Genomic DNA, 230686 nt, shown 5'->3' on the forward strand with positions numbered 1-230686 from the left:
TAAATAACATAGCAGTATGTTTTGAATCAGGAGAAATGATCAGAATAGTAGCAAGCGTATTTATTTTGAAAGGGATCGAGAGTAAAAATCAGCTTAGATTAAAAGTTAAAGTGTATTTTTTATGGGGAATAATAGCTAGTATCTAGGAGATGTATAAGAGAAGTTTAATGATGATAACTATATAGAAGTACAGGAAGAAAATTTATATCTAGAATTGGTGCGGAAGGAGAGACTCGAACTCTCACATCTTGCGATACTGGAACCTAAATCCAGCGCGTCTACCAATTCCGCCACTCCCGCATATTCAGGTAGTAATCTCAATAAATTGAAATCATAAAACAATTAACATAAAAGAAAGTGGCTGGGGTATGAGGATTTGAACCTCAGAATGACGGGATCAAAACCCGCTGCCTTACCGCTTGGCTATACCCCAACTGGATACTTTTAGATTAAAGTGAGAAACATTGATGAACTTTCAAATAACTTAGAAGAAAGTGGCTGGGGTATGAGGATTTGAACCTCAGAATGACGGGATCAAAACCCGCTGCCTTACCGCTTGGCTATACCCCAACAATGTTACTTACTTTCTAACAAATATCATGATGATACTTGTTAGTAGAATGGTACGGGTCAAGAGACTTGAACTCTCACATCTTTCGATACTGGAACCTAAATCCAGCGCGTCTACCAATTCCGCCAAACCCGCATTTTTTCTATTTCTTACTAAGAGTGGAAAGTGGTGGCTACACCGGGATTTGAACCTGGGACCCCATCATTATGAGTGATGTGCTCTAACCAGCTGAGCTATGTAGCCTTTCCATCTCGCCTCTAAGCAAGTGGCGCGTATTATGCAAATCTGATCGCCTTACGTCAACCGTTTTTTATCAAAAAATAAGACTTTTTTCTTGTTTGGCTAATCGCTGTGCAATTTGTCGGATATCTGCACAGAAATAGCCCCCAAAAGACAAAGTTAATCGTAAGCTAGTTTAATGAGTTTACTTATCATGACTATTTAATAACTTCCTTGCTAGCTTTTACCACGAGATTTTTTAATGATCACTAAAATTTTGCTAAACGTTTTATGTTTTATTGTCTTATTGATTGACTAAGTCTGCTTTAAAACCAATTTTTTTTATTTCGTTGGTAGATTTCAGTAAGTCGAAGAAGAGTGATAGCCGTTTTATTACGTTTATGATCTTGTTGCGCGCAGTGAAAACTCCTCACGGCCGATGTTTATGGCTCCAGACAAAAGATTAAAGACTAAAGTTTAAAGGTAAGTACCGACATTTATATAGGCAAGATACTGATTGATAATTATCTCGCCGTCCTTAGCCGTTTTCAGCTATCCATGGCTCAACGGCATTAGTACATTAATGTTTGTCGGAAGTTTCTAGCTATATAGGTAATTGTGCCTTAATCCGATGTTCTAGCTTAGCTCTGCAACTACGCCTTGAAGTGAAACGGCTATTTAATAGCAAGTTGATTAATGACCTGTTCATTTTTAATGGTTAAAATGAAAAAATACCCTGATATACCATTTATCCATTTTTCTGTATGAACAAGTAGTCCACTTAATTAAATGGGGATAACTGAATTATCTTTTAATTATCTTTTAATTGTATTTTAATGTTTGAGGATGATGACAAGCGCTTTACTTACATGCACAGAGCTAGTGTTAACTTTAAAGAGATCAAGTGCGAGGTTATGAGAGAAAAAAAAAGAGAGCCTAAGCTCTCTTTTATTGGGTCGATTAAACTTTAATTAAAAATTAAAAATTAAACATTAAAAATTAAACATTAAATCTGAAATGCACCACGTCGCCATCTTTAACGCGATACTCTTTACCTTCTAAGCGCCACTTACCCGCTTCTTTCGCACCAGACTCACCGTTAAACTCGATAAAATCATCATAGGCAACTACTTCCGCGCGGATAAAGCCTTTTTCAAAATCAGTGTGAATAACACCAGCCGCTTGTGGTGCTGTAGCATCTTGCTTTACTGTCCAAGCTCTTACTTCCTTTACACCCGCGGTAAAATAGGTTTGCAAGTGAAGTAAAGAATAACCCGCATTGATAACACGATTTAGGCCAGGCTCTTCTAAGCCCATTTCAGCCATAAATTCAATACGGTCTTCATCATCCATTTCAGATAATTCGCTTTCAATTTCAGCACAAACCGCGACAACTATCGCCCCTTCGGAATCAGCAATTTTCTGCACTTGGTCAAGGTAAGGGTTATTTTCAAAACCATCATCATTAACATTGGCAATATACATAGTTGGCTTGATGGTTAAAAAGTTTAAATAAGCAACGGCAGCTTTTTCTTCTTTAGTTAAGACTAAAGAACGGATCATTTCACCATCTTCAACATGTTTTAGTATTTTTTCCAATACTGGCATTTCAAATTTAGCCTCTTGATCGCCACCTTTGGCTTTCTTAGCTAAACGAAAAATAGCGCGTTCTGCCGTGTCCATATCAGATAAGGCTAATTCAGTATTGATCACTTCAATATCATCGATTGGACTAACTTTATTAGCAACGTGAATAATATTGTCATTGTCAAAACAACGAACAACATGGCCAATGGCATCAGTTTCACGAATATTAGCTAAAAACTTGTTACCTAAACCTTCACCTTTTGAAGCGCCAGCCACTAAGCCTGCAATATCAACAAATTCCATGGTGGTTGCTAACACACGCTCTGGCTTTACTATCTTTGTTAATGCGTCTAAGCGTGGGTCGGGTACAGGCACAACACCCGTATTAGGCTCGATTGTACAAAAGGGGAAGTTTGCTGCCTCAATACCTGCTTTAGTTAACGCATTGAAAAGCGTTGATTTACCTACGTTGGGCAAGCCAACAATACCACATTTAAATCCCATGATGTTTACCTATTATGTTGACGCAATAACCTTTATTGCGCTTTAAAAGAATGTAGACGATTTTGTGCTTTTTTAATGTCGTCTGTTTGCCAAATTTCAAAACAGCGCGCAGCTTCGTCTATCGCTTGGTCAATTAAGTTTTGTTCATTGGCCGGCGCTTTGCCAAGCACATGCCCAGTAACGCGTTCGCGATGACCTGGATGATCAATACCAATGCGTAACCGATAAAATTCTTTGTTATTAGCCAAGCATGAAATGATATCACGTAAGCCGTTGTGGCCACCGTGGCCGCCACCTTGTTTGATTTTACAAACGCCAGGTAACATATCTAGCTCATCGTGAGCAACAAGAATGCTTTCAACAGGAATACGAAAAAAATTGGCTAAAGGTGCTACGGCTTTACCACTACAATTCATAAAAGTAGTAGGAATGAGAAGATGAACTAATTGCCCAGCAATTAAACCCTTACCGTATAGGCCAGCGTATTTTTTTTCTGGCTTTAGTGAAATGTTGTTACGTGCAGCAAGCTCTTGAACGAACCAATCACCAGCATTATGACGGGTTTTACTGTATTCGGAACCTGGATTTCCTAAGCCGACTACTAATTGAATCGCCATCTAATTATTTACTCTTGTTATTAAACTTAAGGTCAATAAATTCAAGTGTATTTAAAACTAAAAAGCTTAAAGGGCATGTTATAAAAACATCTCCCTTTAAGCTTGTTCATCATGAGTAAAGTTAACTATTACTCAGCTGCAGCCTCTTCAGCTGCTTCGCTGTCTGCATTTGGAACTTTAGGAGCGTTCACAGTAACAACGGCTTGATCATGGCTTTCGCCTTTAGCTAATTCGTCAGATGTAACGCCTTTAGGCAAAGTAACATTTGATAAATGTATTGTTTCACCAACAGCTAAATTAGCAACATCAATTTCAATAAACTCAGGAATGTCAGCAGGTAAACATGTAATTGCTATTTCATTCATTAGATGAGCAATTTTGCCACCTAGTTTTTCTGCTGTTTCTTCATTAAGGAAATGAATTGGAGCATTAACTTGCACAACATGGGTTGCATCGATACGTAAAAAATCTAAATGCATTACAAGTTGTTTAAACGGGTGACGTTGCATGTCTTTTAAAAGACACTCAACAGGCTTGCCATCAACGTTGATAGTTAAAACGTGAGAGTAGAATGCTTCTTCTTGTTGAGCACGAAAAACATTTTTGTGCGCTAACGTTAAAGAAACAGGCTCTTGGCCTTCACCGTATAAAATCGCTGGAACTTTGCTCGCGTGACGTAGGCGGCGGCTCGCACCTTTCCCTAAATCTGTACGTACTTCAGCATCCAATGTAAATAAATCAGTCATGGGTTATATCCATTATTTAATAATTAAAGGTCGTTGCTTTTTGCGACCAAAAGCAACCTGTTCCTTTTTTGTCGGTTAATTAGCGATTAACTAGTGAAGTACTATCCAAGCGTAATTAGCTAAAAAAGGCGCAGCATGATAACACTCCGATGAATCTAAATCCATTACTTATGTTACTTTTAAAGGTAAGGCTATTATGAGTAAGGGCTTTTGATTGATAACAATAAAAAAAAGCACCTAAGGGTGCTTTTTTTGAATGATATTTGTTGATTAACGCTTAAGCATCAAACATCGCAGAAATAGATTCTTCGTTGCATACTCGACGAATAGCTTCTGACAACATACCACTTAAGGTAAGTTGACGAACTTTACCTAGCGCTTTAATTTCATCTGATAGTGGAATTGAGTCAGTGACAACAACTTCATCAATCACTGAATTTTTTATATTCTCAGCCGCATTACCAGAAAATACTGGATGAGTTGCATAAGCAAATACGCGTTTAGCACCGTGTTCTTTTAATGCTTCTGCCGCTTTTGCCAATGTACCACCAGTATCAATCATATCATCAACGATAAAACAGTCACGTCCTTTAACATCACCAATGATGTGCATTACTTGCGCAATATTTGCTTTAGGACGACGTTTATCGATAATGGCAAGATCTGCATCATCTAATAATTTAGCTACGGCACGTGCACGAACAACACCGCCAATATCAGGTGAAACTATCACTGGATTTTCAATGTTACGCGCTAACATATCTTCTAATAAGATAGGCGTACCAAAAACGTTATCCACAGGTACATCAAAAAAGCCTTGAATTTGTTCTGCGTGTAAATCAACCGTTAAAACACGGTCAACACCTACACTTGATAAGAAGTCAGCAACAACTTTCGCGGTAATGGGGACACGAGCACTACGAACGCGACGGTCTTGACGAGCATAACCAAAGTAAGGCATAACAGCGGTAATACGTCCAGCTGATGCACGACGTAGCGCATCAATCATCACGATTAGTTCCATTAAGTTATCGTTGGTAGGGGCACATGTTGATTGAATAATAAAAACATCCGCACCACGTACGTTTTCGGTAATTTCAACACTAATTTCACCATCACTAAAACTGCCAATCTTGGCTTCGCCTAAGGTGATGTATAAGCGATTAGCGATTTGTTTGGCCAGTTCAGGGGTGGCATTACCCGCAAAGATCTTCATGTCAGGCACGACGAGTTCCTTAGAAACTTTTGACATTTAAATTACGATACTGAATAAAACGGTGAGTTAAATATCAGCAAATTATTTTATTTTTGCCAGTTTTAATGGCATTTATATTAATTTTATCCGAACTTAATTGTCGTTTACTGCCGCAATTGCAGCATGTAAGGGCGATTGATTTAGTCCTTCGGCTACGAATGATTCTATACCGTTTGGCAGTAAAGATTGTACATAGCACGCGTCTTGTTTGGAGCTAAAACGTGAAAAAATACACGCACCAGTTCCAGTCATCTGTGACGGTGCGTATTCTATCAACCAAGCCAGTAGTTTGGCAACCTCGGGGTAGTTTTTTATTACCCAGGTTTGACAATCATTGTGATAATTTTCTATATCATCATCGCTGTAACGTATAGTGGGCGTATCTCGAGTTAAATCTTTCGCGGTAAAAACGCTGGCAGTAGAAATGCTGCAATCGGGTTTAGAAACTAAATACCAATAAGTTTTTGGTGCAGCGGGGGTCAGTTGTTCGCCAATGCCTTGGGCAAATGCGGCAAAACCATGAATGAAAATGGGTACGTCAGCGCCCAAAGTTATACCAAGTTCAGCAAGTTGTTTAATCGTCAGCTTTGTTTGCCAAAGTGCATTGAGTGCCAGTAGCACAGTCGCGGCATTTGATGAACCGCCCCCCAAGCCGCCGCCCATAGGTAATAATTTTTCTAACTTAATATCCACCCCTTGCTGACACCCGCTATAGTTTTGCAATAGTCGTGCAGCTTTGATGATTAAATTGTGGTCATTGTTTACGCCGGGAATCGGCGTCAGTAGCGTTATGGCTTTATCTGCTGTGATCCGCAAGGCGATAGTGTCGTGGTAATCTAGAAACTGAAAAACAGTCTCTAGTTGGTGATAACCGTTGTCCATTCTACCGACAATATGTAAAAACAAATTGAGCTTGGCCGGTGACTTAAATACAATAAAGGGCTGCTTATTCACGATAACCTCGTTAAACTTTCCATGAATGAATGACAATTTTTATCCGCAAATCGCCTTGAATAATCGTTAGCTGTTTAGCCAATTGAAATGGGCCAATATGATGATATTTACTGTATTTTATCAACCAGTCTTTATTGTTATAATGACTGGTTAAGGACTGTGGGAGTTGAGTTTTTACATGGTAATCTAGCTTATCTGTAGGTAAAAAAGCTAACCCTTTCAGCCAATGGCTCATGGCACGAGTCGGTAAATCTAAACCGGTAAGTGTATAGATTAAATAGTCTAAATCGGCCGTATTATAAAGATTACCGTCAACTTCTAAAACAAAATTATCTTGCTGTCGAGTCAGTGCTAATACCTTAATGCCGAATAAGGTTGATAAATTTAACGACTCGGTTTGATCAGCTGCATTTTTTTGCCAATGCAATGACGCACTTTGGCGCTTTTGACTATCGATAAAGGCTATTTTCCCCACTATGGTCCAGCTATTAAGCTGTGATACTTGTTGGTTGCGGGTGGCAATATCTTGGTTTTTTTGATTATTCTCTACAGGTATGTCGTTGATGCTAGAACAAGCACTTAACAGACTGACAAAAAATAGCGTAATGAGTCGTATACTATACATAGCATTCCTGAATTGAATGAATTAAATAAGCTTTGCTTATATCAAGAGAAACAACAAATAACAAAAACATATAACTGCATGCTTTCAATTTAAGGTGATCTTACGTAAAATTATCGCGATTTTTTATCTCAGATCATAGGTTTTTTTCAATATCTAACTGATAATTGCGCCAAATAGTCATTACAAGCGTATAATCGGCCGTAAGATAATGGTCATCCGCCGCAGACATTGCCGGCCATTAACATTTTTTGGACTCAATATATTCATATGTCGATAGTTGCATTAGGTATCAATCATAAAACCGCTCCAGTGGCCATTAGGGAAAAAATATCATTTAACCCTGATAACTTGAGTTCGGCTTTGCAGGAACTGATCCATTCAGTAGATTGTAAAGAAGCCGCGATTTTATCTACCTGTAATCGAACCGAGCTTTATATCGTACAAGAAGGTGATATTAGCTTAACGCAAGAGCGTTTAGTGCGTTGGTTAGTACAACACCACAATGTTCCTGCGTCTACCATTACGCCAAGTTTATATTGGCATCAAGATCAACAAGCGGTTAATCATATGATGCGTGTTGCTTGTGGTTTAGATTCTTTGGTATTGGGTGAGCCACAAATATTAGGGCAAATGAAACAAGCCTATAAACAAGCTAAAGCGGCTGGTTCAATGGCGTTAGTGATGGATCGGCTTTTTCAACGTACTTTTGGTGTCGCTAAGCAAGTGAGAACCGATACCGACATAGGGGCAAGTGCGGTTTCTGTTGCTTTTGCTGCGGTTAACCTAGCAAAACATATTTTTGCTAGTTTAGATAAAACCCGGGTTCTGCTAGTGGGTGCTGGGGAAACGATTGAATTAGTAGCTAAACACTTATACGAAAATAATGTTGGCCATATTACGGTGGCAAACCGCACCTTAAGTCGGGCTGAAAACATGGCAAAAAAATTTGGTGCCGATGTTATAACACTCGCACAAATTCCAGAAATGATGTCTAGTGCTGATATCGTCATCAGTTCAACCGGTAGTACTTTACCCATTATAGGTAAAGGTATGGTAGAAAAGGCTTTAATGAAAAGAAAGCATCGGCCAATGTTCATGGTCGATTTAGCTGTTCCTCGTGATATTGAAGAGCAAGTTTCAGATCTTGAAGACGTCTTTCTCTACACCGTTGATGATTTGCAAAACATTATTGCAAAAAATTTAAATAATCGCCGCAAAGAAGCGGTATTAGCCGAAGGTATTGTGACTGAACAGTCATCTGTTTTTATGTCATGGCTACGTGGTTTAAATACCCAAGATACAGTAATCTCATATCGTAAACAGTGTTTAGAAAGTCGTGATCAATTGCTTGAAAGAGCCATGCAGCAATTAGCGACAAACAAAAAACCTGAAGCGGTAATTGCTGAGCTTGCCACTAAACTAACCAATAAATTTATGCATGCACCCACCAGTGCCATTCAATCGGCCGCACAAGGTGGAGAGTTAGACCGGCTTATTTACTTACGCGATATTTTTGATATTGACCATCAAGATTAAGCACTGGGTTTAGCTAGTCTTTAATTTAAGTGGGCAATAATTTACCTTTTGCTATCTTCACACCCGTTGAAACTCTGAGCTAAGCTCTTTATACTGCTCGCTTGCATACCTATTTAGTATAAATTACCTGCATAGTCGAATATAATGCGCGGGTAATTCATCAATTATTGACTATATAAGATCATTTAATGAATAAATCTGTTTACCAAAAACTTGAGATACTTGTCGAACGCTTTGAAGAAGTACAAGCGTTATTGTCTGATCCTGAAACTATTTCTAATCAAGAAAAGTTTCAGGCATTATCAAAAGAATTTTCACAATTAGAAGTTGTAACCTCAGCCTTTCATCGCTTTCAAGATGCCGAGAATGATTTTGCCGCGGCAGAAGAAATGCTTAAAGATGAAGACCCTGATATGCGCGAAATGGCGCAAGAAGAGTTTAAGTCGGCGAAGAAATTGGTAGAGAAAATGACCGAGGAATTGCAAGTTTTATTATTGCCTCGTGATCCAAAAGACGACAATAACTGTTTTGTTGAAATTCGCGCTGGAGCTGGCGGTGATGAAGCCGCTATTTTTGCCGGTGACTTATTCCGTATGTACAGCCGTTATGCTGAAAAGCAAGGTTGGAAAATCGAATTGATGAACTCCAACGAAAGTGAGCAGGGCGGTTATAAAGAAATTATTGTTAAAGTTAACGGTGTTGGTGTTTACGGTCAAATGAAGTATGAGTCTGGCGGTCACAGAGTGCAACGTGTACCTGAAACTGAATCACAAGGGCGTGTGCATACTTCTGCTTGTACTGTGGTTGTGATGCCAGAAATTCCAGAGTCACAAGCCATTGAAATCAATAAAGCTGACTTAAAAGTAGATACTTTCCGTGCCTCTGGTGCGGGTGGACAACACGTTAACAAAACCGATTCAGCTATTCGTATTACCCATATTCCAAGTGGCGTGGCGGTTGAATGTCAAGATCAGCGTTCGCAGCACAAAAACCGTGCCCAAGCGATGTCAGTATTACAAGCTCGCTTACAACAAATAGAAGATGAAAAGCGCCGAAGTGCAGAAGAGTCTTCTCGTCGTAACTTAGTGGCCAGTGGTGATCGTTCTGAGCGAATTCGTACTTATAACTTCCCACAGGGACGCATGAGTGATCATCGTATCAACCTGACACTTTATCGTTTAAACGAGATCATGGAAGGTAATTTACACTTAGTACTTGAGCCTATTATGCAAGAAAGTCAGGCTGATTTATTAGCAGAGCTTGCCGAGCAACATTAGTGAGTGCATCAGTTGTAGCGCAAAGGTTGTCGGTTGAACATCTATCATCGATGACCTTGGCTAAATTAACCGCCTTTGGTCAACAACTTTTGTTGCCTCACTCAGATAGCAGCAAATTAGATACTGAGATACTCATTTGTTTTGTTATTGAAAAACCGAGAAGTTTTTTATTAACTTGGCCAGAGCATCAGTTATCTACCAGCCAAGCAAAGCAATTTGCTGAACTCATGTTGCGCAGAGTTCAGGGCGAACCTATCGCCTATATTGTTCAACTACGTGAGTTTTGGTCATTACCACTGCAAGTTTCACCGGCAACTTTAATTCCGCGTCCAGATACTGAAGTGCTAGTTGAACTGGTGTTAACTCATCATCAAGCAGTAGAACTAAGTTGTTTAGATTTAGGCACAGGTACGGGGGCTATTGCCTTAGCTTTAGCCTCAGAACGACCTCAATGGCAAATAGAAGCGGTAGATTATAGCGATGAAGCCGTTGCGCTCGCCAAGGTCAACGCCGACAACTTAGCGCTAACACAAGTTAATATTTATCAAAGTGATTGGTTTAATCAGATTGCTGATGATAAGCGCTTTGACATTATTGTCAGCAATCCTCCGTATATTGATGAACATGATTATCACCTTAACGAAGGGGATGTCAGGTATGAGCCTAAAACCGCATTAGTTGCGGCGGATAATGGCTTAGCGGATATTAAAATCATTGCTCACCAAGCACTTAACTTTTTAAAACTGGGTGGATTTTTGTATATTGAACATGGCTTTGAGCAAAGTAAAATGGTGCAAAAAATTCTAGCCGATTTAGCTTATAGCGAAATCAAAACAATAAAAGATTACAGTCACAATGACCGAGTTACTTGGGCTTGTTACTCTGCATAAAGCACAAAACTAAAAAATAAACTTAACGGAGTTCATCATGCTTAAAAATTTACATATGACCATTGCGGTGATCAGTGTTTTACTTTTTACTTTTCGTTTTGCCTTAACCTTAGCTAATTCAAATAAATTAACCTTGAAATGGTTGAAAATTGCCCCACATATTATCGATACCTTATTACTGGGTCTTGGGGTCGCGTTATCGGTTCAGCTAGCGATAAATCCAGTAGAACAACTCTGGTTTGCCGAAAAACTGTTTGCCGTGTTTGCTTATATTTTTACCGGTTACTACACCCTGAAATTGGCGCGAAATCGCGCTATGCAAATTATTGGCTTTTTGGGCGCAATAGGCTGGGTAATGCTGATTGTTCGTCTAGCCATAAGCAAGGAGTCCGTATTTTTAGCTGGCTTATAAACGGCTAAAATCATGACCAAATTCATTAAGTTAGTTACCACTCAGAGCTTGTTAGCGGTTTGAGAACAAGTTTGATTTTTTGCATATAGAATATGCTATATGCAGGGAATTATAGGAAGTTATAGGCGGTTATCGAAGCGCTGTAAACTCCCAAGGGTGAGTTGAAAAAGCTGGCAGCCTACGTTATTGATTTTGAAAATGGAATAACCATTCTCTCTAACCAATGCCTTGTTTCTAAGCTTTTAAATCTCGCTAAGTGGCAAGAAACTTATTGGCATTGGTATAAGTATTAAACACTAATAGAGTATGCATGAACGATTTATTGTTATCAGAAATTAAATCTGAAGAAAATGAACTATTACAAACTTTTTTATTAATAGAAGAGTTTATTTTTGGCAAAAAAACGGCTGTTCAAACTGAACTGGATGACCTAGTGGGTTATTGCCAAGGTGAGACTGATGAAATTAAAGATCCCATTGAACGTGCTGAGGTATTGATTAATGCCTTGTTTATTGATCAACTTTTTATTGATAAACAGCAACAAAATTGGCCAGTAATGTCATATCAGGTGTCATCAGCGTTAACGCATAAACTGGTTTCACCTATCTTAAAATCGGTACTTATTGCCTATGTAGCCAATGCTTGTGATTGTCAGACTGACATTGTTTTTGTACCAGAAAAAGCCATGTTAAGAATTATTTGTGATGACAGTTACGCCATTATTCTTGATCCCGTTACCGGCGAGTCGTTAAATTGGCACGAGCTTGATACTCGCATGAGTGAAATTTCAGGTGACCCATTTGAAGTCACGCTAGATATAATGAAACAAGAAAGCCTAGTGCTTGAACATATCACGAGTCTAAAAGCGGCTTTTATACGAGAACAGGCTTACGATAACGCACTCAAATGTGTGGATATGCTATTGGCACTGAATCCAAATGATCCCTTTGAACGTCGCGACCGTGGCTTTTTATTACATCAACTTGATTGTTTTAAAGTCGCCTATGATGATTACCAATACTTTGTTGAGCAATGCCCCAAAGATCCTGCGGCGCAGCTATTAAAGCTTCAGTTAGATAAAATTTCAATTGCAGATACCATATTGCATTAACAAAACTTACCGGTTAAAAAGTCGGCTTAAGCGTCATTTATAAGAATAATAATAATAACGTAACTTGAAAAATCATAAGGATAAGTAATGCAAGATTCAGTCGTGGCTAGCATGCCATTGATCACCAACGACGCAACAGTACTTGGAATTCTAGCGCTAATTTTAGGCTTTGTTTTCTATACCTCAAGCAGCAGTAACCCAGCTTGTCGCTCATTTTATAAGTATGTGCCCGCACTGTTAATGTGCTATTTGTTACCATCGCTTTTAAATACTTTTGGTATTGTTAGTGCTGAAGTCAGTCAAGTTGATGAAGTGGCAAAATATTATTTATTACCCGCTTGTTTAGTCTTATTGACGCTTAGTATCGACATTAAAGCTATTGCTGGCCTGGGTAGTAAAGCCATTATTATGTTTTTAACCGGTACCGTTGGCGTAATCATAGGTGGGCCAATAGCATTATTAATTGTTTCAGCTGTATGGCCTGAGTTAATTGGGGTTTCAGGCCCAGACGCGGTATGGCGAGGTATGGCAGCGCTGGCGGGAAGTTGGATTGGCGGCGGCGCAAATATGCTTGCTATGAAAGAAATTTACGGTGCTGATGGTAAAATATTCACCATTATGGTGACGGTAGATATTGTTGTTGCCAATATTTGGATGGCCATTTTGCTTTATATGGCGGCGAACCATAAGCGAATTGATGCAAAAAATGGTGCAGATACTTCAAGCATTGATCGATTGATTGAAAAAGTTGAAGCCGAAACCCAAGAAAATTCAAAACAACCTGAACTAAAAGATTATATGCTCATTTTAGCCGTTGGCTTTGGTGCTGCCGGTTTGGCACATTTAGCGGCTGATTACTTAGTACCCTTTTTCCAAAACAGCTATCCTGAGTTGAAGAAATTTAGCTTACACAGTAAATTATTTTGGATCATCGTATTAGTGACCACTATCGGTTTAGCACTTTCCTTTACTAAAGTCAGAAAACTAGAGGCGGTAGGAGCCTCAAAGGTGGGTAGTAGTTTTCTTTATATTTTAGTCGCTACTATTGGTTTGCATATGGATATTACGCAAATTGTTGAAGCGCCTAAATATATGGTGATTGGCTTAATATGGATGGCCGTGCACATAGGCTTATTATTTGCAGTACGTAAGTACATTAAAGCGCCAGTATTTTATTTAGCTGTGGGTAGTAAAGCTAATATTGGCGGCGCCGCATCGGCACCCGTTATTGCCTCGGCATTTCATCCGTCATTAGCACCTGTTGGGGTTTTGTTAGCCGTTTTTGGTTATGCATTAGGCACTTATATGGCATGGTTATGTGGCCAGTTGTTAAGAATTATTGGCAGCTAGAATCGCCGCTAATCTATAGATAAATATTGGAAATATTATGACAAAGCAATTAATTACACTGGGCGATATTGATATCGCCAACGATAAACCTTTCGTATTATTTGGTGGTATGAATGTGCTGGAGTCGAGAGACTTAGCCATGACCATTGCCGAGCACTATGTTGAAGTAACCCAAAAACTCAATATTCCTTTTGTATTTAAGGCCTCATTTGATAAAGCTAACCGTTCGTCGGTTAGCGCATATCGTGGCCCTGGTTTGGACGAAGGCTTAAAGATTTTTCAAGAAATTAAGTCGACATTTAATGTCCCGATTATTACTGACGTACATGAACCTTATCAAGCTGGACCTGTTGCGGAAGTGGCTGATATTATTCAGTTACCTGCGTTTCTTGCACGTCAAACTGATTTGGTGGTTGCCATGGCAAAAACCGGTGCGATTATTAACGTGAAAAAGCCACAATTTTTGGCTGCCCATGAAATGCGTCATATCATCAATAAGTTTGCCGAAGCCGGTAACGAAGACATTATTCTTTGCGAGCGTGGTAGTTGCTTTGGTTACAATAACTTAATTGTTGATATGTTAGCCATGGATGAGATGAAAAGCTATGCGCCCGTTATGTTTGACGCCACGCATGCCTTACAACGCCCAGGTGGTAGAGAAGACTCAGCTGATGGCCGACGTGCACAAGCGGCGCAATTAGCCCGTAGTGGTATGGCTATTGGTATTGCAGGCTTATTTATTGAGTCGCACCCTGATCCATTAAACGCAAAGTGCGATGGCCCTTGCGCGTTACCCTTAGATAAACTTGAACCTTATTTAGCACAAATGAAAGCGTTAGACGAGCTAGTTAAAGGCTTTGAACCGCTCATTACAGGGTAGATACTTCAATTTAGATAGTACGGCTTAGATTGTGGGTTATAAAGTGGCGCTAGGTTAATTAGCTATTGTTGAGCTTACTAAGTTAGTAGCAATTGCCAGTAACTACTTTTAGTCACAACAACACATCGTTTACTCAACATATTGACTACAAAGAAAAAGGGCGCTATTAAGCGCCCTTTTTCTATATGAGTAGTGCCATGATTAATGGTTATTTCAAGTGGTGAAAGTCGATATCTTCGATATTTTTACCCGCTTTAGGGTCGTTAAACACCGCTTCATCAAATTGATCTTCAGACTTACCGACAATAACCGTTACCATACTATCACCCGTCACGTTAACCGCGGTACGTGTCATATCTAGTAAGCGGTCTACACCAATAATTAGCGCAATGCCTTCAACAGGTAAACCGACTTGCTCTAGCACCATAGCTAACATAATTAAGCCAACACCGGGAACACCCGCCGTGCCAATTGATGCTAATGTCGCTGTTAATATCACCATTAAATAATCAGTAAGCGTTAAGTCTTGGCTAAATACTTGTGCAATAAATACCGTAGCAACACCCTGCATAATTGCCGTACCGTCCATATTAATGGTGGCACCTAATGGCACAGTAAATGAAGCAATGGAGTTCTTAACACCCATTTTCTTTGTTGTTGTCTCTAAGGTAATGGGTAAAGTTGCATTACTGCTTGAGGTTGAAAATGCAAAAATAGCGGTATCACGCATTTTCTTTAAAAAGATTAATGGATTTAAGCCAGTAAATAACTTAAGTAAAACAGGATAAGTGATAAAGGCATGCAGTAATAATGCAAAAAGCACCACAAAGAAATACCCCAACAAATTGCCAAAGGTACTTAACGACACGTCAGTAAATAAGCCGGCTAATAAACAAAATACACCATAGGGCGCAATGTTCATCAAGATAGTAACAAGGCGCATAATTACAACACTCATATCTTCAAAAAGTGCAGCAACACGCTCGCCCGGTTTGCCAGAAAGTGCAATGGCGATACCAAATAATAAAGCAAAAATAATAACTTGCAGCATGTTGCCCTGAGCAAATGAGGCAAATGGATTACTTGGGAACATTTGAATAAGGGTTTGAGCAAGTGAAGGGGCTTCTCGACTGGTAAAGGTTGTACCCGCCGTCATATTTACGCCTTCACCAGGGCTAACAAGTAAAGCTAAACCCATAGCAAAGCTAATCGCAATAGCCGTTGTGAGTAAATATAAGCCTATAGACTTACCACCGATGCGACCTAGCTTAGTGGTATCTTTTAGTGAGCAAGTGCCGCAAATTAACGAAACGAACACTAAAGGTACGACCAACATTTGTAAACTAGAAATAAATACTTGGCCAATAACTTCAAAAACACCATCAACTAAAAAGCCGCGGACTGAAAAATCAAAGAGGTATAGAGGAATAACGAAATCAGAGCCATCAGGCATCAACCATTGTAAAATTGTGCCAGTGAGAATACCCGCAATCATACCGGTAACAATTCGAGCAGTTAAACTTGCTTGCTTTTTTTCAGCCATATTTTTCTTATTTTATTGAGCGATGCCTTATTATGTTGTTGCGACGAGCAGAAATCAAATGTTTAAAGCATAGGGCTGTTGATTTTAGAAGATTATTTTTATTGCCGGTTTTTTTGCTCTTTAATTAAGCTAAGTAGATAAAAGGTAATGACTGGCGTTAATATGCGATGCGACGAGCTTAACTACAAAAAAAGATTTTTATGGTGCGTATGTTAAGTTGTTTAACTTTTTTTACTATATCCACTTTGCTTGAAAAATTTCATAGCTGCCTAGCTATTTGTCTCAATGAAAAATAGCATTTCGTCTGATTTAATTGGCGTAAATTTAATAGATAACTCCCTGAAAACCACCAACTCTAGATAAATTGTATTTTTTATGTGAATCACTGACTTTTTTGTAATAATTCGGTATTATTGAAGTAATTGATAATAAAAATATAGGGAGATCCTTTTTATGGCGCTATTTCAACGCCTTAGTTTAGTTTTAATATTTGCAATGTTAGTCGGTTGTGGAGGCAGTGCTGGTGGATTTGACGAAACCCCAGATGGCAGTGATGGTAGTACACCAGACACTATAACTATTACTTTAGCTATTTCGGACAAGAACCTTACTCAAGCGACACCGGCAATTTTAACCGCAACTGTGCAGAAAGGTACAACGGCAGTCTCAGGTAAGCTTGTAACATTTTCAATTGATAATGCAGTTCTGGCAAGTTTTGCTACAGATGTTAGTACCAGTAGCACAAATGCTGAAGGTCAAGCCGTTATAACTTTATTGGCTGGGTCTAACAGTGGTTCTGGCATAATTATAGCCTCTGTGGATGGGATAGACTCCATACCTGTAACATTTGATAGTGCAGGCGATGGTGGCGTTGTTGGTGTTCCAGTTGCTAGTGAAATTAGTTTATTTGCCAGTAGTCAGCAAATAGCATCCAGTGGTAATGACGAAGTTACATTAACCACCATAGCAAAAGATATTAATAATAATCTTGTTGAAGGCGTAACAATTACTTTTAGCGCAACTTCAGGACAAATTGAAATTGTTAATTCTGTTACTGGCACCGATGGTCAAGCCACTGCTATATTGAAAACTAACAATGAACCTACTAACCGAATTATCACTATTACTTCGCAAAGTGGGCAAGTCATGGACACTGTTAATGTTCAAGTCACAGGAACAAGCATTAATTTAACAGGTTCGTCGTCATTAGCGATTAATGACGAAAGTAGTTTTTTTATTCAAGTTTTAAATTCAGAACGTATAGGAATTCCTAATACAACTGTTGCTTTGTCTTTGACACCTCCAGCATCGGGCGAAGTAGCAGCAATTACAATTGTAGACTCTGTTGTTACGAATCTTACTGGCCAAGCAAGTTTTGTTGTAACAGGTATATCTGGTGGTACGAATACGATAGTGGCTAACGCTGTTGGAGTTACTACTAATCATGATGTCACTGTTCAAGCTGATTCATTCTTATTTAGTAGTTTTGACAACGGTCAAGGAGCAGTTGTCCCAGGAACTGATACCTTACCTGATGTTCTACTGTCTAACAGTGCTTCAATAGATCTTACATGGATTCAGTCTAATACACCCATTGCAGACGGTACCCGTGTTAACTTTACTACAACGCGAGGTGCATTAAGTTCAAGATCTGAAACCACCATAAATGGGAAAGTTTCTACAGTTTTAACTTCAACTAGTGCGGGCAAAGCTTTAGTGACAGTAACAGGAACCACTGGCGGTATTACTTTAAGTAATCAATTAGAATTTGAGTTTGTTGCTGAAAGTGTCAATAGTATTTCAGCTCAAGCTTCACCTAGCTCAATTGCACCTAATGGTGATACATCAACTATTTCTGTTATCGCGAAAGATCTTAATGGTAATTTGGTTAAAGGAAAAACAATTGAATTTACTTTAACCGATACTAGTGGCGGTAATATTTTACCGGCAACGGCAGTAACAGATAGCAATGGTAGCGCAAGTACAGTATACACCTCGAATTCAGTTTCTGCTCAAGATGGTGTGTCGATTATTGCGACGGTGCAAGATACTCCATCGCAAACAGATACTGTAAATTTGACAGTTGCAGATCGCGAATTATTTATTGCTTTGGGGACGGGTAATGAATTACAAGAGCCAACAACAACTACTTATAACAAACAATATTCTGTCTTTGTAACCGATGTCGACTCTACACCACAGGAAGGAGTTGTACTAAAAGTTTCAGCAGTTCCAAACAATTACTACAAAGGTGAGTGGGTAAAGGTTACAGATGAAAACGGAGAGTTTTCTTTTTGGGGCGCTAGCTACTCAACAATGCCACCTTGTCCAAATGAAGATCTCAATATCGATGGCATATTAGATGTTGGAGAAGATACTAATGGTAATGGGATGTTAACCCCAGGAAATGTAGTTTCAGCAACGGGTGACGTGATTACCGATGAATTTGGACACGCTATTATTGATATCCGTTATGCGCAGAGTTTTGCAACATGGGTAGATGTAAATCTTATCGTAAGTGCAAAAGTAAGCGGTACAGAAAATTCGGCACAAACACGTTTTTCATTACCTGTATTATCCTCAGATGTATTGAATGAAGATATTACACCTCCCACTTCAGGTATTGGCTTGATATCGCCATTTGGTCTGGTTGGTGACTGCTCTGTAGAGGATTAATCGATTTAGTCTAAGAAATAAAAAAGCCGTTTATTGAACGGCTTTTTTATATTTTTTTTATAAGAAACTAAGTCAACTTACATTTTTAAAGTTAGACAAGACTATTTGTTCATTTCCTCAATCAAGAAAGCTGAAATCTCTGCACCTGCGGCCAAGGTTTTATCACGGCTGACGGCACCTAAACCTGTGCTGTCGGTGAAGGGGGCAATTTCCATCATGTCGGCGCCGGTAATTGGATACTGAGCGGCGATAGCGCGCAATATTTGCATTGACTCGTTGGGTGATAAACCATCTGGCTCTGGTGTACCTGTTGCTGCTGCATAGGTTTCATCGAGTGCGTCAATGTCATAGCTAACATAAATTTCATCGATATTATCCGCTTTTAATTGCTTGATTATTTTTTCAATAATCGCTTCCACGCCTTGCTCTTTAAGTTCATGTGCCCAATGTTGCTTAACGCCAAAAGTGTTTTCCCAATGTGCTTTAGGTTTGCCACTTGAGCGAATACCGATTTGAATTAAATCACGACGTTCAGTTAAGTCGTCTAAAATATGTGTGCACCACGAGCCAAAGCACAAGTCGATACCTAAACGTTCAACCAATAAATCGGTATGGGCGTCAAAGTGAATAATAGCCGCACGCACGCCTTGTTTTTTCTTCGCTTGTAAATAGGCTTTTGCTAATGGGTAACTAACAGAATGATCACCGCCAATACCAAATATGCCTTTGTTAGGAAATTCAGCATAAAAGTCGTGTAATACATCTTCTGTGATTGATAACGGGCTAACAGGAAACTCGCTATTCTGATCTTGATAAAGCGCTTTTCGACAATTGGCAATGGTTGCCTCATTAAGATATTTATCATGTAACAAATGCGGAATAACGCGCACGTCGCCTAAATCAAAGGCATTTAAATCAGGGTATTGTTCTAACAATGTTGAGCGAACAAATAAAGGTCCCCAGTTAGCACCACGCAAAATTCCACCACCACAGTCTGAAGCAATGCCGAGAATAACCGCATTAGTCGACTGTGGCAGTTTTTCAATACTTTGCTGCCATAGTGACTCTATATCGTTTGATTGGCCAAATAAGGCTTTATGCAAACGCTCTTTACGCTCTTTGGCAGTGTTGACGGTAAAAACGCCGTTTCCTGGTGGACATAAGCACTGGTTGATTTTATTTTTAAATGTTGACCATGAAGTTGTCATGTATATTCTCTTCCTATTAAAAGGTATTGAAATTCACTTAAATGAACGCAAACTACCTGGAGTGATTGTAAAAAATTGTTAATACTGGCCATAAAGTGCAGTTATTTCGCTTTCAGCCCTTAAATTTTGCTAAAAAGTCGATTATGATGGCGCCGAAAAGTTCGCGTCATTATAGCTAAAAGTTGTAAAAAGGCATATATATAAAATTTTTTGCTTGTCAGCTCGCTAATTTACAGATATATCTAATAGTAATTTCAGTCTCAAATTTAATTTTACGTCTCAGTTTTATTCACGAAGGCAATTTTTTCTTAATGTTTTGCTCGCGCAATATTAAGTTATTCAATGCAAAAAACTGTGACGCAACTGACATCGTCAGCTTAGTAGGAATATAAAATAATATGGCAAAATCTCTGGTAATTGTGGAATCGCCAGCCAAAGCGAAAACAATTAACAAGTACCTTGGTAAAGATTTTATTGTTAAATCTAGTGTGGGTCACGTTCGTGATCTACCGCATAGTAGCACGGGTAAAAAAGTAGCGGCAAAATCTCCTGCTGAAGTAAGAAAAATGGCGCCTGCGGCGAAAGCTAAATATAAAGCTAAACGCGACAAACTCGCATTAGTTAATCGTATGGGTATTGATCCTGATAACGATTGGGCCGCGAATTATCAAATATTGGAAGGCAAAGAAAAAGTTGTTGCTGAATTAATCAAACTTGCCAGTACCGCAGATACCATCTATCTCGCAACCGATTTGGATAGAGAGGGTGAGGCAATTGCATGGCACTTAAAAGAAATTATTGGTGGCGATGACGCTAAATTTAAGCGCGTAGTTTTCAATGAAATTACTGAAAACGCCATTCAACAAGCGTTTTCTGCACCAGGCGAATTAAGCATGCCTGGGGTTAATGCCCAACAAGCACGACGTTTTCTCGATCGTGTTGTTGGCTTTATGGTCAGCCCATTATTGTGGAAAAAAGTAGCTCGAGGTTTATCAGCTGGTCGTGTGCAATCGGTTGCCGTTAAACTTGTCGTGGAAAAAGAGCGTGAAATTAAAGCTTTTGATCCAAAAGAATATTGGGAAGTTAGTGCTGATACGCAAACCTCTACAGGTAGCGACTTTGCATTAGATGTTACTCATGACCATGGCAAAGCTTTTAAGCCAACTAACGAAGCCGATACTAACAAAGCGTTAGCCGTTTTAACCTCATCACCTTACACGGTAAGTAAACGTGAAGACAAACCGTCAAAAAGTACGCCGTCAGCACCATTTATTACCTCGACGTTGCAACAGGCGGCTAGTACTAAATTAGGCTTTGGTGTTAAACGTACTATGGGGCTTGCGCAACGTTTATACGAAGCGGGTCATATTACTTATATGCGTACCGACTCGACCAACTTAAGTAAAGATGCGGTTGAAACCTGTCGAGGTTATATTACTGATAATTTTGGTGAAAATTATTTACCAGAAAATGCGAAAGTTTATACCAGTAAAGGTAATGCTCAAGAAGCGCATGAGGCTATTCGTCCATCAAACGTTAAGCTTGAAGCGGCCTTTATTACTGATGTTGATGCGGACGCGAAAAAGTTATACGAACTAATATGGCGCCAATTTGTGGCTTGTCAAATGACGGCAGCACGTTACACGGTAAGTACCATTACCGTTGATGCTTCTGGCTTTGATTTAAAAGCGAAAGGGCGTGTAATGCAATTTGACGGTTGGACACGTGTTCACCCGCAACTATCAAAAGGTGATGACACCCATCTACCTGATTTAGCCGTAGGTGAAGTGTTAACACTTCAACAGTTAAATCCATCGCAAAACTTTACTAAGCCACCAGCGCGTTTTGGTGAAGCATCGTTAGTCAAAGAGTTAGAAAAACGTTCAATTGGTCGTCCTTCGACTTATGCGTCAATTATTTCTACCATTCAAGATCGTGGTTATGTGCGCTTAGATAAAAAACGCTTTTATGCCGAAAAAATGGGTGAAATTGTTACCGATAGCTTATCGGGTAGCTTTAAAAAATTAATGAATTATGACTTCACTGCCAATATGGAGCAGGAGTTAGATGAAGTTGCTGAAGGTAAAAGTAACTGGAAAGATGTATTAAACGGCTTCTATAAAAGCTTTACCGAACAGCTAGAACTTGCCGACACGCCTTCTGAGGAAGGTGGTATGCGTAATAACGAACCAATTGTAACCGATATTGATTGCCCAACCTGTGGTCGTAAAATGGGTATTAGAACTGGCTCAACGGGTGTGTTTTTAGGCTGTTCTGGCTATGCATTACCACCGAAAGAGCGTTGTACTACTACCATGAACTTAACGCCTGGTGAAGAAGCGGTTAGTGTCTTAGCTGAAGATCAAGAAACTGAAGCGTTACGTGCTATGCACCGTTGTGAGAAATGTGGCACGGCGATGGACAGTTACCTGATTGACGAAACACGCAAATTGCATGTTTGTGGTAATAATCCAGTATGTGACGGCCTAGAATTAGAAACCGGTGAGTTTAAACTTAAAGGTTACGACGGACCTATTTTAGCATGTGACCGTTGTGATGCTGAAATGGAGTTAAAATCAGGCCGTTTTGGTAAGTATTTTGATTGTACTAACAGCGAGTGTAAAAACACCCGTAAGTTATTAGCCAGTGGCGAAGCTGCGCCACCCAAAGAAGACCCAGTACAATTACCTGAATTAGCATGTGAAAAGTCTGAAGCACACTTTGTGTTACGTGATGGCGCAGCCGGTATCTTTTTAGCGGCTAATACCTTCCCTAAATCACGGGAAACACGAGCACCTAAAGTGGCTGAGCTAGCGCGTTTTCGCGATAGAATTTCAGAAAAATTCTATTACCTAGCCGATGCACCAGCGCAAGATCCAGAAGGCAACTTAGCGGTTGTTCGTTATAGTCGAAAAACTAAGTCACAATATGTTATGACTGAAGTTGAAGGCAAAGCAACGGGTTGGAATGCTAAGTATGTTGATGATAAGTGGGTTGAAGAACTCGCTAAGAAAAAAGTAGTAAAAGCCAAAGCAAAACCTAAAGCTAAAGCTAAAGCTAAAGCTAAGCCTAAGCCTAAGGCGAAAAAAACAGCCTAAATAGATAACTGCTCTACTTCAAAATGCTGAAACGGTATTTTGAAGTAGAATAGGGCAGTAATGTTACAAAAAAAAGCGCTCTTAGAGCGCTTTTTTTATGTTCACGATAAACACTCAGTTTGAGCTTATAAGCGTTTTTTTGTGCTAGAAAAAACTAAGTTCCAAAATCCTTGCCGGCAATGCCGTGTTCATATGGCGGTTCATCGCCATCTCAGTAATTGCTCCTGCATTACTTTGATAACTTTTATCCCTATAAAAAAATAGCTTCACGACATTCGTACATTCATGTGCGTTGATGTCAAAAAATGGCGATGTCAAAAACAATGTCGAGTTTCAACAGCTTTTCATTATTATCAGTGATAAAATCTGTTTTATTTTATCAAAGATTTATTATGGCGATTAATTGGTTCCCGGGGCATATGCATAAAGCCCAAAGAGAAATTAAAGAAATTTTACCACAAATTGATGTGGTGATTGAAGTTTGTGATGCGCGTTTACCTTTTAGTAGCGAAAACCCCATGATCACTGAAATTCGTGGTGATAAACCATTAATTAAAATTTTAAATAAATCAGACTTAGCTGATCCTAAAGTCACCGAGTTATGGCTGAACTATTTAGAGTCTCAGCATAACGTAAAAGCGATTGCATTAACCACAGAGTCGCCATCAGTTGCCAAGACGCTTCCCAACTTAATTCGAAAATTAGCCGCTAATAAAGATGAAGCCGGTAAGCAAATTAATGCCGTTATCATGGGGATCCCTAATGTGGGAAAATCTACCTTGATTAACACCCTAGTCGGTAAAGCTAAGGCTAAAGTCGGTAATGAACCTGCGGTAACCAAAGGCCAGCAAAGAATACGTTTAGATGAGGGGTTATATTTATATGACACCCCAGGTATGCTTTGGCCGAAAATAGTCAATGAAAATAGTGGTTATCGTTTAGCGATCACCAGCGCAGTGAAAGACACCGCATTTGATCATGAAGAAATTGCTTGTTTTGCTGCTGAATATTTATTGGCTGCTTACCCTGAACGTTTAAAAGAGCGTTACGCCATTGAGGAGCTGCCAGCACAAGAAGTTGAGTTAATTGAAGCGATAGGTAAACGTCGTGGTTGTGTTAAAAGCGGCGGACACATTGACTTTCACAAAGCGTCTGAAATATTAATTAATGAAATTCGCGATAAAACCTTAGGCGGCATATCCTTTGAAACGCCAGAAATGGTGATAGCAGAGGTGGTGCATTTTGATAAGGTTGAAGCAGACAAAGTTGCTGCCAGAGAAGCCAAAAAACTCGCCAGAGGCCGAGGTCGCCGCAATAAACGTTAGTATTAACTAAGCTCATTACTAAACTTAGCATTAAAAATTTAGTGATAAGTTTAATCAGTAAGTTTAATCAGTAAGTTTAGTTATAAGATTAAGATAAGGTAGCAATATGAGTGAGCAATTTAAATTACATCCACAATTAGCCAATGACTGCTTTGTTATGGCTGATTTTCCACTTTCTCGTTTATTACTGTGTAATGACAGTGCTTACCCTTGGTTCATTTTAGTGCCAAAAGTCGATGGTATTCAGGATATATATCAACTTGATTGGCAACAACAGCAACAGCTATTAAATGAATCAAGCATGCTAAGTGAAGTGCTTATGCAGGAATTTAAAGGTGACAAAATGAATGTGGCAGCCTTAGGCAATGTAGTATCACAATTGCATTTACACCACATAGTGCGTTATGAAAAAGATGCCTGTTGGCCAAAGCCTATTTGGGGGCAGCAAGCGCTAACACCTTATACAGATAGCGAACTAGACGTTATCAAAAGTCGCATAATACCTAAGCTATCAGCCATATTGTTATCTGATAACTAAGTTTCAATATAGCTTAGCTTTAATATAACTAAGTTTTAAAATAACTAAGTTTTAAAATAACTAAGCCTTAATACTCAGTGTATTAAGGCTTCTTGTATTTATCCGCTATATTTCAAGAGACAAACCAGTATTTGAAGTGCAGCGGGTATAATCGTGCAAGCCTAAATCAGCTTAACTAAGCTATACAGGTTTTTTTTGCAACAGACGATTGCTTCATCATGGCAAGAGACTGGCTCAAATCTGCAATTAAATCATCAACATTTTCAAGACCAACCGATATTCTAATTAAACTATCGCTGATGCCGGCGGCTAAACGCTCCTCTTGCGTATAAGGTGAATGTGTCATTGACGCAGGATGTTGAATAAGAGACTCTGCATCGCCTAAACTGACGGCAATTGAAAATAACTGCATACGGTTAATAAAATCACTACCACCGGCTAAATCACTATCAATTTCAAAAGCAATAACACCGCCAGCTGCTTTCATTTGCGAGCCGATAAATTTATGTCCCGGGTGGCTTTTTAGGCCTGGATAATAAACGTGCGTGACTTGCTGATTACTTTCTAGAAATTTCGCTATTTTTTCAGCGTTACTGCAATGGCGTTCCATACGAATAGGTAAGGTTTTAAGGCCTCGCATGATCAACCATGCATCATGTGGACTCATGGTTGCGCCAATATCTTTGAGTACCGTCATTTTTATCATCATGATCATTTCACTAGTACCACAAATAATACCAGCAACCACATCACCATGACCGTTTAAATATTTTGTTGCGCTATGCACTACTATATCTATGCCATACTTTCCCGGTTGCTGTAATACTGGCGTTAAAAAGGTGTTATCGACGATAGAAATAATATTGTGTTTTTGCGCTATTTCACCAATCATGGCTAAGTCGTATACCGCTAAGTTTGGATTTACCGGTGTTTCTAAAAAGATGACTTTTGTATTGGATTTTATAGCTGCTTCAATCTCTGCAGGGTTTGCCATATCAACAAAGCTAACTTCAATACCCCATCGGGTAAGTTGATGATTCATTAAAGCAAATGAACAACCATAAACCGCTTTTGATGAAATTAAATGATCGCCACAAGATAAATTACTCAGTAAAGCGCCAGAGACAGCGCCCATACCAGTAGCCGTGGCCGCGGCGTCTTCCATGCCTTCCATTGCGGCTACTCGCATTTCTAATTGTCGAGTTGTTGGATTACCTAAACGGCTATATATATAGCCTTCAGCTTTACCTGCAAACCTATCAGCACCTTGTTGTGCGTTGTCGAAGATAAAAGTAGAGGTTTGATAAAGTGGCGTAGCTAATGAACCAAATTGTTCGTCATTAATACGGCCTGAATGAATCGCTTGAGTTTCAATATGTTTACTTTCTGACATGGGATACCTTTATCTTTGGGAGAATTATTATTGTTGTTAGCTGTAAGTCAGTCACTTATTAATAGTTATGTAGCAATTATATTGCCATCTTTTTATTTTCTTATTTATCAGTGACTTATGTTTTTTTAATTATGTTTAACAAAAAGTTTGTAATATATTTATTACAAACTCCTTGTAGCTAATAAAGATAATAAGTTAAAATATACAAGAAAGCCTTGTTGGCTATAGCTTTGCTTGAGGTTTGTTTGTTGTAATAATTATATTACGATGTAATATAATTATTACAAAACTAGATGTGTATGGTATTGATGAGGAGTTTAGGTGCGAATAGAAATAAAATCTGAAGACCGAATGGGTATTAGCCAAGAAATATTGGCAACTTTTACTGGTTTGGCGCTAGACATTCAAGCAATGGAAGTAAGCTCACAATTTATATTTGTGCATTTGGCCAAAAGTGCCATTAGTTTTAATAAAGTAAAAAAAGCATTAATGAGCGTTGCCGGAGTTGATCACTGTCGGGCAGTCGACTTATTACCCTCAGAAAGTCGAGAACGGCATTTAAGGGCATTAGTGAATCGTCTTCCTGATGCTATTATTGATATTGATGAAAACGCTTGTGTGATGGCATTAAATCAAGCCAGTGAAAAGCTATTGGTGAATCATCAACGCCACAAAGGGGTGTCGCCATTACTCGGTGAGCAACTCAAAGGAGCTAAAGTTAATCGCTTACTTGATATAGAAATCACTTTGCCTTTATTGGATAAAATTAGCTCGCAAAATGTTGATATTGCGGGGCAAAGTTACTTAGCAGAAATTAGTCCGATCAGTGAACAAGAAAACAGCTCTGGTGCCGTTATATCCTTAAAATCAATCACCAGTTTAGGTCGACAAATTTCGATACTGCAAACTAGAGATGCTCAGGGACTTGATAATATTATTGGTCAATCTGCTAGCATCCAATTACTTAAAGAACAAACAGCTCGCTTTGCTGAATTGGAATTGCCGGTATTAATTAATGGTGAAACAGGCACGGGTAAAGAGCTTGTTGCCAGAGCTTTACATAATGCGAGCAAACGTCAACAAGCGCCATTTTTAGCGGTAAATTGTGCAACGTTACCTGAACATTTACTTGAAAGTGAGCTGTTTGGCTACGCAAATGGTGCTTTTACGGGCGCGCAAAAGGGTGGTAAACCGGGTTTACTTGAGTTGGCGGAAGGCGGCACTTTATTCTTAGATGAAATTGCTGAAATGTCACCTTATTTACAAGCTAAACTATTAAGGTTTTTACAAGACTTTAAATTTCGTCGCCTCGGTGGCACCAAAGAATTACAGGCCAACGTTAGAGTACTGAGCGCGACTCATCAAGATTTATTAGCCATGATAAGTCAGCACAAATTTAGGGAGGATTTGTTTTATCGCTTAAATGTGCTGAATTTAAATTCGCCGCCATTACGTGAACGTGCCGAAGATATTGCCTTAATAGCGCGCCATTTTGTGGTGCTTGCGGCAACACAAATGAACTTGCAGCAACCGAAAATTGATGAAAGTGCTATACAATTACTCTCATCGTATCCTTGGCCCGGCAATATTCGAGAATTACAAAATGTGCTGTTTAGGGCGGTAGCACTGAATGAATATGGTGATATCTCTGCACAAAATATCAGCGTCGCGTTAGCGCAATTTAAACAAACCGAAGTCACTGGTGTGGTTGAATTTAAAGTAGAAAACGAGCTGGAGGATTGGGCAAGTGCGCAAGCAAAATTTGAACAGCAGCTTATTAGCGCTTTATATCCTTATTATCCGACAACGCGCAAATTGGCAGAGCGATTAAAGGTATCACATAACAAAATTGCCATGAAATTAAGGCAGTTTGGCATTAATAACTAAATAACTAAATAACTAATAAATAATGCCAAATACCGAATCACTAATATCTATGGGTAACCGTTGTGAAGATGATTTAATCTTCTAGTATTTTGTAGAGAATTTGTTTAACGTTTTTAGGCTCAAATGGTTTATCGCACATAGCTGTAACGCCCTCAGTAAGTATATTCGCTAAGTGGGTTTGACTACTTTCACTCGTTACCATAAGTATGGGAATATGTGATTGTTGGCTCTCACTGCGAATATATCGGGTTAGCTCTTGTCCATTGACTTCTGGCATATTGTAGTCAGTAACGACGAGGTCATACATATTTTCTTTTAATAAGGCAATGGCTTCATTACCATCAACGGCTTCGGTTATTTTCAGTAAACCCAAGTTGTTCAATACGCGTTTAATATGATTTCTGGCTAGGCGACTATCATCAACGAGCAAAACGCGCACTTGATGAACATCAAAGTAGTCAAGTTCTAGCTCATCGGTTGATAATAAATCAATGGTCGTGTTTATTGCTGTTGCTAAGTGATCAGAAGTAAAAGGTTTTGGTAATAAAGCAATAACACCAGATTGCTTAAACTCTTCTAATTTTTTCAGGCGACTCTCACTGGTAACTAGCATAAAAGGTGTGTCAGCAATAGCAGGGTTATTTCTTATTTTATGCAGCAATTCTATCGCACTACCGTCATCAAAATACATCGCGCTGGTAATTAAATCACGTGGATATTTTTCGGCACTGTCATAAGCTTCAGCAATGTTTTTAGCTTCTGATACTTGGGTGATACCCAGCTGTTTTAACTCTTTAATTATAATTTTTCTTTGTAAGTCAGAAGGCTCAACAACCAGTAAAGATAATTCATTTGGATTCATAATATTACTCTATAGTTTTTAATTGATTACTTAGCCACCAATAAATTTGACCTTAAAGCCACTTTTTTCGAGCACTAATTTTATTTCTTCGCGCTTATCACCTTGAACTTCTATTACGTCACCCACTACGCTGCCGCCAGTGCCACAGGTTTTTTTAAGTTTTTTGGCAAGTTCTTTTAAGGCTTTATTATCTAAACCTAAACCGGTAATGGTGATAACACCTTTCCCCTTTCTGCCTTTAGTTTCTCGACGTACTTTTGCAAAACCGTCTGACGGCGTAACTGTCGTACTTTTAGCTGGTGATATTCTTCCGTCAGCCGTTGAATAGACCAAAGCTTGATGGTGACTATTTTGCTTAGGGGCTGTATCGTCGATACTTTTACCAAAGGCACTAGCTAAGTCACTTAGGCTAGAAAATTTTTTTGTCATAGTTGTACCAATCTCACTAATTTCTGATCATTTCTATTGGTTAAAACAAGCCACTACTAGCTTGTTTATTTAATCATTATCGCTATACCAATGTCGCTTATTAAGCAATGCAGTAGCCTATTACCCTAAACAAGTCGTTATTAAATAAATTCTTTGTATTTGGTGATGTTACCTGCATATAAAGTAGAGCAGACAATTAATGGAACTGGCCCTACGGCTAAAATTTGGATAAAATAAAACCACTGCTCGAGTGGTTTTATTATACAGAGAATAAAGTGAGCTTAAAGCTTACTTTCTAATTCAGGTAAAGCGTCAAATAAATCAGCCACTAAACCGTAATCAGCTACTTGGAATATTGGTGCTTCAGCATCTTTGTTAATCGCAACAATGACTTTAGAGTCTTTCATACCGGCTAAATGTTGAATAGCACCTGAAATACCTACGGCGATATATAAGTCAGGAGCAACAATTTTACCTGTTTGACCCACTTGCATATCGTTTGGTACAAAGCCAGCATCAACCGCGGCACGAGAAGCGCCAATGGCTGCGCCTAACTTATCAGCTATACCATCAAGTAACTTGAAGTTTTCGCCGTTTTGCATACCACGACCACCAGAGATGATCACACTTGCCGCACCGAGTTCAGGTCTTTCTGAAACTGAAAGTTGTTCACTTACGTAGCTAGAAATGCCGGCATCAGTGACCTTGTCTAGAGCAATAATTTCAGCATTACCATCGGTTGCAACGGCGTCAAAACCGGTAGAGCGAACAGTAATTACTTTTTTGCTGTCTAAACTTTGCACTGTGGCAATGGCATTACCAGCGTATATAGGACGGACAAAGGTGTCACTACTTTCTACGGCAATAATATCTGAAATTTGCGTAACATCTAATAAGGCAGCAACACGTGGCATAAAGTTTTTGCCCGTTGTCAGTGCTGTCGCCATGATGTGGCTATAATCTGCGGCAAGTTCAGTCACTAATAATGAAACATTCTCAGCCAGTTGGTGTTCATAAGCGGCGTTATCAGCGACCAACACTTTTGAAACACCATTAACCTTGCTTGCTGCTTCAGCAATGGCTTGACAGTTGTGACCAGCCACTAAAAGATGAATATCTCCACCAATAGCTTGCGCTGCTGCAACAGTTTTTAGTGTATCGGCTTTTAATTCGCTATTATCGTGTTCGGCAAATACTAAAATGCTCATGAGATCACCTTCGCTTCATTTTTTAATTTTTCTACTAATTCATCAATGCTTTCAACAATAATACCGGCTTTGCGTTCAGCAGGTGGTGTAACTTTAATTAAATTAGTACGTGCGGTTAAATCAATACCAAAATCAGCGGCCGCTTTTACCACTAGTGGCTTGCGTTTGGCCTTCATTATATTCGGTAATGAGGCATAACGAGGTTCATTTAAGCGTAAGTCAGTGGTGACAATAGCTGGTAGAGTTAAGGCTAGAGTTTGCAAACCGCTATCAACTTCACGAGTGACATTAACTTTATCGCCATCAATGCTTACAGCCGAGGCGAATGTACCTTGTGACATGCCGGTAAGTGCCGCTAACATTTGGCCTGTTTGGTTGTTGTCGCTGTCAATTGACTGCTTACCTAGAATAACCAGTTGTGGCTGCTCTTCTTCCACTATTTTTTGTAATAGTTTAGCAACGTTAATTGAATCTAAGCTTTCATCTGTCTCAATTTGAATAGCACGGTCAGCACCTAAGGCTAGGGCTGTACGCAACTGTTCTTGGCAAGATTTATTACCAATAGATACGGCGATAACTTCAGTGGCTATGCCCGCTTCTTTTAAACGAACGGCTTCTTCAACAGCAATTTCACAAAAAGGGTTAATTGCCATTTTTACATTAGCAAGATCGACATTTGAATTGTCTGCTTTAACACGTACTTTTACGTTATAGTCAATAACGCGTTTGATGGGTACTAATACTTTCATCGTTGCCTCTGATTATGTTGGTTGTAGGTAATCTTGGTTAAACTAAAGTTAATTCAACTTAACGCTATAATTATGGCTTGAAAGACTACTTGCAGATGACGTTTACGTCAACGTCTTCTGTCGATATGGTCAGTCAAATCGTGTTTAAATAAATATTATCGTTAATTAATGCAATACAAGATAGTATTTAACACGAATATATCTATAATGTTTGATATTATCAAACAGGTGTTTGAAAATCAAACGTGTGTTTGAATATTTCATATAATAATTAAATGATGGGAGATGTTATGGAACGCGAATCAATGGAGTTTGATGTTGTAATTGTTGGAGCGGGTCCTGCAGGCCTGTCGACTGCTTGTCAACTAATGAAACTTGCACAAGAAAAAGAACAAGAACTTATGGTCTGCGTAGTTGAGAAGGGCTCTGAAGTTGGCGCTCATATTCTTTCTGGTGCAGTTTTTGAACCACGAGCATTAAATGAATTATTTCCTGATTGGAAAGAAAAGGGTGCGCCTTTAAATACCGCTGTTACCGGCGATGATATTTATTTATTTAATGGCGAAAAGAGTGCGATAAAATTACCTAGCTTTAGTGTCCCTAAAACTATGCACAATGACGGTAACTACATTGTTAGTATGGGCAATGTTTGTCGTTGGTTAGCCGAACAGGCTGAAGAGTTGGGCGTGGAGATTTTCCCAGGCTTCCCTGCACATAGCATTATTTATAATGACGATGGCAGTGTTGGTGGTGTTACTACCGGTGATATGGGATTGGATGCAGAAGGTAAGCCTAAAGATTCGTTTATGCCGGGTATGGAGCTAAAAGCAAAATACACGGTTTTTGCTGAAGGCTGTCGTGGCCATTTAGGCAAAGAACTTATCGCTAAATTTGGCCTAGATGCTGATAAATCACCACAACATTACGGTTTAGGTTTTAAAGAAATTTGGGATATTGCCCCTGAAAAGCACCAAGAAGGTTTAGTGGTGCATTCTGCTGGTTGGCCGCTTGAGAAAGACACTAACGGTGGCGGTTATTTATATCATGCGGAAAACAACCAAGTTTTTGTTGGCTTAATTGTTGATTTAAGTTATAGCAATCCGCATTTAAGTCCGTTTGATGAGTTTCAACGTTACAAGCATCATCCTAAAATTGCCCAATATCTTGAAGGTGGCAAGCGTGTATCATATGGCGCAAGAGCAATGGCTAAAGGTGGCTTTAATTCACTACCTAAAATGACCATGCCAGGTGCGGTATTAGTAGGTTGTGACGCGGGTACCATTAACTTTGCTAAAATCAAAGGTAACCATACTGCGATGAAGTCTGGCATGTTGGCGGCTGAGTCTATTTTTGATGCCTTACTAACAGGTGATGAAGGTGGCAAAGATTTAACCAGTTTTTCAGAGAAGTATCAAAATTCTTGGTTATATGACGAATTATATAAGACACGTAACTTTGGCCCAGCTATGCACAAGTTTGGCACCTTTTTAGGTGGCGCTTATAACACAGTCGACCAAAACTTCTTTGGTGGTAAGTTACCGTTCAACTTTAAAGATGACAGCTTAGATCATGAGCAACTAAAACTAGCCGCAGATGTGCCGGTGATTAATTATCCCAAACCTGATAATAAATTGAGTTTTGATAAACTGTCATCAGTATTCTTATCAAATACTAATCATGCAGAAGAGCAGCCATGCCACTTGAAGTTAGCAGATAGCAGTATTCCTATTGGTGTTAACTTAGTCAAATATGGTGAGCCAGCGCGACTTTATTGTCCTGCAGGGGTATATGAAGTTGAAAGTACAACAGACGGCGATAAATTTGTTATTAACTCGCAAAACTGTGTGCACTGTAAAACTTGTGATATAAAAGATCCGAGCCAAAATATTACTTGGGTAACACCCGAAGGCACCGGTGGCCCTAATTATCCTAATATGTAGTAATACAAAACGGATGATTAGCCACTCGTTCAGATTGATGTGATTGTGTATATCGCTATTTTTGAACAAAAAAAACCTGCAATTGCAGGTTTTTTATGTTTATAAAATGGGGTTTTACAATTATAAAGTTTACTTTAGTGCTTTTTCAATGCCGTAGCGAGGAGCGCTGTCAATGCAGTTGCTTAATGAGTTATTATCAAATTGAATTCTGCTAAGGCTGGTATTTCTAATTGCAGCTTGTTTTCTATCTGATCAAGTTTTAGTAAGCTTGCACAAATTATTGCCGCTTTATTTTCTAACGTATTAGCTTGGTTACTTATATCGATTTTTATATCATTACCCATTGATTCAATGCGTTGGTCAAAAGTTTCAACACGTTGTTCGGTACTTTGTTTTTCTTTATGGGTTATGGCTTCACCCACAGCGACTAAAATGTTACCGACAGAGTTAGTCACAATAGTTTCGATTTCTTTTTTAAATTCACCAGCAAAAATCTCATCAAAATCATCAAAATCTTGTGGCGCAATATAGTAGCTTTCATCGCTATGGTTAAAGCGAGTGCGTAGTCGCGATTTCATCTCATCAAACTTTTCTTGAAACTGTTGATGTGTAGCACTGTTTTCGCCAGTTAAGCTGCTGATCACTTTATTGACCGCTTTTAACCCGAGCTCAACACCTTCTATAGCGATTGAAACTATCGCAGGCACTTGTGATCTAATACCGCGGGTATACTCGCTCAATTGACTTTTTTGTGCCTGGTTAAGCGCAACTTCACGGCCATAAACAAAAAGCTGATGTTGGCCATTTATTTGTACATAAGTTTGCCCCTGATTGACAATACGCAGGTGAGCCGGATCGATAATAACACCATAATTAAAATTAATATCGCATTGTTGGGCGTTTGCTGCGCTCATAAACAAACAGGTAACTAGTAAGCTGCGGGCGATAAATGCCATAGCAAAACTCCATATTATATCGGATTTGTAGCGGGAATTATTATATTGAAACAAGTGGTTCTATATGAACTTTCTGGTCTTTGTAAATGAAACGACTGGGGCCATATTCACGGCGAGTTTTATCGTGAGATTCACCAATGATAACTTTTACACCATGATACACTTTTTCGCTTGCTTCAACACAACCACTGGTCATATATTCTTGCAGCTTCTCTTTATCTGACTCTTTTTCGGCGCTAAACTCAGCCATTTTTTTCGAATGATAACGGTAAGTGGAGATAACTTTCGCCAATATTTCTGGTTTTGCTTTATCTTTGGGGAGTTTTTTTAGTTTAATCACAGTATCTTTCAGCCCTAAAAGGGTATCCGACTCAGCTTTTACAGCTAGATCAATTTCTACAATTTTAGCTAAGCAATCGTGCATTCTATCGGCAAAAGTTATAATGGTCATACTGCCAGCTGTTGCACCTATTATACCTGCATGCACCGATTTTCCTGCACTAATATAGCCAGCAATAAGTTTACCGTTGGCTTTTTCTTCGCGGCCAACCCATACCGTTTTATTAACCTTTACTATGCTATGCATTATTTGATTTTCAATTCGTAATGAGTCACAGGTGATATCGGTGTATTGGCAATATTTGGCAAACACCTTACCACTGGCTTTAATATGAGCACTTAAGTGGATTTTAGAAATATCGACTGATTCAACTTCTTGTTTTTTACCAATAATACCTTTGCCAATAGTTATATCTCCACCAGCATCTAGCGTAGCAGATTCAACGAAACCGCCAATTGAAATGTCACCTGTAGCAACTACTTTCATGCCTTCACCAATGTCACCATCTATAATGACACTACCTTTAAATTTAACATGGCCAGTACCGACATCAACATTTTTAAGATGGTAAACACTGTCAACCTCCATACCGTTTTCAATAATACGAGGTAGGCCAACCAAGGTAGAAACTAAAATGCTGCTGTTTTTTGGGCTTAAAGCGGTTCCTTCACCAACTAATATGTCAATATCTGTACCAGGTGTAGAGTCTAATATATCGCCGGTGACGGTATAGCCTGGAATACCATTAGTCAGTGGGATTTTTTTAGCGAGAGGATCACCTATTTTTACACAGATAATATCACCAAGATCGCGCATATCTACACTACCATCATCACGTTTTTTGGGTTTTAATATTCTATCTTGTGCACTCTCTACTAAGAGTTTTACATAGGCATTTTTACCCTCTATCGGTAATTTTCCGTGCGCTATTTCACACTTTACCATCGAACCGGCGGGCTCTTTAGCTGCCCGTTTGGCAAGTGATATTAATTGTTCTTTACTAAAACCTTTATAAACCTTAGCGGCTTGAGCCGCATCGAGTATTGCTTTTGCGCTCATGTGTTGGCCACCAAGCGCGGTTGTAACTTCTGCTGAAGCTGACATTTTGTCGTCAGCAATTTCAATTAAAAACGTAGCATCGCGCCGCTCAAGTATTTGGTATTTTATTTCACGACCAGTATGATTTTCTTTTAACGGTTTTAAAACACTTTCTAGTTCAGCGATGGCATTTTTAATATTAGCCTCAACAACATATAAATGACTGTATTGAGAGTTATTAATTAGCTCATGTATATCAGCTTCCGTTAGGGGGGTCTTCGTTTTTATCGGAGACAACACTAGGTCGATGTTATTGACTTCGTTACTTACTAAACTTACCTTGCTCACAAGCCTATAACTCCATTATTTTATAAAATTTACTATTCCCTGAATATAATTCTCTTGATGAACTTACCTTGCTCACAAGCCTGTAACTCCATTATTTTATAAAACTTATTATCCCTAAATATAATTCTCTTGATGAACTTTAATAAAATTTTCGGTGTTTATTTTTGAATAATCTAATTTATATTCTTTATTGTCTAATGCCTCGATAAACACTAACGTTTTTTCTTGGCCAAACACGTCAGGTTTACACAAATCAATAAGTTCTTGATGGGCTCTTTTTGCATCTATGCGTTTTTCTGGTAAAACACCTTTATATAAATCAATACCTGTATGGCTTACTATTATCACTGGATGATCACCGTTAACCAAAAGTAGATCAATTTTTCTGTTTTTATGAATAATAGTGTTACGGCCACTGACTCTAAAGTTTTTATCGTTCAAAGTACTCTCCCTATGATAATGAGTGACTTGTCACTTTAACTTGTTGTCAAAGCAAATTTTGCTGCTAATGTTTAAATATATTATTTTATATTAATATCAGCTTGCAATAAGATTAAAATTTAATGGCTCTAAATATATAAAGATTTGAATCACTAAGCAATATAAAACCGCTCGCTTAGCTCAATTTGCCTTATAGATTAACTTATACGGTCCTAGTATGGTTCATCTTAACTATTTATTAACATCCTTCGGATTAAGTCTAAACTGCGAGCAGCAACCACCTGCTGAAAATGTTGTCTAGCGACAGGGATACAATAATATTTCGCCTGTAACGCTTGTTTGTTACCCCAAGCTATCCAGACCGAGCCGACAGGTTTATCTTCTGTAGCGCCATCTGGCCCTGCTATACCGGAAACAGCGATGACATAATCGGCATTCGACTTCGCTAAAGCTCCTTTGGCCATGGCTAACACGGTTGCCTTGCTAACCGCGCCGTGGCTAATTAAAGTTGCCGCCGGCACATCAAGCATTTCACTTTTCATCTTATTGGAGTAGGTGACAAAGCCGGCTTCAAAAACTGCTGAAGCGCCAGCTATAGCGGTTATTTGACTGGCAATTAGTCCGCCAGTACAAGATTCTGCAAGGGTGATTTTTTGTTGTGATTTAATGAGTAAGGGGACAAGGTAATCAGCGATTGTTACATGGTTACTTTTACCTGTTGTGAGTATATGACTACCTAACAAGTTACTCAGCTTATGCTGCCATTGCGCTAATAGCTCTTTACCTTTTGGGCATTGAACGCTTAATTTCACTTCCAGCAATGGCATCGCAGCGCGAAAACCAATCGCTATTTCATTAGGCCAGTCAGGCAACTTGTCATTGATCAGTGCCTGTAATGTTGACTCACCCATACCAAAAGTCTGCAAACGGATGAGATTTTGTTTGTTTGTTATTGGAAATAATTGCTGCAAACTAGGAATAATTTCATCTTTTAGCATGTGGCTTAATTCACTTGGCACCCCAGGGGTACAAATAATCAGACACTGGCCTAATTGAATACGAATACCGACAGCGCTGCCAGTGGCATTATCAACAATTTCACTGCCTAAGGGTAAGTAAGCTTGTTTTAAATTAGGTTGATTGAGTTGAGTGTTTCTGCGCTTGGCCCATTTTTTTAAATGTGTATGTGCTTGTGGATCAAGGTGTAAGTCAACACAGCAAGCTTGTGCTAGTGCTTGTGATGTAAGATCATCAATCGTTGGGCCAAGGCCACCATTAATGAGCAATACATCTGCTGTTTGACTAAGTTGAACTATTTCTGCACATAAAAGTGCTAGATCATCAGCAATGGTTACTTTTTTATTGATAGTTAAGCCAATGTCATTGAGCTGTTGTGCAAACATTACTGAGTTTGTATCAATAACATCGCCGTTCATCAATTCGTTACCGGTTAACAGTATATTCACCTGAGTAGTCATATAGCGCCAAAATTCAATTGTAATATGAGTTTCATGTTAGCGAAAAAGTGGCTTGATTGCGCTGTAAATTTAGCTGATTGTTTTATTGTTTTTCACCTGATTGCCGTATTGTCATTATAGATAATAAATATAATGCAAAATGAGCGATTAATAGCAAAAAACAAAAGTAGAGGGGTTATTAAGTGTGTTTTTTTACCTTGTGGCTCTTTCATCTGTCACTATCACTCTGACTAACATAGAGGCTAAAGCCTGTATTATATGATAATCTTGATGATAGCAATGCTTAAGTGAAAATAGTCAAGCCGTACTAAAATAAAGCAGAAATACACTATTGTTGAAATACGAGCAAAAATTGTTGAAATACGAACAAAATTTTTGAAACACTAGCCAATTTTTAGTCCAATACCCAAGCCTTTAGCTTGAAGTGGTTTGGCTACATCACTATGAATTAATAAGACTTTTTATAAAATGACCAAGAAAATACAGTCGTACCATCGCACACTTTTGTTTGGTAAATGGTATCGCAGCGAACGAGATGACGAAGGTTACATGTTTACCGAGTTTGCAGAAATTTCAGCTGATGGCCGCTATGAATTTACTTTTATGCAGCATGACGACCATGGCACGGTTTCAGAACAATCGGTAGAATCAGGTGATTGGGGTTTAGTAGGCGATATTCACTTTACCATTAGTAAGAGTGAATTTGTCAATGATGAACATTATGCGGCGGATTTAGAGCATGATGATAATTATCATGCTTATCGCGTACTGACATTAAATAGCCAAATTTTTGAATATCAACACATCTTAAGTAATGAAGTGTTTATCCTACGCCGAGTTATTGATAATATTGCCTTAAGTTAAACTTATTTAAACTAATACAAGGGCAAAAGTATCGTCTTCTTGTTATCAGTTTCCATTTATCATTTTTATGAGAGTTCGGATGAAGCAATTTAAAGCAGCCAGTTTAATGACGGCAATCAAAACACCATTTAATGTCAAAGGCGAGATAGATTTTAATACTTATGATCAATTGGTCGCTAAACAAATTAAAGCCGGTGTTGATGGCATTGTTGTTGGCGGTACTACAGGTGAAGGACACTTGCTTACTTGGGAAGAACATTTAATCCTTATTGCTCATAGTGTTCACAAACATGGTAAAGATTTACTTATTATCGGTAATACCGGTAGTAACAACACTCGAGAAGCTATTAAAGCGACACAATATGGTTTTGCTGCCGGTATGGATGCAACACTGCAAATTAATCCCTATTATGGTCGCAGCTCATCTGAAGGTGTCATAGCGCATTTTGAAAAATTGCTTGATATTGGCCCCACTTTTATTTACAACGTGCCAAGCCGCACAGGTCAGGATTTAACGCCCGAGTTAATTGAGCCATTATCAACACATAAAAACTTTATCGGTGTTAAAGAATGTACCGGTAATGAGCGCATTGCCTATTATGAAGAGCGAGGCATTGCGTGCTGGTCTGGTAATGATGATGAAAGTGCCGCTGGGCGCCATCAGTATGGCTCTCATGGTGTTATTTCGGTAACTTCTAATATTGTTCCTAACTTAATGAGACAATTAATCGATGCGCCAAACGACAGTTTACAGCAAAGTATGGAACCGTTAATGCAATGGCTTTTTTGTGAACCGAACCCCATTGGTATTAATACCGCACTCATGATGACAGGTGCTGTAGCGCCTATTTTCAGAATGCCTTATAAAGCATTAACTAAAGTTCAGCGTGAACAAGGTCTAGCCCTACTTGCCAATATTGCTAAAGATGAACTTGTAGGTGATAAACTGATGTTAATGGCAGATGATGATTTTCAATATTGTTGTTAAAAAACCTATAACCTAACACCTAAAGCGTTAAGTTTATAAGCTAACCAGGTCTTAAAAATGAAAAAAACAGTGAGCTTATGCTCGCTGTTTTTGTTTCTAAGGCTATAACTAGTCTAAAAGTAAATTAAAAATAAGTTACAAGTCAGCTAAATTTACTTGAACTTGCTGCTAATCGAGCAATTTTGCTAATTGCGGGTGAAGTGCTATGGGCAGAGAAAAGTGCTGCTCAGTTTTGTTTGTTGGACAGATAAATTTCAGCTGTACGGCGCAAAGTTGTAAATCTACTGGCTCATCAGCGTCGTTAAGTTGATTTAGCTCTGCTGCCTTGCCATGCAGACGGTCGCCAACCACGGGCAAGCCGATGCTAGCAGCATGAATGCGTATTTGATGCTTACGGCCAGACTCAATATTAACTTGCAGTAAAGATAAATTGCTTGCTTGGTGATGTTCAAGGCAAAGAAAATGACTGCGAGCGCTTTTATCATCAATAGCCAAGTCAATAGTGTCAGGTTGTGGACGCTGCTGGTGATCGCCATGAACAATAATATGATAGGTTTTTTCTACTTGGTTTTGCTCAAACATCATGCTTAATGCCCGTGCGGCACTTTTACTGTGAGCAACTAAAATTAAGCCAGTGGCGGCACGGTCAAGACGATGAACGGGGAAAACTGGCCGTTCAGGAAGCAAGTTTTTTTGTGCCCAGCGCGTTACTGTGCAATGGTCACTCCACTTTGAGCCCTGAGACAACATGCCGTAAGGTTTATACCAAACACTGTAATCACTTAAGTCGGCGATTAATATTGCCGGTGTTGGGGTTTGAGATAAAACATCCACGTCATAATAAAAATGCAGTTTATCGTCGATATGTAATTTTTTTTTCAGGCGACGGCAGCGTTGTGTCGTTTTACCGCGGCTATGCCATAATGCGCCTTTATCAATCGCTTTTTTTATTTCACCGACGGTTAAGTCACATTGAATTTGCAGCGCTTCAACGATATTTATCGCGCGATCAATATTGATATGGCATTCAAATTTTTTCAAAATAAATCTACTCAATTAATAATTAATGCTTAGTTTAACAAATTTCTTCCGATAATTGGCATGGCTAAAAGCAACTTATTATGGCTGCAAGGGAATATTGACGATAAATATGTTTAATTAAGTGTAATTGCCCTTGGTCTTTAACTTCAGAGAAAGATAAAATACCCGCAACAGTAAAACTAATATGAGCACAAGCTATGCAACGTAACGAAAAATTATTTCCACTCGATAATGTCGGTAATGCACTATGGGAGATGTTAAATAGTGGTGATGATTTAACTATTGAACGCGAGTTTGAATTTTCCACCATTTTCTCAAGCCAAGACCAAGCCTTAAAATTTGGTCAGTTACTGTTAGAAAACAATCAGAAATTATCTTTTTGTCCTTATGAAGGCGATGACAATCTTCCTTGGGAAATTACCGCTTATCCTTTTATGTCAGCGAGTTATGAAAATATAGCCGCTTATCAAGAGCTACTAATGACCAGCGCAACGCCCTTTTCTGGTCAGTATGACGGCTGGTATTGTGTTGATGCGAGCAAAACCTAAAGGTTGAGAATTTTTTATGGATGAACAACAGTTTGATCGTCTAAAAAGTGTCAGCGCTAAATCATTTAATGATCAAAAAGCCTTGATAAAAAAAGTGCTAGCGGGACGAGACATGGCATGTAAGCAATGTGGAACATTTATCAGAGTCACTTTGCCTGAAGATAAAAAAACCACAGGTTTATTCTGTGCTAAAGGTTGCACCAATATCGCTTTAGATTTTGTCATATAACGAGTTAAGTGATTTTTCTTAGCTCGTAGGTTTGACCTGACTTAGCTGGTTATGTTTTATTTGCTATAAAAATGTTGCGATATCTGCAAGCGCTTTTTTTGTTGTTGCGTGATCTGGAATGGTCGCGTCTTCACTTGGATAACCAACAATAAGCAGCATATAAGGCCGGCTATTATCATCACGACCACAAATTTTACTTAAAAATGACATGGGTTTTGGGGTATGGGTTAAGGTGACTAGACCGCTTGAGTGTAAGGCATTAATTAAAAAACCAGTGGCGATACCCACCGACTCATGCACATAATAATTGGTGTTTTTATCTGCTGTAGCAACCCCGCCTTTTTTCTCACTGAAAACCGCAATTAACCAAGGCGCATGTTCTAGGTAAGGCTTTTTAGCATCGGTGCCTAAAGGCTTTAACGCGTCTAACCATTCTTCACTTGCTCGGCCCTGATAGAAATTACTTTCGTGGATCTCAGCTTGCTGGCGTATTTGTTTTTTAACGTCAATATTGTTGATTGCAACAAAATGCCATGGCTGATGATTAGCACCACTTGGCGCTGTTCCTGCTGCTTTTATACAGTTTTCAATGATCTGTTTTTCCACCAAGCGATCACTAAAACTGCGAACACTGTGGCGACGTTTAATATTTTCATAAAATTCAGCCGAGCGCTGTAACATTTCTTCAGGGGGGTATTCAATATAATCGCTTAAAGGCGATGAGTTATGGGCCTTCATAAACTAACTTCTCTAATCAATATTTTTTATAGCTTATCGATAAAACTCATCAAAAGGCAAGTTTATGTCAGCAAAATATATTTTAAAGGAGCGAGGAGTCGCTGGATATATCAGGGGGAGGGCAGTGATTTAAAAATCGTGGTGTTTTTGATGAGATAACTTAATCAAATAGCTATTGAGCCCAGTATAGCGACGCGTAACTTCAGCGTTATACACGCCAATGAAAAGGAATAGGGTCATAATTAAGCTGATGGTGGGTAAACTCACCGTTTGAATATAGGCAGACAACAGTGTGGTGATAACCGCACCCACAACGCAATAGCTTAAGGTTATACGCAACCAGATGTATGTTGCCATTAGTGCTTTCTCTAGATAGAGCGGCTTTATCGATGTGACTTTTTTCAATGGCTGATTTTCTTATATACCAAGTTAATTATTCACTCATAAGTATAATTAACTAAATAGGAATATATAAGTTAATTTATATTCAAAAATAATATATGAAAGAAGTGAAGTTTATAATCTCATAGCTTTTTTTCAGTGCGAGGTTTAAATTTTTTATTTCAATAGCTTATGAGGTTTTATTTTTTAATGCTCGCAAGCGTAGTGAAATCAATAAAAAACCACTTGTGTTTGACAGCATAATTATCAACGCAGAAATTTAAATGGACTAAAATTATTCATTAACTCCTTAGGGATAAATAAGGTTTTAAAATGAAAAGCTTTAAGAATATTTTAGTGATTACTGAAGATATTGGCCAAAATCAAACATTACTGCACAAAGCGCTGACGCTTGCGCACCGTGCCAAGGCAAGTTTAACGATTATGGCCAATAATCAAGATAATGAAATAGCGCCGCATCTTGAGCTGATTTATCAACAAAAAATAGCAGATTTAGCCATGCTAAATGGCTATCAAGCATCAAGACTTAACATGGATATCAATATAAAATATTGTGCAGCGCCATTTTCTCACCAAGCTATACTAGCTGAAATTACTGAACATGCTTATGATTTACTGATTAAAGACATTCATTCAGCACATTTTCAGTGGGGTTTGTCTTGGTCTGATAATTATTATTTATTGCGCGAAGGTGAGACAAATCTCTTGCTCGTGGGTGAAACACAATGGCCAAACAGAGGCAAGATTCTAGCGGCGCTAGAAACAGAAGAGTTAACTGAAAAACACCAACAACTAAACCATTTTATGATAGATGAAAGTCAGTACTTGGCTACACTATTAAATAGTGAAGTGCATTTGCTCAACTGCTATCAAGAACAGCCAAGCATTTCATTGGCTGACCAGCTATTTGCCGGAGGGTTTGAAGAGCCATTACAACAGCATTGGCGTCACTTACAAGACTCAGCATTGCGCTATGGTTTACAACCAGAGCAGATACACGTTGAACCGGGATTACCCGAGTACGTTATTCCACATCAAGCTAAAAAACATCATGCGAATATTGTTACCCTTGGGGCTGGTGAGCATCATGGTTTAATCGATTTACTTAAAGGCCACTCTTGCGAGTATGTTGTTGATGGCTTAGCTTGTGATGCCCTCATTTTAAAAGCTAATAGGTGTAATGCACAATAGTACCTCTTAGGAGGCATAAAAAAGTTAGGAGGCATAAAAAAAAGCGCCATCAAGGCGCTTTTTTAATGCTGATATTTTTTATACTGAGATTGACGACTTAAGCAATGAACCTCGACCTAAGCAATAAACCTACGCGCGTTGCGGAACATACGTACCCAAGGCGAATCTTCTTGCCATTCGTCAGGGTGCCATGAGTTAGCTACGGTGCGAAACACGCGTTCAGGGTGCGGCATCATAATCGTTACACGACCATCAGTGGTGGTTAATGCCGTAATACCGTCTGGCGAACCGTTAGGGTTTGCCGGATAAGTTTCAGTGATCTGACCATAGTTATCGACATAACGCATAGCCACTGTGCCAGATGTATTTGCGCTATCAATAGCATCATCAGAACTAAATTCTGCTCGACCTTCACCGTGTGATACAGCGATAGGCATGCGAGAGCCAGCCATACCATCAAAGAAGATAGATGGCGTTGGTTGTATTTCAACTAAACTAAAGCGCGCTTCAAAGCGCTCTGATTGGTTTTGTACAAAACGAGGCCATGCGGCTGCACCCGGAATAATTTCTTTCAGGTTTGACAACATTTGACAGCCGTTACACACACCTAATGAGAAAGTATTTTCACGTTCAAAGAATGTTTTGAACATGGCTTTGGCATCTTTGTTGAACAAGATTGATTTTGCCCAACCTTCACCAGCGCCTAATACATCACCGTAAGAGAAACCACCACAAGCCACTAAACCATTAAAGTCAGCTAAATCAGTACGGCCAGATAAAATGTCTGACATATGCACATCAATAGCAATAAAACCTGCACGATCAAAGGCCGCTGCCATTTCTACATGGGAGTTAACGCCTTGCTCACGTAAAATGGCAATACGCGGATTGGTACCCTGTTGTGCATCTTTTGCAATTAAATGTGCAACAATATCTTCATTGATATCAAAGCTTAAGTCAGCGCTTAGGCCTGGGTCTTCGGTATCAAATTTAACAAAGTGTTCTTGCTGTGCACATTCTGGGTTATCACGCAGTGACTGCATTTTATAGGTGGTTTGTGCCCACGTAGTACGGTAATAGGTACGAGAGTTTTCTAACACCACTTCGCCATCACGGCTAAAGCGGAGTGTATCTTCGTTATTGATACGACCAATATCAGTACAACAATCGGCAATACCGTACTCAGCAAAAACAGCCTGAATAGCATCAACATCGCTAGCAAGAATTTGAATGACTGCGCCAAGCTCTTCATTAAATAATACATCAACGTCGTTGCCTGATATTGATGTTAACTGAGATAAGTCGATATCAACACCGGTGTGGCCAGCAAAAGCCATTTCAACCACTGTGGTGAATAAGCCGCCATCAGAAATATCATGGTAAGCGATTAGTTTCTCATCACGTACTAAGGTTTGCATGGCATTGAAGAAAGCTTTTAAGGTTTCAGGACTATCAACATCAGGCGTTTCATTGCCTAACTGTTTATAAACCTGAGCTAAACATGAACCCCCTAAGCGTTGTTTACCTTTTGATAAATCAATGGCAATAAGTTGCGTCTCGCCTAAATCTATACGTAGTTCCGGCGTTACCGTTTTACGAATATCTTCAACAACACCAAAAGCGGTGATAATTAATGACATTGGCGAAGTAACAGATTTTTGCTCACCGTTTTCATCCCATTGGGTTTTCATCGACATTGAGTCTTTACCCACGGGGATAGTTAAGCCAAGCGCTGGACAAAGCTCTTCACCAATGGCTTTAACTGCTTCATATAAACCCGCATCTTCACCCGGATGGCCTGCTGGCGACATCCAGTTAGCTGAAAGCTTAATGCGATTTAAATCGCCGATATCAGTACCGGCAATATTAGTTAACGACTCAGCAACCGCTAAACGCGCTGAAGCGCCAAAGTTTAATAACGCTACTGGGGTACGCTCACCTAATGACATAGCTTCGCCGTGGTAAGAGTCAAGTGCTGAAGCGGTAACACCACAATCAGCCACAGGTACTTGCCATGGGCCAACCATTTGGTCGCGATTAACCATGCCAGTTACTGAGCGATCGCCTATGGTAATGAGGAAAGTTTTTTCCGCAACCGTGGGGAGCGATAAAATACGTTCTGCCGCATCAACTAAAGTGATGTCAGCAACAGAGAAATTATCGCCAGCGGCCTTTGCTGTTTCCACGTCCTTGAATATTTTAGGGGTTTTGCCTAATAACACTTCAAGCGGTAAATCAATCGGTGTATCGAGTTTATCATTACCGGCAAAGTGGGCATCAGTCACAGTTAAATGTAGCTCTTCGGTCGCACGACCAACGACAGAAAATGGCGCACGTTCACGATGGCATATTTGTTCAAAAGTCGCTAAATTTTTGTCTGATACGGCAATAACATAACGTTCTTGAGATTCGTTACACCAGATTTCATGTGGCGCCATGCTACGTTCATCATTAGGGACGTTACGCAGTTCAAAAACACCGCCACGACCGCCATCAGCGACTAACTCAGGGAAAGCATTAGATAAACCACCCGCGCCCACATCATGAATAAAAGCAATAGGATTTTCCTCTCCTAGCTGCCAACACTTATCAATAACTTCTTGGCAACGACGTTCCATCTCAGGATTCTCACGTTGAACAGAAGCAAAATCTAAACTTTCAGCGGATTGACCTGATGCCATTGAAGAAGCGGCACCGCCACCTAAACCAATGTTCATTGCAGGGCCACCAAGGGCAATTAAGTTAGCACCGACAATAATTTCGCGTTTTTGTACGTGTTCATCACGAATATTACCTAAGCCACCGGCCAGCATGATAGGTTTGTGGTAACCACGCACTTCACTGCCATTGAATGAATTAACTTGTTCTTCATAGGTACGAAAGTAGCCTAAAATAGCGGGACGACCAAATTCGTTGTTAAATGCCGCGCCACCTAATGGGCCTTCAGTCATGATATCTAAGGCTGAAACGATACGATTAGGTTTGCCAAAGTCGGTTTCCCAAGGTTGTTCAAAACCAGGTATACGTAAGTTTGAAACTGAAAACCCCACTAAACCTGCTTTGGGTTTTGAGCCGATACCGGTTGCGCCTTCGTCACGAATTTCACCCCCTGAGCCAGTTGCTGCACCTGGATAAGGAGAAATAGCGGTAGGGTGGTTATGCGTTTCAACCTTCATTAATATTTGAATGTCTTCATGGTGATAACCATAAATATTAGTGTCTGGATTTGGAAAGAAACGACCACCTTTATTGCCGACCATAACCGCAGCGTTATCTTTGTAGGCACTTAAGACAAAATCAGGATTGAGTTCATGCGTGTTGCGGATCATCTTAAACAATGATTTCGGTTGTTTTATACCGTCAATAGTCCAATCGGCGTTAAATATTTTATGACGACAATGTTCTGAATTCGCTTGGGCAAACATGTACAGTTCTATATCGTGGGGATTACGGCCAAGTTTAGTAAAGTTTTCGAATAAATAATTAACTTCGTCATCGGCTAAGGCAAGGCCGAGTTCACTATTGGCTCGAACTAAAGCGTTTTTACCGCCGTGTTCAATATCAATGCTGGTAAGTTCACCTGGCTCTGCACTAGCAAAAAGTGCGGTAGCGTCATTGAGATCAGTGAAAATGGCTTCCATCATGCGATCATGAATTAAATTATTCAATGTCGATTGTTGCTCTGTCGTCAATGGCACTGAATTTTCGGTACTGACATAATAAGCTAAACCACGTTCAAGGCGAATAACCTTAGTTAAACCACAGTTGTTGGCAATGTCGGTAGATTTTGATGACCAAGGAGAAATAGTGCCAGGTCGTGGGGTTACTAAGATAAATTGCCCGACAGGCTCATGTTCTTCAATGGTCGGACCGTACTTAAGCAGTTGCTGTAAAACCTGAGACTCTTCAACGTTTAGTGCTGCTGAAATATGAGCAAAGTGGCTAAATTCAGCATAGATATCCGTGATGGGCAGTTGCAGCTCAGTACACTGATTTAATAGCTTGTTTACTCTAAAATCAGAAAGTGCTGGCGCACCGCGAAAGGTTTTCATCAACATCGACATAGACTATTTCACCGGGTTATATTAATTAAGGAAATTAAGCATAAAAAACGCGCGTATTATAGATGAAACAGGGCGATTAGAGAAATGATTTGTCTCATTTCAAACTAATTTTATGAGGGTAAAACTGGTTAAGCAGTAAAAAAATAGCTTTTTAAATAACTCAATTCACGTGACAATGGCTACTATGATAAAAAAACAAATAAAATTATTTGCTCATAAAGTGAATGTACATAAGCTGTTAACCTTGTTGTTACTGCCCTGTATCTTTATTTTGTCTGCTTGTGAAACACAAAAAACCTCGGCAAATTTGCAGCGTATTATTGATCGCGGCTATGTAACCGTAGGCACACTTTATGGTAACACTAGTTACTATCTTGATGCCGAAGGGCCGGCAGGTTTTGAATACGAACTTGCGCAAGAATATGCTGAATATTTAGGTGTCGAATTAAAAATGATGCCGAGTTACAACTTAAAAGAGTTATTTCAGCAACTCGATAATGGCAGCGTCGATTTACTGGCTGCTGGGCTAGCGGTAACAGATGAACGTCTGAAAAATTATCACTTTTCGCCAAGTTATGATGAAGTCAGCCAAAAGTTGGTTTTCAAGCAAGGTAATATTCGCCCACGTACATTGGCTGATTTAACCGGCACGTTAGAAGTGCTAGAGCAGTCTAGTCACGTGGAAAGTTTAGGGCAATTAAAATTATCTAACCCTGAATTGTCATGGTCGACCACTAACGAGTTAGATAGCGAAGAACTTTTGTTGCGTGTACTTATGGATGAAATTGACTATACCGTTGCAGACAGTAATGCTTTGGCCATTAGTCGCCGATATTATCCAGAGATCAGTATAGGATTTACTATTAATGAAGCAGAGTCTTTAGCTTGGATGATCAATAAAAATAGCGATGATTCCATTTTTGCTAGTTTAATTGAGTTTTTTGGTCAAGTGCATCATAACGGTGTTTTATTAGCCTTGAATGATAAACATTATGGTCACATTGAAGAGTTCAATTATGTCGATACCCGTATGTATATCAAAGCGATTGAAAAAAAACTGCCTAAATACCAGCCGCTATTTGAAAAATATGGTCAAGGAGTTGACTGGCGCTTATTGGCGGCAATAAGTTACCAAGAGTCGCATTGGGAGCCTCATGCTCGTTCTTATACCGGTGTGCGTGGCATGATGATGTTGACCTTGCCGACAGCAAAACAAATGGGTATAAAAAGTCGCTTAGATGCAGAGCAAAGTATTCGTGGTGGTGCTAAATATATTAAACAACTTATTCAACGTATGCCTGCACGAGTGCCAGAGCCGGATCGACTTTGGTTTGCGTTAGCGTCTTATAATGTTGGCTTAGGGCATTTAAACGATGCGCGTAAAATCACCCGACAACAAGGTGGAGATCATGACCGCTGGGTCGACGTAAAAGAACGTTTACCGCTCCTAAAGCAAAAGAAGTTTTATAAAAAAACCCGTTATGGTTATGCTCGCGGTGATGAACCTGTTCATTACGTAGAGAATATTCGTCGTTACTATGATACGTTAACTTGGATAGACAATCAGACTAAGCAACAGCCGGCGAAAAGTGAGTTAACGGTGAATGCGGCTGAAGAATAATGGTTAAGGCATACTAGAATATTATCTGTTATGTCACTAAGTTGTCACAAAAGTGGGTAATACTAAGTCTAGTAACCAGTAACCAGTAACCAATAACCAAGGGATTAAATAAAGGATTAAAAATTCAACAAGGATAAATAGTTAAATTCAGATGTTTTTGTTCCAGACTAAACATAAGTACCTACAGCTATGTCACAACACGGCTGTACGGTATTAGCAAAGCCTTGTAGCTTGAGGTAAGTCAGTAGAACAAGGCAAAACAAGTGTTGAGCAATAGTGAGTTTCACAATTGCGCACAGTGAAGAAATTTATTATTTAGACAATTTGAAGGTGATCCATTTGCTAATCTGTTTGGTATAACACTAGTATTAGCAGTCTATATATTATTAGTTATACTCATGCCAAAGAGGTAAATATGAGAATTAAAAAAAGTTTATTAAGCAACCAAAGAAAAAGAACATTAAATCGTAATAAAACAAGATTAGTTAATCGCCGTCATACCCAATTTGCCTTGGATCTGTGTAGTAACGACCGCCCGTGGTTAAATAGTGAAAGCGAGCTGGATTTAAATTAATTTGCTAGCCTTTTAATCGTGCTTGTAGCGGTTCCAGTCGCTTTTTCAGTCATTTCGCTCCCACATTAATTGCACCAACTTCCATTGTAGTCGTCATAAAGTCACGCCATCGTTTTAAATAATCAACTATGTATTGCCAATACAATCGGCTTTTTCATTAATTAATCAAAGTGCATATTTCAGCTGTGCAACAAAGAGCGTCTAAGTAGGTGTAAAAAAAGCCCATCTAAGTTAAGCTAAACTTAACTTAAGAAAATCAATGTTTAATGAGGTCTTTTACTTATGGATGGACACGGCACTTTTTCAGTTGTACTCGAGGGGAATTTGTTAAGCATTATTTTATTAGGTACGTTTAATGATATTGCAACACTTTCTGCTTGTCAGCAAATAGAAGCTAAAGTTGAAAGCTTGAATGGTCAAGCCTTTGGTATATTGCTTAATTGCATTGGCTATGAAGGTAGTACGCCTGATGCGCATAAAATATCCAACCAGTATTTACTATGGTTAAATAAAAGTAATTATATTGCCCTAGCCACTATTTATAGCCAGAATATTTATGCTGATATTGTAAAAAATGAGCAAGCGGCATTATCTGAACTCAAAAGCCGTCGAGAGTTTACTGACGTGCAAGAAGCAAAACTTTGGCTTATAAGCCAGTTGTAGTGTGCAAGATTTCTAGCACAATATTCCCAATGTCATATTTTTACAAATGGGATTGTGTTTCCTCGTTATAATCATTTGGTTATGTTAATTGGTGTTATTCAAATGGTGTTTATTCTGGGATTCTTAGCGCTTTTTTTGCCGCTTGTTTTTCAGCTTTTTTTGCTGCTCGTCGACGTTTAAAAAAAGTCGACAGCATAGTACTGCATTCATCGGCTAAAAGACCGGCTGTGACCGCCACTTGATGATTATGTTTTTCATGCTTTACTAATGAAAAAGCACTGCCAGCAGCCCCAGTTTTTAAATCGTGACTGGCAAATACTAATCGCTTAATACGACTGTGTACCAATAAACCAGCACACATTGGGCAAGGCTCAAGGGTAACGTATAGCGTGCAATCTAGTAGACGATAATTTTGTAATTTTTTACCCGCATCACGAATGGCCATCATTTCTGCATGTGCTGAAGGGTCATTATTCATAATCGATTGATTAAAACCTTCGCCAACAATTTCCCCTGCGCAAACAACCACAGCGCCAACTGGAATTTCATCATGACTGTCGGCAATTTTGGCTAGTTCAATAGCGCGGCGCATAAACTTACGATCGTCATCAGAAAAAGCGTCATCAGAAAAACTGTCATCATTTACTTTACTAACGACTTGATCTTTGTGTTTATCTGCTAAGGTATTTTTTATCATAAGCTATAAAAACATTTCTAATAAATCATTAAGGTAGCGGTGGCCAAGTGTGCTGACTGACCAATGTGTGCCATTAAATTCCATTAGGTTTTTATCTTGGGCTTTTAATAATATCGGTAAAACACTGTTAATGCTTAAGCCAGTATACGCTTGATACTCATCGAGTGAGAAACCTGAAAACAAACGTAAACGATTCATCATGTATTCAAAGGGCAATTCTTTATTGCTTACGGTATGCAGTTTATCCAGTGCTTTTCTACTAATATCTAAATAACCTTTTGGATGTTTTACTTTTACCGTACGATAAATAGTTTGTTTTTCAACATCAGTAATTTTGCCGTGTGCGCCACAACCAATGCCAAGATAGTCGCCAAACTTCCAGTAATTAAGGTTATGCTGACATTGAAATTCAGGCTTGCTGTAAGCTGAAATTTCATATTGCTGATAACCGGCTTGGTTTAATAACGCAATGCCTTGGTCTTGGATATTCCAAAGTACTTCATCTTGCGGTAATTTCGGTGGCCGCGAATGAAAGGCAGTATTAGGTTCAATGGTTAATTGATACCAAGAAATATGGCTTGGATTTAAGCTAATAGCCGTTTTTAAATCATCAAGTGCATGGGCTACCGTTTGTTCTGGTAAGCCGTGCATTAAGTCAAGATTAAAACTTTTCACCCCACACTCGTGCGCTAACTTTGCCGCTACTTTAGCTTGCTCGCTGTCATGAATACGCCCTAGCTTAATTAATTTATCTGAAGCAAAACTTTGTACACCCACCGATAATCTTGAAACACCGCCATTAAAAAAACCGATGAACTTATCTGCTTCAACCGTGCCTGGGTTGGCTTCTAAGGTGATTTCGATATCAACTTTATGCTCAAAACGTTGCAGAACTTGTGTTAGTAGTTGCTCAATAGCGGGTGCAGAAAACAAACTGGGTGTTCCGCCGCCAATAAAAATGGAATGTAAGGGCCTGTTGTTGAGCTTGAAACGGGTAATATCACTGTCTAAATCAAGCAACAGCTGCGAAATATAGTCTTGCTCAGGAATAGCATGCTTTAATGCGTGCGAATTAAAGTCGCAATAGGGACATTTTTCTACACACCAAGGTATGTGGATATAAAGTGAAAGTGGCGGTGCAATTAACATCTAAGCAAGTTCTTCTAAAAGCAGTGGCACCAATTTCTGTAGTGCTTGGCCACGATGGCTGAGCTGGTTTTTTAGCTCTCTTGGTAATTGTGCCGATGTCATTTGATGTTCAGCTTGCCAAAATACGGGATCATAGCCAAATCCTTGCTGACCTATTTTTTCTCTGCAAATACTACCTTGCCATAAGCCATGACAAATAAGCGGCGTTGGATCGTTTTCATGGCGCATATAAACCAGCACACAATGAAAACGCGCACTGCGTTGCTCATCAGCAATGTTTTCTAGGGCGCTTAGCAGCTTAGTGGTATTGTCATCATCATTGGCATTTTCGCCGGCATAACGTGCTGAATAAACACCAGGTGCGCCGTTCAAGGCGTCAACTTCTAGACCTGAATCATCAGCAATAGCAGGTAAACCGGTGATTTTTGCTGCGTGACGAGCTTTAATAATCGCGTTTTCGACAAAGGTTGTGCCGGTTTCTGCAACATCACTTACATTGAATTCGCTTTGTGGCTTAATTTCAATGTTGTGCGTTGCTAGCAAACTGGCAAGTTCGTTAACTTTACCTTTGTTACCTGTGGCTAATACGATAGTGGTCATGGAAAATACCTTTTATATTTCTAGCTAAAAGCCTAGCTAATGTCTGATTAGCGGCCTAGCTTAAACAAGCCGTGAACAACCTATGATAGTGATAAGTAAACGACTAGATAAATTAATTAAAACAATGGCGCGCATAATACCTTAATCTGCATCAAAGAGGGAGCGTCAAAGACACAATTACCCAGAACGGAACACAAAGAAGGCGATAATGTAATGAGATTGCTATCAGGGCCAAAACGCTAGTTTATGTTAACAGCAGGCAATAAAAAACGGCAAATTAATTGCCGTTTTTTTGGGGTCAGTATTATTAGTAGCTTAGCTAGTGAACATAAAGCTAGGCAAAATAAAACTAATCAACATAAAATTTTTGAGAAAACTTTAAGTTATGTTGCTTGCCTTTATCTGTGATATTAATATCAAAATAGATGGTTTCTTTATTGGTATAACTCACTTGTGCGAGATAATAAACCGCATCACCTTCTTTTACTTCGGTAAATTCTAATGATTTAATTTGCCCAACATCGTTTCGAGCTTTACCGTTAATAAAGACTGTTTTTGACGGATTACCCGCTTGGGTATTATCCAGCACTGAGATATTGACTAAACCTTTATAGCGGCTACGTTCAATACCGTATGCTTTAGCAATTTCAGGGGTTAAAAATGCCGAACCTAAGGCAATGTAATGTACATTAAGACCATCCATTTTTTTCATGTTTTCAGCGCTACTGGTGGTAATAACAGACAGTGCTAATAAAGTAATTAATACAAATTTGTTGATGATACTTTTCATGTTGATGACCTTATTATTTAAGTCGTTGATGTTTAGTATATATGACAATCTCAAATTAGATAACCGCTTACAACATCCCCCAATACGGTATCCAACCTCTAAAGAGAATATTAAGTACGTTCAATAATAAAAAGGCGATCAGCACAGATAAATCAAGTCCACCAATGCTGGGGATAATGCGTCTAATCGGTTCTAAAACCGGTGTAGTCAGTTGATGAAAAATCATTTGCGTTGGATTGTAACCTTGAACTACCCAGCTCATTAACGCCATAACCAACATAATGATAAACAGTAAAATTCCGGTTTGTTTAATAAGATAAATTAAGCCCAAATACAAAGCAGAAACGATATCAATAGGGCCACTATTGATTAATGGAATAATGATAAAAGTTAACGTGGCGAAAACATAAGCTAAAACAATGGTGGCTAAATCAACACCAGCAATACTGGGGATGATACGGCGCAATGGAATAACTAATGGGTTACTCACTTTAACAATAAATTGACTAAAAGGATTATAAAAATCAGCGCGCACTAATTGTAACCACACTCGCAATACTAAAATCATGAGTACAGTGTCAAAGGCAAATTTAAGCAAGTAATTAATTGCTTCCATCTAAAACTCCAAAATTATGATAAGGGATTTGATAATCATGTAATAGTTACTCAAGTTACTCAAGTAACTCAAGTAACTCAAGTGACTATTGGAGATGTAAAAGACTAAAATATCAGCATGTTACTAATTTTTTATACAGTTAAAATCTCAAACATCATGATAATAATACTATTAACCATTTTTCGCCATTTCTTTAGCACGATCTACAGCACAATTCATGGCATTTGATACCAGTGACTCTAATCCACCTTCAATCAAAGAACTCAGAGCCGCTTGGGTTGTGCCACCTTTAGAGGTGACGTTTTCACGTAATTTGCTGATCGGTAACTGATTTTCTATCACCATCTTAGCTGCGCCTAAGGCGGTTTGCTGAACAAGATCTCGACTATCTTGTTCGCTAAATCCATAAGCTATTGCCTGTTTTTGCATAGCTTCCATAAATAAGAAGAAGTAGGCAGGGGCAGAGCCTGACACGGCAATGATATGATCAATCTGTTGTTCTGATTCTAACCATTTAACAATACCGACTGATTCCATAAGCGATGTGGTGAATGCTCTTTCTTCGTCATTAGCGTGATCATTGGCATATATTCCAGACACGCCAAAACCTAGTTGTGAAGGTGTATTTGGCATGGTTCTGATCACAGTGCATGGTTTATTTAGCGCCTGCTCTATTTGCTTTATGGTGCATCCTGCCGCAACAGAGATAAAACATTTACCGGTAATATCCACATGCTCACTTAAGTGTTGGCAAACATCGCTAATAAGGTAAGGCTTAACGCCAAGCACGATAACGTCAGCAAATGTTGTTGCTTCAATATTATCTGGTGTTTGCTTAATACCATGTGTTGCTTGCAATGCTAAGCGTTTTTCGGGCGATGGATTCGACACCATGATATTTTCAGGGTTGAAACCGCCATTGATAAGGCCAGAAATAATAGCGCCGTTCATGTTGCCTGCGCCGATAAAAGCTATTTTTTTCATAATTTTCCTTCAAGAATTACTGATTCGATATTTAGTCGTCGCTCAAATACCGGAATATATTGTAGTAAACCGTCACTATTGTTAGCGGCAGATACCTTTTATATTAACATTATTATATTATTTTTTTTGCACTGATTTACTTAGCTTCTAGCGCCAAATATTGCTGAGCCAATACGCACTAACGTAGAGCCTGCATTAATCGCAAGTTGTAGGTCAGCAGACATGCCCATTGATAACGTATCCATGGTGGGATATTGCTGTTTAAGTTCGATGAACAGATTCTGCATCTTAACAAAACTTGCCTGAGCCGCATTTTTTTCTGGAATGGCCATCAAACCACGCAAGCATAAATTGTCACAAGTTTCGATAACCCCCAGCAGTTCAGGAAGCGCTTCGGGTAATACGCCAGCTTTACTTAATTCGCCACTAATATTCACTTGTAAACAAATGTTTAGCGGAGTATCTTGACCAGACCTATGCTCGTTAAGACGTTTAGCCACTTTAATTCTGTCTATGCTATGTACCCACGAAAAATGGCTAGCGATTAACTTGGTTTTATTGGTTTGAATTGGACCAATAAAATGCCAAGTTATATCTGGCTTATTTTGCAAAGCGATAATTTTTTCCACCGCTTCTTGTACATAGTTCTCGCCAAAATTTCGTTGTCCTGCGTGGTAAGCTTGTTCGAGCATTTCAATAGGTTTAGTTTTACTTACCGCCAGCAAAGTGACTTCATCAGGGTTGCGGTGAGCAAGTTGACAAGCAGAAGCAATTTGCAGTTCAACCGCAGCAATATTATCTTTAATAGCAATCATATTGTTTATTTCAGTTCTCAATGACTTATTAAGTTGTTAGTTCAATTATAAATTAGACTAAGAGGTTTGTATGGATATTACCGAATTATTAGCATTTAGTGTCGAAAATAATGCTTCAGATTTACATTTATCAGCGGGAAATCCCCCGTCTATTCGCGTCGATGGTGATGTGCGAAAGTTAAATATACCAGCATTTGACGAAAAAGATGTTAACGCTTTGGTCTATGATATTATGAATGATAGACAACGCAAAGAATATGAAGAAAATTTAGAGGTCGATTTTTCTTTTGAAGTGCCAAATCTAGCGCGTTTCAGGGTCAATGCCTTTAATCAAAATCGTGGCCCTGCCGCGGTATTTCGTACTATCCCGAGCAAAATACTCTCCTTGGATGATTTAGGTTGTCCTGATATTTTCCGAGATATAGCCGATCTTCCTCGTGGTTTAGTCTTGGTTACTGGGCCTACCGGCTCAGGTAAATCAACAACGCTGGCCGCGATGGTTGATTATATAAATAAAAATAAGCACGATCATATCTTAACTATTGAAGACCCGATTGAATTTGTGCATCAAAGCCAGTCATGCTTGATTAACCAACGCGAAGTTCATCGCGATACCTTAAGTTTTAGCGCCGCATTACGCTCGGCATTACGTGAAGACCCTGACGTTATTTTGGTGGGTGAAATGCGTGATTTAGAAACCATACGTTTAGCGATGACCGCAGCTGAAACTGGCCATTTAGTTTTTGGCACCTTACATACAACTTCAGCGCCAAAAACGATTGACCGTATTATTGATGTATTTCCGGGCGAAGAAAAAGCTATGGTGCGTTCCATGCTTTCTGAGTCATTGCGAGCGGTAATCTCACAAACCTTGGTTAAAAAAGTGGGTGGCGGCCGTGTTGCTTCGCACGAAATTATGATGGGTGTGCCGGCAATTCGTAATCTTATTCGTGAAGATAAAATTGCACAAATGTATTCAGCTATCCAAACGGGTATGTCTCATGGCATGCAAACGATGGATCAATGTTTACAAAACTTGGTCAACCGCGGCATGATAACTAGACAAGATGCTATGGACACAGCGTACGATAAAAACCAATTTAATGGTTACTAGTCTTGCTGGTGTGAAATAAAGCGAAAGGTAATTAAATGAATTTTCATGATTTATTACAGAAAATGGTGCAGCACGAAGCATCAGATATGTTTGTTACGGCTAAATTGCCCGTTAGTGCAAAAATTAATGGTGAACTTATCGCTATTGATGAGCAAGTTTTGTCGGCGACTGAGGCTTTAGGCTTAGTGCATGACGCTATGTCAGAAAAACAAAAAATTGAGTTTGAAGCAAGCAAAGAATGTAACTTTGCGATTTCGATAGACGGCATTGGCAGATTTCGTGTGTCGGCATTTTGGCAGCGAGATATGGCAGGTATGGTTGTTCGCCGTATTGTTACCGAAATACCCGAAGCGGATGATTTGGGTTTACCCTCAGTACTAAAAGATGTGGTGATGTCAAAGCGCGGTTTATTGTTATTTGTTGGCGGTACGGGTACCGGTAAGTCAACGTCAATGGCCGCGTTAATTGGCTATCGTAACAAAAACTCTCGTGGCCATATCCTGACGATAGAAGACCCCGTTGAGTTTGTTCATGAGCACGGTAAATGTATGGTAACGCAACGTGAAGTTGGTTTAGACACTGAGAGCTTTGATGCCGCCTTAAAAAGTTCTTTGCGCCAAGCCCCTGATGTTATACTTATTGGCGAAATTCGTAGCCAAGAAACCATGGAGCATGCCTTGAGCTTTGCAGAAACGGGTCACTTATGTATTGCGACCTTGCATGCTAACAATGCAAACCAAGCTATTGATCGTATTATGCATTTAGTACCCGCAGATCAACATGGCAAACTACTGTTTGATCTTGCATTAAATTTACGCGGTATTGTCGCGCAACAATTAATTCCAACACGTGATGGTAATAGCCGAGTGGCAGCGATTGAAATATTACTTAACTCACCGTATATCGCTGAGCTAATTAAAAAAGGTGATATCGGTAGTATTAAAGAAGTTATGGAAAAATCTACTGATCAAGGTATGCAAACATTTGACCAAGCATTATTTCATTTGTATCAACAAGGACTTATTAATTACGCTGACGCTTTGCATCATGCTGACTCACCTAATGATTTACGCTTAATGATCAAATTGCGTAGCAATGATCAAGGAGGAACGGGTTCATTGTCGGGTGTAACGATTGATGGTTTAGCGCCGAAAGAGCAATGATAACTATCGGATAAGTCGCCCGTTCTAAACATAAAAGCATGCCTATATCGGCATGCTTTTATGTTTAGAAAGAGTGGTGATTTTTTAAACGCTATAATAAAATAAAATAAAATATAATAAAGTAAAATAAAGTTTAGATGCAAAATAAAAGGATCAGCCAATGTTATTTACAATACGTGTGTTAATGCTTGTTTTAGCCTTCACTACAGTTAATTTCGCCATAGCGGGGACTGATGAATTTATGGCGGGGCCAGTGATTAAAAACTATGGCAAGCATGCCAAGGTTCAGCAGGATTTTAATTTTGATAAAAACAGTGTCTTTAAAGTCGCTTTTGACATCAGTGAGCAAGGAAAAATAGGCGAGGTTAATCGAAAGATCGAGACTCTGGCGCGTTTTATTAACATGCATGTGGCAAATGGTATGCCGGCAAAGAATATTCATTTAGCTTTGGTGGTACATGGTAAAGCGGGTTTTGATTTACTAAAAGGGCTGTTGTACCAAGAAAAGTTTCAGCAAAAAAATGCGAATAGCGCACTGTTGCAAGACTTGATGAAAAACCAAGTAAGGGTTTATTTATGTGGTCAATCGGCCGCTTATTACGAGATTAGCAATGACATGTTAGCACCAGGGGTTGAAATGGCCTTGTCTGCAATGACCGCTCATGCGGTATTACAAAGCAAAGGTTATAAGGTTAATCCATTCTAAGGCTTTCAATAAGGCTTTTATAGTCTGTTATAAAGTCTTTATAAAGGAAAGAGACTCGACAAACCCCATATCCATAAGGGGATAGAAACGATAGACATTAAGGTGGTAATCACTACTATTCCGGCTATAGTCTCTTGATGTTTTGCGTGTTGTTTGGCAATTAAATAAGCATTTACGCCCGTTGGACTTGCACTTAAAATCACTAACGTCATGGTGGTGAGCGCCGAAAACTGAAATATAAAATGACTGGTTAATAGGATTAAAGTCGGTAACAGTACTAGCTTTAGTAGACTGGCAGTAACAATAAATTTAACTTCATTGCGAATTTTATAAAAGGCTAGCGAAGCGCCGAGTAAAAAAAGTGCTAAGGTAATAGCAGGTTTACCTAACAATAACAGACTGTTGTTAACAATTACGGGTAACTTTATCGTCATTAAATTAACGATAAAACCACCGGTAATAGCAATGAGTAATGGGTTGTAAAAGGTCTGCTTGAGAAATATCCACCCATTAAACTGTTTAATATTAACCGCCAACACACTGGTAATGCCAATTAGCAGTGCACTGTGTAAACTGATCACTAAAAATATTGTTGGCAATACCTGCTCACCTAGTACCATTAAAGCGATAGGCATGCCAACAATAACATTATTTGAATAACCTGCGCCGAAAGCGTAAACAGCGGATGCAGGAAGATCACGTTTTAAATGCTGATGAAAATAGTAATTTATCGCCCAAGCCAGGCCATAAACTAACAATAACGGTAAATAAAAGGCACTATAAATATTCAAATTTATTGTGCTCATATCCGCATTGGCCAACTGTTGAAATAAAAATGCCGGAATAGCGATATTAAAGGTAAATTTACTTAGGGCATCGACTTGGGCTTTGTTAAACCAGTTACTTTTAGCCAGTATAAAACCGAGCAAGCCGACCATAATTAATGGACTAATAAGGGTGAAAATAGCCATTAAACGCTTATGACTCTAACGACAAAGTAAAACTCGCTAAACAAGTACTTGTTAATACTCATCAGGCTAGATTGTAATCACGGTTAATCGGCTTAATATTGATTTTCAAAATAACTTTCTATAATTAATTTTGCTGATGCGGCGTCGATATTATCTTTTTTAAGATTACGGTAACCGCCTTCAGCAAACAGTGCTTCTTTGGCAGTGGCGGTGGTTAGGCGTTCATCTTGAAATTCAACTTTGACGCCAAATCTTCCGGATACTCGGTTACCGAACTTTTTCGCATCATGGGTCAAGGGTTGCTCGCTGCCATCCATATTGAGTGGCAAACCCACCACAACAAAGTCAGGTTGCCATTCCTGCATAAATTTGGTCATTTTGTCCCAATCAGGAATACCATCACGCGCTTTTACTGAACCCAAAGGGGAAGCTAAACCGGTTATTTCTTGACCGACAGCAACCCCAATATATTTTTTGCCAAAATCAAAGCCAAGTATTGTTCGTTCGCCAATGGCGGTTTTACTCGCCATTATGCATGTCCTACTTCACTGGATAAATGAGCCATATCAATACCCAATTTATCAGTGGCTTTTTTCCACCTTTGCTCAATAGGGGTATTAAATATAATATCGCCATCAGCGGGGGTGAGTAGCCAAGAGTTAGCCTTAATTTCTTCCTCTAATTGGCCCGGTCCCCAGCCTGCATAGCCTAAGGTCACCATATATTTTTCAGGTGCTTGTGCTGTACCCAGGGCCAATAAAATATCTTTTGAGGTCGTGATCATTACTTCATCAGTTAAGGCTAAAGAACTATTCCAGCCCGTTTGTGTGCTGTGTAAAACAAAGCCTCGGTCTTGTGAAACGGGGCCACCGGTTAAGACTTGTTGGTCTAATTCGGGTGCTGCAATTTTATCTTGATCTATTTGGGTTAATAATTCGTTCAAGGTGACATTGATAGGAAGGTTTATGATCAAACCCATTGCCCCTTCAGCATTATGCTCACAGATATAAGTCACTGTTTTATTAAAATAAGAGTCGTCTAAACTGGGCATAGCAATCAAAAGTTGATTTTCAAAACTATCCATAAATATACCTTAATAATCAGAGAGAAATACGCTAAAGGTCACTTTGCCTTTAGCAATCTTATTGCGATTGGTATTAACTAGCGTTTTCTGATGTTTTGCTCAATAGCATCCATGAGTTTACCGCTAATATTTATTGGGTATGCTGCTTCAATTTCGCGAATACAGGTTGGACTTGTTACATTGATTTCAGTGACTTTGTTGCCAATAACGTCTAAACCAACAAAAAATAAGCCACGTTTTTTCAGTTCTGGTGCAATAGTTTCAGCAATAAATTTGTCGCTAGCACTTAATGGACGCGCTTCACCACGACCACCAGCGGCTAAATTACCGCGGGTTTCTCCTTGTGCAGGAATGCGGGCTAAACAGTAAGGCATAGGTTCACCATTAACGATTAATATGCGTTTATCACCGTCAACGATTTCTGGTAGGTACTCTTGTACCATAGCATACTGTGTTGAATGTGCTGTTAATGTTTCAAGAATTACGCCAACATTGGGATCATTCTCACCAATACGAAATATAGATGAACCACCCATACCGTCTAAGGGTTTGATGATAATATCTTTGTTTTCTTTATGAAATTCTCTAATTTTTTGATTATTACGTGTAACTAATGTTTTTGGTGTTAACTCGGGAAACCAAGCGGTAAATAATTTTTCGTTACAATCACGTAAACTTTGTGGCTTATTAACAATCAAAGTGCCGGCAACTTCTGCGCGTTCTAACATGTAGGTGGCATAAATAAACTCAGTGTCAAACGGCGGATCTTTTCGCATTAATACCGCATCTAAGTCAGCTACATTGATGTCTTCTCGTTCATCTAATTCATACCAATGCTCAGTGTCGTCAAATACTTTCACTTTGGCTGCTGTTGCTCGACAAACGCCTTGCTCTAAATAGAGATCTTGCATTTCCATATAATAAATTTCATAACCACGGGCTTGCGCTTCAAGCATCATCGCCATTGAAGAATCTTTTTTTACCTTGACCTGTGCAATAGGGTCCATAACAACGCCAATTTTTATGCTCATGTGTTTTCCTAAAGGTTATATGTTGATAAATGCCATGGCATTATTTATATGCTGCAAGCGATTAAATTCTGTTAGCTGGTCTTTCTGCTAGTTGCTCTATGGTGCACGAAACTTAACACTGAGTTAATTTAAATCACCGTAACGACATTGTAATGCCGTTATTGCGGTCAGGGCTGCGGTTTCTGTTCTTAGTACCCGCGGCCCGAGTAAAACATCGTGAAAGCCTGCTGTATTGGCACGAGCAATTTCATCATCACTTAAACCACCTTCTGGCCCAATTAACAGGCGAACCCGTTGGTTTTCGATTGGCAAACTCATAATAGAGTGCTGGGCTTTAGGATGTAAATTTAGCTTTAATGCTGAACTGTCTTGTTGTAACCATTCATCCAAATAAATGGGTAGGGCAACAATAGGGACAGTGCAACGACCACTTTGCTCACAAGCGCTGATCACTATTTTTTGCCATTGCTGGTGTTTTTTCTCTAAACGCTCGCCGCTAAGCTTTACATTGCAACGTTCACTAAAAATAGGCGTAATGGTATTAACACCTAACTCTACCGATTTTTGCAGAGTAAAGTCCATGCGTTCACCGCGTGAAACACCTTGTGCTAAATGAATATTGAGTGGCGACTCGTTTTCAACAATTTTTTTAGTAATAATCTCTACATCAGCAGACTTTTTATTTACATTACAAAGTCTTGCTTGATACTCAAAATAACCTTCTTGCTCTGCGATGCCATTAAATAGTGTAATGTCATCACCGTCTTTAAGTCGTAATACGCGCACAATATGGCCAAAAGCGTCAGCATTTAATACTTGTGTTTGACCTATTTCAAATGCTTGTGCTTGGTAAATACGAGGGTTACGCATATAAGGTTATCCATGTTTATTGTCGCAGCTATAGATGAGTGATATTACAGTAGCCGTTCAGGTTAAAGTTAATAGCGATTAAAGACCAAAGCTTCGTTGCTAGAAATTATGAGTAATAATTATTTCTAATATAGCCTGTTAATAAGGGCAACTCATCGTAAATTCAATTGTTTATATTAAAAAAATGATATTATTTTTTGTTAGCACTTGTTCGAAATAAAGCAGAAAAACTCGCAGGCTATTAAAACACTTGAAATTGAGATGCTGCTGTTCTTGATTGAATTTTTATTAAGATAAGTCACTTGCCGGACGATTTATTATTTGTACCTATCTTATTATATAACCCGTGTTATTTTTCTCTCTTTGCCTGAGTATATCACTGTAATCATTGAGGTTGGTGAAGTACCGTCTAAATAAGTGGCAGCGGATGATGATATTTCGCCAATAGTGACAAGCAATAGCATATTAGGAGTATTTTTATACGTTATGGCTGATAAGCCTATTGCAAATAAAAGCATGAAAATTCAAGCATGAAAATAAAAAAACCGCTCAATGAGCGGTTTTTTTTAAACAGAAGCTTTAATCAAAGTGTGTATTAAATACCAGCTGACAAGCGCAGTGCTTCAGCTTTATCTGTTTTTTCCCAGCTAAATGCGGTGAAGGTATCATCGCCAACGGTCATTTCAAATGGTTCGCGACCAAAGTGACCATAAGCCGCCGTTTGCTTATACATAGGGTGTAGCAAGTCTAACATTTTAGTTATACCGTAAGGACGTAAGTCAAAGTGTTCACGTACTATTTCAACCAAACGCTCTTCAGACACTTTACCGGTACCAAAAGTATCAATCGAGATTGAGGTCGGCTCAGCAACACCAATAGCGTACGATATTTGAATTTCACAACGCTCAGCTAAACCTGCTGCGACAATGTTTTTGGCAACATAGCGACCAGCATAAGCCGCACTGCGATCGACTTTTGATGGATCTTTACCCGAGAAAGCACCACCGCCATGACGAGCCATACCGCCATAAGTATCAACAATAATTTTACGACCAGTTAAACCACAATCGCCGACAGGACCACCAATAACAAAGCGACCTGTTGGGTTGATATGATATTTAGTGTCTTTGGTTAATAACTCGGCAGGTAAAACATGTTTAATAATGTTTTCCATTACGGCACTGTGCAAGTCTTCTTGTTTAATATCTGGGTTATGCTGAGTTGACAACACAACGGTATCAATAGCTACAGGCTTGTTATCTTTATAAATAAAGGTTACTTGGCTTTTTGCATCAGGACGTAACCAAGGTAAAATTCCTGATTTACGTGCTTCAGCCTGACGCTCAACTAAACGGTGTGAATAATATAATGGCGCAGGCATCAGGGTTTCGGTTTCATTGGTCGCATAACCAAACATTAAACCTTGATCACCGGCACCTTGGTCTTCTGGATTTTCTCGGTCAACACCTTGGGCAATTTCGGGTGATTGTTGGCCTATTAAGTTCATAATGCCACATGTTGCGCCATCAAAACCAACATCTGAAGAGGTGTAGCCAATCTCAGAAATAACGTCACGGGTAATTTGTTCTAAATCTACCCAAGCAGAGGTTGAAACCTCACCTGAAATAATAGCAACACCCGTTTTTACCATAGTTTCACAAGCAACGCGTGCATTTTTATCTTTGGCAATAATAGCATCTAAAACCGCATCAGAAATTTGATCGGCAATTTTATCTGGATGTCCTTCTGACACTGACTCAGAAGTAAAAAGGTGTGTAGACATAAAACCTCGGTAAAAATTAACTGAAAAACAATAATCGTCTTTAATAACGATATTCTAACTGTTTAGTTAAGCTTTTTCTAGATTTATTTACGCCTAGATGGCTAAACGTCTTTAAGACGGAAAAGTTTCAATATAAATTCTGTAGCCATTTATTGACAAAAATTAAGTTTTAGCGAGATGTAACCTGAAGTTAAGCTATTAAGGATACATATTTAAGCGCAGTGGCCGTTGTAAAATGTGACTAAAAAGCGCTTGTTGTTTTAGGCAATACTTCGAACTGTAAAAGGTCGTTGTGCCTATATTATTCAGAGGATTAATGAGCTGATGTAAGGATAATTGCCGTTTTAATTGCTCAGTCACCGGCTGTGCTGTTTCCATAATGACTACGCTGTCGCCACATATTTCGTTAATCAAGTTTTTGATTAACGGGTAATGTGTACAACCTAATACGATAGTATCTACCCCTTTTTCGAGTAAAGGTTGTAAATAGCTCAACAGCATTAATTTGCACTCAGGCGAGTTTTTCTTGTCTTGTTCAATAAGTTCTACCAAGCCGGGACAAGGCTGAATAGTAACATCACTGTTATGACTATATTGCGCCACTAAGGCTAAAAAACGCTGATTTTCAGCCGTAGCTTTAGTGACTAATATGGCTATTTTTTTGTTTTTACTAATACGGGTTGCCGGCTTTATGGCGGGTTCAACACCAATAACTGGAATTGAAATATTTTTCCGTAGCTGATCTATAGCATTAACTGTGGCGGTATTGCAGGCAACAACAATAGCTTTGGCGTTACGGGCAATAAACCACTGGGCAATTTCATTAACCCGTTGTTGAATAAATTCAGTAGATTTTTCACCGTAGGGTGCATATAGGGTATCAGCGACATAGAGCAAATTTTCATGAGGTAATTGTTGTTCAATGCACTGCGTGATAGACAAACCGCCAACGCCGGAATCAAATATACCAATAGGATCGGCATTAGCCGTTTGGCGTTTACTTTTTAGGATTGAAGTAGCTGCTTTTATATCAGCTTGGTTTTGCATGGGCATTAATTAAGCACAGCTTAAGTTTGGTGTAGTTAGTTGGGCCAAGTATATTATCAACAAGCAAATGAGATCTATACATATTTTGAGATAGGTATTGATTGCCAAGCTGCCGCCGTTGAGATGAGTCCTGAAGACAGGGGATTTAGGAGCGTTTAAAGACCAGTTTTTAGCTGTCAGTAAGTTAAAAAATTTTCAGCGTGGTTTTGCCGTGCTTTTACTCATGTAGTTCTCCTGCTTATCTCCTTGTGAATTATTGTATTATTTTTTGTTTTTTTACAGGGAGGAAACAATGAGAAGGGAAGGAGGGCTAATTAGCACAGCGATCTTAAGACAAATTGAACGTTACGATAAGATTTAGCTAAATAAAACTATTGAAAGTTTAGGGATTAACTATGAATGTGCGGGTTAATTTTTTAATGCGATTATTTTTGCTTTTCTAGGAGTGCGCAAAAATATTGTTGATATTTTAGGATGAGTTACAGAATTAGAAAGTAGAGGAAGGTGACTTCCAAGGTGCCGCAGTTTACATTTGTCCTGAACACCGGGTGTTCAGGGCGGACGTATCATGCTAACCGTAGGCTTCCCGATACGAGCCGGGCTTGCACAATAGTTAATAATCAACATCCTTAGGTAAAACTTATCGGCTCAGGGACATAGTTCACAACAAACACCCCAGAAGTCAAAAACATTATAGCGAATAATCTCAGCCAAATTAAGTCTTTTATTACTTGTAAGACCTGTTAGCTTAATGCTTGAACAAATTGAAGTTTCTTTAAACGAAAAGAGTATATTTAAAAATAGGTTAAACGATGAATAAGTGTATTAGGCAGATTTAGTGCGGTTTACTGCTTGTGCAATAGTGGTTTGTAGCAGTTCAATTTTGCTTTGCATTTTTTCGCGTTCTTGCTCTTGTTCATTTCGTGCTTGGATTAAATCATGGGCAAGGTTTAATGACATCATCACCAGCGACTGCTCAACAGTTTTTGTTGAGAATTTTTTCTTGGCGTCTTGTTCTAAACGTTTGTTTATTTCACTCGCCGCCTGCAACAACGCAGACTCATTTCCAGCTGGACAAGCGACTTTTAGTCGTTTGTTGGCAACATTTATGGTGACTGTGTGTTGGCTCATTGCGTGTATATTCTCAATGCATAATATTAGTTTATTGAGCTCTAAGCTCAAAAAATTGCGCTACTCGCTTGTAATACCAAGAAAAATACTGATAACTAAACTTAGTGCGCCATAAGATGAAACTATAACGGTGAGCGTTACACTATGCAAGTGATCTCTATGGTTTTTTCTGGAATCAAGGCTATGCCAATGTTAAGATAGCTAGCAATATCCCCCTGATTGAATTTATATTTTTATGTCTGATAACACCGCTTTAGATTTTTCCGCCGCACAAGCGATATTAACCAGTGAAGGTATTGAGGCACATGCTGCTGAAATTCACGGTGTGCTAACAGGTTTGATTTCTGCAGGCTTTGAATTTGAAAGTAATGATTATATCGCTATGGTTAATGACATGCTTAATAATGCTGAAGGTTTACCGGTAGCCATTAAAAGCTTAGTTAAAGACATTTATAGTGATATTTGGCAAAAAATCCTTGATGACTCCTACGGCTTCCAATTAATGCTACCTGATGATGACGACTCAATTATTGAACGTGGACACGCACTAGGTAAGTGGGTGCAAGGCTTCAACTTAGGCTTTGGTTTACAACAAACAAAAAATGCCGCTTTGTCTGAAGATGTTAAAGAAGTATTGGTCGACTTTGGCGAAATTGCTAACTTGTCAGACGAAATGGAAGAAAATGAAGCGACCGAGCAAGCGTATTTTGAAATTGCTGAATATGTTAGAATCTCTGCACTACTGTGTTTTACTGAATTAGGTGCGCCACCTGCGCAACAAGACACAAGCGCGACCTTGCACTAGCGCTTCGCGGTTAAATTTCTTTAGTAATAAAACGCTTAACGCTGACCTTTTAACGCTGAAATTTTAATACTAATAACTTAAAAATCAGCTTAAAACACTCAAGGTTGAAAACCTAACTGTCAAAATTTAATTATAAAAAATAAGCTGGTATCCATGATCAAAAACACCTTATTGCCCGTTGCTGAATTTTGTCAGCGTAGAAATGATTTTATGGCGCAAATGCCGGTAAATAGCATTGCATTAATTTCTGCTGGTCAGGAAGTTACCCGCAGTAATGACACCGAATATCCATTTTGCCAAAATAAGCACTTTTATTATCTTACCGGTTTTAATGAACCCGATGCCATTTTAGCCCTAATTAAAGGTGATGACGCAAGGTCAGCAGAAAGTGTTTTATTTTCTCGTGAAAAAGATCCTCAGCAAGAAATTTGGCATGGCCGACGTGTTGGTCAAGTGCAAGCGGTTGACGTTTATCAGTTTAATAAGTGTTTTAGCTTAGCAGAAATTGATGAGCAATTATTGGCGTTAATGGCAGGTAAAACCGCCGTATTAATTTGCCAGCATGAACAAAAGGCATTCCAGCAACAAGTACTTTCATGGTTAGCCGAGATTAAAAAGGCAGCTCGCACGGGCGTTAAAGCACCAACGACCTTAATTGATTGCAGTGCCTTACTAGATGAAATGCGCTTACATAAATCAAATGCTGAACTTGATATTATGCGCCAGGTTAATGTCATCAGTGGCGGCGCTCATCAAAGAGCAATGCAACAAACTAAAGCCGGTAAGTTTGAATATCAAATAGAAGCAGAGTTATTGCACGAATTTGCCACTAATGGTGCGCGTTACCCGGCTTATGGCTCGATTGTGGCTGGCGGCGATAACGCCAATATTTTACATTACACTGACAATGATGACGTGCTAAACGACGGCGACTTATTACTTATTGATGCCGGTGGTGAATTAGCGGGTTATGCTGCTGACATTACACGCACATTTCCGATTAATGGTAAATTTACTGCGGCACAACAAGTGATTTATCAATTAGTGCTAGATAGCCAAAACCTTGCCATTGCCGCGATAAAGCCAGAACAAAACCTTGCTGAATTAAACCGCATAGTGTGTGATTTTCTGACCAGAGGTTTGTATGATTTAGGCATTCTCAAAGGCAATTTAAACATATTATTAGTTCAACGAGCCTGCAAAAAATACTTTATTCATGGCCTTGGACACTGGTTAGGCCTTGATGTTCATGATGTGGGTGATTACCATGCGAGTCAACAGCGAGAGCAATTACGCCCTTTTGTCGCCGGTATGGTGATGACTATCGAGCCGGGTATTTATATTCCAAAAAATGATCAAACTGTGGACGAAAAATGGCGTGGTATTGGCGTACGTATTGAAGACAATGTGCTAGTAACCCAAACAGGTTATGAAAACCTAACGGTCAATGCACCAAAAACCATTGCTGAAATTGAAGCTTTGATGGCTTAGTTTTTAGGGAGTCAATCAATGTTGACTTGCCGGTGATTTAAGCCTTAAAGCTGGCTTGCTGCTCCAAGTGCATAGGCAGGAAAATAATCAGCTACCTACAACTTTGCGGGCTTGTGAATGTGAATAACATAAATGTGAAAAACAATGCAAAAATTTGATCTATTAATTGTCGGTGGCGGTACGGTGGGTTTAACACTGGCACTTGCTATTCGCCAACAAAGTCAGTTAAGTGTCGCTATTGTTGATAACGCACCTATTGAAGCGTTAAGCGTTGAACCTGAGGTGCGTGTTAGTGCTATTAATGCCGCCAGCCAGCAAATATTTAGCCACCTTAATGTTTGGCAAGACATTATCGCGCAACGTGCCCAGCCTTATTACGATATGCACATTTGGGACAAGGCCGGTTATGGACAGCTAAACTTTGCTTTAAAAGATGTTAGCCGCTCAGCTTTGGGTAATGGCCCAGAGCAATTAGGTTTTATTATTGAAAATAAAGCCATTCGTAACGCCTTGTGGCAAAAAGCGGCGCAAGACAGCGGTATTGAGTTTTTTACTGACAGTAAACTCCAACAATTAAATCCTAGCGATAACGAAGTTTTTGCTACCTTCGAACATAACAGCCATACCAACAGCCAACCTATGCCGATAGTGGCGAAATTGGTGGTTGGTGCTGACGGGGCAAACTCTTTTGTACGTCAACAAATGAACGTGCCATTAACCTTTCGAGATTACGATCACCACGCGATTGTCGCTACAGTTAAATGTCAACAAGGCCATCAAAGCACGGCTTGGCAAGTATTTTTAGATACCGGCCCATTAGCACTATTACCTTTATATCAAGCTGACTTATGTTCCATTGTTTGGTCAACAAGCCCTGAAGAGGCGATTCGATTAACTGCCTTGTCAGCCGAAGACTTTGGCAAAGAACTTACCGCCGCTAGCGACGGTAAGTTAGGGCAAGTATCGCTAGTAGGTCAGCGATTTACCTACCCGTTAACTATGCGTTTTGCTCAAGAGTTTGTTAAAGGCAGAATGGTATTGGTGGGTGATGCGGCACATACTATTCACCCGTTAGCTGGGCAGGGTGCTAACTTAGGCTTGCTTGATGCTGCCGCTTTGTCACAAACCATTAGCGAGCAACTTCGCAAAGTACAAGCTAAAGGCACGCTTGATGATAACGCATGGTATAGCAACAAATCTTTACAACAATTTGCCCGCTGGCGTAAAAGTGAAGCAGTAGAAATGATTGCCTCGATGGAAGCTATAAAACAAGCCTTTACACCTCAGCAAAGCGCGATTAAATTACTTCGTGGCTTGGGTATGTCGTTACTCAATAATATTAAACCGGCAAAAGCGTTAATGATTAATCAAGCCTTGGGTTTCAAAGATGATTTACCCAAATTAGCTACCGCACTTTCACAGCAAGTGCCGCAAAAATTATCAGAACAAGTCTCACCACAAGTTTCACAAAAAATTCTACAACAATCATCGCACTCACCAAAACCAGTGTCACAACAAGTGCCACAACAAAAAAATAACTCATAGCGTCACACTTACCGCGTTATTTTGTTGACTACTTAGTCAACAAAAGCGTTTTTTTGCTCAGTCAGCCAATAACAAATGGGTAGGTTGAATAAAATAGTACTTTTATTCTTTTCAGCAATATAAAATTTAAGTTTGCTACAAGCTAAATTTTCATACGCTCAAGGAATTATATTTTCAAAAGAGGTCGTTTTGAAAATATAATTTTAAATAGTTTCTTTAGTCGGTTTTAAATTTCAAATATGCTTTCTTATCTGTTGAATCAACAGTTACTCAGGGCTATAATCCTTAGCACTTTTTGTAAATCTTCCGTCTTTATCCTAGGTTTAATCGTGATGCTTATTTTAAGCACTGACAAACTTAGATAAAACAACTAACGTGAGTGAAACGTACGATGACAAATAAAACAGTATTACATGCTAAGCACTTAGAAGCTGGCGCTAAAATGGTTGATTTTTATGGTTGGGAAATGCCGATCAACTACGGTTCTCAAATTGAAGAACATCATGCGGTGCGCAAAGACGCTGGTATGTTCGATGTTTCACACATGACTATTGTTGATGTTCAAGGTGTTGATGCACAGGCATTTTTACGCCGCTTAGTGATTAACGACGTAGCTAAGTTAGATGTTATGGGTAAAGCACTTTACACAGGCATGTGTAACCTTGAAGGTGGCGTTATTGATGACTTAATCGTTTATTTTTTCAGTAACACCGATTACCGCTTAGTCGTTAACTCAGCGACTCGCGTAAAAGACTTAGCTTGGATCAACGAGCAAGCATCAGCATTTGACGTAGCAATCACTGAACGTCCAGAATTTGCCATGATCGCCGTGCAAGGCCCACAAGCTAAAGCTAAAGTAGCCACTCTATTAGACGCTGAGCAAACGGCTGCTGTTGAAGGCATGAAGCCATTTTTCTCGGCACAAGCCGGCGACTTATTTATTGCCACAACTGGTTACACCGGTGAAAACGGTTATGAAATAGCCTTACCTGCTGACCAAGCTGCCAACCTATGGCAACAATTGCTTGATGTTGGTGTTAAACCTTGCGGCTTAGGTGCTCGCGATACTTTACGTTTAGAAGCCGGTATGAACCTTTATGGTTTAGACATGGACGAAAGCGTTTCGCCATTAGCCGCCAATATGGCCTGGACTATTAGCTGGGAACCTGAAGATCGTAACTTTAATGGTCGTGAAGTATTAGCGGCGCAACGTGCTGCAGGCGACCAACCTAAACTCGTTGGTTTAGTGCTTGAAGAAAAAGGCGTATTACGCAGTGGCCTTAAAGTGATCACTGAAGCAGGCGAAGGCGTTATTACCTCAGGTACTTTTTCTCCAACTTTAGGTTACAGTATCGCAATGGCTCGTTTACCACGTAGTGTAGCGCTAGGTAGCACAGTAGAAGTTGAAATGCGTAAAAAGCTAGTTAAGGTTAAAGTCATTAAGCCAAGCTTTGTGCGTAATGGCAAAAAAGTTCTTTAACTACTTAAGGCTAGGTCAACGCTCATTAATGAGCCGTAAAACCTAGTTAAAAAATGCTAAAAATTTAAGCTATAGTATGGGATGATTAGCGCAGGCAAGCTTCATACTATAGTCGTTAGTACCAATTAGTTAATCTGCTTGGTATATCCAATTTAAAAATAAAGATTAGGACAAAATCAATGAGCAACATTCCTTCAGAATTAAAATATGTAACATCACACGAATGGGTACGCAACGATGGCAACGGTGTTGTTACTGTTGGTATTACTGAGCACGCACAAGACCTTTTAGGTGACATGGTATTTGTTGAGTTACCTGAAGTGGGCGACACAGTGAGTGCCGGCGACGATGTTGCTGTAGCAGAATCGGTAAAAGCTGCATCAGACATTTATGCACCAATGAGCGGTGAAGTAATTGAAGTGAATGAAAATCTTGAAGACTCACCTGAGTTAGTTAACTCAGAGGCCTTCGTTGGCGGTTGGTTATTTAAATTAAAAATTGCAGATGAAAGTGAGTTCGACAACTTACTTGATGCTGAAGGTTATGCAAACTCAATCGACGAAGATTAAATTTTAGGCACATTATGCTGCGACACACCTTGTTTCTGTTATTTTTTGTGATCATTTAGTCTACTAAACTCGTAAAACTCATAACATCAATCGTGTTGCTTATATTGTAGTAACTACTGAGCTCAAAAACTTAACCTAAGTAGCTAGTTTAAGTGCCAAGTTTAAGTACTAGGTTTAAGTTTGCAGCCATTTATTTGTGCCTAAAAGCCGATTGTTATCAAAAACGATATTTAAGCCCTTAACTCGATCTAATAGTTCAGGGCTTTCTTTTTATTAAATATTATTAACTTTATAGTGAAGCTGTTTTATGACTACTCAATATAATGACTCTTTATCTTTGACTGAATTAGAGCAAAGACAAAATTTTATTCGACGTCACATTGGTCCAAGTGATGAGCAAACACAAGCCATGTTGAAAGATATCGGTGCAGAATCTGTCGATGCCCTTATCGATGAAATCGTACCTAGTGATATTCGTTTAGCTGATTTACCTGCTATCGAAGAAAGCAAAACTGAAGTACAAGCTTTAGCCGACTTGAAAGCGGTCGCAAGTTTGAACAAAGTAAACGAGACATATATTGGTTTAGGTTACTACGGCACACTAACGCCTAACGTTATTTTACGTAACGTGTTAGAAAATCCAGGCTGGTACACGGCATACACGCCATACCAACCAGAAATTGCTCAGGGTCGTTTAGAGTCATTATTAAACTTCCAACAAATGTGTATCGATCTGACGGGTTTAGAACTAGCATCAGCGTCATTACTTGATGAAGGCACTGCAGCAGCTGAAGCCATGGCATTAGCTAAGCGGGTATCAAAAAACAAGAAATCAAACTTGTTCTTTATCTCAAGTGACGTTTATCCACAAACTATCGACTTAGTTAAACAACGTGCTGAAATGTTTGGTTTCGACATCCTAGTAGCACCGGCTGCAGAAGTTGTTGAACATGACGTATTTGGCGCCTTATTACAGTACCCAAGTGCTACAGGTGAAATCACTGACATCAGCGATTTAATTGCCAAAGTACATGAGAAAAAAGGTATTGTTGCCGTTGCTGCCGACATCATGAGCTTAGTGCTATTAAAATCACCAGGCGAATTAGGGGCTGATGCCGTTATTGGGTCAACTCAACGCTTTGGTGTGCCCATGGGTTACGGCGGACCACACGCCGCTTTTTTCACTACCTCTGAAAAATACAAACGTTCATTACCAGGTCGTATTATTGGTGTATCAAAAGATACACGCGATAACCCAGCACTGCGTATGGCCATGCAAACACGCGAGCAACACATTCGCCGCGAAAAAGCCAACTCAAATATTTGTACCGCACAAGTATTATTAGCGAACATGGCGGCGTTTTACGCGGTTTACCATGGTCCTAAAGGTTTAAAAACTATCGCACAACGTATTCACCGTTTTGCTGACATTTTATCTTTAGGTACCGCAACAAATGGCTTGCCAGCACTTCATCAGCACTATTTTGACACTTTAACCTTTAACGTCAGCAATAAAGACGAAATTGTTACCCGTGCATTAGCTAATGGCGCTAACTTTCGCACTGATGTTGACGGTCAAATTAGTATTTCATTAGATGAAACAACTACCCGTGAAAACGTGCAAACCTTGTTTGATATTTTATTAGGTGCAGATCACGGCTTAGACGTAGCAGTACTTGATCAGCAAATTATCGCTGCAGGGCAGTCGTCAATTCCAGCGGCATTACAACGTGAGTCTGCGATTCTAACGCACCCAGTATTTAACTCGTATCACAGTGAAACTGAGATGCTACGTTACATCAAAAAATTAGAAAACAAAGATTTAGCGCTTAATCATTCGATGATTTCATTGGGCTCTTGTACCATGAAATTAAATGCGACAGCGCAAATGATCCCAGTATCATGGCCTGAATTCGCTAACATGCATCCTTTTGCCCCTGTTGACCAAGCGCAAGGTTATAAGCACATGATTGACGAACTAGCCAAATGGTTAGTTGAGTTAACCGGTTACGACAAAATGTCAATGCAACCTAACTCCGGCGCACAAGGTGAATATGCTGGCTTAATTGCCATTCACAAGTACCACGAAAGTCGTGGTGATGCGCATCGTAACATTTGTTTAATTCCATCTTCAGCACACGGTACTAACCCTGCGTCAGCGCAAATGGTCGGTATGAAAGTGGTGGTGGTTGCTTGTGATAAAGCCGGTAACGTTGATATGGCCGACTTAAAAGCGAAAGCAAGTGAGTTAGCTGAAAACCTGTCTTGTATCATGATCACTTACCCGTCTACGCACGGTGTATATGAAACCACCATTGCAGAAATTTGTAACATAGTGCATGAGCACGGCGGTCAAGTTTACCTTGATGGCGCAAACATGAATGCCCAAGTGGGTTTAACCTCACCGGGTTTCATCGGTGCTGACGTTTCACACTTAAACTTACATAAAACCTTTTCTATTCCACACGGCGGTGGCGGTCCAGGTATGGGTCCTATCGGCGTTAAAGCGCACTTAACACCATTTTTGCCCGACCATGCATTAATTAATGTTGATGAAGAAACTAAAGGTAACGGTGCGGTATCAGCAGCACCTTATGGTAGTGCCGGTATTTTATGTATCTCATACCTTTATTGTGCCTTACTCGGTAAAAAAGGTGTTACAGATGCCACTAAATACGCGATTACTAATGCTAACTACGTAGCAACAAAGCTTAGCAAACATTTTCCACTTTTATATGCTGGGAAAAATGGCCGAGTAGCACATGAATGTATCATTGATTTACGCCCACTTAAGGCAGAATCAGGTGTTACTGAAGTCGATATAGCTAAGCGCTTAATCGATTACGGTTTTCATGCGCCAACCATGTCGTTTCCAGTAGCGGGTACGTTTATGATTGAGCCCACTGAGTCTGAGTCAAAAGTGGAACTTGATCGCTTCATCCAAGCTATGATTTCTATTCACGGCGAAGTGCGTAAAGTAACTTCAGGCGAGTGGACAAGTGAAGACAATCCATTACACAACGCACCACATACACTAGCGGACATTACCTCACCTTGGGACCGTGCTTACACGATTCAAGAAGCGGTATTCCCAGTGCCTGCGGCTGCAGCGAATAAATTCTGGCCAACGGTTAACCGTATAGATGATGTTTACGGGGATCGTAATTTGATTTGTAGTTGCCCTCCGGTTTCTAGTTATCAGGATTAGTTAACTGTTGTCAACTTTCAATTAAGTTTGTGACTCTTGCAATAGAGTTTGTGAATTGAATTAAGTTTGTGACAAAAATATAAAAAAGCGGCTATTTTAGCCGCTTTTTATTTGTTTGAAATAATTATCAAGAATTGAACTCTTTTATTCCTTCTTTAGATAGCTCAATTGCCCAATCGTACTTTTTGTTTGTTTGCAAGTGATACATTCCATTTTTTGTAATCTCTGTACCGCCAAGCATTTTTAACTCTTTGTTTGAATTCTTTTTTGCCAGTCGCTTGCAATTACTTCCATAACATTTTTTAGCCATTTGCTCATAAACTTGCTTAAACATACCTTCAAATTCTTCATATAGTTTATGCGCATCATTCGGGTTCCTGCCAAGCCATTTTTGAGCTGTTTTTTCTGATGCCGTTTTAATAGATTTTCTATTATTAACAGTACTGCCTCTGTCTAAATCAAGTGTCAGTGTTATTGCAATATCAGGATTAAATCCTGCGTCCTTACATTGTTGTATTACGCCTTTTTGTTCTAGCGTTAAGGGTTTATCCATAACCTTTCTCCTTTTGTTATAAAGCTATTTATACAAAAGGATTAAAAAAATTAGTTAAAAGCGGTAAAAGGCAGCTCTTTTTATATCTACTAAGGTTGCCTCCATTGATGGAGTGAATTAACGAATATCAAAACCGTACAATCAATTGAAAATTTAACTAATTTGATAAATACATGCATGGAATTTATTGTTTTGGGGTACTGCCACCCCAATGTGAATGGAGTATTTATGGAACTACACGATGTGTTTTTATTACTTAAAAAGCAAAAGCTATGTAGAAGTGGCCGTGATTTTTCTGAGCATTATTTAGGGCAAGGACGTAATTACTACAGTGTCATTCGAGCACGTGAAAGACAGGTTTCGACAAAAGCGATGATGAATTTATATTTCAAGTTAAGAAGCCAGGCAGAACAGTTAAATGACGAACGATTTCCAGCTCTACTCAAGAACCAACAAATACTTCGTGAGATCTCTGGCTATGTATTAGAAGATGTTAAACAACGAAGTAAATTTTGTCCTTAATCAACATATAGCTTAGGTGGTTAAAAATGCAGAAATAATTTGAGAAATAGATGCCTATTTAGTCTGTAGATAAACCACAAACCTGATGTGTATATAAAAAATAGCACTGCCTCTAACTAGAAGATGAACGCTATATTAAGTATAATATTATTCCGATTAAAGTTAACTTTTATAAGTTTTGATAACACATTAGATACTGTATACAATACCAGTACCAAGTAATTATAGAAGTGCGTGTTTTTTAAGTCGTATTCCATAAAAAAATAACTAATTATAAGATCATACAATTAATTCAGAGATAATGCATGGTAAGCACAAAAAATAAAATAACCTTCAATTCTTTTTTTGCAGGTATAGGGGGGTTTGATCTTGCTTTAGAAAGCGAAGGCTTTCATTCAAAGTTTTTTTGTGAAAAAAATGATTTTTGCAGACAAATATTAACTAGTCATTGGCCCAATCATAAATATTCCGACGATATTACAACAATTGACTTAAACGAGATTCCACAAGCAGATGTGTGGTGCGGTGGCTTTCCATGTCAAGATGTGTCGGTTGCAAGAGGTAATAAAGGCAGAGACGGTCTTAAAGGTAAAAATTCTGGTTTATTTTTTCCTTTTGCGGAACTAATTAAAGAGAAAAAGCCTAAAACCTTGCTTATTGAGAATGTAACTGGACTATTAAGTTCTCATAATGGGCAAGACTTTAGGATTATTTTGGAAACATTATCAGGTATGGGCTATTCCGTTGCTTGGAGGGTAATGAATAGTAGGTATTTCGGTGCCCCTCAATCCCGACCTCGTGTTTTTATCTGTGCTGTTTTGAATAATTCTAATATTGCCTTATCTTCTCTTTATGAGAAAAAGAAAGGATCTAAACCGGCCAATCAAAGAAAAGGTTTTTTAACCCCGTACAAATGTGAAGAATCTGGAGCTACAGTTGCTGAAGTTTCATATTGTTTAGCAGCAACGTCAGGCCGTCATACAGGAACTGACTGGAGTCGAACTTATGTTTCTTATGATGCGGAGGTTCGACGCTTAACCCCTCTTGAGTGTGAGGGATTACAAGGCTTTCCTGAAGGTTGGACCTCTATAACTTGTCCTAAATCAGATAAAGAACTCGATCTTGATGCACAGAGATACCAAGCACTTGGAAATGCTGTTGCCGTTCCTGTCGTTAAATGGATTGCTAAAAGGTTAAAAAAAGAGTTAGAAAAAAATAAAGTTAATTCTCTTAAGTCAGAAGATAAAATTTTATCAAACTTTGAAGACTTCAAGGATAGTAGCCGTCGTCATATGAAGCTATCTGAACTTCATCTACCAACAAATACCGATGATTCAAAATTAAAATGGCAAACAGGTGGAATAGTTATTGGGGATGAATGTTGGGATGTAAAAGCTCCTGAGGCACCTTCACAACCGATTCATACAAAGTTGATTGATGTAATTCAAAAAGATTACCCTTCAGATAAGTATTTTATTAGTTCAAATGCAGCAGTAGGCATAATTCGAAGAGTTGTTAGTCAAAATAGAACTCTTTTTGGACCAATGCAAAAAGCTTTAGAAAATCTAATCGAAAGTAAAAATGTAGCCTAATTTCTTGCCGTAACATGCCTAATGACAATGAGTCTATAGGCATTGTAGTTAATTCTGTCTTTACCAAAGTTTGTAAAACTACATACGTGTTAATTTAAAATACAAAAATTTATTAACGTATCCCTACCCAATAAATATCTAGAACTCACTTGCCTAGCTTTAGCAAAAGATGGCAAACTATCCTCATAGCCTATTAACTTTATGTAATATAATACTTTTTAAATACAAACAGGTGGATTATGGATTTTATCGTTGTAAGACTGGGCAAAGATAGTGTTTCGAATATAAAAAAATTAAATGAAACCTCTTCTGTCAAATTTAAACCCTATACATTTAAGTTTACCTGTAAACAAGTTGAAAGCTCGATAAAACCAAATTGCTACGTTTTTCTGTACATAGGCTCAGATAATAACAAAGGAATTCCTACAGACTGGAAACAAGGTATGAGAGCTTTAGGGATATTGAAATCTATTGATGGATGGGAAAACTTTCAGTCTACCTGTGTATTAACAATAGAGGTTTTTTCAGTATTTTCTGAGAGTTTAGATCAATTCAATTTTTTAGAGAAAAGTCCTAATCTCTATAAACACTTTTCTAAATACCCTATCGTAGGTGTTAAGTCTTCAAGAAATAACTCTGTTCAAAAAGTAAATAATGATATTAGAGAAAATTCATCAGCACTACTCACCGCCATATCATCACTTTATTCTAATTTTAAAGATGATTTAAACCTGCGTGCTCCAAATCTTTTGTCTTTACTTGATTTTATTCCTGAAAGTGATTTAGAAGTACCTTCAAATTCTGAATCAAAAAATTTAGTATCTAATAAAAGTGATACTAGAGGCGAGAATGTTATTTATTATGGAGCAGCAGGAACAGGGAAGAGTCATAAAATTAATGAAAGAATAAATTTAAAAAATGCATTTATTAGTGTTTTTCATGCGGAAACAATGAATTCAGACTTCGTGGGTTCTATTAAACCAGATATATACTTAGATGATAGTAACAAAGAGCATTTAACCTATAAGTTTATTCCTGGAGCTTTCACTAAAGCTATTGTTGAATCACTTAATCACTCAGAAAATCACTATTGGCTTGTAATAGAAGAAATTAACAGAGCACCTGCCGCCGCAGTTTTTGGTGAAATATTTCAATTATTGGATAGAAGGAAAGATGGTAGAAGTAAATACGAAATAGACTTCCCTGATTTACTTTGTGAAAAGTTTATAAATAGAGAACTGAAAACACCAATAGATAGGCTTTTTATCCCTTCTAATTTAAGTATTCTTGCATCAATGAACAGTAGTGATCAAGGAGTTCTTCCTTTGGATACTGCCTTCAAGAGAAGGTGGAGTTTTGAATATATTGCTTTGAACTTTGAAAGTGGTTGTACTCAAGGGGATTTGCATATTAATTTAGAAGATGGTGTAACAGGCGTCATTTCTTGGGCTGATTTTGCAAGCGTAATTAACCTAACAATAGGCCGTAAAGGGATTCAGGAGGATCGCCACCTTGGACCCTACTTTATATCAGAACAAGAAATCGGTCAGCTAAATATATTAACCGGTAAACTTTTTATGTACCTGTGGGATGATGTGTTAAGACATGGTTTGAGGTACGAAGTTTTTCATAAAAAAATAACGACTTATGGACAACTAATAAAGGGTTGGGAAGAAGGTGAGCAAGTTTTCAATAGTGATTTTTTGATTGAGGTTCGTCCTTTTATAGATACTTCGTCACTACTTCAGAACTCTTAACATGCTTGCATTCAAGTTATTAGAAGATCGCGGAACAGTATCTGGATTGGATGACAATACTATTGCATCATTTCAAAGGTTAGGGCTAATTGTAAAGAAAAATAAAATTGAACGAATCCACTTTTGTGGTGCAGTAGTTATCAACAGAAATGTATTCATTTTTTTACCTAGAAATTCTCTCAGTGCTAAACGGCTTCAAAGCTATAATACTCACCAAATTGCGTCACTTATCATCCATACGTTAAATAAATATCATACTTTATCCGCAAATATATTAAGTAGTAACTATCAAGCCGAAGATGGTGCTGAAGGACTAAGTACCTTATCGAGTATTATTTGGCTGCTTAATGATTATGTTACCTATGGCCTTTACACAACTCAAAAAAGATATAGGAACATCAACTCTGGAAAGATAAATTGGAAGCGCACTATTAGTAAAGAGACTCCTTTTTTAAATGACGATAATGTACCTGTTTATTTGCGGTTGCACTCAGAAAGACTAAGGTTCGGAGAATCATCAATAATATCAATGATTCACTCTGAAATTATACAGACACTCGATTTAAATTTTAGTTGGTTAATTACAGGAGATCCGAGTATTCGAATGGCTTTGGATTTAAATAATTTTGTATCAACTTATGATGATCAAACTAAAATACACTTTTTGAAAAGTGAATTGAATAATATTTATGCTGACCGAGATATAAAACTGATACAAGCACTAATATTATATTTAGAACAAAGAATGGAGGCGAAAGAAGGAGAGATTTTGATTGGAGTTAAGTTTTTTGAAAATGTATGGGAAGAAATGTTAAGGGCAACAATTCCATATGTGAGGGATGTAAACGAATTACTACCTAAACCAGCATATTACTTAAAAAACGAAATAAAACCTAGCTTGGGGAGGGGGATGTTGACAGATATTGTCTCAATACTTGATAAAAGAATATCCTTAATAGATGCTAAATATTATAAAGCAGAGACAATAAATGATTCCCCTCGCTGGTCTGATTTGGTAAAACAGTTTTTTTATGCAAAGGCTTTGAAACAAGTTTTCCCTAACTACTCAATAGCTAATTGGTTTATTTTTCCAGGGGGGGTCCCTAAAATTGATGAAGGCCCAATTTCTAAAGTAGCAGTAATAAATATGAAGGATCATACTCCTATAGCCGATGAATTCCCTCCCATTGGTTGTTCCTATTTTTGTCCCATAGATGTCATGGTAAGATATAAAGATTCAAATAAATTTCAGCTTAAAGAGATAGATATACTATTTAATCAAGTTTAAGACAGTTTGGATAATAAATTAACTTGTGAGTCAGGTGTTGCTTTGTGGGTAGTTAAATAATTCAGAATAACTTAACACCTACACTGTTATCTTTCTTCAAAGTTATCGTGCTAATAGCGATATAGAGCATAAGTTTCACATGTAAAATTAATGATAAACCTAAATACATCATAAAATTGATATTTCACGAACCACTCTCGTATAAATTCGATTGTCCTCCCACCCGCATCGACATTACATTTACTTAAAAGTAACTAAAGGAGTCAATTATGACTAAATCACTTTTAAGTAAGCTGAACATTACCGAAGCACCACTCAAGCACCCTACCGACCCACTCATTCAACGACAAAAAAAACTAATCGCTAAATTAGAAGTTCAGCGAGAGATGGCTCGTTGCTTGGTTGAAAATGAAGAATTCAGAGCATTTAAGTTCAAGTACATTACTGAGCCAGAGACAGGCATTAAAAATAAGGTTCGAGTGCCGAAACAGATTAAACCGTGGTTTTAGAAAAGGGACTCTCAGTATTTTACGAAAATCAAATATGGCTCAAAGTCGCTTGAACTCGCAAAAGGCTTGTATGCGATAAGCGTTGAAGATTCGGCGGCGTTAACGAGCGTCTATGACACTGTAATTGCGGCAGTTAAGGCTGGTGAGTTCGATGAAAAACTAATGGCAATTAAACGTGTAGGTACTAAGTCATGAGTCGCCTAGGCCGATGTCCCCAATGCTCAAGCTGGGCTTATCTTAAAAAGTGCACTCGTTGCTCTGTGGTGTCGTGTAATTCACCAGAATGCAAAGGTGCAACGATTTGCCCTATCTGTCACGGCATTAAAAAGGATATTGCTTAGTGGCAATACTTCGTGAAATCTCAGTGAACTATACATTCACTGAGATTGACTGTGACTTAACGGGTAAGCAAATGACTTCACCTGAGTTAGTGTATAAAGCATTTAACTTTTTGAAGTTTGAAGCTAAAGAGAAGTTCATTGTTATTAACTTAAACAATCAGCATGGCATTATGAATTACGAGGTTATGTGCTATAAATAACATGGCCACCCAACTTTCAGGCTAAATAATGTACACTCAGCTACGCTTTAATTACCCTTTCAAAATGGCAATTGAAGATGGCCAGACCAAGACAAACCATTGTTAGTGTAGATGTCACACCTTATTATCACTGTTGTTCGCGTGTGGTGCGTAAAGCCTTTCTGTGTGGTATCGATAATTCAACAGGTGAGAATTTTGAACATCGGCGGGAATGGGTTGATTCCCGTATTCTTGAACTTGCCACCATCTTTGCCATTGATATATGTGCCTACGCAGTCATGAGTAATCATCTGCATGTAGTCGTTAAAGTCGATGCAGATAAAGTGAAACACTGGTCAGATAAAGACGTGATTATGCAATGGCACAAAGGCTTTAAAGGGACATTACTGACACAGAAGTTTGTTAAAGGTGAAGACCTAAACGAATTTGAACGTAAAACAGTGAATGACTGTATAACGCAATACCGACAACGCTTAGTCGATATCAGTTGGTTCATGCGCTCCTTGAGTGAGCGGATTGCCCGAATGGCTAATAAAGAAGATAAGTGCACTGGCAGATTTTGGGAAGGGCGGTTTAAATCCCAAGCGCTACTCGACGAAGCGGCGGTTCTGAGCTGCATGGCTTATGTCGACTTGAATCCTATCTGCGCCAAAATGGCCACCACACCAGAAACGTCAGATTACACCAGCATTCAACGGCGAATAAACTCAGCGATAAAAGGTCAACAACCAGCAGAATTATTGCCTTTTGTGGGGAATGAGCGTGTAAACATGCCTAATGGTTTAATGTTCAGTGTAAAAGACTACATAGCGCTGGTCGAAGATACTGGGCGAATTATTCGAGAGGATAAGCGTGGTGCCATTAGTTCAAGCAGCCAAGCTATTCTTAATAGACTAAACATTCCTGGGGAGAACTGGTTTAAAATCACCACAGAGTTTGGTTCATTATTTAAAGGTGCTGTAGGGGCTTTACCTGCTTTAACGGAATATTGTGAGCATCTAGAGCGAAAGCGACGACAAGCCGCAGCAAACTGCCAGCGCTGGTTGTGTGCCTAAACGCTAACTTTTAAATCCCATAACGTCACTTTAGGCTTGATTGATATCAAGCTTTTCTGCTGTGTTAAATCGACCATATTACTGTTGGATTGGCCAACGAGTGCTAATTGGTTAAATCATCCTGTTGAATTTTCTCGTTGTGAAAATGATAAAAGGTGATCGCAACTAAAATAGAATGGGGGTTATGTTGTTACTTTAAAAAATGGGTGGCTATGTATTTTTAATTTATTTTTTAAGGATAAAATTGAACAGAAAATGGGTAGACGTTCATCAACTACACTACAAACTGGGAGATAGAAAGTCTAACGTTTATATGGAAAGTGTAGCTAGTCATTAACTCTGACCCCATTGATTATATAGATTTGTTAATCATCACTTGATAGTATTTTGGTGTTTATTTTTTTGAGTTAAACTCATGAAAGTTAATTAAAGGACTAAATTTGGAAATGGAACCAAACTATAAAAATTATAATTTAGCTGAACTTGAAAACACATATTCTTATATTGATAAAGAAGCTTTTCCAGAACGAGCGAAAAAATTAAAGGAAGAAATTGAATCTCGATTGAAATCAGATAAAGAATCAATTGAGTATAAGCCTCTAGAGCATTCATTTGCAAAAGAATATCAATCACCGAAAGGAAATTGGTTTAGGTTACATTGGCAAGGGCTTTTACCTCTTGATCTTAGTTATTGGGTCAATATATTTGCCATTGGGCTTATTCTTTTATTTATCTCACCACCATTATTTCAATATCTAGCTGATAGTGATGCATCTCCAACATTGAGAGGGCTTATCATTATTGCATTTTATATGATAATAACAGGTATAACTGTCTGGCAATTGACAGGGCTTTATCGCTCTGCTGATAAACATACCTCTAGAGGAGGTTCAACTGGTTGGGCAATGATGGCAAAGTTAATGGTTCTAATTGGTATTGGTCGTTATTGCTATGATATGAACCAGACCGGAGTGCCTTTCATTTTGGAGAGCGGAAAACTTGTTGTTGGAATATCACAGTTGCCACCACTATCTATCCGTGTAATGAATCAGGGTACAGAAGTAGAGCTTTTAGGAGGGCTTGAATTCGGGACATCTAACCAACTGTCTCAAGTTTTAATCGTCAATCCTTCTATTAGAATTATTCATTTAAATAGCATGGGCGGTCGGATCGCTGAAGCTAAAAAGCTGGCTTTACTCGTTAAGAAGAATAAGTTGATAACTTATAGTAAGACACTGTGCTTATCTGCTTGCCCCATTGTATTTCTGGCTGGAAAAGAGAAGTTGTTAGGAGATTCTGCAAAGTTAGGCTTTCATAGTGCTTCATTTGGAAATGTTTCAGGTAGTGAGGTTGAAGAATTAAATAACTCCTTACTTTCCCAGCTTGAAAAAGCCAATGTCCCATCTTGGTTTACTAAAAAAGTATCTAAAGTAAGTTCTGAAGACGTTTGGAATCCATCAACAGATGAGCTAATCAAAGTAGGCATTATTGACAGAGTTGTAGATTCAGGAAATTATGCTTTAAGTGGAGTAAACGATTGGCAAAATCCAACAACTATCGACCAAGAGTTGCAAAAGCATGAAGTTTATAAAAGCCTTAATCAATATGATAAAGAGGGCTATAAAGTTGTTCGTGATTTGATGGTTATTGGTATAAAAGATGGAACACCATTAAATACCATCACAACTAGTGTTAACAGCTATCTTTATATTGAAAGGCTCAATCACTACATGCATTTAGGTGGTGATGAAGAAGTTATTCAATACATGGAGTCTCAAATTGCCCAGATGGAATATTTGAAGAATGATTACCCTGCTAAATGTGCCTCTTATACATATCCAGAAGTGTTTGACGCAAATATTGCGAATGATATACCTAGTTTAATACCGTCAGAAGTAAGTGATAAAGAGACAATTGCATTTAATTCATTAATTAAATCACTATCAACTGAAAATTTCATCGTAGATAAAACTGAGCAAACTAAGATTATTACGGGTGTTGTTGAAAAAATAATAGCGGAAGATGCTTCATATGGTGATGTACTTAGTAATCCAGCTAAATACAATGAAGAACCAGAAAAACTATGCACTGTAGGTATTTTGCTCAATAAAGAAATTAACGCATTACCAAGAGAAAAAGCAGGTTATTTATTAAGAAGTTTTTATCGAACTGAATCTTAATAGCTGCTTAGATCTGTTTTTATTCCTTTGATTTTTTGTTTGCTAAAACAAGTTTGCGATCAAAGAATCACGCAAGTGCAGCGTATAAAATTAGCTTGAAGATTCGAAGCTAATGATGCTAATTAGTTTGGAACTCAAAATTTTCACCTTGATGACTTTATACTAAGTTTGATAAAGAAATTTAAATTTCTTATGAAATAACGAAATGAATAAAACCTCTGTTTTACATTTTGTAGAAAGGTATCCTCAACATGAAAAATATCAAATTAATCTATTTTATCATTTTGCTGTTTCTAACATTACTTTGGTTACTTGCAGACCCAATACTTTTTTCATCATATAAATTTTATCCACTGAGAAAATCTATGCTCAGTTACACCGGTATTATGGCCATTGCTGTGATGAGTATTGGTATGATATTGGCAATTCGTCCTGTTATTATTGAACCTATTTTTGGTGGGCTTGATAAAAACTATCGTTTACATAAATGGTTGGGTGTCACAGGGCTTATCTTTTCAGTTTTACATTATCTATGGGCAATGGTGCCCAAATGGTTAGTTGGCTGGGGGTTAATGGCTAAGCCTGCTCGTCATAGATCAAATGAAGAAATGAACACCCAATTACTTTTCTTTAAAGAACAACATGGTCTTGCTGAATCAATAGGTGAATGGGCCTTTTATGCCCTGATATTATTTATTTTTTTAGCCTTGGTTAAATGGTTTCCGTATCGATACTTTTTCAAAACTCATCGGTTTATCGCTGTTATTTATCTATTTTTAGTTTTTCACTCGATCATACTTATGAAAGTTGATTATTGGGATGAGGCCATAGCTTGGTTGACGGTATTATTAATGATTGCTGGAAGTTTTGCGGCATTTCTATCCTTGTCACGAAAAATTGGCGTTTCTCGACGTTCTGTGGGCAACATAAAAAATATAAACTATTTCAGTGACAATCGAGTATTGGGTCTCAGTATTGATTTAGAAAATAGTTGGAGTGGGCATCAGGCTGGACAATTTGCCTTTGTTACCTTTGATAAAAAAGAAGGGCCTCATCCTTTTACTATATCATCAGCATGGAATAACGACGCTAGGATTGAATTTCTTATCAAAGGCCTCGGTGACTATACAAAAACGTTACCGAGTATCTTAAAAGCAGGAGACAAGGTTGAAATTGAAGGGCCTTATGGACAATTTGATTTTAGTACCGGTAAACCTAGGCAGATTTGGGTTGCAGGAGGGATAGGTATTACGCCATTTATCGCGCGTATTGAGGCTTTAGCTGCAAAAAAAACTGATAAACAAACTAGTAAATGTATAGATTTGTTTTATTGCACCAATGAACCTGATGAATCTTTCATTAACGCGCTAAAAAACTCTTCAGAGCTGGCAGGTGTAAAACTTCATGTTCTAGTCGCTAAAAAAGACGGATTATTAAACACAGACCAAATATGCGACCAAGTACCTGATTGGCAAGATTCAACTATTTGGTTTTGTGGACCAAAAGAGTTTGGCAAAACATTGCGCGCAGGCTTCTTAAATAAAGGGTTTATAAACGATGACTTTCATCAAGAGTTATTTGATATGAGATAGTGACAATTTCACTATACGTTTTTTACTAAACGTTAATAGATGCTGAATCAAATTAGTTAAAATAAATTCAAGACGTTGCAAATATGGCGTAGATTTTGAAGAGCGCTCGATTCAATGATAAAATTGAGCAGCAAACGGGTAGGCGTTCATCACCTAACCAATTATAAATGGGCTCCGAGTCATTGATAACGACTAATAGTAAACTAGGTTTCACGTCAATCTAAGTTAACTTAACTTAGATTGACTAGTGAATAATATGGCAAGACTCCGCGTTTAGAAAATAATTAACTATGCCCCATTGATACTGTAAAACATGCTTTAGTTGCTGCTAACGCTTGGTCCTCACTTTACCTAAACTGGTTTGAAAATAGTAAAAAATATGGATGTATTATTGATACAAAAAATTAAACAAGGACAAAAAATAGTTGATTATTACTCCTTCGTAGCTTATTTTAACCAACTATTTTTAGGCGTCTATGCGCCAGTGTTGTCGAGCTTCAATCTGTTAAGTGAAGCTAATAAGTTTGTCTGCAATTAAATAAAGGAAAAATAATGAAGAATTTATTTGGGATACTCTGTTTATTTCTAGTGTTATCAACAATAGTCTTCGCTGAAGATACAAATAAAGTTATAGTTGAAACATTAACGAAAACGAGCCTTAGTTGGGACGGTAGTGAATTATCTGCTTATCCTGAGGGGAAACCTGAGGTGACCATTTTACGCATCACAATACCTCAAGGTTCAGAGTTACCAATGCATAAACATCTGGTAATAAACGCAGGGATCTTACTGAAAGGTGAATTAACGGTAATTACTAAAGAAAATAAAACGCTACACTTAAAAGCAGGCTCCTCGATTGTAGAGGTGGTGGATAAATGGCATTACGGTAAAAATGAAGGTGAAATACCAGCTGAAATAATCGTCTTTTATGCAGGCGTAGCAGGGACACCAATAACAATAAAGTAGTCGTTTTGGTATGTGTATCAATGGGTCAGAATTATTGATACATAATTAATAGTAAACTAGTTTTAACGTTAACTTAACTTAGAGGGATTAGTGAATAATATGGCAGATTCCTCGTTTAGAAAATCATTAACTCTGACCCATTGATATGCATTGATAGCGATATCTAACATACTTGAACCGGGGGAGGTTTGGTACTATTTTTAGCTAGTTTAAAAGCTATAGTTCCAGACCAACGAGGCCAATAACAACTAGCCAAAAAGCGAAAAACAGTTTGAGTTTGGTTGCTGACAAATGTGTGACGAGTGTTTTAGCTAAAATACCGCCGATTATCGCGCCAGGGCCGGCAAATAAGACCACTTGCCAATACACCTGAAAATTAACCACAGTATAATGCCAAATACCTGTCCAGATAGTGATTGCTGAAACAATAACCGCAGCAGAGACCGCCAAGCTAATATCAAAGCGGCGAAGAATTAAATATACCGCCAGTAATTCACCCACGCCCACAGACAACCACGCTGTGATGGCTCCACCACTTAGACCAATAACTGACAAGGCTAACCAGTCAAACCATTGAATTTGGCTACGTTCGCGTTTGGGCTTAATAGCATAAACCGTTAAAATAATAGCGCAGCCTAATATTAATGAAAACCAGCTGAAGCTATGATGTAAAGATGAGGGAGATGCAATGCCAAAACCTTGAACGGCTCCAATGCCGACTATGGCGGCAATACTGGTGATCACAATAATGCGTTTAAAACCTTGCCATAAACGCAGATCCGTTTTTTCAGTTTGATAGTGATGCCACCATGTTATCGCACCCGCAGTCATCCCAAAACACTGGATAGCAAAGCTAGTAGCCACTGATTGAGTATCAGTGAAGCCTAATTCTTTGAACATGGGAATAAAAACGACACCACCACCGGCGCCCGTTGCGTTGGCAAAAATAGCGCCTATTATTCCTAATAAACTGAACAAGGCGTAATCCATTAATTCAGTTATTTTAGCTGGGGCGAGATAAAGCCAAAGCAACCAGGCGCCGAAAAATAAGTAGATAAATTTTGCATTTGATAAGCGAATAGGATTATTCATTTAGATGACCGTTGGCGAATTAAAGTCATTAAATATCACCAGCGATAAAAGTGATGGCTGGTGTGGATAAACAGCGATTAGAGGCATGACTTTTTCCTAATATATGAGCTTTGTCTAAGGTAAATTTAGTGGGACAATAAAAGGGTGTAGTCATAATGCTCACTGAAAACTGAAAACTGAAAACTGAAAACTGAAAACGCTAGTGTAGCCATTCACTATGGCTGATGGTAGGTATTTTACATAAATTAGTCACTAAAGTTCTTTCACCCAATACTTTTGTTTATCAATGAGACTATCTATCCATTATCAATGGGGTCAGAGTCATTGATAGTGAATTATGTTTAACGCTGGCTTAGTTTACATAGATTAGTAAATAATAGGCTAAGACTGACCTGATTAAGTCATTAACTCCCCCCTAATTAAGCTACTTTTTAACTAAATAACTTCAATTCAAATTAGTTAGGGCTTTTATACCCTAACTAGAGTGATGCTTTTTATATGGATTATTTTATATCAATAACCTTTGAAACGCCTCGATCGCGAGAATCTGAAGCTGGAATGAGTTGTTCTCCATCCTTCCAGATAACTTGAATATCGCCATACTCCCAGCTGTGGGGTTCAACTCGATAACCTCGTTCGGTTAATGCCTTAATCGTACTTTGAGATAGCGGAAGAGAAGGGCTCTGGGTGATTAGATCGGGTGGTAATAATTGGTGGTGGAAACGGCTTGCGCTAGCGGCTTGAAGGGGGGTCATTTTGAAATCTATGATATTAACAATGGCCTGAAATACCGATGTGAAAATGGTGGAGCCGCCAGGTGTGCCGATTACCATCACTGCTTTATCGTTTTGCAAAAGTATAGTTGGCGACATAGAAGATAACATGCGCTTGCCCGGTTGTATTTCATTAGCGGTATTTCCTACAACACCAAATACATTGGCTACACCAGGTTTAACACTAAAGTCGTCCATTTCGTTGTTTAATAAAAAACCTGCACCTTCAACAACCACGCCAGAGCCGTATGCCCAGTTAATAGTATAGGTATTTGAAACGGCGTTGCCATCAGCATCAACAATTGAGTAATGGGTAGTATTTGGTGACTCAAGGCCAGGGTTGACCGAATCTAAACTCGATATCTCATGTGGTTTCACTTCCAACGCGCGCCGTTTGATATAGGCATCACTAATTAATTCAGTCATATCAATATCAACAAATGCAGGGTCGCCAAGGTATTCAGCGCGATCAGCAAATACTCTCTTTTCCATTTCTGCTACTAAATGAACATACTGAGCGGAATTGTGGCTAACACCTTTAAATTCGTCGTTTAGATAGTCTTTCATTTTCAATAATTGGATTACGCCAAACCCACCTGAACTAGGTGGTGGAGATGACAGTATTTGATAGTCGCGCCAATTCGCTTTTAATGGCTCTCTCCAAACCGCTTTATATTCAGCAAGATCTTGGGCACTGATGATGCCACCGCTTTTCTGCATTTGCTTAACAATTAATTTCGCGGTTTCGCCGTGATAAAACTCTTTGCGGCCATTCTTTGCTATCCGTTTTAAGGTTGCCGCAAGTTCTGGTTGTTTAAATTTTTTACCTTGTTCAACACCGCCAAAATAGGTCTTAAAATTAGTCAGTCCATTAAAGCGTTGGTAATTATTTTGAATATCATCGACGAGTATTTTTGCTGGAATAAACCCTTCTTCAGCAAGTTTAATCGCGGGTTCTACTAATTTACTCCAGGGTAGTTTGCCAAAGCGTTGATGAGCTTCCCAAAAGCCTGCGACTGTGCCAGGTACGCCAGGCGCTTTAGCACCAATTAAACTCAAGTTTTGAATAACGGCTTTTTCGTCATTAAGATACATATCCCGATGGGCAGTTAAGGGCGCGGTTTCTCGGTAGTCTAAAAATAATGCTTTGCCGTCTATGTAGATCAGCATGAATCCACCACCGCCTATATTTCCTGCATCAATATAGGTGACAGCTAATGCAAAACCCGTTGCAATAGCGGCGTCGACAGCATTGCCGCCAGCGAGAAGAATGTCTTCAGCTACTTGAGCCGCATATTTATCTGGGATCGCTACTGCCGCTTGAGAAACCTTTGGGTTAATTTCACCAGTAGCATTTGCATAGTGAGAGAATGTTGAAAAAAATAAAATAAAAACAAAAGTATAAAAACGAGCGCGACTCATCATGGGTAATTCCTTGGTTGGTTACTATTTGAATAATACTAATCAATAGGGTTAAAGTCATTGATAATCTTAAATAGTTATTTTCTTCGCGATAAACTAGTGCTTCATTGATAGATTGATAATAGACCCTATTGATACTGGATAAAAATCAATTTTTTGTGTAAAGGCTATAGTTAGATATAGTTAGATATAGTCAAACATATCTTTACTGTGTCATATTTGGTGTCTTACTATTTGAAATTCTGCTAATGGAAATTGCCATGAGTTATCGTTATGTTTTAGTCAGTCTACTGTTGAGTGTTTCTTTTTGTGTTCACGCTAAGCTTGAACAGGCGCAAGTAGAGGTTTATCCAAAGAACTCTGCTGAAGTTACCCTGTTATCTGATGGCAAACGTTTGCCCGCTATTTACTACGGCGCGCATGGTAAAGGGCCTCACCCTACCATTATATTATTACATGGATATCCTGGGAATGAGAAGAATTTGGATGTCGCACAAGGCATGCGAGACGCTGGGTGGAATGTAATATTTTTCCATTATAGAGGTGCTTGGGGGGCAGAGGGTGATTTTTCATTTACTGGCTCGGAGCAAGATGTAACGGCGGTAACGAAATTCTTTCAACAACCCAAAAATGCCGAAAAGTTTAAAATAAATCCTAATAAAATATCTTATATTGGGCACAGCATGGGTGGACACATGGCGGTTGCAGGCCTATTTGATAATCCTGAAGTCGCTTGTGGTGTTGTGTACGACGGGGCAAATATTGGCGTTACATTTAAAAGTGACGATGAAAAAGTTAAAAATATGTGGGCTGCGTATGCAGATTCGTTGTTTATGCTGCGTGGGTGGTCTGGGGAGGTTGCCACTAGAGAGTTAGCCAAGAGGGGAGAGCAATTAGATTTAACCACCAGAGCTCATGAAATTGGTATTCGTCCCATACTATTTATTCCCGCAGACAGTGACGTTATCCCTATTGCAGAGATCAATGCTCTAGCTAACGCCATGCGAAAAGTTAAAGGTAATAATGTCAATTATAGGTTGATCAAAGACGATCATAGTTTTAATAATAACCGCTCAAAACTTCTTAAAGTAACAGAAGAGTTTTTAAATTCAAACTGTCGATAAATAAGTATTAATGTAAGTGTCAATGGGGTCAATCTCATTGATACTTGGCTAATAGTGAACTCGATTTAACGCTAACTTAGTTCACATGGATTAGTGAATAATATGGTAGACTTCCGCGTTTAAATTTACCTAATATTCCACCACTGTTGTTCAACGCGGCAATAATCGTCACTTATGCTTTTTTGCCGAACAGGACTATAAAGCCTACCTTGATAAACTAAATTCTTATGCTTAAAAATTTCAGGTCACAGTACATGCTTATGTGTTAATGACGAATCATGTACATTTATTCCTTACCCCCGCGACTGAAAAAGGTGTCAGTTAATTGATGCAATCATTGGGTTGTTACTATGTGCGCGATATTAATTAGTCTTATTGCCGAACAGGCATTTTGTGGGAAGGGCGCTATAAATCTACACTAGTAGATAGTGAAACTATTTTTTAGTGGTGAGCCAATATATTGAATTAAAGCCAGTAAGGGTTAATATGGTTTTAGCGGCCAGTGTCTATTTATGGTCAGGTTTTCAGCATAATGCATTAGGAAAAGCGAGTCGGCTAATCACTCCTCATTATTGTTATCAAAATTGTTATCAAATGTTAGGAATAAATAGTGAGTTGAGACAACAGGCTTATTATGCGTTATTTCACCAGCAGATATCGCCAAAAATTTTGCTTGAAATACAAGAAGCAACAAATAAAGCTTAGGTGCTAGATAGTGAACGGTTTAAAGCTTAAATAGCACAACAAACAGGTAAAAGAGCAAGTCCCTTAACTAGGGGGGCTGATAAAAATCATTTATATATCATGGAAGTAAATAAATAGTTAATGAAAGTTATTAATTCTGATCCTATTGATAGAGGATAGTGAAATACTTGTATTTTTATCTGTATAGAATTAAAGTAAATCAAAAAGATCATGAAAAATTTACTTCATACTAGTTTATTTACGATTCTATTATACGGGTTAGTTTGTCTTTTCGCATATCCGCAATTTGTGATTAGTGCTGAGACAACGCACAATCAGAAAATTAATCAAGAAAATAAAGCCTCATTTGATCTGACTAGTGTCAATGCTAGTACTAATCTGGTTAAAAAATTAGCTCACGAAAAATCAAGCCAACTAGCTGATTCTTTTATCAAGTCTCGCCAACATTATAATAATGACATTGATTTGAATCATACTACTACCTCTGACCCATTAAATTATCAACGTGCAGTTTTTAAGCAAAACTTCTCGGCTGTTCTAAGTCATTTTGAAAGCAAAGTATTTTTCGCTCTAGCCGAATTTCGGATGAATGTGGAAATGGCTAGTGCCGTATTTTTTGAAAATACAAATTTTCGTTGGGCAAATTTTCAGAGCGGGTTAAATTTATCTCTTAGTCGTTTTAAGGAATAGGCCGATTTCTACATTAGTATATATGAATTTTTGAGTATTGGACGTTTACGCGTTCACATTAGTAAATCCTTAGCTCTTGCTAAAAATAACTGTTTTTTATAAAAATACTGGAGATATACCATGAATAATAATATAAAAAGAACACTCGTGGCTACAGCTGTTTCAGTTGCCCTTACAAGCTCAGCATTTGCTGCCACAGAGATACAACACAACAGCAAGACACTACCCAGGTTTGACTACAATCTCAGTAAGTCATCACCAGCCAACGCACAGGTCAAAGACTCAAGAGGTGCAGGTTTAAGAAGTACCGCTTCTCTTTCAAGCCACAAGATAAAAACTCAAAGCCAAAAGGTGGGTTCAAAAACTGCTTACTTTGATGATACGCTGGGAGTTTCAACCTTTAGTTGGGCTAAGAACAACGACCGCTCGCCTGTTTCTGTGCTGCCTTACAGTAAAGAATACCGTAAGCTTGCCATTAGCAAATCGGCAGGTCATTTTGCCTCCGTTAATGCATTAAAACATGGCGCTACGGCCAAATCACTCGAACAAGCAGAATTGAAATCAGTCCATGACATCGGTCGTGGTGCAGTTATCGTTAAGTACCAACAACGTGTAAATGGCATTGAAGTCCTTGACCGCCAGCTAAATGTGGTGCTCAACCAACAAATGCAGTTGGTTGCCACTTCAGGTTACTTCTCAAAGAACAAAGAATCTAAACATTCACTTAGTAGCCAGTTTAGCGTTTCTGCCTCTGATGCCATCAGTAAAGCCTTTACCGATATGGGTGGCGATGCCATCATTTTAACCAAAGCGAGAGAACAAGCCGAATTTACCCGTTTTACTGCTACGGGCAGTGAAAAATTTTCATTTAGTGAGGAGCCGCGCAGTAAGAAAATTTATTATTCCGCCGGCGACAGATTCATCCCAGCCTACTACATCGAACTATTGGGATCAGCTCTCGACTCATCTGAGTTAGTTGGTTATACCTACATCATATCTGCTGAAGACGGCATTCTTTTACGCCGTAACAGCATGGTTCACAGTGAAGCCTTGCCATTTACCTATAAAGTCTTTGCTGAAGACACTGCACCTTACCGTCCATATGATTACCCAGCAGGTGACAAGTCTCCTCATCCTACTGGCATATTCGATTCACCCATCGATGAAACTCAAGCGACCATGAATTACGTCAACATCACCAACGCCGGACTGTCAACCAATGATCCATGGTTAGCTGATGATGCCACCAGCACTTCGGGCAATAACGTCGAAGCTTATGCCGATATCATTGCACCTAACGGTTACCAAGCACCAGACATCGATGCTGACGGCAACCCCACTCCAGGTGACTTGATTGCGGCAACCACCAGTGCCAATATATTTGACTATCCTTATAATATGAACGATGCCGTTGATAACGAAAACAACATGAACGCTGCCATTGTTAACTTATTCTATGTCAACAACTACATGCATGACTTGTATTATGATCATGGTTTTGATGAAGCTTCTGGTAATGCGCAGGTAGATAACTACGGCCGTGGTGGCTTGGACGGAGATCCCATCAAGGCCGAGGCACAAGACTACAGTGGTTTGAACAATGCCAATATGTCGACGCCACTGGATGGTTCATCACCGCAAATGCAAATGTATTTGTTTAAATACCAGCCAAGTAATGACACCACCATGACGATTGCCGGTATTGACAATCTCACTTACCAACTGAGCAACAGCTTAGGCGCGCAAGAATTCGCTGAATTTAGCGCCGATATTGTACGTATGACCCACGGCGTTGATGAAGCCAATGACGGCTGTGAAAGTGCAAACAATGGCGCAGAGGTTGCCGGTAAAATTGCCATGGTTGACCGTGGCGGATGTGCGTTTAAGAGAAAAGCGACCAAGGCTCAGGATGCCGGGGCAGTTGCTGTAATCGTTGTCAATAACAATGTAGACGGTCCGGATGAAGTGATTGATATGGGTGGTACTAAGTCTTCCATCACTATTCCTGCGGTTATGGTTTCTTATAACTCAGGCTTAGATATTGACGCATTATTGCTTGAAGGTTCGGTTCAAGCGACCCTTAGCTCGGTTGCATCAGAGGCGATTTACCGTGACGGCACCATGGATAACCCAATCATCGAGCATGAATGGGGTCACTATATATCCAATCGTTTGATCAGCGGTTTGCACAGCAATGAACAAGGGGGTGCCATGGGCGAGGGTTGGGGTGACTTTATTGCCTTAATGACTATGGTTCGTGAAGAAGATAATTGGCTCAGCGGTAACGATATGTGGCAAGGTATTTATCATACGGGTGCGTATGCATTGAATACTGGTTCATTCTACCATCCCTATTATTTCGGTATTCGTCGTCTGCCCTATACCACCGACATGAACTACAATGCATTGACCTTCAAACACATTAGTGATGGTGTAGCATTGCCGACACATCATCAGGTTAGCGGTGGTGGTGCCGCTATGGCTGGGCTTTTTAACGCAGAAGTTCACGCTGCCGGTGAAATTTGGGCCAACACATTATTTGAAGCCTATGTTGCCTTGCTAAACCGCAAAACGCATAGCTTTGACCAGGCCCAAAGTCGCATGATGGATTACATTGTAGCTGGTATGAAAATTACCCCGTCAGCCCCAACATTCACAGAAGCCCGTGATGCTATTTTAGCCGTTGCCATTGCCAATGACCCTGAAGATTATCAAGTAATGCGCGATGCCTTTACTAAACGTGGTATGGGGGCAAATGCAGTATCACCAGCCCGTTATGATACTGGGTGGCAAGAGGACGGTTTTACCGGCGTTGTTGAAGATTTTATTTCAATACGTAAAGAAGTAGCCTTTTCAGCGGTTGAGACTAATAATAATTACAACGGTATCAATGGTTCATTTTGTGATGCTGATAGTACTTTGGATGTTGGCGAAACAGCGTCTATTAGCGTTAGTGCTCAAAACCTCAGTACCTCTGGCATTAGTGGCTTAAGAGCGCAACTGAGTTCAGATGCTGACGTAACATTTAGTAATAATGGCGTGATTGACTTTTCCGATATGGCCCAGTGGAATGACATTGTATCAACCATGGCTGAAGTTAAGCTTAATTCTGCTGCTTTAAATGAAAGCGTTGCCATTACCGTTGAATTTATCTCTGACGATCAAACCATAAGCGTACCTGATCCTCAAGTGATCACGTTTGAGGTTAATCGTGACTTCGTCAAAGATGAGGCTAAATTGGTTGAACGCTTTGAACATATTTATGCCACGTATAATGACTGGACTATCAACAAGGTAGGACCTGAAGACTCAGGCATAGCCGACTGGTTAAATGACTGGGTTGTGGTACCACCAACTACATGGGATTACGGCACTGGCAATTATATGTGGGGACCAAACGGTGACGTAGCGACAGACGTAACCCTTACTACACCAGTGATCAACGTAGCAGCCAGTGGCGATTTTGCGATGAATTTCGAACATTATTACGAGTTCGAAGCCGATTCGTGGGATGGTGGTGTAGTAGAAATCAGCGTAGACGGTGGCGATTGGACCGATGTGGTTGATGCCGGTGGTGTTTTCGATATTGGTTATAATGGTCAAGTTCTTGAGTATAATCCGTACCTGCCAAACCGTAACGCTTTTGTTGAATATCTTACAACAGACTATGCGCCTGAAGCTATTCGCTTTGCTGATGGTCTGTTGAACGGCAAGGATGTACAGTTACGCTTCAGAATTGGTACAGACGGTGCCGTTGGCGGATGGGGTTGGAACATCGACAATGTTACATTCACCAGTGCAACTAATACCATATTTTCGGTCATGGTTGCCGACACCGCAACTTGTGTTAACCGTAACCCTATAGTGACTGTTACTGACCAAATGGTTGACGAAATTACCGACGGTAGCCAGTCTAGGGTAACCTTATCAGCGAGTACTTTAGATCACGATACTGATGAGCTAACCTACAGTTGGACACAAACCTCTGGACCTGATGTAAATTTAAGCGATGCAACAGCTGCTGAATTGACATTTCTTGTTCCTGTCATTGGCACGGATACTGACTTTGGTTTTGAGGTAGTGGTGAACGATGGCACTGTTAACATCAATGCCCACACTATTGTTCATGTTGCAGATGTCAATGTAGCGCCTGTTGTTAGTGGCGGTAAAAGCATTACGCTTGAAGAGACCGAAGCAACTAGGTTGGTAGTTTCAGCCACTGACGCAGACGGCGATGACATCAGCTACAACTGGCAAGTTAATGGTGCGGCAGTCTCAAGTAGCACTAATTTTTACCTTTATCATGCGCCACCGGTTGATGCTGATACCACAGCAGTAGTAACGGTCTCGGCAACTGATGGCGATGCTACCAGTGAGGTGGAAACATTCGACATTACGATAAAAAATAAATCAAGTGGCGGTAGTTTAGGTTTGTTATCGTTATTACTTGTTCCTTTCGCCTTTTTCCGTCGTCGGAAGTTTAATAAATAAAGGCACATTATAAGAGCAGCCTGGATGGTTGCTCTTATAGCTGAATATTATTCTATCAATGGGGTCAGAGTCATTGTTACTTGAGTCATTTATTATTTATGAAAATCATTAACTCTGATCCCATTGATTGTTGCAGTTCAAAGCGCATGCTTATGTGTTAATGACGAATCATGTACATTTATTACTTACCCCCGCGACTGAAAAAGGTGTCAGTTAATTGATGCAATCATTGGGTTGTTACTATGTGCGCGATATTAATTAGTCTTATTGCCTAACAGGCACTTTGCGGGAAGGGCGCTATAAATCTACACTCGTAGATAGTGAACACTATTTTTTAGTGTTGAGCCGATATATTGAATTAAAGCCAGGAAGGGCTAATATGGTTTTAGCGGCCAGTGTCTATTTATGGTCAAATTTCCAGCATAATGCATTAGGAAAAGCGAGTCGGCTAATCACTCCTCATTATTGTTATCAAAATTGTTATAAAAATTGTTATCAAATGTTAGGAATAAATAGTGAGTTGAGACAACAGGCTTATTATGCATTATTTCACCAGCAGATATCGCCAAAAATTTTGCTTGAAATACAAGAAGCAACAAATAAAGTTTGGGTGCTCGATAGTGAACGATTTAAAGCTCAAATAGCAAGTCCCTTAATTAGGGAAGGAGATAAAAAATCATTTATATATCATGGAAGTAAATAAATAATTAATGAAAGTCATTAACGCTGACCCCATTGATATTGTTAACTCTGACCCCATTGATATTGATAGATGGATACACAAGTCGATAACATAAAAGTAACTGATTGATAATAGAACAAAATGGAGAGTTAATTACTATGGGAATAATACAATGATACAGACTAAAAATATTAAATCACAGCTAAGCTTAATTACATCAGCTATCGCTTTATCTGGTTTATCAGTAATGGCATTTACCCCCAGTGCTTTGGCAGAAGAGGCTAAGGTGGATGAAAACATAGAAACAATTAGTGTTGTTGGCTCAAGACGATTAGGGCGGAGTGTTGAAGATAGTCCTGTCCCCATCGACATCATAGACGCTGATGCAATTATGAATACGGGTCTTACTGAAACCAATCAAATTTTAGGGACATTACTCCCCAGTTTTAACTTTCCTCAACCTTCAATTACCGATGGTACCGACCATGTTCGACCTGCACAATTAAGAGGCTTAGCACCAGATCACACCTTAGTATTAATTAATGGTAAGCGTCGACACAGCAGTGCTTTATTAAATCTAAATGGTTCTTCTGGACGAGGTTCATCAGCTGTCGATATGAACGCCATTCCTGCTAATGCCATTGAGCGAATTGAAGTGTTGCGTGATGGCGCTGCGGCTCAATATGGTTCAGATGCCATTGCTGGCGTCATTAATATTGTCCTTAAAAATGCTAATAGTGGCGGCTCAGCATCGGTAACCTATGGTGCTAATGTCTCTACAATGGATGGAGTGCCCAATTTAAAGTCAGTGGGTGTTGGTGATGATGGTGACTTAGCCTTTGTTGAGGGTGGGGATCGTAAAGTCACTGATGGTCAAACACTAACATTAAGAGTTAACTCAGGTTTTGCGCTGGGTGAAGATGGTTTCATCAATGTATCAGCAGAGCTTCGTAATCGCCACTCGGCCAATCGCGCTGATTATGACCAACGAGAAAATTACGCACGACTTGATGATGGTAGTTTAGACCCACGCGAATTAACAACGAATCGATATAATCATACCTACGGGAATGGCGAGGTGGACGACATCGCACTGTTTGTTAACAGTGGCTACTACCTTAACGAAAATGCTGAACTTTATGCCTTTGGCTCTTATAGCGGCCGAGAAGGTGAGGGAGGTGGGTTTTATCGCCGAGCACAAGACAGTCGCAATATACAAAGTATTTACCCCAATGGTTTTTTACCGGTCATTACGTCAGATATTGCTGATTATTCTTTAGCTGCAGGAGTACGCGGTTATATCAATGATTATAATTATGATCTATCAGCAGTTTACGGCAAAGATGAGTTTCAATTTGGCGTCACTAATAGCTTAAATACCTCATTTGGTCCGTCAAGCCAGACTGAATTTGATGCTGGTACATTAACTTATGATCAACTGACATTAAATGCAGATTTTAGCAAAGAAGTCGATGTTGATATGTTTGACAGCAGCCTCAACGTTGCTTTTGGTTTTGAATATAGAAACGAGGGCTATCAAATTGAAGCTGGTGAAACGGCATCTTACGAACAGGGCACTTTTGGTAGTGGCGGTGCAGTAACTGATCCGATAAATGGTCCATTTGGCTCTGCGGGCTCACAAGTTTTCCCTGGATTTACACCCGCATCAGCAGGCGACAATAGCCGTCATAATGTCAGTGCCTATATTGATCTAGAAGCTGATATTACTGAAATATGGAATTTAACAGTAGCGACACGTTATGAAGATTATTCTGATTTTGGCTCTACGGTAAGTGGTAAAGTTGCTAATAGGATCTCATTAACTGATGAGTTTGCACTGCGCTTTTCGGCTTCAACAGGTTTTAGAGCCCCTTCATTACAGCAACAACATTTCACCTCTATTTCCACTGTTTTCGTTGATGCTGTACCAACAGAAACAGGTACATTTTCACCAAACAGTAATGTGGCTAAGGCACTAGGTTCTCCGGGCTTAGACGCTGAAGATGCCATGAGTATTGGCGGCGGCTTTACTTGGACACCATTGGCTGAATTTAGCTTGTCGGTAGATTATTACCGCATTGATATTGACAATCGCATTGTCTTATCAAACAATTTATCAGGCCCTGAAGTAGAGACCTTGTTAGCAGGTAGTGGTGCCAACCGCGCACGATTTTTCTTAAATGCTATCGATAGTACTACTAAAGGTGTTGATGTAGTTGCAACCTATTCTATGGATATGGCAGAGATGGGCAATTTATTACTTAATGCCGGTTTTAACTACAATAAAAATGAAGTAACTCATGTTATCGATCCACCAACGGTATTACAAAATGCAGGATTTGATCAGGATAATTTATTTTCTGGTAATGAATTGCGTCGATTTGAAGTTGGCTCACCAAAAAGTAAATTGAACCTTAGTGCGACCTGGAATAAAGATAGTTGGTATGCCACGTTAAGAACGACACGTTATGGTGAAACACAAGACCCATCTGACAACCCTGCTCGCAATGAAGTGTTACCTGAAGAGTGGGTGACTGATCTCGATGTGAGTTACGCGCTAACCGAAAGTGTTAAGTTTACTTTAGGGGCGAATAATATTTTTGATGTTTACCCTGATACAACGCGCGAGTTGGTTGAAGATGTAACCACCTTTTCTCGATTGTTCTCTTACTCTGGCTTTTCGCCTTTCGGTTTTACCGGACGATATGTTTATGGAAAAATTAGTGTAACTTTTTAGCGGTAATCTTAAGGCTTGAGTGGTATTTGCTGCTCAAGCTTTTTCTTTACATTGATATAATTAACAAGTATTAATGCAATAAGCGTCTAAGGGAGATTGACGAATTTAGAGGTATATTTTTAGCTTGTTAATTAACGAATTCAATTTATTCTTCACTACTTCCTAATGCTTTTTAATAACCTTACCGACTGACCTCAGTTATTAACGGAGTTAGCTATCAATGGAGTCATTGATGTTGTTGATTTTTCATTGATATTGGACCCCACTGAGGGGTAGGAAAGTCTAGATCCTAGGATAATTATTTTGAGTAAAAAAATTGTTATTGCTGGTGCTGGTATTGGTGGTTTGTGCGCCGCGTTAGCATTGGCTAAAAACAAATTTGAGGTGACTGTTTACGAACGAAATCCTCAACTGGGCGAAGTAGGCGCTGGCATACAGCTTAGCCCTAATGCCATGCATGTATTACAAGAACTTGGTATAGCAGACGAAGTTAAAGCCAAGGCTTTTAGTCCAGATGCAGCAGTGATGCGTCATTATAAAACGGGCAAACCATACTTTACTGTGCCTTTGGGTGATAACGCCACACAAAAATATGGCGCGGATTACCTGCATGTTCACCGTGCTGATTTACATACGGCGCTGTATAATGCCTGTATCAATATGAAGGTAACTATTCACTTAGGTAAAACTATTCAAAGTTACCAGCAAACCCAACAAAATCTAACCATTCAATTTGACAACAATGACAGTATCGAAGCTGACTTGTTAATCGGTGCAGATGGTATCAAATCAAATATCCAAGCCTGTATGTTAGGCAAAAAACCAGCTGAGTTTACTGGACAAGTCGCTTGGCGTGGTGTGGTCGAAGCAAGTAAACTCCCGAAAGGATTAATTAAACCCAATGCCAACCTATGGGTAGGACCGGGCAAACATTTCGTTAGCTATTATCTGCGTGGCGGAGACTTAATCAATTTTATTGCCGTGCAAGAACGTAAGAATTGGCAAAAAGAATCGTGGAATGAGCCCGGTGATATCAATGAATTACGCGAGACTTTTAGTGATTGGCATCCTGAGGTAAGCAAATTATTAAACGCAACAGAGCAGTGTTTTTTATGGGCTTTGTTCGAGAGAAAACCCCTTGAACTATGGTCAGATCGAAAGGTGACACTTTTAGGTGATGCATGCCATCCTATGTTGCCATTTTTAGCTCAAGGTGCAGCGATGGCCATTGAGGATAGTTATGCCTTGGCATATTGTTTATCTCGTGATAGCAATATTGAAAACGCGTTGCAAAGCTATCAAAATATACGTTTACCGCGCACCCGTAATATTCAACTGAATGCGCGTAAAAATGCCGCTTTGTATCATATGAGTTCGCCAATAGAACAGGCCAAATTAGCACTGGTTTCAGGACTATCCCGTATTGGCCTCAGCGATAGAATCGCAGCGAACAAGCTCGATTCCATCTATGCCTATAATATCGTTGAGCAGTTATCAATGGGGCCAGTATCAATGAGGTCAAAGTCATAGATAATTAATAGAGTGTTAATAAAATCAATGTCGTTAGCGTGTACAATAAATAAATAATAAAATCGAGTAAGTTAACTGGCTCGAACGTTCCAAAAAAGAGAGTTATGCTTTAAGTCGCATATTTGTCATAAGCTTTTTAATATTATGATTAACTGGCGCGCTTAACGTTATTATTATTTTATATCAGTTTATTAATTTAAGGGATTCGCACAATGAATAAACTCACTCAAGTTGTTTTCACAAGTTTTATATTGTTAACGGGTTGTGCCGGAAAAGCACCAAACCTAGGTATTGAGAATGGGCAATTAACCCAATGTCCAGATACACCTAATTGTGTTAGTAGCTTTTCAAATAATGAAAAGCACTATATCAAGCCCATTATGATTAAAGGCAAAAGGCTAGAAATCAAAAACGATATTGTGAACATTGTTAATGAATTAAAAAATTCAAAGGTCACAGTGACCGACAATAGCTATGTTAGGGCTGAGTTTACCTCTAAATTTTTTGGCTTTGTTGATGATGTAGAATTTTATTTCCCAGAAACACAGTCTAAAGATACCAGCATACATATTCGCTCTGGCTCTAGAGTGGGTTATTCAGACTTTAACGTTAATCGAGAACGAGTTGAAAAGATTCGGATTAAATTTGAGGTGCTTAATGTTAATGGATCTGAGTCAATGTAATATCAATGAGGGCAGAATATCAATGGGATCAGCGTCATAGATTCAGACTCCCATTGATTGCAACATTTTTCAGTATTTGGCTCTCAATAGCATGCTTTTACAGCAGCTAGCCTTATTGTTTTTTTCTTATTTGATTAGCACATTCGGCTAAAACAATCGCGCCAGCGGTTGAAACATTGAGTGAGTTACCCATACCAAACATGGGAATGTGTATTTGTTGATGACTTAATTTTAATGCGGCTTCACTTACGCCTTTACGTTCATTACCTAAAACTAATACGCACTTAGCAGGGTAAGTCACATCAGTATAATCAACTGACTCATGGCATAGCTCAACACTGTAAACTGAATAACCCTCATCCAATAACGTTTGTAAACTTGAGGTGGTATTATCACTATATTCAACACAAACCCATTTAGCTTCATTTCTAGAGGCTTTTTTCATCTTTTTATCTGAAATAGTGAGCGCGCCACAAACAATAACCTTGTCGATAGCAAAAGCATCAGCCAAGCGAATAAAAGCACCGATGTTGTAGCTATTAGTGACATTGTCTAATACCACGATCAAAGGAATTTTTGGCTTGGTTAAGTATTCATCTCGAGTTGGCTTGCTTATTCTAAGGTCTTCTTTGCTAAGTTGTATTTTTGAATGCATTATTTCTACTCTGATTACTTACTATGACGACTTACTATGATTAAGTGCTGATGCTTTTCCCCCCCTACGGCCCCTGTTTCTGAGCATATAGCTGAGCTTATAGCTGGGCCGAGGATTGTGCGACTTTATCTAGCGAAGATCAAATTAATGTTGATAAGCCATTAAGCCAATTTACATCCACGAGTAAAAGAAAATTAATCAGACATTCATTGTTAATTGAAAAATTCCCACGCCTCTACTAGGATTTATTCACCAGTCAAACTAAAAGGATTTTATTCGTTAATTATTATTTCCAACTTTTAGACCCCTACTCCCCAAAAGGGCTCCAACATAAATAACAAATGGATATTATTATTATGAAAAAATTATTAGTCAGTGTGGCGCTATTATCTATGTCTAGTTTTTCTGCCTTAGCAGAGGAAAAAACCAATGATACAGTGACATACGATGTCAAACGTGGTTTTGCAGAAACATTTTCTGTCTCTCAGTTCGAGCAGTTAGGTAAGTTTCGAGTGGTGTTAAAACCCATTAGAGGATCAGATTTTGGCCGTGATAAATTTGTTTTAAAAGGTATTAGTAAAGGACTTTTGAATGCTGACTTTACCATAAATCATACTTTTGTTAACAAAGAGCGCACAGGTGTCTTATATACAGCAAATGACACGATTACTATGGTTTATACGGGTGATCCAACTTGTGAAAACGGCGCCGGTAACATACCTTTTGAGGTTGAAGAAACATTACATATTGTCGCGGGCACAGGCATTTATGCTGGTGTTGAACCCGGTGGTTTTATTGTGTTAAAGGGAGTAATAAACAACTGCCCATCTCTAGCTAAATTTGGTCAAAATAATTTTGAGGTAGTAGGTGGCTCTGTAACCATCACTCAGTAAGCTTTAAAAGCTTGATTATACAAAGGGGAATGCTCAGCACTTGAAGTGCATAATGACTAAGCAGCCCTTGCTAACTCTATGTTCAGCCATTAATTTGGCTGACTTAGGTTATTTAATTTTTTTGCCAAATGTTGAGCTTTGCTATCGAGGTTACTATCAATAGAGGCAGTATCAATGGGGGCAGAGTTTTTGATAGGCTTTTAATCATTAGCTGTCCCGTCCTGAAATACATTTAACATTTAGAACCTTATTAATAAAAGCATACAACAGACTCATCAGTAAACGCAGACAAGGTGATTATACTTTAGCTTTTAAATTAACTTTCAAATTAGCGGCTAATTGCTATCTTAAGTTAACATTTTCATTGACGGGCCTTTATTTATAGCCACGGCTTTTATTCCATCCTAATAGTTAACAATTTTATCCACTTAACGCTTTGTAGTTATGCCGTTGCTATAAAACTTAGCCGGGTGTCTAGTTATTTCCTCGTTGTTTCTCTAACACCAACTTTCTGTAAAATGCATTGATAGCTAGCGCAATATACGGCAATATCATGCTATAAATAATTACTAAGAGAGCCTGATATGCCTGGATTGTTACCCAATATTGACCCTGATGGATTATTAGAATATTCCGTTGTTTACACCGATCGCTCCTTGAACCATATGTCTGGTTCATTCCAGCAGGTCATGCAAGATATTTCTGCCGATTTAAAATCCGTTTACCACGCCCATAGCGCTATTGTCGTTCCCGGTAGTGGCACTTTTGGTATGGAAGCCGTTGCTCGTCAATTTGCGCGTAACAAAAAAGTCTTGGTCGTTCGTAATGGTTGGTTCAGTTATCGCTGGAGCCAAATTTTTGAAATGGGCGATATCCCTAGCAGTGAAACCGTATTAAAAGCGCAACAAGTTCGTGATGACGCCCAAGCGCCATTTGCTCCGCCACCTATAGCCGAGGTAGTGGCCACTATTTTAGCTGAATCACCTGATGTCGTGTTTGCACCGCATGTAGAAACCTCTGCCGGTATCATGTTACCTGATGACTATATTCAAGCGATGGCAAAAGCCGTGCACCAAGTAGGTGGTATTATGGTGCTTGATTGTATTGCGTCAGGCACTATCTGGGTAGACATGCAAGCAACCGGTGTTGACGTCTTGATTAGTGCGCCACAAAAAGGTTGGAGTGCCTCACCCTGCTGTGGTTTAGTGATGCTCAGCGAACTGGCGCGCCAACAGATAGAGTCAACCACCAGTGATAGTTTTGCTTGTGATCTGAAAAAATGGTTACAAATCATGGAAACTTATGAAAATGGGGGGCATGCCTATCACGCGACTATGCCAACGGATAGCTTGACGCGTTTTAGAGATATTATGCAAGAAACCAAAAGCTATGGTTTTGCCAAAGTATGCCAAGAACAACTTGATTTAGGTCAACGTGTTCGCGCATTGCTGACTCAACATGGCATTAACAGTGTCGCCGCTGAAGGCTTTACCGCACCGGGTGTGATTGTAAGCTTTACCAGTGATGATGAATTTCAAAACGGTAAGAAATTTGCCGCTGTTGGTTTACAGATTGCCGCTGGCGTGCCATTACAAGTAGGTGAGCGTGCTGATTTTAAAACTTTCCGTATTGGCTTGTTTGGTTTAGAAAAACTGCATAATATTGACCGAACTGTTGCGCAACTAGAACAAGCGTTGACACGTCTCTTGTAGACGTATTTTGTCGTATGAACTTCGGGCGCTTGTCATGTATTTATCCATGGTATTGATGGCAAGCCGTCCAGCATTGTGGTATTAACCTTGAGCGAAATTAGTCAGAAAAATCAACTTAATTCAATTTGATTTACTTAGATATTCATAGTGAATATTAGCCACAAGCAAACCAGTATAGCGTTTAAATATCAGTTCAAACCTTTGCTCACCTTTAGCAAGCTGCTTTATGCCCATTGATCATCTAGGCTTGTTCTTAAACCTTGAGCTGTAAGTGATGACGAAACGTAAGCTATTGCAAAAAATGTTCAGCTTAACGATTTGAGTTTAGTGATATCAGGTAAGGCCACTACGCTCAATTGTCAATATTTGAGTGATTCTTTCGGTAAAATAATAAATCTCACTATTATATGACATGCCTAATTTATCCACGATTTATTTCCCAAACGCCGTTTAGTTAGGCTTTTATTGAGTAATAACCGCACAATTTTTTTGAGCCATCTGTGAACTTATGCCTAGCTTTATTTTTTAATGTTTCTTAGCTGAGGTTTCTTCGTTAATCAGCTGTTAAATCTTGATTGATTGTGCTTACTGTTAATATATAGAGTTGACTGCTGTATTTATTTAGCGTAATTTTGACTTATACGGAAAAGTCAGAACATACGGAAAAATCAGAATAACCATAAAAGTCGGAACAATCGTAAAATCCAGAGCCACTATTAATCTCCTTAAATGACGGAGTTGAAACTAAAATACTGCCAATTAATCCAGGTTAGTCGTTTACAACATGCACGACACCATCGTGGTCAGGATCAGATTTATTGAAAAGTTGGTATACATCAATGATCACCGTCGCTTTAATTGAGACGATATTGAAGTTTTTAGGCTGAATTTAATCATGGGTATTTCCTCTTGAATTCAGGCGATTTTTTACTAAAATATAAAGATGATGAGGACCATTTACCTTGGAAAATATGGATAAACAGCATAATCAAAACAAAGTGAATGAAAAAAAAGCCAGTGAATTAGTCCTCGCTAACAAAGTACTGGCCTTGCAAAATAAAGAGAAAGATAAGCGTATTGATGAATTAGTGTTAGCTAATCAAGAAAAAGATAAGCTTGTCGATGAATTAGTGCTAGCGAATCAAGAAAAAGATAAGCGCGCCAATGAATTAGTACGAGCTAATCAAGAAAAAGATAAGCGCGCCAATGAATTAGTGCTGGCTAATCAAGAGAAAGATAAGCGCGCCGATGAATTAGTACGAGCTAATCAAGAAAAAGATAAGCGCGCCAATGAATTAGTGCTGGCTAATCAAGAGAAAGATAAGCGCGCCAATGAATTAGTTCGAGCTAATCAAGAAAAAGATAAGCGCGCCAATGAATTAGTGCTGGCTAATCAAGAGAAAGATAAGCGCGCCGATGAATTAGTGCTAGCTAATCAAGAGAAAGATAAGCGCGCCGATGAATTAGTGCTAGCTAATCAAGAGAAAGATAAGCGCGCCAATGAATTAGTGTTAGCTAATCAAGAGAAAGATAAGCGCGCCAATGAATTAATTTTAGTCAATGAAGAGCTTGATTTTTTACGGGGACTTTTTAAAAAATAGCACTGTTGTATTTAGAGTTTAAATTTACCTTCTCATTTAATTGATTGTTTACTAAAAATAACTAGGACTATTTATGTTTAAAGATAATGATCAAAAACATAATCGACACGAAGCGAAAGAAAAAAAAGCCAATGAATTAGTCCTCGCTAACAAAGAACTAGCCTTTCAAAATGAAGAGAAAGATAAACGGGCCGAAGAGTTAATTCTTGCCAACCAAGAGAAAGAAAAACGCGCAGAAGAGTTAACGCTTGCCAACACAGAACTGGCCTTTCAAAATGAAGAGAAAGACAGATGGGCCGAAGAGTTAATTTTAGCTAACCAAGAAAAAGACAAGCGGGCCGAAGAATTAATTCTTGCCAATCAAGAGAAAGATAAGCGCGCTGAAGAGTTAATTTTAGCTAACCAAGAAAAAGACAAGCGGGCCGAAGAATTAATTTTTGCCAACCAAGAGAAAGAAAAGCGCGCAGAGGAATTAACGCTGGCTAACACAGAGCTGGCCTTTCAAAATGAAGAGAAAGACAGGTGGGCTGAAGAATTAATTTTAGCTAACCAAGAGAAAGACAAGCGTGCTGAAGAGTTAATTTTTGCTAACCAAGAGAAAGATAAACGAGCTGAAGAGCTGATTTTTGCCAATCAAGAGAAAGACAAGCGTGCCGAAGAGCTGCTTCTAGCCAATCAAGAGAAAGACAAGCGGGCTGAAGAGCTGCTTCTAGCCAATCAAGAGAAAGATAAGCGGGCCGATGAATTAACGCTTGCCAACCAAGAGAAAGAAAAACGAGCAAATGAATTAGTGCTTGCCAACACAGAACTGGCCTTTCAAAATAAAGAAAAAGAAAAACGTTCAGATGAATTAATCCTCGCCAACGCAGAGCTAGCTTTTCAAAATAAAGAGAAAGACAAGCGGGCCGAGGAGCTGATTCTTGCTAAAGAAGAAAAAGAACAACGTGCTGATGAATTAGTCCTCGCCAACAAAGAGCTAGCCTTTCAAAATGAAGAGAAAGACAAGCGGGCTGAAGAGCTGATTCTTGCTAAAGAAGAAAAAGAACAACGTGCTGATGAATTAGTCCTCGCCAACAAAGAATTAGCCTTTCAAAATGAAGAGAAAGACAAGCGGGCCGAAGAGCTTATTCTTGCCAAAGAAGAAAAAGAACAACGCGCCGATGAATTAGTCCTCGCCAACAAAGAGCTAGCCTTTCAAAATGAAGAGAAAGACAAGCGGGCTGAAGAGCTGATTCTTGCTAAAGAAGAAAAAGAACAACGCGCGGATGAATTAGTCCTCGCCAACAAAGAATTAGCCTTTCAAAATGAAGAGAAAGACAAGCGGGCCGAAGAGCTTATTCTTGCCAAAGAAGAAAAAGAACAACGCGCCGATGAATTAATTCTCGCCAACGCAGAGCTAGCCTTTCAAAACGAAGAGAAAGACAAGCGGGCTGAAGAGCTGATTCTTGCTAAAGAAGAAAAAGAACAACGCGCGGATGAATTAATTCTCGCCAACGCAGAGCTAGCCTTTCAAAATGAAGAGAAAGACAAGCGGGCTGAAGAGCTGATTCTTGCCAACACAGAATTAGCCTTTCAAAATGAAGAGAAAGACAAACGGGCTGCAGAGTTAATTGTTGCCAACCAAGAGAAAGAAAAACGCGCCAATGAATTAGTCCTCGCTAATAAAGAACTAGCCTTTCAAAACGAAGAAGAAGATAAGCGTGCAGATGAGTTAGTTATTGCCAATGAAGAGAAAGATAAACGGGCCGAGGAGTTAATTCTTGCTAACGAAGAAAAAGAAAAGCGAGCTAATGAATTAGTCCTTGTTCACGAAGAGAAAGATAAGTGGGAACACGAGTTAATTCTGGCTAACAAAGAACTCGCTTTTCAAATAAAGCTAGACGGTTATCGTTCTGAAAGGGAACGTGTAGCTCAGGAATTAACCATATTTATGGATACCGCCAATGCCCCTATTTTTGGTGTTGATGCTCAAGGTAATGTCAACCAATGGAATCAAAAGTCAGCGGCTATTACTGGCTACCAAGCCGATGAAGTACTGGGTAAAAACCTGGTAAAAGAATTGATCACAAAAGATTATCGTGAGTCAGTAAACCAAGTATTACAAAAAGCCTTAAAAGGCGTGGAAACCTCTAATTTCGAGTTGCCACTTTATACAAAAGAGAACAATCCAGTCTTGGTGCTACTCAATGCCACTACCCGACGTAATGCGAATGGCGAAGCTGTGGGTGTCGTTGGGGTAGGCCAAGATATTACCGAGCTTGATAGTTATCGTTCTGAAATGGAAAAAAAAGTAAAAGAGCGTACGCGTGAATTAGATACCATATTAACGTTAAGTCCAGATGGATTTGTTTTAGAAAATGCCAACAATAATATTGTTTATATTAACCCCGCCTTATTAAACATGACCGGGTTTACAGAAGATAAGTTTATTGGTAAAAGTGCTAAAATTTTTAGTGACGCAATGGCAAGTTTATATAATTCAGAACTAATGGAATATACCAATATTATTGGCAACGAAGATTGTGAACATACCATTTATCTCTCACGTCCGACCGTACGCATTATTAACTGTAAGCAAAGAACAATGCATGGCTTGACGGGTGAAAAAGAAGGCCAAGTCCTTTATTTCAGGGACGTAACCCATGAAACAGAAGTTGATAAGATGAAAAGTGATTTTTTATCAACAGCGGCTCATGAACTACGCACACCACTGGCCAGTATCTATGGGTTTTCTGAATTATTAATGAATCGTGATTATGATAAAAAAATGTCACATGAAATTTTTGAAACTATTCACCGTCAGTCATTAAATCTAAAGAAGCTATTAGATGAACTACTTGATTTATCACGTATAGAGGCAAGAGCGGGAAAAGATTTTTATATGGATAATCATTCGCTTAAAGAACTTGTAGAGCAGTCATGTCTGGAAGCAGAAGGTGCCTTTAAGGGCCGTAAAGTGGAGGTCAAGTCAACAGGACGTTGGCCGGTAATTTCTTGCGATATTGATAAAATGCGTCAGGTATTTAATAACTTGTTAAGTAACAGCTTTAAATATTCTCCTGAAAATGAAAAAGTACGATTAAAAACCAGCGAAAGAGAAAAAAATGGCATTAGGCAGTTTGGTGTTAGCATTATCGATAACGGTATAGGCATGACACCTAAACAACTTTCTCGTATTGGAGAGCGGTTTTATCGAGCAGACGACTCGGGTGCAACACCAGGTACTGGTTTAGGTGTGTCATTGGTTAAAGAAATTGTCTCGATTCATACCGGAGAGGTTGAATTTGCTAGTGATAACGAAAAAGGAATGGTGGTAACCGTGTGGTTACCCATGGTTAAAAATTAATAGCTTGAGGAATGAACGATGAGTCAAAAAAGAATTTTAATTGTTGACGATCAAGGTGAATTAAGAAAATTAGTCCGAATGACGCTTGATTTTGGTGATTATGAATTACATGAAGCAGAAGATGGCCAACGTGCATTGGCATTAGCCAAAGTGATCCAACCCGACTTAGTTATTCTAGACGTAATGATGCCTGGTGAAGTTGATGGTTATCAGGTCTGTGAACAACTAAAACAAGACAGTAGTGTAAAAATTCCATATGTGATGTTGTTAACAGCGCGAGGGCAAAAGTCTGACCTAGAAGAAGGAGAACGTGTTGGGGCAGACAGCTACCTTGTTAAACCCTTTAGTCCATTGGAATTAATACAAAAAGTTAATAGTGCATTAACTTAACTATAAATATATCTACTAGAGAATAGAGAATAATCAAATGTCAGTTAATCATTTTATTGGTAATGAAATGGATTCGCTTGTTAAAAAACTTGCTGCAACGCCAACAGACATAAATCTTGTCTGGGACGTCGTTAAAGTTATGGAGACAGAAAAAGAAGACTTACAAGCTCAGCTTTTTTGTTATGCACAAGACATTCAAAAACTACTTGCTGAGCGCGATATAGCGGCATTGAATGAAAATGAAAAAAATGCTGCCTATAAACAATTAGAGCGATTTAATCATGATTTTATGATTTTGATGGCGCAAAAAGAAAAATCATATCAAGCGCTTGAATCATCTCATCTTGATACTATAAGACGTTTAGCGACAGCGGCAGAATTTAAAGATGACGATACCGGCGCGCACATCCTTAGAATGAGCCGTTTTTCCTCCATAATTGCGCGTGCTTATGGTCAAGACGAAAAATACTGTAATCTACTTGAGCAAGCCAGCCCTATGCACGATATAGGAAAAATAGGTATACCTGATGATGTTTTGAAAAAACCGGGTAAATTAACTGAAGCAGAATGGGTATTAATGCGTAAGCACCCCGAGTATGGCGCTAATATTTTAAGTGGTTCAGACGTTCCTGTTTTACAAATGGCGGAAGAAGTCGCATTAGCACATCATGAGAAATTTGACGGTAGCGGATACCCCTCAAATTTACAGGGTGAGAAAATTCCTTTAAGTGCCCGCATTGTTGCTTTGGCAGACTTTTTTGATGCCCTCACCATGGATAGATGCTATCGCCTGGCATTCTCTGATGAAAAAGCACTTACTATGGTGAAAGAAAACAGCGGCACGCATTTTGATCCCAAGGTTGTTCAAGCTTTTCTCTCTGTCAGTAACGACATTATTAATGAACGCAATAGAATTAATAAGGAAAATTAAGCTTTGTTTGCGGCTGTAAGCGTTTTTATACTTGGCTGTTTTTTTGCCTATAAAGTAGGTCTCCTCACCAACGAAACTGTTATAAATTAACAGTTTTATCTCAGCGATAGATAACACAAAAAAACCTGATAGCAGCTAAGTCTTAGCAACACAGTCTTCGGCTGTTTTAACCATAGGTTACTCTACAGAGTTGATTGTTGTCAGTGCTTAGTATACATTTGGTGTATGCGGAAAATGCGGAAAATTCAGAACAAACAGAAAGGAGCAAGATTGAATGCATCAAGTCACTGATTTAAAAGTGAAACACTGTACCTCAAAACAAGCAGCTAGTTTGTTAGAGGTAACAACACGAACGATTCAGCTTTGGTCAGACTCAGGGATATTAAAGGCTTGGAAGACAGTAGGTGGACACAGGCGCTTTAATCTAGAGGATATTGAAGCGCTTAAGGCTGAACTTAAGCAAGAGACTAACCCTGCTGTCGAGCACAAGTTAGTACGTGTTTTAGTGATAGAAGATGAGCCTGATTTAATTATGTTGTATAAAATGACTATTGAAGGTTGGAATTTACCTATTATTTTACAAACGGCTAGCGATGGTTTTCAGGGCTTAATACACATAGGCGCATGGAAGCCTGATATTGTTATTACCGATATTCAAATGCCAAATGTAAATGGTATTCATATGTTAAAAAGCCTGGCCAAAATGGAAGAATTTAACGACATGGTGGTTATGGCGGTATCAGGATTATCAAAAGCAGAGATTACTCAAAAAGGTGGCTTACCGGCAGGGATACCTATTTTCACTAAACCCATTCCATTTGATGAAATTGAAAAAATCATTAATCAGCAATGTAAAACACTGTTAAGTAGTTAATCACTATGAATAAATTATTTGTTAAACTTTTATCCCAACTTAGCGATGGCATTGTGATGTTTGATATAACAGGTAAGGTATTTTTTAGTAATTTAAAAAAATTAGGTTTTGAAGGCGTTGTGGTTGGCAATAAAATAGCCGATAACCGTGTTATGGAAGCCGTAGCTGAAATGCACACGAGTGAACTAGAGCAAGTAAAAGACATAAAGTTAAAAGACATAAAGTTAAATGGCATTGAGCAGGTTGAAAACAACAACCATACGCTTATCTTTCATGAAGAAAATATGTTTTGTCTATATATTAGAAAGGAGCTTGAAAGAGTAAAGTATCAGGGACTACAAGATAATATGTTTAAACTGATTAATCATGAATTACGTACCCCTATGCAAGCCTTTACAGAGGGAGCATTTTTTCTTTCTGAGCGACTTAACACAGACGAAATCAAGGAAAAAAATCTTGATGCTCTGATTGAACTAACCATTAACAGTGCTAAAGAAGTCACAAGCAAAATGGAAAAACTGCTTGAGTTGTCCGAAACTTATGGTGATGACCCCATGCGTAACAAAGAACGTATAAGCCTAGTTGAAGTGACTCGTAGCGCCATTAACTCACTTAGCGAAATGAGCGCCAGTAAAGGTATTGTTATTAGACTCAAGCAAAAAGGCGAGATTATTGGCAATTTATACGGTAGTTTTGGCTGGCTAAAACGTGCGATTACAGAATGTGTGCAAAACAGTATTGAACATAGCCATAAGGGCAGTGAAATTCATTTGCAGCTTAAGCAAAGTAGTCATTTTGCCCATATAACTATTCGTGATTTTGGACGAGGAATTTCACCAAAAGTAAAAAATACATTATTTGAACCCTTCATTGGTGGCGGTGATAAAGAGGGTTCTAGCAATCAAGGCCTAGGTATTGGGTTAAGTTTAGCTAAAACCATTATTAAAAATCATGGCGGCAATATAAAAAATGTCAATCTAAAAAATGCCGTACAATTTCATATTGAATTGCCGACCGGTGGTGAAAAATCGTCGACTAATGATTTGGATATACGCCAATCACAACTATATGCCCGCGATATGGCTTTACTGATGAACAGAGACAAGTCATAAATTTCAAGCGTTATGCCACTATCCTAAAAGATGCTCATCCTTTAAAAATAAAGGGTTTTTGATATGAAACAGATCATAATATTATTAACAATCGTTTTTGCTACCCCTATGGCCCAAGCGGAAAAAGTATTAAGCTTAGGCGTAGTACCGCAACAATCTGCGTCGAGTTTGGCTAAAGTATGGGTGCCATTGGCAATGTTTTTGTCGAAAAAAACAGGTGAAAATATTCGTTTTGCCACCGCACCTACTATTCCAGAATTTGAAAAACGCGTAGCGGCGGGTAGGTATGACATTGTTTACTTAAATCCATATCACTATACGCTATTCAGCAAATCTATAGGTTTGCGAGCGATTGCAAGACAAAAAGATAAGCGTATTCAAGGTATTATTGTTGTAGCGAGTGACAGTGAAATATCAAATCTAGCTATGTTAGAGAAGGCAGAAATTGCCTTTCCTGCTCCTGCTGCATTCGCCGCAACTGTGCTGCCACAAGCCAACTTAACCCTACGTAATATAGCTTTCACGCCAAGGTATGTGTCTTCTCATGACTCTGTCTATGCCGGTGTTGCTAAAGGTTTATTTGTGGCTGGGGGCGGTATTGTGCGCACCTTATCTACTTTGCCTAAAGCGCTGTCAAATAAGTTAAAGATAATATGGCGCTCAGAAGGCTATACGCCGCATGCCTTCGCTGTAAGCTCAACAATAAGTCCTGAAGCTGCAGTCAAGATTCAAAACGCTTTAGTATCGTTAAATGAGCAAGAAGAAGGCAAAAAAATTCTTAGCAAGTTAGGTTTTAATACCGGTATTGTGAAAAGTACTGATAGTGATTGGGATGATGTTAGGGCACTTAACATCAAGATAATAAAACAATAAAAGAAACTCATACCCATGTTTAAATTATCATTCAAAATAAAAACCATTATTGGTATCGCACTTATCGAAACTTTTTTTCTATTGATATTGGTGTTAGAAAGTCGATCAATTTTATATGAAACCATTGAATTTGACATCAAAGAACGTGCACACAACATTTCTACATTATTAGCGACAGCATCAGTAGATGCCGTTGTTTCTGAAGATATTGCCACACTAGAGTCAATTGTAGAGTCAGCAATGATAACCTCGAATATTCTTTATATTAAGATACGAGGTTTAGATGGAGTATTAGCAGAGCGAGGTGAGCAAGCTTTTTTAGATCGTAAATTTAAGGCCGATAACTCTATCGCTGAAAGTGAAATAGACCAAAGTTTTGATACTTTTTCAGAGATTTTTGTTGAAGGTTATCGATTTGGCCGTGTGGAAGTTGGACTTTCTTTAGCCGAGCAGAAAGCCATCATTAAAGCCGCAACACATAGCTTAACGACCATAGCGCTAATAGAACTGATGTTTGTAGGGCTGTTTTCATTGCTGCTTGGCATAACACTGACCAAACGCCTTATATTATTGCAGGAGGCGGCGGTCAAGATGTCTCAAGGTGAAACGGGTTTGCAAATTCCTCTTGCAGGTAATGATGAGCTAACAGATGCATCGCGGGCTTTTAATTTGATGTCGACTAAAATTTCAGCAGTCACTCAGACGTTGAAATCTGATAATGCTCGCATGGATGCCATCATGAATACCGCGACAGATGCTATTTTCATGATCAGTTTAGACGGTGTAGTTCATTCTATGAATAGAGCGACTTATGTTCTTTTTGGTGTTCAAGAACAAGATATTATTGGCCAGAGTATGTTCGATTTTATTCCTGAACTACATTTATTTGACATAAAATCTTCGACAGTTAGGCATGTACAGCGTATTAATGGCGTTACCTCTAAGGGGAAAAAAATTCCCCTAGAAATTCATTCAAGTGGCATGGAGTTCAATAATCAACACTATATTGTGGGTGTAATACGGGATCTAACGACTATAAATCAGCTGAAAGTTGAATTAGAAGCGGTATTTAACTTAAGTCCCAATGGTTTTTTAATTCTTGCTAAAGATCTGTCTATTTCATATGTGAATCCAGCCTTCTACGCCATGTTTTCGTTAGTAACAGACTGTTTAAATGATCATGACTGGGAATGTTTTAAAGGGGTAATAGCTAAGTCAATGGACCATGAACAGCATAAAGATATGAAACTATTAGACGAGTTATACACTGAAAATATTTTGTATTTAAAATTACCGGTAGAAAAAATATTACGTGTCTCTCGACAAAAAATAGATAAAACTGATGTCGACTCTTCAGATATATTATTTTTTGTTGATATTACGCATGAAAGCATTGTAGATAAAATGAAAAGTGAGTTTTTAACGTCAGCGGCACATGAACTTCGCACCCCTCTAGCCAGTGTCATGGGTTTTAGTGAACTTTTAACCCTTTGCGATTATGGCCCAGAAAAAACCAAAGAAATGGCCGGAAGTATAAATAAACAATCAAAGCGTCTCAAACAGATAGTGGATGACTTAATCGATGTTGCCAGTATAGAAAATAAAACGCTTGGTATGCTTGATATGGTTAAAGACACCTTAAAGATAACGCTAACTGAACTCTGTGACGAATTTTCTGGCAGTGATAACTTTCATACTATCGACTTACAGCAACCAAAATACTGGCCTCTTATTGAATTTGACTCATCTAAAATACGTCAAATTATCTTTAACATATTGAATAATTCATACATATATTCTCCAAACAGCTCAGTTGTGAAAGTTTCTACCACAATGAAAATAACAGAAAAAACATCAGAATTTGGGGTGATAATTGAAGATAACGGTATAGGAATGACAGCAGAGCAATTATCCCATATAGGTGAGCGGTTCTACAGAGCTGATACCTCTGGAAATATACCGGGCACAGGTTTGGGCATAAGCTTAGTTAAAGACCTTATAAATATGCACAACGGACGATTTGAAATAACAAGTACCATTGGACAAGGCACAATTGTAACGCTTTGGCTGCCTAATATAATCATGAATCACGTTAAGCTAGATAAGGTCTTATGATGAAACTAAATATATTAATACTTATCAGCCTGTTGCTCCTGTTAACTGGGACAGCGGCTCAGGCCAGTTCAGAAATTGAAACACTGATAGATATGCTGCATCAAAATGGCACTATCAGTGATGCGCAGTACGCTCGCTTACAAGCTGAGTTAGGAGAGCGTAAGGTAAAAAATAACCAACAAGTCGTAAGCTTAGGCAAGCAAGGGGTACAAGCGAAAAAATCGTCTGATGTTGAGGTGTCAGTAAAGGGGGCTGTAAGCGTTAAAACACCTGATGGTGCTTTTACAACAAAAATTGGTGCACGTGTTATGGCCGATGCCGCCGCTTATAAAAATGACAATAACACCATGGGTGATGGTACTAAAATCAGGCGGGCTCGTATGTCATTACAAGGAAAGATGTATCATGACTGGGCTTATAAGTTTGAATATGACTTTGCGACGGGTGAAATTAAAGGTATTGCCGATGCATTTGTTGAATATCAAGGCCTAGATGCAATGTCAGTCAGAGTCGGTAATATGAAAGACCCCTTTAGTCTACAATTTCAAATGAATGCAAACTATAACTTATTTATGGAGCGCTCACTAACCAACGGTCTTAACACTGGGCGTCACATAGGAGCTATGGTATTTACCAATAGAAAAAATTGGACAGCATCCGCTGGATTATTTGGAGAAGCCGTACAAACAGTAGGCAAAGAAAAGGACGAAGGCTGGGGATTGGGTAGCCGAGTTACCTATGCGCCGATTAATAGTAAAGGTTCCTTGCTACATTTGGCAGTATCAGCAAATTATCGTGATGCAGGCGAGGTGGCTATATTGCGTTTTAAGCAACAGCCTGAAAGTAACGTGTCGGGTATTAATATCGTCGATACTGGCAATATAGCCAAGGTAGATTTTCATTCAAAATATGGCTTGGAAGTTGCGATGGTATCAGGGCCACTCTCTGTTCAATCAGAATATGTCACTGCATCGGTTAGCCGCTATAGTGCTCCCAGTTTAGCTTTTAATAGTTGGTATATTCAAACCGGCTATCTATTAACCGGTGAATCACGTCAATATAGACAAGGTAAGTTTGGCAAGATAACACCTAACTCTAGTGTGGGTAATGGTGGTATAGGTGCTTGGGAACTTGGCTTACGTTACAGTACTATTAATTTAAATGACCAAAATATTATGGGTGGTGAAGCCAAGAGTTTAACTTTAGGTGTTAATTGGTTTGCCACTTCGACCATCAGGTTTTCAGCTAACTATATTAATGTTTTACAGGTAAATGGCGGTCCTCTTGAATCTGTTCATCCTGATATAATTCAGCTGAGAAGCCAATGGGCATTTTAATCGAATTTTACTGCTTAATATAAGTTTGGTTATTGCTTGCGTTAAGCCAACAACTAAGTCGGCAAGCTCGTTTGGTAAGAGCTTGCGATATATAAAGGCAATCGCAGCCTTATTTTTCTGCTGTGTGTTTATGACACGAATTAACTCTCTTGATTAATACTTGGCGTTACTAGCTCAGTTTTACTGATCACTAACTCAATGGTTGAAAAAAGCTCTTGATTTGGATATCCATCAGCAATCAGTTGATGTTGTAGTTGAAATGAGCGAATGGCATCTCTACTTTTAGGCCCCCAAATACCATCGGGTTTACCTGTGTTAAATCCCAAACTATTGAGTTGGCTTTGGAGGTTTTTCATTTGGACAACACTAAAAGGTGTTATCTGAGTTTGCGCTTTGTTAAAAAATTCGATGCCTTTAGCGCCAACTAATTTATTAGCTAATATGCCAACGGATAACGCATAACTTTTTGAAAGATTCCAGGTCATAATGACATTGAAATTAGGGTAGAGTAAAAATGCTGGCCCTTTATGGCCTGAGGGTAGATAAAGCTCAGCCTGAATATTATAATCGGGTAAGGCTTGCTGGTTGGTTTGTTGAACACCTAACTGCTGAAAATAATTCAGCGGGTAATATTGATCAAAAGCGACTTTATCAAAGGCAAAGTTTTTCGGTAATTTAACTTCTCTGCCCCAACGCTCTTTCGATTGCCAACCTATTTTATTTAAGTAATTAGCCGCTGTGGTTAAAGCGTCAACCTCACTTTGCCAAATATCTACTTTGCCGTCATTGTCACCATCAACCGCATATTTTAACAATGCGGTTGGCATAAACTGCATATGACCCATAGCACCGGCCCAAGAGCCTTTTAGTTGCTCAACAGAGACCTGCTTACGCTCTATTAAGGTGAATAAGTTTAATAGTTCTAGGGTGAAAAACTCACTACGGCGTTGATCACAAGCTAAGGTTGCCAAGGCATTCAATACCGACATTTTACCTTTGTGCTTGCCAAAAACAGTTTCTAAGCCCCAAAAAGACACTAAATATTGGCGGGGAATACCGTATTCTTTTTCTAACTTATCAAATAACGCATTGTTATTTTGTAACTTTTCTTTACCGACACGAAGATGGTAAGCACTAACTCTTGCCTTAATATATTGCTCAAAGGTTTGCGTAAACTCAGGTTGTTTTTTATCTAACGCAATAACGCGCTGAATAGGGGAGATATTATCAATAACCGTTTCAGTGATATAAGTAGAAAATCCTGCGGTTTCAGCGCGTTGAGCTAAATTCACTTTACACTGGAGAAAATTTTCATCGGCAATCGTCGCATTGGCCAGCATAGGGAGAAATAGACAGATGATGATTAATTTTTGATAACTAAAAAAATTAACACTTTGTTTAACAAAAGGGTTTGATGAGTTCATGAATGAAGCTTCCTTAGCTCAAAGTAAAGTTGAAAACGAAACTGAAAAATATAATAGCATCGTTAGATTGAAAAAATAAAAATAAAAGTAAAGAAATTCACTAGAACACCTGGTGAGCCCAAATAACGAGGCTAAAATAAAGGGCGTTTAACGGCCTTTGTTAGTTGCGGCACTCTGACCTCAAACAATAAAATAAAGCTTAAATGGGCAAGGTAAGTGAGTTGAAAAGGATGCTTTATATTATTGACAGAATAGGGCATTAATTTAATAGAATTGGTATAATTTCACCCTGAGTAATTTCTCCCTGCATAAGGCTGGTAATGCTAGCCACAAATTATCTGATATAGCCGGACTATAGCCTGACTAAAGCCGGACTAAAGCCTGACTATAGCCTTGTGGTATATCAGGCTGGGAAATACAGTTCTAATCCTAATCTAAAGGCAATGTCAGTTCATGGTAGAAAATAGGAATCAATTGCAGCGCAATTATGACCAGCAAGGTTATTTTGTTATTAGAAATTATTTCACGGTGGCTGAAATTGCAGAGCTTAGAGCTGTGGTATTAAAGTTTCATCAGTTATGGCAACAAGACAATGCAAAATTTTATCAGGAGGAGGCTTTCAACTCTTCGTTAATTACGGGCAGTGAGTATTTAGCCTTTGATGATAGGGTGCAGCTGTTTAATTTTATTAGTTCAAAAAAAATCATGGACGTTGTCGAGGCGATTGTCGCGAATAATCCTGCCTTTATGAATACGCAATTATTTTTTAATCCAGTTAACCCCAAGCAAAAAGATTTTTGGCATAGAGACTGTCAATATGATCATGATGTTGCAGGGCAAAAGCTTGCTATAGAGCAGACACAAGTATTACATCTTCGTGTGCCATTATTTGATGAACTTGGCATGGAACTCGTGCCGGGTACTCATAAGCGCTGGGATAATGATGAAGAATTTAATGTCCGCCAAGAAGAAAAAGGCAGCCTTAGTAGTGACGACCTTGCTAGTGGTGAAAAAATTAAGCTAGCGGCGGGTGATTTGTTAGTTTTTTCAGCTGATATGATCCACCGTGGTTTATACGGATTAGAGCGATTAGCGTTAGATATTTTAGTGTTTGATTCAGCCGGCGATTTTGCAGATTATGTTGATGACGATTGTTTGCCTGATAGCTTAATGCTGGATAAAATTGACGATCCCAGGTTATTCATTAATACCCTTAACTTAAAGTCGAGCGGCTGATATGTTAAAAATACCCTTAGCTGTGCAGTGCTAATTCAGTGCGAGTTCAGTAGGCACTTAAAGTTAGAGCTTGACGCATGACTTTTGATTTACTCGCTGTTATGCACTACTAATGGCGTGAAAGTTAGCTGTTGTTATCAGTGGTATTCAGATAGAATTCGGCCCTTACTTTTTAGCGACTGGCAAAAAAGTAAGCGTTAACGCTCAGCAACTTCCTATTTCTTCTAAAACGGCATGAAACAAACAATGAATGATAAAACAATAGTAACTCATAACGGTAATTTTCATGCGGATGATGTTTTCAGTATCGCTGCACTTAAAAGCATTCTTCCTGCTTTTACTCTTATACGCACACGAGATTTAGCCGTTATCGCCAAGGCTGATATTGTGATTGATGTAGGTGGTGAATATAATCCAGATGCAGGCCGCTTTGATCATCATCAACGTGGCGGCGCAGGTGAGCGTGAAAATGGTATTCCTTATTCTTCATTTGGTTTAATTTGGCAAAAGTATGGTGTAGAAATATGCCACGGTGATGCAGATGTTGCTAAGTCGCTTGATACAGGTTTGGTATCAACCATCGACGCTATTGATTGTGGTCATGTTCAAGGGGTTTCAACCGGTATTAGCCTGAGCCAAACTATTTCAATGTTTAACCCAACGTGGCAAGAAGACAGTCATTTTGATCTTTGTTTTGATGAAGCGGTAGAGTTTGCCTCGCGAGTTTTAGCCCGTTTTATTGCTTCTGCAAGCGGTGGCATTAATGCTAAATCAATTGTGGCGAAAGCTGTTGAGAACGCAGCAGACCCAAGGGTTATCGTATTAGAAAAATACACGCCTTGGAAAACAACTGTTCACACGCTATCTAAAGAAGCCTTGTATGTGATTTATCCGTCGGGCTCTGGACCCTTTAGAATTCAAACAGTGCCGGTTGAACTAGGCTCATTTGAAGATCGCAAGCCATTGCCTAAAGCCTGGGCCGGTTTAGCGGATCAAGCACTACAAGACGTCAGCGGTATTGATGACGCTATGTTTTGTCATAATGGTTTATTTATTGCCGGTGCACAATCGTTTGAAAGTGTGATGAAAATGGCCGCTATAGCACTAGCAGAATAAGCCTAGCACTTGTTAAGATAAAGTTTTAGAATGTTAAATTAACTGTATTTAAGGTAAATAAATTAGCTTAAATACAGTTAAACAACGATTTACTGCGCGTTAATAGCGGCTTGCATAGATTGCTCTGCTACTTGTTCTAACCAAGCAAAGTCTATTGTTTGGTGAGCTTCACAAATAAACCAAGGTTCGCGTGAATCAGGTTCTAGCATCACACCATTGTCGATTAAATTAAGCGCGAATTGGGTATATAAATCGCTGTTAGTTTTTTTCCAGTCACGATAGTTTTGCGGTACTTTGGCGCCAAAGTGCACACCAAACATAGCATTTGGGCCGGCAAAACAATGTTCAATATCAAACTTGCTAAAAACACGAGAAAGTAAGGTTTGAATTTTTTGCCCTACATGGTCAATAGTTTCAAGCGCATCGGTTTCTTTGAGTATTGTTAATGTTGCTTTTGCCGCACTTAATGCCACCATGTTAGCGGTATAAGTTCCGCCATGAGTTACGCCATTTTTGTCAAAAGAAATAGCGCCCATTACCTCGGCTTTGCCACCAAAAGCAGCGACAGGATAGCCATTGCCCATGGCTTTAGCGTAAGTGGTGATATCGGCGTGGATATTATATAAGGCTTGAACGCCACCTTTAGCGACACGAAAACCAGTTTTTACTTCGTCCATAATCAGTAAAGCGCCGTTGGCGTCACAGATGTCACGTAGTTTTTGCATGTACCCTTGCGTTGATGCAATAGAGCCACAATTGCCCATAATAGGTTCAATTAAAATGGCGGCTATATCATCGCCATGTTCGGCAAACACAGCGTCAAGGGCATTAAAATCGTTTAGCGGCACACTCACTTGATGTTCACGGGTGCTTTGTGGAATACCGGCGCCAAAAGGAATGATTTCAGGCGAGTTTATATCGTCTGCATCCCAGTTATCCACGTCAGATTTCCACATCACTTCATCATGTAGGCCATGAAAACCGCCTTCAACCACAACAATCTTATTGCGCTGGGTATAACCCCTAGCAGTGCGCACAGCACCAATAACCGCTTCAGTACCTGAATTGGCAAAACGCATTTTGTCGATGTTAGGACAAAGTGATTTCACTAACTCAACCACGTCAGAGTCAAGCCCGGTAGAAAAGCCAGAAATAGTACCCACATCAGTAATGGCACTAATAACAGCGCTATCAACACGTTCATCACGATAGCCTAAAATAATAGGGCCGTAGGCTAAACGAAAATCAACAAAGGTTTGCTCATCGCAATCGGTTACTGTGCAGCCTTTCATGCTACTCAAAAATACGGTATTTTCTTCTCCCCAATAACGGTAGCTATCGGCAACACCTAACGGCATATTGGTGTGGGCTCTTTTGAGCATTTGGGTACTATTGGGTTTGTTTTTTTTGGTCATAAGAGGTTCCAATCAAACTGATTTATTTCAATATTTGGACTATAAATTTAATGCTCGAGATAATACAGGGATAGTGCCAAGTCAGGAAGCGCTAGTTACACTTTTTCGAGACATAAGACTGAAGGTTACTTATTCTTAACCAAAGTCTTAACCAAAGTCTTAGCCAAAGTTTACAGCGCAAGTGTTCAGTGAAAATTTCAGCTAAATTTATTACTGCACTTTAAGCCGTTAACCAATTAGTCGTTAACCAAAGCGGCGCTTTAGTATGAACAGCAAAATAAGTGCATAAAAAAAGCCCTTACCTATTACAGGTAAGGGCTTTTTAATTAGCGAACAGCTATTATAAAATTAATCCTTGTTCGCTAAAATGATCAACCTAAGGTGATCAAGCTCAGTTTTGTAAACTTAGCTACTATAAACCGAAAGTACGAGATACAGATAAAACAATGCGTGAATCTGCACTATCAATATCCATATTGGTATCTTCAAGTGCTAGGTTAAAATCAAAGCCTTCATAACTAGTCATATATTCAACACGAGCATGATTGTACGCGTCGTTACCATTCCATGACCATTCATTAACATCGCTTGATGTTGAACGATCGAAACTGGCTCTAATATTATGACCTGGTGCTACTTCAAAGGTATGAGCAATCATAGTGATATAATGTCCAGCATCAAGACCAAAATAGTCCCAGCTGTACCAAAAGTTTAATTCGGTATTACCTACTGATGAAGTGTAGTTAAACTTGGCATAAGCCTCTGGATAATTATAAGTATCTGAAGCAGAATCACCGTGATAGGTATAGTAAGCAATACCCGCATCAAGGCCTGTTTTTTCGTCAAGTTGAAAGTACTTTCCTACGTAAACATCTAATTCAGCATTAGTGTCGTCAGCGCTGCCAAAATCTACAGTTGATGCCCAAGCGCCAGTATAAAAACCGTCAGCGCCTGCGTAATCTAAACTTCCTTGTAACGCAGGATCATTGCCTGTTTGGCTCACACCATTAAAGGTATAGTCAGACGTTAAATTAACTGTTGCCGATACATCAGCTAATGCTGCTGAAGAAGTGGCTAGTAAAAAACTTGTTGCTAAGGCAATAATACTTTTATTCATTATTTGTATACTCATTTTATTAGGTTACTTTTTCTAGTTTGGTAAAGTCGATTTTATTTTCTTCTGGTGAACTCTCTATTGCCGCTACTTCGTTAAATTTTCTTAACAGAATATAACCAAAGCAAGTGAAGAATAGTCCGATAACTACAGCGCCAACCCATTGGATTTGCAAGAAATCTAATTTGAATAGCAAGGTCAGTAAACTCAAGGCAATAATATTACCAAAGAAGTATTTAACTCTACCTATACGGGCTACGCCTATCTTCAAATTGTCTGTGTATAAACGGATCAATGAATCGAGAGAGTTAATGACAAAAGTAATACCGACAAATGCCATGGCAAGATTATAGAAACCAGTAGTTTCTATGCCGTTCATGCTGTAGTAATACAAGACGCTAAACCATATTGCGATCGGAATAGACGGAAAGATCAACATCGCCAGTAGTACTTGATAAGTGCGTAAACCACTGACAAAACGGGCGGTAAATTGGCCAATCATAATACTCCATGCAAACCACCAGTAGAGGTAGAACTCATGATAAGCATTCATTGGCAGCACAAATTCGTGGATGCTTCCAAAGTAGCCGCCCAACATGGCAAAGGTATTGGCAAATTCGCCAATGCTTGAGTTTTCACCAAAAAATGCGCCACCCCACATTACTGCAATCAACGCGATAAAAAGCCAAGTGGTAGACAGGCTCAAAATGCGCACATAACGTATGTTGGTACTTGAATACACCGCAAAGGCGATCACCAGTAATACAATTAAGTAAAAAATGCCAACCACAGACTCACCATCACCAAGTTCTGGCATATACCAAGGTAAGTTAGACAGTAATAAATAAGCAGTAAAGGCACAGGTGCCGATAATCACAACGTTATTAATGAATTTAACCAGCGGAATTTCAAAAAATTTTACGCGCGGCTCAATAACACAAAAGTAAAAACAGGTGAGAAAGTAAAAGCTCCAAATAAGAAAGGCCCAAAAACCAAACTCAATAGCTAAAGGATTGGTGAAACCATATTCAGGACTGGTGGCTAAATCGGCGTAGCCCGCAAACTCAGTTAATGGGAACATAATAAGTCCCACATCGAGTCCTGAGGTAAATAAAATGGCAATAAAGGTGAAAGTTTTAACGGGCGTTACACCAACACAGCGAATATTGCCCCATCGATATAATATAAATGCGATTGCGGAAAAGGTAAATAACATTCCGGCTGATAACCATGTGGTCATGATAGTGTCCTTATGATGTTTTTAATCAATATTAAGATAATTAACTCCTATTTTTTTCTTATAGTTATAGTGTTCAATATCAAACTTTTAGGTTTGAAAAATTAATTATTTTTGCCATGTTATACACCTAGGTATATAACATGGCGATGATAATTAATTTTGCTTAGAACACTGATGATTACACTTTAGTTGGTGGTGCGTTTTGCTACAGTTGAACGTTGTTGCTCTTGCCAGTTACCCGCTATGGTAACTGCGGCGTTAGATGGCGCTAACAGTGCTCGAGAGCGAATCATATCGGCGGCACGTTCAGCAACCATAATGGTGGGTGAATTAAGGTTGCCATTAGGAATTGTTGGGAATATTGACGAATCAACTACTCTCAGTCCTTCAATCCCATGTACGCGCGTTTGTGGGTCAACCACAGCCATTGCATCTGTCCCCATTTTGCATGAGCAAGAAGGGTGGTAGGCACTTTCAACCGACTGGCGTACAAAACTGTCAATTTCTTCATCTGTTTGCACATGAAGGCCAGGCTGAATTTCTTCGCCACGATAGTTATCAAGCGCTTGCTGGTTGATAATTTCACGGGTTAGGCGAACACAGGCACGAAATCCTTCACGGTCTGCTTCGTGCTCAAGGTAATTAAAACGAATTTCTGGGTGTACCTTAGGATCGTTTGATATCGCCTTGATTTGTCCACGACTTTTAGGCTTATTATGGCCAACATGCACTTGAAATCCGTGACCTGCAAAAGCTTCTTTACCGTCATAACGCATGGCGGCTGGTAAAAAATGATATTGTAAGTCGGGCCATTCAACACTGGCTTTAGAGCGAATAAAACCACAAGACTCAAAATGGTTGGTTGAACCTAAGCCTTTTTTACTTAATATCCAGCGCGTACCGATCAGCAGTTTACTCCACCAATCTAACTTGCCATTAAGGGTAATCGGCTGTTTGCACTTAAATTGAAAATAAAACTCTAGGTGATCTTGCAAGTTTTCGCCAACACCCGGTAAATCGTGTTTTACTTCAATATTAGCAGCTTCAAGCGCGGCTTTAGGGCCGATACCCGACAGTTGTAAAATGTGCGGTGAGCCAATAGAGCCAGCCGATAAAATAACTTCTTTATGCGCTGAGATATCAACCACTTTACCTTTGTGCTCGTACCTAACACCAACAGCTTTTTTACCCTCAAGTAGCACTTTATGTACTAGTGCATGGGTAATAACCGTTAGGTTGTTACGCACCATTGCTGGTCGTAAATAAGCGTTTGCCGTTGATGCACGCACGCCGTTTTTAACCGTCATGTGCATCGGGCCAAAACCCTCTTGTTGACCGGCATTATAATCTTGAGTTTCAAAATATCCGGCTTCTACTCCCGCATCAATAAAAGCTCTGTAGAGCGGGTTTTTCATTTCATTGCCGTTGTTTACGCCAAGTGGGCCATCTTTAGCACGATATTCATTGGCACTAAATGCCCAGTCTTCTGACTTTTTAAAGTAAGGTAAACAATGAGCGTAATCCCACTCTTGTGCGCCATGTTGTTGCCATTCATCAAAATCTTTGGCGTGTCCACGTACATAAACCATGCCGTTGATTGAAGACGAACCGCCTAAAACTTTACCTCTAGGGCAATGCATACGTCGATCATCAAGAAACGGCTCTGGCTGGCTTTCAAATTGCCAAGCGTATTTTTTTGAATTCATCGGAATAGACAATGCGGTAGGCATTTGAATAAAAATACTTTTATCGCTGCCGCCGGTCTCAATGAGCAAGACATTGTTATCACTGTCTTCACTGAGACGATTTGCTAAGACACAGCCAGCAGAACCTGCACCTACAATAATGTAATCAAATTTTTCGCTTTTCATTTTAAACCTTTTTAATAATTTACTGCATGAAGACCTTTTTACGATTTAACTATCGAACAATATTTGCGTTGTTCTGTGCGTTAAAAAGGACTATCGAGTGGCTGTAATCCGATATACACCGCTTTAATTTGGGTGAAATAATTCAGCGTAGAAAGGCCATTTTCTCGACCAACACCTGAACTTTTGTAACCACCAACAGGCATCTGCGCAGGTGAGGCGCCAAAGCTGTTTACCCAACAAATACCGGCTTCTATTTGATGAACAACGCGATGTGCACGGGTAATATCTTGGGTAAATACGCCCGCGGCTAAGCCAAATTCTGTGGCATTGGCTCGGCGGATTACTTCGTCTTCATCGGTAAAGGTTAATACGCTCATAACAGGGCCAAAAATTTCTTCACGGCAAATAGTCATCTCGTCGGTACAATCACCAAAAATAGTCGGTGCAACAAAGTAGCCATCAGGTGCATTATCTGGCTTAAGTGATGTGCCACCATGCACAAGTGTTGCTCCTTCTTTAATGCCAATATCGATGTACTCTTGTACTAATTTCATATGTTTAGCTGAAATTAGGGCACCAAAGTTAGTCTCAGGGTCCATTGGGTCGCCAACAACAATATTCTTTTTAGTACGTTCGAGTAGCTTTGCTATAAAAACTGGATACAGAGATTCTTGTACGAATACGCGCGTGCCGTTTGTGCACACTTCGCCTTGGGTATAAAAATTACCTAACATAGCAGCAGAAACAGCATTGTCGATGTCAGCATCATCAAAAATGATCAGAGGTGATTTACCCCCTAACTCCATAGTGACATCTTTTAGTGTACTCGCCGCAGCGGCCATTACTTTTTTGCCTGTACCGACTTCACCAGTAAAAGAAACTTTAGCAATCTCTGGATGATGGGTTAACCAAGCGCCTACTTCTCCAGCGCCTTGAACCACGTTAAATACGCCGTTGGGTAATCCTGCTTCGGTAAATATTTCTGCTAGCTTTAATGCGCCCAAAGGGGTTTCTTCAGAAGGTTTAAAAATCATCACATTACCGCAAGCTAATGCAGGTGCTGCTTTCCAGCAAGCAATTTGTAATGGGTAGTTCCAAGCACCAATACCAGCGCAAATACCTAATGGTTCACGGCGTGTATAGTAAAAGTCACCATCAACAGCTTGTTGGGTTCCTTCTATGCCAGGCGCTAGCCCAGCAAAAAATTCGATAGAGTCAGCACCGGACAATACATCAACTTCTGATGCTTCTTGCCATGGCTTGCCAGTATCAAGTACTTCAATTTTGGCTAATTCGTCATTACGCTCGTGTAATAAGGCTACGGCTTTCAGTAAAATTCGGCTACGTTGCGTAGCACTCATGGCAGACCAAGTCGCAAAACCAAGTTTCGCACTGGCTATCGCTTTTTCTTTAACCTGTTCGTCGGCAACTTCAACTTGATAAATAACTTTGCCCGTTGCAGGGTTAATCACATCAAATGTTTCACCACTGGCATTATCTATATAAGTACCATCGACATAATTTTTATAACGTATTACTGACAAGTAATATCTCCATATTGGTTAATTTGTTCATTGATAAAGTTTTTACATAATTGTTCAGCTTGGATAAATTCTGCATCAGGCCTCGGGCTTAATGCACAGCGCAGCCACAAGCCATCAATCATTGCAGCGGTTTTCATCGCCGCTATTTTTGCTACATCGTCTGCTAGTAATTGACGATATGAAAACAGCAGATTGCTATATAAGCGCTTACTATTGATATGTTGTAATCTTTTCAGCTTTGGCTCATGCATTGACTCGGTCCAAAAGCTCAGCCACGTTTTTATGGTGGAAGTAGAGCGTTGAAATGAGGTGAAGTTGGCCTCTACAACCATTTTAAGTCGCTCGGTTGCTTCAAGTTGTTGCCTAGGAATGCGCTCAAGCAAGGCTAACCTTAACTGTTCTAAAAGGTGCATTATAGTGGCTTCAATCAGGCCCTGTTTGCCACCAAAATAATGACTGATAATGCCCGAAGATAGGCCGGCAATACGACTAATAGTAATGATGGTGGTATTTTGTAAACCATACTCGCCAATCGATTCTATCGTGGCATTAATGAGTTGTTGTTTACGTATGTGTTTCACTCCAACTTTAGGCATAAGCTTCTTTATTTTTTATTGATTGAACGTTCAATTAATATCTATACTAACGGTTTTTGATGAAGTTATCAAACTTGCTTGCAATAATAAAAATAGCGACAGGTACCGAAACGTGTGGTTTCTGTTGTTTTTACTGCGCTATAGGTGAGTAATGGTCGCTATAAAATATATGGCATAAGTACCCTTAAAGCTTAGGGGTCTAATGATAATTTTTTAATGAATTGACCTAGATGTTGTTACTTTTACTTAAGGGGTTTTGGACTATGTAATAGCAAGTTGGTTAATTATTGGCTCATTTTTAAGGGGTAAAATGAAAAAATACGACCTTATATAATTTATAAGATGCATAACTACAGACTACATTTTATTTCTAGAATTTAGCCATTTTTTCAGACAAAAAAGTAGCACACTTAATCAAATTGGTATTACTAGAACTGGCCGGGGTAAATTTTCCTGCGCCTTTGATGCTAGCGGGAGAAAAGATGCTAGCGGGAAAAAAGTAGCGGGAAAAAAATAGCCTTGAATAAAGTGATGAGTACATTTGTGTCTCAAGAAGTTAACAGCCAAAAGTAAAAGTAAAAGTAAAAGTCGTCACGCTATTCTATCTACACGTTGCTGCTTGGGCTTTATAAAAGTTATAAAAGTCATAAAGCCCAGGCATTTAGAGTTTAATGTGTTGTGTAAAGGTGTCGAGCAATTCGTCTTTTCTATGCGTGACAAAGAGTAGGGTGGAGTTACTCTCTTTCATGATCATTTTAATGATTTTCAATATACGATGGCGATTAAACTCATCTAAACCTTGTGTTATTTCATCAAGGATCAATAACAAGGGCGCCTTAATCAAGGCTCTAACAATAAGTGCTAATCTTTGTTCACCAAAACTTAAATCATTAAATAATATTTTTTCTTTATTATTTAAGCCAACCTTTTTTAACCATTGCTGAGCGTATGTTGTTTGAAATTTTTCAGGTTGTTGATACAAGCCGATAGAATCAAAAAATCCTGACAGTACCACTGTCAGTAGATTTGAGTTTACTCGATATTGACGATGTAATTCAGGCGTGACTATACCCATGTCTTTTTTGAGTTGCCAAATGCTTTCTCCACTACCTCGTTGATGGCCAAATAGGGTTAAATCATTACTATAGCATTGTGTACAATCGCCGGTTATTAAGTGTAATAACGTTGATTTACCGCTACCATTTGGACCGGTAATTAAGGTATGTTGTTGTGGTTTAACGGTTAAATTTAGCTCCTGAAAAACGGTTTTACTTTGATAGCGCACTGTGCCATTAACTAATTTGATTAAATAATCATGCGGATATAACGCCGTGCTATAAAACTGTTCGGGCAGGGTTATTGTCTCATCATCATTTTTAAAAAAATCATCGAGCTTAGCTTGTGTATCAGCGCAATGTTGAGCGCCAATAACACTAAAGTCACCCTGTTTAATTATGGCTAATTGCTCACACCATTTGGGAATGTCGCTACGATTTCCTAATAAAAGAATGACGGTTATATCACTATTTTGGATAATGGTTTTAAACAATATCGATAAGGTTTCGCTACTTTCTTGATCTAAACTGTCAAAAGGGTCTTCACAAACAATCAGTTTTTTTTCATCTAACAGCGCTGAAAGTAAAAGCAGTTTACGCCCTTCACCTGAGCTTAATTGTCGGTAACCTGAGGTTAATAAGTGCGCTAAGCCTACTCGTTTGATCAATGGATGGTTTAGTTTATCTTGAGGTAAAAAATCTTGCACAAGTGTGCCAATATCTTGCTGATCTTTAAAGTCGCTGGTATCTATTTTTAACTCGTGTTCATAAATCTTTTGTTGTTGCTCAAAAGAAATAATAGCGATTTCATTTGGCGCAGGTAACAAGATTACCTCGACAGAATGTGGTGTTAATTCCCCCGATAATAATTGAGCAAGCTGTTGTTTACCTGAGTCATTAGTGCCCATTACACACCAAGTTTTAGATTGTCCAATAGGCCAACTCTCGATCATTAATTTTGTATGACAGTAACTTTTAATATCAAATTTATTCAAGATAACCAACTTTTTTAAAACACTATGCGCTATTATTTTCTACCACTTTGCGCTTTGCAAGCCTAATAATCGATATTGTTTTATTTCAGAGGTTAATTCCCTTCACGTAACTTCACTCGACACAGACCTTGATGCCGTGTGAATTTTCATCGAGAGACAAAAAGAAAAAAATCATCATCATGGCATGAAACTGACTTATAGCGGTTTTATTAATAAAAGGCTCTGCTTTATATAAAGGTAAAATATATACATACACAAGCCAGTAGTCGCTTGTTTTATCAAGTGAAATACTCAGAAAATTAATCAGCTTAGTCATCTGTTTTATCGGCAAAAGCATCGGTAATAGCGTCGGCAATATAATAGGTAATATAGTAGGTAATAAAAAACCCCTAATAATAAATATCAGGGGTTTGTTTTTAGACTTTAGCTAGTCAGTGAATTAGCCTGTAGCGGATAATGAATTAGGCTTTATCCTTTAGCGATTAACCGTTGCTAACATCTTCAAAGTCAGCATCAATAACATCTTCGCTTTTAGCTTCATCGTTGGCTGCTTCACCTTGATGTTGTGCTTCTTGGGCCTTTTCAGCTTGCATAATTTTACTGTAGGCCTCTTGCAAGGTCTTTTGTCGCATTTCAATCGCGGCTTTGTCATCACCATTAACCGCCATTTTTAGTTGCTCAATTAAAGTTTTAAGCTCAGTTTGCTGATCATCACTCAAACTTGTCATTGATGTTTGCACGGTATGAATTAACTGATCCGCTTGGTTACGTTGCTCAACTAACTCACGCTTTTGCTTATCTTCAGTGGCGTGACTCAGTGCATCGTTTACCATGCGATTAACTTCGTCTTCTGTTAAGCCACTTGAAGCGGTAATTTTAATGCTTTGCTCCTTACCGGTTGCTTTGTCTTTTGCGGTGACATTTAAAATACCGTCCGCATCAATATCAAAGGTAACTTCAACTTGCACTGAACCGCGTGGGCCAGGCTTAATATCAGTTAAGTTAAATTGACCTAACGATTTGTTGTCTGTCGCCATTTCACGTTGGCCCTGTAACACATGTACCGTTACGGCGGCTTGATTATCTTCTGCCGTTGAAAAGGTTTCAGAAGCCCGTGTCGGTATGGTGGTATTTTTCTCAATAAGCTTGGTCATTACCCCGCCTAAGGTTTCAATACCCAGTGACAATGGCGTTACATCAAGTAACAACACATCGCCCACTGTGCCTGACAACACACCCGCTTGTATGGCAGCACCCATGGCAACGGCTTCATCTGGATTAACATCTTTACGTGGCTCTTTACCAAAAAAGTCTTTAACTGCTGCTTGTACTTTTGGCATGCGTGATTGACCGCCAACCAAAATGACTTGGCTAATATCCGCTTTGCTTAAACCCGCATCCTTCAATGCTTGTGTACATGGCGCTATGGTGCTTTTTACTAAGTCATCAACTAATGACTCTAGTTTAGCCCGAGTCACTTGTATTTTTAAGTGTTTAGGGCCGCTAGCATCAGCGGTAACGTAAGGTAAATTTATGTCAGTTTGTAAGGCTGATGACAATTCGATTTTTGCTTTTTCCGCCGCTTCTTTAATGCGCTGTAACGCTAAAGGGTCTTGTTTAATATCAATACCGCTTTCTTTTTTAAACTCACTCGCAAGGTAATTGATTAAGCGTAAATCAAAATCTTCACCGCCTAGAAAGGTATCGCCATTAGTGGCTAATACTTCAAATTGTTTTTCACCGTCTACATTAGATATTTCAATAATAGAGACATCAAAAGTACCACCACCTAAATCGTAAACCGCCACTTTTTGATCAGCTTTACTGTTTTTGTCTACACCGTAAGCTAATGCGGCGGCTGTAGGTTCGTTAATAATACGCTTAACATTAAGCCCAGCAATTTTACCTGCGTCTTTAGTTGCTTGGCGTTGTGAATCATTAAAGTAGGCGGGTACAGTAATAACCGCGTCAGTGACTGTTTCACCTAAATAAGCTTCAGCATCTTTTTTCAATTTACGTAAAATTTGTGCTGATACTTCCTGTGGCGATAAGGCTTTACCATTAACTTCAACCCAAGCGTCACCGTTACTTGCTTTTATAATTTTATAAGGCGCTAATTTAATATCTTTTTGCACCTCTTTATCATCAAACTTACGACCAATTAAGCGCTTAATTGCAAATAATGTATTGGTGGAGTTTGTTACCGCTTGTCTTTTTGCGGGTTGGCCGGCTAATGTTTCATTGTTGGCATAAGCAACAATTGATGGTGTGGTGCGGCTACCTTCTGCATTTTCAATAATTTTTGCCACGCCGCCTTCCATAACGGCGACACATGAGTTTGTTGTACCTAAATCAATACCAATAGTCTTAGACATAATAATCACCTATTCTTTTTAAAAGAACTTAATAAAAAAGGTCTGATGCTTTATGGCTATTACCAGTAAGCAGTTTGACCGTATAAACAACTTCGAATAAACCCTATGACTCTAAAGGATTAACGCAAGGTGTTTGGTTAGTGGCGCTATTTTACGAAAGCTAATAAAATGCTTCTGTCACAAATATGACAGTAACGATGATTTTGTGTTTTTTTATTCTTTTATTTTTTTTAAAGATAAAAATCAGCAAATTAACCCGGTAAATAGCTAAGATAAAATGTTTGCAAAGCAATATTAGCTTTTGCTATATAGCGATAACTCGTTAGAATAAAAACACTTGCTATTGCAACAACTAAAGCTACTTATTTATGTATAAAAATGTCACTCATTTACCGCAAAAAGCCAGTCCGGTACTCGTCAGGCAAGCTAATATTTTTGCCGACTTACCTATAAAGTTAATTGAAGACTTTCAACAAGAATTTCAGCTTGATGAATGGCGCAAAGGTGATTACTTTAATTCCGACTTATTAACCCAGCGTTTTTTTGTGGTGATTGATGGCAGTTTAGAAATTAAACAAAGTAACCCTGAAACCGGCCGAGAAGCTACGTTAGATATGCTTTATGCCGGCGATTGCTTTGATTTAATGGTGTTATTAGATGATCAACCGCATGACGTTATTATTTCACCCTTAACAACAGTAAAATTACTGTCAGTAAAACTGGCAACAATGCGACATTGGCTGTGGACGTATCCTGAATTTAACCAACAGTTTATGCCTTATTTAGCGAAAAAAATGCGTGAAAAAGAGCAGCAAGCTAGTAGCCTAGTTTTACACGATGTTACTACGCGTTTAAGCCGTATTATTTTAGAGCACATTAATAAAATTAAGTTTTATACCGGCGCTAAAACAGAAGAACATCAGCATCATTTAGTTAATGGCTTAAACGATGAAACCTTGGCGCGAATGACAGGCTCAGTCAGGCAAGTAATCAATAAACAATTACAGCACTGGAAAAAAGCCGGCACCATTGATAAAAAACGTAATCAACTGATTGTTAAAGATTTAGAAGCATTAGAAAAAGCGGCTAAATACAGCCAAGATTTAACCAATGCGCCGTCCATTAAACGCTAATCGCGATAACAGCTAATGACTTAACCAAGCCATTATCGCTTTGATAGGGAACGGGAGGCTTTACTGGTTATAGTTATGACTTTTTCTTATGCTAAATCTAGGCTAATTTTTAGTACATTGAAGCGGGTGATCTTTATTAAGGTGAACGTTCTTGATAACACTAAAAAAATAACTAGATGGATAACTAGAGAGATAACTAGAGAGATAACTAAAAGAATAACTAGATGGATAATAATGGTTATTTTGAATAGACATGCAAGGAGATATTGGTTTATTCTCAATTAACTTAAAGTAGACGCATAGAAAAAAAGTGGCATTAGGCTAGACTCAGAATGATGGAATTCTGCACAAAACCTTCAATTTTCTCATAAAAAACTGCAGGCCGCGATCCTAAAATCAATATTTACTTCAATGGTTACACAAGCTGTAGCACATGTTTTTTTGATAATAAGGAGTTAAAAAATGTTTGGTTGGATAAAAAATAAAGATAAGCGCGCGGATGAGTTAATTCTTGCCAATAAAGAGAAAGATAAGCGCGCGGATGAGTTAATTCTTGCCAATCAAGAGAAGGATAAGCGCGCCAATGAGTTAATTCTTGCTAATAAAGAGAAGGATAAGCGCGCGGATGAATTAGTTCTTGCCAATAAAGAGAAGGATAAGCGCGCGGATGAATTAGTTCTTGCCAATCAAGAGAAAGATAAGCGCGCCGATGAGTTAGTTCTTGCCAATAAAGAGAAAGATAAGCGCGCCGATGAGTTAATTCTTGCCAATAAAGAACTTGCCTTCCAAAACCAAGAGAAAGATAGTCGCGCGGATGAGTTAGTCCTTGCCAATAGAGAACTTGCCTTTCAAAACCAAGAGAAAGATAAGCGAGCCGATGAGTTAGCTATTGCTAATCAAGAAAAAGATAAGCGCGCGGATGAGTTAGTTCTTGCTAATCAAGAGAAAGATAAGCGCGCCGATGAGTTAGTCCTTGCCAATAAAGAACTTGCCTTTCAAAACCAAGAGAAAGATAAGCGAGCCAATGAGTTAGCTATTGCTAATCAAGAGAAAGATAAGCGAGCCGATGAGTTAGCTATTGCTAATCAAGAGAAAGATAAGCGAGCCAATGAGTTAGTGCTTGCCAACCAAGAACTTGCTTTTCAAAATAAGGAAAAAGACAAGCGAGCAAATGAGTTAATGCTTGCCAATAAAGAGAAAGATAAGCGCGCGGATGAGTTAACTCTTGCTAATAAAGAGAAAGACAAGCTAGCCGATGAGTTAGCTATTACCGCCAGTGTATTCAGCCATGCCCGCGAAGGTATCTCCATCACAGATTCAACAGGCACTATCATTGATGTCAATGCTACTTTTACGACGATAACGGGTTATAGCCGTGAAGAAGCCATTGGACAGAACTTACGTATTCTTAAATCCGGACGACAATCACCAGAGTTCTACGCCGATATATGGCAAACCGTATTGAATGATGGCTTTTGGTCTGGTGATATATGGAGCTGTCGTAAAAATGGTGAAGTTTATCCCGAAATGCTCAACATTAGTTCGGTCAAAGGTATTGCTGGCCACATAAGTAACTATGTTACCTTATTTACAGATATCACCTCGATGAAAGAATACCAGAGTCAATTAGAGCACATTGCCCATTACGATGTTCTTACGCACCTACCCAACCGAAAGCTACTTGCCGACCGATTATCTCAAGCTATGTTGCAGTGCGACCGTCATCAGCTGTCACTCGCTGTCGCATTTCTAGATTTAGACGGTTTTAAAGCCGTTAACGATACTCATGGACATGATGTAGGTGATCAACTATTGACAGCACTCTCACTTCGTATGAAAGAGGTGTTGCGAGAATGTGATACCTTAGCGCGTATTGGCGGTGATGAATTTGTCGCGGTATTAGCGGATCTAGCCAGAGATGAAGATTGTAAACCGGTATTAGATCGTTTGTTATTAGTAACGTCTGAGCCGGTTTTAATTGGTAAGTTAGTCTTAAATATATCAGCTAGTATTGGCGTCAGCTTTTACCCTAAAGATGGTGTCGATGCCGACCAGCTCATGCGCTGTGCTGATCAAGCTATGTACGTGGCTAAAGAATTAGGTAAAAATTGTTATCACTTACTCGATATGGCTCAAGATGAGGCGGTGAAAGTGCAAAAAGAAAGCCTAGAGGCGATTCAAAGTGCATTAAATAATCATCAATTTGTGCTCTACTATCAGCCTAAGGTAAATATGAAAACAGGCGAAGTAATAGGGGTTGAGGCGCTTATGCGCTGGCAACATCCGACAAGAGGGCTATTAAACCCCGCTGAGTTTTTGCCTACCATGGAAAATAACGCCCTGAGTATCGAGTTTGGCGAATGGGTTATTGATACCGCACTAACACAAATTAGCCAGTGGCAAAAAACAGGGCTTAATCTCCCTATCAGCACAAGCGTAAACATTGTAGCAGCACAATTACGCCAACCTGACTTTACCCAGAGGCTAAAGGCACTGTTAGCAGCCCACCCCGATGTTGAACCAGGCTATTTAGAGTTAGATATACTGGAAAAAAATGCTTTAGATGATGTTCATCACGTATCAACAATCATGCAAGCCTGTATGGCCTTGGGCGTAAAATTTGCCTTAGATGATTTTGGCACCGGCTATTCGTCCCTCACTTACCTTAAACGATTACCAGCCAAGGTCATTAATATAGACCCGAGCTTTGTGCGAAACATGTTGCACGATGCCGATGACTTCGCCATTGTTGAAGCCGTGATAGCCTTAGCTAAACCATTCAAACGCAGCGTGATTGCAAAAGGTGTCGAAACGATTGAACAAGGCATGGCGCTATTACAATTGGGCTGTGAATTAGCACAAGGTAATAGTATTGCCAAACCTATGCTAACCCGTGATGTTCCAGAATGGGTAGCTAATTGGAAGCCCGATGCAAGTTGGAACCCTGATGCGAATTGGAAGATATAAATAGCCATTTACTTGTTATTATCACGGTCCTCTTTAACCACTGATGCTAATTTTTTATTTTACTGTTGATGAAGACAAGCACTATGACTTGTTGTAGGTAGTTCTGTTGAATTATGAACTGAAATTATCGTTCAATATTTCACACTCAAACATGATTTAACTATTTGTTATACAGAATAATTTTTATTATTTGTGAGTGTATCTCTTCGGTTTATAAAGCACTTTTTTATTTGTAAGAAACAGTTTTAATTTACTGATACACTGCAAGCAGTGAATATTTTTGATTAACTAAGTCGCTAGGATTAAGCCTTAAGTGCAAAAGAATATTGCAGGGTGATAGCCCTAAGGTGAAAAAATCTTGATACTGAAGAGAAAAAGCGGTTTAATCATGTAACTTTTATAGTTATACATGTAACTAAGTGTGTGGTTAAATGTATAACTAAACATGTATAACTGAACAAATGTTTGACCTAGCGATCATATTGGTTAGTAGAGTTAACAAAGATAGTTAATAGTTTACAGGTAAGCAGGGACTAGACGCTTCGAAAACGCCTCGCGATATATCATTTTTCGACATGCCAATAATTAAAAGGAATTATTATAGCGTTTAGGCGCAGCTGAGGATAAATAATTTTTTGACAACTGTTGTGTTAGTAATGTGGTAAAGTTTTTTTTGCTACTTTTATCAATATCTTAGTGATTTTCTCACTTTTTTTGAGTTTTACTATTTCAGTTAGCAAAAAATATAACAAGCACTGAGAAAAATTATAAAAACTACAAATCGAATCTATCAATACTTGTTTCCAAAGCGACAGTTCATTGTTCGTCAAAATGGTGAAATAAAATACATTAAAGCCTCGTCTAAAGTGCAGCTTAGCCTTGTTATATTGATGGCTTTAACCTTTACTTGGCTGTCGTTTAGTAGCTTAAAATATTTTTCACTTAACGATCAAGTGTCACAAAGCCAAAATCAATTGTACCAGTCACAAGCATCTCTGGACCAGTTAGTGTTGAAATATCAAGACAAACAAAGCCAGTTGCAGCAGCAGTTATTACAAGTACAAGAGCAACAAGAATTACTGCAAAATGTATTGGACTCACTACCTGCAGCCATAGCGGATCCCAAGCATGAAACTATTGGGCAAACTAGTGATGCAACTCCTGCTGATATTGACCTTAGCGCAGAAACAACAAGTAAAACTGATGATCCCATATGGTCGGTTATGCAGCAAAGCCAGACTGATCTTGCCCAATTGAAGAAAAAACAGCAATTTAGTTACCACCAATTAGAACAACAAATAAACAAACGCAAGCAAGTACTTGAGCAAGCAATGAGACTGGCGGGCGTGTCTAGTGCATCTGTGCTTAAGCAATGGTCAGCTCCTGCTTTGGGGCAGGGCGGTCCACTCAACCAAGTGCTAGCCGAAGAACTTGATATTGACAATAAAAACTTGATAGAGAAATTACTTAGTTTAACCGAGCTAGAAGCGGCACTGAGTAATATACCGGTAATTTTTCCGGCAAAAGATTATTATATTTCTAGTCTATTTGGTATTCGCAAAGACCCGATGCTTAAACACCCCGCAATGCATAAAGGCATTGATATGGCAGGTTGGATAAAAACTGAAATATTTGCCTCGGCTGATGGCACTGTGCGTCGGGCAGGAAGAAACGGTAGTTATGGCCGTTTTATCGAAATTGATCACCACAATGGTTTTATGACACGCTTTGGTCATCTACATAAAATAAAAGTAAAGAAAGGGCAAAAAGTCAGCAAGGATGATGTTATAGGTTTAATGGGCAGTAGTGGGCGCAGTACCAGCACCCATTTGCATTATGAAGTTCTTTTTAATAACAAACAGATCAACCCTCTTTCACTCATTAAGGCTTTGAAAAATGTTCTCTAAAAACAAAGGTAAAGACGTAGCAGTAGAAAATAAACTCAGTAAAAGTAGTAATAAAACCCCCTCGATTATTAGCCCTGACGTTAATATTGTCGGTAACGTATCTAGCGAAGGAGTGATCCAACTTGACGGTAGAATCGAAGGCGAGATACATGTTAGGCATTTAACGGTTGGTATTCATGGCCTAGTTGAAGGCGCTATTTTTGCTGAAGAAGCCATTATTAAGGGTAGTGTTACCGGATCTATCAAGGCGCAAAAGGTGATACTAGAGAAAACGGCAGAAGTGCGCGGTAATATTCAACATGAAGTTATCAGTATAGAGGCTGGCGCTGTCATCGAAGGTAACATCAATCATATAAGCGAAAATGTAACTGAGCTAGCCACGGCCAAAAAAAGCGCAAAACCGAGTGATAAACTTAGTACAGAAAAACCCAGTACAGAAAAACCCGGTGCAGAAAAACCCGGTGCAGAAAAAATGGTACAAGAAAAATAAAGTTCTCCTCAATCTCAGTCATAATTTGACGAGCTGATTCGTTGAAAAGTACTGCCTCAGGTTTGAATGCTTGTTAATAACACATTGAATTAATTAAATAACATAAAAAATACCCTGCTATTCTGATGTTGGTTATTTTAGAGCCGATTAATAAAGTTAAGCCTTATATCAGCGCTACAGTAGAACAACATCAGTATGCTTTAGTCAGCAGCATAGTCAGTAACTTAGTCAATTTTTTAAATAATAAGACAATGAAATTTTCGCGTGGATCAGGGGCTTTCTCAGACAAGTAATAAATCAACAATGATAGTGCGGGGCAAAGCTAACACTATTGATAACAAGCTACTCAACTAATATTTACCGATTTAAACGCATTAGCAAAAGCCAAAAAATATAGTTATATTTTATCGAATGTACCATCTCTTCCACCCTCAGGGTTTATCTGATTAGACCCTGTAATACAATTTGTTACAGGGTCGACCAATTTCACTCATTAAGTGTTGTACTTTTTCATGAGGAAAAATGAAAAAATATAAGTCATAAAATGTAGTCAGTCGGCTGGTTAAGCATCCACTTTTTGTTTAACATTCTCATTGTCATTCGCTAGTGCTTTTAAAGATTGATAAAGCGTTTCTTCTTCTGCTGACAAGCTTTTTGGAAAAACAATTTTTAGCTTCACAAAAAAGTCTCCAGCAATTTTACTGGGTAAGCCACGGCCTTTTAAACGCATTTTGCTGCCGCTACTGATCAGTTTAGGTAAGGTTAAATCAATAGGTCCACTCGGTGTAGGCACTTTCACTTTTTCACCTAAAGCGGCCTGCCATGGGCTAATAGTAAGCTCAGTGGTTATATCAGCGCCTTCAACCACATATAAAGGGTTTGGGTTAAAGCCTATTTCAAGATACAAATCACCATTTCTTGCACCGCCAGCACCTGCTTGACCTTGCTTTTGCAAACGAATTTTTTGACCCGGTTTAATGCCTTTTGGAATGCTAACTTTTAAGGTCCGATCTTTATTTTGCATCCTTCCATGTTGATCAACAACTTGATCTTGTAGTGTGAAGTTGCGGGTTGCGCCAGTGTAAGCATCTTGCAAATCAATCAATATTTTTGCATTGCTATCTTGCCCTTGCATAGATTGACGACCACGCGAGCCATGTTGCCCCCCACCAAAGCCGCCACCAAATAACGATTCGAAAAAGTCGCTAAAATCACCTTGTTCGCCAGTATTACCACGGCCTTGATGATATTGATCTTGCCAACTAGGTGGTGGTGTAAAGCCTGATTGGCCAGCCTTCCAATTACTGCCCAGTTCGTTATACGCGGCGCGTTTTTCTTTATCGCGTAATACTTCATAAGCTTCATTGATGTCTTTAAAACGAGTCTCAGCATTTTTTTCTTTACTGACATCAGGATGAAACTTGCGCGCTAATTTGCGATATGATGTTTTAATTTCGTCTTGGGACGCGGTTTTATCAACGCCCATAATTTTATAATAATCTTTATAATTCACACTGACCTCCTGCATATATGGCATTTGCAGATAATTTTGTAAGTTAGCTTTGGTAAATAATTTTAGTAGATAAAGTCGCTGAGTATCAATCCAAAGTTAAAATAACCTAGGATTAATTTTAGCTAAGCCAATTTTATGGCGTGATTATAATAACAAATGAAATGTACGAATGTCAGTAATATGACACTGCTAGCAAATATATAAGCAGTACGCTGCATTGTTTCGTACTGCTTTTAAGCGAGAACTTTTAGTCATGATTATTAGAGCTGATTTTTTGCTAAGAACTTATCTCACGTTATAAGTTCTTATGACATTTCAACCAACTAAAAAATCAATGAATAAAGCAATAGCCTAATAGGGTAAGAAAGCTAACATCACATAACCGTTAAGTTTATTGTCTTTATTTAGGTAGGATCTCTTTAGGTAAGTCCCAGCTCATCACCATCTGCTTGCCATGCCAGCTTTGTATTGTTAACCACAATTTATGCGCGGGTTTAATCATAGCAGGAGCAATAGCATGTACTTCTAGCCCATGTTGACTACCATGCAATATGCCTTCATCACCTGCTTGTAGCATGGTGAGTGGCAAAGACTCTTTACCTATATTTAAATAAGCTTGACGTATGTCTGCAATATTACCTTGGCTAAAAGTCAGCATAAAATCTTTAGTGTAATGGCCATCGTGAAGATAAGGTGGTTCGAGATCATAGGGTGTGGGTATGATTTCAAACGTGGCCATTTTTTGTGCAACCCAAGGGTTAGGGAACTCAGGAGATAGCGACTGATAGAAAAAATATACCGGTAGAATTAATACTAACGCACTTATTTTATATTTATGACGTTGCCACAGTGAATTATTTACTTGTGCCATTATTGTATGTCCTGTTGGATGAATATTGTTTTTTGTTTTTCGTTATCACTTGGTTGGTTTGATATATTATTGCTTGTGATCACCTGCTTGCTGCGAGCCGCTTTTACTGTGCGGCTGCCCCACATTAAAAATCCAGTTATAGACATACCAGTTAATAGCAGGCCAAAAATGAACCAAATAATTTTGGTCCAAATGCCGCCAATCGTGCCGTAATGAAGCGGATTAGCGATATGAGATAGGGTTTGCAATGTGGTCATTTTTTCTGGTGACCTTTCACTTGCCAGTTTACCCGTCCAAGGATTAACCACTACACCATAAGAAAATTGATCATAAAAAATAAAGTCGCCTGCGCCATAAAGTTTGTAGGTGTCACGATTATGCTCTGGCAACATAACATAGGTGCTTTTAAAATTAGGAAATTTTTGCTTAGCAACGACTAATGCATCGGCTAGGTTAAACGGTGCTATTGGTGTTTTGGTACTATCTAGCGGTATCTGTTCTATGGCGACTATGGGCGTATGTGGTTCAATAGAAATGTCGTTATGCCACATAATAGCTTGAACTAAATACCATAAGCCGGTGACACTCATTAAGATCAAAAACCAAATAGACCAAACTCCCGCTAAACGATGTAAATCGGCTAACAGTGTTTTTTTACCTTGTTTGATACGAATTTTGGGTTGCGTAAATGCTCGCCAAAAATTTTTATAAACCACCAAGCCGGTTATTAATGCCCCCAACATAACGATTGCCATAGCACAGACTAGGTAGTAGCCAATACTATAATTATGATGCCATGGAAATAATAACCAACCATGTAAAGAACGCATAAAGTTTACGAAAGTAAACCCTTGATTTACCTCTTGTATTTCACCAGTGTACTGGTTGACATAGGCTATGGCATAAGGTTTGTCACTGTCGGTAAAAGTGACCGCATTTATTAGATACGATTCAAAGCTTAGTACCGAATTTACTTTTGCACTTGGGTAGGCTTTTTGAACAATTGACACTAATTCAGGTGCTGTTTTATGGGCAAGGTTTTGCGGGTTACTCGCTCGAGATGAAGGGTTAGTGAGCCAAGTTAATTCATGACTAATGACCGAAATTGTTCCAGTTAGGCAGACAAAGCAAAATATTATCCATATAGGTAATGAAAACCATCCGTGAAGCTGAAACCAAAAACGGTTACTAATTTTTGCCATGTTTTTTCCAAATTAATCCTGTACATAAGTGGGCATTATAGTAATGCCAAGCTATACAGAGATCAAGATATTAATAAAAACTATTATCATTCACTTAATTAAATGGTAATGATTTTCATTTGTATTTAAATTTGTTTAAATGTACAATAAATTCAGTTTTTTTCATAAAATATTTTTTCATAAAATACATAAACACATAAGGGTAAACATGAAACTTAAAGGTTCTTTTGTACTTTCTCCGTTGATTTTGGCGATGGGTTTTCAAGCACATGCACAACAAGCAGTACCACTTGCAGCGAACGAAGCGATTAAGACCGAGCAAATAGAAAGAATAATGATTGTAGGTGTTCGCCAAGACCGTGTTAGTCAAGGCGCAACAGGTTTGACCATGGAGATAAATGAAACGCCACAATCGATCAGTATTGTTAGCGCCGAACAAATCAAAAATTATGCTGCAAATAACCTTAATGATGCACTTAAGCTAGCGCCAGGTATCGGTGTTGAAGAGTGGGAAACTAATCGTTCAAATTATACTTCTCGTGGTTTCGAAATTAAAAGCACCCAAATAGATGGTGTGGGTTTACCCAATAACTGGGGCATTGTTACAGGTGCTATGGAAGCATATGGCTATGAAAAAGTTGAAGTTATTCGTGGTGCAAACGGTTTACTAACAGGGGTAGGTAATTCTTCTGGTACGATAAATTATGTTCGTAAACGTCCAACCAATGAAAATGAAGGTGAAGTGGGTTTATCGTTAGGCTCATTTAACAAGCAACGCCTCAATGCAGATTATTCAGCATTATTAACAGAAAGTGGCAGCTGGGCTGGACGCGTAGTGGTGGCTGTTGAAGAGAGTGATTCACATCTTGACGCATTAAGTAATGATCGCAGTTATATTTACGGGGTGGTTGACGGACAACTTACCGATAACTCGACTATTACCGCGGGCTTCTCATATCAAGATGCTAATACAGATAGCAATATGTGGGGTGGTTTAGTTTTTAATTATACCGATGGTAGCCAAGCAGAATGGGATGAAAGTGCGACCACCACTCAGGAGTGGGCGATGTGGGATACTATTAGCACATCAGGCTTTATTGAATATGCCTACATTTTTGATAATGACTGGGAGCTAAACCTTACTTACAACAGACAAAAATTTGAAGATAAAAGTAAACTTTTTTATGTTTACGGCAGCATTGATAAAGAAACAAAGCTAGGTTTAGTTGGTTGGCCGGGCAAATTCGAAAGTGAGTTTTCTTCAGATATTATCGACTTAACAACGATAGGAAAATATAGCTTATTTAATCGAGATCATGAAGTAACTTTTGGGCTAAGTAGAGCCAAAAGCAATCAAATGAACTATGAGTATGGCTATGATTATGCCACTACCTCAGCGGCGGGACCAACGCCGAGTTTTCCTTATGCACAAGACGCCATACCAGAGCCAGTATGGCGTGATAAAGCAAAATATTCTGACATTGATGTAATATTGACGCGTTTTTTTGGTTCAACCAAATTTAATATTTCTGAAAGTTTATTTGTCATTGCAGGGTTTAATTCGATTAAATATATCCGTGAAGGGATAAATAGTGGTAATGATATCGATAATAGTGAAAGTGAAATCAGCCCTTATGCGGGTATAACTTACGCCATTACCGATGATGTTAATGCTTACGTCAGCTACTCAGACATTTATCAACCACAAGAACAATATGATTTACAAGGCGAGTTTATAGATCCTACTAAAGGGGTGAATTACGAAGCGGGTTTAAAAACACAATGGTTTGATCATAACCTACTTGCCACTTTTGCCATATTTAGCGCAGAACAAGAAGACTTAGCGACTTATGCCGGCACAAACCCTGAAACAGCACAATTTTATTATAAAGGCACGAATGTAAAATCAAAAGGTTTTGAAGTAGAAATTGTTGGCCAGATTACGGAACAGCTTAATGTTTTACTAGCTTATACTGCATTAAGCTTGGAAGATTTTTCCGGCGAAGATGCTAACGAATGGGCCCCTCGACAGACCATTAACTTCTCGATTGATTATACCTTGCCACAAATGTCTGAGTTTACCTTTGGCGTTGGCGGTAAGTGGCAATCTGAGACTCTCAATACTACTTATGCTGTTGAGCAAGATGCCTATTTATTGCTTAATACATTTGCTCGTTGGGAGGCATCAGAGCAACTTACTGTTCAGGCCAATATCAATAATATTACCGACGAAAAATATATCAACAGCTTGCTTAACGTAGGTTATTACGGCGCACCTGTTAATGCGACCCTAGGCGTAACTTACCTTTTCTAACCGTGATTTAACTTATAGCTATTAAGCCTTTTTAAAGGCTTAATAGCTTTTCGGTACTTAACTAGCAATTAATCGTTATTGTATAAGCTTAAACCTACGCTTTGATTAGTATGCCTAAACCATCAACCAAGTTTTTAACTTCAACTTTAGCCTTAACTTCAACTTCAACCTTAACTTTAATTTTGTGCGGTGTAATAAATATTCTGTTGGTTGAAGTGAAAACGATCACTATTGCTTAAGGACTTTGTCGCTATTTATCAGCGTAAATTTATAACAGTCAAAGGCAGATTTTAAGCTACTTATCTGGCAGATGTTTTATGTTGTTAACTTTTACCATACTAAGATCACACTAATGATCACACTAAGCCAATCGCTATAAAACTAAAGGATCACGCATTGTTTATAAAATAATCACTTAAAAGTGAGATTTCGATGGGGGTCTGAGCATTAATCCTGTATAATGCGCGGCTTTATTATGGTGGCTAAGCATTTGTCTATTGATACATCTAGCTTGGTTATCCAAAATTACAGTATTAACTATCACTTTAAAACCATCTGTTAGCACTTACTAGTTAATGAGTTTAGTTAACGGAAAATAGGAATATCTTTTGATCACTACATCGAACATTACAATGCAATTTGGCGCAGAGCCGTTATTTGAAAACATTTCGGCTAAATTTGGCAACGGTCACCGCTACGGTTTGATCGGCGCAAATGGCTGTGGCAAGTCTACATTTATGAAGATACTTAGTGGCGACTTAGTGCCAAGCTCAGGTAACGTATCGGTAAGTACAGGTAATAAAGTCAGTACCTTGGGCCAAGATCAGTTTGCTTTTGAAAAGCACAATGTTATCGATACTGTGATCATGGGTGATATGCCGTTATGGAAAGTTAAGCAAGAAAGAGATGCTATTTACGCACAAACTGAGATGAGCGAAGACGATGGTATGCGTGTTGGTGACTTAGAAAGCCAATTTGCAGAAATGGATGGCTACACCGCAGAAAGTCGCGCTGGTGAAATCTTATTAGAAGCCGGTATTGATGAGTCTTTTCATTACGGTTCAATGCAGCAAGTTGCGCCAGGTTGGAAGTTACGTGTGCTACTTGCACAAGCCTTATTTGCTAATCCAGACATTTTATTACTTGATGAGCCGACCAACAACTTGGATATTCATACCATCAGTTGGTTAGAAGGTGAGTTGAACAAGCGCAAATGCACCATGATTATTATTTCGCATGATAGACATTTTCTTAACTCTGTTTGTACGCATATGGCTGATATTGACTATGGCGAACTACGTGTTTATCCAGGTAACTACGAGTTTTATTTGGCACAATCTGGCTTATTACGTGAACAGTTATTAGCGGGTAATGATAAGAAAGTAGCTGAAATCGCTGAACTACAAGACTTTGTTAACCGTTTTGGTGCTAATGCTTCAAAAGCGAAACAAGCCAGTTCTCGTGCTAAGAAAATGGACAAAATTAAACTGGATGATGTTAAATCATCAAGTCGTATTACGCCTAAGATTGCTTTTGCTCCAGGTAAAAAAATGCACCGTCAAGCCTTAGAGCTTGAAAACTTAAGTCACGGTTTTGATGGTGACTTATTATTTGAAAAAGGTGACTTATTATTAGAAGCCGGCGCTAAGTTAGCTATTATTGGTGAAAACGGCGCAGGTAAAACTACTTTATTACGCTGTCTAATGAACGAGTTAGAGCACGTTGAAGGTGTAGTTAAGTGGTCTGAAAATGCATCAGTGGGTTATTGCCCGCAAGACAGTGGTTCATTTTTCGATAATGACCTAACGCTAATGGAATGGATGTCACAATGGCGTAGACCTTGTCACAACGATTTAAGTGTTCGTGGCATGCTAGGTCGTATGCTATTTACTGACGACGATGCCAATAAAAAAGCCCGTAACTGTTCAGGTGGTGAAAAGAACCGCTTGTTATTTGGCATGTTAATGATGGCTGATATCAATGTATTGATCATGGATGAGCCGACGAACCACATGGACATTGAAGCGATTGACGCGTTAAATAATGCCTTGAAAGATTTCGAAGGTACCTTGATTTTTGTCAGCCATGACCGTGAATTTGTTTCAAGCTTAGCGACTCGTATTATTGATATTAAAGATAAAAAGTTAGTTGATTTTCAAGGCTCATTAGATGAATACCTTGATAGCCAAGTTCAAGTGAAAAAAATCGCTTAAGGATAAAAACTTAGCGAGTGTAAGTTAAAAATACCTGTATTAACCGCTAGTTGAATAGAGCAAGGTACCGCGAATGTACCTTGCTGCTTAGTTAAAATACCGGTCAATTAATCAATAAATTTTTCTTAGCGCGCGGTCAGCGTTATTATTGCTACTCGTTAAATTTACATTAGCTCAGCAAGTACCGGTTACTTTTTCAAAAGTACCTTAACAAGTTCTTAAAAACCACCTCAACAAGTTATCTAGCCGCTTAACGTTATTGCCTATCTCATTTGTTTAATTGTCTTGTTACCATGAAAGCCTACGCTAATGCGAACGCATAGTGTTATTATGAGGCATATTTCATTTTATTAGATAACAGCATAATGTTAGCTTGCCCTCCTACGGCAGAATGTCGTTGAGCTTAGTTCAATCAAGTCTGCTCGATGATGACTTGTCACTGTTTGAATCAATCGCGAATAATCTTGTTGATAAAGGTTACAGTATCAGCCTTGATGCTTTACCTAAAAATTTAACCAGCTTGCTATTGCAACAGATCAACGAATTAGCGGATGAAAATTTTAAACGCGCGGGTATTGGCCGAGCTAAAGATCATGTTATTAATGATGCTATTCGCACAGATGAAATTTGTTGGATAACGGGTAATACCGAAGCTAGTGGTGCTTGGATTAAATGGGCAGGGTCACTGCAAAATTATTTAAACAAGCATTTATTTTTAGGCTTATTTTCTTTTGAAAGTCATTTTTCCCATTACGGTAAAGGCGACTTTTACAAGCAGCACAAAGATGCTTTTAAAGGCGAAGGTAATCGAGTGCTATCTGTTGTGGTATATCTTAATCAAGATTGGTCGCTTGAAGATGGCGGTGAATTGATCATTTACCCTGAGCAAGACCTTGACTCGGGTATTATTGCTGGTAATAAAATAACGGTAATACCCAATGCTGGCACTATTGTGGTGTTTTTAAGTGAAGAGTTTCCTCATGAAGTGTTACCTGCTTTACGCGATCGTTATGCTATTGCAGGATGGTTTAGATTAAATACCAGTATTGCTAATAATATTGATCCGCCAAGATAATGTAAAAAATAAAGTCATGTAATATAAGGTTACGGGGAATTGTAATTGCCAAAATTGAAGAAAAAGCTACATATAATCAGTGAACTAAGTGACATTAACCAAGAGTTATTGCCTTTGAAGGCATTAGCCGATAGAGAACTAGCTTCTATTTATGGTTTAACTGGCATGGTGTACACACCACATATCGATGTTTATATGCAGGTGAGCATAAAAAAAGCTGAGATATTGGCTTGCTTGAAAAACCAGCAACTATTACCGGTATCAGAGGTCGAACTTATTACTGCAGAGTTAGACATTTTGCATAAAAGAGCCAGAAGCAATGCGGTTTTTGAATATCAAGGCAAGCAATATAAGCGTCGATTTTCGCCACTAAAACTCAGTAAATCAGGTAAGAATGTTCAAAGGTGGGCAAAATTTTGGCTACTAGAATTACCTAACGGCAAAGTGGATCCAAACTGGGAGCGGCAAGTACGAGAAATTTGGCCAAGCTACTTTCTTATTAGAACCATTAATATGTAGGCTAGTGTCGTTTAGCTGAGTCAAGGGACGTTAAGCTCAAGTTAAACTAAGCCTAAGTTAAACTAAGCTCAAGTCAGTCTAAGTAAAGTGACCTAACATCAGGCTAATAATTAATACTGCTTGGTGATTAGTGATTAGTGACAATTTTTCAAAAAACTTATTAAACATTTTTGAATGCAATTCGCTAGAGATGATGATTCATCTCTAGCGCTCAGTCATTTAAGCGTTTACATCAACAACCACACGACCAGTCACTTCACCATCAAGTAACTTGTTGGCCACAGCAATAGCGTCATGTAAGCCAACCGTGGTTGATATTTGTGATATTTTATCAGCCAACTGCGTTTGCTCAAGTCGATGCCAGGCGTCTAATCTGTCTTGCTCTGGGCGCATAACACTGTCGATACCCAGTAAAGAGACACCTCTTAAGATAAAAGGTGCTACCGTTGATGGAAAATCCATACCTTGTGCTAAACCACAGGCGGCGACACAACCACCGTAGTTGATGCTGGCACAAACATTGGCCAGTGTTGTACTACCAACAGAATCAATAGCTGCAGCCCAACGCTCTTTCATTAGTGGCTTACCTGGGGCAGATAACTCTGTGCGGTCAATAATTTCATCCGCACCTAACTCTTTTAAATACGCCGCTTGTTTATCACTTCCTGTTGATGCGGTTACTGTATAGCCAAGCTCTGCTAAAATGCGAATGGCAAAACTGCCAACGCCACCAGTTGCGCCAGTCACTAAAATATTGCCACTTTTTGGGGTAATACCTTGTTTTTCTAACGCGATGACACATAGCATTGCGGTGTAACCTGCTGTACCTATTGCCATGGCATTATATGGCGTTATGCCTTTAGGTAATGGAATGAGAAACTCACTATTAATACGGGCTTTTTGCGATAAACCGCCCAAGTACTTTTCACCGACGCCATAGCCATTAAGTAGCACGTGATCGCCAACGTTAAATTTGTCATTATCACATTGCTCAACAACACCGACTAAATCTATACCGGGTATCATAGGGAAACGTCTTATTACTGGGGCTTTGCCTGAAATAGCTAAGGCATCTTTGTAATTAATTGTGCTGTAAAGCACCTTAATGAGCACATCGCCATCAGTTAGGTCTGCTTCACTAAGTGCTTTAATGTCGGCGTGGTAGCCTTGGCTATCATCTTTATTGATCACTAAACTGTTAAACATTGCCTGCTCCAAAATAGACCACTGGTCTCTAAATAGTTAAAAATTACTTTGCAATTAACTGCAAAAATACATCGATAAAAGTATCGATGGGCGTTAAGTTTTTTGTCAATTTACTTTTAGCGATAGAGCCTTCCCATCCCATCCAAAAAAAACTCGCTAAAGCTGTGCAATCAAGTGACGCTGGAATGGTATTTTCTTGTTGTGCTAATTGTAGACAACAGGTCATTTTTTGTTGCCAAACTTCAAAAGTATCTAATAGTTGTAGCCGGTGACTTTCTGGTAACAGACCAACTTCTTGTTCGAGATTGCCAATTAAACAACCGCGTTTAAAATTATATCTTGTCATGCCTTCTTTAGCGTCATTAGCAAAATTTACAATACGCATTAGCGGTTTATTGGTTTCATTGAGCAGGTGTAAATCTAATTTTTTAGCAAAATAGTGACTATATTCTTCAATAACCGCTATACCAAAAGCTTCCTTACTTGCAAAGTAATGATAAAAAGAACCTTTTGGTATCGACACTTTCTTTAAAATTTGATCTATGCCAGAAGAGGCAAAGCCAAATTCAGTAAAATATTCAACGCCACTTTGCACTAGCGCTTGTTTGGTTTGGCTGCTATCTCGACCTGATTTAGCTGGCCTACCACGTTTAGGTGTTGTGTTGTTTTTGTTCATAGTAGTATATTAGACCGATCGTCTAATTAAATGCAAGGTTAATTTAGAAAGTGAAGTTTTCATGGCAATAGTGAGTTACGCTATTTTTCTATGTCGACGCTAAAATGTTCATAAGAAACTTTTTAATGGGTTTTGTTGGCGAAAGCAATAGTCGCGGATTTGCAAAGTCTAGTGGCTAAATACCTTACTTATGATTAGGGCTGTGTCATGATGGGCAAGTTATTAACTTGGCAGTAATGCTAGCTCGGCTTGCTTACTGTTTCAGTGGCGTTATTCGGCGGTTAAAGTAGCTAATTTGTCACTTTATGCAATTAACCCAAGACTATTTGGGCAAAAAAAACGATAATTCACTTCATTAAGAACAATATACTCTTTGGCAACATTTCAAGCTGAAATCTTGGCTATGACAGCAATCAATTGTGGGACCCCATTCAATGGAAATTAAAGTTAACTTTCTCGATAACCTAAAAGTAGAAGCTAAGTTTGATGACTTTAGCGTCGTCGCGGATCAACCTATTCGCTATAAAGGTGATGGCGCTGCGCCAGGACCATTTGATTACTTCTTAGCTTCTTCTGCTATGTGTGCGGCTTATTTTGTTAGGGTGTATTGTAACTCTCGCGATATTCCAACCGAAAATATTCGTCTGTCACAAAATAATATTGTTGACCCTGAAGATCGTTATAAGCAAATATTCAAAATTCAGGTCGAACTCCCTGAAAGTATTTCTGAAAAACATCGCTTGGGCATTATCCGTTCAATTGATCGTTGTACGGTTAAAAAAGTAGTACAAACGGGGCCAGAATTTGTTGTGGAACTCGTTGACAGTCTTGAGGACGACGCGCAGGCCATGTTAATGGGGCATTCGGCTGAACAAGCCAGTACCTTTATTTTAGGTAAAGACTTACCCCTTGAAGAAACTATAACCAACATGACCGCGATATTGGCCGGTCTTGGCATGAAGATAGAAATTGCCTCATGGCGTAATATTGTGCCCAATGTTTGGTCACTGCATATTCGTGATGCGGCATCGCCGATGTGTTTTACCAATGGTAAAGGCGCAACGAAAGAAAGCGCACTTTGTTCAGCCTTGGGTGAGTTTATTGAGCGCCTTAATTGTAACTTCTTTTATAACGATCAGTATTTGGGTCAAGACATTGCCAATAGTGACTTTGTACATTATCCCAATGAAAAATGGTTTAAATTAAATGAAAGTGATGATTTACCTAGCGGTATTTTAGATGATTACTGTCTTGATATTTATAATCCTGACGACGAACTAGGTGGTTCAAATCTCATTGATACCAATTCAGGTAACCTTGAACGTGGTATTTGTGCGATTCCTTATGTACGTCAATCAGATGGCGAAACGGTATATTTCCCATCAAACTTGATTGAGAACTTATTCTTAAGTAATGGCATGAGCGCGGGTAATAACTTAGCGGAAGCGCAAGTGCAGTGTTTGTCTGAAATTTTTGAACGGGCAGTAAAAAGACAAATAATAGAACAAGAAATTGTTTTACCTGATGTACCTAAAAATGTGCTTGAACAGTATCCGAGCATACTTGCTGGTATTGACGCACTTGAAGCTCAAGGCTTTCCAGTGGTGATTAAAGACGCCTCGTTAGGTGGCCAATTTCCTGTAATGTGTGTGACTTTAATGAACCCAAAAACCGGTGGTGTATTTGCTTCTTTTGGTGCGCATCCAAGTTTTGAAGTAGCGTTAGAGCGCAGCTTAACTGAGTTACTGCAAGGTCGTAGTTTTGAAGGGTTAAATGATGTGCCAAGGCCAACCTTTAACAGTCTTGCGGTATCTGAGCCAGAAAACTTTGTCGAACACTTTATTGATTCAACCGGCGTAATTTCGTGGCGTTTCTTTAGTGATAAACATGACTATGAATTTTGCGAATGGGATTTTTCTGGTACCAGTGAGGAAGAAAACAGCCGTTTGTTTTCTATTTTACAAGACTTAGGTAAAGAAGCTTATGTTGCGGTATTCGACCAACTCGGCGCTACGGCATGTCGTATTTTAGTCCCTGATTATTCAGAAATTTATCCAGTAGAAGACTTGGTTTGGGATAATACCAATAAAGCCCTGAGTTACCGCGAAGATATTCTTAATATTCATCGCCTAGATGACGATGCGCTAGAAAGTTTAGTCACACGTTTAGAAGATAGCCAGCTAGATAATTATATCGATATTAGAACCTTAATCGGTATTGAATTTGATGAAAATACGGTTTGGGGTCAGTTAACAATTTTAGAACTTAAAATACTGATTTACTTGGCTTTAGGCGCATTAGAAGACGCGCAGGAGTTGGTTGAAGCCTTTTTACAGTTTAATGACAATACGGTTGAACGTGGCTTGTTTTATCAAGCGATGCAGGCTGTACTTGAGATTACCTTAGACGAAGACATGGAACTTGAAAATTTTATTGGCAACCTCAATAGAATGTTTGGTGAAAATACCATGAATAATGTCATCGATTCAGCGATGGGCGAAGTGAAGTTTTTTGGACTGACTAAAACCGGTATGAACTTGGATGGGTTAGACAAGCATTTGAGATTAATCGACAGCTATAAAAAATTGCATCAAGCACGAAAAAATCAAACAGCAAGCTAATAATCCTAGCCAATATCTGCTAGTTTTTTAGTGAACTGTTTTGCTTGATTTTATAAAATTTAAAAGCCAATACCTAACAATAGGTATTGGCTTTTTTATTCGCGACTGGTTATACCAAGTTAATTAATTACCTGCTCATTTTTAATGGTTAAATTGAAAAGCTACGGCGTTATAAAATGTCAGTAATTTCAACTCTGTGTTTTAACCAAATGATAGGAAATTCGCTTTTATAAAAAGAGCAGAGTAATACTAATAAGCAGTAATCTCTTTATAGGCGAACAGATAATTGCTAGCTGTAAAAATAATCGTTAAATTATATTTTTTAGGACAGCCAAGCGCTATCGGGCTTCCAACTGTCTAGCCATGTTAGCACCTCACTGGCAGGCATAGGCCTTGCAATGCCATAACCTTGTGCTAATTCACAGCCCAGCTCTAATAACGCAGTGCCATGCTCAACAGTTTCTACCCCTTCAGCTATCACTTCAATTCGAAAGGCTTTCGCTAAACTGACAACAGCCAAAACAATGGCTAAGTCATCCGCGTCAGTAAGCATGTCTCGTATAAAAGTCTGGTCTATTTTAATCACGCTGGCGGGTAGGCGCCTAAGGTAAGTTAGCGAAGAATACCCAGTACCAAAATCATCTAGCGCAAATTTTACACCAAGGCTAATGCAAGCATTCATGGTTTCTATAATATAGTTGATGTCATTTAGCGCACTGGTTTCTAATACTTCTAATTCCAATAGATGGGGTGATACATCAGGATGAGCGGCTAATATTGTGGCTAAGCGTTCGACAAAATCAGTTTGCTGGAGCTGATAAGCACTGATGTTGACACTAATAGGGAACTTAACTCCCATACTTTGCCATTGGCTGATTTGGCTGAGCGCCGTATCGATAACCCATTCGCCTATATCGAGACTAACCGCGTGATTTTCTATAATAGGTAAAAAGTCTAATGGTGGCACTAAACCGCGTACAGGGTGTTGCCAGCGAATTAGCGCTTCTACGCCCACCATTGCACCCGTAGACATATTCACTTTCGGTTGATAGTACAAGACGAACTCACGTTTAGTAAGTGCCGCCCTGATATTAGCAAGGCTTTCTTGTTGACGGTTAACCACATCATAGTCTGCGCTATCAAATAAGTGATAACAATTTTTACCCGATTGTTTTGCCACATACATGGCTTGGTTAGCATTTCGCATCAGTATGCCTGAATCAGCACCATCTTTAGGATAAAAAGTAACACCTATGCTAGCGGATAGATTTAATACCAGATCACCGATTGTCACTGGATCTGATGCAGCCAACAATAATCGCTCTAACACCCGATTACAATCGTCTGATTTGGCTAAATCAGTTAGTACCAAGACAAATTCATCGCCACCAATACGAGAAAGTGTATCTCCCTCACGTATCGCTTTTTTCATGCGAAGTGAGATAGCAATTAATAGGTCATCACCAACATGATAACCATGGATATCATTGATGGCTTTAAAGCCGTCTAGATTAAGAAAGGTGACAGCGAGTAACTTATCATACTGAGAGCTTTTTAATATGGCTTGGTTTAGGCGGTCAGCGAGTAATGTGCGATTGGGTAAATTGGTTAAGTTGTCAAAATGAGCCATCCGCTGTAGTTGGCTTTGATGGGTTTTGTTCAGCTGAGTAATGTCAGAATAGAGTGCAACATAATGGCTGATTTCGCTAGCCGTATTAGTTACGGCACTTAGGGTCAGGTTTTCTGGGTGCACTTCACCATTTTTACGACGATTCCAGATGGTGCCAACCCAATAACCTTTAGTGTCAACCGTTTGCCACATTAAAGCATAGAACTCAGGTGATTCTTTGTCTGATTGGATGAAGTGTATATTTTGACCAACCGCCTCTTGGCGTGAGTAACCGCTGACTTCGGTGAAGGTGTCGTTGACTTTGATTATGTCAGCGCTCGCATTAGTGATGATGATACCTTCACGGGTGTGAGAAAATACAATAGCGGCAAGGGCTAGTTCAGCGGCTCGTTTATCTTTCTCTTGGTTTTGAAAGGCAAGTTCTTTATTAGCAAGGATGAGTTTTGCCTTGGCTTGCTTTCGCTGGCTGATGTCTCTAATAATCGAATTAAATTCAACGCCATCTGACAATGTAATAACAGAACTAGTCAATTCTATGGGAATATTATGCCCGTCTTGATGTAAAGCTTCGATCTCAATTATGTTACCTAAACTAGCGCCTTCACCAGTAACAAGAAAACGCTTTAAGGCTTGTCTATGAGAATCACGAAATTGTACCGGGAGGATCAATTTTGCTAGTTCTTGGCCTAAAGCATCATTACTCGTCCAACCAAAGATATGTTGTGCTCGAGAACTCCAGCCAATAATATCTCCATTGCCATTCATCTGAATTATCGCATCTAGTGATGTATCCATCATGGCATGGAGACGAATGGCATCTTCGTTCACCGTATTAATTATCTGTTTGTATCTAAGTAAATGTGGAATGAGAATAGCGAGGAGCAAGAGTACCAATACCACCACAGTAACAATTAAGGCTAATGTAATTGGAGAGACGCCATTAATGACTTTATTTGTCGTTAATGGCATAAATTCTACGGCTGTCATCGCAGTATAATGCATACCAGAAGAGGCAGAGCCCATAACTATTGCACTAAATAGTTGTTTTTTATTTATAAATTCAGATTGGTTTTGATTAATAGCCGCATGCTGTATTTTTAGTGCCACTATTGCCAAGATTACCGCAATTAAGATGGAAAAATAAACTACAGTATTATCATGAACCATGACTGCGTTTAATCTCATAGCGGCCATGCCTATATAATGCATGAGGCCGATACCTGAACCTAATAATAAACCACCGATTAACAACCGATAATGGCTAAAGGTTTCTAGTGTCATCAGCCACATAACCGCACTAAAAGCAAAAATGACCGGGACAATAGATAAAATAGTTATTGGGATATCATAGGTAACGGGTATCGGAAATTTTAACGCTAACATACCAATAAAATGCATCGCCCAAATACCAATGCCCATAACCAAAGCACCGCATAAATTCCATGCGATTTTTTTATTTTTTGAACTAGCGGAACGATATCGTTCAACCATACTAAAAGCACTGAATGATGCCACTGTAGCAATTAAGACAGATAAAACGACTAGTTTAAGATCATATGTGGTGCTCAATGATTTAACCATTATATCGCTATAATCATGATTCATTTTTATTAAACCTCAAGCACTTAGGGAATTTTTTATTATTTTTTTCAATATAGCATAAGCGAGAGTCAATTTGGTACTCTTACTTGTATTGCTTATGCTGGCATTATTTATGATGTGAAAACGAACTATTTGTAGCCAACTTACATACTGAAATATCCGTATAAATTTACAGCTAGGCGATGCATTGGTTGCCGTATTTAGGATGCTCAAATTATCCTTTGACTCGCACTTTTTATTTTCATCATTTGAAGCAAGAACTTTGAAATACTCATTTAGTAAAGCTTTAACTAAGGCCCTATGGTTATCATCTTGTTATGAAGTTAACTAATAATTTTGATACAGAGATGTGAGTGGGTTGAAGGCAAATAACTCGCTTTAAGTTAAATTTTTTCGATGGATATTTGCAGCTATATAATTATCAGTAATCACACCCATATGGTAATTTTTATTGATGAAACCGTTGCGCGACTTGATCAAAAAAATGATTCAATATTAGCTTAAATTAATTGAATGCACAGGGCGTTGTATTCGATGGGACAAGGCTGGTTACATTAATATGAAACAACTCATACTATTAATGAAACTTGATATTAGCTTTGAAAGTTATCTTATATAAGTCATTGCGTTATTATATAGCTAAGTATTATATGCTTTTAGGTTATTTATCTCACAATACAGCCGTGGTTAAATAACATAAAAATTAATTTTCTTCATGACATACTCGCAACGAAAAACTACCCTTACGGGCAGCGCTATACCGAAGAATGAAAATACGAGCATTTTTATAAATACATCACCTTATTTCGACTATAGTTTTTTGCTTGATACAAGGCTTTGTCAGCGCGAGAAAACATAGTGTCAAATGACTCATCGTCAAATAGAAAGCTTGAAACACCAATACTGACGGAAAGTTTTATCTCACCCTGCCAGTCACCAACAATTTTTAAATTACTTTGCTCTGTTCTTATACGTTCTGCTAATTTCATGCCCGCCGTTGCAAATGTTTCAGGTAAAAGAATAAAAAACTCATCACCACCAATACGGGCTAAAATGTCGATTTGTCTTAGGTTAGCTTTAAGTTGCTTGGCGACCGCGATTAATACTTGATCGCCAGCAGGATGACCAAATTTATCATTTATATATTTAAAGTTGTCAATATCAATGGCAAAAGCTGTTAAAGATAATGAGTAGCGTTTTGCGCGGTTATATTCTTTTTCCGCTTGCTCTGTAAAGAAACGACGATTATATAAATTGGTTAATGGGTCAGTATTAGCAAGTTTTTTAAATTCTTCTTTTAGTTTATATAATTCAGTTACGTCACTGGAGAAGCCAATTAACGCAGGTAGCTTATCCGGCTGATTAAAGGGAACTTTAGTGCTGATGTAATGAAGTGTTTCACCATCTTCACTATGAGCAGTTTCTTCTATTACTTGTTTTTTATTTGTTTCAAAAACCTGCTTGTCTGACTGGTAAAACTGTTCAGCAATTTCTTTGGGTAAAATATCAGTATCTTTTTTACCAATGATATTCTCTGCCTTCTTGCCAAATAATTCAGCAACGCGATTATTTACGTAAAGAAAAGTACGTTCACAATCTTTTATATACATATGAGCATCGATATTATTTAACATGGTATCAAGTAAATAACTTTGGTTACTGACTTGTTCTTGTAGCTTCTTTTCCGCGGTGATGTCAATAGATACTCCACTCATACCATCGACGTTACCGTCACTTTTATAAAGTGGTTTTTTGACTACTTTATAAATACGAGTTTCATTTTTAGCTTTAATGAAATTTTTCTCTTCACTTTCTACTCTAATGGCTTTGTTCATCACTAAGTCATCATTTATTTTTAATTGTCTAGAAATGACTAAATCGTAAAAATGACTATCATCAAAGCCAATAACATCAGCCAATTTTTTTTCAAATAAGTCTAAAAGGGCTTGGTTTGCATAAGTGTATTTTCCTGATAAGTCTTTGGCATAAATAAAGGAATCTATACTGTCTAATACTTCATTCCTGATGCTATTAAACGTGGATATTGTATTATTTTCTTTATTCAAGCTGTCTCCATAAGGTAAAAGTAAAAGTAAAATTTAATATTTATCAGATAGCTATGCTAGTTTAATTTAAATACGATCACAACTAACCAGTGGATATCCATCGTTCGATTATACTCAGGGACTTAATCGGCATAGGGATAATTTATTGTCGAATTGAGTGGGCCTACAATGAAATTATCTAGTATCAGATCTCGTATCAAAATATTTTTTTGGTAGAGAGATTAATCATATATTGAAACGAAAAAATTAATATAAACTTATGATTAATAATGTGTAATGTGAAGTACACCCATTAGTCGCAGGAGGTCGTCATAGGTTGATAGTCATAGTCATTAGTTTTTACTAAATTTCAGACAAAAAAAAGCGTTTACCTAAAAAAGTAAACGCATTATAAAAACATAAAACACTCAGGGAAGTAAGTCTCTCATAGGGTAAGAGTGGTTGTTTACAGGTAAGTTCAAATTTTCTTTAAATTAATTAATTTATTTTTATTATGAAAAAAATAATTTGATATTTGTATAACTTGTCCGCACTTAATAATAAAGCTTATTTCGTATGATTTATTATGTACTCTTACTTTTTACCTGTGTTCATTGCTTTATTATTGATGGCTTATTTGACTGGCAAGCCTTATTGGTTGGCATATAAACGTCGATTGATAAAAGCTAAACCCTTTAAGAAACAATGGCGAAAAATAATTCAGCAAAGAATGCCGTACTTTAGACAAATGCCAGCAGATTTGCAGTTGCAATTAAAACAACATATTCAGGTGTTTTTGGCAGAAAAAGAATTTGTCGGTTGTAACGGGGTAGTGATTACCGATGAAATAAAAATTACTATAGCAGCACAAGCATGCTTGTTATTACTCAATCGAAAAACTAATTATTATCCTAAGTTAAAGTCAATATTAGTCTACCCAAGTGCTTTTGTGAAACAGCAGCAAACGCGAAATGGTGACGGTGTACAGTTTACCCAAAAAATGGTCTTGGCTGGCGAGTCTTGGGATTTTGGTAAAGTGGTATTGTCGTGGCAAGATACCTTAGTAGGCGCAAAAATTCCTGATGATGGTCATAATGTTGTCATCCATGAGTTTGCTCACCAACTTGATCAAGAAAATGGCAGAGCCAATGGTGCCCCTATATTAGCGGCAGGACAAAGTTATCAGAGTTGGTCAGAAATTTTTTCATTACACTTTGAAATTTTAAAAAAACAAGCAAATACAGGTGCACCATCACTGTTTGATTATTATGGTGCAACCAATCCTGCAGAATTTTTCGCAGTTGCCAGTGAAGTTTTTTTTGAGCAGTCTACGCAATTTAGCCAACAACACCCTAAACTTTATCGACAACTCACTCAGTATTATAAAGTTGATCCGCTGTACTGGTAATACGGAAGGTTAAAGAAAAAAGCGAGCATTACCCTTGGATAATACTCGCTAGAATATTCTGACTAGTTTACATTAGTCTGATATTAAGTTTATTTTAAACCTACTTTAGGTCGAAGCGATCAAGCTGCATGACTTTAACCCAAGCATTGACAAAGTCAGTAACAAACTTATGCTCAGCATCGTCAGACGCATAAACTTCTGCAATAGCGCGTAATTCAGAGCTAGAGCCAAAGATTAAGTCAACAGGCGTTGCTTGCCATTTTAGTTCATCTGATAGGCGATCATAACCTTGATATACCCCAGCTTGATTGTTGTCTTTGCGCCATGTGGTTGACATGTCAAGTAAGTTGACAAAGAAGTCATTCGTTAATAAGCCAGGTGTTTTGGTTAGTACACCTAAATCTGAGCCATCAAAATTAGCATTAAGTACGCGCATACCACCAACTAATACGGTCATTTCGGGTACATTTAAACTCAGTAAATTTGCTTTGTCGACCAGCATGGCGGTTGGCGACATATAACTTTCTTCATCGTAATAATTACGGAATCCGTCAGCATTGGGTTTTAAATAATTAAATGATTTCACATCAGTTTGGGCTTGAGTAGTATCAGCACGACCGGCATTAAAAGGCACTACAATAGTATGTCCTGCTGCTTTTGCTGCTTGTTCAATCGCCGCTGCACCACCTAAAACAATTAAGTCAGCCAACGAGACTTTGCTGCTTGGCGAACGCTGATTAAAGTCACTTTGAATTGATTTAAGTTTAGCTAACACTTTACTTAATTCAGCCGGGTTGTTTACTGGCCAATTCTTCTGTGGCTCAAGTTGAATTCGTGCACCGTTAGCACCGCCACGCATATCAGTAACACGATGACTGGCCGCTGACGCCCATGCTGTTCTTACTAATGTTGAGGTGGTTAGGCCCGAATCAAGTAGTTGTTGTTTTAATTCGCTGATCTCAGCGGCTGACACTAAAGGATGTTCAACTGCAGGGATCGGGTCTTGCCATGATAATATTTCACTCGGTATTTCTGAGCCAACATATCTAGCACGTGGTCCCATATCACGATGGGTTAGTTTAAACCAAGCTCTGGCAAATGCTTTATCGAAATCTTTTGGATTAGCTCTAAAGCGCTCAACAATTTTAAGAAATTCTGGATCTTTTTTCAGTGCTAAATCAGTGGTGAACATAATGGGTGCATTACGTTTATTAGCAATGTGTGCATCAGGCACTAAATTAGCGGCGGCTGGATCGCTAGGGGTCCACTGAATGGCACCCGCTGGGCTGGTCGTTTTTACCCAAGTAAAATTCATTAAGTTATCTAAGTAGTTAGAAGACCATTTTGTTGGTGTAACTGTCCAAGCACCTTCTAAACCGCTGCCTGTTGCATCAGCGCCAACACCTGTACCACATTTATTTTTCCAGCCTAAACCTTGCTCTTCGATAGCAGCGGCTGCAGGTTCTGCACCAACACACTTATCAGGTTTTTTCGCGCCGTGAGCTTTACCTAGGGTATGACCACCAGCACTTAGCGCGACTATTTCTTCATCATTCATCGCCATACGACCAAACGACATTCTAATATCGTTGGCTGCTAATAGCGGGTCTGGGTTGCCATGTGGCCCAACAGGATTAACATAAATCAAGCCCATTTCTACTGCGGCAAGTGGGCCTTTTAATTTACCTTTACTGTCGCGTCGCTTGTCATCAAGCATGATGGTTTCTGGACCCCAGTAAACTAAATCAGGCTCCCAATCGTCACTTCTGCCTCCGGCAAAACCAAAGGTTTTAAAGCCCATTGATTCTAATGCCACATTGCCAGAAAGTACCATTAAATCAGCCCATGAAACTTTACGGCCATATTTTTGTTTTACTGGCCATAATAAGCGTCGAGCTTTATCTAAGTTGACATTATCAGGCCAACTATTTAAGGGGTCAAAACGTTGTTGTCCACCTGAAGCTCCGCCTCGACCATCATGTACACGATAAACGCCGGCGCTGTGCCATGCCATTCTGATCATCAATGGACCATAATGCCCCCAATCTGCAGGCCACCAAGTTTTTGAGTCAGTTAATGTTGTTTCAATATCTTGTTTTAATTTGTTTATATCTACAGTGGCAAATTCTTTAGCATAATTAAATTCCTCGCCATAAGGATTCGATTCAGCACCGTGTTGACGTAGAGGGCTTAAATTTAGCTGCTCTGGCCACCAAAATTGGTTGGTTTTAGCCGCTTCAGCACTTAGGGCTGAAGTGGATAAGGTTATTGTTGTAAGTGCCACTGAAATAGCAGCAGCTAATGATAATGTTTTTTTAAGCATTTTTAGTTCCTCTGTATTTTCTGACTGTTGATTTTTTTGTGTAAATCAATGTTTTTTGAGTATAGAACTGAATAGTTGCTTTTGATAATTGATTGATTGGAAGATAGTGTTCTGTTTTTTGAATGTGATATTTTACTACTTTAACTTATTGATTTTTAATTATTTATTGTTGTTATTGTTCGTTAAGATAAAAATTAAGTTTAACAAGGTGATAAAAAACTGATTAAACTAGGCTTTATGTTCAATAATAACTATTAACTTTACTCTAGCGCTCTGACAGGCAACTAGCATGGAAAACTATGATCTCATTAAAACAATTACATTATGCACTTGCCGTTGAAAAAACCTTACATTTTAAAAAGGCAGCAGATGCTTGCAATGTTTCACAATCAGCATTAAGTACCGCCATTATTGAACTTGAAAAGCAATTAGGTACCAGCATTTTTGAGCGCAACAATAAGCAAGTGTTAATTACCAGTTATGGCCAACTCATTTTAAATAAAGCGAAAACGGTTAAGTTCGAAATTGATGAACTTTTACAAATTTCCCAATCGAATAACCAGCCATTTATACATCCGATGACCCTAGGTGTTATTCCAACGATTGGACCTTACCTGCTGCCCAAAGTATTACCCGAGGTTAGGCGACAATATCCGAACTTTAAATTGAAAATAATTGAAGAGCAATCACAAGTATTAGTCGATATGGTCAGGCGAGGTGATATTGACGCTGCTGTGCTAGCGCTGCCATTTCCTATAGATGGTTTAATGAGCTTTGATTTTTGGCAAGAAGACTTTTATTGGGTCAGCCATAAAGATGAATGCCCGAGTCAGCTAAAAGAAATTACCAGTGCAGAATTAGAAATTGACAAACTTATGCTATTAAAAGATGGTCACTGTTTAAAAGATCACGCATTAGCGGCTTGCAGTATGAAAGGTGACAAACAACAGTCTGACTTTGATTCAGCGAGTTTGCATACCTTAATTCAAATGGTAGCGGGTAAGTTAGGCACAACTTTAGTACCACAAATGGCGCTAGATCAGTTGATTTACAACGAGTCAGAAATTAGAGCCATACATTTAAATGAACCTGGCCCACATCGCAACATTGCACTGATTATTCGTCCTAACTATGTCAGAACTAACGAGCTAACCATGTTAAGGGATATATTTAATCAAGAGTTAACTGCAAAGTGCTAATGGGGCTTTAATCTTCAAGTGCTACCCAAGCCAGTTAGCTTCGCTGTTTATCTGTTTTTTAGAATTACTTTATTGATTTTATCAAATTTACTGGATTGTATAAGCCGGTAATAATGGACACATAACGCTTTACTTCCAGCTTAAATTTGCATCTTGAAGTAGAGCGGGTAACTAACTAATTAAAAGGAAATAAATGATGAAAAACATAATTAAAAATATTCAAGCTTTATTGAATTCAACTCATCAGGATAACGTTGAGCTAAATAAGCAGCAGCAAATTGAATGTAACTACACCAATAATTATTATGGTGATCAGCAATGCCAAGCGGTGAAAATTGAGCAATAAAAATGCAGGTTTGTATTTATAGTGGCTATTCTCCAGAGCATTAATGATCTGGATTCAATGCTCAGCTAAATTAAGCTAAGCTAAGTTAATGTTAATAGTGTTAGCTTAGCGGGTAAGGGGTTTTAAACGCTCTTCGTGAGGATGGAATTAGGGTTAATTATTGTGGTATGTTGAGGGTTTAATCAGCACTAAACACTGGGATTCTTAAGGCTACACGTTTTAAAATACCGGCTGCAACGTCAGCAGGTACTTGATAAAAGTCGTTAACGTAGGCCTTTGCATTTAAGTATTGTCGAATCTGTTTTTTGACTTTACATGGGTTTTTACATTGTAGTGAAAAGACCACCGTATAGTCGCCGAGGGTTTTTGCCGATAATGTTATGGCGTACTCAATGGGATCTGTAGGAGTACAGCCAATTCTGACGACATCACTAAAAAATGAATGTGTCATCACGTAAACATTGCCGTAAGCAACTGCATCGCTGTTAGTGTGTTGTTCGGTAATTTCCATTACATCAATAACCTAAGTTAACAATCCATATCACTGTTTTAATAAAGCCTATTACAAACCACAGTTACAAGCCACAGTATCTGGCAATAAATAAGTAATTATAGCCATAATTTTCCTACAAACAATATTCATCGCCATTTGCTTGTGCAAATTTAGTGCTGAAATTGCATTTTTAAGTAAAATGGCTATATAGCTTAGCGCGTAAAAAATGACATTAAATGAAAGTGAATGTTATAATCGCGGCCAATTTTGAGTGGGCTTGTTGTTAGCCTTCATGCTAGCTATAAAGCTAAAGAGATTTTTAATGCCATTTTCCCAACTCGGGTTGTCAAACCCGATAGTCAATGCGATAGCTGATTTAAATTATCGTCAACCCACTGATATTCAAAAGCAGGCCATACCGGTTATTTTATCGGGTAAAGATGTTATTGCCGCAGCGCAAACAGGGACCGGTAAAACCGCTAGTTTTGTTTTACCTTTACTAGAAAAACTCAGTGCTGCTGATAAAGATGAAGCGCGTAATCTTCGTGGCAAACGCATTCGGGTGTTAATAGTAACGCCAACGCGTGAGCTAGCCGTGCAGGTTGAAGCCAATATTGCTCAATATGGTAAATATTTAAATATAAGCTCTATGGCGATGTATGGTGGCACAGAAATAGAGCCGCAGAAACAACGTTTGATTTGGGGCATTGATATTTTGGTAGCTACCCCAGGCCGATTACTTGATATGGCGCATCAGCGGGCGGTGTATTTTGATCAACTTGAAGCTTTTGTGCTTGATGAAGCCGATAGAATGTTGGATATGGGTTTTATTGATGACATTAATAAAATTATTGAGCGTTTGCCAGAACAACGTCAAAATTTATTATTCTCAGCCACTATTTCTGACGATGTTAGAGCACTAGCAAAAAGAACACTTTATCATGCCAGTGAAATTTCGATCGCTAAAAATAGTGCCTCAAAACCTAAAATATCTCAATGGCTGGTCACGGTAGATAAAACCAATAAGTCAGCCTTATTAAGCTATTTAATTAAACAGCAGCAATGGCAGCAAGCACTAATTTTTATTGAAACCAAGCACGGCGCAGCAAAACTGGTTAGCCAATTAGAAAAGCGTGGTATTAAAGCTGAGTCTATTCATAGTGGTCGAACTCAAGTCATACGAGAACAAATTCTCAATGACTTTAAAGCCGGTAAAATAGAGTTTTTAGTCGCCACCGCTATTGCCGCGCGCGGTATTGATATTGGCGAATTGGCTCGAGTGGTTAATTACGACTTACCTGATAAAGTAGACGATTATACTCACCGTATTGGCCGTACAGGTCGTGCGGGTAAAAATGGCGAAGCGGTATCTTTTGTTGCTAAAGATAACTTTAGAAACCTTTGCGCCATTGAAAGTGACTTAGGACATGTTATTGAACGCAGAGAGTTTGATGAATTTCCCGTTAAAAAAGTAGTGCCCGTGTCTATTTTAAATTACGTTCCAAAAAATAAGCGCAGCTGAATCAGAGTTGAATCAGAGCTAAATCAGAGTTAAATCAGAGCTAAGTAAAGCGTTTAATCAAAAGTTAGCACTAATTTCAATGGCCAATAATGACTTTTTACATTAAATGCAGCGATGATATAATAACGCCACTGCTCGCAGTTGAACTTAGTGAAAAACAACCCTAAATAAGTAATCATAAACAAGTCAGAAAATAGGAAACTTAATGAACCCAATTATTGCAATTTTAAAAGAACATGATGTAAGCGACGAGCAAATTAAAGCGGTATTTCAAGCGCTAACAGAAAATCCAATAATGGCCATGGCGACAGTACAACAATTGGGTATTCCACAAGAAAAGTTACAAGCCTTGATGATGATGCTAATGCAAAATCCTGGACTGATTGAAGAAGCGGTAAATGAGCTAGGGTTAGATTTTTCGAAAGTTGAAGCAGCCAAAGCGACTTTAACTAAAGAAAACTAGTTATAGCAGCAAGATTAGTCATATGATTAATCTTGCTAACAAAAGGCTGATAGTGATTTCAGCCCATTGTAAACTATAGCATTAAGTTATCGCGTTAAGTAATAGTGGCAAATTATAGCGATAAATGACCAGTAAGCTTTTTGCAAGTTTTCGCTATAAATTTTCGCTATCAGTTACGCCTAGTTTGTATGAATAATTTACTCGACCCGAATTGTTGCTTTAATAATTTTCACTGTTTTTTCTGTTCGACCAGAGCGACTACCTAAGTTTTCAATGGCCGGCAGTGTTGTCTCTAAGCCCTCAACCACCTCACCAAAAATGGTATGTTTACCATCTAACCAAGGTGTGGCGGCAAAGGTAATAAAAAACTGACTGCCGTCAGTGTTTGGTCCAGAGTTTGCCATGCTCAGTAACCCCGGCTTATCGTGACTTAATGTGCCGCTAAATTCCCCCGCGTATTTATAACCTGGGTTGCCGCTACCATTACCTAATGGGTCGCCACCTTGCGCCATAAAGTTATTGATCACACGATGAAAAACCAAATCATCGTAAAAGCCAAGTTTTGTTAAGTAAATTGTACTTGTTGCATGCATTGGTGTGGTCTCTGGGAATAACTTAACCACTAGTTTTCCTTCAGTAGTGTCTAACTCCCAAAAATATTGTGCTTCTGGGTCAAACCTTACCATTTCAGGTTTTTCTAGTGTGGTTTTCCAATCACTTTGAGTTTTATCTATTTTTTGCTTTTCAAGATAAGCATTAACCGATTTTACGGCGGGATCTGAGTTAAAACAACCAGACAATGTTATTAATAATAGCGAGATCAAGCTGGTTTTTAACAATGAAAAATGAGTTTTTAGCATGTAACTGCTTCCTTTATATATTGGCTAATATGAGTTTATATCAGGCAATTTGTAACATCAGACGATAGATTAGTTAATTATTCACGGTTGAGCAATTGTAATTTTATGATTTTAATCGCTTATTTAGTCAATAACGCCACGTCAGTAAAAATAGCTTTTCGTTGCAAACTTAATTTAGCACGGTTATTTAATTTGATATCACCATTAATGACTTCGACGCCTAATGAACTTAATAGTGTTAAATAATCAGGAATAGCGTAACTGGCTGAAAACTCCGTTAATAACGCGCTAAAAATTTTACTTTCGCTTAGTTCATCTAGTTTTTGTGTTATGTCTGTCGCGCTCAGGTATTGGTTAAAGCAGCAAGCTTGGAGTGCTTTTAAGGCTAAATCTAATGAATAAGGTTTAGCCGCGTTTTTTGATAACGCTCTTAAGGCAATATCAGCTTTCAGCCAATAAAGCGCACCACTCCAGTAAATGCGCATATAGTTATGGTTTTGACTGATGTGATCACTGACATAAGCTAATTTTTGGTGTGCATAGTTTTGCTGTTTATTACCGCGTTCAAAGCCCTCATAAAGTTTTTGCCACAGAGTTTTTTCGTCAAACATGCCAATTCTAGCTTGGGTAATATTTTGATAATAACTGGCTAATCCTTCAGAAAACCATCTAGCGTCAGCGGCGTCATAAGGGATCAGTAAATGACTAAATTCGTGATAAATGGTCCAATCAGCTTTTAAAGCGTCGAGACTAGTATTGAGGTTAACCACTAGAGTAACTGTGGGTGGTGACGAGCGATTTACTTCTCCCCAAGGCACGGCACTAGTACCTTGGTTGCTGGCTTCAATAACCGTCAGAAAATTCTCAACCGGTAATGCACCATAAACTAGTCTCAAAGCCTGATTGGCATGAATAACCCAATCGGTAAGTAGCGGTTTTTTATGCTCTGGAATATTGTTGGCAAATTTTATCTTAGGTAAAGTTACCCTGTTATGAGTGTTTGGCTTTATAGCTGCTGGCGGCGTTAAAACCATAGCGCTAGCGTTATTAATCATAAAAAAACTACTAAAAGCTATGGCTGCAAAGGCAAGGTTTAAAAAGAAGTGGCAAGGCTTAGATTTAATTTGATTCCCCATGTTATTAATTATCCTCTGAGCTCGAGCTATTTAATGGCTATCTCATTGCTAGTGTAATTTACTAGCGCATTTTGAGCTGATATTTCTGGTTATTGTCCAACAGCTAATTTTAGTTAATGCAAGTTATGATCTAGTGATGCAAATTAAATTAAGCCTGCTTATTTGCTTGGATCATGGCGTTATATTTATCGCCTGTAGCTTGGCATTTATAGGATTAATTTCCAGTAATAAAAACAAGTTACACTATAGCCTGTGCGAACATCATCGTGATAAAAATAAATTATTTTTGTAAATTTATATTACCCTGTAGTATGACTTATAGCGCTAAAAACCAGCGACTAACTATTAAGTAATACTATTAAGTCATACTATTAATTTACACTATTTAGCTAAAGGATTGATGATGAAAAAATTCACTTCATTTTATACTGTTTTATTTTTACTGAGCACAATATTTAGCCCGTTTAGTTCGGCTAAAGCCAGCAGTGACGCTGACGTCAGCCAATATATGGCGCTTTCGGGCATTAACGTTGCGCTTAATGGTATTCCTGCGCAAATGAGTGCGATGAACCAACAAATGCAAATGACCGCTAAAGATCCTGAACAAGCGCAAAAGGTCATGAATTTGTTATTAAATGCTTGGCGATTAGACGATGTTAAACAAGTGGTTTTTGAGCATATAAAAGACAATTTTTCTGCAGACGAAATGCAAAAGTTACTGACTTGGCTTAATAGCGATTTAGCACGAAGAATCAAAATGGCGGAAGCAAAAGCTTCGACGCCAAGTTTTAACCAAGATTTGATGAATTATATGGCGATATTGCAAACAACGCCGCCAACGACAGAACGCATTAACGTAGTGAGAAATTTTGTTGAAACGACCAACTTAGTCGAGAATTCGCTAAACATTGTTACGGCAGTGGCCAAAGGTACTATTGAAGGTTTGATGGTCGCAAACCCAGGCCAAGGTATTAATGAAATGCAAATTCAAACACAACTAACACAAATGGAAGCTATGATGAGGCCAGGGTTAGAGCAGCAAATGATCATGGTTTCTTATTTTATTTATCAGTCATTAACCGAGCAAGAAATCGCACAATATACGCAATTTTATCAACAACCCTTAGGTCAAAAAGAGTTAACTGTCATGTATGAAGGTATAGGCCAAGCGTTAAATTATTGGTCTACTATCGCGTTTGAAGATATTGCTGCAGAATTTATCGAATAAATCATTTTTATATCATGGTTTGTAGCTTAAAGGCGAAAGTGTCACTTTCGCCTTTTTTACAAGTATATTGGCAAGCCATAATACCTAGTCAGTTAGATAGTGTCAGAAGAAGCTTTGAGACTAGGTTTATGAAATGTGTATGCGCTTTAACGTTTTAGTTGGCTATGCCGTTGAGTCAGCAAGCCAGCTGCAACGTATAAATATCATAGGTAGAAGGGCAGTTAGCGACAACTGACGAGCTAACGCCACTTACAATGCAAATGATGCTAACTACACAGACATGAGACTTTAAATACTATAGGGAATAAAATGATCAAGCATAAAGTGAGCGAAAGTGAAATGATCGACAGCGAAATAGCAGACAGTGACCAAAGGCTTCAGTATGTTGGTTTTTGGCTAAGGTTTGGCGCAAGTGTTATTGACTCAATCATACTCATCATGTTCACTTACCCTTTTTTGTTTTTAATTTATGGCGGGAAGTATTTCGATTCAGCTGAGTCGGTTCAAGGCTTTTCGGATGTTATTATTACTTATGTCTTTCCAATTCTTGCGACTATTTTATTCTGGATTTATAAGTCAGCTACGCCAGGTAAAATTTTACTACAAGCAAAAATTGTCGATGAAAAAACGGGCAATAAACCGACAGTTAAACAGTCTGTCATCCGATATCTTGCTTACTACGTTTCCTTGATCCCATTAGGTTTAGGCTTTTTCTGGATTGCTTGGGATGACAAAAAACAGGGGTGGCATGATAAAATTGCGGGTACGATTGTTATTCGTTGTCATCAGTAATTTTAAAGGCTAGCGTAATCAAGTAAGCTGCTGCTATCTACACTTCATATATTAGGTTCTTTTATGTCAACTAAGTCTATTTTAATTACGGGTTGCTCAAGCGGCATTGGCTTACACGCAGCGCTAACCCTTTCAGCGCGCGGTTATCAGGTATTTGCTACCGCGCGAAAAGCGCAAGACGTTACCGAACTGCAAGCAAAAGGCCTAAGCGCTTATCAGTTAGATCTCGCCAAGCCTGAAAGTATTAGCCAAACCCTTGCCCAAGTGCTTGAAATAACCGGTGGACGCTTGGACTATTTATTTAATAACGGCGCCTATGGTCAGCCAGGCGCATTGGAAGACCTGCCTACCGCAGCATTAAGAGCACAATTTGAAACCAATGTTTTTGGCTGGCATGAACTTACCAAGCAAATAATTCCAGTGATGAAGCGCCAAGGCCATGGGCGTATTATTCAATGTAGTTCAGTATTAGGTTTTGTTTCTATGGCTTATCGGGGGGCTTACAATGCCTCAAAGTATGCTATTGAAGGCTTAACAGACACCTTAAGATTAGAATTAAAAAGTGCTAATATTGCGGTGATTTTACTAGAGCCAGGACCTATTAATACAGAGTTTAGAGCCAATGCGTTGGCGGCTATTCAAGCCCATATCGATATCGAGGCCAGCGATCACAAAGTGCAATATCAACAGCAAATTGCGCGCTTAAGCAGTGAGAAATCAAATGCGCCTTTCACCTTAGAGCCATTAGATGTTACTCAGGCTTTGATTCATGCCTTAGAAAGTAAACGACCTAAATTACGTTATAGAATCACAATGCCAACGAAAATTTTTGCCTTGTTGAAGCGCTTATTGCCAGCACGTTGGTTAGATTATTTACTCGCAAAAGGGTGATTGGTTAGCTTGTGCTAGATTTATATTTTAGATTTAGATTTAGATTTAGATTTATATTTTAAAGTTTTAATTTTTATATCCTGAATAACAGCCATACAAAATAGGGCTATTATTCAAAGATAGCTCAGTTATATGCTGAGCTGAATTTGCGCTTGAATAGGTAGATATGTGGATATGCCTTTATTATTTGAAGCTAAAGAAAAAAATAGGCGAGGTGTGGCTATTAGCACACGCTCGCAAAGACATTTTAAACGCTAAATTTTCTCAATAGAAACGGCGATTGATTTAGAAGTAGGTGTGCCACAATGATCCGCGGTGCTTTCTAACGGCACTAGTGGATTAGTTTCTGGATAATATGCCGCCACGCAGCCGGCTGGAATAATATATTGAACGACTTTAAAGTCAGTGACCGTACGTACTATATTGTCATTTGATACTGTGGTTATTTTTACTTTGTCACCATTTTTTAATTGCTGTTTCACCATATCGTCTGCATTAACGAAAATCACCCGGCGTTCACCATATATGCCGCGATAACGATCGTCCATACCATAAATGGAGGTATTGTATTGGTCGTGTGAACGCAGTGTTTGTAAGGTTAAAATAGGTTTGTCAGTAAAGGCTTCGGCAACTTCATGAGCTAATTTTTCAGGTAGTTGGGTATCGGAAAAAGTGGCTTTTTCTGCACTTGTTTTCCATTGGCGCTGCGCGGCTTCATTCTCTAAATGAAAGCCTCTACCTACTTTAATACGCTGATTATAATCATGAAAGCCTGGTAAAACTTTACTAATGTCTGCTCTAATTAAGCCGTAGTCGTTCATTAAACTTGTCCAGTCAACGACGCTATCGCCCACTGCAGCCATTGCCATTGAAGCTACGATGGCGGTTTCTGAACGTAAATTTTCGGAGGCAGGTTCATTTTGCCCCGTTGAGCTATGTACCATGCTCATGGAGTCTTCTACGGTAATACATTGTTCGCCACTTTTTTGGCGGTCAATTTCAGTGCGGCCCAAACAGGGAAGAATTAACGCCTGTTTACCGGTAATAACATGGCTGCGATTGAGCTTAGTGCTAATTTGAACCGTTAAATCACATTGTCTTAATGCCTGATAAGTTCTTGTGGTATCTGGTGTTGCGGCGGCAAAGTTACCGCCTAAAGCAATAAACACTTTTGCTTTACCCGCCAGCATAGTATGTAACGAATCAACCGTATTTAGCCCATGTTCGCGTGGGGTTTTAAAAGCATAATGCTTATCTAAAGCGTCAAGAAATTCCATTGGTGGCTGCTCGTTAATGCCAACCGTGCGATTGCCTTGTACATTAGAATGACCGCGCACAGGGCAAGCGCCAGCGCCGGGCTTACCCATATTGCCTCTAAGCAAGAGCACATTAATAAGCTCTTGAATGGTTTTTACCGAGTGTTTATGTTGGGTGATACCCATGGCCCAAGTAAAAATAACCTTTTTCTTACTGGCATAAATATCAGTAATTTGCTCAATGTCTTGTCGACTCAGTCCAGATTGGCTGACTATTTTTTCCCATGACGTTGCCTCAACACTGCGTTGATATGTGGCAAAATTATGACAATGTTCAGCAATAAAAGCGCTATCTAGTACGGTTTCGTCTTGTTTAAAGCGTTCGAGTAATGATTTAGCAACACCACGTAAAATGGCCATATCGCCACTTAATCGCGGCGTGAAGTAATATTGACTAATATTAGTGCCGGTGAAAAGGATCATTTCTTTTGGGCTTTGTGGATCTAAAAATTGCTGTAAGCCACGTTCTTGCAAGTTATTAATGCTAACAACAGTAGCACCTCGTTTACTTGCTTTTCTTAAAGTGCTTAGCATGCGTGGGTGGTTAGTACCGGGGTTTTGGCCAAAAACGAAGATAGCATCAGCTTGATCAAAATCTGCCATTGTTACTGTGCCTTTGCTAGTGCCTATGCTGCTAGTCATGGCGATGCCAGAAGCTTCATGACACATATTGGAACAGTCAGGAAAGTTATTAGTCCCTAATACTCGACCAAATAACTGATACATATAAGCCGCTTCATTGCTGGCTCGGCCCGATGTATATAACAGTGCCTCATCTGGTGAGGGCAACTGCTGTAATTGGTCAGCGATAACTTTAAAGGCATCATCCCAACTTATAGCTTGGTAGTGATCACTTTTACCATCAAAAAACATCGGTTGAGTTAAGCGACCACTTTTTTCTAGGGAATGATCATCCCATTGTTGTAGCTCGGTGATTGAATGTTGTTTAAAAAACTCAGGACTCACTCTTTTACTGGTCGCCTCCCATGCAATAGCTTTTACACCATTTTCACAAAAATCTACTTTACTTGCAGTGTCAGAATCTCCCCACGCACAGCCTGGACAGTCAAAGCCACCGGGTTGATTAGCACGTAATAAGGCCTTTACGTTTTTGGCGGCGTTTTCACTTTGGATCAAATGTTTAGCCGAGCTTTTAAGTGCTCCCCAGCCACCAGCCGGTGGTGAGTATGCAGGCGATGTTTTTGTAGGTTTTGACATGTAAATTACCTCTTAAGGGAAGGTTTCAACTGACCATGATAAAAATAAAACGGGGTTAGCCTCGTTTTCTATGTTGAATGGACCACTAACTGTTGGCTTGTGTGAGTGTTACTCATGCATCTAATGATGTACGAGTGGCTTTAGCAATAAGTTCATACTGTTAAGGCCTAGCTAATAAGGCCCAGTTAATAAGGCCAGCGATAAATAGAAATGGCCAGTTTTTTAGTAAAACAATATTATACCTGTTATTTTATTAGCTGTAATATCTTAGCTGCTGCTGTCTCGAGCGCTTATAATGTTACCTTATACTTTTTGAACAACATGGCTTCTTTATCGCCTTTTATTGACAAGCGCCCCTCATTCCAAATTTTTATCAGTTCCTGTCTTCTTTTAGTCGGCATTTTTTTTGAGAAAATGGGTATTTCAAGTAATTTTTTCTCTAAGCCGGGGCGCACAATTTTAAGCTTATCATGTAAGTTTAGCTTATTTAACATATGCTGAAGAACAAGTTCGTTATCGGCATATAAGTCGACTCTGTTTTCGCTCATCATGAGAAATATTCGTTTAACTACATCATTATTACCCGCAACCACTTCAATTAAGTTCGAGTTCTTTGGCTCATCGATATAATTTTGATATGAGACACTCATTGAGCTGTAATCCCAACCTGGCCCTGTTGCGATGCGTTTGCCTTTAATTGACTCAATACCATTATAGCGCCACGGATCATCTCGCCTGACGACAAAGGCGGTTAGGTATGAAAATGTTGCTTGGTTGGCATAGACGAAATTTTTTTCTGCTTGCTTTGAAAATAAATATTCTGGCAACATATCACAAAGACCCTCTGCCACCATATCTAAACCCCTTGCTAGTGGCACTTCATAATATTCTATTTTATAATTTTTTGAGCTGTATATTTGCGCTAACATATCGATAACAACACCACGCTCATTAGACGCTTCTGATGGGAATATCGTCATTGGAGCCCATTGGTCGTAGCAAACCTTTAATGTTTTAGCATGACTTAAATTGCTTATACTAGTTCCGGTAAAAAAGAGCATTATAAATAATAGGCAAGACACCTTTTTACCCTTTAACGCTTTATATTTCGATACGCTATTTTTTAAAATATTAGTATTTGATATATCACCATTTGAGAGATTATTGTTTGCGAGATTACCTTTCGACATAATTACGTCCTTTCCCTTTGGCGCCATAAAGCTTCACATCAGCGCGTTTAAATAGATCAACAATTAAATGCTCTGTTGGCTCAGACGAGACAACACCAAGACTGACCGTGTAGATGATGCGCTTACCATCAATTTTTAAGCTTGAATTGGCAATGGTCTCTCTTATTTTATCAGCAAGTTTAAAGGCGTCATCAATATCAATATCAGCGAGGTATATTGCAAATTCTTCTCCGCCAACTCTGCCAATCAAGTCAGACTTTCTCAAAAAAGTTTGAATGGTCTGGGTAAAGTGGATAAGCACTTTGTCACCAATAACATGTCCATAGGTATCGTTGATTCTTTTAAAGTGATCTAGATCCATTAAAATAAAAGATGTGGGTGATTTTTTGCGCTGGCAAAGCACCAGTAAATGCTGTGCAGTATCAAAGAAACTGCCTCGATTTAATGTGTCGGTTAAAGAATCTCTTGTCGCCAGCACTTCGAGCTTTTCATTCAAGGCTTGTAATGCTTGGGTACGCTTAGCAACAGCCCGCTCTAAACTATTTCGCTTAGCTTGTTCGTCTTCTAGCAATATTTCCCGATCCCGTGCCATAGCAGAGAGCATGTTATTCATATGTACTTGAAGCTGAATGAGCTCGTTGTTTTCAATGTGAGAAAGATTAATCCGTTTAGTGATGGTTTCGCTCAATTGCACCTCATTCACTTGCGACATTAACTCTTTCAAAGGGCTGGCCAAATAACGATCAAAGGCCCAAATAAATAACCAAAATAAAATAGATAACTTGATGATTTCTGTAATTATAATCAAGGAAAATCCGAACAGAACTCGATCTAAAACAACTTCTGACGACGAATAAAGGGTAAGTGATCCAAGGAATATTTTTTGCTCATTCAGTTGCCAATTTAAGTCTGATTTGATGTCGAAAATTGATAAGGGTGTTAGGTCCCTGGTGTAGGACCTTTGAGAAATCATCGGCTGGTCATACTTGTCTAAAATGTCGACACCTTCAATAATCGGTATTTTGAGCAGTCCGGCAACGAGTGCCTCTAGCTGATTTTGGTTGTATTGCCATAAGCTAGTAGAGATTGGGCGGAGCACTGATTCTTCCAGCTGTTTTAATTCACTGACTATAGAATCCTGTGTTTTAACATATTCAGTTAAAAATTCCATGCTGGTGATCAGACAGGTTACGGCCAAATAGATGGAAAAAATAACCCGCATCATTTTTTGGGATAGATTGTTTGGACGAAGAAAATTTGCAAACATTAAAGTGACTTTTCCTTGCTTACTTCAAATTAAGGCTTATTCTAAATTACTTCTGGGTTTAATGGAATAGACTCAGCTTTTCAGCCAGTTAACAGACAGAAGAAGCCGCTATAATACCAAGTTTTATTAATTAGCTACTCTACTTTGTACTCAACACTAACGCTGTGCTCGTACATTATGATGTTCATTTTTATGATGAGGGAGAATATAAAAGCTTAATTATCATTAGATGATTGGCCTGCTAGCAACTGATAGCTGTCGTTTAGATCATTTTCAAGCACGAATCATTTTAATCCTGCATTTAAGCCTAAATTTAAACCTGCATTTAATTATCCACTGAGTTGCTGCAAAAATACTATATATTGCTGTTATTTACATTGGCTGATTTTTAAAAAAAGTGAGATATTTTGCTGCACGATTTCTTAATAGAACTGTTACAATTACGCTTGGCTTAGCAGGAAAATAAAGACTAGCTGACGTTGTTGCTTATACTGAGGTTCTGCAATAAATATGCTAGTTTTTGATAAGCTCAACTCAATGAATAAGCTGGCATATGGTCAGTTTTTTTCACATAAAATCGGCAATAATTACTTTTATTTTTAAACGTAATATCAAGGAATATATTTGTGCGCCAAACGTTTATATCACTTTTTTCTCTATTTTTAAGTTGTTTTATCTTATTGTTAGGCATTGGCCTAATTAATGTTTTATTGCCGGTAAGAATGAATTTAGACGGATTGAGCACTGAATCAATCGGTATTGTTTTATCGTTATATTATGTTGGTTTGTTAATAGGCGCGCTTTACAGCACAAGTTTAATCAAAAGAGCAGGGCATATTCGAATGTTTGCTGGCTGCGTGTCATTAGGCGCGGTGAGTATATTAATTTGTAGTCTCTACTCAGAAGCTATGCTTTGGGGCGCCATGCGGATAGTAATGGGGTTTTGTATCGCTTGCGCGTTCACGGCAATGGAGAGCTGGCTTAGTGATAGTTCAAGTAAAGAAACCCGGGGTCAAATATTAGCCATCTACAATGCTGTTGTACTGGCGGGGCTTTTTGGCGGGCAATTTTTTATCAATGTGGCCAACCCTCAAGACAATATGCTTTTTGTTATTGCCGGCATATTAATGTGTATAGCGATTATTCCTGTTGTACTGAGTCGCCATTTCGGGCCAGTGGTTGAAGAATTTAGTTCAATGTCTCTGCGCTTGTTATATAAACGCTCGCCACTCGGCGTGGTCAGTTGTTTTATCTCCGGCATACTTTATTCCGCTGTTTTTAGTTTATTACCTGTGTTTGCAAAAGCCTTTGATATTACCGGTTTTCAGCTCTCGCTTTATATGGGGGCGGCTATATTTGGCGCCTTTATTTTACAGTTCCCCGTTGGTTTTTTATCCGATCGTTTCGATCGGCGTACCGTCTTGTTGGTGCTGTTACTCATCTCTGCCAGTGCGGGGATTGCGGTTACTATATTAGCGCCGTTAGGGATCACATGGGCGGTATTTTTAGCGACGGCGATTACCTGTGGCATTATTGCTTGTACTTATCCATTAAGTATTACCGAAGCACTGGATAAGTTACGCCAAAGTGAGATAGTTGCCGCCATGTCGTCAATGATTTTAGCTTTTGCCTTAGGTGGGGTTTTAGGGCCTTATTCTGCGTCACTTGTGATGGATAAATTTGGTGGCGATGCATTATTTTATTTTTTAGCTTTTATTCAGTTATTGTTAGCATGTTTTGTGGTCTTTCGAATGACGGTGCGCCAGGCATTACCGATAGAAGAACAAGAGCAGTTTGTCATGCAAGGGTCGGTAATATCTTCTGCTGTTGAACTTGATCCTCGTACCGAGTATCACGAATCGCAATACCGACCTTGTGCTGAAGTAGAAACCACACTGATGGTGGCAGAAACCGATCCAGCGCTTGCGGTGGCATTGTCTTTAGCCGTGGCAAAAGTCAATGCACAGCGCGGTATAGAAGTGGCCGAAGCATTGGCAATACTACCTAATATAAATGTGTTAAATCTGTTTCAAGCGATGAGTGATATTTTACCTGAGCATATAGCCGAGTTAACTTTAGCTTTAGTGACGGTTAAGCCTGAGCTTGGTAGTGAAATTGCGAAACTAACCCCCTCTACTGAGTCGTGAAATCATGTCAAGATAGTCAATGGCTAGCTAAAAGAGTACAGATGAAAATAATATACACTGGCTATATCATTAATATAAACAAGCTAAAGTCTGTAGCAAAGCTGTAATTTTTATTATGGTTATAACCATAATTGTTATAACCATAATTTGTAGTGCCGACACGGGCTAGTTTATATATCAAGGTGTAAATATAGCGCGAAATTTTACTCAGTTCTAATAGCTTTAAGGTTGAAAAATCGAGCTTAATTTATGAGTGAACATTGTCAAGGTTTGCCGCATAACCATCACTCAGTTGAAAGTATGTTGACTGAATTAGATTTAATGCCAGATAGTGGAGTTCAGCTTTTTAAAGCGCTAGATTAGTGTATGCTTTAACTTAGTCTTTAATTATTAAGATAAAAATTGCTAAAAAATAAATTTTAGATGCATAATCAATCATAATGTTTTAGTCTTAACTGGTTTGACCACTATTTGCATTTGGTTTTAGCGATTTATAATCGACTATCAATCTAAGTGGTTACCCCTTGATTACCCGAGTATAAAAAAATCACTAACGCTAGAGGTATATATGTACAACCTACCATTAACAATAAAACAAAAAATAATAATGGGGTTTAGCACAATAGGAATTTTATTAGTTGCAGGAAGCCTTTTTTTTTATAATTCATTAACACAAATCAGCAAGGCCAACAGTAATGTTGAGTTATTAGCTGTTCCGGTACAAAAGCAAAGTAGTGCCTTACAAATCAAATTACTTAATATGATAAAAGTAGGTGCTTCAGGTTTCACCCAACAAGATAGCGCTAACTTGCTTAAAAGTGAGCAAGCATACGCGAATTTAAATCAAGAGTTTCAATCTGCTGTTAAGGTTTTACGCAGTAAAGTCACAGACCAACCTAAAATGCTGCAAGCTTTGAAACAGGCCGAGGTTCATTATCAAGACTATGTAAACCAAAGCGAAACATTTTATTTAGCGAAAAAAAATGTTGCCTCAGCTAATGAAGATTTTGTGATTAACTTGCAATTATTTCTTGAAAGTCGTCATCAAGCCAGTAATAAAATGCTTGATCTTGAATTACTTGAACTTCCCGACAATGCTCAACTACTAGTAGAAATTATTGGCACTGGTGCGCGCATAGACGATATGTTGTTTACGCTAAAAGGCACTATGTCAGGTTTACAGCAAATTTCTGAGCTCGATATTTTGGCTCAACATAAAGAGGACGTAAGTTTTTTAACGGCCAACGTCTCTAATAACTACAACTTTATGCTACAACTATTTGACGGTATTGATGATCAGTCTTTACTTGAAGAGTTTGCCATTGAATTTGCTATTATAAATAACCTATTGGTTGAACCAGGTACATTATATCAAGATAAAAAACAGGCGCTTGAAGATAACATTAATGCAAATAACAGCTATAACCTGTCAGTAGAAAGCTTTAACGCGACCTACCAGCAATTAACCTTATTGTTATCGCTTGCTGAAGCACGCTTTGATGAATTGCAGCTAACCACAAAAGCAAAAGTTGCCACAGGGGAAAACCTAGCAATATATATGGCGCTTATCTTTGTTGTTTTAGCGACTTTTATTGCCGTGGTGACTACTCGTGCGATGTTAGGCCCTTTAACTACGGCCAATAAATCATTAGCCTTGATTGCAAAGGGAGATTTAACGCAAAGATTAACCATTAAGAACCAAGATGAGTTTGGTGATTTATTCAACAATATCAATAAGCTTAGTGACGATTTAACCTCATTGTTGAAAAATATTAGTCAGAATGCTTATTCATTAGACAAATCAGCAAAAGTGACCAGTGAGCAAAGTCACCGCATCGCCCAATCTACATCAGCACAAATTACCCGAGTGAATGAGGCCAAACAAATTGCTGAAAAAATGTTTATCAGTTCATCAAATGTTACTGACCAAGCAAATTTGACCGCCAACAACGTTTCAGAAGCTTCAAAACACAGTGTTGAAGTACACAATATTGCTGACGATAACAGCAAGCGTATTGATTTGTTGTCAACCAGTTTAAGTGACTCAGTTGCCGTCATGGCACGTTTAAGTAAGCATAGTGATAGCATTGGCGGCATTTTAGATACCATAGGTAGTATTGCTGACCAAACCAATTTACTGGCATTAAATGCAGCAATTGAAGCAGCAAGGGCAGGTGAGCACGGTCGAGGTTTTGCGGTTGTAGCAGATGAGGTCAGATCATTAGCGTCTCGTACACAGGCATCAACAGCTGAGATTCAGCAAATGATTAATGCCCTGCAAAAAGAAACAAAAACAGCGGAAATCGCTATTTTTCAAGGGCAAAGTCAGGCCACTGAATGTGCTTCGAAAAGCCAAGAGTTAAGCCATGGCATCAAACAAATTGACACCGCACTGCATACCATTGATGAAATGAGTAAAAGCATTAGCATTGCGTCGAATGAACAACTTGGTTTTAGTCAAGATATTGAAGTAACTATGACTGCAGCGGCCGAAGCAGCAACACATAATGCGGCAGAGTCACAAGATTTATCGAATCGAAGCGATGACGTAAATAAATTGGCAGGTTCGTTAACTGATTCAGTAGCACGATTTAAGCTTTAAGGCTTAGATCTTAAGGCTTGGATTTTAAGTTAGGCAAGATAAAAAAGCCCTAAATAGCGTAAGTTATTTAGGGCTTTTTTTAAGCGATAAAAATATCATGACTATCTAGGTGCATCAGAATAAGGGTCAAATGGTTTGTTCTCATTTGAACTTTTATTTGAACTACTACTTGAACGACTTTCGCCACGGTTATGACTTGATTTATCACTAACACTAGGGCGACTGCTTTCGCGCTTATGCTCAGGTTTATAAGCTTTTTTATCTTCGGGTTTACTACGATGAGTCTCTTTAAAACTATCTTTGCTTAGCGGTATAATCGCTTCACCCCGAACCAATACTTTTGGTTTTTTAGCTTTGATATGTAACGGAATAACCCGTTGGCGCGGTGGCGTTTCGAATTCATCTTCACCGGCTTCTGGTAAGTTTTTATAATCATAGAGATAAAAACGTTCAAGCTTCTCTCTTGCCCACTCAGTTTTACGCAAAAACTTTAAGCTTGAAGCTATACTTGGATTACTTTTGAAGCAATTAATTCGCGTGTACTCAGCCAAAATATCAAAGCCATAGTGGCTGACTAATTCGTTTAGTAGCGTGTCTAATTTTAATCCATGTAAAGGATTGTGTAATTGTTCGTTTTCTTGACTCATATTTTGACTTATTTTTATCCTACTTAACGCCATTATATACCCAAATCAACTCAAGATGCTTGTTTCAGTCGGAATTAAAAATGATTTAGGCACAGCTTTTAGTTCCCTGCAAAAGTTAAGTACTTACATCTTAAACTTGATGGTGGCTTTGCAGCCAAATGTTATTGCTATCAGTTATTATTTTAGCTGTTATGGCATTGTAACGATAAAGCGGTACATGCAGTTCTGCTTTATGTTGTATAATTATTTTAACACCTTATTAACTTCTTCATCAAATGGATATCTGACATGAAAAAACTAATCGTACTTTTAACTATTTCAACGTTAAGTAGCTCGGCTATCGCGCAAGAAACAAGCTGGTTTGAAAGCTTAAAAAATCTTGTTGGATTAGGTGATACACCTGAGCAAAGTGTAGCGTCAAAGACTCCTGCTAAGCAAGGCACTGATGGATTGGTTGCTATGTTAACTAGCTCATTAAATGTTGATGCAGACCAAGCCGCTGGTGGTATGGGCGCTATTTTTAATTATGTTAAAGATAATGTCTCAACTGAGAAATTTAGCCAATTGGCTAACTCAATACCGGGTGTTGAAGGGCTGGTTAGTCAAATGCCTGATATTAGCAAACTTAACTCAGGTGCTAGCGATGGCTTAGGTGGATTACTTGAGCAAGCATCACAATACAGTGATTCATTAAAATCGATTAATAATGTTAAAAAACAATTTGAAGCTTTAGGGTTAAAGCCTGAAATGATCAGTAATTTTATTGCTACTGCACAAAGCTACTTGGACACAGAACAAGGGCAACAAGCAAAAAAAATACTCACTGACGGTTTAGGTAAACTGTTAGGCTAATTGGCATTTATTGATGTAGCCAAAGGCTTATTTTTCCATGATGTGGAAGCGGTTTATTCAGCCCATAACTATAAATATCTGCCTGAGCTGAAAATAATAATTATTCGCGTCTTGCGACTTGATCTTATGTCCTAGCGCTACTGTGAAATTGCATATTGCAGTTGCGCAGCTATTTTGGGGCCACTGCAATATGTAATATTCAATTTCATAGTGGCACTAGCCTTCATCTTGAAAAATTTCTTCAATGCTCAGTTTAAATAACCTGGCGGCTTTAAAAGCCAGTGGTAAACTGGGATCAAACTTACCTTTTTCTATGGCATTAACTGTTTGGCGAGACACCTCTAATGCCTCTGCAAGTTGTGCTTGTGTCCAGTCTCTTTCGGCGCGCAGTACTTTCAGTTTATTTTTCATTGGTATTTTCTATTGCCAATAAAAATGGCAATTATGTGGGTCAGTCCCATAAAAATCACCAAATGAGCAATGTCAGCGTGGAAAGTTATCAGGTCTAATACATCCAAATTTGAATAGGTTAAGCCAACCACTAAACTAAGCCCTAAGGTAATGCCCATCGCATTGAGTTGAATACGTTGCTGCATTTCATCTAAAGCTTTTATATGCGCGATATTAGCCAATACCATTTTTAAACCTAAGGCTAAATTTAGCAAAACGGCTATCACCGTTAAGCTGATGTTTAAGTCCCATATAAATCGCGGACCAAAATTAGTCAGTGCCATGCTTAATACCCAAGCCGTGCTCCAAAAGCCAAGTTTTGCCGTACTGCTTTTATTTTTCTGCTGCCAAGATTTTGCTTTACTGATTATTTCATTATTTTTGTCTGCCATCATGCTGACTCCTATGTCGTCACTGCTTTACTAAAAGTTAAGTTTGCTTTACATTTTAAAGGTGGGTGACGATGAACTTTATGTCAAGTTTAGTTTACTTTTAGTCTTGTAAGTTTGATTTTTATGAGTCAGAGGTTTATGTTTTTGATTGACGGCGTTGGCAAAAATTGGCTTAGTGGCAATATTTAGCAATAATATTTGGCAACAATATTTAGCAACAAATACAGACCTAGCAAAATCTAGGTGAACTATTCCCGCAGGTTAACCTGCTGTGTTTGCCTTATTCATCGTGATGTTATTAAAATAACAATAAAAAGTAGTCGATATTTAACCCTAGGGCAAAATTCTTATAATTTGCTGAAGCTTTAAATTATATTGGTATAAATGACGTATGACTGAAAGTAGCGCAACAAAAAGCACAAAAAACCCGACAAGTGATTTAATCTTAAGTATCGACAATGGCACGCAAAGTGTTCGTGCCTTGTTATTTGATCTACAGGGCAATCTAGTGGCTAAAAGCCGTATTGAACTGCAAGCCTATTTTTCTAAAAATCCGGGGTGGGCTGAGCAAGAGGCTGATTATTTTTGGCAAATGTTAGGGCAGTGTTGTCAGCAACTTTGGCAGCAAAGCGAGGTGATTGAAAACGGCTATCGCAAGAGAGTGATCGCCGTTACTGTCACCACACAGCGTGGCACCGTGATTAACTTGGACAAAAATGGCCAAGCGTTACGACCGGCTATGCTCTGGCTTGATCAACGCTTATGCCAAAAAAATAAGCTTATGCCTTGGTATTGGCGCGTCGGATTTATCCTGATAGGTCAAAGTAAAGTGGTTGATTATTTTCGTCGTAAATCACAAGCCAATTGGCTTGAGCAACATCAGCCTGAAGTGTGGCAAAATACCGATAAATTTTTATTATTGTCAGGTTTTTTAAGCTACAAATTAACCGGTCAATATAAAGACTCGGTTGGCAGTATTGTGGGTTATTTGCCCTTTAATTATAAAAAACAAAACTGGGCACACCCGTGGGACTGGAAATGGCATGCTTTACCCGTGAAACGCTCAATGTTACCGAGTTTAGTCAAACCAGGTGAAGTGCTGGGTGAGATCACCCCTGACGCCGCCGCTCATACCGGTTTAAAAGTAGGCACCCTATTAATTGCCTCAGCGTCTGATAAAGCCTGTGAAGTATTAGGTTCAGGTTGTATTAACCCAGACACCGCCAGTTTGAGCTATGGCACGACAGCAACCATTAATACCAACAACACTAAATATGTTGAACCTCAAGCTTTTATCCCGCCTTATCCTTCAGCCCTTCCCGATAACTTTAATAGCGAAGTGATGATCTATCGTGGTTTTTGGATGGTAAATTGGTTTAAGCAAGAATTTGGTCAAAATGAAATAGATAAAGCGCAAACTTTAGGGGTCAGCGCGGAAAGTTTATTTGATCAATTAGTCGCGCAAGTACCGCCAGGGTCGATGGGATTAATGTTGCAACCTTATTGGTCACCAGGGCTAAAAAACCTTGAAGCTAAAGGCGCTATTATTGGCTTTGGTGACGTGCATACTCGCGCCCATATTTATCGCTCAATTTTAGAAGGCTTAGCCTACGCACTCAGAGAAGGGCAAGAAAACTTAGAAAAACGTCAAAAATGTAAAATAACCAAGTTAGTGGTTTCAGGCGGAGGCTCGCAGTCAGATGCCGCATTACAACTTACCGCTGATATTTTTAATTTACCTGCGCACCGGCCACATACTTTTGAAACTTCAGGTTTAGGCGCCGCCATTAATGTTGCCGTTGGTCTGGGGTATTTTGAAAACTACCAACAAGCGACTAGTGCGATGACGCGGCTCGAGCAAAGCTTTCTCCCCAACCAAGCCAATGTGGTGTTGTATAATAAATTATATCAGCAGGTTTATCTAAAAATGTATCGGCAATTAAAACCTATATATCAAAATATTAAAAAAATAACCGGTTATCCTGAGTAAGAAAAAATAAAACCTATAAGGGCTTGATTTATAGGGTTTATTTGGCAGAAGCTTATGGCGTATTGCTATGCAGCGCAATACGATTACCTTCTGAGTCATGAATAATAGCGCGAAAACCATGTCCGCCAATGGATATTTTTTCTTCAACCAGCCGGCCACCATGCATTTCTGATTGCTTAATCGCGTCGTCAAGTCGGCCATTAACATTAAAATAAATTAGTGGCCCAGAGGTAAATATTTGTTCAGGCGCTGATGGCACTAAGCAGCCTGAAACATTGGTTTGAGCATGCGGTAATATACCAATGGTGAAATGTTCAAAGGCTTCTTTTTTTACTTCACCGTTAAGTAGCGCACTATAAAATTCAATAGCGCGGGATAAATCTATAACCGGAATATCAACCCAAACAATCTGATTCTCCATGACATTTTCCTTTGTTATTTATGGTATTCATATCGAACAAGGACGACCTTGACGTTGGTATAAGTATAGTTGAGTAATTTAATTAGCCACATCGAGAAAGTGTTCATTTAATTATCGTACTTTTTACAGGGGGGAAAGGAATAAGTAGAGCAGCAGAACAGCTGATATTTTACTTCTCCTGAGGTCCTCATTCTTTTTTCCCGGTGAGTTGTTTTATTATTTTTACAAGGAGGAAGGCATGAGAAAGGAATGAGTAGAGCAGCATTTAAGAGCAGCAGAGCAGCTGATATTCTACTTCTCCTGAAGTCCTCATTCCTTTCTCCCTGTGAATTATTTTATTATGGTACTTTTTAAAGGTTTTTTTACTGGCTAGTAGCAAGCTTGGTAGAGAGTCGGTAGAATAATTGCTTTGGTTTTTATGACTTTGGCGTGCACTACATTATGCGAATTATTCACACATCTGACTGGCACTTAGGCCAACATTTTTATGGCAAAAGTCGTGCACCTGAACATCAGCAATTCTTAAATTGGTTAATTGAACAATCAAAAAGCCAGCAGATTGACGCCATTATTGTCGCTGGTGATATTTTTGATACCGGTACACCACCAAGTTATGCCCGTGAAATGTATTTTGATTTTATTGCTAAGTTGCATCAAACACAGTGTCAATTAGTCGTACTTGCTGGCAATCATGACTCAGTTGCCATGCTCACCGAGTCGCAAAAAATATTGCAGCAACTGTCAACACGAGTTATTTCTGCCGTCAGCAATAATATGGCCGAGCAAGTATTTGTGCTTAACAGCCTTAAAACTGAGCAGCAAGCGGTGATTTGCGCTATTCCATTTATTCGGCCGCGCGATATTGTTAAAAGCTACGCTGGGCAATCGGCCAATGAAAAACAACGTTCACTGCAGCAAGCTATTACTGAACATTATCAAGTCTTATTTGAACAAGCGCAGGGCTTGTCGCAGCTTAATCAAGCTGATGGTAATCGCTTACCTATTATTGCCACCGGGCATTTAACCACTATTGGCGCATCAACCAGTGAGTCTGTGCGTGATATTTATATTGGCACCTTAGAAGCCTTTCCCGCCAGTGAATTTCCGGCGGCTGACTACATAGCTTTAGGCCATATCCATCGACCACAAAAAGTAACCAAGAGTGAGCATATTCGTTATAGCGGCTCACCCATCGCATTAAGTTTTGATGAAGCTAATACCCAAAAAAGTATTGTTATTGCAGAATTTAACAATGGCGAACTTAGCAGTACGGAGCTATGTAACCTGCCATGCTTTCAACCTTTAGCTATGGTAAAAACCCATTTAGAAACACTGGCTGAAGACATTGCTAGTGTTGTTGAGTCGAAAAGCATTACATTGAAAAATGAAGACTCAAACATTGCAGAATCATTAAGTACAGAATCATCAAGTGTAGAAGCAAAAATCACCCATGATGAAAGACCAGCCCAAGAAAAAATCTGGCTCGATATCGAAATTGAAAGTGCAGAATACTTACAAGATTTAAGCGTGCGCATTGAGCAAATAGTCAAATCATTGCCCGTTGAAGTGTTATTAGTCAGACGCAGTAAAAAGTCGCGCCAACAAATGCCCAGCCATGAGAAGAAAGTCACCTTAAGTGAATTAAGTGTTCAAGAAGTATTTGACGCGCGCATGGCGCTAGAACCATGGGACAGTGACGAGCAGCAACAACGTAAAACGCGCTTAAATAGTTTATACCTTACTATTGCAGAACAAACGCAACTGGTTAACTCAAGCAAGCAATCGCTTTCAGAGCACAGTGAAGCACATAGTAGCTCGACCAGCAAAACTGAGCAAAAATAATGAAAATATTATCGCTACGCTTTGAAAATATCAATTCTTTAAAAGGTCATTGGAAAATTGACTTTACTCAGTCACCCTTTGATACCAGTGCGCTTTTTGCCATTATTGGCCCCACTGGAGCAGGCAAAACCACCATACTCGATGCCATGTGTTTGGCGTTATATCATCAAACACCACGACTTACTATTTCAGATAAGCAAAACCAGTTAATGACCCGACATACCGCGAGTTGTTTAGCTGAGGTTGAATTTGAAGTTAAAGGGCAAGCCTATAGAGCCTTTTGGAGTCAACGCCGAGCCAAAAACAGTGTCGAAGGTAATCTACAAAAACCGACGGCCGAGTTAGCAAAGTTAATCACTACAGGTGAACTTAATGGCGAAGGTGACAGTGAAATAGCCGCGGGTGAAGCCGAAGTTATTGCCACTAAAGTCTCTGATATTCGAACAGAAATAGCGCGAATAACCGGCTTGGATTTTTCTCGCTTTAGAAAGTCTATGATGCTGTCGCAGGGGGAGTTTGCTGCCTTTTTAAATGCCCCCGCCAATGAACGCGCTGATTTATTAGAAGAGCTAACGGGCAGTGAAATTTATGGTGATATTTCAAAAGCGGTATTTGAACAACATAAAGAGGCCAGTAACGAGTTAAAGTTATTGCAGGCTAAAAGTACTGGTATGCAATTATTAAGCGCCGAGCAACAACAGCAAATTAACGCTGAGCTGAACAAGGTAACTTTGCAGCAGCAACCTTTTGAAGCACAAATAGCTCATTGGCAGCAAATTCGCAGTTGGTTAATGAACGTACAACAAGCCAATAAACAAAAATTACTTGCTGAGCAACAACAAGCATCAGCAGAGCAAAAACAGCATCACCATGCTACAGAGTTACAAGCGTTAGCTTTGTCAGGACCGGCTGAAAATTTACGCGCTGATTACCAACAACACAATTATGTTAATCAACAGCTTGTTGAGCTTAATGAACAAGCTAGCTTGCTTGAGGTGGATGTTAAAGACAGTAAAAGCCATGTTGAAGATGCTGAGCAATCACTAACAGATTTTTTGTTATGCCATGAAAAACTGCTTGCTGAGCAAGATAAAACTGAGCAATTAATTGTTGAACAAGTGCTACCGCTGGATAGCAAAATTAGTCAACTGAGCGAGCAAAAAATCCAACAAATTGCACGAGCAAGTGCCGCCAACGAAGCGCTAACGCAAGCAACAGAGCAAAGCACACAGTTAAGCAAACAACAGCAATTGCAGCGAGATAAACTTAGCCAAGCGCAAGGCATTATTGAGCAACAAGGGCATTTGGCGACATTGCCTGAGCACTTGCCGTTATGGCGCAATATATTGGCTCAAATGGTTAATGAGAAACAGTTTAGTTTTGAGCTGATCACTCAAGATAAAAACTGGCAAACACAAGCTAACTTATTGACGAATGAACTGACTAAAGAGCAAGAGCAATTAGTTGAACTTGAAGCTGAATGTAAACAACAGCAAGCAAGCCTTAGTACGAAAGAGCAGGATATAACCCAGCTATTACAGCAAGTTCAGTGTCAAAATGAGCAAGCACTTAGTCAGCATTTGCATAGCATGCAAGCCACTATTAATGAGCAAGCACAAGCGCTACTTAATGCCCAACGCTACCAGACCCTAAGCACTGAATTGCAGGATATTGATAAAACACTTAACACAGATAATCAAAAATTAGCCCGCTTAGCTGAGCAGTTAACGCCTTTGCGTGAACATTATAAACAGCAAAAAACGGCCTTGATTGACGTGCAGTTAATTGTCGAGCAACAAAAAACCATTATGTCGCTTAGTGCCCATAGAGCAAACTTGCATGCCGATGAAGCATGCCCGTTATGTGGCTCAGAGCAACACCCGGCCATTGCTGATTATCAAGCGCTAAGTGATGATATTTCAGAGGAGAGTGAGCATCAGCAGCGCTTAAGACAACTCACAAATGAGTTAGAACAACTTGAACTGCAGGGTAAAAACTTATCTTCAGAGCAAGAGCGCTTAAAAGAAAGGTTTAACTTAGTCACTGAAAATAAAGCAATAAAACAACAAGAACAGCAGCATTTAACCCAGCAGTGGTTAGCGCAGCGTGAGTTATTAAACATGGCTGTTGAACTATCAGCATTTGAGCAAATAACAGCCGACATGCAAACACGGCGACAAAACTTTGAGCAGTTAAATAATGCTAATAACCAACTGCAGCAATTAAAACAAGGGCAGCAACAGCAAGCTGAATTAGTTTCAAGGCTAGAAAAACAGTTAGTCAACTTAGTGAACTTGAGCCAAAATAAAACGGTGCAGTTAAGTCAACTGCAACAACAAATCGTGCAAAATAAGCAAAACCTTATCGATAAACTTACACAAATAACGCAAGAGTGGCAAAAGTTAACGGTGTTTATGCAAAGGTGTCAGTTAGTGATGCCAGCATGCTTCGCTGTTTTTAATCAAGCAGATACTGATAGTGATACAGATACAAATATTGTCGATGTTAACGCACCCAACAATATTATTACGCCTAACAATTTTGTTGATCTGGTGTCATTACAACAAGCTTGGATAAATGAACTTGAGCAACAAAGTCATGCTTATCAAGCCGCCTTGTCTGCCGTGGCGACAGATCATGAACAACTGCAACAAGTACAACAACAACTGGCGGTAATGCACAGTAAAATTGAACAACTGAGTGTGTCTGAGCAAAGCATAACAGCGGAGTTAAGTTTGCTAGAAAAACAGCATAATGACGCTAAAGTGCAGCGCGAAAGCTTATTTGCCGCGCAAGATGTTCAACAAATACGCCAACAATTAAAACAACAGCAACAAGGGCAAGAACAGCTACTTGTTAAGTGGCAAAATGGGGTTAATGAGCAGAAAAATCGCCAACAAAATGTTGCGGGTAAGCTCAATGGCAATGTTGAAGCGATCAAGCGTTTAATGCCACAACAGCAAGTGGCCACGCAAACTTGGCAAAGGCAATTAGCGGCTAGTGACTTTGACACCGAAGACGACTTTAAAGCGGCATTGTTAACCCAAGAACAACGCAACACTTTAAAAGCACTAGCGTTAACTATTGAGCAACAAAGTCAACAAGCCAAGGCACAACTACAACAAGTGCAACAACAATTATCACAACTTGGCGAAGATAAAAAACACTTGCAAGCGCAAACTAAGCAGCTGGTTAGCGCTATTGAAATGGGTGAAAATTCAGCCTGCAATAATGAGCTACTGCTCAAAGATTTAATCTTCAGTGCAAACGTAGCAATAGATGATGACTTATCGGTTGCTGAGTTTGATAATAAAGCCATTATTTGCTCTAACACCTTAAAGCAATTACAAATACGCCAAGGGCAATTAAGCCAACAAATCAGCCAAGACCAACAACAGCGTTATGAACAACAAACATTACTCGATGAAATGCTTAAGCAACAAAATGAACTTGACGATCTTGCTCACCTGAACGGTTTAATTGGCGCGGCTGATGGTGCTAAATTTAGACGTTTCGCCCAAGGCTTAACCCTTTCTCATTTGGTTTATTTAGCCAATCAGCAGCTTAATCGCTTGCATGGTCGCTACCAATTACAACGCCAACAATCAGACAACTTAGCATTAGAAGTGCTTGATACTTGGCAAGCAGATAGTGTGCGTGATACTAAAACTTTATCGGGCGGCGAAAGCTTTTTAGTCAGTTTAGCGTTAGCACTGGCTTTATCAGATTTGGTGAGCGCAAAAACGAGCATTGATTCGTTATTTCTTGATGAAGGTTTTGGCACCTTGGATAACGACACCTTAGAAATAGCATTGTCTGCGCTTGATTCATTAAACGCCAGTGGCAAAATGATCGGCGTTATAAGCCATGTTGATGCCTTAAAAAAACGCATTGACGTGCAAATAGAAGTGAAGAAACAAAGCGGCCTGGGTGTGAGTGAATTAGCGGATTGTTATCGCTATCTTGGTGGTTAAAACGGTATTGTTATTAAAGCCAAAGTAGTACTATCTATCAAGCAGAAATAACAATAACCATAAGCATAACAATTACTGAGATGCCCCATGAGCCAAGTAAAACGAAATCCGTCGGTTGTCATCGTTGGCGCAGGTATGACCGGCATCTTAATGACCATTAAGCTGCGCCAAGCCGGTATTACTGACATTATTGTTTTGGAGAAAAAAGACGCTGTGGGCGGCACATGGCGCGAAAACACCTATCCGGGTGCCGCTTGCGATGTACCGGCTCATATGTACACCTATTCATTTGAAGCCAATCCAAATTGGAGCCGATTTTTTGCCCGTGGACCAGAAATAAAGCAATATTTTGAGCACGTGGCTGACAAGTATGATGTGAAACGCGACATACGCTTTAACGAAGAAGTTACTGACGCAAAATATAATGCAGGTAAATGGACGATTAAAAGCAGTAAAGATAAGAGCTATATTGCTGATTTTATTGTTTGTGCGACCGGTATCCTGCATCACCCTAAATTTCCAGACATCCCCGGCATAGACGACTTCAAAGGTGCTAAGTTTCATACCGCTCAGTGGGATCACCAGGTCAATATATCTGAGGCAACTCGTGTTGGCGTTATCGGTACTGGCTCAACCGCCGCTCAGGCCATCCCAGAGCTGATTAAAGCCGGCGCTAAAGTTTCTGTTTTTCAGCGCACACCACAATGGTTAATGCATTTGCCCGACTTTAAGTTTTCAATCACCATGCGAAAACTCATGACTCGTTATCCCGTGATTACAAAAATGCATCGAAATGCAGGGAAATTCTTCTTAGAGCATATTTTTACCAAAGCGGTAACCGGGCACTTTATACAAAAACATTTACTGAATTTTTTATGTCATGCTAACTTAACCTTAAGTATAAAAGATAAAGCCTTACGAGATAAATTACGACCTAATTATCAAGTAGGCTGCAAGCGCGTCATTATCAACACAACATTTTATAAAGCTATTCAACAGCCTAATGCTGAATTAGTGACTGATGGCATTGAGCGAATTACTGCAACAGGCATTATCACTAAAGACGGTAAACACCATGATGTAGACGTTTTGGTTTTTTCGACCGGCTTTAATGCCTTTAATTTTATGCGACCAATGAATCTAATCGGGCGTAACAATTTACATATCGACACCGCTTGGCAGCATAAAATAAAAGCATACCGGTCAATGATGTTAGCCAATTATCCTAACTTTTTTTTAATGCTAGGGCCAAACACACCCATAGGTAACTTTTCTGTTATTGCCATGAGTGAAGTTCAAAGCGATTACGTGATTAAAATGATCAATAAATGGCGTAAAAATGAATTTGACGAGTTTGAAGCTAAGCAAGAGGCCATTGACGATTTTAATGCTTATGTAAAAGAGGGATTAAAAGGCACAAGTTGGGTAGGTGGCTGCCAAAGTTGGTATTTAGATGCCGATGGTGACCCCATTTTATGGCCATATACTTGGCAGCGATGGGTTGATGAAATGCAAGAGCCGCAGATGGAGCATATTGATACCAGATCGTTTTAATCAATAAACCACCGGCCGTTCCATGACTAAAAATAGCGATTATATTAACAGAGCGGTTTATTGCGCTAGCGAGTTAAGCCTTTATCTGGCTAGATAAATGGCTTAATAATAAAGTGTTAAGCCATTAAAGTTTGTGGTTAACTTGGCTAACCCATCATAAAAAGGCGCTTTACCATGCACGATAGCAACCCGCAATTTATACCATCGAAAAGCCCACAACTACAGAGTAAGCAATTAGAAGAAAAACAATTAATGGCGGCTAAACTGCTGTCATTCATGCCGGCCCTGCATAAGCTAGCACCAAAAATATTCAGAGTTGTATTTTCATTGTTAGATCGGTTACTTGGTCTTAAAAAAATTGCAATGTATCAAGTTATCGATTTAAATATCCCGGTTAGTACCCATAATAGCGGCAACACCAGCATAAAAATTCGTCGCTATTATCCAACAAGCAAAAAGCCTAAAAAAACCCTAGTATATTTTCATGGTGGTGGCTGCGTTATTGGTAGCATTAATAGCCATGATCGATTTTGCCGATATTTAGCCAAGTATGGCAAGATGAATATTATTTCTGTAAATTACCGCTTATCGCCAGAATATAAATTTCCCACCCCTATTTGCGATGCCATTGATGCGTGGAATTATATTAATGACCATACTGAAGCACTTAATATTAATCCCAAATACATAGGTGTTGGCGGCGATAGCGCAGGCGGATATCTTGCCTGTATAATCGGATTGCATTCGCTGCAAACACAGCTACCAGTGCAGGTTAAAGTAAAACCAACATTTCAGTTTTTAATATACCCGATAGCAGATATGCAAGGTTTGAGCGGCTCTTACCAAAAATTTAATAAAGATTTAATGTTAACCCGCGATTTGATGGATTACTTTATCAGTCATTATGTTAATACACCAGATGAAGTGAATTTGGCATTAGTTAGCCCACTGCAAACAAAAAATATTAGCGAGTCACCAGTAAGTTATATATTAACCCTAGGATATGATCCGCTCAGGGATGACGGTATTGCTTATGCAGAACGACTAAACGCTGCAGGTATAAAAACCTATCACGAACATTATGATGACTGCATGCACGGTTTTATTTCCGTCACTAAGTTAAGTACTCGCGCCATGAAAGCCACGCATAACTTGGCGATGGCATTAAACAAATTTAATGACTAACTGTCGGTTTAGTGGGCTAGAGTTATTGAGCGCTAAGCGACTTTTGTTATGAAGGGCTATCTAGTGTCTGGGTGTTATCTGTTCAAGTAGCCGCTTAAGTTATTACCTTAAGCGATCCTCTTAAGGTCTTTCCCAGTTGTGCGAGGTAAACTAGGGGACTATAAAAAGTAATCATAAAAGTAATCATAAAAGTAATCATAAAAAGTTAAAATAAAGCTTTACTTTACTAATTGTTAAAGATATATTCTAAGCGTTAATTATTCACATCTAGTCTATTTAACCGATTGTTTATAAAATCGCGTTTTGCCTTTCCCTTTCACAGTTAGTCATCACTTAATTTATTAAGCTTAAATTATTGTCTGATTTTTCGAGTTTTTTATCGCAAAAAGTAGTTATTTTTTCAAATAAAAAAGTTCCACGATACAATAATATAGCTTTTGTTCATGCGTTTAAACGCACTTTAAAAGAGTTTATTATGTCTTATACATACCAAGGTACGATCTATTCGATCGCCTCACCCGTTCGGTCAATTTCTGTTAACAAAAATAATGTGGCAGTGACCGATAAAAACGGTACAAAACTGATTTCATTTACCAACGTAAACGAGTCAAAATCATTTTTAGCTTGGATTTACCAAAGCTAGAAAGTCAAACCTACTAACCAGAGTTATCCTTACCTAGTAACACCCGTTTGAGTTTTGTTTTTACTGAACGCCAATGCGTAACAGGTTGAGTTGGCGCTAGCGCTATCAACTGTTGCCATTGCTGTTCAGTTAATTGAACTTTTGCGCCATGCGCTAAAAGTATAGATTCAACTTTCAAGGCTTTAATTTTTATCAGAGATTTATGATAGCGATTAGGGTAAAAAACTGGGTAGGGTGGAATAAATTTTCCCCTGACTTTAACCATTAAATCAGCAACATAAATTTGATCACTTATTTGATGATGCAAAGATATATCTCGGTCAGTATGACCTTGGGTAAAGTGCACTTGCCAGTCTTCAAACCCAGGTAAAACTACCTGATCAATAAGATAATAATCCGGTGTCAGTGAGCTTGAATAATAGATAAACTTTTTAGCTTTTTTCTGGCGACCCGCAACCCACAAAGTTAATAACATATCGGTTAAGTGCATTAACTTACCGTCAACGCCTGAATACCATTGCCCTGGCACATTAGCTGCCGCTATTTTACAACCATACTTTTTACGTAATAGCTTTGCCGCTCCTGCGTGATCTGGGTGCATATGCGTCACGACAATTAAGGCAATATCCGACATCGAACGTTTAAGTTCGTTAATGATAAAGTCTTCTAAAATATCAACATCAGCTCGGCAGCAACCATCAAGCAATAGCAGCTTATCTGGGTACTCGGCGAGATAAATATTTTGAATATAACCATTTAAGCAGTGTAATTTGAGCATAAAAGTGACTATGGTGACTTAGTTGTTATTAAACTACCTTGTTATTGATGAAGTATCAACAGGTTAGACCAGATAGTGAGTCGTTGCTTTATTTACTGCATTACTGGTATTGAATCGTTTAGTCATCTTAATGGCTGGAGCCTAATCTTTTATATTAGGCAGTATTATACTCACCTAAGCACAAAAAATAGCTAAACAGTCGATATGAAATTCTGATTTTTATTGGGGTATAGAGAGAGTAGACACCATAGCTGTTCTATGCAAAAAGCTCTGAGTTGGTAAGCTGAGTCATGATAACTCATGTCAAAAATAAGGTGTTTGTTGTGTTTTAAGTTAGCCCTTCAAGGGCCAACTTAGGTATAAAAAATGACGTTTTATTCATTTTTTTTTGAATTTTCTGACTGTATTATAGCTTTAGAGCTATCTAACTTTACTTTTTTTGTGCTCATACATGGCTGCATCGGCATCTTGGATCATTTCTTCTATCGATCTATCTGTGTCATGCTGAAAATCTCTTACACCTGCACTGTACTGAATTTTGTAGGGTTTGTTTAAGGTCTCATTGGCTTCATCAATAGCGATAGCAAATCGCTCTAACGCTAGATCAGCCTTGGCTTTATCAGAGTCACTCAGCATAGCAATAAACTCATCCCCACCTAAGCGTCCGATCAAATCACAGTCACGGAATGAATTCAGCATTATCTGTGCAAAGGTGACTAATACAAAATCGCCTTCATGGTGACCGTATTCATCATTAATACTCTTAAATTTATTTAAATCAAAGAATATAAATGACATGGGTATTTGATTACGTCGACATACTTTTAAACTATGGTCGACCATAGTCAAAAATCCCCGTCGGTTAGAAATCATGGTTAAATCATCTAACGTGGCGAGTTGAATAGATTTAATTTCTTGCTCAATCATAGCGCCCAGATCTTGAAGTAACTGCTGATCTTCTTCGTCAAGGTTTTTAGGTTTAGTATCAATAATACACAAAGTACCGATATTAATGCCTTGCCTAAGCTTTAAAGGATAACCGGCATAGAAACGAATGTTTGGCGCTCCAGTAACAAGAGGGTTATCAAAAAATCGTTCATCTTTAGCAGTATCTGGAACGATAAATAATCCATCTTGATTAATAGCATGTCCACAAAATGAGATATCACGAGACGTTTCTGAAGCGTCAAGTCCTTGGCTAGACTTAAACCATTGACGGTTTTCATCAACTATACTGACCAGTGATATGGATACGCCAAACATGCGCTTAGCCATGCGAGTCACACGATCAAATCGCTCTTCGTGTGAAGTATCAAGGATCTTTAACGTTCTCAGCGCATGTAATCGCTCGGCTTCATTTTTAGGGAATTGAGGCTTAATCATAGAGATCCAGTTAATTTAAACATTTACTCTCTGAACTATATCAGTAAATCAACACAATTTCTTTCAAAAAAAGAGCGAGTTATAAGTCTGAAATTATTTTTGGAGCGTTTATTTTGTTACATGACATCATTATTAACATAAGCTATACCAACTCATAACAAGCCTTATACTTTATTTTTGGATGACTATAGATCCGTTTAAGCATTTATCAGTTTACAATTATCAGATTAACTTGATAAATGCAGAAATCTAACCAACAAGGCTGCCAGAAAAAATAACTAAAAAACCTTTTTTTGTGGACCACAGCCTCAATTATTGTGGTGTTCACTTCAAACTATCTTGTCATTTTTGATACCTTGCTGCTTAATTTTAGCACCACTTTATTGTGCTAATACCGCTTTGGTAGGATGCTGAATATGTGTCGTTTGTGCTGGTTTTTTTCTTTTAACTATCAGTAAACCTTAAACTTTTAGCGAAAAAATGAAGGTTTTTTTAATTTATCATGACACTAGAGACCCAATATGGCATTAATTTATCCCCATTTAATTACCCTTCTACCATCGGTTTAACCTAATGATAAAATGTGAGTGGTAATCTAACTTCAATGCAGAAAATATAGCCATTGAAATAATTTTCGCTCAGTGCTCAATTCATTCATTCAATTGGTATGACTATTTTGTTAAACTCTTTGGCAAAACTCATGCACAATTTTTTGCCATTTTATGATGGCAGTTTAATGTTAAATACTTGTTTGGAAATAAAATGAAAATTACTGATAAAAGCGTTGTTCAGTTTCACTACATACTTAAAGATGAAACGGGTGTAGAAATAGAAAACTCATATGCTAATGAGCCACTAGCTTACCTACACGGTTACAAAAATATGTTAGTCGGCGTAGAAAACGCTTTAACAGGCAAAGAAACTGGTGATAAATTTTCAGTAACCTTACAGCCAGAAGACGCTTATGGTGAGCGTAAAGAAGACGCTATTCAGCGTGTGCCGGTAAAACATATGCAAGGTTTAGCCTCGCCAAGTGCCAAATGGAAAGCGGGCATGACAGCAGTAGTTAACACTGACGATGGTCAACGCCAAGTGACTGTTGTTAAAGCGGGTAAATTTATGGTTACCGTTGATATTAATCCGCCACTAGCGGGTAAAGTACTGACCTTTGATTTAGACGTTACTGACGTACGTGAAGCAACGGATGAAGAAGTTGAGCATGGTCACGCACATGGCGCTGGCGGTCATCAGCACTAGCGATGTAATTAACAAAATATCTTCAAAAAGCCGACGTTAAGTCGGCTTTTTTATGCTCAGGACGAGCGGTATGCTGCGATCACATGGATGTGAAAGAGCAGCGATGTTCAGGACGAACGGTATGCTGAGATCACATGGCCGTTCCTAGCCATTCATGGCTCCACGGAATCAGTACATCTCGCACATCCCTATGCGTCTATGTCAAAGAACAGCGAGCTTTCTCTTTAGCTGTTATTGAACTGAATAAACTTTCCGTTTATCGAATTCATATTATATTTTTTTGCCATACTGTTAAGGTAAGTTATCCATTTAGTGCAATTTGTAGAATACCTTCAGGTCATCAAATAACAATAAGGTCCAGAATATGTTTACATTAAAATCATCATTAACCACCCTAGCGTTACTCGTCAGTACCAGCTTGTCTCAGTCAGCATTGGCGCAAACGACCGTTATTCATGCGGGCGAATTATTAGTGACGGCCAATAAGGCGCCGCTTAAGCAACAAACCTTAGTGATAAGTGATGGTAAAGTCACTGAGCTTAAATCTGGCTTTGTTGATATAAGTCGTTTTGCCAAAGACGCAAAATTAATTGATTTATCATCGAGTTTTGTCATGGCTGGCCTGATGGATATGCATGTGCATTTACAAGGTGAACTTGGCCCTAATAACGACAGTGATATAGTTAACTTATCTGATGCAGATATATTAATGAAAAGTGCCTATTTTGCTCATAAAACCTTAATGGCTGGCTTTACCACAGTACGTGATTTAGGCAGCAGTGCTGAACAAATTTATGCCCTGCGCGATGGTGTCAAGCGTGGTTGGATAGCAGGGCCAACCATCATTGCTGCTGGTAGCAGTGTCGCGGTGACTGGCGGGCACGGCGATGTTGATGGCATGGCGCCTGATTTGATGGCGCTACATACCGCAAAAACTATTTGTGATGGCCCTTATGATTGTCGACGAGCGACTCGTCATGCTATTAAGTTTGGTGCTGATGTGATTAAGATTACTTCTACCGGTGGTGTTTTATCCGATACTGATACCGGCACGGGTCAGCAAATGGCTGATGATGAATTAAAAGAAGTGGTTGATACGGCGCACTCGCTTGGGCGTAAAGTGGCGAGTCATGCACATGCCGCTGCTGGTATTAACGCGGCATTACGTGCCGGCGTTGACAGTATTGAACACGGTAGTTATGCCGACAAAGAAAGCATTAAACTCTTTAAACAAGGTGGTGCTTATTTAGTCCCGACATTGATGGCGGGAGATACCGTGGTTAATATGGCGAAAACCACTGACTTTATGTCGCCAGCGATTCGCGTTAAAGCTATTCGTGTGGGTGGTGACATGATTAAAAATTTCAAACGTTCATATAAAGCGGGTGTGAAAATAGCTTACGGTACAGACAGCGGCGTTTCAAAACACGGTTATAATGCTCGAGAAGCACAATTAATGTTTGCCGCGGGTATGACTCCAGAAGATATTTTAGTTTCTGCGACCATTAATGGCGCCGACTTAATTGGCAAATCAGCAACTTTAGGTACATTAGAAGTGGGTAAAGTGGCCGATATTATTGCTATGCATGCTAGCCCTTTAAACGATATTAATGAACTACTCGATGTCGATTTTGTGATGAAAGCAGGTAAGGTAGTTAAACAAAAGTAATCTCAATAGCGTTTAGATTGACGTAGTGATGAAAAAGGCTGTGTTAAACAGCCTTTTTATTGCCTTATTTTCTTCGCAGAACCCCAGTAGTTAATGCAACACCAAGCAAAATAATACCGCCGCCCAACAGCATCATTAAGCTGATGGTTTCACCTAAAAATAATGCTCCCCATAGAATACCAAAGGCAGGAATTAAATAGGTTACTGATATCGCTTTTGCGGGGCCAAGTTGTGCGATAAGTCGAAAGAATAAAATATAGGCGACGCCAGTACAGATAACACCAATCAAAAGCACTGACCACAGGGCATTTGAGCTCGGTAATGTTTCAGGAATAAAAAATAAACTCAAGGGTAATAACATTGCGGTAGCGGCAATTTGGCTACCAGCAGCTAAGGCCAACGGTTTTATTGTGCTGAGATTTTTTTTAGTATAATTAGCGGAAATACCATAACAAAGTGGGGCTAACATAGCCGCTAACGTTGGCAATAATGCATTATTTTCGACTGATTTATCTGTAAATTCAATGTCGAAATGTAAATTATCTGACACTAATAAATACACCCCAATAAAGCCAATAACTAAGCCAAACATGGCACTTAGGCTTAACTTATCTTTTAACCATATGTAGGCGACTATAGCGCTAAACATGGGTGCTGTTGCGTTTAATACTGATGCTGTCCCCGCTGTTAGCGTTAAGGTGGCAAAACTAAATAGAGTAAAGGGTATTGCGGTATTTAAGGCCCCAACTACAAAGATATCTCGCCAACGTCCTTTCAGTGCCTTAGTTTCTTTAAATAAAACTAAGCAGATGATCAAGAAGATAGCCGCTATGCCCGCACGTAATGTGGCAAAAACTATTGGGCCAAACTCTGGCGAACCGACCCGCATAAACATAAATGACGCGCCCCAAATAGCGGCTAATAATAGCAGTTCAATGCTGGCTTTATGATGTAGGGTACTTAATGTTTTCAACGACTATCCTTAGATAAAAAGTTATAACTGAGTTTTATTGAGTTTTGCATAGTTGCTTAATGAATAGTTTTTTAATGAATAGTTGCTTAATGGATAGTCGCGATAATCGGACAGCTATTGTAAATTAAGCGAGTTAATCGCATTGAGGTTATTTAATGCTTTTTGTCATACTGATGATTTTTTCGATCGCGATAACATTCAATGTTGCTATGGTTGTCATCTGCCAATTAATATTAAAATCATACAAGGTCATACCGTAAATTCTGTCGTCTAGGCTATTTTTTTTATAGGCAGGGCGAGGATCTTGGCTTAATACTTGTTCGATAAGGCTTTGCAGTCTTGGGTAGTGGCCGATGTTGTCGGCTAAAGTAAGGCGTGCTGCGTTGGAAAATATCACGTCAATATTACTGCTGGGTTGTTCTTGTGCATAGCCGCCATGAGCATTTTCGACAATATCTGCATAAGGAACGTAAGGTTTTATATCAACTATCGGGGTGCCATCAAGCAAGTCTAATTCACTAATATGCAAAATAACCTGAGAGCCTTGTTGCCCAGAGAAACGTTGTTCAATGCGGTCAAGTTTAACAACAGACATACCTATAGGGTTGGGTCTAAACGTTGAGCGAGTCGCTAATACGCCAAGCTTCTTATTACCGCCTAAACGTGGCGGTCGCACTAGCGGCTTCCATCCTTGGGCTTGTGTGCCATGAAAAATAAACAATAACCAAATATGACTAAATTGCTCTAAGCCTCTTACTAATTCAGCATTATTGGCCGAACCCGTTAGGCGCAACTGCCCTTGAGCCGCGGTAACAATACCCGGCTGTCGAGGGATGGCAAATTTTTCTTTATAAGGTGAGTCGATAGTACCAATAATATTTAAATTAACGCTATCAGTCATTTTTTATCTTGCTCAACCTTATAGGCACGGCCATAGCAAACAGTAGAAGCAACGCAATATTTTGCGGCTTTATCTGTTTCGATCATCACACACTGGCTAAAAATGATGGCATTTGCCTCAAGTTTATAGGCTTGGCGTCGTGCTTCTGTACGGGCATCAATTTCATTTGGCAGCGCATGATAAGCTTTTTCTTGGCAAGACTCGCCTTCAACTAAACCGAGAAACTTATAGTGACCGGTAAACTCTTTTTCACTTGTCACTATTTTTACTGTGGTCGGGGAAAAATAATTTTTGAAATTCTCTCGGTCTAAGTTGGTTGATATGTCATTTATTTTTGCACAACCTGCGCTCAATAATACCAGCAGTATGGTTATGCTAGAGGTGTATTTCAGTAACCTTGGTGCTGCTCTATGTTTTTTAAGCATTTTTTAAAACCCGTATTTATTTATGTTGACGTTGATGTTGATGTCAAAGCTGAACATCTTATTTCACTAAACTCATATCGCCTTTAATCCAATAATTGAACAGTTTATCAATAGTTTTATTTTGCTGTTTCATTGAGATCCAATTACGCATAAATAGTTCAAAGCTGTGATCATTTTTATTAATCGGGAAGGCCATGTAAAGTGGCGCTAACTCAGGTTTAGGGACTACCACAGTATAGCTTGGCTTGAGCAGGGTCCAAGCAGACGATGCTGCTGCACCAAAAAGCATGGCATCAATATGGGAAAATTCGGGCTTAAAGAATAACCGCGGTGTTGATATTTCCCAAGCTTTGCCATGCGTGAATGTTTTAGCAATGGCTTTTTCATAATAAAAGTTTTCAGGAATACCCAAAATGAGATCATCTCGCTGGAGAATATTATCCCAGTGGGTAAATTCCGCACGCCTTTTATCTTTAACGATAATAGCCAGACTTTGCTCGCTGTAAGGCATGGTTAAAGTAAACCTCATCATGTTATCTGGAATAACCGGCACACCTGTGGTGATGTCTAGATAACCTGAGCTTAATAATGATTCTGCCTGATGGCGAAATACCTTCACAAATTCAAGGCTAACATTTAAATCAATGGCGAGCTGGTTCATTATTTCAATATCAAAGCCAACCAGTTTGCCGTTATTGTTATGAAATGAATAAGGCAAATCGTCGCGAAAATAACCCACGCGGATAAAACCACGTTGTTTTATGCGAGTAAGCACCCCAGCAAAGGGCTGAATAATATCGTTACTTTCCTGGACATCATCTAAATATATGCTGTGAACGCTTTCCATGAGAAAGTCACGTTTTATAAATTTCGCATAGCCTTCGTACTGATAACTAATTGAGCTAAAAGCAAACTTTAAGCTGATGAAGGCAAAAACAGATAAGAGGGGAATAAGGGCTAAATTTCTAATTAAGGCTTTTTTCTTGATACGAAAAGCCTTAGCCATACTTGTTGCAACCAGTAAAGGTAGGCAGCTGGCAAAAATTACTGAAAGTAGTGCCGATAAACGACCGACAACTAAGTTTTCAGCAACAATAAAAAAATCAAACATTGAATGAGAAACGTTAAATAACTCTAAAAGATTTTGCATGGCCAAAGTACTAGTGCCAAACAATTGCGGAATACCCATCACCACTAACTTCACATAATCTTCAAAGCTGATGTAGGCACCAGAGAACCATGCGGCAAACAAAACAAATAGCAGCGACAATAGTTTACCGCCAACCGGTAAACTATAACTAATAGGTACGATGACATCAGAGACTTTATCCACATTGTCAATGTCAGGATATTGTGAGGCGATTAACTGTTTGGTTTTTTCCACAATGATCGGTATAACAACAAAAAAACTGCCGGTGGCGAATGCCGTGATCATCGCTTCTCTTGACGCCTTTAAAATGGCACGATAACCAAAAGGGGTAATAGTGGCGAGCAGGGCAGGAAACACCACAAAGCACAGCAAAAGTGCCAGTACTAAGGCACTAGCAACATAGATCATTAAGCCATCGAGTTGCGAAGCATCAAGCGTTGCTGCGGCGCGCCAACCAATACAAAAAACACCAACAGGGGCAAAACGCATCACTAGGTTGCTAATATTACTGACCGACTGTTTTAAGTTGCCTAGCACGGCGAGGGTTTGGCGTTTATTTTTAATTGGCATTAAGCCAACACCAATAAAAACACTAAAAAACACCACCGAAGGGATCACGGCATTAGCGAAGGCGTTAAAAGGATTAGACGGAATAAAGAGTTCAACAAGATTAAGTTCTTGACTCACTTTTATCGTATTAGCGCTATAAAATTCAGCACTTTGCCAATTAGGAAATGATAATGGCGCCATTAAAATAAAGCATAACATCAGTGCGATTAGCAATATGACCAGTATTACGCTGCTTTTAAGCGCAGACTTAGCTTTGCTAGCAGACAAACCGCCAATACCAACCATAAGTGACAAGGCAATATAAGGCAGCGCTGTCATTTGCAAGAGCATAACAAAGGCATCAGCAAGATGGCTTACCATGGCATATAAGGTTACGCCAAAGCTACCTATGATGAGCCCTATCACCATGGCAAATATAATTTGGCTAGATAAAGATATTTTACTGAGCTTAACTGTTGTCATATTGGCTGATAATTATGTTGCTGCATGATTAATTTGCAGAGTTAAAGGGAGTTACTGGCGCCACGTCAAGCTATAGATTTGCCCTTACAAACTAAGCGCTGAAACTGCATATTGAGGTGGAACGGGTATGCGATACAAGATATTAAAAAGGCAAACCCTTGTCTATGTTCAAGGTTTGCCTTCATTAGTGGTGTTAATTTAATGGCGATTAACGCCTAAAGTAGCGGTTTACTGACTACTTAACGCGCATGCCTGCTTGTGCGCCATCATCTGGATTAAGTATCCACAAGTCTTCACCACCCGGGCCCGCGGCTAACACCATGCCTTCTGACATGCCAAAGCGCATTTTACGTGGCGCTAAATTAGCCACCATCACGGTGAGCTTGCCAATTAAATCTTCAGGTTGATAGGCGGATTTTATGCCGGCAAACACTTGGCGTGTTTCACCCCCTTCTTGGTTATCTAAAGATAACGTCAAACGCAGTAATTTATCGGCTTTTTCAACGTGTTCAGCATTAACGATTTTTACAATACGTAAGTCTATTTTCGCGAAATCATCAAATTGAATTTCAGGCGAAATAGGATCATCTATTAATGGCTCACCGGTGAGTGTTTTCTCAGGCGCTGATTTTTTCTTTCCTGCTTTTTTATCTTTTTTCGGCTCAGCGGCTTCAGTTGTTACGGCTAAATTGTCTTTTGACGCATCAGTCATCGCATTAACTTTATCCATATCAACACGTTGTAATAACGCTTTGAACTTATTGATTTTATGGTTAGTTAATAGCGTTTTATGGCCTGCCCAAATAAGTTCGTCATTTAAGAATGTAGCGGTACTGTCAGCTAAAATAGGTAGTACTGGCTTTAAGTAAATCATCAAGATGCGGAACATATTAATGCCAAGCGAACAAATGTCTTGCACTTCTTGTTGTTTAGTTTCGTCTTTAACTAGCTGCCATGGTTCTTTAATGGCGATGTATTCATTAACTTTATCAGCCAGTGCCATGATTTCACGCATACCACGAGCAAAATCTCGTGACTCGTAATGTGAAGCAATACTATCACCTGCGGCCATGACTTCGTCAGCTAAGGCTGGGTTATCAATATTTTCTGACAGCATGCCGTCAAAGCGTTTAGTAATAAAGCTGGCACAACGTGACGCGATATTAACCACTTTACCAACTAAATCTGAATTGACTCTTTGGGCAAAATCTTCAAGGTTTAAATCTAAATCATCAATACGGTGCGTCAGTTTTGCGGCGTAGTAATAACGTAGATATTCAGGGTTTAAATGGTCTAAATAAGTGCGACCTTTGATAAAGGTACCTTTTGATTTAGACATTTTTGCACCGTTAACGGTAACAAAACCATGGGCATAAACCGAGGTTGGCTTTCTATAGCCAGCGCCTTCAAGCATGGCTGGCCAGAACAAACTATGAAAATAAATAATGTCTTTACCGATAAAGTGATAAAGCTCAGCTTCTGAGTCCAATTGCCAAAAAGCATCAAAGTCGATACCGGTTCTATCACAAAGATTTTTAAAACTGCCCATATAGCCAATGGGGGCGTCTAACCAGACGTAGAAATATTTACCCGGTGCGTTGGGAATTTCAAAGCCAAAGTAGGGCGCATCACGACTGATATCCCACTGTTTCAAGCCTTGTTCAAACCATTCAGCTAACTTATTGGCCATTTCTTCTTGTAGTGCGCCACTGCGAGTCCATGCTTGTAACATGTCGCCAAAAGCCGGCAGGTCAAAGAAATAATGCTCTGAGTCACGTAATACCGGTGTTGCGCCAGAAACTACTGAACGTGGGTTTAACACCTCCATAGGTGAATAAGTTTCACCACAGTTATCACAACTGTCACCGTTTTGGTCTTCACTTTTACATTTAGGGCAAGTGCCTTTAACAAAACGATCCGGTAAGAACATGCCTTTTTCTGGATCATATAGCTGTGAAATAACACGCGTTTTTATATGACCATTAGCATGTAAACGGTTATAAATTTCTTCAGCAAAGGCTTTGTTTTCATCAGTGTGCGTAGAGTGATAATTATCATAGCTGATATGAAAATCTGCAAAATCCGCCATATGTTCTTCACGAACACCCGCGATTAACTCTTCAGGTGTGATACCAAGCTCTTGTGATTTTAACATGATAGGCGTGCCGTGAGCATCGTCAGCACAAACAAAGTAAGTTTCATGACCACGCATACGCTGGAAACGAACCCAAATATCAGTTTGAATATGTTCTAATAAATGGCCTAAATGAATAGAACCATTGGCATAAGGGAGGGCACAAGTAACTAAAATTTTACGCTTCTCTGCAGATTGCACAGATGACTTTGATAACGACATATAAAGTTTACATATTATTGGTGGTAATTATGCAGGGAATGGTACAGAATTTGTGGTTACTTTTCATTAAGAATTATCACCTTTATGTTATAAAGGCTAGATAAAAAGTGCGTTTTAACTATGTTATCAAATTTCTTTTCTAAAAATGTAGTCAGTGTTGAAAGCCAAAAGGCTATTAATGTTTTTCTTGATGCCTACCGCTCCGATATTTTCCCTCAAGGCCCCCTTATTATTGCTCAGGCTGTCACTATGGTGATGGCTAAAAAAACTATCCTGATCAAAATGTCACTGCCGTTCCCATGTGACGGTGAACTACATGATATTGCAGAACAATTGACAGAACTAGTGCAGCAACCGGTTAATTTTGATGTTGAATATCATGTTGAGCCGGTTAGAGAACACAGCATTAAAGGTATAAAAAATATCATTGCGGTTGCTTCTGGCAAAGGCGGTGTGGGTAAATCAACCACCGCGGTTAATTTAGCTTATGGGTTAATTGCCGAAGGATGTAACGTCGGTATTTTAGATGCAGACATTTACGGTCCCTCGGTACCTACCATGTTGGGTTTAAAGGGCGCAAAGCCCAGTTCAAATGACGGTAAATTGATCACGCCACTTGAGGCAAATGGGTTAAGTGCTATGTCAATCGGCTTTTTAGTGGATGATGCCAACGCTACCGTGTGGCGAGGCCCAATGGCGAGTCGAGCTTTTTCGCAATTACTCAATGAAACTGACTGGCCTGATTTGGATTATCTGATTGTTGATATGCCTCCGGGCACGGGTGACATTCAATTAACCTTAGCGCAGCAAGTACCAGTAGCATGCGCTGTGGTGATCACTACGCCGCAAGATATTGCCTTAGCTGATGCCATTAAAGGTATGGCGATGTTTGAGCAAGTAAAGCTGCCTGTACTGGGTATTATTGAAAACATGAGTTATCACCAGTGTGAAAACTGTGGTCATCAGTCGCACTTATTTGGTGATGGTGGTGGCAAGCGCATCGCTAATGAGGCAAAAACACAATTACTCGGGCAACTACCCCTCGACATTCGTATTCGAGAAGACGCTGATAGCGGTAGTTGTGCAATAAATGAAAATAGCACTGGAGAAGTAGCGCTGCTGTATCGTAGTATAGCGCGCAAAGTTGCTGCGCAATTATACTATCAACTCGATATGCGCAGCCCAACAACCGCGAAAGTGTTCGTTGAATAAAGTAAAAGCAAGATCATTTTAAGATACAAAAAGAATACAACGTTCTTTTTGTCGACATAATACCAATTAAAATTGTTCTCGCTACGCGCTGAATTGATTAACTTAATGGGTATAACAACTGAGTTTAAGAAGAATAATCATGAGATTAAGTGACAAAGATATAGAAGAAAGCCTTCGCAAAGGACAGATCGGGATTTCGCCAGCGCCAGATAGCAGTATGATTTCTGGGGTCAGTGTTGATATTCGCTTAGGCAATGAATTTCGCGTCTTTCAAGATCACACGGCGCCTTATATCGACTTAAGCGGCCCAAAAGACGAAATGCAAAAAGCGATGAATGCGGTGATGAGCGAGGAAATTTATATTCCAGACGGCGAAGCTTTTTTTCTGCATCCGGGAGAGTTAGCATTGGCGGTTACTTATGAGTCAGTAACCTTACCAGACAATATCGTTGGCTGGTTAGATGGTCGTTCATCATTGGCACGTTTAGGCCTTATGGTGCATGTTACCGCTCATCGAATTGATCCCGGTTGGTCAGGTCAAATAGTGTTGGAGTTTTATAACAGCGGCAAATTACCTTTGGCATTGCGCCCAAAAATGAAAATTGCAGCGCTTAACTTTGAAACCATGTCGTCAAGTGCCGAACGTCCTTATAACAAACGTGAGGATGCAAAATATAAAGATCAAATTGGCGCTGTTGCCAGCCGCATTAGTCAAGATGAGAGTCATAATTAGCAAAAAATTTAAAACTTTAAAACATTAATGCTAACAAAAAGCCAACGAGATAATCGTTGGCTTTTTGGTTTTAATTATTCGCATTTAATCTTTTAAAATTTTATTTCGACTTACGCTAACGGCTGAACTGTGGAAAAATAATCGTTAGCTCGCATTAACTAGGGATTTCTGCATTGTTTCAGCGCGGTTACTTGCTTTTGAAATACAAAAATTTAATGCCGAAATTAACTTATCACGGCTATGAAAGTGACTAACGGTGTCACTACTGAGTTCATGATGATAAACATCTATACGTGTCGATGTGATGCTAGCATCGTGACATATCGCACTATCAATTGGCAGACAACCGACGTTTTCTTCAATCCAAGCTAATTTTTCATCTAATGACAACGCAGCAGCAGGGCTATTTTCAGCGACGATATTATCAATGAACACGCGATGAGCATTGGTTTGGTTTAATGCATTACTAATATCACGCACGAGTAACGGTGGTATAACACTGGTCAAAAAACTGCCAGGTCCTAAAATAACCAAATCGGCATTTAATATGGCCTCTACACAAGTGGGCAAGGTTTTAACTAACGGCGCTAACATTAAACTTTTTGGCATCTCTGACATATTATCAACTGATACTTCACCGATACGACAGCGGCCTTTTGAATAAAAGGCCATTAAATCTGTTGGGGTTTCAGACATAGGCAATACGGGGGTTTTAACTCTTAATAACCGTCGAACAAGTTTAATAGAATCAAGCGGGCGTGAGTGTATTTCTCCTAGACCATAAAGAATTAAGTTACCGAGGTTATGGCCACCGAGTTCATCATTACCGTTGAAGCGAAAATCGAACAATTGGCTGCCGACCGATTTTTCATCAACTAGCTGAGTAAGACAATTGCGTAAGTCGCCCCAAGCGATTGAGCTACTGCGTTTTCTTAAACGGCCAGTAGAGCCACCATTATCTGTGGTGGTAACGATACCGGTGAGTTGATTTCCTAAAAAGGACAGGGTAGAAAGTACACGCCCTAAACCGTGGCCACCGCCAATCGCAACAACATTGAGTTCTTTTAGCTGCATATAACTATTATTTTTTTTAATTGATGATGAACAATAACGCTTTATTTACTATAAATAAAGCAACTCGCTATAGTTTATAACGCTTTTAGCTAGATACCCCCCTATTTTTAGCCTGTTTTTAGCAGAAATTATCAGTAACAACAACGCTGTTATTTCAACCCCCGTGAATTATATAAAATATCGGGCTTTTAAATAGTTGATAAGACAAAATTTAGTCAACTTGTATTATAAATAATCAGTTAGATAAAATCTTTTAAAAAAATGACCTAATATCTAAAATAAGGGTTGACAGTATCTTGGTCGCTGCTTAGAATGCGCCTCGCTTTCAACGAGTAACTTGATTACTTATTGAGAGAAGAATTAGGGTAAGTATTAGGCCACTTATTTTATTTCGATGTGGGGCTATAGCTCAGCTGGGAGAGCGCTTCGCTGGCAGTGAAGAGGTCTGCGGTTCGATCCCGCATAGCTCCACCAATAATATTATTATTCATTTGTGCTGATAACGTAAATGAAAAATAGTTAAAAAGATAAAGTAGTTGGATATACCGCGAGGTTGTCGGACTACAGAAGCAAAATAGTTTATATTTTGTTTTATCGTTTTAGTGTCCTTATCGTCTAGAGGCCTAGGACACCGCCCTTTCACGGCGGTAACAGGGGTTCGAATCCCCTTAGGGATGCCACTTCTTCGGAAGACTTCTACGGAAGTAAAAAAGAAAATGAGTTGTGTTTTACTACACAAACAAGAAATATATAATATAAATCATAAGTTCACTAGGCTAGAGCTTTTTACGATTTTATTATACTAAGTGTTTCGAGTTTACAATGTGTCCTTATCGTCTAGAGGCCTAGGACACCGCCCTTTCACGGCGGTAACAGGGGTTCGAATCCCCTTAGGGATGCCACTCATTTTTAGTTAGACAAGTTTATTGGTAAGTGTTTTTTTGACACATACTATAGAATATGTAGCGTTACTATAAGTTCACTAGGCTAGAGCTTTATACAGTAACATTATATTTAAGTGTTCTATTGGTATTTATGTGTCCCTATCGTCTAGAGGCCTAGGACACCGCCCTTTCACGGCGGTAACAGGGGTTCGAATCCCCTTAGGGATGCCACCATTAACTTAGATTGGTAAATGTATTTATAATATTTAACAATCAACTACAAAACATGAAATCGTTATCGAACGGTTATCATAATTTTTAGTGTCCTTATCGTCTAGAGGCCTAGGACACCGCCCTTTCACGGCGGTAACAGGGGTTCGAATCCCCTTAGGGATGCCACTTATTATTTTACTTTTAGTCAAAATAAACAGTGTTTAAAAGTGAAGTAAAAAAACCGACTTATGTCGGTTTTTTTATGCCTAAAATTTATTAACTATCCAATATCCAATACCCAATATCAAATGGCTGGTGCTCACATTATGAGGTTAAATTTCCAGTGTTTATTCTCATTGAATTCATAGCCATTGAATCAAATCATTGACCCACTTGGTAGGAATGCAGCAGATCTAAATATTTTTAAGCCTCTACACATTCCTTTGTCATTCATTCCTCCCCTTAAAAAATAATAAAATAATTCACAGGGAGAAAAGAAGGAGAACAGCAGGAGAAATAAAATATCAGCTGATCTGTTGCGCTTAAATTTTTTACGACTCTACTCGTTCCTTTCTCATTCACTCCTCCCTATAAAAAATAATAAAATAATTTAGGGCAGGAAAAAAAGAAGAAGGGCTGCAGGAGAAGTAGAAACGTTATTGGGATTGATTGCACATGTTTATGGTTGCCGACTAAACATAAGTACCTGCGTCGACGTTAAAGGCTTTACCAATGCCGTGGAACCATGTTCTTACAAGCATCTGAGTCATATAGAGTAAAATGTAGTAGGAGTTACCGAGGTGGCTATGAACGGGGACGTAAGGAGCAATACACTCCTTGAATTTGAATAATTAACCTTGTTGAGTTTTAATCAACAAGGTTAATTATTGGGTATGCGACCTAAGGGGTTAATTCCTTATAGCTCGCCTATTGAGTTCGATTCCGCTTGTTAATTAAACTCAAGCTTTCTTCAGCAAAACCTACACCAGCCTCGTTATAAAAGTTAAACACTTTGTCTACGCCAAAGCTTTCAAGGGTAATCAGTTCATCATCATAACGCGCAATAGCGGCGATCTTGCCCTGATAATTAGTGCGCCTTATTTGCGCGGTTATATTCTTAATGTCTTGCACAGAAGGAAGTGCTAAAAGTGTTAGTTCAATCTTACTCAGATCAATTTTTTCCCAAAAGTCAGCATCTTCAGCATCACCCAGATAGGTGTGAATACCGTTTTCATTTAACCATTTTACTTTGTCTTTATCTGTGTCTAAGCCCCAAACTTGATCGTCTATCTGAGCACTCAAGGCTCTATAAGCGCCGATACCAACACGGCCCATGCCAATAATCGCAATGGGTGCTTCGCAAGGCTGAACAAAATCATCTTCGACTAAAGGCTTTTTACTTTCAAAGCGCTTAAATTTTTCTTTATTATTGGCAAAGTAATCATGGGCAAAGTTATAAAGTACATTAGTAATAATAAAGGATAATGCCACCGCTAATGACAATATCACTAGCCACTCGGAAGATAGCCAGCCTGCTTCAGTGCTAAGTGCGGCAATAATAAGACCAAATTCACTATAATTACTTAACGCTAACGCCGATAAAAATGCGGTTCTACCACGGAGATTAAGTTTGACTAAAATAAAGAAAAACAGCAGAAATTTAACGGGTAGTAACAAGGTTAATACTGACGCTATAGCAAGCATCTCTAGTGTGGGCAGGGCAGTAAAACCAATAGATAAGAAAAAACCAATCAAGAATAAATCTTTAAAACTCAGTAATGACTTATTTATTTCACTGGCTTTGCTATGAGAAGCTAAATACATACCCGCTAAAAGCGCACCTAAGTCGCCCTTGATTTGAACTAATTCAAATAACTCATAAGCACCGAAAGCGATAAAAAAGCCCATTAATGGAATTAGTTCGCCATGGCCTGCCTTACTAATGACTTTGTTAATATAGGGTTTTAATGGTATTAAAAGCAGTAACAAGCCCGCCCAAGGGCTTGGTAGTTCACCGGTGGCGACGACAAGAAATATCACCGCAATGACGTCTTGCATCACCAATATGCCAATCGCCAGTTTCCCATGGCGGGCGCGCATTTCACCGTGCTCTTGCATAAGTTTAACAACGCATACCGTACTACTAAAGCTTAATGAAAATACGATTAGTGCTGATGTAGTGAGACTTAAGCCACTAACAAAAGGAAGAGTAATAAGGGCGATGGTTTTTAACAGTACGAGTCCAATCAATAACCATAAAACACTGTGGCTTAAGCTGCCAAGCCAAACTTCTGGCTTGAGTAAGTCTTTTATATTGAGTTTCAGGCCAATGGTAAATAGCATCAAGGTGATGCCAATATCAGCTAATACGTTGACCATGCCATCGGCTTCATAGCCTAAAAAGAGTAAGATAAATCCGGCCGCTAAATAGCCGATTGAGGGTGGTAGAGCCACTAATTTGGTTAATAAACCACAAATAAAAGCAAAACCGATCCAAATAAATTCCATGTTAAATTAAGGCTCCAGTGTCATTATTTCATTAAGTTGTTGTTCAACATAGTCAGCGATTATTGGCTGTGCTTGCGCGTTAGGGTGAATACCGTCTGCTTGCATAAGTGCTTTATCGGTGGCAACGACTTCCATAAAAAAGGGCAGTAAGGTGATATTGCTAGCATTGGCGACATCTTCAAAAACTTGCTCAAACATTTCATTGTATCTTGGGCCATAATTTGGCGTTATTTTTATCTTAATCATTGAAACTTTTATGTTTTTATCTTGCGCTAACTTGACCATTTGTAACAAATTATTTTTAATGATTTTAGGTGAATAACCACGTAAACCATCATTTCCGCCTAATTCAATTAGCAACAAGTCAATTTTTTCATTCGCCAAAATGCCTGCTAGCCGAGATAAACCACCACTCGTCGTTTCACCACTAACACTGGCATTTATTATTGTGTAAGCTTGTTTTTGTTCGGTAAGTTTTTGATTAAGTAAGTGCACCCAGCCTTGTGTGGGTTTCATCCCATAACTTGCACTGATACTATCACCTAATAGTAAAATATTGCGGGTTGGTGTGATACTAATGCTGTTATCAAGCGTATTGACCTGTTTGTTTTGTGCAGCAGTATTTGCTGTAGAGATAAAAAATAAGCTAATAAATAATATAAAAAGTGGATAATTTTTCATGCATGTAAATTCCGAGAGTATTCTAAGCGTTAAAGACCTAACTAAATCAGTGCAAGTTGAAGATAAAACGCTAGTTTTGCTTCAACCACTTAATTTAACTGTTGCTGCGGGCGAATCAATTGCCATTGTCGGTTCGTCTGGCTCAGGTAAAACGACATTATTATCGATTTTAGCGGGTTTAGATTTACCAAGTTCCGGACAAGTGTATCTTAAAAACCAGCCTTTACACCAGTATAATGAAGAGCAGCGCAGCCAAGTTCGTGCGCAGCATGTGGGATTTATTTTTCAACAATTTTTATTAATTAACAGCTTAACTGCGCTTGAAAATGTGATGTTGCCAGCCGAGTTAGCCAATATGCCCGATGCGCAAGCGCGTGGCGAAGCTTTACTGGCGCAAGTAGGTTTGGCTGACAGACTGGAACATTACCCTTCTCAGCTCTCTGGCGGTGAACAACAGCGGGTAGCTATTGCGCGGGCATTTATTGCTAAGCCAGATATTTTATTCGCTGATGAACCCACGGGCAATCTAGACAGCAAGACGGGTCAACATATTATTGATTTAATATTCGATTTGAATGTTAAAGAGGGTACCACCTTAGTGTTGGTGACCCACGATGCTAAATTAGCGGCAAGGTGCCAGCGCCAAGTTGAAATGGACAGCGGTGCTTTAACTGAACCCTTGACTGAAGCCACATTAGCAAACACAGATGAAAACCATGCTAAAAATCAGGCTGATAGTCAAACCACAAGCCATGATGATCTTGCAAGCAAAACTTCAGTTTCACAAGTAGGTTAACCATGAGTATTGTTAAAGAAAAAGCATCAAGCATGTGGTTTACTCAATCACTACGCTTATTACATCATGAGCTTCGCCGTGGTGAACTGACCATTATATTTATCGCTATTGCGCTTGCCGTTGCGACGGTATTTTCATTGACCGGATTTTCTGGCCAAATTAAGTATGCCATAGTGGCCAATAGCACCAATACCATAGGCGCTGATCGTGTCCTGCGTATGTCGTCAGAAGTTGACACTAGCATCATAGAGAAAAGTCAGACATTAGCACTAGAATATGCCCGGAAAATTGAAACTGAGTCGATGGCGTTTGCGGGTGACAATATGTTACTCAGTGAACTCGATGCGGTATCTGATACTTACCCTTTGCGCGGTGAACTTAGAATTAAAACGTCGCTGACGCAAATCGCGAGTGTTGTTGCCAATGCCCCTAAACTAGGCACGGTTTGGGTTGAGCCCAGTGTGTTAAGTCGCTTGAATGTTAAGATTGGCGAGGTGATTGAGATAGGTGTTGCGCCGCTCATTATTGCCGGTATTGTTACTGATATTCCTGACCGTTCATACCGCGCCTTTATTGCCGGGCCAACGGTTATTTTAAATATTGCCGATATGCCCAAAACCGAGCTTATTCAGCCAGGCAGTCGTATTACCTATAAGTACTTATTTGCCGGTGAAACCGATGCTATTGAAAGCTTTGAAAAATGGATTAAACCACAAATCAATGAATCACAACGTTGGTATGATGCAAAAGCCGCACAAAATCGTTTATCAAGAATATTAGACACCGCAGAGAAGTTTCTTTCGCTAGCAAGTATGTTAGGCATTGTATTAGCTGCTGTTGCGGTGGCGGTGGCCAGTCGTCGTTATGGTCAACGTCATCAGCCTAACGTGTCAATATTTAAAGCCCTAGGTGCGTCAATTTCGCATGTGAGAAAACTTTATTGTCTGCATTGGAGCTTATTGAGTTGTTTAAGTATCGCAGCAGGATTAGTGGTGGGTTATGGTTTGCTGCTACTGGGTGCTAATGCCATTGCGAGTTATTTATCATTAGCTGATGCACCACTGACTTTTGTACCGTTTTTAACGGCGATATTTACCGGTTTATTATGTGCCATTGCTTTTGCAATTCATCCGATTATGACCTTAGTAAAAAGCTCACCCTTAAATGTTATTCGTGGTTTTAGCCAAGAAAAAGTCGCGCGCTTTGGATGGCATCAATTACCACCTTTATTGGCGTTATTTTTATTACTGTTTATTTTCAGTCAAGACTTAGTGATGAGCGCTGCGTTGTTATTCGGCGGTGTGGTTGTCTCTTTTATCTTGTTGTTGTTTGGCCGTGGCTTAATGAGCGCAGGCCGCAGTGTCGGTACTAAAGCGGGAAAGTCTTGGCATTTGGCCTTAGCGAACTTAAAACGCCGAGCTAGTGAAAACAGCGTGCAACTGGTCAGTTTTACTATCGCTATAATGTTGTTGTTATTGATCACAGTAATGAAAAGCTCAATATTATCAGAATGGGAGCAACAGTTTCCTGATGATACGCCCAATCATTACCTGATCAATATCACTCAAGATCAAATTCAGCCTTTAAAAAACTTTGTTGAAGAAAATAATATTGCCAATCAAGGTTTCTATCATATCTACCGTGGTCGTTTATCAGCAATAAACGGTGTAAAGACCGTCGATAAAGATGATAATGATGATGACAGTCAAGTGCAAAACGCTGAAAAAACTGATGGCACAGAAAAACAACAAGCTAAGAAAACCAAGCAGCAAAAAAGTCGGCAAGGTATGGGCCGTGAACTGGGTTTAACCTGGCGTACTGAGTTACCGGATGAAAATGAAATTATTGCGGGGCAGTGGTGGCAGGTTGGCGACGAAACACCTCAAGTGTCCATTGAAAGCAATATAGCAGAACGTTTGGCGGTTAAATTAGGTGATGAGCTAACCTTCACACTCGGCTCGGATGAGTTTACCGTGCCTGTGACTAGCATTCGTCAAGTAAATTGGCAAAGTCGGCAGTTAAACTTCATTATGGTTTTTAACCAAAGTGTACTTGAGCAATTTCCGACGACATCAATTTCCGCTTGGTCAATATCAGATGATAACCGAGACTTGGTTTATCGCTTTTTGGCCAACTTTCCCACGATTACGGTAATGGACTTTGCTGCCATCATGGCGCAGCTCAATGGTATTATTGAGCAAGTGACGGTGGCGATTCAACTGATCCTCATTTTAGTGGTACTTGCCGGTAGCTTAGTGTTAATAGCGCAAGTACAAGCCAGCATGGAAGAAAGAGAGCGCGAACTAGCGATATTGAGAACATTGGGCGCTAAAGGCAGCTTACTGCGTAATAGCGTGTTATATGAGTTCGTAGCACTAGGCGCTATTGCCGGACTCATGGCAAGTGTTGGTATGGAAATAGCCGTTTATATTTTGCAAAGCCAAGTATTTAATATGTCAGGCAGTTTTCACTTTCAATATTGGTTAGTGGGTATTGGCGCGGGCGCATTCTTTGTGGGCTTAATTGGTATGCTCAGTTGTTGGCGTTTACTTAAATTGTCGAGTGTTACCTTAATCCGACGAACTATGTAACTTTCTCGCTTTATAAAAACTATATCGCTTTTAACACTAGCGGGTATGCTATGAAATCGCGTATAGTTTTAAGAGCTTATACTATATTAGATAACCAACTGGGTTTAAAAAATGGTTTTACAAGGCAAGTCCGAAGGCGCGGTGAAATTTTTATTGGTTACCGCGGCATTATTTGTTGTGCTAGCGGGGATAAAAACCGCGGCGACATTATTAGTACCATTTTTATTATCAGCGTTTATTGCCATTATTTGTAACCCATTAGTGGTGATGGCGGCGCGTTATAAAATTCCTAAACCGATAGCGGTCATCTTTGTTATTGGTATCTTTGTTTCTATTGCGCTGTCACTGGCTGGGCTTGTGGGTAACTCGTTAAATGAGTTGTCACAACTTATTCCGGTTTATCGCGCGCAACTTCAAGAACAGTTTATTTGGTTAACCCAACAACTTGATGACTACAATATTAAAATATCGTCAGAATTACTGATTGAATACTTTGACCCCGCTGCAGCAATGGGCTTAGCCGCTAACATGCTCAGTGGTTTGGGCAGCGTTATGGCTAATTTATTTTTAATCATAATTACGGTTATTTTTATGTTGTTTGAAGCGTCATCTGTACCGCGTAAATTACATTTAGCGCTTGACGATCCGCAAGCTCGCTTAAAGCAAATTGACCGATTTTTATCCTCAGTAAATAATTATATTGCCATTAAAACCTTGGTGAGTATTGCCACCGGCATTTGTGTTTCATCAATGCTGTGGGTGTTTGGTTTAGACTTTTTCTTACTGTGGGGAGTGTTGGCCTTTTTACTAAACTATATTCCCAATATTGGCTCCATTATCGCCGCCGTACCGGCAATGTCGTTAGCTGTTCTGCAATTAGGGCCAGCGGCAGCAGGTTTTATTGGCTTAGGCTATTTAACCATAAACACAGTAATGGGCAATGTGGTTGAACCGCGTTATTTGGGCCGTGGCCTTGGGCTATCAACCCTAGTGGTATTTATTTCATTAATATTTTGGGGCTGGTTGCTAGGCACAGTGGGCATGTTGTTGTCAGTACCTTTGACCATGATCATTAAAATAGCTTTAGAAAACTCTGCAGAAGGCAGTTGGTTTGCGGTGTTATTATCGGGTGAAGAAGCGTTGGAAGAGACTTAAGCAAGTAAAAGGTGGCGATAAGCTACCTTTTCTAATTTATAGCACTTTAAAAACTTAAAGCTAAATCCTAACTTATTGGTTCATAACCTTCTAAACTTAAGGGGTTTTAGCTTACTATGTGATTATTAAGCGGCTCTGTAGCTAATTATTAGTCCATTATTAGTCAATTAATAACAGCCATACAAAACAGATGACAATTGATGGCGAATATTAAAAATCAGCAAGATAAAAGTCACAGCCCCAAGTTATCGGCAATGCTTTAGCAAGTGGAAATAGCATTGAAGGGGCCAAGTGCTCATGTTTAAATTAACTGGGTTTTTGACCAATCTTAAAATAACCGGTTGAAAGAAATTGCACCGTTTCATTGCGCTTTTTACCAATTAAGATTGCCCCGTCATCCATAAACAGAAAATTTTTCCAGCAACGTTGAAATACTGCCCAAGTGGTTTCAATAACATTATCTCGCGAACTGCAATAATAAACCACGGTATTATTATCCCATTTTAGGTGCGCTAAAATGATCTCGGGTAATAAACATGCTTCACTATCCCAAATGCTTTCCCATTTACCGTTATCAAGCCAAGATGCAGAATTTTCTGGCCAATCACCTTTTTTAAAAAAGTCTGGGTGATCAACTTGTTTACTGATAGCGCCATCCCAGAGTACTTTGGCACGAGTACTGATCATAGGTTTAATTTTTGCTTTGTCGCTATCGCTAATGGGTAAGCTTTTATGCTTAAAGATCCAAGCGTTTTTTAATTCGTCAATTGAGGTGTAATTCATAAAGGTTATATTTGTAACTTTAATTTTGGTATAACAAGTACCGCTAGTATCTCATTAATTTGCTTAAAATTGCAGGTTATAAAATGAAAAAATACAGTTAAAGTTACTGATTAGAGCAATTCGCTGGCTTTGTATTAGTTCACATTGGCCATTTGTCTATTAACGTTTTAGCTGCACTCCCCAGTACGGCTAAATTTATCATGGCTGTTTATTTAACAATATAAGTTTCTTTTCAGCATAAGTTTGACCTTAAGTACCCGTTGTTGCAAAATGCCGCGCTTGGCTTCTTAAATTCCACTCAAAATAAAAACACCTGAACTCTTCGTATATTTAAGTATACGTTTTTTCTATTAAATCACCTGTTTTTTGTTTTATGGTCGTTCAAAAACATTAACAAAGATCGATAGGGTGTATCGCATTAAACTTAACTTTAACTGAAATAAAAAAGTATCAGTCTTAAAAGAAGCAGAAATTTTTTATAGTTTTAAGAATCCTGTAGCTACAGGAGCTTATCAGGACTTTCCTGATATTGGCATAGGTGAAGGCATGCCAGCCATTATTAAGCTTTAAAAGCTAATAAATAAAGAGGTTAAAAGCGAAGTATTTATATAACGAAAGTCCTCACCAGAGACTAAGTCCTGATTAAAAACGCCTTACTCATATGCATTTAGTAAGGCTAACCCATAGAAATTTAAAACTTTAGATATTTACAAAGAGAGAACATCATTATGCAACTTGGATTCAAAAACCTGCTACTTATTACGATCACAATATTAGTTGGCTTGTCTGTATCTTTAACAAGTTACTTTTCCTATGTTAAAGAAGAAAAAGCACTGACCGCTATCATTATTAAACAAAACAGTGAGTTTGTGAGACAACAATCTATGCTTATTGAAAGCAAATTGAATGAAAAAGTATTAGGTTTGGCTAGGATTGCGAAATTATATGATGATCAACGAGAAGAAGGCAGCAAAGAAGACTTTATTAAATTAACCAACACCATAGCTTTTGCCATGAATCTTAATAGTTCGGCTATTGGATTTGAAAGCGGTGTTGGTTATTGGAATCAAGCTAGCGAAATTTGGCCTGAGAATATATTCGCAGGTGATGTTAGAACTGAGTCTTATTACAAACTAGCTCGAAAAAATTCAGGTACAGCAACAAGTGAACCTTATTTTGATTCAATAGACTATTGGGTCAGCATCGTTCATCGCATAAAAAATGGCATGATTTCTGTTGATATGAAATTAGATTTTTTGAATGAGTTGGTTGAAGACTCTTCGAAAATCCCGGGGGCTGTAGCATTAATTTTGAATCATGATACAACCGTTTTAGCCTCGACGAATAAAGCGGTAGAAACCAAAAAGCTAGCCACTAATTACCCTTGGTTTAAAGAGGTGGCGTTAAGCACTGTTAGCCAGAAAAGCAGCAGACAAACTTATCAATTAGCTGGGGTGGATAAATTACTTTTTTCGCACCGAATTCAAGTGGCTGATAAAAATTGGTATTATACGCTGAGTCTAGATAAAGAAACTGCATATGCCAGTCTGTTTGATGCGAAAAAAAGCGCTATTATCAGTACGCTTGTTGCAACAATAATAAGTGTTGTGTTGGTTTTCATTGTCTTGCAAATTATTTACCGTCCTATACTGGTATTAAAAGAAACAATCACAGCACTCTCTCAAGGTAATGGCGATTTAACACAGCGCCTCAAGGTAAACTCAAGTGATGATTTAGGTCAAATTTCTGATGGGGTTAACCGTTTTATCGAGAGCTTACAGTCGATGATGATAGAAATAAAAGATGCAACCACCGCCTTAAATGGCAACCTCTATAAGTTGAAAGACCAATCAAAGCATAATACAAATATATTAAATGGCCATATTCAAGAAACAGAGCAAGTTGTAACGGCGATTGAAGAAATGAATGCCACAGCAGGCGCTATGGCAAGTGATATTGCTAATGTTGCTTTACTGACTGAGAATGCCAACAACGCTGGTCGTGAGTCTATGAAAACGGTAAACCAAGCTCAAGATACTATTTCTGAGTTGGTTTTAGACATTGATAACTCGGTAGAAAGTGTTAGTGAGATGAGTAAGAAAACCGATGGAATTAATTCCATTTTGAGTGTTATTGGCGGCATTGCTGATCAAACTAACTTATTGGCACTTAATGCCGCTATTGAAGCCGCTCGCGCTGGTGAACAAGGTCGTGGTTTTGCCGTGGTTGCAGATGAAGTACGTAATCTTGCGAGCCGTACAAAGGCAAGTACTGACGAAATTGAAAGTGCACTTGCCAGCTTATTACAAGGTAATCAAACGGTTGTTGAATCAATGATTGTGACGAAAGACCGTTGTCAAATAGCAGCGACGGGTACGAGTGAAGTGTCAATAAGCTTGAATGAAATGACAAATACTGTGTCGGAGATTAATAATTTAAGTACACAAGTTGCCACTGCTGCTGAAGAGCAAAGTAGCGTTACACATGAAGTCAGTAAAAACATGACAGCCATTAACGAAATTGTTGGTGAGTTAGATAAAAATGGTAAGCAAGTGGTTAATGAGATCAATAGTGTTGATGAAATTAATCAACAGTTAACCGGTATAATAAGTCGATTTAAAATTTAATTGGCCCTGTAACGACCCTGTAACAGATTTTGTGTAACTGCCAGGTTTAAATAACATCTTTCAAACGGTCTTCGAATTCAATTTTAAATCGATTCAAGGCCGTTTTAACATTTCTTATCGGCATCGTTGGCCCTTTAACAGATTCTGTTACAGGGCCCTAAATGTATTGATTCTTGCATCTTGTTGAGCTTTATCGTTTGTTAAATTTAAAGCAATATTAATGAATTTTCTGCTGGATAATATTAAATTGTGGGCTGTTTTGTTCTTGTTTATGACAAATACTTAATAAATCTTCAATCAAACAAGAAAGTGCACGACGTTCAATTTGCTGGATTAATGCTTGCTGCTCGTCAGTGAGCATGTGGTACATAGTCGCGGCGCCAAAATCGCCAAAAATAATATTAGCGTTTTCATCAAACAAGGTATTATGCGCGTATAAATCACCATGACATACTCGATTTGCATGTAAATGTTCAAACACGTCTTCCATTTGCAACACTATTTTATCAATTTGACTAACGCTTAAGGTAAAGCCTGTAGGAAAAGTATCACGGGTACAGCTTTTAAAGCTTGGCGGTAAACCCAAATTTTTAAAATTAGCCGGTATTAAGTTCATGATTAAGGCTAAATAATCTTCCTCATTGACTTGTGCTAAAGAACGGACAAGGTTTTGATGATCGCCGACTTTTAAACATGCCTGTAACTCGTCTTCTGGGTAGCCATCACTGGTTACTTTGCCTTTAAAAACTTTCACCGCAACATTGTCTGGAAATGCTAATGGACTATCAGTCCAAGTTGCACTGGAAATAACGCCTGAAGCACCTTGTCCCAGTACCTTTTGTAAGGTGAAACTTGTTGAGGGCAGTGATGGAACTGAGGCAATATTGAGGTTAGCAAGGCTAAAAGGATTGCCGGCAAAGGCAAGCCATGCAAGTTTAGGTAATCTCAGCAATTGCTCGGGACATTCAGTTAAATTGTTCGCTGATATACGCACTAACTCAAGGTTATTTGACTGCGCTAGTGTTAACGGTAGTTTGGTTAACCTATTGCCTGCTAACGCTAATTTTTGTAGTTTTGGCCGTTCGCCCAAAGCGTCAGGCAAAGTTTCAAGGCAGTTGTCGGTCAAGATTAACCAACGTAAATTCTCCGGTAAGGAGTTAGCAGGCACCTGTTCAATTTGATTTGATTTAAAGCCAACCATTTCTAGGTTTTCACAGCGCCCAAGTACTTCAGGTAATACTTGGAAGCGATTGTTTGAAGCAAAAATTATTTGAAGTTTTTTTAGCTTAATTAACGCCTTGGGTAGCGAGGTTAATTGATTGTCAGATAAATCTAGAATTTCTAAGCTATCTGCTAATGACAGAATTTCTAATGGGAATGAGCTTAAGTTTTCAGATAACTTTAAACGCTTAATACCCCTGAGTTTGCCAGATTTTAACTGAGATAGCGTATGCATTTATTAATCCATTGTTAGTGTTATTTTTAGTAAATGAAAATTTAGGATGCCACAAAGTGATATGACATCGCTAAGATATAAAAAAACCCGAGAAGCATATTTAAAGGCTTTTCAGGTTTATCGAGGGGTAATCAACCTAAGATGTTTTTTGTTACCAGAGTTAAGCCAGTGACACCTTGTATCTTGTACACAGGTATTTACCACAACCTAGTCCCTGTTTTCATTAATTCTAGGTGAACCTAGAATTACATATAATGGATTATTTTAAAGGAAACCCTTCTATTTATCAATATCAATGGGAAGTATGATAGCGGCTATAAAGCAAATAAAATCAGATAATTGTAACGCAGCGATTAGCATTTAAAGCACTAGACGTATTTGTAAACCTAAGCTTAAAAATAGATGTAGAGTCATTTGTTATTAAAAATGACTAGAAGATAAAGCTCAGTTTAAAAAAGTCAGATAATATTAAGTTTACAGTTTTTTTAGATGGTTTTAGGAAAGGGTGGCTTAATGACGATAGTTCACTGCGCGCTAGCGAAAATGACATAGGCGATTTAGAAAAATCATGAGCTAAATTTTTTGCTGATACTAGTTTAGATTAACTTACATCAACTATAAAATCTGACAGATAGCGATAGGTTATTAATTAATAAAAAGGATCTTAACATACGATTAAGATCCTTTTTATGTTTAACTTTTTAATCCTTAATGACTCAGTGGTATATTTATTATTTACTTTTTCGCCTTAAAGTAAGCGAGACTAAAGCAAGAGAAAACAGTATTAATGTGCTGGGTTCAGGAACAACAGACACTTGCGAAAAACGCTGTTCAAAGCTTCGCAATGAGGCAAACTCACCAAAGTCTCCCGCTTCAAGTAGAATGTTTTTTGTTACCCAAATTTCATCAGTTGGTGAAAAATTTGCTGAATCAAATAATTTCTCATTTTGTTGACCAAATATATCACTTCTTTCTACATTTTTTGTACCTATTTCATTACCTCTATTAGGGTCTGAATAAATTTTTTCTTCAATAAATATACTTGTCAGCGAGGTAGGATTAATTAATGCTGAATCCGTTAAATATAACGAGTTATCTTTGATCTTAAATATCGGGTCAAGTACTGAGACTCTAAAGCTAAACATAAAATCTAAGAAAGTATAAGAGTCATTCCCTTCAAGAGTAAAGGCATCATTTAAAATTTCAAAATGTAGTCCTGAACCAGGGTTTAGTCCACCATCAGCTAAACTGGTGACATCTATATCATCAGTGTTGACCGAAAATGGATTAGATGAAATGTCTTGTATTAATTCCCATTGGTCAAACAACTTATCGCCTACAACAATAGAACCACCATTAAATAATGTGCTGATAGGCGTAGCACAAACATTTACTGAAAATAGCAAACTAGCTATTAATAATATTTTTCTCATAAATTTCTTCCTTTAATTTAATATAAGTTAATATAATTTATTTTTAAATTTATTGTGAATTACGGAATAGGATTAATCGCACATCGAGCCAAAGTACAAAGAGGAATACAAACCTTGGTGTCTGATGGCGTGATCATGCCATCTAAGTTTGCATCTCTTGGATCATTGGGCAAGGCAACTTGACCACGGGCAATACTAATTGCTCTTAAATCTAAGCGGTCAATATCTCCATCGGCATCAGTATCACAAATCAAAGGTCCACCTATAGTGACTTCAAAATTTACGCTACAGGTATTGCCAGCGCCATCAGTTCCAGTAATTGTTGCACTACCTGACTGCCCTGGATCAATTAAATTTATGGTGAAATTGACTTGCCCATCACCTGGGATAAAGGGATCAATGCTTGAGATGGCATTAACACCATTAATCATTTCAACAAAGAAAACACCAGTATCATTATCAATGACATTATTGCCGTTGGAATCTTCTCCGGGGTCAAGAATACCATTTCCATTGACATCTTCTGTTGGTTTGTTATCGGTAACTGAACCCGTTCCTGCATTGTTGTTGATATCAAGCGAGCAAACAGGAAGGAATGCATCTCCTATTTGATTGATAAACTGAAATAATGCACCACCAGGATAGATATAAGAGTCAAAGTTGTTATATCCTTCGACGGTGACACCATGAGGGTTTACCGATGCAGTGTTATGTGTACCTTGACTTAAAGCCAAAACCGCTGCTGATAATGTCCCCCCTGGTATAGGTGAATAATCCCCAACAGGAACTGGCACGCCATCTAAAGTCAAAAAACCAACATCAGCATTATCAGCAATAATAGTTAAAAAATTCTGTGCAAATTGCCCAGCTCCAACAGTGGAGAAGGTATAATTATTTTGATATTGTGCTGATGGTATAATATTGGTCATTGCTGGATCACCCGAGGTTGCCCCTGGCGCATTTTGCCCTGTCATAAATTGAGTAACAAAAATAGGCTTATCTGCAGCAAAAAACTGATTCCCCGTAATAGCTGCTGTTTCAAAGAACTCACCTGCATTGATAACAGTAGTGGGCACACCATTTATCGTCATGCTGGTATTATTTTCTGAAGCAAGGATGCGATAAATGGTTCCTCCAGGTCGATTAGGAAGTCCAGCAGCAGATGCGGTTAAGCCCCAACTAACCAAGGGCTGTGCAATTTCAAAGACATGATCACATGCACCGGTCCCAAGTGGAATATTAGTACACCTATTACCATTAATTAACCCTACTGGCCTATCGGCAACAACTCTAGTACCGGTTAAACTGCCGGCAGTACCTGATGTTAAAGACTGTCCATGATAGCCTTCACCACGATTTAGATTTATAACAAATGGCACTCCGGCCAGATGACCAGACATATTGTTAGTGGGTG

General features: G+C 38.9%; 175 protein-coding genes, 10 tRNA genes and 1 other RNA gene (1 of these 186 cut by a window edge). 99 read left to right on the plus strand and 87 right to left on the minus strand.

What is annotated here, in order from left to right:
• Positions 1-215 precede the first annotated feature (215 nt).
• From H4J61_RS10990 to lolB, 11 genes are all read right to left on the minus strand, one after another.
• Positions 216-300, minus strand: a tRNA-Leu gene (locus H4J61_RS10990).
• Positions 301-358: 58 nt separating this feature from the next.
• Positions 359-433, minus strand: a tRNA-Gln gene (locus H4J61_RS10995).
• 62 nt (positions 434-495) lie between these two features.
• Positions 496-570 (minus strand) — tRNA-Gln (locus tag H4J61_RS11000).
• Between the two features lie 51 nt (positions 571-621).
• Positions 622-706, minus strand: a tRNA-Leu gene (locus H4J61_RS11005).
• 31 nt (positions 707-737) lie between these two features.
• A tRNA-Met gene (locus H4J61_RS11010) sits at positions 738-814 on the minus strand.
• 975 nt (positions 815-1789) lie between these two features.
• The gene (gene ychF / locus H4J61_RS11015) at positions 1790-2881 is read right to left on the minus strand and encodes a redox-regulated ATPase YchF (protein WP_182138023.1); all 1092 of its coding nucleotides are present in this window, start codon (positions 2879-2881) and stop codon (positions 1790-1792) included.
• Between the two features lie 32 nt (positions 2882-2913).
• Complete coding sequence (gene pth, locus H4J61_RS11020) at positions 2914-3498, minus strand: aminoacyl-tRNA hydrolase (RefSeq protein ID WP_182138024.1); 585 nt, start codon at positions 3496-3498, stop codon at positions 2914-2916.
• Positions 3499-3626: 128 nt separating this feature from the next.
• Positions 3627-4244 (minus strand): 50S ribosomal protein L25/general stress protein Ctc, encoded by a 618-nt coding sequence (locus H4J61_RS11025; protein WP_182185066.1) that lies wholly within the window; start codon positions 4242-4244, stop codon positions 3627-3629.
• A 277-nt stretch (positions 4245-4521) separates the two neighbouring features.
• The gene (locus H4J61_RS11030) at positions 4522-5469 is read right to left on the minus strand and encodes a ribose-phosphate pyrophosphokinase (protein WP_182138118.1); all 948 of its coding nucleotides are present in this window, start codon (positions 5467-5469) and stop codon (positions 4522-4524) included.
• 123 nt (positions 5470-5592) lie between these two features.
• On the minus strand, positions 5593-6453 hold the full coding sequence (gene ispE, locus H4J61_RS11035) for a 4-(cytidine 5'-diphospho)-2-C-methyl-D-erythritol kinase (RefSeq protein ID WP_310650055.1): 861 nt from the start codon (positions 6451-6453) through the stop codon (positions 5593-5595).
• A 10-nt stretch (positions 6454-6463) separates the two neighbouring features.
• Positions 6464-7078 (minus strand): lipoprotein insertase outer membrane protein LolB, encoded by a 615-nt coding sequence (lolB, locus tag H4J61_RS11040; RefSeq protein ID WP_182138026.1) that lies wholly within the window; start codon positions 7076-7078, stop codon positions 6464-6466.
• A gap of 267 nt (positions 7079-7345) precedes the next feature.
• On the opposite strand from lolB, the gene hemA reads away from it, so the two are divergent.
• From hemA to kdsA, 7 genes are all read left to right on the plus strand, one after another.
• Positions 7346-8614, plus strand: a complete 1269-nt coding sequence (gene hemA / locus H4J61_RS11045) for a glutamyl-tRNA reductase (protein WP_182185067.1) — start codon at positions 7346-7348, stop codon at positions 8612-8614.
• 188 nt (positions 8615-8802) lie between these two features.
• Positions 8803-9891 carry a peptide chain release factor 1 gene (prfA, locus tag H4J61_RS11050; RefSeq protein ID WP_182185068.1) on the plus strand — a complete coding sequence of 363 codons (1089 nt, stop codon included), beginning with the start codon at positions 8803-8805 and terminating at the stop codon, positions 9889-9891.
• A gap of 50 nt (positions 9892-9941) precedes the next feature.
• Positions 9942-10781, plus strand: coding sequence for a peptide chain release factor N(5)-glutamine methyltransferase (gene prmC, locus H4J61_RS11055; RefSeq protein ID WP_182185223.1), 840 nt, complete (start codon positions 9942-9944; stop codon positions 10779-10781).
• Between the two features lie 37 nt (positions 10782-10818).
• Positions 10819-11193, plus strand: a complete 375-nt coding sequence (locus tag H4J61_RS11060) for a SirB2 family protein (RefSeq protein WP_182185069.1) — start codon at positions 10819-10821, stop codon at positions 11191-11193.
• Positions 11194-11503: 310 nt separating this feature from the next.
• Positions 11504-12304 (plus strand): tetratricopeptide repeat protein, encoded by an 801-nt coding sequence (locus H4J61_RS11065; protein WP_182138030.1) that lies wholly within the window; start codon positions 11504-11506, stop codon positions 12302-12304.
• 87 nt (positions 12305-12391) lie between these two features.
• Positions 12392-13654 carry a DUF819 domain-containing protein gene (locus H4J61_RS11070; RefSeq protein ID WP_182185070.1) on the plus strand — a complete coding sequence of 421 codons (1263 nt, stop codon included), beginning with the start codon at positions 12392-12394 and terminating at the stop codon, positions 13652-13654.
• Between the two features lie 37 nt (positions 13655-13691).
• Complete coding sequence (gene kdsA, locus H4J61_RS11075) at positions 13692-14534, plus strand: 3-deoxy-8-phosphooctulonate synthase (protein WP_182138032.1); 843 nt, start codon at positions 13692-13694, stop codon at positions 14532-14534.
• Positions 14535-14742: 208 nt separating this feature from the next.
• Here the strand turns inward: kdsA and H4J61_RS11080 are convergent, their stop codons facing one another.
• Positions 14743-16077 (minus strand): dicarboxylate/amino acid:cation symporter, encoded by a 1335-nt coding sequence (locus H4J61_RS11080; protein WP_182185071.1) that lies wholly within the window; start codon positions 16075-16077, stop codon positions 14743-14745.
• Between the two features lie 453 nt (positions 16078-16530).
• On the opposite strand from H4J61_RS11080, the gene H4J61_RS11085 reads away from it, so the two are divergent.
• Entirely contained in the window at positions 16531-18753 is a 2223-nt protein-coding gene (locus H4J61_RS11085) for an Ig-like domain-containing protein (protein WP_182185072.1), read from the plus strand.
• Positions 18754-18854: 101 nt separating this feature from the next.
• Here the strand turns inward: H4J61_RS11085 and H4J61_RS11090 are convergent, their stop codons facing one another.
• Entirely contained in the window at positions 18855-19961 is a 1107-nt protein-coding gene (locus H4J61_RS11090) for an arginase family protein (RefSeq protein WP_182185073.1), read from the minus strand.
• 398 nt (positions 19962-20359) lie between these two features.
• Between H4J61_RS11090 and topA the strand changes: the two genes are divergently transcribed.
• The 3 genes from topA to H4J61_RS11105 all read left to right on the plus strand — a co-directional run bounded on the left by topA (position 20360) and on the right by H4J61_RS11105 (position 24922).
• A complete protein-coding gene (gene topA, locus H4J61_RS11095; protein ID WP_182185074.1) occupies positions 20360-23059 on the plus strand; it encodes a type I DNA topoisomerase in 2700 nt (899 codons plus the stop codon).
• Between the two features lie 392 nt (positions 23060-23451).
• On the plus strand, positions 23452-24384 hold the full coding sequence (ylqF, locus tag H4J61_RS11100) for a ribosome biogenesis GTPase YlqF (protein WP_182138037.1): 933 nt from the start codon (positions 23452-23454) through the stop codon (positions 24382-24384).
• A 106-nt stretch (positions 24385-24490) separates the two neighbouring features.
• Complete coding sequence (locus tag H4J61_RS11105) at positions 24491-24922, plus strand: HIT domain-containing protein (protein WP_182138038.1); 432 nt, start codon at positions 24491-24493, stop codon at positions 24920-24922.
• A 175-nt stretch (positions 24923-25097) separates the two neighbouring features.
• Here the strand turns inward: H4J61_RS11105 and megL are convergent, their stop codons facing one another.
• On the minus strand, positions 25098-26315 hold the full coding sequence (gene megL / locus H4J61_RS11110; RefSeq protein ID WP_182185075.1) for a methionine gamma-lyase: 1218 nt from the start codon (positions 26313-26315) through the stop codon (positions 25098-25100).
• Between the two features lie 321 nt (positions 26316-26636).
• Here megL and H4J61_RS11115 point away from each other — a divergent pair, with 321 nt between their 5' ends.
• Positions 26637-28202 (plus strand): sigma 54-interacting transcriptional regulator, encoded by a 1566-nt coding sequence (locus H4J61_RS11115; RefSeq protein WP_182185076.1) that lies wholly within the window; start codon positions 26637-26639, stop codon positions 28200-28202.
• A gap of 73 nt (positions 28203-28275) precedes the next feature.
• Here the strand turns inward: H4J61_RS11115 and H4J61_RS11120 are convergent, their stop codons facing one another.
• The 4 genes from H4J61_RS11120 to H4J61_RS11135 form a co-directional block, all read right to left on the minus strand.
• Positions 28276-29064 carry a response regulator gene (locus tag H4J61_RS11120; RefSeq protein ID WP_182138041.1) on the minus strand — a complete coding sequence of 263 codons (789 nt, stop codon included), beginning with the start codon at positions 29062-29064 and terminating at the stop codon, positions 28276-28278.
• Between the two features lie 30 nt (positions 29065-29094).
• A complete protein-coding gene (locus H4J61_RS11125; RefSeq protein ID WP_182185077.1) occupies positions 29095-29493 on the minus strand; it encodes a stress response translation initiation inhibitor YciH in 399 nt (132 codons plus the stop codon).
• Positions 29494-29774: 281 nt separating this feature from the next.
• Positions 29775-30701: an electron transfer flavoprotein subunit alpha/FixB family protein gene (locus H4J61_RS11130; RefSeq protein ID WP_182138043.1), complete on the minus strand. Its 927-nt coding sequence runs from the start codon at positions 30699-30701 to the stop codon at positions 29775-29777.
• Positions 30698-31450, minus strand: coding sequence for an electron transfer flavoprotein subunit beta/FixA family protein (locus tag H4J61_RS11135; RefSeq protein ID WP_182138044.1), 753 nt, complete (start codon positions 31448-31450; stop codon positions 30698-30700). Before H4J61_RS11135 ends, H4J61_RS11130 begins: the two co-directional genes overlap by 4 nt.
• A gap of 290 nt (positions 31451-31740) precedes the next feature.
• Here H4J61_RS11135 and H4J61_RS11140 point away from each other — a divergent pair, with 290 nt between their 5' ends.
• Positions 31741-33390, plus strand: a complete 1650-nt coding sequence (locus H4J61_RS11140) for an electron transfer flavoprotein-ubiquinone oxidoreductase (protein WP_182138045.1) — start codon at positions 31741-31743, stop codon at positions 33388-33390.
• Positions 33391-33572: 182 nt separating this feature from the next.
• Here the strand turns inward: H4J61_RS11140 and H4J61_RS11145 are convergent, their stop codons facing one another.
• The 4 genes from H4J61_RS11145 to H4J61_RS11160 form a co-directional block, all read right to left on the minus strand.
• Positions 33573-34346, minus strand: a complete 774-nt coding sequence (locus tag H4J61_RS11145) for a DUF2884 family protein (protein WP_182138046.1) — start codon at positions 34344-34346, stop codon at positions 33573-33575.
• A 40-nt stretch (positions 34347-34386) separates the two neighbouring features.
• Complete coding sequence (locus tag H4J61_RS11150) at positions 34387-36072, minus strand: DUF342 domain-containing protein (protein ID WP_182185078.1); 1686 nt, start codon at positions 36070-36072, stop codon at positions 34387-34389.
• Positions 36073-36186: 114 nt separating this feature from the next.
• On the minus strand, positions 36187-36513 hold the full coding sequence (locus H4J61_RS11155) for a hypothetical protein (protein WP_182138048.1): 327 nt from the start codon (positions 36511-36513) through the stop codon (positions 36187-36189).
• A gap of 227 nt (positions 36514-36740) precedes the next feature.
• Positions 36741-37991 (minus strand): CinA family nicotinamide mononucleotide deamidase-related protein, encoded by a 1251-nt coding sequence (locus H4J61_RS11160; RefSeq protein WP_182185079.1) that lies wholly within the window; start codon positions 37989-37991, stop codon positions 36741-36743.
• Between the two features lie 468 nt (positions 37992-38459).
• Between H4J61_RS11160 and H4J61_RS11165 the strand changes: the two genes are divergently transcribed.
• Complete coding sequence (locus H4J61_RS11165; protein WP_146879118.1) at positions 38460-38855, plus strand: hypothetical protein; 396 nt, start codon at positions 38460-38462, stop codon at positions 38853-38855.
• A gap of 79 nt (positions 38856-38934) precedes the next feature.
• Complete coding sequence (dapA, locus tag H4J61_RS11170; protein ID WP_404842450.1) at positions 38935-39843, plus strand: 4-hydroxy-tetrahydrodipicolinate synthase; 909 nt, start codon at positions 38935-38937, stop codon at positions 39841-39843.
• Between the two features lie 168 nt (positions 39844-40011).
• Here dapA and H4J61_RS11175 read toward each other — a convergent pair whose 3' ends face one another.
• A complete protein-coding gene (locus H4J61_RS11175; protein ID WP_182185080.1) occupies positions 40012-40884 on the minus strand; it encodes an RluA family pseudouridine synthase in 873 nt (290 codons plus the stop codon).
• Between the two features lie 197 nt (positions 40885-41081).
• On the opposite strand from H4J61_RS11175, the gene H4J61_RS11180 reads away from it, so the two are divergent.
• Together H4J61_RS11180 and H4J61_RS11185 are read left to right on the plus strand one after the other, a co-directional pair.
• The gene (locus tag H4J61_RS11180; RefSeq protein WP_182138052.1) at positions 41082-41432 is read left to right on the plus strand and encodes a ribonuclease E inhibitor RraB; all 351 of its coding nucleotides are present in this window, start codon (positions 41082-41084) and stop codon (positions 41430-41432) included.
• Between the two features lie 16 nt (positions 41433-41448).
• Complete coding sequence (locus H4J61_RS11185) at positions 41449-41661, plus strand: hypothetical protein (RefSeq protein WP_182138053.1); 213 nt, start codon at positions 41449-41451, stop codon at positions 41659-41661.
• A gap of 63 nt (positions 41662-41724) precedes the next feature.
• Here H4J61_RS11185 and H4J61_RS11190 read toward each other — a convergent pair whose 3' ends face one another.
• Together H4J61_RS11190 and H4J61_RS11195 are read right to left on the minus strand one after the other, a co-directional pair.
• The gene (locus tag H4J61_RS11190) at positions 41725-42399 is read right to left on the minus strand and encodes a nitroreductase family protein (RefSeq protein WP_182185081.1); all 675 of its coding nucleotides are present in this window, start codon (positions 42397-42399) and stop codon (positions 41725-41727) included.
• A 129-nt stretch (positions 42400-42528) separates the two neighbouring features.
• Positions 42529-42756 (minus strand): hypothetical protein, encoded by a 228-nt coding sequence (locus H4J61_RS11195; protein WP_182185082.1) that lies wholly within the window; start codon positions 42754-42756, stop codon positions 42529-42531.
• A 357-nt stretch (positions 42757-43113) separates the two neighbouring features.
• Between H4J61_RS11195 and H4J61_RS11200 the strand changes: the two genes are divergently transcribed.
• On the plus strand, positions 43114-43992 hold the full coding sequence (locus H4J61_RS11200) for a universal stress protein (protein WP_182185083.1): 879 nt from the start codon (positions 43114-43116) through the stop codon (positions 43990-43992).
• Positions 43993-44108: 116 nt separating this feature from the next.
• Here H4J61_RS11200 and purL read toward each other — a convergent pair whose 3' ends face one another.
• A complete protein-coding gene (purL, locus tag H4J61_RS11205; protein WP_182185084.1) occupies positions 44109-48044 on the minus strand; it encodes a phosphoribosylformylglycinamidine synthase in 3936 nt (1311 codons plus the stop codon).
• Between the two features lie 196 nt (positions 48045-48240).
• Here purL and mltF point away from each other — a divergent pair, with 196 nt between their 5' ends.
• The 3 genes from mltF (at position 48241) to H4J61_RS11220 (ending at position 50914) form a co-directional block, all read left to right on the plus strand.
• Positions 48241-49677: a membrane-bound lytic murein transglycosylase MltF gene (gene mltF, locus H4J61_RS11210; protein ID WP_182185085.1), complete on the plus strand. Its 1437-nt coding sequence runs from the start codon at positions 48241-48243 to the stop codon at positions 49675-49677.
• 415 nt (positions 49678-50092) lie between these two features.
• The gene (locus tag H4J61_RS11215) at positions 50093-50251 is read left to right on the plus strand and encodes a hypothetical protein (protein WP_182138059.1); all 159 of its coding nucleotides are present in this window, start codon (positions 50093-50095) and stop codon (positions 50249-50251) included.
• A gap of 282 nt (positions 50252-50533) precedes the next feature.
• The gene (locus H4J61_RS11220) at positions 50534-50914 is read left to right on the plus strand and encodes a hypothetical protein (RefSeq protein WP_182185086.1); all 381 of its coding nucleotides are present in this window, start codon (positions 50534-50536) and stop codon (positions 50912-50914) included.
• A gap of 109 nt (positions 50915-51023) precedes the next feature.
• Here H4J61_RS11220 and tadA read toward each other — a convergent pair whose 3' ends face one another.
• The 7 genes from tadA to H4J61_RS11255 form a co-directional block, all read right to left on the minus strand.
• Positions 51024-51611, minus strand: coding sequence for a tRNA adenosine(34) deaminase TadA (tadA, locus tag H4J61_RS11225; protein WP_182185087.1), 588 nt, complete (start codon positions 51609-51611; stop codon positions 51024-51026).
• Positions 51612-51614: 3 nt separating this feature from the next.
• Positions 51615-52760, minus strand: coding sequence for a radical SAM family heme chaperone HemW (gene hemW, locus H4J61_RS11230; RefSeq protein WP_182185088.1), 1146 nt, complete (start codon positions 52758-52760; stop codon positions 51615-51617).
• The gene (locus tag H4J61_RS11235; RefSeq protein WP_182185089.1) at positions 52761-53360 is read right to left on the minus strand and encodes an XTP/dITP diphosphatase; all 600 of its coding nucleotides are present in this window, start codon (positions 53358-53360) and stop codon (positions 52761-52763) included.
• Positions 53361-53709: 349 nt separating this feature from the next.
• Complete coding sequence (locus H4J61_RS11240) at positions 53710-54150, minus strand: DUF4426 domain-containing protein (RefSeq protein WP_182138064.1); 441 nt, start codon at positions 54148-54150, stop codon at positions 53710-53712.
• Positions 54151-54217: 67 nt separating this feature from the next.
• Positions 54218-54766, minus strand: a complete 549-nt coding sequence (locus H4J61_RS11245; protein ID WP_182138065.1) for a YggT family protein — start codon at positions 54764-54766, stop codon at positions 54218-54220.
• 171 nt (positions 54767-54937) lie between these two features.
• Positions 54938-55750 (minus strand): pyrroline-5-carboxylate reductase, encoded by an 813-nt coding sequence (gene proC, locus H4J61_RS11250; protein ID WP_182138066.1) that lies wholly within the window; start codon positions 55748-55750, stop codon positions 54938-54940.
• Positions 55751-55890: 140 nt separating this feature from the next.
• The gene (locus tag H4J61_RS11255; protein ID WP_182185090.1) at positions 55891-56565 is read right to left on the minus strand and encodes a YggS family pyridoxal phosphate-dependent enzyme; all 675 of its coding nucleotides are present in this window, start codon (positions 56563-56565) and stop codon (positions 55891-55893) included.
• Between the two features lie 70 nt (positions 56566-56635).
• Between H4J61_RS11255 and H4J61_RS11260 the strand changes: the two genes are divergently transcribed.
• The 3 genes from H4J61_RS11260 (at position 56636) to H4J61_RS11270 (ending at position 59548) form a co-directional block, all read left to right on the plus strand.
• Positions 56636-57679: a type IV pilus twitching motility protein PilT gene (locus H4J61_RS11260; protein WP_182138068.1), complete on the plus strand. Its 1044-nt coding sequence runs from the start codon at positions 56636-56638 to the stop codon at positions 57677-57679.
• A gap of 35 nt (positions 57680-57714) precedes the next feature.
• On the plus strand, positions 57715-58842 hold the full coding sequence (locus H4J61_RS11265) for a PilT/PilU family type 4a pilus ATPase (protein ID WP_182138069.1): 1128 nt from the start codon (positions 57715-57717) through the stop codon (positions 58840-58842).
• Between the two features lie 160 nt (positions 58843-59002).
• The gene (locus H4J61_RS11270) at positions 59003-59548 is read left to right on the plus strand and encodes a DsrE family protein (protein WP_259363263.1); all 546 of its coding nucleotides are present in this window, start codon (positions 59003-59005) and stop codon (positions 59546-59548) included.
• A 38-nt stretch (positions 59549-59586) separates the two neighbouring features.
• On the opposite strand, the gene H4J61_RS11275 is transcribed toward H4J61_RS11270, so the two are convergent.
• From H4J61_RS11275 to H4J61_RS11315, 9 genes are all read right to left on the minus strand, one after another.
• Positions 59587-60519 carry an AEC family transporter gene (locus H4J61_RS11275; RefSeq protein WP_182138070.1) on the minus strand — a complete coding sequence of 311 codons (933 nt, stop codon included), beginning with the start codon at positions 60517-60519 and terminating at the stop codon, positions 59587-59589.
• Positions 60520-60611: 92 nt separating this feature from the next.
• Positions 60612-61049: a Holliday junction resolvase RuvX gene (ruvX, locus tag H4J61_RS11280; RefSeq protein ID WP_182185091.1), complete on the minus strand. Its 438-nt coding sequence runs from the start codon at positions 61047-61049 to the stop codon at positions 60612-60614.
• Positions 61049-61603, minus strand: coding sequence for a YqgE/AlgH family protein (locus H4J61_RS11285; protein WP_182185092.1), 555 nt, complete (start codon positions 61601-61603; stop codon positions 61049-61051). The genes ruvX and H4J61_RS11285 overlap by 1 nt, the downstream gene beginning before the upstream one ends.
• Positions 61604-61680: 77 nt before the next feature.
• Complete coding sequence (gene gshB, locus H4J61_RS11290; protein ID WP_182138073.1) at positions 61681-62634, minus strand: glutathione synthase; 954 nt, start codon at positions 62632-62634, stop codon at positions 61681-61683.
• A 123-nt stretch (positions 62635-62757) separates the two neighbouring features.
• The gene (gene rsmE, locus H4J61_RS11295; protein WP_182185093.1) at positions 62758-63504 is read right to left on the minus strand and encodes a 16S rRNA (uracil(1498)-N(3))-methyltransferase; all 747 of its coding nucleotides are present in this window, start codon (positions 63502-63504) and stop codon (positions 62758-62760) included.
• A gap of 595 nt (positions 63505-64099) precedes the next feature.
• Positions 64100-65287, minus strand: a complete 1188-nt coding sequence (gene metK, locus H4J61_RS11300; protein ID WP_182138075.1) for a methionine adenosyltransferase — start codon at positions 65285-65287, stop codon at positions 64100-64102.
• Positions 65288-65485: 198 nt separating this feature from the next.
• Complete coding sequence (murI, locus tag H4J61_RS11305; protein WP_259363264.1) at positions 65486-66340, minus strand: glutamate racemase; 855 nt, start codon at positions 66338-66340, stop codon at positions 65486-65488.
• 498 nt (positions 66341-66838) lie between these two features.
• Positions 66839-67019: non-coding RNA, 6S RNA (ssrS, locus tag H4J61_RS11310), on the minus strand.
• A 140-nt stretch (positions 67020-67159) separates the two neighbouring features.
• The gene (locus H4J61_RS11315) at positions 67160-67465 is read right to left on the minus strand and encodes a cell division protein ZapA (protein WP_182138076.1); all 306 of its coding nucleotides are present in this window, start codon (positions 67463-67465) and stop codon (positions 67160-67162) included.
• Between the two features lie 235 nt (positions 67466-67700).
• On the opposite strand from H4J61_RS11315, the gene H4J61_RS11320 reads away from it, so the two are divergent.
• The 6 genes from H4J61_RS11320 to gcvP all read left to right on the plus strand — a co-directional run bounded on the left by H4J61_RS11320 (position 67701) and on the right by gcvP (position 76563).
• Complete coding sequence (locus H4J61_RS11320) at positions 67701-68270, plus strand: UPF0149 family protein (protein WP_182138077.1); 570 nt, start codon at positions 67701-67703, stop codon at positions 68268-68270.
• A 153-nt stretch (positions 68271-68423) separates the two neighbouring features.
• Positions 68424-69761 carry a Xaa-Pro aminopeptidase gene (pepP, locus tag H4J61_RS11325; protein ID WP_182185094.1) on the plus strand — a complete coding sequence of 446 codons (1338 nt, stop codon included), beginning with the start codon at positions 68424-68426 and terminating at the stop codon, positions 69759-69761.
• Positions 69762-69905: 144 nt separating this feature from the next.
• Positions 69906-71306: a UbiH/UbiF/VisC/COQ6 family ubiquinone biosynthesis hydroxylase gene (locus tag H4J61_RS11330; protein ID WP_182185095.1), complete on the plus strand. Its 1401-nt coding sequence runs from the start codon at positions 69906-69908 to the stop codon at positions 71304-71306.
• 391 nt (positions 71307-71697) lie between these two features.
• Positions 71698-72786: a glycine cleavage system aminomethyltransferase GcvT gene (gene gcvT, locus H4J61_RS11335; protein ID WP_182185096.1), complete on the plus strand. Its 1089-nt coding sequence runs from the start codon at positions 71698-71700 to the stop codon at positions 72784-72786.
• A gap of 179 nt (positions 72787-72965) precedes the next feature.
• The gene (gene gcvH, locus H4J61_RS11340; protein WP_182138081.1) at positions 72966-73355 is read left to right on the plus strand and encodes a glycine cleavage system protein GcvH; all 390 of its coding nucleotides are present in this window, start codon (positions 72966-72968) and stop codon (positions 73353-73355) included.
• 307 nt (positions 73356-73662) lie between these two features.
• A complete protein-coding gene (gcvP, locus tag H4J61_RS11345; protein WP_182185097.1) occupies positions 73663-76563 on the plus strand; it encodes an aminomethyl-transferring glycine dehydrogenase in 2901 nt (966 codons plus the stop codon).
• A 127-nt stretch (positions 76564-76690) separates the two neighbouring features.
• Here the strand turns inward: gcvP and H4J61_RS11350 are convergent, their stop codons facing one another.
• Positions 76691-77116 carry a hypothetical protein gene (locus tag H4J61_RS11350; protein WP_182185098.1) on the minus strand — a complete coding sequence of 142 codons (426 nt, stop codon included), beginning with the start codon at positions 77114-77116 and terminating at the stop codon, positions 76691-76693.
• Positions 77117-77344: 228 nt separating this feature from the next.
• Here H4J61_RS11350 and H4J61_RS11355 point away from each other — a divergent pair, with 228 nt between their 5' ends.
• The 10 genes from H4J61_RS11355 to H4J61_RS11400 all read left to right on the plus strand — a co-directional run bounded on the left by H4J61_RS11355 (position 77345) and on the right by H4J61_RS11400 (position 89118).
• Positions 77345-77638: a DUF6626 family protein gene (locus H4J61_RS11355; protein ID WP_182185099.1), complete on the plus strand. Its 294-nt coding sequence runs from the start codon at positions 77345-77347 to the stop codon at positions 77636-77638.
• 305 nt (positions 77639-77943) lie between these two features.
• Positions 77944-79230, plus strand: coding sequence for a DNA cytosine methyltransferase (locus H4J61_RS11360; protein ID WP_182185100.1), 1287 nt, complete (start codon positions 77944-77946; stop codon positions 79228-79230).
• A 239-nt stretch (positions 79231-79469) separates the two neighbouring features.
• Positions 79470-80987: an AAA family ATPase gene (locus H4J61_RS11365; protein ID WP_182185101.1), complete on the plus strand. Its 1518-nt coding sequence runs from the start codon at positions 79470-79472 to the stop codon at positions 80985-80987.
• A 1-nt stretch (position 80988) separates the two neighbouring features.
• Positions 80989-82275: an LlaJI family restriction endonuclease gene (locus H4J61_RS11370; RefSeq protein ID WP_182185102.1), complete on the plus strand. Its 1287-nt coding sequence runs from the start codon at positions 80989-80991 to the stop codon at positions 82273-82275.
• Positions 82276-82544: 269 nt separating this feature from the next.
• Positions 82545-82784, plus strand: coding sequence for a hypothetical protein (locus tag H4J61_RS11375; protein ID WP_182185103.1), 240 nt, complete (start codon positions 82545-82547; stop codon positions 82782-82784).
• 340 nt (positions 82785-83124) lie between these two features.
• Complete coding sequence (locus H4J61_RS11380; protein WP_182185104.1) at positions 83125-83325, plus strand: hypothetical protein; 201 nt, start codon at positions 83125-83127, stop codon at positions 83323-83325.
• A gap of 77 nt (positions 83326-83402) precedes the next feature.
• Positions 83403-84380: a transposase gene (locus tag H4J61_RS11385; protein ID WP_182185105.1), complete on the plus strand. Its 978-nt coding sequence runs from the start codon at positions 83403-83405 to the stop codon at positions 84378-84380.
• A 440-nt stretch (positions 84381-84820) separates the two neighbouring features.
• Positions 84821-86560, plus strand: a complete 1740-nt coding sequence (locus H4J61_RS11390) for a hypothetical protein (RefSeq protein WP_182185106.1) — start codon at positions 84821-84823, stop codon at positions 86558-86560.
• A 251-nt stretch (positions 86561-86811) separates the two neighbouring features.
• On the plus strand, positions 86812-88152 hold the full coding sequence (locus H4J61_RS11395) for a ferric reductase-like transmembrane domain-containing protein (protein ID WP_182185107.1): 1341 nt from the start codon (positions 86812-86814) through the stop codon (positions 88150-88152).
• Between the two features lie 552 nt (positions 88153-88704).
• Entirely contained in the window at positions 88705-89118 is a 414-nt protein-coding gene (locus tag H4J61_RS11400; protein WP_182185108.1) for a cupin domain-containing protein, read from the plus strand.
• Between the two features lie 216 nt (positions 89119-89334).
• Here the strand turns inward: H4J61_RS11400 and H4J61_RS11405 are convergent, their stop codons facing one another.
• Both H4J61_RS11405 and ggt read right to left on the minus strand, forming a co-directional pair.
• Entirely contained in the window at positions 89335-90210 is an 876-nt protein-coding gene (locus H4J61_RS11405; protein ID WP_182185109.1) for a sulfite exporter TauE/SafE family protein, read from the minus strand.
• Positions 90211-90713: 503 nt separating this feature from the next.
• Positions 90714-92408 carry a gamma-glutamyltransferase gene (ggt, locus tag H4J61_RS11410; RefSeq protein WP_259363265.1) on the minus strand — a complete coding sequence of 565 codons (1695 nt, stop codon included), beginning with the start codon at positions 92406-92408 and terminating at the stop codon, positions 90714-90716.
• 257 nt (positions 92409-92665) lie between these two features.
• On the opposite strand from ggt, the gene H4J61_RS11415 reads away from it, so the two are divergent.
• From H4J61_RS11415 to H4J61_RS11445, 7 genes are all read left to right on the plus strand, one after another.
• A complete protein-coding gene (locus H4J61_RS11415) occupies positions 92666-93529 on the plus strand; it encodes a S9 family peptidase (protein ID WP_182185110.1) in 864 nt (287 codons plus the stop codon).
• Between the two features lie 915 nt (positions 93530-94444).
• Complete coding sequence (locus tag H4J61_RS11420; RefSeq protein WP_182185111.1) at positions 94445-94924, plus strand: hypothetical protein; 480 nt, start codon at positions 94445-94447, stop codon at positions 94922-94924.
• A 120-nt stretch (positions 94925-95044) separates the two neighbouring features.
• Positions 95045-99415 (plus strand): M36 family metallopeptidase, encoded by a 4371-nt coding sequence (locus H4J61_RS11425; protein WP_182185112.1) that lies wholly within the window; start codon positions 95045-95047, stop codon positions 99413-99415.
• Positions 99416-99794: 379 nt separating this feature from the next.
• Positions 99795-100118, plus strand: a complete 324-nt coding sequence (locus H4J61_RS11430) for a hypothetical protein (protein ID WP_182185113.1) — start codon at positions 99795-99797, stop codon at positions 100116-100118.
• A 151-nt stretch (positions 100119-100269) separates the two neighbouring features.
• Positions 100270-102834: a TonB-dependent siderophore receptor gene (locus H4J61_RS11435; protein WP_182185114.1), complete on the plus strand. Its 2565-nt coding sequence runs from the start codon at positions 100270-100272 to the stop codon at positions 102832-102834.
• A 303-nt stretch (positions 102835-103137) separates the two neighbouring features.
• Positions 103138-104364, plus strand: coding sequence for an FAD-dependent monooxygenase (locus tag H4J61_RS11440; protein WP_182185115.1), 1227 nt, complete (start codon positions 103138-103140; stop codon positions 104362-104364).
• A gap of 212 nt (positions 104365-104576) precedes the next feature.
• Entirely contained in the window at positions 104577-105047 is a 471-nt protein-coding gene (locus tag H4J61_RS11445) for a DUF1499 domain-containing protein (RefSeq protein WP_182185116.1), read from the plus strand.
• Between the two features lie 112 nt (positions 105048-105159).
• Here H4J61_RS11445 and H4J61_RS11450 read toward each other — a convergent pair whose 3' ends face one another.
• Positions 105160-105702, minus strand: a complete 543-nt coding sequence (locus tag H4J61_RS11450; protein ID WP_182185117.1) for a TrmH family RNA methyltransferase — start codon at positions 105700-105702, stop codon at positions 105160-105162.
• Positions 105703-106058: 356 nt separating this feature from the next.
• Between H4J61_RS11450 and H4J61_RS11455 the strand changes: the two genes are divergently transcribed.
• The 11 genes from H4J61_RS11455 to H4J61_RS11505 all read left to right on the plus strand — a co-directional run bounded on the left by H4J61_RS11455 (position 106059) and on the right by H4J61_RS11505 (position 120886).
• Positions 106059-106595 (plus strand): hypothetical protein, encoded by a 537-nt coding sequence (locus tag H4J61_RS11455; RefSeq protein WP_182138091.1) that lies wholly within the window; start codon positions 106059-106061, stop codon positions 106593-106595.
• A 584-nt stretch (positions 106596-107179) separates the two neighbouring features.
• The gene (locus H4J61_RS11460; RefSeq protein WP_182185118.1) at positions 107180-108307 is read left to right on the plus strand and encodes an aminotransferase class V-fold PLP-dependent enzyme; all 1128 of its coding nucleotides are present in this window, start codon (positions 107180-107182) and stop codon (positions 108305-108307) included.
• Positions 108308-109278: 971 nt separating this feature from the next.
• Entirely contained in the window at positions 109279-109908 is a 630-nt protein-coding gene (locus tag H4J61_RS11465) for a hypothetical protein (RefSeq protein WP_182185119.1), read from the plus strand.
• 73 nt (positions 109909-109981) lie between these two features.
• Positions 109982-113254, plus strand: a complete 3273-nt coding sequence (locus tag H4J61_RS11470; protein ID WP_182185120.1) for a PAS domain S-box protein — start codon at positions 109982-109984, stop codon at positions 113252-113254.
• Between the two features lie 18 nt (positions 113255-113272).
• Positions 113273-113644, plus strand: coding sequence for a response regulator transcription factor (locus H4J61_RS11475; protein WP_182138094.1), 372 nt, complete (start codon positions 113273-113275; stop codon positions 113642-113644).
• A gap of 37 nt (positions 113645-113681) precedes the next feature.
• Positions 113682-114575, plus strand: a complete 894-nt coding sequence (locus H4J61_RS11480; protein WP_182185121.1) for an HD-GYP domain-containing protein — start codon at positions 113682-113684, stop codon at positions 114573-114575.
• Positions 114576-114849: 274 nt separating this feature from the next.
• Positions 114850-115449: a response regulator gene (locus H4J61_RS11485; RefSeq protein ID WP_182138096.1), complete on the plus strand. Its 600-nt coding sequence runs from the start codon at positions 114850-114852 to the stop codon at positions 115447-115449.
• A gap of 5 nt (positions 115450-115454) precedes the next feature.
• On the plus strand, positions 115455-116561 hold the full coding sequence (locus tag H4J61_RS11490) for a sensor histidine kinase KdpD (RefSeq protein ID WP_182138097.1): 1107 nt from the start codon (positions 115455-115457) through the stop codon (positions 116559-116561).
• Between the two features lie 63 nt (positions 116562-116624).
• Positions 116625-117434, plus strand: coding sequence for a phosphate/phosphite/phosphonate ABC transporter substrate-binding protein (locus H4J61_RS11495; RefSeq protein WP_182185122.1), 810 nt, complete (start codon positions 116625-116627; stop codon positions 117432-117434).
• A 15-nt stretch (positions 117435-117449) separates the two neighbouring features.
• Positions 117450-119549, plus strand: coding sequence for an ATP-binding protein (locus tag H4J61_RS11500; RefSeq protein WP_182185123.1), 2100 nt, complete (start codon positions 117450-117452; stop codon positions 119547-119549).
• A complete protein-coding gene (locus tag H4J61_RS11505) occupies positions 119549-120886 on the plus strand; it encodes an OprO/OprP family phosphate-selective porin (RefSeq protein WP_182185124.1) in 1338 nt (445 codons plus the stop codon). The genes H4J61_RS11500 and H4J61_RS11505 overlap by 1 nt, the downstream gene beginning before the upstream one ends.
• Before the next feature lie 140 nt (positions 120887-121026).
• Here the strand turns inward: H4J61_RS11505 and H4J61_RS11510 are convergent, their stop codons facing one another.
• A complete protein-coding gene (locus H4J61_RS11510; protein WP_182185125.1) occupies positions 121027-122310 on the minus strand; it encodes a lytic murein transglycosylase in 1284 nt (427 codons plus the stop codon).
• Between the two features lie 453 nt (positions 122311-122763).
• On the opposite strand from H4J61_RS11510, the gene H4J61_RS11515 reads away from it, so the two are divergent.
• Positions 122764-123546 (plus strand): phytanoyl-CoA dioxygenase family protein, encoded by a 783-nt coding sequence (locus H4J61_RS11515; RefSeq protein ID WP_182185126.1) that lies wholly within the window; start codon positions 122764-122766, stop codon positions 123544-123546.
• A 246-nt stretch (positions 123547-123792) separates the two neighbouring features.
• Positions 123793-124662, plus strand: a complete 870-nt coding sequence (locus H4J61_RS11520) for an MYG1 family protein (RefSeq protein WP_182185127.1) — start codon at positions 123793-123795, stop codon at positions 124660-124662.
• Between the two features lie 89 nt (positions 124663-124751).
• Here the strand turns inward: H4J61_RS11520 and H4J61_RS11525 are convergent, their stop codons facing one another.
• From H4J61_RS11525 to dnaK, 8 genes are all read right to left on the minus strand, one after another.
• A complete protein-coding gene (locus H4J61_RS11525; protein WP_182185128.1) occupies positions 124752-126077 on the minus strand; it encodes an aspartate aminotransferase family protein in 1326 nt (441 codons plus the stop codon).
• A 412-nt stretch (positions 126078-126489) separates the two neighbouring features.
• Positions 126490-127194 carry a TorF family putative porin gene (locus tag H4J61_RS11530; protein WP_182185225.1) on the minus strand — a complete coding sequence of 235 codons (705 nt, stop codon included), beginning with the start codon at positions 127192-127194 and terminating at the stop codon, positions 126490-126492.
• A 19-nt stretch (positions 127195-127213) separates the two neighbouring features.
• Complete coding sequence (locus H4J61_RS11535) at positions 127214-128431, minus strand: BCCT family transporter (protein WP_182185129.1); 1218 nt, start codon at positions 128429-128431, stop codon at positions 127214-127216.
• 185 nt (positions 128432-128616) lie between these two features.
• Positions 128617-130302, minus strand: a complete 1686-nt coding sequence (gene betA / locus H4J61_RS11540) for a choline dehydrogenase (RefSeq protein ID WP_182138106.1) — start codon at positions 130300-130302, stop codon at positions 128617-128619.
• A gap of 80 nt (positions 130303-130382) precedes the next feature.
• Entirely contained in the window at positions 130383-131846 is a 1464-nt protein-coding gene (gene betB / locus H4J61_RS11545) for a betaine-aldehyde dehydrogenase (RefSeq protein WP_182138107.1), read from the minus strand.
• Positions 131837-132442, minus strand: a complete 606-nt coding sequence (gene betI / locus H4J61_RS11550; protein WP_182185130.1) for a transcriptional regulator BetI — start codon at positions 132440-132442, stop codon at positions 131837-131839. The genes betB and betI overlap by 10 nt, the downstream gene beginning before the upstream one ends.
• 661 nt (positions 132443-133103) lie before the next feature.
• A complete protein-coding gene (locus H4J61_RS11555) occupies positions 133104-134492 on the minus strand; it encodes an ATP-binding cassette domain-containing protein (protein ID WP_259363269.1) in 1389 nt (462 codons plus the stop codon).
• 482 nt (positions 134493-134974) lie between these two features.
• A complete protein-coding gene (gene dnaK, locus H4J61_RS11560; RefSeq protein WP_182185131.1) occupies positions 134975-136867 on the minus strand; it encodes a molecular chaperone DnaK in 1893 nt (630 codons plus the stop codon).
• A 368-nt stretch (positions 136868-137235) separates the two neighbouring features.
• Here dnaK and H4J61_RS11565 point away from each other — a divergent pair, with 368 nt between their 5' ends.
• From H4J61_RS11565 to H4J61_RS11580, 4 genes are all read left to right on the plus strand, one after another.
• A complete protein-coding gene (locus tag H4J61_RS11565) occupies positions 137236-138000 on the plus strand; it encodes a Crp/Fnr family transcriptional regulator (RefSeq protein WP_182185132.1) in 765 nt (254 codons plus the stop codon).
• Positions 138001-138462: 462 nt separating this feature from the next.
• A complete protein-coding gene (locus H4J61_RS11570) occupies positions 138463-140967 on the plus strand; it encodes a bifunctional diguanylate cyclase/phosphodiesterase (protein ID WP_182185133.1) in 2505 nt (834 codons plus the stop codon).
• A 797-nt stretch (positions 140968-141764) separates the two neighbouring features.
• Positions 141765-142874: a M23 family metallopeptidase gene (locus H4J61_RS11575; protein ID WP_182185134.1), complete on the plus strand. Its 1110-nt coding sequence runs from the start codon at positions 141765-141767 to the stop codon at positions 142872-142874.
• On the plus strand, positions 142864-143364 hold the full coding sequence (locus H4J61_RS11580; RefSeq protein ID WP_182185135.1) for a polymer-forming cytoskeletal protein: 501 nt from the start codon (positions 142864-142866) through the stop codon (positions 143362-143364). The genes H4J61_RS11575 and H4J61_RS11580 overlap by 11 nt, the downstream gene beginning before the upstream one ends.
• Positions 143365-143926: 562 nt before the next feature.
• Here H4J61_RS11580 and H4J61_RS11585 read toward each other — a convergent pair.
• The 3 genes from H4J61_RS11585 to H4J61_RS11595 form a co-directional block, all read right to left on the minus strand.
• Positions 143927-144877, minus strand: coding sequence for a DnaJ C-terminal domain-containing protein (locus H4J61_RS11585; protein ID WP_182138114.1), 951 nt, complete (start codon positions 144875-144877; stop codon positions 143927-143929).
• A 400-nt stretch (positions 144878-145277) separates the two neighbouring features.
• Positions 145278-145748, minus strand: coding sequence for a hypothetical protein (locus H4J61_RS11590; RefSeq protein ID WP_182138115.1), 471 nt, complete (start codon positions 145746-145748; stop codon positions 145278-145280).
• A complete protein-coding gene (locus tag H4J61_RS11595) occupies positions 145748-146950 on the minus strand; it encodes a PepSY domain-containing protein (RefSeq protein ID WP_182185136.1) in 1203 nt (400 codons plus the stop codon). The genes H4J61_RS11590 and H4J61_RS11595 overlap by 1 nt, the downstream gene beginning before the upstream one ends.
• A gap of 208 nt (positions 146951-147158) precedes the next feature.
• Here H4J61_RS11595 and H4J61_RS11600 point away from each other — a divergent pair, with 208 nt between their 5' ends.
• From H4J61_RS11600 to H4J61_RS11615, 4 genes are all read left to right on the plus strand, one after another.
• The gene (locus tag H4J61_RS11600) at positions 147159-149264 is read left to right on the plus strand and encodes a TonB-dependent siderophore receptor (protein ID WP_182185137.1); all 2106 of its coding nucleotides are present in this window, start codon (positions 147159-147161) and stop codon (positions 149262-149264) included.
• Positions 149265-149872: 608 nt separating this feature from the next.
• The gene (locus H4J61_RS11605) at positions 149873-151477 is read left to right on the plus strand and encodes an ABC-F family ATPase (protein ID WP_182136248.1); all 1605 of its coding nucleotides are present in this window, start codon (positions 149873-149875) and stop codon (positions 151475-151477) included.
• A gap of 391 nt (positions 151478-151868) precedes the next feature.
• Positions 151869-152552 carry a 2OG-Fe(II) oxygenase gene (locus H4J61_RS11610; protein WP_182136249.1) on the plus strand — a complete coding sequence of 228 codons (684 nt, stop codon included), beginning with the start codon at positions 151869-151871 and terminating at the stop codon, positions 152550-152552.
• A gap of 45 nt (positions 152553-152597) precedes the next feature.
• Complete coding sequence (locus H4J61_RS11615; RefSeq protein ID WP_182185138.1) at positions 152598-153071, plus strand: hypothetical protein; 474 nt, start codon at positions 152598-152600, stop codon at positions 153069-153071.
• A 219-nt stretch (positions 153072-153290) separates the two neighbouring features.
• On the opposite strand, the gene H4J61_RS11620 is transcribed toward H4J61_RS11615, so the two are convergent.
• Together H4J61_RS11620 and H4J61_RS11625 are read right to left on the minus strand one after the other, a co-directional pair.
• Entirely contained in the window at positions 153291-154277 is a 987-nt protein-coding gene (locus tag H4J61_RS11620) for an MDR family oxidoreductase (RefSeq protein WP_182136251.1), read from the minus strand.
• Positions 154278-154320: 43 nt separating this feature from the next.
• Complete coding sequence (locus tag H4J61_RS11625; RefSeq protein ID WP_182185139.1) at positions 154321-154953, minus strand: TetR family transcriptional regulator C-terminal domain-containing protein; 633 nt, start codon at positions 154951-154953, stop codon at positions 154321-154323.
• Positions 154954-155387: 434 nt separating this feature from the next.
• Here H4J61_RS11625 and H4J61_RS11630 point away from each other — a divergent pair, with 434 nt between their 5' ends.
• Positions 155388-157574: an OsmC domain/YcaO domain-containing protein gene (locus tag H4J61_RS11630; RefSeq protein WP_182185140.1), complete on the plus strand. Its 2187-nt coding sequence runs from the start codon at positions 155388-155390 to the stop codon at positions 157572-157574.
• A 322-nt stretch (positions 157575-157896) separates the two neighbouring features.
• Here the strand turns inward: H4J61_RS11630 and H4J61_RS11635 are convergent, their stop codons facing one another.
• Positions 157897-160773: an EAL domain-containing protein gene (locus H4J61_RS11635; RefSeq protein WP_182185141.1), complete on the minus strand. Its 2877-nt coding sequence runs from the start codon at positions 160771-160773 to the stop codon at positions 157897-157899.
• 818 nt (positions 160774-161591) lie between these two features.
• A complete protein-coding gene (locus tag H4J61_RS11640) occupies positions 161592-162872 on the minus strand; it encodes a sensor domain-containing diguanylate cyclase (protein WP_220461245.1) in 1281 nt (426 codons plus the stop codon).
• Between the two features lie 565 nt (positions 162873-163437).
• Here H4J61_RS11640 and H4J61_RS11645 point away from each other — a divergent pair.
• Positions 163438-164259, plus strand: coding sequence for a zinc-dependent peptidase (locus tag H4J61_RS11645; protein WP_182185142.1), 822 nt, complete (start codon positions 163438-163440; stop codon positions 164257-164259).
• A 100-nt stretch (positions 164260-164359) separates the two neighbouring features.
• On the opposite strand, the gene katG is transcribed toward H4J61_RS11645, so the two are convergent.
• On the minus strand, positions 164360-166582 hold the full coding sequence (katG, locus tag H4J61_RS11650) for a catalase/peroxidase HPI (RefSeq protein WP_182185143.1): 2223 nt from the start codon (positions 166580-166582) through the stop codon (positions 164360-164362).
• 299 nt (positions 166583-166881) lie between these two features.
• Between katG and H4J61_RS11655 the strand changes: the two genes are divergently transcribed.
• Positions 166882-167781, plus strand: coding sequence for a hydrogen peroxide-inducible genes activator (locus tag H4J61_RS11655; protein ID WP_182185144.1), 900 nt, complete (start codon positions 166882-166884; stop codon positions 167779-167781).
• A 193-nt stretch (positions 167782-167974) separates the two neighbouring features.
• Positions 167975-168127, plus strand: coding sequence for a hypothetical protein (locus H4J61_RS11660; protein ID WP_182185145.1), 153 nt, complete (start codon positions 167975-167977; stop codon positions 168125-168127).
• 178 nt (positions 168128-168305) lie between these two features.
• Here H4J61_RS11660 and H4J61_RS11665 read toward each other — a convergent pair whose 3' ends face one another.
• Positions 168306-168638, minus strand: coding sequence for a GIY-YIG nuclease family protein (locus H4J61_RS11665; RefSeq protein WP_182185146.1), 333 nt, complete (start codon positions 168636-168638; stop codon positions 168306-168308).
• A gap of 304 nt (positions 168639-168942) precedes the next feature.
• Between H4J61_RS11665 and H4J61_RS11670 the strand changes: the two genes are divergently transcribed.
• Positions 168943-170142 carry a DEAD/DEAH box helicase gene (locus H4J61_RS11670; protein WP_182185147.1) on the plus strand — a complete coding sequence of 400 codons (1200 nt, stop codon included), beginning with the start codon at positions 168943-168945 and terminating at the stop codon, positions 170140-170142.
• A 205-nt stretch (positions 170143-170347) separates the two neighbouring features.
• Positions 170348-170605 (plus strand): DUF2999 family protein, encoded by a 258-nt coding sequence (locus H4J61_RS11675; protein WP_182136263.1) that lies wholly within the window; start codon positions 170348-170350, stop codon positions 170603-170605.
• Between the two features lie 197 nt (positions 170606-170802).
• Here H4J61_RS11675 and H4J61_RS11680 read toward each other — a convergent pair whose 3' ends face one another.
• Both H4J61_RS11680 and H4J61_RS11685 read right to left on the minus strand, forming a co-directional pair.
• Positions 170803-171465, minus strand: a complete 663-nt coding sequence (locus H4J61_RS11680; protein WP_182185148.1) for a peptidylprolyl isomerase — start codon at positions 171463-171465, stop codon at positions 170803-170805.
• Between the two features lie 119 nt (positions 171466-171584).
• Positions 171585-172520, minus strand: a complete 936-nt coding sequence (locus tag H4J61_RS11685) for a hypothetical protein (protein ID WP_182185149.1) — start codon at positions 172518-172520, stop codon at positions 171585-171587.
• A gap of 484 nt (positions 172521-173004) precedes the next feature.
• Between H4J61_RS11685 and H4J61_RS11690 the strand changes: the two genes are divergently transcribed.
• The 3 genes from H4J61_RS11690 (at position 173005) to H4J61_RS11700 (ending at position 175512) form a co-directional block, all read left to right on the plus strand.
• The gene (locus tag H4J61_RS11690) at positions 173005-173829 is read left to right on the plus strand and encodes a hypothetical protein (RefSeq protein ID WP_182185150.1); all 825 of its coding nucleotides are present in this window, start codon (positions 173005-173007) and stop codon (positions 173827-173829) included.
• Between the two features lie 309 nt (positions 173830-174138).
• Complete coding sequence (locus H4J61_RS11695; protein ID WP_182185151.1) at positions 174139-174621, plus strand: RDD family protein; 483 nt, start codon at positions 174139-174141, stop codon at positions 174619-174621.
• A gap of 63 nt (positions 174622-174684) precedes the next feature.
• Positions 174685-175512 carry an SDR family oxidoreductase gene (locus H4J61_RS11700; RefSeq protein ID WP_182185152.1) on the plus strand — a complete coding sequence of 276 codons (828 nt, stop codon included), beginning with the start codon at positions 174685-174687 and terminating at the stop codon, positions 175510-175512.
• Positions 175513-175766: 254 nt separating this feature from the next.
• Here H4J61_RS11700 and H4J61_RS11705 read toward each other — a convergent pair whose 3' ends face one another.
• The 3 genes from H4J61_RS11705 to H4J61_RS11715 all read right to left on the minus strand — a co-directional run bounded on the left by H4J61_RS11705 (position 175767) and on the right by H4J61_RS11715 (position 180503).
• Positions 175767-178046 (minus strand): FdhF/YdeP family oxidoreductase, encoded by a 2280-nt coding sequence (locus tag H4J61_RS11705; protein WP_182185153.1) that lies wholly within the window; start codon positions 178044-178046, stop codon positions 175767-175769.
• A gap of 290 nt (positions 178047-178336) precedes the next feature.
• Positions 178337-179107, minus strand: coding sequence for an ABC transporter substrate-binding protein (locus H4J61_RS11710; RefSeq protein ID WP_182185228.1), 771 nt, complete (start codon positions 179105-179107; stop codon positions 178337-178339).
• 115 nt (positions 179108-179222) lie between these two features.
• Positions 179223-180503: a GGDEF domain-containing protein gene (locus H4J61_RS11715; protein ID WP_182185154.1), complete on the minus strand. Its 1281-nt coding sequence runs from the start codon at positions 180501-180503 to the stop codon at positions 179223-179225.
• Between the two features lie 626 nt (positions 180504-181129).
• Here H4J61_RS11715 and H4J61_RS11720 point away from each other — a divergent pair.
• Both H4J61_RS11720 and H4J61_RS11725 read left to right on the plus strand, forming a co-directional pair.
• Positions 181130-182650 carry an MFS transporter gene (locus tag H4J61_RS11720; protein ID WP_182185155.1) on the plus strand — a complete coding sequence of 507 codons (1521 nt, stop codon included), beginning with the start codon at positions 181130-181132 and terminating at the stop codon, positions 182648-182650.
• Between the two features lie 568 nt (positions 182651-183218).
• Positions 183219-185252, plus strand: coding sequence for a methyl-accepting chemotaxis protein (locus H4J61_RS11725; RefSeq protein ID WP_182185156.1), 2034 nt, complete (start codon positions 183219-183221; stop codon positions 185250-185252).
• A gap of 101 nt (positions 185253-185353) precedes the next feature.
• Here H4J61_RS11725 and H4J61_RS11730 read toward each other — a convergent pair whose 3' ends face one another.
• Positions 185354-185899, minus strand: a complete 546-nt coding sequence (locus H4J61_RS11730; RefSeq protein WP_182185157.1) for a VF530 family DNA-binding protein — start codon at positions 185897-185899, stop codon at positions 185354-185356.
• Positions 185900-186187: 288 nt separating this feature from the next.
• Between H4J61_RS11730 and H4J61_RS11735 the strand changes: the two genes are divergently transcribed.
• Positions 186188-186751 carry a DUF2780 domain-containing protein gene (locus tag H4J61_RS11735; protein ID WP_182185158.1) on the plus strand — a complete coding sequence of 188 codons (564 nt, stop codon included), beginning with the start codon at positions 186188-186190 and terminating at the stop codon, positions 186749-186751.
• Between the two features lie 216 nt (positions 186752-186967).
• Here the strand turns inward: H4J61_RS11735 and H4J61_RS11740 are convergent, their stop codons facing one another.
• Both H4J61_RS11740 and H4J61_RS11745 read right to left on the minus strand, forming a co-directional pair.
• A complete protein-coding gene (locus tag H4J61_RS11740; RefSeq protein ID WP_182136275.1) occupies positions 186968-187162 on the minus strand; it encodes a helix-turn-helix transcriptional regulator in 195 nt (64 codons plus the stop codon).
• Positions 187159-187596, minus strand: coding sequence for a hypothetical protein (locus H4J61_RS11745; protein WP_259363273.1), 438 nt, complete (start codon positions 187594-187596; stop codon positions 187159-187161). Before H4J61_RS11745 ends, H4J61_RS11740 begins: the two co-directional genes overlap by 4 nt.
• Positions 187597-187984: 388 nt before the next feature.
• Between H4J61_RS11745 and H4J61_RS11750 the strand changes: the two genes are divergently transcribed.
• Entirely contained in the window at positions 187985-189583 is a 1599-nt protein-coding gene (locus tag H4J61_RS11750; RefSeq protein ID WP_182185159.1) for an FGGY-family carbohydrate kinase, read from the plus strand.
• Between the two features lie 52 nt (positions 189584-189635).
• Here H4J61_RS11750 and H4J61_RS11755 read toward each other — a convergent pair whose 3' ends face one another.
• Positions 189636-190004, minus strand: coding sequence for a VOC family protein (locus tag H4J61_RS11755; RefSeq protein ID WP_182185160.1), 369 nt, complete (start codon positions 190002-190004; stop codon positions 189636-189638).
• A gap of 441 nt (positions 190005-190445) precedes the next feature.
• On the opposite strand from H4J61_RS11755, the gene sbcD reads away from it, so the two are divergent.
• From sbcD to H4J61_RS11780, 5 genes are all read left to right on the plus strand, one after another.
• Positions 190446-191846 (plus strand): exonuclease subunit SbcD, encoded by a 1401-nt coding sequence (sbcD, locus tag H4J61_RS11760; protein WP_182185161.1) that lies wholly within the window; start codon positions 190446-190448, stop codon positions 191844-191846.
• Entirely contained in the window at positions 191846-195820 is a 3975-nt protein-coding gene (locus H4J61_RS11765; protein WP_182185162.1) for an AAA family ATPase, read from the plus strand. The genes sbcD and H4J61_RS11765 overlap by 1 nt, the downstream gene beginning before the upstream one ends.
• Positions 195821-195907: 87 nt before the next feature.
• Entirely contained in the window at positions 195908-197374 is a 1467-nt protein-coding gene (locus H4J61_RS11770; protein WP_182185163.1) for an NAD(P)/FAD-dependent oxidoreductase, read from the plus strand.
• Between the two features lie 174 nt (positions 197375-197548).
• Positions 197549-198559 carry an alpha/beta hydrolase gene (locus H4J61_RS11775; protein WP_182185164.1) on the plus strand — a complete coding sequence of 337 codons (1011 nt, stop codon included), beginning with the start codon at positions 197549-197551 and terminating at the stop codon, positions 198557-198559.
• A 475-nt stretch (positions 198560-199034) separates the two neighbouring features.
• Positions 199035-199202, plus strand: a complete 168-nt coding sequence (locus H4J61_RS11780; RefSeq protein ID WP_182136282.1) for a hypothetical protein — start codon at positions 199035-199037, stop codon at positions 199200-199202.
• A 13-nt stretch (positions 199203-199215) separates the two neighbouring features.
• On the opposite strand, the gene H4J61_RS11785 is transcribed toward H4J61_RS11780, so the two are convergent.
• Both H4J61_RS11785 and H4J61_RS11790 read right to left on the minus strand, forming a co-directional pair.
• Entirely contained in the window at positions 199216-199980 is a 765-nt protein-coding gene (locus tag H4J61_RS11785; protein WP_182185165.1) for an MBL fold metallo-hydrolase, read from the minus strand.
• A gap of 420 nt (positions 199981-200400) precedes the next feature.
• Positions 200401-201363, minus strand: coding sequence for a sensor domain-containing diguanylate cyclase (locus H4J61_RS11790; RefSeq protein WP_182185166.1), 963 nt, complete (start codon positions 201361-201363; stop codon positions 200401-200403).
• Between the two features lie 762 nt (positions 201364-202125).
• Between H4J61_RS11790 and H4J61_RS11795 the strand changes: the two genes are divergently transcribed.
• Entirely contained in the window at positions 202126-202620 is a 495-nt protein-coding gene (locus H4J61_RS11795) for a peptidylprolyl isomerase (protein ID WP_182185167.1), read from the plus strand.
• Positions 202621-202984: 364 nt separating this feature from the next.
• Positions 202985-204289, plus strand: a complete 1305-nt coding sequence (locus tag H4J61_RS11800) for an amidohydrolase family protein (protein WP_182185168.1) — start codon at positions 202985-202987, stop codon at positions 204287-204289.
• A gap of 64 nt (positions 204290-204353) precedes the next feature.
• Here H4J61_RS11800 and H4J61_RS11805 read toward each other — a convergent pair whose 3' ends face one another.
• The 5 genes from H4J61_RS11805 to metG all read right to left on the minus strand — a co-directional run bounded on the left by H4J61_RS11805 (position 204354) and on the right by metG (position 211126).
• The gene (locus tag H4J61_RS11805) at positions 204354-205262 is read right to left on the minus strand and encodes a DMT family transporter (RefSeq protein WP_259363275.1); all 909 of its coding nucleotides are present in this window, start codon (positions 205260-205262) and stop codon (positions 204354-204356) included.
• Between the two features lie 148 nt (positions 205263-205410).
• Positions 205411-206163, minus strand: coding sequence for a tRNA (N6-threonylcarbamoyladenosine(37)-N6)-methyltransferase TrmO (gene tsaA / locus H4J61_RS11810; RefSeq protein ID WP_182185169.1), 753 nt, complete (start codon positions 206161-206163; stop codon positions 205411-205413).
• Positions 206160-206588 (minus strand): Rcs stress response system protein RcsF, encoded by a 429-nt coding sequence (gene rcsF / locus H4J61_RS11815; RefSeq protein WP_182185170.1) that lies wholly within the window; start codon positions 206586-206588, stop codon positions 206160-206162. Before rcsF ends, tsaA begins: the two co-directional genes overlap by 4 nt.
• A 58-nt stretch (positions 206589-206646) precedes the next feature.
• On the minus strand, positions 206647-208770 hold the full coding sequence (locus H4J61_RS11820) for a cation:dicarboxylate symporter family transporter (protein WP_182185171.1): 2124 nt from the start codon (positions 208768-208770) through the stop codon (positions 206647-206649).
• Between the two features lie 235 nt (positions 208771-209005).
• Entirely contained in the window at positions 209006-211126 is a 2121-nt protein-coding gene (gene metG / locus H4J61_RS11825; protein ID WP_182185172.1) for a methionine--tRNA ligase, read from the minus strand.
• Positions 211127-211246: 120 nt separating this feature from the next.
• Between metG and apbC the strand changes: the two genes are divergently transcribed.
• The gene (apbC, locus tag H4J61_RS11830) at positions 211247-212338 is read left to right on the plus strand and encodes an iron-sulfur cluster carrier protein ApbC (protein WP_182185173.1); all 1092 of its coding nucleotides are present in this window, start codon (positions 211247-211249) and stop codon (positions 212336-212338) included.
• 139 nt (positions 212339-212477) lie between these two features.
• Positions 212478-213071, plus strand: coding sequence for a dCTP deaminase (gene dcd / locus H4J61_RS11835; protein ID WP_182136292.1), 594 nt, complete (start codon positions 212478-212480; stop codon positions 213069-213071).
• Positions 213072-213215: 144 nt separating this feature from the next.
• Here the strand turns inward: dcd and yvcK are convergent, their stop codons facing one another.
• Positions 213216-214145, minus strand: a complete 930-nt coding sequence (gene yvcK / locus H4J61_RS11840; RefSeq protein ID WP_182185174.1) for a uridine diphosphate-N-acetylglucosamine-binding protein YvcK — start codon at positions 214143-214145, stop codon at positions 213216-213218.
• Positions 214146-214543: 398 nt separating this feature from the next.
• Between yvcK and H4J61_RS11845 the strand changes: the two genes are divergently transcribed.
• From H4J61_RS11845 to H4J61_RS11865, 5 genes are all read left to right on the plus strand, one after another.
• Positions 214544-214619 (plus strand) — tRNA-Ala (locus H4J61_RS11845).
• 130 nt (positions 214620-214749) lie between these two features.
• A tRNA-Glu gene (locus tag H4J61_RS11850) sits at positions 214750-214825 on the plus strand.
• A 146-nt stretch (positions 214826-214971) separates the two neighbouring features.
• Positions 214972-215047: transfer RNA gene (locus H4J61_RS11855), tRNA-Glu, on the plus strand.
• A 137-nt stretch (positions 215048-215184) separates the two neighbouring features.
• Positions 215185-215260 (plus strand) — tRNA-Glu (locus H4J61_RS11860).
• Between the two features lie 92 nt (positions 215261-215352).
• Positions 215353-215428, plus strand: a tRNA-Glu gene (locus H4J61_RS11865).
• Positions 215429-216169: 741 nt separating this feature from the next.
• Here H4J61_RS11865 and H4J61_RS11870 read toward each other — a convergent pair.
• Positions 216170-217750 carry a cation:proton antiporter family protein gene (locus H4J61_RS11870; protein WP_182136294.1) on the minus strand — a complete coding sequence of 527 codons (1581 nt, stop codon included), beginning with the start codon at positions 217748-217750 and terminating at the stop codon, positions 216170-216172.
• Positions 217751-217756: 6 nt separating this feature from the next.
• Positions 217757-218431 (minus strand): arylesterase, encoded by a 675-nt coding sequence (locus H4J61_RS11875; RefSeq protein ID WP_182185175.1) that lies wholly within the window; start codon positions 218429-218431, stop codon positions 217757-217759.
• Here H4J61_RS11875 and H4J61_RS11880 point away from each other — a divergent pair.
• From H4J61_RS11880 to H4J61_RS11890, 3 genes are all read left to right on the plus strand, one after another.
• Positions 218430-219227 (plus strand): ABC transporter ATP-binding protein, encoded by a 798-nt coding sequence (locus H4J61_RS11880; RefSeq protein WP_182185176.1) that lies wholly within the window; start codon positions 218430-218432, stop codon positions 219225-219227. The two genes, H4J61_RS11875 and H4J61_RS11880, sit on opposite strands and share 2 nt — an antisense overlap.
• Positions 219228-219229: 2 nt before the next feature.
• Positions 219230-221818, plus strand: coding sequence for an ABC transporter permease (locus H4J61_RS11885; RefSeq protein WP_259363277.1), 2589 nt, complete (start codon positions 219230-219232; stop codon positions 221816-221818).
• A gap of 111 nt (positions 221819-221929) precedes the next feature.
• Positions 221930-222973, plus strand: a complete 1044-nt coding sequence (locus tag H4J61_RS11890) for an AI-2E family transporter (RefSeq protein ID WP_182185177.1) — start codon at positions 221930-221932, stop codon at positions 222971-222973.
• 306 nt (positions 222974-223279) lie between these two features.
• Here H4J61_RS11890 and H4J61_RS11895 read toward each other — a convergent pair whose 3' ends face one another.
• Positions 223280-223756 carry a DUF2947 family protein gene (locus H4J61_RS11895; RefSeq protein ID WP_182185178.1) on the minus strand — a complete coding sequence of 159 codons (477 nt, stop codon included), beginning with the start codon at positions 223754-223756 and terminating at the stop codon, positions 223280-223282.
• A gap of 728 nt (positions 223757-224484) precedes the next feature.
• Between H4J61_RS11895 and H4J61_RS11900 the strand changes: the two genes are divergently transcribed.
• The gene (locus H4J61_RS11900; protein ID WP_220461034.1) at positions 224485-226383 is read left to right on the plus strand and encodes a methyl-accepting chemotaxis protein; all 1899 of its coding nucleotides are present in this window, start codon (positions 224485-224487) and stop codon (positions 226381-226383) included.
• A gap of 217 nt (positions 226384-226600) precedes the next feature.
• On the opposite strand, the gene H4J61_RS11905 is transcribed toward H4J61_RS11900, so the two are convergent.
• The 3 genes from H4J61_RS11905 to H4J61_RS11915 form a co-directional block, all read right to left on the minus strand.
• Entirely contained in the window at positions 226601-227839 is a 1239-nt protein-coding gene (locus tag H4J61_RS11905) for a leucine-rich repeat-containing protein kinase family protein (protein WP_182185179.1), read from the minus strand.
• 731 nt (positions 227840-228570) lie between these two features.
• A complete protein-coding gene (locus H4J61_RS11910) occupies positions 228571-229272 on the minus strand; it encodes a PEP-CTERM sorting domain-containing protein (protein ID WP_182185180.1) in 702 nt (233 codons plus the stop codon).
• A 59-nt stretch (positions 229273-229331) separates the two neighbouring features.
• Positions 229332-230686, minus strand: the 3' portion of a protein-coding gene (locus H4J61_RS11915) for an IgGFc-binding protein (RefSeq protein ID WP_182185181.1). The gene runs 520 nt beyond the window's last position; only the last 1355 of its 1875 coding nucleotides appear in the window; its start codon lies off the right edge, out of view; it ends in the stop codon at positions 229332-229334.

Source organism: Colwellia sp. MB3u-4 (assembly GCF_014077065.1).
Lineage (GTDB): Bacteria > Pseudomonadota > Gammaproteobacteria > Enterobacterales > Alteromonadaceae > Cognaticolwellia.

Bases quoted from the DNA above. Each gene is read 5' to 3' on its own strand.
- ychF (WP_182138023.1), bottom strand. From the start codon at position 2,881: ATGGGATTTAAATGTGGTATTGTTGGCTTGCCCAACGTAGGTAAATCA.
- pth (WP_182138024.1), bottom strand. From the start codon at position 3,498: ATGGCGATTCAATTAGTAGTCGGCTTAGGAAATCCAGGTTCCGAATAC.
- H4J61_RS11025 (WP_182185066.1), bottom strand. From the start codon at position 4,244: ATGACTGATTTATTTACATTGGATGCTGAAGTACGTACAGATTTAGGG.
- lolB (WP_182138026.1), bottom strand. From the start codon at position 7,078: ATGTATAGTATACGACTCATTACGCTATTTTTTGTCAGTCTGTTAAGT.
- hemA (WP_182185067.1), top strand. From the start codon at position 7,346: ATGTCGATAGTTGCATTAGGTATCAATCATAAAACCGCTCCAGTGGCC.
- prfA (WP_182185068.1), top strand. From the start codon at position 8,803: ATGAATAAATCTGTTTACCAAAAACTTGAGATACTTGTCGAACGCTTT.
- prmC (WP_182185223.1), top strand. From the start codon at position 9,942: ATGACCTTGGCTAAATTAACCGCCTTTGGTCAACAACTTTTGTTGCCT.
- H4J61_RS11060 (WP_182185069.1), top strand. From the start codon at position 10,819: ATGCTTAAAAATTTACATATGACCATTGCGGTGATCAGTGTTTTACTT.
- H4J61_RS11065 (WP_182138030.1), top strand. From the start codon at position 11,504: ATGAACGATTTATTGTTATCAGAAATTAAATCTGAAGAAAATGAACTA.
- H4J61_RS11070 (WP_182185070.1), top strand. From the start codon at position 12,392: ATGCAAGATTCAGTCGTGGCTAGCATGCCATTGATCACCAACGACGCA.
- kdsA (WP_182138032.1), top strand. From the start codon at position 13,692: ATGACAAAGCAATTAATTACACTGGGCGATATTGATATCGCCAACGAT.
- H4J61_RS11080 (WP_182185071.1), bottom strand. From the start codon at position 16,077: ATGGCTGAAAAAAAGCAAGCAAGTTTAACTGCTCGAATTGTTACCGGT.
- H4J61_RS11085 (WP_182185072.1), top strand. From the start codon at position 16,531: ATGGCGCTATTTCAACGCCTTAGTTTAGTTTTAATATTTGCAATGTTA.
- H4J61_RS11090 (WP_182185073.1), bottom strand. From the start codon at position 19,961: ATGACAACTTCATGGTCAACATTTAAAAATAAAATCAACCAGTGCTTA.
- topA (WP_182185074.1), top strand. From the start codon at position 20,360: ATGGCAAAATCTCTGGTAATTGTGGAATCGCCAGCCAAAGCGAAAACA.
- ylqF (WP_182138037.1), top strand. From the start codon at position 23,452: ATGGCGATTAATTGGTTCCCGGGGCATATGCATAAAGCCCAAAGAGAA.
- H4J61_RS11105 (WP_182138038.1), top strand. From the start codon at position 24,491: ATGAGTGAGCAATTTAAATTACATCCACAATTAGCCAATGACTGCTTT.
- megL (WP_182185075.1), bottom strand. From the start codon at position 26,315: ATGTCAGAAAGTAAACATATTGAAACTCAAGCGATTCATTCAGGCCGT.
- H4J61_RS11120 (WP_182138041.1), bottom strand. From the start codon at position 29,064: ATGAATCCAAATGAATTATCTTTACTGGTTGTTGAGCCTTCTGACTTA.
- H4J61_RS11125 (WP_182185077.1), bottom strand. From the start codon at position 29,493: ATGACAAAAAAATTTTCTAGCCTAAGTGACTTAGCTAGTGCCTTTGGT.
- H4J61_RS11130 (WP_182138043.1), bottom strand. From the start codon at position 30,701: ATGAGCATTTTAGTATTTGCCGAACACGATAATAGCGAATTAAAAGCC.
- H4J61_RS11135 (WP_182138044.1), bottom strand. From the start codon at position 31,450: ATGAAAGTATTAGTACCCATCAAACGCGTTATTGACTATAACGTAAAA.
- H4J61_RS11140 (WP_182138045.1), top strand. From the start codon at position 31,741: ATGGAACGCGAATCAATGGAGTTTGATGTTGTAATTGTTGGAGCGGGT.
- H4J61_RS11145 (WP_182138046.1), bottom strand. From the start codon at position 34,346: ATGGCATTTATCGCCCGCAGCTTACTAGTTACCTGTTTGTTTATGAGC.
- H4J61_RS11160 (WP_182185079.1), bottom strand. From the start codon at position 37,991: ATGACTACTCAGGTGAATATACTGTTAACCGGTAACGAATTGATGAAC.
- H4J61_RS11165 (WP_146879118.1), top strand. From the start codon at position 38,460: ATGACCAAGAAAATACAGTCGTACCATCGCACACTTTTGTTTGGTAAA.
- dapA (WP_404842450.1), top strand. From the start codon at position 38,935: ATGAAGCAATTTAAAGCAGCCAGTTTAATGACGGCAATCAAAACACCA.
- H4J61_RS11180 (WP_182138052.1), top strand. From the start codon at position 41,082: ATGCAACGTAACGAAAAATTATTTCCACTCGATAATGTCGGTAATGCA.
- H4J61_RS11185 (WP_182138053.1), top strand. From the start codon at position 41,449: ATGGATGAACAACAGTTTGATCGTCTAAAAAGTGTCAGCGCTAAATCA.
- H4J61_RS11190 (WP_182185081.1), bottom strand. From the start codon at position 42,399: ATGAAGGCCCATAACTCATCGCCTTTAAGCGATTATATTGAATACCCC.
- H4J61_RS11195 (WP_182185082.1), bottom strand. From the start codon at position 42,756: ATGGCAACATACATCTGGTTGCGTATAACCTTAAGCTATTGCGTTGTG.
- H4J61_RS11200 (WP_182185083.1), top strand. From the start codon at position 43,114: ATGAAAAGCTTTAAGAATATTTTAGTGATTACTGAAGATATTGGCCAA.
- purL (WP_182185084.1), bottom strand. From the start codon at position 48,044: ATGAAAACCTTTCGCGGTGCGCCAGCACTTTCTGATTTTAGAGTAAAC.
- mltF (WP_182185085.1), top strand. From the start codon at position 48,241: ATGATAAAAAAACAAATAAAATTATTTGCTCATAAAGTGAATGTACAT.
- H4J61_RS11215 (WP_182138059.1), top strand. From the start codon at position 50,093: ATGAGAATTAAAAAAAGTTTATTAAGCAACCAAAGAAAAAGAACATTA.
- H4J61_RS11220 (WP_182185086.1), top strand. From the start codon at position 50,534: ATGGATGGACACGGCACTTTTTCAGTTGTACTCGAGGGGAATTTGTTA.
- tadA (WP_182185087.1), bottom strand. From the start codon at position 51,611: ATGATAAAAAATACCTTAGCAGATAAACACAAAGATCAAGTCGTTAGT.
- hemW (WP_182185088.1), bottom strand. From the start codon at position 52,760: ATGTTAATTGCACCGCCACTTTCACTTTATATCCACATACCTTGGTGT.
- H4J61_RS11235 (WP_182185089.1), bottom strand. From the start codon at position 53,360: ATGACCACTATCGTATTAGCCACAGGTAACAAAGGTAAAGTTAACGAA.
- H4J61_RS11240 (WP_182138064.1), bottom strand. From the start codon at position 54,150: ATGAAAAGTATCATCAACAAATTTGTATTAATTACTTTATTAGCACTG.
- H4J61_RS11245 (WP_182138065.1), bottom strand. From the start codon at position 54,766: ATGGAAGCAATTAATTACTTGCTTAAATTTGCCTTTGACACTGTACTC.
- proC (WP_182138066.1), bottom strand. From the start codon at position 55,750: ATGAAAAAAATAGCTTTTATCGGCGCAGGCAACATGAACGGCGCTATT.
- H4J61_RS11255 (WP_182185090.1), bottom strand. From the start codon at position 56,565: ATGATTGCTATTAAAGATAATATTGCTGCGGTTGAACTGCAAATTGCT.
- H4J61_RS11260 (WP_182138068.1), top strand. From the start codon at position 56,636: ATGGATATTACCGAATTATTAGCATTTAGTGTCGAAAATAATGCTTCA.
- H4J61_RS11265 (WP_182138069.1), top strand. From the start codon at position 57,715: ATGAATTTTCATGATTTATTACAGAAAATGGTGCAGCACGAAGCATCA.
- H4J61_RS11270 (WP_259363263.1), top strand. From the start codon at position 59,003: ATGTTATTTACAATACGTGTGTTAATGCTTGTTTTAGCCTTCACTACA.
- H4J61_RS11275 (WP_182138070.1), bottom strand. From the start codon at position 60,519: ATGGCTATTTTCACCCTTATTAGTCCATTAATTATGGTCGGCTTGCTC.
- ruvX (WP_182185091.1), bottom strand. From the start codon at position 61,049: ATGGCGAGTAAAACCGCCATTGGCGAACGAACAATACTTGGCTTTGAT.
- H4J61_RS11285 (WP_182185092.1), bottom strand. From the start codon at position 61,603: ATGGATAGTTTTGAAAATCAACTTTTGATTGCTATGCCCAGTTTAGAC.
- gshB (WP_182138073.1), bottom strand. From the start codon at position 62,634: ATGAGCATAAAAATTGGCGTTGTTATGGACCCTATTGCACAGGTCAAG.
- rsmE (WP_182185093.1), bottom strand. From the start codon at position 63,504: ATGCGTAACCCTCGTATTTACCAAGCACAAGCATTTGAAATAGGTCAA.
- metK (WP_182138075.1), bottom strand. From the start codon at position 65,287: ATGTCTACACACCTTTTTACTTCTGAGTCAGTGTCAGAAGGACATCCA.
- murI (WP_259363264.1), bottom strand. From the start codon at position 66,340: ATGCCCATGCAAAACCAAGCTGATATAAAAGCAGCTACTTCAATCCTA.
- H4J61_RS11315 (WP_182138076.1), bottom strand. From the start codon at position 67,465: ATGAGCCAACACACAGTCACCATAAATGTTGCCAACAAACGACTAAAA.
- H4J61_RS11320 (WP_182138077.1), top strand. From the start codon at position 67,701: ATGTCTGATAACACCGCTTTAGATTTTTCCGCCGCACAAGCGATATTA.
- pepP (WP_182185094.1), top strand. From the start codon at position 68,424: ATGATCAAAAACACCTTATTGCCCGTTGCTGAATTTTGTCAGCGTAGA.
- H4J61_RS11330 (WP_182185095.1), top strand. From the start codon at position 69,906: ATGCAAAAATTTGATCTATTAATTGTCGGTGGCGGTACGGTGGGTTTA.
- gcvT (WP_182185096.1), top strand. From the start codon at position 71,698: ATGACAAATAAAACAGTATTACATGCTAAGCACTTAGAAGCTGGCGCT.
- gcvH (WP_182138081.1), top strand. From the start codon at position 72,966: ATGAGCAACATTCCTTCAGAATTAAAATATGTAACATCACACGAATGG.
- gcvP (WP_182185097.1), top strand. From the start codon at position 73,663: ATGACTACTCAATATAATGACTCTTTATCTTTGACTGAATTAGAGCAA.
- H4J61_RS11350 (WP_182185098.1), bottom strand. From the start codon at position 77,116: ATGGATAAACCCTTAACGCTAGAACAAAAAGGCGTAATACAACAATGT.
- H4J61_RS11355 (WP_182185099.1), top strand. From the start codon at position 77,345: ATGGAACTACACGATGTGTTTTTATTACTTAAAAAGCAAAAGCTATGT.
- H4J61_RS11360 (WP_182185100.1), top strand. From the start codon at position 77,944: ATGGTAAGCACAAAAAATAAAATAACCTTCAATTCTTTTTTTGCAGGT.
- H4J61_RS11365 (WP_182185101.1), top strand. From the start codon at position 79,470: ATGGATTTTATCGTTGTAAGACTGGGCAAAGATAGTGTTTCGAATATA.
- H4J61_RS11370 (WP_182185102.1), top strand. From the start codon at position 80,989: ATGCTTGCATTCAAGTTATTAGAAGATCGCGGAACAGTATCTGGATTG.
- H4J61_RS11375 (WP_182185103.1), top strand. From the start codon at position 82,545: ATGACTAAATCACTTTTAAGTAAGCTGAACATTACCGAAGCACCACTC.
- H4J61_RS11385 (WP_182185105.1), top strand. From the start codon at position 83,403: ATGGCCAGACCAAGACAAACCATTGTTAGTGTAGATGTCACACCTTAT.
- H4J61_RS11395 (WP_182185107.1), top strand. From the start codon at position 86,812: ATGAAAAATATCAAATTAATCTATTTTATCATTTTGCTGTTTCTAACA.
- H4J61_RS11400 (WP_182185108.1), top strand. From the start codon at position 88,705: ATGAAGAATTTATTTGGGATACTCTGTTTATTTCTAGTGTTATCAACA.
- H4J61_RS11405 (WP_182185109.1), bottom strand. From the start codon at position 90,210: ATGAATAATCCTATTCGCTTATCAAATGCAAAATTTATCTACTTATTT.
- ggt (WP_259363265.1), bottom strand. From the start codon at position 92,408: ATGATGAGTCGCGCTCGTTTTTATACTTTTGTTTTTATTTTATTTTTT.
- H4J61_RS11415 (WP_182185110.1), top strand. From the start codon at position 92,666: ATGAGTTATCGTTATGTTTTAGTCAGTCTACTGTTGAGTGTTTCTTTT.
- H4J61_RS11420 (WP_182185111.1), top strand. From the start codon at position 94,445: ATGAAAAATTTACTTCATACTAGTTTATTTACGATTCTATTATACGGG.
- H4J61_RS11425 (WP_182185112.1), top strand. From the start codon at position 95,045: ATGAATAATAATATAAAAAGAACACTCGTGGCTACAGCTGTTTCAGTT.
- H4J61_RS11430 (WP_182185113.1), top strand. From the start codon at position 99,795: ATGGTTTTAGCGGCCAGTGTCTATTTATGGTCAAATTTCCAGCATAAT.
- H4J61_RS11435 (WP_182185114.1), top strand. From the start codon at position 100,270: ATGATACAGACTAAAAATATTAAATCACAGCTAAGCTTAATTACATCA.
- H4J61_RS11445 (WP_182185116.1), top strand. From the start codon at position 104,577: ATGAATAAACTCACTCAAGTTGTTTTCACAAGTTTTATATTGTTAACG.
- H4J61_RS11450 (WP_182185117.1), bottom strand. From the start codon at position 105,702: ATGCATTCAAAAATACAACTTAGCAAAGAAGACCTTAGAATAAGCAAG.
- H4J61_RS11455 (WP_182138091.1), top strand. From the start codon at position 106,059: ATGAAAAAATTATTAGTCAGTGTGGCGCTATTATCTATGTCTAGTTTT.
- H4J61_RS11460 (WP_182185118.1), top strand. From the start codon at position 107,180: ATGCCTGGATTGTTACCCAATATTGACCCTGATGGATTATTAGAATAT.
- H4J61_RS11465 (WP_182185119.1), top strand. From the start codon at position 109,279: ATGGATAAACAGCATAATCAAAACAAAGTGAATGAAAAAAAAGCCAGT.
- H4J61_RS11470 (WP_182185120.1), top strand. From the start codon at position 109,982: ATGTTTAAAGATAATGATCAAAAACATAATCGACACGAAGCGAAAGAA.
- H4J61_RS11475 (WP_182138094.1), top strand. From the start codon at position 113,273: ATGAGTCAAAAAAGAATTTTAATTGTTGACGATCAAGGTGAATTAAGA.
- H4J61_RS11480 (WP_182185121.1), top strand. From the start codon at position 113,682: ATGTCAGTTAATCATTTTATTGGTAATGAAATGGATTCGCTTGTTAAA.
- H4J61_RS11485 (WP_182138096.1), top strand. From the start codon at position 114,850: ATGCATCAAGTCACTGATTTAAAAGTGAAACACTGTACCTCAAAACAA.
- H4J61_RS11490 (WP_182138097.1), top strand. From the start codon at position 115,455: ATGAATAAATTATTTGTTAAACTTTTATCCCAACTTAGCGATGGCATT.
- H4J61_RS11495 (WP_182185122.1), top strand. From the start codon at position 116,625: ATGAAACAGATCATAATATTATTAACAATCGTTTTTGCTACCCCTATG.
- H4J61_RS11500 (WP_182185123.1), top strand. From the start codon at position 117,450: ATGTTTAAATTATCATTCAAAATAAAAACCATTATTGGTATCGCACTT.
- H4J61_RS11505 (WP_182185124.1), top strand. From the start codon at position 119,549: ATGAAACTAAATATATTAATACTTATCAGCCTGTTGCTCCTGTTAACT.
- H4J61_RS11510 (WP_182185125.1), bottom strand. From the start codon at position 122,310: ATGAACTCATCAAACCCTTTTGTTAAACAAAGTGTTAATTTTTTTAGT.
- H4J61_RS11515 (WP_182185126.1), top strand. From the start codon at position 122,764: ATGGTAGAAAATAGGAATCAATTGCAGCGCAATTATGACCAGCAAGGT.
- H4J61_RS11520 (WP_182185127.1), top strand. From the start codon at position 123,793: ATGAATGATAAAACAATAGTAACTCATAACGGTAATTTTCATGCGGAT.
- H4J61_RS11525 (WP_182185128.1), bottom strand. From the start codon at position 126,077: ATGACCAAAAAAAACAAACCCAATAGTACCCAAATGCTCAAAAGAGCC.
- H4J61_RS11530 (WP_182185225.1), bottom strand. From the start codon at position 127,194: ATGAATAAAAGTATTATTGCCTTAGCAACAAGTTTTTTACTAGCCACT.
- H4J61_RS11535 (WP_182185129.1), bottom strand. From the start codon at position 128,431: ATGACCACATGGTTATCAGCCGGAATGTTATTTACCTTTTCCGCAATC.
- betA (WP_182138106.1), bottom strand. From the start codon at position 130,302: ATGAAAAGCGAAAAATTTGATTACATTATTGTAGGTGCAGGTTCTGCT.
- betI (WP_182185130.1), bottom strand. From the start codon at position 132,442: ATGCCTAAAGTTGGAGTGAAACACATACGTAAACAACAACTCATTAAT.
- dnaK (WP_182185131.1), bottom strand. From the start codon at position 136,867: ATGTCTAAGACTATTGGTATTGATTTAGGTACAACAAACTCATGTGTC.
- H4J61_RS11565 (WP_182185132.1), top strand. From the start codon at position 137,236: ATGTATAAAAATGTCACTCATTTACCGCAAAAAGCCAGTCCGGTACTC.
- H4J61_RS11570 (WP_182185133.1), top strand. From the start codon at position 138,463: ATGTTTGGTTGGATAAAAAATAAAGATAAGCGCGCGGATGAGTTAATT.
- H4J61_RS11580 (WP_182185135.1), top strand. From the start codon at position 142,864: ATGTTCTCTAAAAACAAAGGTAAAGACGTAGCAGTAGAAAATAAACTC.
- H4J61_RS11590 (WP_182138115.1), bottom strand. From the start codon at position 145,748: ATGGCACAAGTAAATAATTCACTGTGGCAACGTCATAAATATAAAATA.
- H4J61_RS11595 (WP_182185136.1), bottom strand. From the start codon at position 146,950: ATGGCAAAAATTAGTAACCGTTTTTGGTTTCAGCTTCACGGATGGTTT.
- H4J61_RS11600 (WP_182185137.1), top strand. From the start codon at position 147,159: ATGAAACTTAAAGGTTCTTTTGTACTTTCTCCGTTGATTTTGGCGATG.
- H4J61_RS11610 (WP_182136249.1), top strand. From the start codon at position 151,869: ATGTCGTTGAGCTTAGTTCAATCAAGTCTGCTCGATGATGACTTGTCA.
- H4J61_RS11620 (WP_182136251.1), bottom strand. From the start codon at position 154,277: ATGTTTAACAGTTTAGTGATCAATAAAGATGATAGCCAAGGCTACCAC.
- H4J61_RS11625 (WP_182185139.1), bottom strand. From the start codon at position 154,953: ATGAACAAAAACAACACAACACCTAAACGTGGTAGGCCAGCTAAATCA.
- H4J61_RS11630 (WP_182185140.1), top strand. From the start codon at position 155,388: ATGGAAATTAAAGTTAACTTTCTCGATAACCTAAAAGTAGAAGCTAAG.
- H4J61_RS11645 (WP_182185142.1), top strand. From the start codon at position 163,438: ATGTACTCTTACTTTTTACCTGTGTTCATTGCTTTATTATTGATGGCT.
- katG (WP_182185143.1), bottom strand. From the start codon at position 166,582: ATGCTTAAAAAAACATTATCATTAGCTGCTGCTATTTCAGTGGCACTT.
- H4J61_RS11655 (WP_182185144.1), top strand. From the start codon at position 166,882: ATGATCTCATTAAAACAATTACATTATGCACTTGCCGTTGAAAAAACC.
- H4J61_RS11660 (WP_182185145.1), top strand. From the start codon at position 167,975: ATGATGAAAAACATAATTAAAAATATTCAAGCTTTATTGAATTCAACT.
- H4J61_RS11665 (WP_182185146.1), bottom strand. From the start codon at position 168,638: ATGGAAATTACCGAACAACACACTAACAGCGATGCAGTTGCTTACGGC.
- H4J61_RS11670 (WP_182185147.1), top strand. From the start codon at position 168,943: ATGCCATTTTCCCAACTCGGGTTGTCAAACCCGATAGTCAATGCGATA.
- H4J61_RS11675 (WP_182136263.1), top strand. From the start codon at position 170,348: ATGAACCCAATTATTGCAATTTTAAAAGAACATGATGTAAGCGACGAG.
- H4J61_RS11680 (WP_182185148.1), bottom strand. From the start codon at position 171,465: ATGCTAAAAACTCATTTTTCATTGTTAAAAACCAGCTTGATCTCGCTA.
- H4J61_RS11685 (WP_182185149.1), bottom strand. From the start codon at position 172,520: ATGATTAATAACGCTAGCGCTATGGTTTTAACGCCGCCAGCAGCTATA.
- H4J61_RS11690 (WP_182185150.1), top strand. From the start codon at position 173,005: ATGAAAAAATTCACTTCATTTTATACTGTTTTATTTTTACTGAGCACA.
- H4J61_RS11695 (WP_182185151.1), top strand. From the start codon at position 174,139: ATGATCAAGCATAAAGTGAGCGAAAGTGAAATGATCGACAGCGAAATA.
- H4J61_RS11700 (WP_182185152.1), top strand. From the start codon at position 174,685: ATGTCAACTAAGTCTATTTTAATTACGGGTTGCTCAAGCGGCATTGGC.
- H4J61_RS11705 (WP_182185153.1), bottom strand. From the start codon at position 178,046: ATGTCAAAACCTACAAAAACATCGCCTGCATACTCACCACCGGCTGGT.
- H4J61_RS11710 (WP_182185228.1), bottom strand. From the start codon at position 179,107: ATGCTCTTTTTTACCGGAACTAGTATAAGCAATTTAAGTCATGCTAAA.
- H4J61_RS11715 (WP_182185154.1), bottom strand. From the start codon at position 180,503: ATGTTTGCAAATTTTCTTCGTCCAAACAATCTATCCCAAAAAATGATG.
- H4J61_RS11725 (WP_182185156.1), top strand. From the start codon at position 183,219: ATGTACAACCTACCATTAACAATAAAACAAAAAATAATAATGGGGTTT.
- H4J61_RS11730 (WP_182185157.1), bottom strand. From the start codon at position 185,899: ATGAGTCAAGAAAACGAACAATTACACAATCCTTTACATGGATTAAAA.
- H4J61_RS11735 (WP_182185158.1), top strand. From the start codon at position 186,188: ATGAAAAAACTAATCGTACTTTTAACTATTTCAACGTTAAGTAGCTCG.
- H4J61_RS11740 (WP_182136275.1), bottom strand. From the start codon at position 187,162: ATGAAAAATAAACTGAAAGTACTGCGCGCCGAAAGAGACTGGACACAA.
- H4J61_RS11745 (WP_259363273.1), bottom strand. From the start codon at position 187,596: ATGATGGCAGACAAAAATAATGAAATAATCAGTAAAGCAAAATCTTGG.
- H4J61_RS11750 (WP_182185159.1), top strand. From the start codon at position 187,985: ATGACTGAAAGTAGCGCAACAAAAAGCACAAAAAACCCGACAAGTGAT.
- H4J61_RS11755 (WP_182185160.1), bottom strand. From the start codon at position 190,004: ATGGAGAATCAGATTGTTTGGGTTGATATTCCGGTTATAGATTTATCC.
- sbcD (WP_182185161.1), top strand. From the start codon at position 190,446: ATGCGAATTATTCACACATCTGACTGGCACTTAGGCCAACATTTTTAT.
- H4J61_RS11765 (WP_182185162.1), top strand. From the start codon at position 191,846: ATGAAAATATTATCGCTACGCTTTGAAAATATCAATTCTTTAAAAGGT.
- H4J61_RS11770 (WP_182185163.1), top strand. From the start codon at position 195,908: ATGAGCCAAGTAAAACGAAATCCGTCGGTTGTCATCGTTGGCGCAGGT.
- H4J61_RS11775 (WP_182185164.1), top strand. From the start codon at position 197,549: ATGCACGATAGCAACCCGCAATTTATACCATCGAAAAGCCCACAACTA.
- H4J61_RS11780 (WP_182136282.1), top strand. From the start codon at position 199,035: ATGTCTTATACATACCAAGGTACGATCTATTCGATCGCCTCACCCGTT.
- H4J61_RS11785 (WP_182185165.1), bottom strand. From the start codon at position 199,980: ATGCTCAAATTACACTGCTTAAATGGTTATATTCAAAATATTTATCTC.
- H4J61_RS11790 (WP_182185166.1), bottom strand. From the start codon at position 201,363: ATGATTAAGCCTCAATTCCCTAAAAATGAAGCCGAGCGATTACATGCG.
- H4J61_RS11795 (WP_182185167.1), top strand. From the start codon at position 202,126: ATGAAAATTACTGATAAAAGCGTTGTTCAGTTTCACTACATACTTAAA.
- H4J61_RS11800 (WP_182185168.1), top strand. From the start codon at position 202,985: ATGTTTACATTAAAATCATCATTAACCACCCTAGCGTTACTCGTCAGT.
- tsaA (WP_182185169.1), bottom strand. From the start codon at position 206,163: ATGACTGATAGCGTTAATTTAAATATTATTGGTACTATCGACTCACCT.
- rcsF (WP_182185170.1), bottom strand. From the start codon at position 206,588: ATGCTTAAAAAACATAGAGCAGCACCAAGGTTACTGAAATACACCTCT.
- H4J61_RS11820 (WP_182185171.1), bottom strand. From the start codon at position 208,770: ATGACAACAGTTAAGCTCAGTAAAATATCTTTATCTAGCCAAATTATA.
- metG (WP_182185172.1), bottom strand. From the start codon at position 211,126: ATGTCGTTATCAAAGTCATCTGTGCAATCTGCAGAGAAGCGTAAAATT.
- apbC (WP_182185173.1), top strand. From the start codon at position 211,247: ATGTTATCAAATTTCTTTTCTAAAAATGTAGTCAGTGTTGAAAGCCAA.
- dcd (WP_182136292.1), top strand. From the start codon at position 212,478: ATGAGATTAAGTGACAAAGATATAGAAGAAAGCCTTCGCAAAGGACAG.
- yvcK (WP_182185174.1), bottom strand. From the start codon at position 214,145: ATGCAGCTAAAAGAACTCAATGTTGTTGCGATTGGCGGTGGCCACGGT.
- H4J61_RS11870 (WP_182136294.1), bottom strand. From the start codon at position 217,750: ATGGAATTTATTTGGATCGGTTTTGCTTTTATTTGTGGTTTATTAACC.
- H4J61_RS11880 (WP_182185176.1), top strand. From the start codon at position 218,430: ATGCATGTAAATTCCGAGAGTATTCTAAGCGTTAAAGACCTAACTAAA.
- H4J61_RS11875 (WP_182185175.1), bottom strand. From the start codon at position 218,431: ATGAAAAATTATCCACTTTTTATATTATTTATTAGCTTATTTTTTATC.
- H4J61_RS11885 (WP_259363277.1), top strand. From the start codon at position 219,230: ATGAGTATTGTTAAAGAAAAAGCATCAAGCATGTGGTTTACTCAATCA.
- H4J61_RS11890 (WP_182185177.1), top strand. From the start codon at position 221,930: ATGGTTTTACAAGGCAAGTCCGAAGGCGCGGTGAAATTTTTATTGGTT.
- H4J61_RS11895 (WP_182185178.1), bottom strand. From the start codon at position 223,756: ATGAATTACACCTCAATTGACGAATTAAAAAACGCTTGGATCTTTAAG.
- H4J61_RS11900 (WP_220461034.1), top strand. From the start codon at position 224,485: ATGCAACTTGGATTCAAAAACCTGCTACTTATTACGATCACAATATTA.
- H4J61_RS11905 (WP_182185179.1), bottom strand. From the start codon at position 227,839: ATGCATACGCTATCTCAGTTAAAATCTGGCAAACTCAGGGGTATTAAG.
- H4J61_RS11910 (WP_182185180.1), bottom strand. From the start codon at position 229,272: ATGAGAAAAATATTATTAATAGCTAGTTTGCTATTTTCAGTAAATGTT.